This window comes from Arenibacter palladensis, assembly GCF_900129275.1.
Taxonomy (GTDB): Bacteria; Bacteroidota; Bacteroidia; order Flavobacteriales; family Flavobacteriaceae; genus Arenibacter; species Arenibacter palladensis.
The window spans coordinates 1,153,427-1,384,112 of sequence record NZ_FQUX01000001.1 but is presented as its reverse complement, the minus strand read 5'-3'; the positions used below and the strand labels follow the sequence as shown (position 1 = coordinate 1,384,112).

The 230,686-nt window shown below is 40.4% G+C and carries 182 protein-coding genes and 1 tRNA gene (2 of these 183 cut by a window edge); 83 read left to right on the top strand and 100 right to left on the bottom strand.

All coding sequences use genetic code 11. The features are described 5' to 3' along the window. The 3 genes from BUA60_RS05555 to BUA60_RS05545 form a co-directional block, all read right to left on the bottom strand. A protein-coding gene (locus BUA60_RS05555) for an efflux RND transporter periplasmic adaptor subunit (RefSeq protein WP_072860682.1) crosses the window boundary here: on the bottom strand, positions 1-20 show its 5' portion. It extends 1,063 nt beyond the left edge of the window; the window shows 20 of its 1,083 coding nt (coding positions 1-20); it begins with the start codon at positions 18-20; the stop codon falls past the left edge of the window. Between the two features lie 156 nt (positions 21-176). Then, the gene (locus tag BUA60_RS05550) at positions 177-614 is read right to left on the bottom strand and encodes a hypothetical protein (protein WP_072860681.1); all 438 of its coding nucleotides are present in this window, start codon (positions 612-614) and stop codon (positions 177-179) included. Between the two features lie 201 nt (positions 615-815). Further along, a complete protein-coding gene (locus BUA60_RS05545; protein ID WP_072860680.1) occupies positions 816-1,664 on the bottom strand; it encodes a ThuA domain-containing protein in 849 nt (282 codons plus the stop codon). Between the two features lie 337 nt (positions 1,665-2,001). Between BUA60_RS05545 and BUA60_RS05540 the strand changes: the two genes are divergently transcribed. Continuing rightward, positions 2,002-3,879 carry a sulfatase family protein gene (locus BUA60_RS05540; RefSeq protein ID WP_084532484.1) on the top strand — a complete coding sequence of 626 codons (1,878 nt, stop codon included), beginning with the start codon at positions 2,002-2,004 and terminating at the stop codon, positions 3,877-3,879. Between the two features lie 53 nt (positions 3,880-3,932). On the opposite strand, the gene BUA60_RS05535 is transcribed toward BUA60_RS05540, so the two are convergent. Further along, on the bottom strand, positions 3,933-5,282 hold the full coding sequence (locus BUA60_RS05535) for a glucosidase family protein (RefSeq protein ID WP_072860679.1): 1,350 nt from the start codon (positions 5,280-5,282) through the stop codon (positions 3,933-3,935). A gap of 297 nt (positions 5,283-5,579) precedes the next feature. On the opposite strand from BUA60_RS05535, the gene BUA60_RS05530 reads away from it, so the two are divergent. Further along, a complete protein-coding gene (locus BUA60_RS05530; RefSeq protein WP_072860678.1) occupies positions 5,580-6,521 on the top strand; it encodes an NAD(P)H-binding protein in 942 nt (313 codons plus the stop codon). A 150-nt stretch (positions 6,522-6,671) separates the two neighbouring features. On the opposite strand, the gene BUA60_RS05525 is transcribed toward BUA60_RS05530, so the two are convergent. Further along, the gene (locus BUA60_RS05525) at positions 6,672-7,241 is read right to left on the bottom strand and encodes a cytochrome c family protein (RefSeq protein ID WP_072860677.1); all 570 of its coding nucleotides are present in this window, start codon (positions 7,239-7,241) and stop codon (positions 6,672-6,674) included. Between the two features lie 297 nt (positions 7,242-7,538). Here BUA60_RS05525 and BUA60_RS05520 point away from each other — a divergent pair, with 297 nt between their 5' ends. Continuing rightward, a complete protein-coding gene (locus BUA60_RS05520) occupies positions 7,539-8,807 on the top strand; it encodes an alginate lyase family protein (protein ID WP_143153119.1) in 1,269 nt (422 codons plus the stop codon). Positions 8,808-9,058: 251 nt separating this feature from the next. On the opposite strand, the gene ppnP is transcribed toward BUA60_RS05520, so the two are convergent. Further along, positions 9,059-9,340 (bottom strand): pyrimidine/purine nucleoside phosphorylase, encoded by a 282-nt coding sequence (gene ppnP, locus BUA60_RS05515; RefSeq protein ID WP_072860675.1) that lies wholly within the window; start codon positions 9,338-9,340, stop codon positions 9,059-9,061. 342 nt (positions 9,341-9,682) lie between these two features. On the opposite strand from ppnP, the gene BUA60_RS05510 reads away from it, so the two are divergent. The 8 genes from BUA60_RS05510 (at position 9,683) to BUA60_RS05475 (ending at position 16,602) form a co-directional block, all read left to right on the top strand. Next, a complete protein-coding gene (locus BUA60_RS05510; protein ID WP_072860674.1) occupies positions 9,683-10,762 on the top strand; it encodes a hypothetical protein in 1,080 nt (359 codons plus the stop codon). 281 nt (positions 10,763-11,043) lie between these two features. After that, positions 11,044-12,009, top strand: coding sequence for a hypothetical protein (locus tag BUA60_RS05505; protein WP_072860673.1), 966 nt, complete (start codon positions 11,044-11,046; stop codon positions 12,007-12,009). Between the two features lie 149 nt (positions 12,010-12,158). Further along, positions 12,159-12,506 carry a VOC family protein gene (locus BUA60_RS05500; RefSeq protein ID WP_072860672.1) on the top strand — a complete coding sequence of 116 codons (348 nt, stop codon included), beginning with the start codon at positions 12,159-12,161 and terminating at the stop codon, positions 12,504-12,506. Positions 12,507-12,681: 175 nt separating this feature from the next. Then, positions 12,682-13,485: an AraC family transcriptional regulator gene (locus BUA60_RS05495; RefSeq protein ID WP_072860671.1), complete on the top strand. Its 804-nt coding sequence runs from the start codon at positions 12,682-12,684 to the stop codon at positions 13,483-13,485. Positions 13,486-13,572: 87 nt separating this feature from the next. Then, entirely contained in the window at positions 13,573-14,115 is a 543-nt protein-coding gene (locus tag BUA60_RS05490; RefSeq protein ID WP_072860670.1) for a cupin domain-containing protein, read from the top strand. A 614-nt stretch (positions 14,116-14,729) separates the two neighbouring features. After that, positions 14,730-15,371, top strand: coding sequence for a VTT domain-containing protein (locus BUA60_RS05485; protein WP_072860669.1), 642 nt, complete (start codon positions 14,730-14,732; stop codon positions 15,369-15,371). Between the two features lie 14 nt (positions 15,372-15,385). Beyond that, complete coding sequence (locus BUA60_RS05480) at positions 15,386-15,841, top strand: SRPBCC family protein (protein WP_072860668.1); 456 nt, start codon at positions 15,386-15,388, stop codon at positions 15,839-15,841. 149 nt (positions 15,842-15,990) lie between these two features. Beyond that, a complete protein-coding gene (locus BUA60_RS05475) occupies positions 15,991-16,602 on the top strand; it encodes a gamma-glutamylcyclotransferase (protein WP_072860667.1) in 612 nt (203 codons plus the stop codon). Between the two features lie 39 nt (positions 16,603-16,641). Here BUA60_RS05475 and BUA60_RS05470 read toward each other — a convergent pair whose 3' ends face one another. After that, on the bottom strand, positions 16,642-17,862 hold the full coding sequence (locus BUA60_RS05470; RefSeq protein WP_072860666.1) for a hypothetical protein: 1,221 nt from the start codon (positions 17,860-17,862) through the stop codon (positions 16,642-16,644). A gap of 175 nt (positions 17,863-18,037) precedes the next feature. Here BUA60_RS05470 and BUA60_RS05465 point away from each other — a divergent pair, with 175 nt between their 5' ends. Further along, entirely contained in the window at positions 18,038-19,282 is a 1,245-nt protein-coding gene (locus BUA60_RS05465) for a cation:proton antiporter (protein WP_072860665.1), read from the top strand. An 8-nt stretch (positions 19,283-19,290) separates the two neighbouring features. On the opposite strand, the gene BUA60_RS05460 is transcribed toward BUA60_RS05465, so the two are convergent. From BUA60_RS05460 to BUA60_RS05410, 10 genes are all read right to left on the bottom strand, one after another. Then, on the bottom strand, positions 19,291-20,475 hold the full coding sequence (locus BUA60_RS05460; protein ID WP_072860664.1) for a M20 metallopeptidase family protein: 1,185 nt from the start codon (positions 20,473-20,475) through the stop codon (positions 19,291-19,293). Positions 20,476-21,126: 651 nt separating this feature from the next. Further along, positions 21,127-21,525 carry an endonuclease domain-containing protein gene (locus BUA60_RS05450; RefSeq protein ID WP_245802498.1) on the bottom strand — a complete coding sequence of 133 codons (399 nt, stop codon included), beginning with the start codon at positions 21,523-21,525 and terminating at the stop codon, positions 21,127-21,129. A 150-nt stretch (positions 21,526-21,675) separates the two neighbouring features. Continuing rightward, positions 21,676-21,927 (bottom strand): hypothetical protein, encoded by a 252-nt coding sequence (locus tag BUA60_RS05445; protein ID WP_072860662.1) that lies wholly within the window; start codon positions 21,925-21,927, stop codon positions 21,676-21,678. A 227-nt stretch (positions 21,928-22,154) separates the two neighbouring features. After that, positions 22,155-23,069 (bottom strand): FAD:protein FMN transferase, encoded by a 915-nt coding sequence (locus BUA60_RS05440; RefSeq protein WP_072860661.1) that lies wholly within the window; start codon positions 23,067-23,069, stop codon positions 22,155-22,157. Between the two features lie 125 nt (positions 23,070-23,194). Beyond that, the gene (locus BUA60_RS05435) at positions 23,195-24,631 is read right to left on the bottom strand and encodes a c-type cytochrome domain-containing protein (RefSeq protein WP_072860660.1); all 1,437 of its coding nucleotides are present in this window, start codon (positions 24,629-24,631) and stop codon (positions 23,195-23,197) included. Positions 24,632-24,634: 3 nt separating this feature from the next. Continuing rightward, positions 24,635-26,095 (bottom strand): DUF1501 domain-containing protein, encoded by a 1,461-nt coding sequence (locus BUA60_RS05430; protein WP_072860659.1) that lies wholly within the window; start codon positions 26,093-26,095, stop codon positions 24,635-24,637. Between the two features lie 5 nt (positions 26,096-26,100). Continuing rightward, positions 26,101-28,443 (bottom strand): PSD1 and planctomycete cytochrome C domain-containing protein, encoded by a 2,343-nt coding sequence (locus BUA60_RS05425; RefSeq protein ID WP_072860658.1) that lies wholly within the window; start codon positions 28,441-28,443, stop codon positions 26,101-26,103. A gap of 222 nt (positions 28,444-28,665) precedes the next feature. After that, on the bottom strand, positions 28,666-30,060 hold the full coding sequence (locus tag BUA60_RS05420) for a DUF2231 domain-containing protein (protein ID WP_072860657.1): 1,395 nt from the start codon (positions 30,058-30,060) through the stop codon (positions 28,666-28,668). 44 nt (positions 30,061-30,104) lie between these two features. Next, positions 30,105-31,616 carry a DUF1501 domain-containing protein gene (locus BUA60_RS05415; protein WP_072860880.1) on the bottom strand — a complete coding sequence of 504 codons (1,512 nt, stop codon included), beginning with the start codon at positions 31,614-31,616 and terminating at the stop codon, positions 30,105-30,107. Positions 31,617-31,650: 34 nt separating this feature from the next. Then, the gene (locus BUA60_RS05410) at positions 31,651-34,875 is read right to left on the bottom strand and encodes a DUF1553 domain-containing protein (protein WP_072860656.1); all 3,225 of its coding nucleotides are present in this window, start codon (positions 34,873-34,875) and stop codon (positions 31,651-31,653) included. 215 nt (positions 34,876-35,090) lie between these two features. Between BUA60_RS05410 and BUA60_RS05405 the strand changes: the two genes are divergently transcribed. After that, the gene (locus tag BUA60_RS05405; RefSeq protein WP_072860655.1) at positions 35,091-35,960 is read left to right on the top strand and encodes a helix-turn-helix domain-containing protein; all 870 of its coding nucleotides are present in this window, start codon (positions 35,091-35,093) and stop codon (positions 35,958-35,960) included. A gap of 124 nt (positions 35,961-36,084) precedes the next feature. On the opposite strand, the gene BUA60_RS05400 is transcribed toward BUA60_RS05405, so the two are convergent. Next, positions 36,085-36,633, bottom strand: a complete 549-nt coding sequence (locus BUA60_RS05400; RefSeq protein WP_072860654.1) for a YceI family protein — start codon at positions 36,631-36,633, stop codon at positions 36,085-36,087. 46 nt (positions 36,634-36,679) lie between these two features. Beyond that, on the bottom strand, positions 36,680-37,711 hold the full coding sequence (locus BUA60_RS05395; protein WP_084532482.1) for a formylglycine-generating enzyme family protein: 1,032 nt from the start codon (positions 37,709-37,711) through the stop codon (positions 36,680-36,682). Between the two features lie 160 nt (positions 37,712-37,871). On the opposite strand from BUA60_RS05395, the gene BUA60_RS05390 reads away from it, so the two are divergent. Next, the gene (locus BUA60_RS05390) at positions 37,872-40,586 is read left to right on the top strand and encodes a M16 family metallopeptidase (RefSeq protein WP_072860653.1); all 2,715 of its coding nucleotides are present in this window, start codon (positions 37,872-37,874) and stop codon (positions 40,584-40,586) included. Positions 40,587-40,680: 94 nt separating this feature from the next. On the opposite strand, the gene BUA60_RS05385 is transcribed toward BUA60_RS05390, so the two are convergent. From BUA60_RS05385 to BUA60_RS05355, 7 genes are all read right to left on the bottom strand, one after another. Further along, positions 40,681-40,863, bottom strand: a complete 183-nt coding sequence (locus BUA60_RS05385; RefSeq protein ID WP_072860652.1) for a CPXCG motif-containing cysteine-rich protein — start codon at positions 40,861-40,863, stop codon at positions 40,681-40,683. Positions 40,864-40,943: 80 nt separating this feature from the next. After that, positions 40,944-42,308, bottom strand: a complete 1,365-nt coding sequence (locus tag BUA60_RS05380) for a TolC family protein (RefSeq protein ID WP_072860651.1) — start codon at positions 42,306-42,308, stop codon at positions 40,944-40,946. Next, positions 42,309-45,608, bottom strand: a complete 3,300-nt coding sequence (locus tag BUA60_RS05375; protein WP_072860650.1) for an efflux RND transporter permease subunit — start codon at positions 45,606-45,608, stop codon at positions 42,309-42,311. After that, positions 45,608-46,744, bottom strand: coding sequence for an efflux RND transporter periplasmic adaptor subunit (locus BUA60_RS05370; protein WP_072860649.1), 1,137 nt, complete (start codon positions 46,742-46,744; stop codon positions 45,608-45,610). Before BUA60_RS05370 ends, BUA60_RS05375 begins: the two co-directional genes overlap by 1 nt. A gap of 156 nt (positions 46,745-46,900) precedes the next feature. Continuing rightward, complete coding sequence (locus BUA60_RS05365) at positions 46,901-47,806, bottom strand: leucine-rich repeat domain-containing protein (protein WP_084532510.1); 906 nt, start codon at positions 47,804-47,806, stop codon at positions 46,901-46,903. 12 nt (positions 47,807-47,818) lie between these two features. Then, positions 47,819-48,697: a leucine-rich repeat domain-containing protein gene (locus BUA60_RS05360; protein ID WP_072860877.1), complete on the bottom strand. Its 879-nt coding sequence runs from the start codon at positions 48,695-48,697 to the stop codon at positions 47,819-47,821. A gap of 166 nt (positions 48,698-48,863) precedes the next feature. Continuing rightward, positions 48,864-50,780, bottom strand: coding sequence for an ABC-F family ATP-binding cassette domain-containing protein (locus BUA60_RS05355; protein WP_072860648.1), 1,917 nt, complete (start codon positions 50,778-50,780; stop codon positions 48,864-48,866). A gap of 65 nt (positions 50,781-50,845) precedes the next feature. Here BUA60_RS05355 and BUA60_RS05350 point away from each other — a divergent pair, with 65 nt between their 5' ends. Then, a complete protein-coding gene (locus BUA60_RS05350) occupies positions 50,846-51,238 on the top strand; it encodes a DUF983 domain-containing protein (RefSeq protein WP_072860647.1) in 393 nt (130 codons plus the stop codon). Here BUA60_RS05350 and BUA60_RS05345 read toward each other — a convergent pair. From BUA60_RS05345 to BUA60_RS05310, 8 genes are all read right to left on the bottom strand, one after another. Then, the gene (locus tag BUA60_RS05345; RefSeq protein WP_072860646.1) at positions 51,228-52,283 is read right to left on the bottom strand and encodes an NAD(P)/FAD-dependent oxidoreductase; all 1,056 of its coding nucleotides are present in this window, start codon (positions 52,281-52,283) and stop codon (positions 51,228-51,230) included. The two genes, BUA60_RS05350 and BUA60_RS05345, sit on opposite strands and share 11 nt — an antisense overlap. Positions 52,284-52,469: 186 nt before the next feature. After that, complete coding sequence (gene porN, locus BUA60_RS05340) at positions 52,470-53,372, bottom strand: type IX secretion system ring subunit PorN/GldN (RefSeq protein ID WP_072860876.1); 903 nt, start codon at positions 53,370-53,372, stop codon at positions 52,470-52,472. Positions 53,373-53,477: 105 nt separating this feature from the next. Further along, positions 53,478-55,046, bottom strand: a complete 1,569-nt coding sequence (gene porM, locus BUA60_RS05335; RefSeq protein ID WP_072860645.1) for a type IX secretion system motor protein PorM/GldM — start codon at positions 55,044-55,046, stop codon at positions 53,478-53,480. A 58-nt stretch (positions 55,047-55,104) separates the two neighbouring features. After that, positions 55,105-55,755 (bottom strand): type IX secretion system motor protein PorL/GldL, encoded by a 651-nt coding sequence (gene porL, locus BUA60_RS05330; RefSeq protein WP_072860644.1) that lies wholly within the window; start codon positions 55,753-55,755, stop codon positions 55,105-55,107. Between the two features lie 85 nt (positions 55,756-55,840). Further along, positions 55,841-57,196 (bottom strand): T9SS ring complex lipoprotein PorK/GldK, encoded by a 1,356-nt coding sequence (porK, locus tag BUA60_RS05325; protein WP_072860643.1) that lies wholly within the window; start codon positions 57,194-57,196, stop codon positions 55,841-55,843. A gap of 116 nt (positions 57,197-57,312) precedes the next feature. Continuing rightward, positions 57,313-58,470, bottom strand: a complete 1,158-nt coding sequence (locus BUA60_RS05320; protein WP_072860875.1) for a formimidoylglutamase — start codon at positions 58,468-58,470, stop codon at positions 57,313-57,315. A gap of 1 nt (position 58,471) precedes the next feature. After that, positions 58,472-60,961, bottom strand: a complete 2,490-nt coding sequence (gene topA / locus BUA60_RS05315) for a type I DNA topoisomerase (RefSeq protein ID WP_072860642.1) — start codon at positions 60,959-60,961, stop codon at positions 58,472-58,474. Between the two features lie 117 nt (positions 60,962-61,078). Next, the gene (locus BUA60_RS05310; RefSeq protein WP_072860641.1) at positions 61,079-62,326 is read right to left on the bottom strand and encodes an LVIVD repeat-containing protein; all 1,248 of its coding nucleotides are present in this window, start codon (positions 62,324-62,326) and stop codon (positions 61,079-61,081) included. Positions 62,327-62,482: 156 nt separating this feature from the next. On the opposite strand from BUA60_RS05310, the gene miaB reads away from it, so the two are divergent. From miaB to groL, 7 genes are all read left to right on the top strand, one after another. Continuing rightward, a complete protein-coding gene (miaB, locus tag BUA60_RS05305) occupies positions 62,483-63,928 on the top strand; it encodes a tRNA (N6-isopentenyl adenosine(37)-C2)-methylthiotransferase MiaB (protein ID WP_072860640.1) in 1,446 nt (481 codons plus the stop codon). Positions 63,929-63,931: 3 nt separating this feature from the next. Beyond that, a complete protein-coding gene (locus tag BUA60_RS05300) occupies positions 63,932-65,203 on the top strand; it encodes a sigma-54 interaction domain-containing protein (RefSeq protein ID WP_072860639.1) in 1,272 nt (423 codons plus the stop codon). 32 nt (positions 65,204-65,235) lie between these two features. Continuing rightward, complete coding sequence (locus BUA60_RS05295; RefSeq protein WP_072860638.1) at positions 65,236-65,754, top strand: LptE family protein; 519 nt, start codon at positions 65,236-65,238, stop codon at positions 65,752-65,754. Positions 65,755-65,757: 3 nt separating this feature from the next. Continuing rightward, the gene (locus tag BUA60_RS05290) at positions 65,758-66,687 is read left to right on the top strand and encodes a hypothetical protein (protein ID WP_072860637.1); all 930 of its coding nucleotides are present in this window, start codon (positions 65,758-65,760) and stop codon (positions 66,685-66,687) included. Positions 66,688-66,690: 3 nt separating this feature from the next. Then, the gene (gene secG, locus BUA60_RS05285; protein WP_072860636.1) at positions 66,691-67,059 is read left to right on the top strand and encodes a preprotein translocase subunit SecG; all 369 of its coding nucleotides are present in this window, start codon (positions 66,691-66,693) and stop codon (positions 67,057-67,059) included. Positions 67,060-67,201: 142 nt separating this feature from the next. Then, complete coding sequence (locus tag BUA60_RS05280) at positions 67,202-67,480, top strand: co-chaperone GroES (protein WP_072860635.1); 279 nt, start codon at positions 67,202-67,204, stop codon at positions 67,478-67,480. Between the two features lie 104 nt (positions 67,481-67,584). Next, positions 67,585-69,213, top strand: a complete 1,629-nt coding sequence (gene groL, locus BUA60_RS05275; protein ID WP_072860634.1) for a chaperonin GroEL — start codon at positions 67,585-67,587, stop codon at positions 69,211-69,213. Between the two features lie 88 nt (positions 69,214-69,301). Here groL and BUA60_RS05270 read toward each other — a convergent pair whose 3' ends face one another. From BUA60_RS05270 to BUA60_RS05260, 3 genes are all read right to left on the bottom strand, one after another. After that, on the bottom strand, positions 69,302-69,673 hold the full coding sequence (locus tag BUA60_RS05270; RefSeq protein ID WP_394333313.1) for a heavy-metal-associated domain-containing protein: 372 nt from the start codon (positions 69,671-69,673) through the stop codon (positions 69,302-69,304). Between the two features lie 25 nt (positions 69,674-69,698). Then, positions 69,699-71,915, bottom strand: coding sequence for a TonB-dependent receptor (locus BUA60_RS05265; protein WP_072860632.1), 2,217 nt, complete (start codon positions 71,913-71,915; stop codon positions 69,699-69,701). 120 nt (positions 71,916-72,035) lie between these two features. Continuing rightward, complete coding sequence (locus BUA60_RS05260) at positions 72,036-72,452, bottom strand: HYC_CC_PP family protein (RefSeq protein WP_072860631.1); 417 nt, start codon at positions 72,450-72,452, stop codon at positions 72,036-72,038. Positions 72,453-72,613: 161 nt separating this feature from the next. Between BUA60_RS05260 and BUA60_RS05255 the strand changes: the two genes are divergently transcribed. The 7 genes from BUA60_RS05255 (at position 72,614) to rodA (ending at position 80,347) form a co-directional block, all read left to right on the top strand. Continuing rightward, on the top strand, positions 72,614-73,066 hold the full coding sequence (locus tag BUA60_RS05255; protein WP_072860630.1) for a GAF domain-containing protein: 453 nt from the start codon (positions 72,614-72,616) through the stop codon (positions 73,064-73,066). A gap of 93 nt (positions 73,067-73,159) precedes the next feature. Next, complete coding sequence (gene purH, locus BUA60_RS05250; protein ID WP_072860629.1) at positions 73,160-74,692, top strand: bifunctional phosphoribosylaminoimidazolecarboxamide formyltransferase/IMP cyclohydrolase; 1,533 nt, start codon at positions 73,160-73,162, stop codon at positions 74,690-74,692. A 55-nt stretch (positions 74,693-74,747) separates the two neighbouring features. After that, the gene (locus tag BUA60_RS05245) at positions 74,748-75,776 is read left to right on the top strand and encodes a rod shape-determining protein (protein ID WP_069858480.1); all 1,029 of its coding nucleotides are present in this window, start codon (positions 74,748-74,750) and stop codon (positions 75,774-75,776) included. A gap of 115 nt (positions 75,777-75,891) precedes the next feature. Then, positions 75,892-76,713, top strand: a complete 822-nt coding sequence (gene mreC, locus BUA60_RS05240; protein WP_072860628.1) for a rod shape-determining protein MreC — start codon at positions 75,892-75,894, stop codon at positions 76,711-76,713. Beyond that, positions 76,700-77,209 (top strand): rod shape-determining protein MreD, encoded by a 510-nt coding sequence (mreD, locus tag BUA60_RS05235; protein WP_072860627.1) that lies wholly within the window; start codon positions 76,700-76,702, stop codon positions 77,207-77,209. The genes mreC and mreD overlap by 14 nt, the downstream gene beginning before the upstream one ends. Beyond that, positions 77,206-79,074 carry a peptidoglycan D,D-transpeptidase FtsI family protein gene (locus BUA60_RS05230; RefSeq protein ID WP_072860626.1) on the top strand — a complete coding sequence of 623 codons (1,869 nt, stop codon included), beginning with the start codon at positions 77,206-77,208 and terminating at the stop codon, positions 79,072-79,074. The genes mreD and BUA60_RS05230 overlap by 4 nt, the downstream gene beginning before the upstream one ends. Continuing rightward, positions 79,064-80,347 (top strand): rod shape-determining protein RodA, encoded by a 1,284-nt coding sequence (gene rodA / locus BUA60_RS05225; RefSeq protein WP_072860874.1) that lies wholly within the window; start codon positions 79,064-79,066, stop codon positions 80,345-80,347. Before BUA60_RS05230 ends, rodA begins: the two co-directional genes overlap by 11 nt. On the opposite strand, the gene BUA60_RS05220 is transcribed toward rodA, so the two are convergent. Beyond that, complete coding sequence (locus BUA60_RS05220; RefSeq protein ID WP_072860625.1) at positions 80,344-81,156, bottom strand: DNA/RNA non-specific endonuclease; 813 nt, start codon at positions 81,154-81,156, stop codon at positions 80,344-80,346. The two genes, rodA and BUA60_RS05220, sit on opposite strands and share 4 nt — an antisense overlap. A 191-nt stretch (positions 81,157-81,347) precedes the next feature. Here BUA60_RS05220 and msrB point away from each other — a divergent pair, with 191 nt between their 5' ends. From msrB to BUA60_RS05190, 5 genes are all read left to right on the top strand, one after another. Beyond that, positions 81,348-81,812: a peptide-methionine (R)-S-oxide reductase MsrB gene (msrB, locus tag BUA60_RS05215; RefSeq protein ID WP_072860624.1), complete on the top strand. Its 465-nt coding sequence runs from the start codon at positions 81,348-81,350 to the stop codon at positions 81,810-81,812. After that, positions 81,802-82,353: a peptide-methionine (S)-S-oxide reductase MsrA gene (msrA, locus tag BUA60_RS05210; protein WP_072860623.1), complete on the top strand. Its 552-nt coding sequence runs from the start codon at positions 81,802-81,804 to the stop codon at positions 82,351-82,353. Before msrB ends, msrA begins: the two co-directional genes overlap by 11 nt. Positions 82,354-82,529: 176 nt before the next feature. Further along, complete coding sequence (locus tag BUA60_RS05200) at positions 82,530-82,826, top strand: GNAT family N-acetyltransferase (protein ID WP_072860621.1); 297 nt, start codon at positions 82,530-82,532, stop codon at positions 82,824-82,826. Between the two features lie 7 nt (positions 82,827-82,833). After that, positions 82,834-84,402, top strand: coding sequence for a protein adenylyltransferase SelO (locus BUA60_RS05195; protein ID WP_072860620.1), 1,569 nt, complete (start codon positions 82,834-82,836; stop codon positions 84,400-84,402). Between the two features lie 27 nt (positions 84,403-84,429). After that, positions 84,430-84,678, top strand: coding sequence for a peptide methionine sulfoxide reductase (locus tag BUA60_RS05190; RefSeq protein ID WP_072860619.1), 249 nt, complete (start codon positions 84,430-84,432; stop codon positions 84,676-84,678). A gap of 75 nt (positions 84,679-84,753) precedes the next feature. Here BUA60_RS05190 and BUA60_RS05185 read toward each other — a convergent pair whose 3' ends face one another. Next, entirely contained in the window at positions 84,754-86,922 is a 2,169-nt protein-coding gene (locus BUA60_RS05185; RefSeq protein ID WP_072860618.1) for a carboxy terminal-processing peptidase, read from the bottom strand. A gap of 354 nt (positions 86,923-87,276) precedes the next feature. Between BUA60_RS05185 and surE the strand changes: the two genes are divergently transcribed. From surE to BUA60_RS05160, 5 genes are all read left to right on the top strand, one after another. Beyond that, the gene (surE, locus tag BUA60_RS05180; RefSeq protein ID WP_072860617.1) at positions 87,277-88,056 is read left to right on the top strand and encodes a 5'/3'-nucleotidase SurE; all 780 of its coding nucleotides are present in this window, start codon (positions 87,277-87,279) and stop codon (positions 88,054-88,056) included. Continuing rightward, positions 88,049-88,330 carry a hypothetical protein gene (locus BUA60_RS05175; RefSeq protein ID WP_072860616.1) on the top strand — a complete coding sequence of 94 codons (282 nt, stop codon included), beginning with the start codon at positions 88,049-88,051 and terminating at the stop codon, positions 88,328-88,330. The genes surE and BUA60_RS05175 overlap by 8 nt, the downstream gene beginning before the upstream one ends. Before the next feature lie 66 nt (positions 88,331-88,396). Continuing rightward, on the top strand, positions 88,397-89,521 hold the full coding sequence (gene lpxB, locus BUA60_RS05170) for a lipid-A-disaccharide synthase (RefSeq protein ID WP_072860615.1): 1,125 nt from the start codon (positions 88,397-88,399) through the stop codon (positions 89,519-89,521). A gap of 190 nt (positions 89,522-89,711) precedes the next feature. Then, positions 89,712-90,272, top strand: a complete 561-nt coding sequence (locus tag BUA60_RS05165) for a C40 family peptidase (RefSeq protein ID WP_072860614.1) — start codon at positions 89,712-89,714, stop codon at positions 90,270-90,272. Beyond that, positions 90,241-92,298 carry a ComEC/Rec2 family competence protein gene (locus tag BUA60_RS05160; protein ID WP_245802497.1) on the top strand — a complete coding sequence of 686 codons (2,058 nt, stop codon included), beginning with the start codon at positions 90,241-90,243 and terminating at the stop codon, positions 92,296-92,298. The genes BUA60_RS05165 and BUA60_RS05160 overlap by 32 nt, the downstream gene beginning before the upstream one ends. On the opposite strand, the gene BUA60_RS05155 is transcribed toward BUA60_RS05160, so the two are convergent. The 3 genes from BUA60_RS05155 to BUA60_RS05145 all read right to left on the bottom strand — a co-directional run bounded on the left by BUA60_RS05155 (position 92,299) and on the right by BUA60_RS05145 (position 97,754). After that, the gene (locus BUA60_RS05155) at positions 92,299-94,083 is read right to left on the bottom strand and encodes a peptide MFS transporter (protein ID WP_072860612.1); all 1,785 of its coding nucleotides are present in this window, start codon (positions 94,081-94,083) and stop codon (positions 92,299-92,301) included. It lies immediately after the preceding gene. A gap of 130 nt (positions 94,084-94,213) precedes the next feature. Beyond that, positions 94,214-95,572, bottom strand: coding sequence for a peptide MFS transporter (locus BUA60_RS05150; protein ID WP_072860611.1), 1,359 nt, complete (start codon positions 95,570-95,572; stop codon positions 94,214-94,216). A gap of 16 nt (positions 95,573-95,588) precedes the next feature. Continuing rightward, entirely contained in the window at positions 95,589-97,754 is a 2,166-nt protein-coding gene (locus tag BUA60_RS05145; protein ID WP_072860610.1) for a S9 family peptidase, read from the bottom strand. A gap of 220 nt (positions 97,755-97,974) precedes the next feature. On the opposite strand from BUA60_RS05145, the gene BUA60_RS05140 reads away from it, so the two are divergent. Together BUA60_RS05140 and BUA60_RS05135 are read left to right on the top strand one after the other, a co-directional pair. Further along, complete coding sequence (locus tag BUA60_RS05140) at positions 97,975-99,297, top strand: hydroxymethylglutaryl-CoA reductase, degradative (protein ID WP_072860609.1); 1,323 nt, start codon at positions 97,975-97,977, stop codon at positions 99,295-99,297. Next, positions 99,294-100,217 carry a GYDIA family GHMP kinase gene (locus BUA60_RS05135; RefSeq protein ID WP_072860608.1) on the top strand — a complete coding sequence of 308 codons (924 nt, stop codon included), beginning with the start codon at positions 99,294-99,296 and terminating at the stop codon, positions 100,215-100,217. Before BUA60_RS05140 ends, BUA60_RS05135 begins: the two co-directional genes overlap by 4 nt. Positions 100,218-100,310: 93 nt before the next feature. Here BUA60_RS05135 and BUA60_RS05130 read toward each other — a convergent pair whose 3' ends face one another. From BUA60_RS05130 to BUA60_RS05100, 7 genes are all read right to left on the bottom strand, one after another. After that, a complete protein-coding gene (locus BUA60_RS05130; RefSeq protein WP_072860607.1) occupies positions 100,311-102,428 on the bottom strand; it encodes a peptidylprolyl isomerase in 2,118 nt (705 codons plus the stop codon). A gap of 105 nt (positions 102,429-102,533) precedes the next feature. Beyond that, positions 102,534-103,829 (bottom strand): hemolysin family protein, encoded by a 1,296-nt coding sequence (locus BUA60_RS05125; protein ID WP_084532480.1) that lies wholly within the window; start codon positions 103,827-103,829, stop codon positions 102,534-102,536. Further along, the gene (locus BUA60_RS05120; protein WP_072860605.1) at positions 103,829-104,032 is read right to left on the bottom strand and encodes a hypothetical protein; all 204 of its coding nucleotides are present in this window, start codon (positions 104,030-104,032) and stop codon (positions 103,829-103,831) included. Before BUA60_RS05120 ends, BUA60_RS05125 begins: the two co-directional genes overlap by 1 nt. After that, complete coding sequence (lptC, locus tag BUA60_RS05115; RefSeq protein WP_072860604.1) at positions 104,025-104,633, bottom strand: LPS export ABC transporter periplasmic protein LptC; 609 nt, start codon at positions 104,631-104,633, stop codon at positions 104,025-104,027. The genes BUA60_RS05120 and lptC overlap by 8 nt, the downstream gene beginning before the upstream one ends. Position 104,634: 1 nt before the next feature. After that, positions 104,635-106,005 carry a hypothetical protein gene (locus tag BUA60_RS05110; RefSeq protein WP_072860603.1) on the bottom strand — a complete coding sequence of 457 codons (1,371 nt, stop codon included), beginning with the start codon at positions 106,003-106,005 and terminating at the stop codon, positions 104,635-104,637. Between the two features lie 37 nt (positions 106,006-106,042). Further along, entirely contained in the window at positions 106,043-107,314 is a 1,272-nt protein-coding gene (locus tag BUA60_RS05105; protein ID WP_072860602.1) for a BamG family beta-barrel-assembly machinery protein, read from the bottom strand. Continuing rightward, positions 107,315-108,043 (bottom strand): type III pantothenate kinase, encoded by a 729-nt coding sequence (locus BUA60_RS05100; protein WP_072860601.1) that lies wholly within the window; start codon positions 108,041-108,043, stop codon positions 107,315-107,317. Positions 108,044-108,144: 101 nt separating this feature from the next. Here BUA60_RS05100 and BUA60_RS05095 point away from each other — a divergent pair. Further along, a tRNA-Phe gene (locus tag BUA60_RS05095) sits at positions 108,145-108,217 on the top strand. Between the two features lie 128 nt (positions 108,218-108,345). Here the strand turns inward: BUA60_RS05095 and BUA60_RS05090 are convergent. The 8 genes from BUA60_RS05090 to BUA60_RS05055 all read right to left on the bottom strand — a co-directional run bounded on the left by BUA60_RS05090 (position 108,346) and on the right by BUA60_RS05055 (position 121,533). Beyond that, entirely contained in the window at positions 108,346-109,506 is a 1,161-nt protein-coding gene (locus BUA60_RS05090; RefSeq protein WP_072860600.1) for a sialidase family protein, read from the bottom strand. A gap of 39 nt (positions 109,507-109,545) precedes the next feature. Continuing rightward, positions 109,546-111,222, bottom strand: a complete 1,677-nt coding sequence (locus BUA60_RS05085; protein WP_084532479.1) for an FAD-dependent oxidoreductase — start codon at positions 111,220-111,222, stop codon at positions 109,546-109,548. Between the two features lie 41 nt (positions 111,223-111,263). Then, positions 111,264-112,994 carry an FAD-dependent oxidoreductase gene (locus BUA60_RS05080; protein ID WP_245802496.1) on the bottom strand — a complete coding sequence of 577 codons (1,731 nt, stop codon included), beginning with the start codon at positions 112,992-112,994 and terminating at the stop codon, positions 111,264-111,266. 54 nt (positions 112,995-113,048) lie between these two features. After that, the gene (locus tag BUA60_RS05075; RefSeq protein ID WP_072860599.1) at positions 113,049-114,074 is read right to left on the bottom strand and encodes a metallophosphoesterase family protein; all 1,026 of its coding nucleotides are present in this window, start codon (positions 114,072-114,074) and stop codon (positions 113,049-113,051) included. A 109-nt stretch (positions 114,075-114,183) separates the two neighbouring features. Beyond that, positions 114,184-115,494 carry a TolC family protein gene (locus BUA60_RS05070; protein WP_072860598.1) on the bottom strand — a complete coding sequence of 437 codons (1,311 nt, stop codon included), beginning with the start codon at positions 115,492-115,494 and terminating at the stop codon, positions 114,184-114,186. 2 nt (positions 115,495-115,496) lie between these two features. Further along, positions 115,497-118,580 (bottom strand): efflux RND transporter permease subunit, encoded by a 3,084-nt coding sequence (locus BUA60_RS05065; RefSeq protein ID WP_072860597.1) that lies wholly within the window; start codon positions 118,578-118,580, stop codon positions 115,497-115,499. Further along, positions 118,577-119,659, bottom strand: a complete 1,083-nt coding sequence (locus BUA60_RS05060; RefSeq protein ID WP_072860596.1) for an efflux RND transporter periplasmic adaptor subunit — start codon at positions 119,657-119,659, stop codon at positions 118,577-118,579. Before BUA60_RS05060 ends, BUA60_RS05065 begins: the two co-directional genes overlap by 4 nt. A 323-nt stretch (positions 119,660-119,982) precedes the next feature. Further along, positions 119,983-121,533 carry a glycoside hydrolase family 32 protein gene (locus tag BUA60_RS05055; RefSeq protein WP_072860595.1) on the bottom strand — a complete coding sequence of 517 codons (1,551 nt, stop codon included), beginning with the start codon at positions 121,531-121,533 and terminating at the stop codon, positions 119,983-119,985. 229 nt (positions 121,534-121,762) lie between these two features. On the opposite strand from BUA60_RS05055, the gene BUA60_RS05050 reads away from it, so the two are divergent. Then, the gene (locus tag BUA60_RS05050) at positions 121,763-122,488 is read left to right on the top strand and encodes an energy transducer TonB (protein ID WP_072860594.1); all 726 of its coding nucleotides are present in this window, start codon (positions 121,763-121,765) and stop codon (positions 122,486-122,488) included. 56 nt (positions 122,489-122,544) lie between these two features. On the opposite strand, the gene BUA60_RS05045 is transcribed toward BUA60_RS05050, so the two are convergent. Further along, positions 122,545-123,447 carry a metallophosphoesterase gene (locus BUA60_RS05045; protein ID WP_072860593.1) on the bottom strand — a complete coding sequence of 301 codons (903 nt, stop codon included), beginning with the start codon at positions 123,445-123,447 and terminating at the stop codon, positions 122,545-122,547. Between the two features lie 203 nt (positions 123,448-123,650). Between BUA60_RS05045 and BUA60_RS05040 the strand changes: the two genes are divergently transcribed. Then, on the top strand, positions 123,651-126,020 hold the full coding sequence (locus tag BUA60_RS05040) for a GAF domain-containing protein (protein ID WP_072860871.1): 2,370 nt from the start codon (positions 123,651-123,653) through the stop codon (positions 126,018-126,020). A gap of 15 nt (positions 126,021-126,035) precedes the next feature. Here BUA60_RS05040 and BUA60_RS05035 read toward each other — a convergent pair whose 3' ends face one another. Beyond that, positions 126,036-127,226 (bottom strand): Pycsar system effector family protein, encoded by a 1,191-nt coding sequence (locus BUA60_RS05035; RefSeq protein ID WP_072860592.1) that lies wholly within the window; start codon positions 127,224-127,226, stop codon positions 126,036-126,038. A gap of 54 nt (positions 127,227-127,280) precedes the next feature. Here BUA60_RS05035 and BUA60_RS05030 point away from each other — a divergent pair, with 54 nt between their 5' ends. Further along, positions 127,281-130,988 carry a metallophosphoesterase gene (locus BUA60_RS05030; RefSeq protein ID WP_317043181.1) on the top strand — a complete coding sequence of 1,236 codons (3,708 nt, stop codon included), beginning with the start codon at positions 127,281-127,283 and terminating at the stop codon, positions 130,986-130,988. A gap of 28 nt (positions 130,989-131,016) precedes the next feature. Here BUA60_RS05030 and BUA60_RS05025 read toward each other — a convergent pair whose 3' ends face one another. The 5 genes from BUA60_RS05025 to BUA60_RS05005 form a co-directional block, all read right to left on the bottom strand. After that, positions 131,017-131,877 (bottom strand): hypothetical protein, encoded by an 861-nt coding sequence (locus BUA60_RS05025; protein WP_072860590.1) that lies wholly within the window; start codon positions 131,875-131,877, stop codon positions 131,017-131,019. A gap of 65 nt (positions 131,878-131,942) precedes the next feature. After that, positions 131,943-132,839, bottom strand: coding sequence for a GyrI-like domain-containing protein (locus BUA60_RS05020; RefSeq protein WP_072860589.1), 897 nt, complete (start codon positions 132,837-132,839; stop codon positions 131,943-131,945). Between the two features lie 72 nt (positions 132,840-132,911). Next, positions 132,912-134,258, bottom strand: a complete 1,347-nt coding sequence (locus tag BUA60_RS05015) for a vanadium-dependent haloperoxidase (protein WP_072860870.1) — start codon at positions 134,256-134,258, stop codon at positions 132,912-132,914. An 84-nt stretch (positions 134,259-134,342) separates the two neighbouring features. Then, a complete protein-coding gene (locus BUA60_RS05010) occupies positions 134,343-137,591 on the bottom strand; it encodes a VCBS repeat-containing protein (RefSeq protein WP_072860588.1) in 3,249 nt (1,082 codons plus the stop codon). Then, positions 137,584-140,940, bottom strand: coding sequence for a VCBS repeat-containing protein (locus BUA60_RS05005; protein ID WP_072860587.1), 3,357 nt, complete (start codon positions 140,938-140,940; stop codon positions 137,584-137,586). Before BUA60_RS05005 ends, BUA60_RS05010 begins: the two co-directional genes overlap by 8 nt. Before the next feature lie 412 nt (positions 140,941-141,352). Here BUA60_RS05005 and BUA60_RS05000 point away from each other — a divergent pair, with 412 nt between their 5' ends. Then, a complete protein-coding gene (locus BUA60_RS05000; protein WP_072860869.1) occupies positions 141,353-143,005 on the top strand; it encodes a solute:sodium symporter family transporter in 1,653 nt (550 codons plus the stop codon). Between the two features lie 91 nt (positions 143,006-143,096). On the opposite strand, the gene BUA60_RS04995 is transcribed toward BUA60_RS05000, so the two are convergent. Together BUA60_RS04995 and BUA60_RS04990 are read right to left on the bottom strand one after the other, a co-directional pair. Further along, positions 143,097-144,653, bottom strand: a complete 1,557-nt coding sequence (locus BUA60_RS04995) for a RagB/SusD family nutrient uptake outer membrane protein (protein ID WP_084532478.1) — start codon at positions 144,651-144,653, stop codon at positions 143,097-143,099. 10 nt (positions 144,654-144,663) lie between these two features. Then, positions 144,664-147,786: a SusC/RagA family TonB-linked outer membrane protein gene (locus BUA60_RS04990; protein ID WP_072860586.1), complete on the bottom strand. Its 3,123-nt coding sequence runs from the start codon at positions 147,784-147,786 to the stop codon at positions 144,664-144,666. Positions 147,787-148,243: 457 nt separating this feature from the next. Between BUA60_RS04990 and BUA60_RS04985 the strand changes: the two genes are divergently transcribed. The 6 genes from BUA60_RS04985 (at position 148,244) to BUA60_RS04960 (ending at position 156,554) form a co-directional block, all read left to right on the top strand. Then, positions 148,244-149,263, top strand: coding sequence for a LacI family DNA-binding transcriptional regulator (locus BUA60_RS04985; RefSeq protein ID WP_072860585.1), 1,020 nt, complete (start codon positions 148,244-148,246; stop codon positions 149,261-149,263). Positions 149,264-149,425: 162 nt separating this feature from the next. Next, positions 149,426-150,088 carry a beta-phosphoglucomutase gene (pgmB, locus tag BUA60_RS04980; protein WP_072860584.1) on the top strand — a complete coding sequence of 221 codons (663 nt, stop codon included), beginning with the start codon at positions 149,426-149,428 and terminating at the stop codon, positions 150,086-150,088. A 97-nt stretch (positions 150,089-150,185) separates the two neighbouring features. Beyond that, positions 150,186-152,501, top strand: a complete 2,316-nt coding sequence (locus tag BUA60_RS04975; RefSeq protein WP_072860583.1) for a glycoside hydrolase family 65 protein — start codon at positions 150,186-150,188, stop codon at positions 152,499-152,501. 206 nt (positions 152,502-152,707) lie between these two features. Then, a complete protein-coding gene (locus tag BUA60_RS04970; RefSeq protein WP_072860582.1) occupies positions 152,708-154,498 on the top strand; it encodes an alpha-amylase family protein in 1,791 nt (596 codons plus the stop codon). A gap of 80 nt (positions 154,499-154,578) precedes the next feature. Then, complete coding sequence (locus tag BUA60_RS04965; protein ID WP_245802495.1) at positions 154,579-155,268, top strand: glycerophosphodiester phosphodiesterase; 690 nt, start codon at positions 154,579-154,581, stop codon at positions 155,266-155,268. Next, positions 155,268-156,554: a BaiN/RdsA family NAD(P)/FAD-dependent oxidoreductase gene (locus tag BUA60_RS04960; RefSeq protein ID WP_072860580.1), complete on the top strand. Its 1,287-nt coding sequence runs from the start codon at positions 155,268-155,270 to the stop codon at positions 156,552-156,554. Before BUA60_RS04965 ends, BUA60_RS04960 begins: the two co-directional genes overlap by 1 nt. Positions 156,555-156,561: 7 nt before the next feature. Here the strand turns inward: BUA60_RS04960 and BUA60_RS04955 are convergent, their stop codons facing one another. Then, positions 156,562-157,290: an MIP/aquaporin family protein gene (locus tag BUA60_RS04955; RefSeq protein WP_072860579.1), complete on the bottom strand. Its 729-nt coding sequence runs from the start codon at positions 157,288-157,290 to the stop codon at positions 156,562-156,564. A gap of 18 nt (positions 157,291-157,308) precedes the next feature. Next, positions 157,309-158,808 carry a glycerol kinase GlpK gene (gene glpK, locus BUA60_RS04950; protein ID WP_072860578.1) on the bottom strand — a complete coding sequence of 500 codons (1,500 nt, stop codon included), beginning with the start codon at positions 158,806-158,808 and terminating at the stop codon, positions 157,309-157,311. A 203-nt stretch (positions 158,809-159,011) separates the two neighbouring features. Here glpK and BUA60_RS04945 point away from each other — a divergent pair, with 203 nt between their 5' ends. After that, positions 159,012-159,566, top strand: a complete 555-nt coding sequence (locus BUA60_RS04945; RefSeq protein ID WP_072860577.1) for a DUF1697 domain-containing protein — start codon at positions 159,012-159,014, stop codon at positions 159,564-159,566. A gap of 476 nt (positions 159,567-160,042) precedes the next feature. Here the strand turns inward: BUA60_RS04945 and BUA60_RS04940 are convergent, their stop codons facing one another. Then, positions 160,043-160,516: a TspO/MBR family protein gene (locus BUA60_RS04940; protein ID WP_072860576.1), complete on the bottom strand. Its 474-nt coding sequence runs from the start codon at positions 160,514-160,516 to the stop codon at positions 160,043-160,045. Between the two features lie 94 nt (positions 160,517-160,610). Here BUA60_RS04940 and BUA60_RS04935 point away from each other — a divergent pair, with 94 nt between their 5' ends. The 12 genes from BUA60_RS04935 to BUA60_RS04880 all read left to right on the top strand — a co-directional run bounded on the left by BUA60_RS04935 (position 160,611) and on the right by BUA60_RS04880 (position 171,815). Continuing rightward, entirely contained in the window at positions 160,611-161,693 is a 1,083-nt protein-coding gene (locus BUA60_RS04935) for a diphosphomevalonate decarboxylase (RefSeq protein ID WP_072860575.1), read from the top strand. Between the two features lie 117 nt (positions 161,694-161,810). Next, positions 161,811-162,749 (top strand): mevalonate kinase family protein, encoded by a 939-nt coding sequence (locus tag BUA60_RS04930; RefSeq protein ID WP_072860574.1) that lies wholly within the window; start codon positions 161,811-161,813, stop codon positions 162,747-162,749. A gap of 11 nt (positions 162,750-162,760) precedes the next feature. After that, complete coding sequence (locus tag BUA60_RS04925; RefSeq protein ID WP_072860573.1) at positions 162,761-163,666, top strand: geranylgeranylglycerol-phosphate geranylgeranyltransferase; 906 nt, start codon at positions 162,761-162,763, stop codon at positions 163,664-163,666. A 74-nt stretch (positions 163,667-163,740) separates the two neighbouring features. Then, positions 163,741-164,583: a pseudouridine synthase gene (locus tag BUA60_RS04920; protein ID WP_072860572.1), complete on the top strand. Its 843-nt coding sequence runs from the start codon at positions 163,741-163,743 to the stop codon at positions 164,581-164,583. 80 nt (positions 164,584-164,663) lie between these two features. Further along, positions 164,664-164,882 (top strand): hypothetical protein, encoded by a 219-nt coding sequence (locus tag BUA60_RS04915; protein WP_072860571.1) that lies wholly within the window; start codon positions 164,664-164,666, stop codon positions 164,880-164,882. Between the two features lie 645 nt (positions 164,883-165,527). Beyond that, positions 165,528-165,977: a GNAT family N-acetyltransferase gene (locus BUA60_RS04910; RefSeq protein ID WP_072860570.1), complete on the top strand. Its 450-nt coding sequence runs from the start codon at positions 165,528-165,530 to the stop codon at positions 165,975-165,977. A 4-nt stretch (positions 165,978-165,981) separates the two neighbouring features. After that, positions 165,982-167,394 carry a BNR-4 repeat-containing protein gene (locus tag BUA60_RS04905; RefSeq protein ID WP_072860569.1) on the top strand — a complete coding sequence of 471 codons (1,413 nt, stop codon included), beginning with the start codon at positions 165,982-165,984 and terminating at the stop codon, positions 167,392-167,394. Between the two features lie 26 nt (positions 167,395-167,420). Continuing rightward, on the top strand, positions 167,421-168,392 hold the full coding sequence (locus tag BUA60_RS04900; protein ID WP_072860568.1) for an NAD(P)-dependent alcohol dehydrogenase: 972 nt from the start codon (positions 167,421-167,423) through the stop codon (positions 168,390-168,392). Between the two features lie 10 nt (positions 168,393-168,402). Next, positions 168,403-168,939: a Crp/Fnr family transcriptional regulator gene (locus tag BUA60_RS04895; RefSeq protein ID WP_072860567.1), complete on the top strand. Its 537-nt coding sequence runs from the start codon at positions 168,403-168,405 to the stop codon at positions 168,937-168,939. 57 nt (positions 168,940-168,996) lie between these two features. Continuing rightward, positions 168,997-169,557: a DinB family protein gene (locus tag BUA60_RS04890; protein WP_072860867.1), complete on the top strand. Its 561-nt coding sequence runs from the start codon at positions 168,997-168,999 to the stop codon at positions 169,555-169,557. Between the two features lie 732 nt (positions 169,558-170,289). Then, complete coding sequence (locus tag BUA60_RS04885; protein ID WP_072860566.1) at positions 170,290-170,865, top strand: DJ-1/PfpI family protein; 576 nt, start codon at positions 170,290-170,292, stop codon at positions 170,863-170,865. Positions 170,866-171,014: 149 nt separating this feature from the next. Then, entirely contained in the window at positions 171,015-171,815 is an 801-nt protein-coding gene (locus BUA60_RS04880) for a penicillin-binding transpeptidase domain-containing protein (protein WP_072860565.1), read from the top strand. Between the two features lie 95 nt (positions 171,816-171,910). Here the strand turns inward: BUA60_RS04880 and BUA60_RS04875 are convergent, their stop codons facing one another. Further along, positions 171,911-172,897: a metallophosphoesterase family protein gene (locus BUA60_RS04875; protein WP_072860564.1), complete on the bottom strand. Its 987-nt coding sequence runs from the start codon at positions 172,895-172,897 to the stop codon at positions 171,911-171,913. 488 nt (positions 172,898-173,385) lie between these two features. On the opposite strand from BUA60_RS04875, the gene BUA60_RS04870 reads away from it, so the two are divergent. The 7 genes from BUA60_RS04870 to BUA60_RS04840 all read left to right on the top strand — a co-directional run bounded on the left by BUA60_RS04870 (position 173,386) and on the right by BUA60_RS04840 (position 181,900). Then, complete coding sequence (locus tag BUA60_RS04870; RefSeq protein WP_072860563.1) at positions 173,386-176,028, top strand: NACHT domain-containing protein; 2,643 nt, start codon at positions 173,386-173,388, stop codon at positions 176,026-176,028. After that, positions 176,012-176,407, top strand: coding sequence for a hypothetical protein (locus BUA60_RS04865; protein ID WP_072860562.1), 396 nt, complete (start codon positions 176,012-176,014; stop codon positions 176,405-176,407). The genes BUA60_RS04870 and BUA60_RS04865 overlap by 17 nt, the downstream gene beginning before the upstream one ends. Before the next feature lie 5 nt (positions 176,408-176,412). Continuing rightward, entirely contained in the window at positions 176,413-176,835 is a 423-nt protein-coding gene (locus BUA60_RS04860; protein ID WP_072860561.1) for a hypothetical protein, read from the top strand. After that, positions 176,813-177,916, top strand: a complete 1,104-nt coding sequence (locus tag BUA60_RS04855; protein ID WP_072860560.1) for a radical SAM/SPASM domain-containing protein — start codon at positions 176,813-176,815, stop codon at positions 177,914-177,916. Before BUA60_RS04860 ends, BUA60_RS04855 begins: the two co-directional genes overlap by 23 nt. 135 nt (positions 177,917-178,051) lie before the next feature. Next, a complete protein-coding gene (locus BUA60_RS04850; RefSeq protein ID WP_072860559.1) occupies positions 178,052-179,092 on the top strand; it encodes a putative phage abortive infection protein in 1,041 nt (346 codons plus the stop codon). Next, the gene (locus BUA60_RS04845) at positions 179,089-180,708 is read left to right on the top strand and encodes a DUF262 domain-containing protein (RefSeq protein WP_072860558.1); all 1,620 of its coding nucleotides are present in this window, start codon (positions 179,089-179,091) and stop codon (positions 180,706-180,708) included. The genes BUA60_RS04850 and BUA60_RS04845 overlap by 4 nt, the downstream gene beginning before the upstream one ends. 274 nt (positions 180,709-180,982) lie before the next feature. Beyond that, positions 180,983-181,900 carry a methylenetetrahydrofolate reductase gene (locus tag BUA60_RS04840; RefSeq protein ID WP_072860557.1) on the top strand — a complete coding sequence of 306 codons (918 nt, stop codon included), beginning with the start codon at positions 180,983-180,985 and terminating at the stop codon, positions 181,898-181,900. A gap of 738 nt (positions 181,901-182,638) precedes the next feature. Here BUA60_RS04840 and argH read toward each other — a convergent pair. From argH to BUA60_RS04745, 19 genes are all read right to left on the bottom strand, one after another. Then, positions 182,639-183,919: an argininosuccinate lyase gene (gene argH / locus BUA60_RS04835; RefSeq protein ID WP_072860556.1), complete on the bottom strand. Its 1,281-nt coding sequence runs from the start codon at positions 183,917-183,919 to the stop codon at positions 182,639-182,641. 232 nt (positions 183,920-184,151) lie between these two features. Then, positions 184,152-185,219 (bottom strand): M20 family metallo-hydrolase, encoded by a 1,068-nt coding sequence (locus tag BUA60_RS04830; protein ID WP_072860555.1) that lies wholly within the window; start codon positions 185,217-185,219, stop codon positions 184,152-184,154. 2 nt (positions 185,220-185,221) lie between these two features. After that, complete coding sequence (argB, locus tag BUA60_RS04825; protein ID WP_072860554.1) at positions 185,222-186,001, bottom strand: acetylglutamate kinase; 780 nt, start codon at positions 185,999-186,001, stop codon at positions 185,222-185,224. Between the two features lie 534 nt (positions 186,002-186,535). Next, positions 186,536-186,901 carry an endonuclease domain-containing protein gene (locus BUA60_RS04820; RefSeq protein WP_072860553.1) on the bottom strand — a complete coding sequence of 122 codons (366 nt, stop codon included), beginning with the start codon at positions 186,899-186,901 and terminating at the stop codon, positions 186,536-186,538. Between the two features lie 614 nt (positions 186,902-187,515). Continuing rightward, positions 187,516-188,460, bottom strand: coding sequence for a Rossmann-fold NAD(P)-binding domain-containing protein (locus BUA60_RS04815; protein WP_072860552.1), 945 nt, complete (start codon positions 188,458-188,460; stop codon positions 187,516-187,518). A 4-nt stretch (positions 188,461-188,464) separates the two neighbouring features. Continuing rightward, positions 188,465-189,226, bottom strand: a complete 762-nt coding sequence (proB, locus tag BUA60_RS04810) for a glutamate 5-kinase (protein ID WP_031445526.1) — start codon at positions 189,224-189,226, stop codon at positions 188,465-188,467. Between the two features lie 36 nt (positions 189,227-189,262). Further along, the gene (locus BUA60_RS04805; RefSeq protein WP_072860551.1) at positions 189,263-190,459 is read right to left on the bottom strand and encodes a glutamate-5-semialdehyde dehydrogenase; all 1,197 of its coding nucleotides are present in this window, start codon (positions 190,457-190,459) and stop codon (positions 189,263-189,265) included. Further along, entirely contained in the window at positions 190,456-191,583 is a 1,128-nt protein-coding gene (locus tag BUA60_RS04800; protein ID WP_072860550.1) for an aspartate aminotransferase family protein, read from the bottom strand. The genes BUA60_RS04805 and BUA60_RS04800 overlap by 4 nt, the downstream gene beginning before the upstream one ends. A gap of 59 nt (positions 191,584-191,642) precedes the next feature. After that, a complete protein-coding gene (gene proC / locus BUA60_RS04795; protein WP_072860549.1) occupies positions 191,643-192,437 on the bottom strand; it encodes a pyrroline-5-carboxylate reductase in 795 nt (264 codons plus the stop codon). 113 nt (positions 192,438-192,550) lie between these two features. After that, positions 192,551-193,525: an N-acetyl-gamma-glutamyl-phosphate reductase gene (gene argC, locus BUA60_RS04790; RefSeq protein WP_072860548.1), complete on the bottom strand. Its 975-nt coding sequence runs from the start codon at positions 193,523-193,525 to the stop codon at positions 192,551-192,553. Beyond that, the gene (gene argG, locus BUA60_RS04785) at positions 193,518-194,708 is read right to left on the bottom strand and encodes an argininosuccinate synthase (protein WP_072860547.1); all 1,191 of its coding nucleotides are present in this window, start codon (positions 194,706-194,708) and stop codon (positions 193,518-193,520) included. The genes argC and argG overlap by 8 nt, the downstream gene beginning before the upstream one ends. A gap of 43 nt (positions 194,709-194,751) precedes the next feature. Next, a complete protein-coding gene (locus BUA60_RS04780; RefSeq protein ID WP_072860546.1) occupies positions 194,752-195,381 on the bottom strand; it encodes a GNAT family N-acetyltransferase in 630 nt (209 codons plus the stop codon). 217 nt (positions 195,382-195,598) lie between these two features. Beyond that, positions 195,599-196,984, bottom strand: a complete 1,386-nt coding sequence (gene mptB / locus BUA60_RS04775) for a polyprenol phosphomannose-dependent alpha 1,6 mannosyltransferase MptB (protein ID WP_317043180.1) — start codon at positions 196,982-196,984, stop codon at positions 195,599-195,601. 769 nt (positions 196,985-197,753) lie between these two features. After that, positions 197,754-199,238 (bottom strand): cellulose synthase family protein, encoded by a 1,485-nt coding sequence (locus BUA60_RS04770; protein ID WP_072860544.1) that lies wholly within the window; start codon positions 199,236-199,238, stop codon positions 197,754-197,756. 1 nt (position 199,239) lies between these two features. After that, positions 199,240-199,929, bottom strand: coding sequence for a glycosyltransferase family 2 protein (locus tag BUA60_RS04765; RefSeq protein WP_072860543.1), 690 nt, complete (start codon positions 199,927-199,929; stop codon positions 199,240-199,242). A gap of 160 nt (positions 199,930-200,089) precedes the next feature. Beyond that, complete coding sequence (locus BUA60_RS04760) at positions 200,090-201,670, bottom strand: 4Fe-4S binding protein (protein ID WP_072860542.1); 1,581 nt, start codon at positions 201,668-201,670, stop codon at positions 200,090-200,092. Positions 201,671-201,679: 9 nt separating this feature from the next. Then, entirely contained in the window at positions 201,680-203,026 is a 1,347-nt protein-coding gene (locus BUA60_RS04755; protein WP_072860541.1) for an NAD(P)/FAD-dependent oxidoreductase, read from the bottom strand. A gap of 198 nt (positions 203,027-203,224) precedes the next feature. Next, positions 203,225-204,277, bottom strand: a complete 1,053-nt coding sequence (locus BUA60_RS04750) for a sensor histidine kinase (RefSeq protein ID WP_072860540.1) — start codon at positions 204,275-204,277, stop codon at positions 203,225-203,227. Next, complete coding sequence (locus BUA60_RS04745; protein WP_072860539.1) at positions 204,277-204,963, bottom strand: response regulator transcription factor; 687 nt, start codon at positions 204,961-204,963, stop codon at positions 204,277-204,279. Before BUA60_RS04745 ends, BUA60_RS04750 begins: the two co-directional genes overlap by 1 nt. A gap of 328 nt (positions 204,964-205,291) precedes the next feature. Between BUA60_RS04745 and BUA60_RS04740 the strand changes: the two genes are divergently transcribed. From BUA60_RS04740 to BUA60_RS04715, 5 genes are all read left to right on the top strand, one after another. Continuing rightward, a complete protein-coding gene (locus tag BUA60_RS04740) occupies positions 205,292-206,710 on the top strand; it encodes a hypothetical protein (RefSeq protein ID WP_072860866.1) in 1,419 nt (472 codons plus the stop codon). Positions 206,711-206,803: 93 nt separating this feature from the next. Next, positions 206,804-209,632 carry a TonB-dependent receptor gene (locus BUA60_RS04735; protein WP_072860538.1) on the top strand — a complete coding sequence of 943 codons (2,829 nt, stop codon included), beginning with the start codon at positions 206,804-206,806 and terminating at the stop codon, positions 209,630-209,632. Between the two features lie 169 nt (positions 209,633-209,801). Beyond that, on the top strand, positions 209,802-210,119 hold the full coding sequence (locus tag BUA60_RS04730; RefSeq protein ID WP_072860537.1) for a T9SS type A sorting domain-containing protein: 318 nt from the start codon (positions 209,802-209,804) through the stop codon (positions 210,117-210,119). A 183-nt stretch (positions 210,120-210,302) separates the two neighbouring features. Then, positions 210,303-210,626, top strand: coding sequence for a T9SS type A sorting domain-containing protein (locus tag BUA60_RS04725; RefSeq protein WP_072860536.1), 324 nt, complete (start codon positions 210,303-210,305; stop codon positions 210,624-210,626). Positions 210,627-211,011: 385 nt separating this feature from the next. Continuing rightward, positions 211,012-211,989: a LuxE/PaaK family acyltransferase gene (locus tag BUA60_RS04715; protein WP_072860534.1), complete on the top strand. Its 978-nt coding sequence runs from the start codon at positions 211,012-211,014 to the stop codon at positions 211,987-211,989. Here the strand turns inward: BUA60_RS04715 and BUA60_RS04710 are convergent. Together BUA60_RS04710 and tyrS are read right to left on the bottom strand one after the other, a co-directional pair. After that, on the bottom strand, positions 211,984-212,514 hold the full coding sequence (locus tag BUA60_RS04710) for a hypothetical protein (RefSeq protein ID WP_072860533.1): 531 nt from the start codon (positions 212,512-212,514) through the stop codon (positions 211,984-211,986). The genes BUA60_RS04715 and BUA60_RS04710 overlap by 6 nt on opposite strands. Before the next feature lie 67 nt (positions 212,515-212,581). Next, a complete protein-coding gene (gene tyrS, locus BUA60_RS04705) occupies positions 212,582-213,877 on the bottom strand; it encodes a tyrosine--tRNA ligase (RefSeq protein ID WP_072860532.1) in 1,296 nt (431 codons plus the stop codon). Positions 213,878-213,982: 105 nt separating this feature from the next. Here tyrS and BUA60_RS04700 point away from each other — a divergent pair, with 105 nt between their 5' ends. Continuing rightward, positions 213,983-214,990, top strand: a complete 1,008-nt coding sequence (locus tag BUA60_RS04700) for an NAD-dependent epimerase/dehydratase family protein (protein WP_072860531.1) — start codon at positions 213,983-213,985, stop codon at positions 214,988-214,990. Here the strand turns inward: BUA60_RS04700 and BUA60_RS04695 are convergent. Genes BUA60_RS04695 through BUA60_RS04685 form a run of 3 tightly spaced genes read right to left on the bottom strand, consistent with a single transcriptional unit; the run spans position 214,971 to position 217,469 of the window. Continuing rightward, on the bottom strand, positions 214,971-215,399 hold the full coding sequence (locus BUA60_RS04695) for a DUF4296 domain-containing protein (protein WP_072860530.1): 429 nt from the start codon (positions 215,397-215,399) through the stop codon (positions 214,971-214,973). The two genes, BUA60_RS04700 and BUA60_RS04695, sit on opposite strands and share 20 nt — an antisense overlap. Continuing rightward, positions 215,399-216,739, bottom strand: coding sequence for a dihydroorotase (locus BUA60_RS04690; protein WP_072860529.1), 1,341 nt, complete (start codon positions 216,737-216,739; stop codon positions 215,399-215,401). Before BUA60_RS04690 ends, BUA60_RS04695 begins: the two co-directional genes overlap by 1 nt. A 1-nt stretch (position 216,740) precedes the next feature. Beyond that, positions 216,741-217,469: a polyprenol monophosphomannose synthase gene (locus tag BUA60_RS04685; RefSeq protein ID WP_072860528.1), complete on the bottom strand. Its 729-nt coding sequence runs from the start codon at positions 217,467-217,469 to the stop codon at positions 216,741-216,743. 576 nt (positions 217,470-218,045) lie between these two features. Between BUA60_RS04685 and BUA60_RS04680 the strand changes: the two genes are divergently transcribed. Further along, entirely contained in the window at positions 218,046-218,711 is a 666-nt protein-coding gene (locus BUA60_RS04680; RefSeq protein ID WP_072860527.1) for a DUF4271 domain-containing protein, read from the top strand. Further along, positions 218,708-219,454, top strand: coding sequence for a uroporphyrinogen-III synthase (locus tag BUA60_RS04675; RefSeq protein ID WP_031445552.1), 747 nt, complete (start codon positions 218,708-218,710; stop codon positions 219,452-219,454). Before BUA60_RS04680 ends, BUA60_RS04675 begins: the two co-directional genes overlap by 4 nt. Positions 219,455-219,526: 72 nt before the next feature. Here BUA60_RS04675 and pckA read toward each other — a convergent pair whose 3' ends face one another. Both pckA and BUA60_RS04665 read right to left on the bottom strand, forming a co-directional pair. After that, complete coding sequence (gene pckA / locus BUA60_RS04670; protein WP_072860526.1) at positions 219,527-221,143, bottom strand: phosphoenolpyruvate carboxykinase (ATP); 1,617 nt, start codon at positions 221,141-221,143, stop codon at positions 219,527-219,529. A 51-nt stretch (positions 221,144-221,194) separates the two neighbouring features. Beyond that, entirely contained in the window at positions 221,195-221,587 is a 393-nt protein-coding gene (locus tag BUA60_RS04665; protein ID WP_072860525.1) for a DUF423 domain-containing protein, read from the bottom strand. A 77-nt stretch (positions 221,588-221,664) separates the two neighbouring features. On the opposite strand from BUA60_RS04665, the gene BUA60_RS04660 reads away from it, so the two are divergent. Together BUA60_RS04660 and BUA60_RS04655 are read left to right on the top strand one after the other, a co-directional pair. After that, positions 221,665-223,038 (top strand): saccharopine dehydrogenase family protein, encoded by a 1,374-nt coding sequence (locus BUA60_RS04660; protein ID WP_072860524.1) that lies wholly within the window; start codon positions 221,665-221,667, stop codon positions 223,036-223,038. Between the two features lie 48 nt (positions 223,039-223,086). Beyond that, entirely contained in the window at positions 223,087-223,557 is a 471-nt protein-coding gene (locus tag BUA60_RS04655) for an Lrp/AsnC ligand binding domain-containing protein (RefSeq protein ID WP_072860523.1), read from the top strand. A 50-nt stretch (positions 223,558-223,607) separates the two neighbouring features. On the opposite strand, the gene BUA60_RS04650 is transcribed toward BUA60_RS04655, so the two are convergent. The 4 genes from BUA60_RS04650 to leuS all read right to left on the bottom strand — a co-directional run bounded on the left by BUA60_RS04650 (position 223,608) and on the right by leuS (position 228,957). Beyond that, on the bottom strand, positions 223,608-224,303 hold the full coding sequence (locus tag BUA60_RS04650) for a zinc metallopeptidase (RefSeq protein ID WP_072860522.1): 696 nt from the start codon (positions 224,301-224,303) through the stop codon (positions 223,608-223,610). Positions 224,304-224,437: 134 nt separating this feature from the next. Further along, positions 224,438-225,538 (bottom strand): alanine dehydrogenase, encoded by a 1,101-nt coding sequence (gene ald, locus BUA60_RS04645; RefSeq protein ID WP_072860521.1) that lies wholly within the window; start codon positions 225,536-225,538, stop codon positions 224,438-224,440. A gap of 246 nt (positions 225,539-225,784) precedes the next feature. Next, entirely contained in the window at positions 225,785-226,039 is a 255-nt protein-coding gene (locus BUA60_RS04640; RefSeq protein ID WP_072860865.1) for a SemiSWEET family sugar transporter, read from the bottom strand. 92 nt (positions 226,040-226,131) lie between these two features. Further along, positions 226,132-228,957, bottom strand: a complete 2,826-nt coding sequence (gene leuS / locus BUA60_RS04635) for a leucine--tRNA ligase (RefSeq protein ID WP_072860520.1) — start codon at positions 228,955-228,957, stop codon at positions 226,132-226,134. A gap of 396 nt (positions 228,958-229,353) precedes the next feature. On the opposite strand from leuS, the gene BUA60_RS04625 reads away from it, so the two are divergent. Next, on the top strand, positions 229,354-230,686 hold the 5' portion of the coding sequence (locus BUA60_RS04625; RefSeq protein WP_072860518.1) for a T9SS type B sorting domain-containing protein. Its footprint extends 230 nt past the window's final position; 1,333 of the gene's 1,563 nt are visible here — the first part of the coding sequence; the start codon lies at positions 229,354-229,356; the stop codon falls past the right edge of the window.

The window sequence follows — 230,686 nt, the reverse complement described above, 5'->3', positions numbered from 1 at the left end:
ATCATGGGGGATTTCCTCATAATCTTAATTTATTAAAAATGAATAATTGGTTTTTTAGCAAATAAAATGCCCGGTAAGTCCTTCTAAATTAGTTTCGGACTTACTCAATTTTGATTAAGAACAGTACTTAAAAAAAGTGGGGACAGCCCCAAATTAATTAGGTACTGCCAGATTTCCTAAATTCTGAAAACTTGGAATCTAATGTACCGCTTATAAGGAGTGGTAAAAGCGTGGGTGTCAATGTAAGCGAGGTCATTTTCCAGATTGGAAGACAAATACTCCAATATTAGGGCATAAAAAATGGCAGTTGTTAGACCACCATAAATTAAATTTGTTTCCGGAGATAAAACAATTTCATCGCTCTCCTCCTCCTCTTCCTCGAAATCCGCAACTTCCGCCACAAGTAGCTTTTGAACTTCAAGTACAGAAGTATCCGCAAAAACAACAGGGGCCATTTCTTCCTCAAACTCACAGGGAAAACTTTCGGAAACTGCTAAATTTAAAATTGAAAAATAACGATCAACTTCAAAATTTGTATGGGCATAAATAGTGTTGAATCCATTTATTAAAAGGATACAGGGAAGTAGAATATATTTTTGTAATGCCCGATTCATACGGGAATCAAAACTAGAACTTGAATTTAACTCTCACAAGTGGTAGTTGTTAAAATTAAAACGAGACACATTATTTTTACGAAAAACGAAGGCCTTTAATCCTGAAAATCAATTAATACTAATTTCAGATTCCAACTTTTAACAATTAATCATAATAATCTATCAAAAGCCAACTTATCCAATAAGACAAAAACACTTTAATCACTCTTTTTCCACTGCCCATTTTATTCCTTCAATAAGATGCTGACGTCCAAAATCCGTATTCAATGAACGTATATCGTGCCCCAACTCAGTATAGAAAAATCTTCCTCCGCCCCAAACCCTGGTCCAAGCTATCGGATGATCCTTTCCCATTCCCTCGCCTCCTCTAGTCTTGAAGTACTCCCTAACTGGTTCGTAGGTTGACTCGTCTACCCGGAGTAACACCTGAACACCCGGCAAGCCGGTAACAGACTTGGTGTGGTTGGTCCAATCTGCCTCGTACCAAAACTCTTTACCCATTCCCTTAACCGCAGGATGATCCATAGCTTTTGGATCGACCACCACTTTGGCTTTGAGAAATTCAGAATCACTATTAAAATCACATCCGCCCAATTCCATTATCCAGGGCCAGTTTTCCTGATGCACCAACAACGCATGCAGACCAACAATTGCTCCCCCATCTTTATACCATTCCTCTATGGCATTCCGTTGTTCCTCATTAAAAACCTTATCCAGAACATTTGCATTATTGAACAGCAATACATCGTAATAGCCCAGTTTTTCCTTGGATATATCACTTCCTGTTTCACTAACATCTATCTGCATATTGTGTTCGGCACCTAGCCGCACAATCCACCCATTTACAATAGGAATATCAGGATGGCGGAACCAACCTGTACCGGAAAAAAGCAGCACCTTCAATGCCGTTCCGTCTCCCATCGCATTGCGCTCATACATTTTCTTCTGATGGTCAACATCAAGATGCTCCTGTGCAATTAATTGAAATGTTGATAGAAACGTTAGTGATAAAAAAATGGTTAAAACAATTTGGATTCTTTTGCTTTTCATAATTGCCGGTTCATAATTCTTTATAGGACATGTTATTGAGGTATTGTAGGTTTCAATAAAAATAAGGGTTTTACGGGTATTATTAGCGTTTAAATTCTTCCAGGTGTGGGTGACACTATAGAATTATGCCTTTTAACCTAGTAAACCAAAAAAGTTGAATGTATTAAAGTACTTATTTTAAGTATGCTGAACAACTTACTTGTTATTATTTCCAACGAAATAATTACGTCATGCCAGAACCGTAAACGCACTAAAAATCAACATGGGTATAGAAGATTTCCTATATTAGGGGCCATCATTAATAGCCATTAACCAGCACCTTTTACTAGAAATCCTTATGTACACCTTAAAACTCAGCATATTTTTCAAAACCTTGGCAATCGTACTTGGTTCCATTCCTGCTATATTTTCCCAAACAAAATTGATGGAGGAGCGCCCTCCAAATATTGTTTGGATTACCTCCGAGGATAATTCCAAGCACTACCTTGAACTTTTTGATGACAATGGCATTCCCACCCCCAATATTCAATCCCTTGCAGAAAATGGTTTAATCTTTAATCGCGTTTTCTCCAATGCCCCTGTCTGTAGCGTAGCACGTTCGACCATAATAACAGGTTGTTACGCACCGCGTATCGGAGCCCAATACCATAGAAAAATTGTAACGGTCCCTATGCCCGATTCACTCAAAATGTTTCCGGCCTATTTAAGACAGCAAGGATTTTATACCACCAACAATAGCAAGGAAGATTATAATATTATTAAAAGTGATGGTGTTTGGGACGAATCTTCCAAGAAGGCCAGCTGGAAAAATAGAAAGGAAAATCAACCATTTTTCCATGTTTTCAATATTGGGGTTTCTCATGAGTCCAGCATGCACTTCACCGCTAAAGACATGGAAACTACTCTGCCTGAAACTGACCAAAACTCATTTAGAATACAGCCCAACCATCCCAATACCGAGCTATTTAAATACACCAACGCCCTATACAGGGACAAAATTAGGGAAATGGATAGGCAGGTCGGCAACGTTATCAACGAACTTAGAACCGATGGAAGGCTGGACGACACCTTTATTTTTTACTTTGGCGATCATGGCGGCGTTTTGCCGGGAAGCAAGGGCTATCTGTACGAAACCGGACTCCACGTTCCAATGGTAGTCCATGTTCCCGAAAAATATAAACATCTCGTAAATAGTCCTGTTGGCAGCACCGTAAAAGGCTTTGTAAGCTTTATTGATTTGGGCCCAACAGTTTTGAATCTTGCGGGAATAAGCATACCACAGGGAATGGATGGCAAGGCATTTTTAGGCAAGGATATAAAGAATGAGGAATTGAATGCCCGCGATGAAACCTATAGTTACGCGGATAGGTTCGATGAAAAATACGATATGGTAAGGGCCATAAGAAAAGGGAAGTATAAATATATTAGAAACTATCAGCCCTTTAATTTTGATGGCTTAATGAACAACTATCGTTACAAGCAATTGGCTTACCAAGAATGGCAGGCATTGTACGATAAAGGAGAACTGAACAAAATACAATCTGCCTTCTTTGAATCGCGCCCTCCGGAAATGCTTTTTGATATTGATGCAGACCCATATGAAACAAAAAATCTGGCCAATGACCCAAAGTACAAGACTATAGTAAGAGACCTGCGCAGCAGACTCAATTCTTGGGCAAAAGGAATGCCGGACCTCTCATTTTATCCAGAACATGTCCTTATAGAAAATGCTTTTGAAAACCCTGTGGCTTATGGGACTAAACACAAAAAGGACATTGAAAAATATATTGAAATTGCAGATCTGGGACTTTTAAGCTTTAAGGATGCCAAAAATGCCTTGACCACTGCCCTGGATTCTTCAGATCCATGGGAAAGATATTGGGCAATAATTGTCTGTAGTACTTTTGGAAAGCAGGCCATGTTAATGGAGGCGAAAATTAAAACAATGGCAAACAAGGATCCAGAACGTATAAACAGGGTACGTGCGGCAGAATTTCTTGCTATGGTTAAACAATTGGATCCGTCGGCAATAATGACCAAGGCTTTGTACGAGTCCGATAAGCCCAGTGAGGCCCTTTTAATATTAAACTCGATAGCTCTCATGAATTCCGGTAAATTCAATTATAATTTTGATATCCACCTGGACCAAATATCCAAAGTGGTTTCGGAAGATTCGGAAGTGATGCGCAGATTGGAATTCTTAAAAATACAGTAGCCAAACTTCTAAAAATATTGAATTACGGATCGGCTAAATAAATCATAACCTGATCATGGTCTTGTAATGTTTCTAAATGCCGGCAGCGGACAACTTACCGTAGTCATATACAGGGGATTTTGCGTATGGCCCGAAGGGTGAAAACATTCAAAGGGCGCACCGTATTCCTTCCCTTTTCTAAAATCACTTTGGCGCAAATCATTTATGTATTCCTTTGCCAATTGTTGGGCAAGTTTATAGTTGGTTTTGGCTATGGCATAACATACCCATCCGGTTGGAGTACCCCAATAGGCCCCGTTCTGGTAGGTATTTTTCTGTGCCAATGAAAATTCCCATGCCGTGGAATCGCTAAAGTCATCCGTAGTTAAAATGTGCCTAATGTTGCCTTTATAGGATAAGTATCCATTTTCATAGGCTTGAGCCAAGAACCTGCTTGTCCTTTCGGTTGCCTCCCTATCCAAAATTTGGTAATAGACGGCCAATGCTGTAGACCAAACGTCCGCTTGACTTCCTTTGGCATTCGAAGCTTTGAGCATGCCCCTTTCATCCATAAAGACCAGCGGTAAGGCCTCCTTAATTTTATTGGCTATCACAGTGTATTTTTCCGCTTTTTCTTGATTGTTTTGTTTTTCAAACAATTCGGATAGCTCCAAAGCAGCCTTAAATTTTAATATGGACGGATAACAAAGATCACCTGTAATCGTCATCACATCCCTAAAACCAAAATCAATGCCCCTAAAATGCTCCGTGGTAGTAACGATATGATTATCCAATCTCGATGGAGGCACATTAAAGGCAATTTCAAGTCGGTCCATGAGGTTCATTCCATTTATTTCCTTATCCAAAAATGACAGATCTTGAGTTGTAACCACATAATAATGGGCCATATGTATAAAGAAAAACTGATCCCCATAGGGCGGGGTTCTACCAAACTCAGGAGTACCCTGTTCTTCAAAACTATAGGTGCCTGGAAAATATATGGGCAATCCGTCATCCATACGGATATGATCTGCTATGGTACCTAACGGCACCATAGCGCCATTTTTAGTAAGCCATGTCCGATCTGCTTGGGTGGAAGCCGTTAACAATAACATATGCCTTTGTTCTTCCCCGGAAATAAATCCGGTTTCCAAAGACATGGCATAATCCCGGATCCAGAAAGCCGGATAACTCTCCCTACCTCCAGGTTTTACCAATATCCCACCCGTATTGTTTGTACCCATTTGATCTGCAACCCGCTCCCCAGGGTAAATACGGGAACTGTCAATGATGGTTTTGGTTAATATTTCAAGAAATTTAAAATCCTTGTCACTTAAAATAGCGTCCTTGGCCGGGATTTTGGATTGCCCATGCCCAAATGATATTAATACCAAGAATAATAAGGATAATATTGGTTGCTTCATATGATTTGTTATTGCCTTGAAATTAATTACTATACACCCCTAAATTGCTCGGATCCAAAATCAAAAATAACATATGTCCCAAAAATTTATTTAGCACTCTAAAACGCTAAATTTAAGCGAACAAAAATTTACAACTTGACATATGAAAAGGGAATTTCCCTAAATTTAGGCAAACAATTTTAACCGTACACAAATCTTTAGGCACAAGCGTCACCAAGCTGTTCCGCCCAATATGGAAAAGGCAAGGGATAAAGACGGTTTCCAGATTTGGTACATAGCAAACAAAAAGGAACAACTATGCAAACAATATTAGGGGCGGGCGGCGCAATTGGAATTGAACTGGCCAAGTCTTTAACGGCGTATACCAGCAAAATAAGGTTGGTGAGTAGAAATCCGGAAAAAGTTAATGATACCGATCATATAATATCTGCAGACCTTGGGGAAAGGGCCCAAGTTTTCGAGGCAATCAAGGGATCTGCCATTGTGTACGTAACTATTGGATTTCCGTACAAGCTTAAAATTTGGCAGCAGTATTGGCCAAAATTCATAAAAAATGTGATCGATGCCTGTATAGAACACAACTGTAAATTGGTGTTTTTTGACAATATATACATGTATGACCCCAATTTTTTGGATGGAATGAATGAGGAAACACCTATTAATCCCCCAAGCAAAAAAGGGAAGGTTCGTGCCGAAATAGCAGGCATGATTATGGAAAAGGTAAAAAAGGGAGAACTAGAAGCTTTGATTGCCCGTTCAGCAGATTTTTACGGCCCCAATATTAAGAATTCCAGTATATTGACCGAGATGGTATTCAAACCCTTGAGTACCGGCAAAAAAGCCAATTGGATGGCTTCGTTAAATTACAAACACTCCTTTACCTACACTCCTGATGCGGCAAAAGCCACTGCCCTGCTAGGCAATTCACCACAGGCCTACAATCAGGTATGGCATTTGCCTACTGCCAAAAATCCCTACACCGGAAAAGAATGGATAGAGGCCATTGCAGGTGAAATGGGGGTAAAACCTAGATTTCAGGTTGCCAGCAGGCTAATTATAAAGATACTAGGGCTTTTTATTCCTGTTATGAGGGAAATGCCGGAAATGATGTATCAATACGACAGGGACTATGTTTTTAATTCAGATAAATTCGACAGTCACTTTAATTTTAAAACCACTCCCTATTTAGAGGGAATTAAAGAAATTGTTAAATCTGATTATTTAAGGAAACACCTATAATATTTTTCTGGTTTACTGCTTTTTGACACGTTTTGCTGATGATTAATTGGAGTACCATTCACCAATTTGTTTGGATTCCTGTTGGTTAACATTTGGAGAATGGCACCGTTGCAATACAGATTGATGTTTAAAACTACTTTTGAAGAGAACCTAGGTACCGGGCATAATGGCCTGTGGCACTATATTCTTAACAGGCTTTATACTCTTTAAGTACGCATATATTGCCTTTATGTCCTCATCTGGCAACTTGGAATATCCTTCCCAGGGCATGGGGGGCAATAAGGGCCTACTATTATCCAACCCTTTATATTTCCCTTCTTTTATGGACTTCACAAATTGCTCCTCGGACCAAAATCCTATACCCGTAGCATCTGGAGTTAAATTACCGGCGAAGGAGGTGCCCCAAGGTCCTATTGCTGCGGTACTGTTCATATTAAACAACACATAGCCCCCTACGGCTTGAGGATCGTATTCCGGTAAAATTTCATTGGAATCATGTCCGGATAGCAATCTATCGGGATCTGGCACTGGACCTCTTGGGGTCATAACTTTAGGGGAGTGACAATCATTGCACCCTAAAGTAGCAACCAAAAATTCCCCTCGTTGAATCCGATCACCGGACTTAGGTAATTCTGCTTTTGCTACTTCCTTTTGTTTTGGTGAGCCACATGCACTTATCATTAGGCCGGTGATGGCAAGCATTAAAAGTGTTTTTTTCATAAACTTTAAATTTAAATGTTACTTTATGGATATATGGCCATTTAGTTTTAATCCCACGACCCATAAGACCGTAGGATGGTTGTAAAATTTGCTTGACAAAGGAAAACAGAAAGTACAATGCTGGCAATCACATAAGTATGTGAAATATTGGGCCATTTTTAAAAAAAGTATGTCAGGACAATACCATCCTAGAGGCATTTTTAAGCACCGGAAAACTAAAAACTACCTAAAAAATTACTTTGGAGGGACTTTGTTCCATCTAGTCATTTCCAATCTGTACTAAAAAGTGAAAAACTTTTGCAGCAAATACTTAACTTTCCCAATACAGATTGTGAGACCATAATAAGCATGAAACCTATTACTATAATTTTAACGGCGGCGATCCTTATTTTTATTAATAGAGTATGCCCAGAACATAGAAATGGCCAAATTGCAAGACCTAAAGGAATTCTTGTATCAACAACAGACCTATCCAAGATCAGGGAAATGGCCGCTTCCGGACTTAAACCGCATAGTACCAATGTTGATCTTTTTCTTCATTATATAGACAGTTTAACGCAGGCTTCAACGGCCTGGCCCCTTTTGGAAGACGAAGTTGTGATTTCCGATCGTAGTTCCAACGATCCAATTCAACTAAGTTCCATTGGTGGGAAACTGGCCTATGGCTCGGCTATAGCCTGGCATTTGACAGGAAATAAAAAATATGCAGACAAAGCCAAAAGCCTAATTTTGGACCTTAGTCGAACCCATGGATATCGCAATGCGGAGCATCATGATTTTCATTGGGGAGCCCAAGGAATTCTGAACTTGGCAAGGGGAGGCACCCCTTATATTTACGCTGCCGATCTCCTAGAGGGTTGGACAGGTTGGACGAAGAACGATAAACTAAAATATCAAATCTGGCTACGGGATGAAATGTACCCAAAAGTAGCCTGGGCAAGTAGGACAAGGAAAAACAATTGGGGAGTTGCTGCCTCCTTTTCAGCAGCACTTATTTCATATTACCTCATGGACCAGAAACAATGGAAACTAAAAGAAATAAGTCCGTCACCTAAGAAAATGTCCCCCAAGGATGCTTTTGAATCGCACAACGAGTATCAACTTGGCCGTTTAAAAACATCCTTGGATTGGAAAATGGATGCCAAGGTAGCCTTATGGGGCATTTTGCCCAACGGTGCAATCCCTGAGGAAATAAGGCGGGGCACGGACCCGATTGATGGTGACTATTTACCTTCCAGTGGAAGTGGCACGGAATATACAATGACACATATTGAACACCTTACCGCCCATGCCGAATTTTTAAAGCGACTAGGTGATAATTCGCTATATAATCATGTTGAAAGTGATGGATCAGGTTCACTTTTCCAGGCCTATATGTACGTCATAAACAACCCTATAAAATCTCATTGTTTTACTAAAAATAGGATAAATGCACTGTATATGGCCTACAACCACTATAAAGATGAAGCCATGTTAAATTCCCTAGAGGAGTGTGGCCCAGGAAATATTTCAGGACAGCGGCTAGCGTTATTTGGGCGTTTGACCCATCCATTGAACATCCATTAAACCATGGACTGTGTTTTTCCTAAGTATGTTCAACACCTAATAAAAATCATGGCTATATACCTCGGCTCTTTGTGAAATGAGCACAAACCGATTATGCATAATTTTAGATCAATTAAGAAGAGGAAAAAGGTATATAAAAACTACGGGCTTATAACCAATAAATAAAATATTGGCTTGGGGCCTGAACTAAAACCATGAATTACAAGTCTAAGTTTGAAACACCCAAATAGAAAAAGGGTTAAATTTTAGCCCTATTCGTATTGACACAAATAAGAAGTTTGCCCAACCGATTTTACCTTGAAAGAACTATTGGCGCCTACCTTAAATGACGAACCCGCCTTAAAGGATTTCCATTCAGTTTCCCCGGGCAACAAAGCAATTAGTTCGCCCTCTACCACATTCATGGTTTCCTTGGCAGAAGTGCCAAATTCATACTCCCCTGGTTCCATTACCCCAATCGTAGATTTTCCTATGGCCGAGTTATAGCCCAACGATTTTACCGTTCCATCAAAATATTCGTTGCTCGAAATCATAAACTTTCTTTTATCAAATAGCTCGCAAATATAAAGAAAGGAAGTTCAGTGTACACCTATCTACTATATTTTAACCCTTCCAAACTACTGTTTTAGCTCAAATAATTTCGACCCTAAAAAATATGAGCCCTAACTAGGGCCGTATTCTTGGCCATACATTACAAAGACCATTTTTAAAGCTGGCCGAATTTAAAATCTTGTTGGCCCATCAATTATTAAGGAATACATGGATAGCAAAAAGTAGGTCCATAAAATTTAAACCTCTCCAAAACAAGGCAAAAATTCCCTACATTTAAACAAGCAATCCCATAGAACATTGAATTGACCAAAAGAATAATAAGAATGAAATACGCCTTCACTATTGCTATACTACTGTCTACAATATGCCTATGCTCCTATTCATATAAACCAAAAACAACTTCTGTAAGTATTCAAGGAGAGCAGTTCTACATCAATGATCAAATAACCTATAAAAATAGATATTGGAAAGGAAATAAAATTGAAGGCTTACTTTTTAACTCAAGAATGGTCCAAGGCATATTTGATGATCTTAATAGCGATACTCGGGATAATTTTAAATATCCGGATTCCAATAAATGGGATGCGGAGAGGAACACTGCAGAATTTGTAAATGCCATGGAGGACTGGAAGGCCCATGGCCTGTTATCCTTTACCCTTAATCTGCAAGGCGGAAGTCCGTTGGGCTATGGCAATCACGGTTGGATCAACTCTACTTTTGACAGTTTGGGCAACCTTAGGGAGGATTATATGAATAGGCTTGAAAAAATATTGGAAAGATCCAATGAACTGGGCATGGTTGTTATTCTGGGCTATTTTTATTTTGGTCAGGATGAACAGTTAAAAGACGAACAGGCTGTATTGAAGGCTGTTGACAATATAACACATTGGATTCTAGAGAAGGGGTATAAAAACATATTGATTGAAATAAACAACGAATGTGATATTAAATATGATCACCCCATTTTACAACCGCAACGAGTATCGGAACTTATTAAGCGGGTTCAAGACATCAGTGGGCACAAACTTTTGGTAAGTACCAGTTATTCGGGAAATAAAATTCCATCTTCGGAAATTATTGCTTCCTCAGATTTTGTCCTATTACACGGGAACGGGGTAAAGGATCCTGAAAGAATTAAAGAGATGGTAGAATTGGTGAGACAGTCCGAAAGTTATTCTCCAAAGCCCATTCTTTTCAATGAAGATGATCATTTTGATTTTGATAAGGAATCCTATAACCTTCTCTCCGCCACAGAATCTTATGCTTCTTGGGGCTACTTTGATTTTAGAATGAAATGGGAGGACTATAACTCAGGTTTTCAGAGTGTCCCGGTAGACTGGACTATTAGTTCTGATAGAAAGAAGGCCTTTTTCAACAAACTAAAAGAAATAACAGGGTATTAGGGAAGGGTACATATAGAAAAAAAAGTCAACAAAATAGTCCTACCTACTCCTTCGCCCTACCCAAGTATAAAAATTAATGATTGGTAACAGGGCCAAAATTGGAGGTAGCATTTGCTTTTTACCGTTTACATTCGTATTTTGAATCAGCAAATCACCCCTCCTAAACTCCCTCCAGTCAAAAGATTCCCCACAGTATAGATTTGAACATCCCTAAGCGTGCAGTTCTTTTCATAAATTGCCCGCTACCGTTTTACACTATATACATTGGAAAAAGCAATACCATGAAAACACTACCACCCTTCTTTAAAAGTCACGGATATGTCATTACAGCATTAATTATTTTAACGTTTATACTGCACGGTTGCGGACCTGATAAAAAGGCTAAAACCGAGGAAAAATTGGTTGCCAAAAAGGATGGCATTGTCCAGATTACAACAACGGTTATGGACTTTATAAGCCCTGACACCATTCCGTTTGGCTGGAATACATTTAATTATCAAAATAACTCTAATGAAACCCATTTCTTTTTATTGGATAAGTACCCCGAAGGCAAGACGATACTAAATACCAAAAATGAAGTCTTTCCTCCCTTCGACAAGGGAATGGACTTAATTAATGAAGGGAAAACCGAAGCGGGGTTTGCCGAATTCAACAATCTCCCCGCGTGGTTTTTTGAAGTAGTTTTTTCAGGTGGATCCGGCTTGGTTTCACCAAAGAAGAACAGTACTACCACAGTTAATTTGGAGCCTGGATATTACCTTATGGAGTGTTACGTAAAAATGCCCAATGGAAAATTCCACTCTTCCATGGGCATGGCAAAACCCATTATAGTTTCCAAAGATAAAAGCAACGTTTCACCCCCAATACCTACAATAACCATTACTATTTCCAGTACAGAGGGCATTAATTATAATGGATCCATTGCCAAAGGCCCACAAGTGTTTTCAGTGGAATTCAAGGACCAGATTACACATGAAAACTTTGTAGGACATGATGTGAATTTGGTTAAATTAGCGGATACCACCAATCTTGAGGCTCTTGAAAATTGGATGAATTGGGCCGATCCAAAGGGACTTATCACCCCCGCCCCGGAAGGCGTCACCTTTTTGGGTGGCGTTAATGATAGCCCTGCCGGTAGTGTTGGTTATTTCGAAGTGGATCTTGAACCGGGTAATTATGCCTTTATTTCAGAAGTTCCCAACACTATGAAAAAAGGGATGTTAAAAACGTTTACCGTATCGGAATAATCCATTTGATTTAAGATAAGGTATACCGAAAAAATGGGGAAAATCGCACTTACATTTCTATCTAGCAAAATATAAATCCGGAGGTCATTGCCAAAACCATGGATAATTTTATTCCAAAACTAGTGTACAATTATAAACTACTCCTCTAAATGCAAGCAAAAGACAGCCACATTAACTATGTAGAGTTCAAGTCGAAAGACTTAATAGAAACTAAAATGTTCTATGAATCTTCCTTTGATTGGAAATTTACAGATTATGGTCCAACCTATATCGCATTTTCAGAAAGTGGGCTCGAAGGTGGATTTGAAAAGACCGATAATGAAATTGTAAATGGTGCACTCGTTGTATTATTTCATTCCAATCTTAAGCTTATAAAAAACAAGATAATCGAAGCGGGTGGGAAAATCTCAAAAGATATTTTCTCTTTCCCCGGAGGGCACAGATTCCATTTTAAAGACCCTTCGGGCAACGAACTTGCCGTTTGGTCCGATAAGTAGTAATCCATCAATGTAATATACCAAGCCCCCGTCATAAACCGAGGATTCTTAGCATTTATCCCATACCAACCTTGCTATTCCCCCAAAGTTTTTGCATATTTATATTTCGGATATTTCTTCCGAAAATTGTTACAGCCTGATGGGCACCAAATAATAACAGGCTGCACCTTTGTCTATGGATCCAGAAGCCATAAAAATATCGCGAATAGTAAACAATACCACCTCAAAAAAATATGAGGGGTATTATTCGCTTTTCTGGATTAAAAACGGAGTAAAATGGCTTGAAATAGACAAGATCCGGTACAGAAATGTATCCAATTCGCTTTTCTTTCTTCGCCCTAGTATCGATTGGAAACTAATAAAGGAAAATACGGGCTCGTCCTCTGGTTATATCTTGTATTTGTCCCAAGAAATATTGGACAACCCATTGTTGAGCAAACTTCACATTAACGAAGTAAGGCTCTTTACCTCAGATGCAATTCCTAAAATAAATCTCTCTCCTGGTATAGAAAATAGGGTTCAGTCTATTTTGGAAATGCTGGACGAACTTATAGGATCGGAACTTAACCATAAGGACGATGCCATAATTTCCTTATTAAACACCATTTTTGTCTATTGTGACGGGCAATGCAACATTAAATCGGTCATATCGGAAAATAACGCAAAAAAGACGCTCGTTTATAAATTCAAAAAACTGGTAGACAAACGCTTTTCCGTGAATCATAAGGTAAGCGACTATGCAGAGATGCTCAATGTATCCGACAACTATTTAAATGAATGCATAAAGGAAACCATTGGTGTTAACGCAAAGGCCGTTATAACCGAAAAAAGAATAATGAGCTCTCGTCACCAGTTAAAATTTACGGATAAAACCATCAAAGAAATCTGCTTTGAACTCGGCTTCTCCTCTCCAGATTATTTCAGTTATTTTTTTAAAAAACACACTGGAATTACCCCATCCATGCTTAGAGAAAGCTAAAAGCGGCAAAATCTAAGGATATACCCTGTTTTTCACATTCCCTTGCTTTAGGTATTGACCTAATTTGCTGACTCTAAAAACAATATTATGGACAGGAAAAAATTTTTAAAAGCATCCGGAATAGGGTTGGGCATGGTGATGATGCCTGGTATGGTACAATGTCAGTCGGCTTCGGCCAACGAATATTCTATAAAGACAGAACCAAAAATCATTAAGGACGAGGAAGGAAATGTCTTAAATGTAATTGGGGATATTCAGACCCATAAACTAGTGGGCAGCGAAACTGGAAACCAGATAGTGGAATGGGTAGACAATGTAGAACCCGGGGTAGGCATACCTCCACACATCCATACCAAGGAAGATGAAATATTTAGGGTAATTAAAGGACAAATCGAAATAATGGTCGATGGGGAAACCACAGTCTTAAATGAGGGAGATGTGGCCTTTGCCCCAAAAAACATTCCACATTCCTGGACAGTTGTGGGTACCGAAAAGGCCAAAATGATTACCTCTGCTTTTCCGGCCGGAATAGAACATATGTTTGAGGAATTAGCCCAACTACCACCCGGCCCACCAGACTTTCAAAAAGTAGCGGAGATATGTGCAAAGCAAGGTATTTCCTTTGTTTAATTTTGGAATAAGACAGATTTAAGGTCCAATAGCACTTACAAAGATACTTGCAGCAAAGGACCAAAAACCCGATTTTTTATTCATTAAAATCGTAGTCACACATTATAAGGCGTGACTACGATTTTTTTGATTAATTCCTCCCTGGTTTTTGCCGATTATTTCACACTTCCTAGACACTAATTAATTGTTGTAATATCTATGGAATTATGAATAAATAGCAATTGGAAAAGTTATTTACAAGACTCGGTTTCAATCAATAATAACTATGAATCTAATTATCTTTAACTTTAAAGCTATTTATCTTGCTTGCCCCAACGAATTCAACAACAACTTTAAAGAGGTTTAACAATAAAAACCCAAGAACGGTTTCTTAAAGCTTACCTAATATTTATTTATTTTATTAAGGACCTCATCTTATCATAGGAGATATTACGTACATTTAATAAACTATTTTTACAATGGAAAATCTACGTTTTGCCATAACACAACTACCACAATATTGTAGCCATGGCAATATTAGGGCAACAATTTTACCCTAAGTACAGGACTAAGTACTTCCCAACCGCATTATTTTCAACTGAAATAAACAAGGGATTCTAAATAATTACATTACAATGGACAGGTTATTAGAAATAATATTGCATACCGATGATGCTTTATTGGCCTTGGTGGCCAATAATGTTTATTACGCCTATGTGCTACTTTTTTTTATCATTATGCTCGAGACCGGTCTTATCGTCTTTCCTTTTTTGCCTGGGGATGGATTATTGTTTTCGGCCGGGGTAGTTGCCGCTTCGACCAACCTAAACATTTGGATATTGCTGGTAATTCTTATAATAGCCGCCATTATTGGAAACCTTCTAAATTTTATCACTGGAAAATATTTGGGTGAAAAATTGCAACGCAGCGAAAATTATTTTCTAAAGAAATACTTGTTGAAACATCTGCCAAAAGCCCAGAAATTTTATGATAAACACGGGGGAAGGGCAATAATTGTCGGACGTTTTTTCCCAATTATTAGAACCTATATTCCATTTTTGGCCGGTATGGTCTATATGGAACGCCGTTTATTTTTAAAGAATACTATTTTAGGGGCTATTTTATGGATAAGCCTTTTTTTATTGACAGGTTTTTTTGTTGGTGAAATTACTTGGGTCAAGAATAATTATGGACTAATCTTCCTCAGCTTAATAATAATTACAACGCTACCCCTCGTATTTTCATTATTATTAAAAAAGAAATCAAATTCTAACTAATACATCTAGTACATATGGGATTTTATCAATTTAAAAAAACACAAGAAATCAACGCCCCCGTTGAGAAGGTATGGGAATTTATTTCCGACCCCGCCAATCTAAAAAAAATAACCCCGGATTATATGGGCTTTGATATCACTTCCAAAGACGTTCCTTCCAAAATGTACGCTGGAATGATTATAAGCTACAAGGTTTCACCCTTGTTCGGAATTAAAACAACTTGGGTTACTGAAATTACCCACTTAAAGGAAAACAGCTATTTTGTTGATGAACAAAGGGTTGGTCCATACAGGATATGGCACCATCAACATATTATAGAATCCATTCCCAACGGAACTTTAATGACAGATATTGTTAGCTACCAGCCACCTTTGGGACTACTGGGGAGTATCGCCAATACTCTTATTATAAAGGGAAAGCTGAAGGAGATATTTGAGTATAGAACAAAAGCTTTGGATGAAATATTTTAATATTCACAAATATAGCATTGCAAAATTCGACTAATTTTGAGCCTGATGGTCAGAAAGGTTATCGAAATGGACCGGATATTCAAGTAATATATAGTCCATCACCATTTATACACAACACATATAATAGCAACACATTAGTTTAAATAAATATGAACAAAAAATCCACTATAAAAATCCAAGAGGGAAAAGTAGGAATGATAGGATATGGCATGTTATCCTCTCTAAAGAGTGTTGAAGAAGTATTAGGCAGAAAATATCAAGATTCAATCTATTTGGTACATTTGAATGGTCTGCAGAGGGCCTGGAATTTTGTTGCTCCCAATAACGACCCAAATTTCCCTGCAGAATATATAAACTATGAATCCTATTCTTTTGACAATAACAGCAAAATGACTTACGAAAAGTCTATTTTTTTAAATATTATTGAGAATAAGGACATACGATTAAACTGCACTTTATATTTTGTGACCCCGGAAGAATTGGCATTGTTTGATGAATTTGAATTAGGTTATACCAGAATTGATGTCACCGATCGGGTTGAAGAATACAATTTTGAAAATGGTATAATATATGCCTACAAGGCACTGCCGTCAAATGAGTTCAATCCTGAAAGGGACAGGGACAATAGCATTGTAGAAAAGGGTTATTTAGATCTAGTATTGGCATCCTATGATACATTGGGAATTACGCACAGAAAGGAATTCGACAATTCCACCATACCTCCTGATCCCAATTTAGTGGTAACAGTATTACATAGGTAGGTTGGAGAGTAATTGAAAAAGTAATCAGCCACATTGTCCTTACCTTGAGGCTCCCATAGTTCTCTTTAAAAAATTAACAAATAAAAAGTGCACCGACATAATCAAAAGCATTACAAATAAATACTCGTTAAAAAAATTATCCTTGGATGGAAAACTGGGTATATACAACCTATACGCAACCGCGTAACTTATTAAGGACAAAACCAGCAGCAACACACTATATCTCCAATCTTTAAAGCAATTCAAATACAAATTGAGCCTCTTTAAAAGCGCCAATTCCTTTCCAAACAATTGCCCGGCCAAAGGCCACAAAAAAATAAGCGGCAAAGCAAACAACCTGGATTCCCTGGACAATGCAGCCACCATCACAATAGGCGTATTAATGACGAGGGCGAGTAAAAAGGCCTGAACGTACTTTTTTTCCATTGCAGAATATATTTTATTCTTATTGCCCATATAAAGAAAATATAGACTGGGACCTAAAACCAAAAAAAAAGAGACTATAGATTCTACAGTACTGGCATATGTACCAAAATTTTGAAAATAACAGCTTAGCCTGTTGGCTGCCACTTCTGATGTTTCTTTCCAAATACCGGTAGCCCATAAGAATATCCCCAAATAAATAAAATAAAGCGGCAGGGGCACTAAAAGCAGAAGCAATTTTCTTTTTATGGAAAAGGACCACATATTCTTGGATTTCAAACTAAAACCTGAAAAAATAATGGCCAATCCGGGGATAAGAAATAAACTACTTTCCCTTGCAATAATTGCCAACAAAAATAAGAGGACATAATGCAGCCACTTTTCACGGATCAAAGCCAAAATACCGAGCATGATCAAACAATATTGCAGAGGCTCATCATAACTGAAAACAGGCGGAAAAAAAGCGAATAGGATGGAAAATGTAAAAAAATAAAACACTTGGTTAAATAGTGCCTGCCCCCTTGTTGCGTTTAGCTTCAATGAAATCTTATAAACCAACAATCCACTATAAAACAACAATAATAGGTTTACAAGTACAAAGGACTCCCCTAAAGTAATGCCAAAAATACCCGAGGAACCTTCGATCAACAAAGACGTTAATGGGCGTCTTGCAAAGGGTGCAAATTCCTGATGATATCTAATTTGGGATGCCAAAAAAACATGGGACAGCTTGGTGTTGTTTTCATTCAACATACTATCCGACACAGGCAACATATGAATGCCATAAATCAGCATAACAAACAGAAAACTAATAAAATACTGCAAATAGCCTTTCATAGCACAATACCCTATGGTAGGTCTAAAAGTAAACAAAACATTAGTTGGTTGTTATACAGGAAAAAATTTATTCCCTAAAAAAATGAAGTCGATCCCTACGGTATTAAATTTCAACTTGGATATAGCCTACATTCTTAAAAGTTATATCCTATTTTTGTAAAAACGACTCCACCAAATGGACTATTTCACTATTGCCACTGTATTGATTTTTCTTTCTGCCATTTTTGGATATATCAATGTTCGGTTTTTAAAATTACCCAATGCTATTGGCCTAATGCTTATTACCATTGTATTTACCCTAGTCATTTTTGCCATAAGTGGGTTTGATGACACTCTATTAAATGCTGAAAAATATATCATTACGCATATCGATTTTAGAACCGTATTGATGGATGTAATGTTGAGCTTTCTTTTATTTGCCGGGGCTCTGCATACCAATTTTGAACAGTTAAAAGTACAGCGATGGCCCGTCTTTGCCTTTGCCACCCTAGGGGTTTTGGTCTCCACATTCTTGGTAGGATCGGCCATGTACTATACTTTAAATGTCGTTGGTTTACCTATAGACTATGTGTATTGTTTACTTTTTGGGGCCCTTATATCCCCGACCGATCCCATTGCTGTTCTTGGCATCCTTAAAAAAGCCGGGGTACCTAAAAAATTGGAAACCAAAATTGTAGGGGAATCACTGTTCAACGATGGGGTTGGTGTAGTGGTTTTCTTAACCATTTTTCAGATTGCTTCCTTTGGAAGTAGCGAAACGGGTGCGAGCGAAATTCTAAAATTGTTTGGTCAAGAAGTAATCGGGGGACTTGTTTTGGGCCTGCTATTAGGATGGATCACCTTTAGGCTCATGAAATCTATAGATGACTATGATATTGAGGTTATTATCACCTTGGCGGCAGTAATGACGGGTACTGTCATTGCACATCAACTACATTTATCAGCTCCCTTGGCCATGGTAACTGCTGGACTCGTTGTAGGCAACGACAAAGTAAGAAACGCAGCAATGTCAGAGACCACAGAGACCTATGTGGATAAATTTTGGGAATTGCTGGACATTCTTTTAAATACCATATTGTTTGTTCTTATTGGCATGGAAATTTTGGTCCTCACCATTGAACTCAATTATTTTATTGCTGGTCTAATTGCCATTCCAGTGGTATTGGCTTGCAGATACCTTTCCCTATTATTGCCCATCAACTTCTTTAAGAAAAAGCTGGATTTTGTCCCCAATACCAACATTATCATGACTTGGGGCGGGTTAAGAGGAGGTATTTCCATTGCCTTGGCATTGGGACTTACCGCCGAAATGCATCGGGATCTTTTCTTGGTCATTACCTATGTGGTCGTCGTCTTTTCTATCCTTGTTCAAGGTTTAACTGTAGAAAAACTGGTGAAAAGGTTATCCCACGCTAACTAATATAGCTTCTAAACCAGAGATTCCAAAGCCAGCCAGGCCATTAAGCCCCCTCCTGTTTCCAAAGACGATTCATCTATGTTGAAGGTTGGGGTATGTAAACCAGAAGTAATTCCCTTTTCCGTATTCCCTACCCCCAACAAATAAAAGCAGGCCTGATTTTTTTGGGTGTAGTAAGCAAAATCTTCGGCAGCCATCCATAAATCCAGGTCAACCACATTGTCCGATCCAAGGTAGTCTATTGCCCCCTTTTTCATCGCATTCGTCAATTCCTGGTCATTTTTTAAATGTGGATACCCCCTTGGAATATCCACAATACATTCTGCTCCCATCCCCTCGGCTATGGATTTTACCATCTTAGTCAGTTTGTCAATGGCCTCTGTTCTCCATTCCTCATCGTAGGTTCTAAAAGTACCTTCAATAATTACCTTATCCGGTATTACGTTATTGGCGCCATCCCCAATAATACGACCAAAAGACAAGACACTGGGCGTTTTGGGCGAAGCCATTCTGCTAACCACTTGCTGAGCCGCAACAATAACATGCGAGGCAATGAGAATTGGGTCTATACATTCTTCTGGCACTGCAGCATGACCTCCTTTACCAAGGATGGTAATATAAATTTCGTCCATACTGGCCATAAATAGTCCAGGCCTAAAACCTACCTTTCCAGCAGGAATATTTGGCATTACATGTTGTCCCAAATGGGGTATGGGACCTATGGACTTATAGGCGGCCTCTTTCATTACCAGAGTAGCCCCACCAGGCATTAATTCCTCTCCAGGTTGAAATAATAATTTTACGGTTCCTGAAAAATCATTTCTAAGCTCAAATAATATTTTAGCGGTCAGCATCAAAGAAGTCATATGCACATCATGTCCACAGGCATGCATAACCCCTTTATTTTGGGAAGCGTACTCCACCGTATTTTCCTCTTGGATGGGAAGAGCATCCATATCCGCCCTCAACAAAATGGTTTTGCCTTTATCTTTTCCATTAATCGTGACCAACAAACCAGTTTCAGCTACAGATTCAATAGTGTCAATTCCGATAGCCGTAAGCTGCTGCCGTACATAGGTACAGGTCTGATGTTCCTTAAAAGACAGTTCCGGGTGCTGGTGTAGATACCTCCTAACACCAACAAACTCTTCGGAATAAGTTTTTGCCAGTTGTTTTATTTTGTCGATTGTTTTCATTTAACTTCCTGTATAACCTGTATTAAACCAAAATATAACTTTTGCTCCTTCCCTTGATAAGGGAAGGTAGCTTTTGAACCTTTTTCAGGGGCAAAAGCCGGAAGGGATCCAGCTCAAAACACCAATTGATCCTCAAAATCACCCCTTCCGTCCCAATCCACTCGGTCGTGGATTGGTCCACCTTCCCCTAATAGGGGACGGAACTTTTTAAACTTTGATATTTCAATAATTCTCCTTTATTTCCTCGATATAACAATAACTTTTGCACCTTCCCTTGATAAGGGAAGGTGGCTTTTGGACCTTTTTCAGGGGCAAAAGCCGGAAGGGATCCAGCTCAAAACACCAATTCGTCTTCCTATATCACCCCTTCCGTCCCAATCCACTCGGTCGTGGATTGGTCCACCTTCCCCTAATAGGGGAAGGAACCCACTTCTTTTTTTCAATCCTATAATTACAATGTATTTCCTTAATATAGCAATAACTTTTGCACCTTCCCTTGGCAAGGGAAGGTGGCTTTTGAACCTTTTTCAGGGGCAAAAGTCGGAAAGGATCCAGCTCCTAGCACAAATTTATCTTTCGTAAATCACCCCTTCCGTTCCACTTCACTTGAGGTGAAGCAGAACACCTTCCCCTTCTAGGGAAAGGAACTCTTTAATCCTTACTATTATTGAAATTATCCCTTATTTCCTGCAAAACACTGGGTAAATTTTCAAAAACCATTTTATTTTCGAAACGGACAACCGTGTATCCCTCGCCATTCAAATATGCTGTTCTCCTATCATCTTTTTCATTTGAAATTGCGTTGTTGTGTACCTCTCCGTCCAATTCTATTATTAAATTCTCTTGTGCACAATAAAAATCCGTAATATAATTTCCGATACCGTGCTGTCTTCTGAATTTTCTGCCATCCAGTTTTTTGCCCTTTAATTCATTCCAAAGGAAGGCTTCGGCAGAAGTCAAGCTTTTTCGAAGTTGGATTCTGTTTGTTTTGGTTTCAGGTCTGTTATGTATTTTTTTAGGCTTCATATCCCTCCCAAATATAATTCTCATTTTGCTCCTTCCCTTGATAAGGGAAGGTGGCTTTTGGTCCTTTTTCAGGGGCAAAAGTCGGAAGGGATCTAGCTAAAAACACCAATTAATTTTCCAAAATCACCCCTTCCGTTCCACTTCACTTGAGGTGAAGCAGAACACCTTCCCCTTCTAGGGGAAGGAACTTTTTAAACTTTGATATTTCAATAATTCTCCTTTATTTCCTCGATATAACAATAACTTTTGCTCCTTCCCTTGGCAAGGGAAGGTGGCTTTTGAACCTTTTTCAGGGGCAAAAGTCGGAAGGGATCCAGCTAAAAACACCAATTGATCCTCAAAATCACCCCTTCCGTCCCAATCCACTCGGTCGTGGATTGATCCACCTTCACCTTCTAGGGGAAGGAACCCTCTTCTTTTTTTCAATCTTATTATTCTAATGTATTTCCTAAATATAGCAATAACATTTGCTCCTTCCCTTGATAAGGGAAGGTGGCTTTTGGACCTTTTTCAGGGGCAAAAGTCGGAAGGGATCCTGTTCTGAACACCAATTGATCCTCAAAATCACCCCTTCCGTCCCAATCCACTCGCTCGTGGAATGGTCCACCTTCCCCTTCTGGGGGAAGGAGCCCGTAATTATTTATAATCTTGTTTCAATCCTCAACTATATATTTTAAAAATCCAGAACTATTCCACTGCTGGTATGATCCAGGCACATCCTCCACCATAAAAACCTCCAAATCCGTTGTTTCCTCAACAATTTTCCTACCTTCCTCAATTCCCAAAACACTTAAGGCGGATGCGTAAGCGTCTGCCATAGCACCATTGGGAGCTATAACCGATACTTGAATATTGTTGCTCAACGCCATGCCATTCTTAGGATTGATGATATGCGAGTACCGCTTCCCATCGATCACAGCATACTGAAATAAATCCCCAGAGGTGGCCACAGCCCGATTTTTAAGCTTTACTTTTTGAAACACTTCTCGCCCATTTTTATCGAAATAACCAAAGCCCAAAGTCCAAAACTCCTTATTGGGCGGGGCCTCACTCACTGTAACGTCTCCACCCATATCTACCAAAGCCGCGTTTATACCATTCCTTTTTAGTAGGCTAATAGCCTCATCCGCAGCAAACCCTTTTCCTATTCCACCAACATCCAATTGCATTCCTTCTTGTGTTAACCTTACCACATTTACCATTGGGAATTCCAAATTGCCATGACCGGTTCTTTGTTGTGTGGTCCTTATTTCGGCTGTTGAAGGTACTTGCCTGTTTTTCCTAGCTTTTTTCCATAGTTCAATGAGCGGACCTAGGGTGATATCGAAAGCACCATTGGTATCTACTGAAAAATCCCCGGAAATTTGCAATAATCGGAAAAGGTCATCGCTAACCGCAACGTTAATATTTGAACTGTTGCATAGTTTATTTATTTCACTTTGCGGTAGATAATTGCTCAAAGTGTTATTAAGTGCATCTATTCTATTGAAAACCAATTGTGCAATGGAATCGGCTCTGGCCATATCCTCATTGTTGTCATAAAAAACCAGACCAATTTGCGTACCCATTTGTTGGTGGGTATACTCATACCTTTTTTGGGCTATTGATAACGAATGAAAGACAACAAGTAAAATGACTATTGGAATACGGCAGGTCATATACATTCTAAGTATTTATTTATCTACTTACGAATTTACTGTATACTATCCACAATGGTGTCCTTCTCTATAAATTCTGTTTTGAGTTCAGGATCAATTCCATAATCCAAGTGTAAACTGGGCAAAGCTTCCCTTAGCTCGGAAAGCCCTTGATCGGAAATTTGTGTCTCCCATACATAAAGACTTTTAAGGCCCTTGAAATCCTTTAGAACAGCAACACTTTCATCGCTAATACCCGTTTCATAAGCCTTTAATACTCTTAAATTTTCAAGCCCGATTATTTTTGCAAACTCCATATCCGTGATGGGGGTACGGTCCACTTCCAACCATTCCAAATTTTTACACAATGCCACCAGTTCCATTTCCTTTTCCCCAAGAGGAATCCCACTCAAATCCAATTCAACAATATTATTGGCAATCCGCTTTAAATCCGTAATATTCTTAGGATCATATTCTGGTGGTAAGAACACAGATATACTCAAAGCCTGCGAATTGCTGGCAATCCTTTTTATGGTGACGTAATCCGATGCCAAATTTTGCAAGGTGCTGTCCGCTACTTTTGGAAGTTTTGCCCATGAATTCTCTGTACCGGAATCCATCATTTTTTTGACCATTCCTGCCAAAGGTTCACTATTGTCCAAATGACTCAACTTTAAGGTGTCCGACGCCCCCAAGGCTATCCACCGTTCCAAAATTTGTATTTCATCTTCAGTTAAAGGTTTCTTGCCATCCGGAGGCATATGTTCCTCGTCCTCCATGGGCAAATGAAGACGTCTAATTAGCTCGCTGTTGCCGGGATCCCCTAGGACCAAAGCCGGTCCGCTTTCTCCTCCCTGGAGAAGCTCGTTTATATTGGTCATCAACAGCTCCCCTTTTTTCTTGTTGGGATTATGGCAACCTATGCAATTATTATCCAATACCCGATAAACTATATGCTCATAAATTAAAGGGTCTTCGGGAATCTTCTCCAATTTCTTACTTCGTGGCAAAGCCAAAAAATCCTCTCCATGTGTAATCATTCCCCCGTAATGGCCCGTGAGTCCAACCAGTAGAATCAATACCACTTGTATCCCCTTTACCAGATAGGTTTGTTGCAAATGATTGGTGCTCAACCAATACCATACTACGGCTAAAAAAGCCACTCCTGCCCCCATCCATTGATGCCAAAAAATGAGGTCGCCCTTTGGTACGGACTCCGTTCCCAAAAAGAATCCCGTAATGGCTGTTACCAAGGCGGAAAGCGTTGCAATGGTTAGCAAAAGCTTGGGTACTATTTGATTTAAAAGGCCTATAACAGCGGCCATTAGCAATAATACAATGGGAAAATGCAGTATCAAGGGATGCCAACGCCCCAACCAGGCCACAAGACTGGGTAGATCTATAAAAGATTCGAAAATTAAACAGAAAACAAGAAATACAGTAAGACCGAAAATAACATAATCGACCCAAGGAGTACTATTTTTTTGAGCCATATACTATGTTAAGATATCTTTTACAACATTACCGGCAACATCCGTAAGCCTAAAACGGCGTCCCTGATATTTATAAATTAATTGTTCGTGGTCCAGCCCCAAATTATTCATAATAGTGGCGTGGAAATCGTTGATATGAACCGGATTCTTCACAATATTATATCCAAATTCATCGGTTTCCCCATAGGTAATGCCCGGTTTAATTCCGCCACCGGCCATCCATATGCTAAAGGCTCTTGGGTGATGGTCCCTACCGTAATTCTTGGGATCAAAATTACCTTGACAATAGTTGGTCCTTCCAAACTCCCCTCCCCAGATAACCAATGTATCTTCCAACATGCCACGTTGTTTTAGATCCAGAATAAGTGCTGCGGATGCCTGATCCACATCCTTGGCCTGACCTGCCATTTCATTGGGCAGGTTGCCGTGTTGGTCCCACCCCTGGTGGTACAACTGTATAAAGCGCACCCCGTTCTCAGCTAACCTACGGGCCTGAAGGCAATTGGCTGCATAAGTTCCGGGTACTTGGGAATCCTCCCCATATAATTTTATGATGGATTCCGGTTCTTTTTTAATATCCATAACATCGGGTACCGACATTTGCATCCTATAGGCCATTTCATATTGGGCTATCCTTGATTCTATCTCATCGTCGCCCGTTTCCACATGGTGAATTTTATTAAGTGAAGACACATGGTCCAATAAATGTCGTTTATCGGAACGTGAAATTCCGTCGGGATCGTTCAAATATAACACTGGATCCTTCCCCGACCTCAAAAGTACCCCTTGATGCTTGGAATCCAAGAATCCACTGGACCAAAGCTTGGAATACAAACCTTGGCTATTACCTTTCCCCCTAGAGGTAAGGACCACAAAGGAGGGTAAATTTTGATTTTCACTTCCCAACCCATAGCTCATCCAGGAGCCCATACTTGGCCTGCCCGATTGCTGACTGCCCGTTTGAAAAAAGGTAATCGCCGGGTCATGGTTAATGGCCTCGGTATGCATACTCCTAACAATACATATCTCGTCCGCAATTTTGGCAATATGAGGGAAAAATTCGCTTACCCAGGCCCCACTTTTACCATGTTGGGCAAACTTGGCCGCAGAAGGCATTAATGGAAATTTATCCTGACCAGCGGTCATACCGGTAAGCCGTTGCCCGTTCCGTATAGATTCTGGCAAATCTTCTCCCATACGCTTGGTAAGGGTAGGTTTATAATCAAAGGATTCCAACTGGGATGGCGCTCCGGATTGAAATAAATAGATTACCCGTTTCGCCTTTGGGGCAAAATGGGGAATTCCCAATGGCTGACTCGCCAATGGTTTGGGGCCACCCTTAAAAAGGTCTGGGATTAACAATGAGCCCAAAGCCAAAGAACCGATACCTACACTTAATTGGGAAAAGAAGTGTCTTCGGTTTACCTTGAGGGGATTTTCAGAATTTGTTTTGTCTTCTTCCATAATCGTTATTCTTTGGTAATTGTTTCGTCTAGATTGTAGATTACCTGGGCCGTCAACATCAGCGCGGCCGTTTTTGCCGGATCGGTGTCCAATCTTTTATATTCTCCTTGGGCAATCAATTTTTCGGCATTCTCCTTGTCGTTCAAGAACTTGTCCAGGGCATCGGTATAATATTCCTCCAAAACCTTTTTTTCCTCTTCTTTGGGGTTCCGCACCAAGATACGCTGGAATACTGTGGTAACCCACTGTTCCGCATCTTTGGTATCCGTAATGGTATTTTCGGCCAGTACCCGGGCGGCCTCCAACATCTGGACATCGTTCTGCAGTGCCAAAGCCTGTAATGGGGTATTGGTCTTTTGACGCCTTACCTCGCAGATGTCCCTGTTGGGCGCATCAAAAATGGACATACTGGGCGGTGGCAGGGTCCTCTTCCAAAGGGTGTACAACGAACGCCTATACAATTTATCACCTTCATCCGCTACATAGGTAGTAAGCACCCCCCTATTGCCTCCAGCATTGGTCTCCTCCCATAGTCCCGGTGGCTGATAAGGTTTTACACTGGGGCCACCAATTTCCTTGTTCAACAGCCCGCTGGTGGCCAGAACATAGTCCCGAATGATCTCCCCGCTCATCCTAAACCTGGGAGCCCTAGAAAGCCACTTATTGTCGGGGTCCACCTTTTTGGACTCCTCTGTAGCTATACTACTTTGCTGATAAGTAGCGGACAGCATTATTTTCTTTAACAGGTATTTGATGTCCCAATCGTGTTCCATAAAATCCTTGGCAATCCAGTCCAATAGCTGAGGGTGACTGGGCAAGCTGCCCTGTACCCCAAAATCTTCGGATGTTTCCACAAGCCCGTTCCCGAACAACATCCCCCAGATCCTGTTCACAAAGACCCTGGCGGTCAACGGATTGTTTTCATCGGTCACCCATTGGGCCAGTCCCAATCTGTTCTTTGGAAGATTTTCGGAAAACGGAAGTATTATTTCAGGGGCATTGGGAGTTACTTCCTCCCCGGGACTATCATATTCCCCCCGGTTAAAAATATAGGTCGTTCTGGGCATGGAATCGTTCATGACCATCACCTTAACGTCCTTCCCTTCATCCTTGTTGATAAAGGACAGCACCCCCTGGGTCTCTTCATCCGTAATGGTCATAAATGGCGCATCGGCAAAATATTTCTGATTGGCAGCCTGTACAGCATCCATACGCAGCCCCTTTTCATCCACATTGTTGAAAAAGGAATATATCTCATAATAATCCCTTTGGGACAGTTGGTCGTATTTGTGATCGTGGCATTTGGCGCATTCCAGGGTAAGTCCCAATATGCCCTTGCCCAAGGTGTTGGTACGGTCCACCACATAATAGGATTGGTACTCCTCCTGGATTACACCGCCTTCCTGTGTTATGGGATGGTTCCTGTTGAACCCGGTAGCCAGGATCTGCTCCTTGGAGGCATTGGGCATTAGGTCGCCCGCCAATTGCACCCTTAGGAACTCATCATAGGGCATGTTGTTGTTAAAGGCATGGATCACCCAATCGCGCCAGGGCCACATGCTCCTATAACTATCATCCTGGTAGCCATGTGAATCCGCATATCTGGCCACATCGAGCCATACCTGGGTCATCCGCTCCCCATATGTAGGGGAAGCCAAAAATTCATCTATGGCCAGTTCCAAAATGTCAACCGAGGAATTGGAGAGATATCGTTGGACCTGATCCGCATTGGGCGGCAGGCCCGTAAGGTCCAAGGCCATTCTTCTTATAAGCGTATGCTGCCCCGCCTTTTCGGAAGGTGCCAGATCGTTCTCCTCCAGTTTTTCCATAATAAAGGCATCGATCTCATTTTGCGCCCAATCCGTCCGTTCCGATGTTGGCAGCTCCGCCTTTTTGGGCGGGATAAAGGCCCAATGCTTATCGAATTTGGCACCTTGTTCTATCCATTTTTTTAATAGTTTTTTTTCATAGGAGTTCAGGGCCAATTGCGAATCCGGTGGGGGCATAAGCTGCTTCGGATCATCAGAGACCACATGTTGGTACAACAGACTGTTGGAGGGCTTGCCCGCTACAATGGCATATTTCCCGGGATTCTCCGGCAGTTCCGATAAGGCCTCCTTCTCCAGGTCCAGGCGCAGACCGGCCTTCCGCTTGTTGGCATCCGGACCGTGGCAGGTATAGCAGTTGTCCGAAAGTATGGGCTTTATATGAAAATTATAATCCACCACCTTGGGCAACTTCTGATCCGCATATTCGTCACCGGAGGATTTGAAAAGCCCCGACTTAAATGCGAACAACAGGGCTACCAGACCCACTAGAATTATTCCTATGCTTAATTTTTGTTTCATTAGGGAACTATATTTTATCTATTTTGATTTCGCTTGGAAAGGGCCGTAAAGCCCGATATCCTTGGCAGAGAAGTTACAACTTCTCTTTTTACATATATTATATTATTTATACTAAAATAATAACATATTTTTAATTAAGCCTGTAAAATTTTCACAATTAACTATGCTCAAGTTCACGTTCTAAACATATTTCACAATATACAACTAGAACAGCACCAATTTTTACATTCCCATTATTATGGCGGGACGATTTTGTTTTTCGGCAAATCTTGCTACCTCATCTTCAGTTATAGCCGTTCCCCAAGCGTACACACGTTCCAATCCCTTCATTTTTATGAAGTTATCAAAACTTGATGCCGTAATTTTAGTTTGATATAAATTAAGTCCTGTTATACTTTGAATCCCTGTAATTTCAGCTATACCCAAGTCTGTGATCGGATTTTTTTCCAATTCTACTTTTTGAAGGTTTACAAATTGACCGATGGTTTTTAAATGCCTGTCCTGCACTTCATTGTCCTTGAGGGAAAGCCAAATTATATTATCCTTCATAGGAAGCAGCTTCTCCAGCTTCCCATCCAAATCATCGCCGTTCTTGGAATCAATAAAATGAGGCGGCAAAACAACCTCATACAAACCGGATTCAAATATTAATTCCCGAACGTTAAATCCTGCACCTGCAATATCCTTAAGTATTTCCTCATTTACTAGGCCCACTTTGGGCAAGGGTATTCCACTTTTGCCGGTTACATCTTCCAAACCTAAAATGTTGGAGGCAATACTTATTATTTCCTCAGGAGTTTCCAATTCCCCCATTGTTACCCTAAAATCCGCATTTGCCTTTTCTATCCAAAACGACAAAATTGATTTCTCCTCATCGGTAAGGGGAGTTTTACCTTCAGGAGGCATATAATCCTCGTGGTGGGGATCCAGCATTGTACGTCTCATCATCTCGGACTTGGCGACATTTCCTGCAATAAAAGCCTCACCATTTTTACCACCTTTTTTAACGGCCATACTGTCCTGTAAGGAGAGTCCGCCCTTTTTCTTGCTGGAATTATGGCAACTAGTACACTTGGCATCCAGGATAGGATTTACCAAATAGTCATAGACAGCGGCATCCTCCAATTTGTCAATTGGTGGCAACACTACTTTTTCCTTTCTACCAAACGGGGCGTATTTTACCAAATAGTCGCTTCCGTGAGTTAAATTGCCTCCGTAATGCCCTGTAATACCCACCAAAACCACCACAAGGGTCAGGCCGGCCATATTGGGTTTTAGACCGCTCAATTTTGGTATATTAAGTTTGCCCGAACGAATGGACCAAGCGAAAAATGTAACTAAAGTAGTTGCTATTCCAAACCAAAAATGGGTATCCAGCATTGCCTGCTCATAATCCCCGCTCAAGGAAAGCATATAGCCTAGGACACAGGCAACCGCTGCGCTTAAAGCCCCTACCAATAAGGCAAACTCAATCCCCTTGGAGACCGTAGAATCCCTTTTCCAACGCCCATAAAGTTCGAACATGAAGGCAAAAATTAAGAACCCAATTGGCAAATGCACCACCAATGGGTGAAATCTTCCTAAAAACAATATAAAATCTGGCACACTACTTTCCATTCCTAATTTTTAAAACTGCTGGCAACATATTTCTTCTTTATGCATTAGACAAGAATATCCTTTACAACATCTCCATGCACATCGGTAAGTCTGTATCTTCGACCTTGATGTTTAAAAGTCAGTCTTTCATGGTCAATTCCAAACAGGTGCAATAAAGTGGCCTGAAAATCGTGGGTATGTACCGGATCTTTGATAATATTATACCCAAAGTCATCGGTTTCGCCATAGGTAAATCCAGGTTTCACCCCTGCCCCTGCCATAAACATGGTAAAGGCCTTAGGATGATGGTCACGACCGTAGTTTGTTTCAGTAAGCTGGCCTTGGGAGTAAACTGTTCGTCCAAACTCTCCACCCCATACCACTAAAGTATCTTCCAGCATGCCACGTTGTTTCAAATCCTTTATCAATGCGGCGGTTCCCTGATCTGTATTTTTACTTTGATATTTTACTCCCCCAGGACAATTGCCATGTTGGTCCCAACCTTGATGGTACAATTGAACAAATTTCACATCCTTTTCCAATAATTTACGGGCCATCAAACAATTTGCCGCATATGTTCCGGGATTTCGACTATCGGGACCATACATATCAAAAATATAGTCGGGCTCGTCCGAAGTATCCGTCACCTCTGGAACAGAAGTCTGCATTCTGTAGGCCATTTCATATTGCGCTATTCTCGCATTAATTTCCGGATCGCCAAAGGCATCATATGCCATTCCATTCAATTTTTTCAAATAATCCAGCATTTGTCTGCGGTCATTGCCGTCATAATTCTCGGGGTCACCCAAATAGAGTACAGGATCCTTTCCTGACCGGAACTGTACCCCCTGATGTTCTGTAGGCAAAAAACCATTGCCCCATAAACGGGAGTACAAGGGTTGCCCTGAACCATTTTTGGAGACCAAGGATATAAAAGTGGGTAAATTATCATTGTCCGATCCCAATCCGTAACTTATCCAAGAACCTATAGATGGCCTTCCCGGTTGTTGACTCCCGGTTTGAAAAAAGGTTATGGCCGGATCATGGTTAATGGCATCGGTATGCATGCCCTTAATAAAACAAAGATCATCCACTACCTCGGACAAATAGGGCATGGCATCACTGACCCAAGCCCTGGATTCCCCGTACTGTTTAAAATTTAAAGTGGATGCGGCAATAGGAAAAGCAGTTTGATCCGCGCTCATCCCCGTGAGGCGCTGCCCAGCCCTTATGGAATCCGGTAAATCCTGACCAAACATATCCTTAAGTTTGGGCTTATAATCGAACAGATCCAATTGTGAGGGACCACCACTTTGAAAAAGGTACACAATACGCTTTGCCTTGGGCAAATGATGTGGCAATCCCAATTTATTTTTAGCGAAGGAATTTAAAGAATCAATGGGACCAGCTACAGGATTAACAGCGCTCCAAAGCTTTTCCGACTGCAATAATGAGCCAAGGGCCATAGCCCCTATACCTAAAGAGGTCTTTTTAAAGAACTCCCTTCTATCCCACTGTTTTTCGATACTCTGAAGGTCCCGATTGTTAGATCTTAATTTATCATGATGATCGCACATAATCTCCTCTTTAATTCTGCTTTTCTTTATCTTATTATCTTTTGGTAATACAGGCGTCTGCATTCATAATAGTGTTGGCCACCACCGCATTGGCAGCTACCAAAGCCTTGTCGTCCCCGTTATCCAATTTAAATTCACCTGTATTCAGCCATCCTTTTGTTCTTTCCAAGTTGGTCGCGAATTTTTTGTATTCATTCTCTTGAAGGTCCACCAGCAATTGCAGTTCATCCTCCTTAATTTTTCGCCCGGTAAGCTGTCTAAAAACATTGGAAATGGCCACTTTTAAATCCCCAGAATCGCTCATACGCTTGCCCAAAACCCTTGATGCCTCAATATAAGTGGGATCATTGAGCAATACCAAAGCCTGTAGCGGGGTGTTGGTTTCCTGTCTTTGAATGGTACAAACATCCCGAGCCGGGGCATCAAAGGTAGCCAAGGTAGGATGTGGTACGGAACGCTTCCAGATGGTGTACATACTCCTTCGGTACAGTTTATCCCCGGTATCCTGCCTATAAGTAGCATTGTTTACCCGCCATAGCCCTTCAGGTTGGTAAGGACTAACACTTTCCCCACCAATAGTTTTGTTTAGCAAACCAGAACTGGCCAAGGCATTATCGCGCAACATCTCCCCGGATAGCCTCTTGGAAGGTCCTCTTGCCAATAGTCTATTATCACTATCCATTTCCATTAATTCCTTACTTACCATTGAAGATTGCTGATAGGTGTGGGACATCACTATCAATTTCTGAAATGCCTTAACATCCCATCCCGAGTCCCTAAATTCCAAGGCCAACCAATCCAATAATTTAGGGTGACTTGGCATTTCTCCCTGATTTCCAAAGTCCTCCGAAGTCTTTACCAGACCAAACCCAAAATAGTGTTGCCAGAACCTGTTCACCGCCACTCTGGCCGTAAGAGGGTGCTCTTTATGAAACAACCATTTGGCAAATCCCAATCGGTTTTTTGGGTAGTCTTCGGGCATGGGCAATATAGCTTTAGGTGTATTGGGAAACACTTCTTCCCCCCTGGCGTTATACACTCCCCGATCCAATATGTAGGACTGCACGGGTTCCGGGGTCTCCTCCATGACCATTACTTCTTTTACTTTTTCCAGACTATCCACATAGCTCTTACGCAATTCCGCCAATTTATGCTGCTCTAGTTTGGTGGCTTGGGAAACCGACTTCAAATAGTGTTCCTGCAATATTTTTTTATCCACGGACCCAAGACTAACTACCTCTTTTTTTAGTAATTCACTTAATTGAGGATCGCTTGCAAGTTGCATCACCTCCAAGGCCGACAAGTCCCTTTCATACACCCTTATCTCATCTACCACAGCTCCTTTTATTCCTTTACCCCTTAATCTTGCCCCCAATTGCAAGCCAGGTTCATTATTGTTTCTAAAAAGAATGTCCTTGTATAGGTTATCAGTTTTTACGGTGGTTTCCATCTCCTTACCATTAACAAACAACCTATATCCTTCAGCCTTGCTGGAGCCATCATAGGTAATGGCAAAATGCACCCATTGGTCCCGTGGAAACGTATTTTTGGCAATCTCTACAATGGCATTGTTGGGTGCTGTATGTGCCATCATAAGTTCCAATTTATTGTCCACTATCTTCAGATGATACCCACGCCAATTGTACAAAATGGCGCCATCGCCTTTGTGGAAAATATTGCCATTCTTGATATTCGCAGGTATGTTTGCCCATAAACCTATACTGAAGGCATCATTTCTTCCAAAAACACCTGTCTTTCTCAAATCCAACCAAGTATCTCCATCAAACAGAACCCCTTTACCCTGTTTTCCCTCGGAAAGATTAATCTTTTGTCCTTCGGTACCTTCCCGCTTCATAGTTCCCCTATGTTTTGGATCGATGACATTTTGCAAACTTTGATCGTTTAAATCGAAGTAGGCCGTTAATCCGTTTGAAGGAACTTTCATCCCAAGGGATTTGTATTGCTTTTCCGACAGCCATTTATCAAAATTGACAGCTACTTCCTCCTGTTCCAATTTTTTGATTTCCCCTTCTGTTTCCTCAATTAAACCTTCCATATAGGAAAGCACCTTTTCTTCCTCTTCCGTGGTCAACATTAAGGTAGGTACTGGGGTGGCATCATTCCAAGAAATCTGTCCCGATTCGTTTACATTATTGAAAAAACTGGTAAGTTCATAGAAATCCCTGTGTGATATGGGATCATATTTATGATCGTGACATCTGGCACAGGCTACGGTTAACCCCATAAACGCTTGTCCAGCTGTACTTACCCGGTCTACCGCATATTCCACCAAAAACTCTTCACTTACAATGCCCCCCTCCATATTTTGTGGATGAACACGGTTGAAAGCTGTGGCCAAAATAGTTTCCCGAGTAGGGTTTTCGATAAGGTCACCCGCCATTTGCCAAGTTATAAATTGCTCATAGGACATATTTTTGTTAAAGGCATCTATAACCCAATCACGCCATGGGGACATATCTCGATATCTATCAACACTATAGCCATGGGTATCTGCAAAACGGGCCAAGTCCATCCAATCCAAGGCCATTTGCTCCCCATAGTGCGGAGAGGACAATAACTTGTCCACTTCCTTTTCGTAGGCCTCGGGTGACGGATCCTTCATAAAAGCATCCATATCCTCCAAGGTTGGAGGCAATCCAGTTAAATCCAGGTACAGCCTTCTCAACAATAATTCCTTGTCCGCTTTTGGGGAAAATTGCAAATTCTCCTGCTCCAAACGTGCCAATACAAAATTATCGATAGGGTTCTTTACAAGTCCGGCCTTATCCATAACTTTTGGCACAGCGTATTCCTTGGGCTCTATAAATGCCCAATGATCTTTATACTCGGCACCTTGCTTTATCCATTTTATCAAGACCGCTTTCTCATAGTCGGAAAGGGAGAGGTGGGAGTCAGGTTCTGGCATTATATAATTGGGATCGTTTGAGATAATCCTATGGAACACCTCACTTTTTTTTAAATTCCCTGGCTTTAAGGCGAACTTTCCAGGGGATTCCTTTAATTCCCTATAGGCAGCTTCCGGGGTATGCAATTGCAGGTCGGCCTTTATTTTTGCCTTATCCGGGCCATGGCATATAAAGCATTTATCCGAAAGAATGGGCTTTACATGCAGATTGAAATCCACTTTCTTAGGTAATTTTTCATATTCAAGAGATACCAATTCAGGTATTTCCGGACCTCCACAAGAAAATAATAATAAAAAACAGACACAAACTGTAAGATTCTTAATAATCACCATACTCGACCTATCTATTTGCTACCTTTTCAAAGATAAAATTTAAGGATTCATAATGTACATCCAAATCAGTTTAAGTATTGTACATTTCCGACATTAACACCTTGCCTTTTTCTCTTCCCAACGTAAATATTCACTAAATTAGCTCTGAATTATTCCCTTAGTAGGATAAAAATCTATTGGTTAGCACTGTACTAAATCCGACAAAAAATTAAGCCATGTCCAAAATACTTCAAACTTTAAAATTGGCATTATTAAACGTAGGGTATGCAAAACTGGACCCACTTTGGGACTATGATGATGTTATTAGCCCATTCATTCGCCTTTATTACATCACCACGGGCAGTGCCATGGTATACCATAGTAATAGAGCCATTGAATTAAAGCCTGGCCACATATATCTAATTCCCAGTTATACTTTTGGACGGTATAAATGCGACGATTACCACGAGCAATATTATATCAGTTGTTTGGAGGAGATAAAAAATGGTTATTCCATATTCAATTTTAGCAACTTTATTTACGAGTCAAAAGCCAATCCTATGGACCTGTATTACTTTAAGCGTATTTTGGAATTAAATCCAAATCGAAATTTGGAAAACAACAATCCAAAGGTATATGACAACAGACCCACACTAATGGATTTTGAAAAGAAGAACGAAGAATTAAGTCCATCGGAATTCTTGGAAACCCATGCCATTTTAGAGATATTGCTTTCAAGGTTTATAAAGAATACCAACACCACATCAGCAAAAAATAATGTAAAAAAGGAATTTGGTATGGTGCTAAACTATATTAATGAAAATCTGCACGAAAATTTAACGGTGAAGCAGTTGGCCGACTTCTGCCATCTAAACACAGATTATTTTTCCAGGGTCTTCAATGAAAATTTTGGCATGCGCCCCAATAAATACATTCAATCCAAACGAATTGAAAGAGCACAATTACTATTGCTTTCCACAAACAACTCCCTAAAGCAAATTGCAGAAAAAGTGGGATTGGAAAACCTATCCTATTTCAACAGGATTTTTAAGAGTCATACCGGAATAACTCCAGGAATTTTTAGGGAAGAGCATTCGCAAAAATAACATTGCACATATATCAACCCATTTCACTATTGAACCTAGGATTGTCACGAAAACAAGAAATATGGAAATAAACAATCAATACAAGTAACAAAACAGCTACTCCAAAACTCTTGAACAGTAGCTCCTATCCTTTGGCATAGACCAAATCGAATTCGACGGTAACATTATCCCCCACTATTATTTGGCCAAACATGGCCGTTGGAGGCTCCATATTATAATCCTGTAACTTTAGCTCCTTGCTTCCCTTAAACTTATATTTCCCTTCAATTTCTTGGAATTCCAATGCTATGTTCACCGCTTTTTCAACACCGGCGATATTCAACAATCCCTTAAGCTGAAAAGTGTTTTCCGATTCAGCAGATTTCTTGATTTCCTGAAATTTAAAGGATACCTCAGGATGCTCCTCTACCTTTAGGGCCGCATGCATTTTTTTGTCCATGGCCGCCCCACGTTCACTTTTAATTTGGGCCACATCCACTTGTAGCAACAAATTCTTTACATTACCAGCCTCCATTTTCATGGACCCCGTCATTGAATTGGCAGCCACAGTCCAATCATGTATGGTGGAACTACCATTGATTTTTAAGACACTTTCTTTGGAAAGCGTATATGATTCTTGGGCGTAACCAGCACAAACTAGGAAGAATAATAGTATGAACAGTGTATTTTTCATCTGCTTAATTTAATGATTAGTCTACAAATATTGTTTTATGTGAATCCTACTCGTCCAACACAATTTGCCAAAACTGCTTTTGCTCCTCTTTTGAGGGCTGAACCTTTGGGCTTACCAATCTGAATCCAATAAAGTTGGAATCTGTATTCCACCAAAAACTTTTTGGAATCTGTGGATCCCTCTTTTGCAATTTCAAGCTGGATGCGATTCTCGCAGACGACCTAAGCGTCTTTGCATCATCGTCCCAAGACCCTCCTTTGATTACCCTGGGATGGATTACGGTAGGTTTTACCCAAGGGTTCTTGGACTCGGTGATGGCCAAGGCATTTTCCTTGTACTCATCCAAGGTCCATTCCGAGACATTTCCGTGCATATCATATAAGCCCCAAGGATTGGGCAGTTTGCTCCCCATCTTGGCATACTGATTATTGGAGTTTTTGTAATACACGGCATATTCATCAATTTTGGAAATATCATCACCAAAAGAATAGGCTGTATTGGTTCCAGCCTTGGCGGCATATTCCCATTCTGCTTCTGTGGGCAATCTGTAAAATCTACCCGTAACCGTACTTAGCCACTTACAGAAAACCAAGGCGGAATAGGCCGACATACTTATTGCAGGATACCCAACCTTTCCCATACCATAGGATGGATCCTCATAAGGTGGGCTGGGTCTAGTAATGGCATCTATGCCGCTTAACTTCTCCGCTTCCAAGCTCTCGAACAAATTCTTGTTCTGCTTAAAGAACAACTCAAAAACCTCCCAACCCAGTTCGTATTTACCCATATAAAAGGCATCTAATTCTACAGTCTTCATTGGGCCTTCATCGGCCTTTCTGTCTACCTGGTCCTCTGGACTCCCCATCATAAAATTTCCTTCGGGTATCAATACCATATCAAAAGAAATATCGGTAGCAGGAATTTTCTCCGTGAAAGTCTCCGTTACCGCCATTTTTTTATCCGGCTCAACCGCAACGGCCTGTCCTGATTTACAGGACTGCAAGGAAATCACTAAATAGCACAGTGAAAGAAAATTGAAAAGGGGTAGAATAAACAATCTGGAGGTATTTCTTAGCATTTGAAAAATTAGTTTGGTTGATGGGCTAAAATATTACAATTTTTTTAAAGAGCCATCACTATGTCATTATATCCCTATAAAACTCAAAATTTCTAAGGTTACAACGCATAAAACACCCTTTAATTTTTGTATTATTGAATATCAAAAAAACTACACTAACATGAGAATAAAAGTCTTATCCCTTATACTACTTTTCCTTTTTTGCAACAGCCTTTCCTATGGGCAATTACAAAAAGTAGCCTCTGTGGAAGGTATAACGGAGTACCAAATGGACAATGGCCTTAAAGTGCTTCTATTTCCCGATAACTCATCACAGACCATTACCGTTAACATTACCTATCTAGTTGGATCCAGACATGAAGGTTACGGGGAAAAAGGCATGGCCCACCTTTTGGAACACATGGTTTTTAAAGGCACTCCCAACCATCCGGATATCCCCAAAGAGCTCAGTGCGCATGGTGCACGACCCAATGGAACTACTTGGTTCGACAGGACCAATTACTTTGAAACCTTTAACGCCACTGACGAAAACTTGGATTGGGCCTTGGACCTGGAAGCAGATCGTATGGTGAATTCCTATATAGCCAAAAAGGATTTGGAATCCGAATTCAGTGTAGTACGGAATGAATTTGAAAGTGGCGAAAACGACCCTTCGCGGGTTCTTATGCAGAACGTTATCAATGCCGGTTTTATGTGGCACAACTATGGCAACAGCACAATTGGAAATAGATCGGACATAGAACGAGTTCCTATTGAGAACCTTCAGGCATTCTATAAAAAATTCTACCGTCCAGACAATGCGATTTTAATGGTTACAGGCAAATTTGAGGAAGCCAAAACATTGGAATTGATCGAAAAAAAGTTTGGTAAAATTGAAAAGCCTGCTACCCCAATACGCGACTCCTATACCGAAGAGCCAGCTCAGGATGGTGAAAAAACAGTTGAGCTCAATCGTGTTGGCGATCTACAGATAGTTTCTGCCATGTACCACACCCCAGCAGGTTCCCACGAGGATTATGCTGCAATTTCCATCATTGAAAACGTTCTTTCCGACGAACCTTCCGGAAGGCTCTACAAAGCTTTAATCGAGGCAAAGAAAGCCTCCTCCATATGGTCTTTCTCACCTTTTACCAAAGAACCCGGATTTTTATATATCAATGTAGATGTACCTTCGGATAAGAATGCGGACGAAGTGGAAAAAATATTAAAGGAAACTTTGGATGCCGTAAAAACCTCCCCTATCACCCAGGAGGAATTGGACCGTGCCAAAGCCAATCTTTTGAAACAAACCGATCAAATCTTTAGAAACTCGTCCTACTTAGGAACCTATATGAGCGAATTTATCGGGGCTGGTGATTGGCGATTGGCCTTTATTCAACGGGATAGAATTGAGAATGCCAGCCTTGAAGATGTCAATGAAGTTGCCAAAAAATACCTCATTACCACCAATAGAACCATAGGCAGGTTCAATCCTACCAAAAAGCCCGAAAGAATAGCAATTGAACATACCCAAAATCTTGAGGCCCTTGTATCAAATTATAAAGGCAAGGAAGACATGGGTACAGGTGAGGCCTTTGATGTTGCCTATGATGCCATTCAATCCAGATTGGACCAAGGCCAACTTTCCAATGGAATTGCATACGGTATCATTAAAAAGAATAACCGCGGCAAAACTGTCAGGCTTAGTTTCAGTATTAGAAATGGAAACGTGGAATCCCTTAAAAATAAAGGAGTTGTCCCATCTTTTACGGCAAGCATGCTAAACAAAGGCACCGATTCCAAGTCTAGGCAACAGATCGAGGACGAATTGAGCAAACTAAAATCCTCGGTATCCTTTAGAGCCAGTAATGGAAATGTTTATGCCAATGTCGTCTCCACCGAAGAAAACCTGATGGCCACATTGGCACTAATGTCGGAAATGCTTAAAACACCTTCATTTGAGGCCTCGGAATTGGAAAAATTAAAAACGGAATACTTGGCTTATTTGGAAAGTAATAAAGCAGAACCTCAATTTTTGGCCTCTAAAAGATTATCCGTAATAAACAATACCTTTCCGAAGGGCCATCCCTTATATGCCATGACCATTGAAGAAGAGGAAGCTGCCATCAAGGCAATCACCATAGAAGACATAAAAAACTTCCACAAGGCTTTTTACGGTTTGGGCAAATCCATTCTAGTAGGTATAGGCGATATGCAGCCGGAACAAGTAAAGACCTATATGGAAAAAGAGTTTGCCAACTTCAAGAGCAAAAATACTTATGCGAGGCTAAAGGATCCCTTTACCGATTCCCCCAAAGTAAATGAAGTTATTCTGACCCCTGACAAGAAGAACGCTATGACTCTTGGGAATCTCAACATTAAAATTAGCCAGGACGATGAAGATTATGCTGCACTAAATATGGCAGCCACCATTCTTGGAGGCGGATTTCTAAATTCGAGGATTGCCGATAGGTTGCGCCAGAAAGACGGTGTTAGTTATGGTGCAGGAGCCGGATTCCAAGCCGATTCCAATGCGGACGACCAAAATTCATCCATGTACCTTTATGCCATATACGCTCCGGAAAACTATGACAAGGTACAAATAGGATTTAAAGAGGAATTGGACCGTTTTATTAAAGATGGTATAACCGAGGAGGAATTAAAGAATGCTGTAAACGGCTGGGTACAGGAGGAAAATGTTTCCCGGGCCAAAGATGCCGAACTGGCCAGTTTAATAAACAACAACATCTATTACAATCGCACCATGGAATTCCAAAAAAACTTGGAAGAAAAGGTAAAGAATCTAACAGTAGGCGATATCAACAATGTTATTCTTAAATACATTAAACCCTATAAGGATTGGACGGTAATCAATGCCGGGGACTACAAGAAATAAGCATAATTTATCATACCTAATTTAAATTAGACAGTTAAAAAAGATCATTTTTAGACTGTCTTTTTTTTAAAGGAATATGGGTTGGCAAATGGTATTATTGACCAATATCCATAGCCTCAAATGCAATTAGTTCCCCGTCATCAAAAACTGGGGTTACCGATATAGGATTACAGCAAACTTCACAGTCTTCCACATAGGTCTGTCGGGAAATGGAGGGATCCAACAGCATGGATATTTCTTCCCAGCAATAAGGACATTGAAAGAAGTGTTCGTACATGGATAATAGTTTAATTACTTAAACTTTCTTGCTATAACCAGAGTTCTGCCCTTTCCTTATTGGAATTGTCCGCAAATCTATTATAATTCTACTGACAACAACTGCCCTGTTAATTGCAACAGCTGCAACTCGGCCAACTTGGCGTCGTATTTTGCCAAATTCTTATTGGTCTGTGCATTGAGCAAGTTTATTTGGGCCTGCCTAAATTCGATGGAGGTGATACGTCCCAATTGAAATTGCTCCTTGGATCGCTCAAAATTATTCTGATTGGTCACTACGTTCTGTTCTTGAATTTGAAATATCTGCAACCTGTTTTCATAGATTCCCAAGGCATTTAAAATATCCCTGTCCACTTCCATTATTACTTGTTCCTTGAATATTTCCTGATTTTCATAGGCTATTTTGGCGTTTTTTACCCTTACGGTTGTACCGCCACCATCGAACAAATTCCAAGAAAGGCTGGCGCCCAATGCAAAATTTAAACTGTTCCTATTGCTCCCAGGTATAATTTGTCCAGGAAGAAATGAGGTTGCTGCGCTTTGGTTCAAATTCCACCCGTAACTACCGCTCAACCCTACGGTAGGTAGGTATCCCGATCTGTTCACCTTAATATCATACTCGTTAATAGCCATATTGCGCTCTGTCTGAAGTATGGCCACATTGTTCTCTTTAGACTGTGCAATATAATCCTCCAACTGTAATTTTGGAATAAAACTCACTAGGGTATCCACTACAAATGTCTCATTGAGATTTTGATTGAGCACCACATTCAAATCCCGTTTAGCATTGGCCAAGTTCTGCTGAACGTTCATTAAACTAATACTATCATTGGTTACATCTACTTGGGCATTAAGGATGTCCAATTTAGTGTTCTGGCCGTATTCAAACGAGTATTCCGCTCTTTTGATCCGCTCTTTGGAAATCTCCAAGGCCTGTCTTAAAACATTCTCGTTTTCGGTGAGCCTAGCAATTTCATAATACACGCTAAATAATTGGAGAATAGTATTTTCTATGGTTTCCCTTGCTTGTAGTTCTGATAATTGATATTGCTCCTTTAATCGCTTAAAATTATAGAGTCTGCCCATTCCATCGAACAAGGTATAGTTTAAGCTTAGAGCGGCATTATAGGATTGTGATTCAGCATCATTGATCTCCAAATCTGGCCTGGGGCTCCCATTGGATTCAAATTGGCCCGGATACTCCGTATTGCTGTTTAATTCATTATAGGTAGCACCAGCTGTACCCGTAAGGGTGGGCAAGTAGCCAGAGTTTAGGATACCCGCATTATTATCCGCTATGGCCACCTGATTTTTGGCCACCTTAATTCCAAAATTGTTTTCCAATGCCAATGACACAGCAGCATCTTTGGACAATAATCTCTCCTGAGCACTTACAACTCCGCAAAAACCAATTAGCAGGCCTGCAATTATATATTTATATCCCATTTACTTATTGTCTTCCAATTCGTTAGATATTACGGCTTCATCCTCTAACGTAGTTGATATTACCGGAGAATGACCATTCTGCTCATGTTTTTCAAAATTTTGCATATGACTTTCTTCCATTTGTTCCTTTATTGCCCGTTCCACCTCTTCTTTGGTCACTTTTTTACCGGTGATCAACCATTTGGAACCCACTTTTATTTTATTGCTAAAAGCAAGGAATAAGGGCAACATCAATAAGGTCAATACGGTTGCATATCCAATTCCATAAGCAATGGATATGGCCATTGGTTTTAAAAATTGTGCTTGTCGACTTTTTTCCAAAAGCAATGGCGCCAAACCGGCAATGGTCGTAATAGAAGTCAGAAATATAGCCCTAAACCTAGATTTACCAGCTTCATAAATAGCATCGTCAAACTTCATTCCTTCCCTAAGATTACCATTGAATTTACCAATAAGCACTAAGCCGTCGTTTACCATAATACCTATCAAGGCAATAATTCCCAACATGGACAATACGTTGATAGGAAAATCATGAATCCAGTGTCCCCAGGCTACAGCGGTGATACTAAAAGGAACTAAAATAATCAACATTAGCGGCTGACTAAAACTCCTAAAAGTAAAGGCTATGGTAATATAGATCAACAACAAAACGGAAAGACCCACAAATTTTAAAGATCCGAAAAGCTTAGCGGTCTCCCTGTTCTGCCCTTCATAGGACGCCGTTACGGTAGGATATCTGGAATGGATATCCGGCATTATAACTGTCCTTATTTCGTTCATAATATCGGTAGCACTAGTAGTCTTATCATCCTTAATATCTGCCGAAACCTGAATTTCTCGCTGACCCTCCAAATGATTAATGGCAACATCTCCCCGAACTATAACATAACTTGCAATCTCCTTTAGGGGCACCTTACTGCCACTAGGAGTGCTTATCCTCATATCGTCCAGATCGTTGATGGAAGATCGGTCAGAGCGGTCATAACGCACCCAAACCCTAATTTCATCCTGCCCCCGTTGAAAGCGTTGTGCCTGGGCCCCAAAAAATCCGGACCTTACCTGATTCATAACACTTCTCAGGTCCAACCCCATTAAATAGGCATTTTCCTTCAGTTCCAGCCTTATTTCCTTTATTCCTGCCGGATCATTGTCCGCTACATCCTTCAAAAGGGCGTTATTCTCCAAAATAGCCTTAAGCTCTTTTTTTGCCTCTTTTAACTCTACTATATTGTTTCCCAAAAGCGAAACCGAAACGGGGCTTCCCCCAAAATTACCACCTGAACCATAAATAAGGCTTTCGACCCCAATAACCGGACCCACCAGTTCCTGTAATCTATTGGTAATCAAATCCGATCGTATTGCGTCTGGTCTTTCTTCTCCTGGCAAGAGATTGATATCCAATGAGGCCGTTGAGGAACCGGGACCCACTTTCCTTATCATGTTTTCAAAAAGCTTTTTACCAGTACCCTTTAAGTACTTTTCCGTTAGCTCCTGGTCCACAATTTTGGCCTTTTCCTCAATTAAACTGATAATGGAATCGGTTACCCTTTCATGTGTCCCATTCGGCATAAGCAAGTCTACGGATACACGATCACTTGCCACCCGTGGAAAAAACGAAGTTCTGATAATGCCGCCCCCAATAGAACCGAAACTCAGAAACAATAACATTACGAATATTGAAAACATCAATATTTTATAGCGGAGGGAAAAACGCAGAATAGGGCCATATAATTTATCCCGCATCCATACCATAAAACTATCGCCCCATTCATTGATGACCCTTAATTTGGCAAACACCTTGGCCAATCCCTTTTTTGGCTTGTTATCCAATGGCTGTAAGGCTTTGGAATGGGCCAAATGCGCAGGTAAAATAATCAAGGCCTCCACCAAGGACACCACTAAGGTTAGAATTACAATTACCGAAACCTCCCCAAAAAACTCACCGATCCTACTATCCAAAAATAGGAATATGGAAAATGCCAATATGGTAGTAATGATAGCGGAAATAATTGGAGGAAGTACCTCCATAACACCATCTACCGCAGCCTGTATTGGGGGTTTCCCCTTTTCGTAGTTCTGATAAATGTTTTCGGCTATTACAATACCATCATCCACCAAAATACCAATAACGATTATCATTCCAAAAAGGGACAAAACATTTATGGTTACATCAAAGAAACCTGCAAACACAAACATTCCCAAAAATGCAACAGGCAGGCCAAAGGCCACCCAAAACGCCAATCTGGTATTAAGGAAAAGCGAAAGAAAAATGAGCACCAAAATCATACCCATTATGGCATTTTCGGTCAACAATTGCGTACGCTGTGTGAGTGTTACGGACTGATCACTTATGACACTCAACTTTACATTGTTATGTTTTTGATTATACTCTTCTATATATTCCTTTACCTTGTCTGATGATGTTATTAAATCTTCCGTATTGGTACTCGTAATAGCAATATTTACCGCTAGATTTCCATTAAAATAAGTGGCATTGGGCGTTTCCGAAAACCGATCCCTAATAACTGCCACATCCTTTAGGCGCACTGTTTGCCCCGAAGCATTGGCCCTTACAATTACATTGGATAATTCATTTCCGTAATAGGACCTATTGTTGGCCCTGATCAGAAATTCCTCTGCACTGGTCTTAATATTACCCCCGGTAACCAAAATATTGGCGTTGGAGACCGCTTGGGCCACCTCATCAAATGACACATTATAAGCCAAAAGGCTATTTTCGTTTACGGCAATCTCTATTTCCTCTTCAGGATAACCGGTAATCGTTATTTGGGATATGCCCTCCATGGCCCTGATATCGTTCTCCACTTGCCTGCCTATCTGCTTTAAAGCTGACAAGCTTATATTTTCACCACTAATGGCAAAACTTATGGTTTCCCTCACCGTTTCCAGTTTGGAGACTACCAAAGGCTCCATACCCGTTGGAAACGAAGGCACCCTGTCTACGGCATTTTTAACTTCCAACAACATAAAATCGATATCCCTGCCCTTCTCTATCTCTACATTTATTGTACCGCTGTTTTCCCTTGAAGTGGAAGTAACCCTATCCACACCCTCCAAACCTTTAAGATTATCTTCTATCTTAAGTACTATACCTTCCTCCACTTCTTGTGGGGAAGCGCCCGGGTAGGTTACCTTTATACTAATGTTTTTGGAATCTGTAAGTGGAAAATATGAGGATTTCAATGATAATGCCCCAACAATACCAAAAATAAGGAATGCCACAATGATGACATTTACCGCCACATGGTACTTTATAAAATAGGCTATAATATTCCTCATTATTCCTTAGTGTTGGTTACTTGGTCGTTAAATACTTTTACCAACATTCCAGCATAGGCTCCCATTACCGGTTTGGATAGTATGGTAATCCCATCTGGCACATCTTTTAATACCACGCTGTTATCCGAAAAATAAACAGGTTTCACAGGAATCAAATCCAAAACGGAATCCCTGACGACAAATATTTGTTCGGTTTCCAACAGTAAACTTCTATTTATTTCAATAGCATTCGGCTCTTCCTTCGCTTTAAGATGGGCCTCTAGGTACATCCCTTCCCTTAGGTCCGGATCCTTTACCTCTATAAAAGCCGTAATGGTCTGGGAAGCCAAATCCACACGTCCATTTATCCTAGTTACTTTTCCTTGGTAAGTTTTGTTCCTATCAATACTTTTTAACTCCACCACTTCACCAACATTCAGTAGATCACTGTAGGTCTTGCTAATGGCAACCTCCAGCTCATAATCATTGGTATTGATAAATTCGCCCAATTTTTGACCAGATCTGACCAAGGTTCCCTCCGTGACCAATGCTTCGGTCAATACCCCATTAAAAGGGGCCGCAATTGTATATTTGGCCAATCGCTGCTCCAAATTTTTGATGGTATAGTAATTGGTCAAAATTCCTCGCCCGGAAATAAAATATTTTTCCTTGTCCGATGTCATTTCGGGAAGGGGAGGAATACTTTTATTGATATCAAAATTGGCCAAAAAAGTTTGCCATTTATTAAATACCTCCGGATAGTCCAATCGAAGATCCGGCATAATGGAAGTAATTAAATTGTATAAATTACTTTTGGAAGATTGAACATTGGCATAATATTCGGCAGCGTCTATTCTTATGAGTATTTCTCCTGCCTTGTATTCCTGTCCAGGTTTAAATAATTTGTTTCCGGATTTAAATACACCTTGTACTTCGGAAAAGAGCTCTACCCTTCTTTTGGCAACGAGATTTCCGTTTGCCGGAACAATTATTGGAACATTACCATTCTTGACCGTCTCTACAACTACCGTTTTTACCACTTTTTCTGGTCGTGGTTTTGGAGTGGTCTTACTATTGATAATATATTTTGCACCAAAAAAGGAGCCTATTATTAGGAGGCCCCCAATAATAGATAATGCAATTTTTCTCGAGTTCATAAAGGGTCTATAAGTTGGTTTGACTGCAAAACTATCTATTAGTTTAAGGGATTCTTGTTAAATGTATCTTAAAGTTCCGAAATAAGGTAATAATCAAAAAAAAAGGAATACATATTGTATTCCTTCTAACCAAACCAACTTATTTTTAAGTAATTACTACTCCTCCATTTCATCCTCAAACTTCGTATCTGCCATTCTTGTTTTAATGACATCGAAATCCTTATATTTATTTTCTTTCTCTACTTCCTTCTTATCATAATCAAAAACTAGGAATTGACCTGAATTCATGCTTTCCATATTGTCAAAAGAGAAAATATTGTTATTCTGAATTTGAAGCACTTTAAGGCTTGCCAATTGTCCAAACTCTTTAGGAATTTCACCGCCAAGTTCATTGTTCGCCAGCACCAACTCCTTCAATTCACCCAACTTCCCCAATTCGCCGGGAATGGAACCGTATAATTTATTTTCAAAAAGTCCCAGACTTTCCAATTTTGAAAGCTCTCCCAATGAATTTGGTATGCGCCCAGTAAGATTATTACTGGATAGATTAAGCTCCTTTAAGGTTTGAATATTTCCAAGGCTTTCAGGTATTCTTCCTGACAGGAAGTTATTAAAGGCAGAAAGCCTTACCAAGGATTTCATACTCCCAATTTCCGAAGGTATTTCACCTTCCAATCTATTCATCTCCAGTTTCAACACCTCCAATTTACTTAATTGGGCTATACTTTTTGGAATTTCCCCACTAATGATATTAAAGGCAAGGTTGAGATTTACCAAGTGTTTTAAATCCCCTATGCTTTCAGGCAGATTACCTTCCAAGTTATTTCTAAAAAGGTTGATTTCCACGACATGCCCGTTCTGGACCGTTACCCCAAACCAAGTATCTACAGGGGCGTTAACATCCCATGTGGTATTCCATTTTTGACCATTAGTACTCTTGTAAAGTTCCAATAGTACGTTTTTTTCACTTTTAGGAACCATGGCATTCACCGCTGTGGTAAACACCAAACAAAATACGATTACCCCCAATAAGCAAACTCTATGTAATTTTTGTTGTATCATGTTCATATGCATTTAGTTAAAACTATCCTCAAATCTGGTATCGGCCGTTCTAACGTCTTTATTACTATTTATTTTTTCTATATCAAAATTTCTGTGATTACTTCCATCATAATCAAAAAGGGCAAAATTCCCTATACCTTCATCGTTGCCAAAATCACTTTTACCAAATCTATTATTTTGAAGTTGTACCAATTTTAGGTTAGGAAGGCTCAAGATATCCTCCGGAAATTCTCCCTTAAATTGGTTTTCCGCCAAAACGAGCATTTTAAGGTTAGTCAGGTTTTCCAGACTGTCCGGGACTACCCCGCCAAAATTATTATCGCCCAACTCCAAACGCTCCAAATATTTTAAGTTCCCAAAAGTCAAAGGAATGGAGCCACTTAAGCCGTTATGGGAAAGCAATATGACCCTTAAGTTTTTAATCCCACCTAAGCTTTGGGGCAGTTCCCCTGAAAGGTCGTTATGGAAAAGGTCCAATACAAGAAGCTTTTCCAGATCCCCAATATTCTGAGGAATTGTCCCTGTTAACTTATTTTTACCCAACCTTAGCACAACCATTTTTTTTAATTCGGTTATGCTTTCCGGAATTTTCCCTCCAATATTATTTAAGGCGAGATTCAATACTTTTAAATTCTTTAGTTCGCCTATAGTATTTGGTACGCTTCCCCTAAGATTGTTGTTCATTAAACTAATGGAAACCACCTTATTGTTCTCAAGGGTAACACCCTCCCAAGTGGAAACCGGGGTGTTTAAATCCCATTTTTTTATCCAGTTATCGCCCTCAGCACTGTTATAGAGGTCTATAAGTACATTTTTTTCCAGATCAGAAACCTGTCCGGATAAAAATTGTCCCGATAAAACCATGAATAGCATAAATATGCTTTTTCTCATATATTTCACTTTTACCCTGCTTAAGGAATAAGAATTACCCTACAAAATAAGATTATTGTACGATAAACAGCAAAAATATTCGACGAAATAAGCCTTAAAGCCCCATATTTGTTGTGAAAGTGCAAAAAGATGTGGTGAAAGAATTTCAACCTCTTGGATTTTTCTCCTACAAAGAGAATTCTTCAAGTTCCAAAGTGATATTTTCCCAAGTTTTAATTAAGCTTTCGAGGTTCTTTTTTTTCTTTTGATAAGCGTCGAAAAAATTGGCCTTAGCGATTGTGGCATCATAGTTCATAAGTAGATCATGATCAATAGCAGCTATCTCCTTTTCTAAGCGGGCAATATCACTTTCCGTTGAACTGAGCCTATTTTTTAAGGATTTTATCTTTTTTTGATCTTCAAAATCAATGTGCTTCTCTTGGGGCTTTTCCTTTTTTTGGACAACTGTTTGCTTCTTTTCTATTGCACGGAAATCCTCAACCTTCCTCTGTTCCAAATAAAAATCGATATCACCCAGATACTCTTTAATACTACCATCCTTGAATTCATATACCTTGTTGGTAAGTCCCTGTAAAAAATCCCTATCGTGACTCACCAATATCAAGGTTCCATCAAAATTTTGAAGTGCCTGTTTTAGCACATTCTTGGATTTAATGTCCAAGTGGTTGGTAGGCTCATCCATAACCAGCACATTAAAAGGCTGAAGCAACATCTTGGCAAGGGCCAATCTGTTACGCTCACCTCCAGATAGCACTTTTACATATTTCTCCACCTCATCGCCCCTAAATAAAAAAGACCCCAATATATCCCTGACCTTACTTCTATTCTTTTCATTGGCCGCATCTATCATGGTATCCAAAATAGTCTTTTCGCCATCCAAATATTCTGCCTGATTCTGCGCGAAATAACCAATCTGAACATTATGCCCCAATTTTAAATGGCCCTTATGATCCAATTCCCCTACCAATATTTTTGCCAGCGTGGATTTCCCTTGCCCATTTTGCCCTACAAAGGCCGTCTTGGAGTCCCGTTCTATTAAAAGGTCTATATTCTTCAGTACATGGTTATCCCCATAACTTTTGGATAAACCTTCTATTTCCGTTACAACTTTACCAGGGGTTACGGAAATTTGAAATCTTAGGTTCATCACGCTATTGTCATCCTCATCAACCTCTATCCGCTCCATTTTATCGAGCTTCTTGATCAGGGACTGTGCCATGGAAGCCTTAGTGGATTTGGCCCTAAACTTTTCAATCAATCTTTCGGCCTGCTGTATTTCCTTCTCTTGGTTTTTCTGTGCATTTAACTGCTGTTGCTTTATTTCGTTTCGAAGTACCAAGTATTTGGAATAGGGTTTGTTGTAGTCATATATCCTTCCCAAGGAAATTTCAATGGTCCTATTGGTAACATTATCCAAGAACATTTTATCGTGGGAGACTATCATTACTCCCCCTGCATAATTCTTCAGGAAATTCTCCAACCAAATTATTGATTCGATATCCAAGTGGTTTGTTGGCTCATCCAATAAGAGCACGTCATTGCTTTGCAACAAGAGCTTTGCCAATTCTATACGCATACGCCACCCACCGGAAAAGGTTTCCGTTTTACGATCAAAATCGTCGCGTTTAAAACCTAGACCCAACAATACCTTCTCAGTTTCGCCCTGATAATTATAACCTCCCAATATTTCATAATGATGGGTTACATCGTTCAAGTCTATAATCAACTGATTATAGGACTCACTTTCATAATCGGTACGTTCCGCGAGCTGGTGGTTAATTTCGTCCAACCTTAGTTCCAAAGCCTTTATTTCCTCGAAGGCCTGATGTGCCTCTTCCTGAACCGTCCTACCAAGGTCAAAATCGATATCCTGCCGTAAGAATCCCATTTTAATATCTTTATCAGAGGCTATAGTTCCCGAATCTATGGGCATATCCTTAGATAAAATTTTCAAAAGCGTAGATTTACCCGCTCCGTTCTTTCCAATAAGACCAACTCGATCCCCGGAATTTAAACGGAAAGATATTTCTTCAAATAGATATTCTCCTCCAAAAGAAACGGAGAGATTGTGGATATTAAGCATATTTGGTGACTAATGTTACACTAATTAATGCTACAAAAATGTAATTTTGTAGAAACTTTTTGCAAATGTTAAAAAAAGGAAACAAACTCTACAGCATTTTAACAGGAACTTGTCCTAAATGTCACGAAGAGAGTATGTATCAGGACCAAAACCCATATCATCTGGGCAATATCTTCAAAATGAACGAGCGCTGCTCGCATTGCGGAACCAAATATAAAATAGAACCCTCTTTTTTCTACGGGGCTATGTATGTTAGTTATGGTGTAGGCGTGGCCTTTGCCGTGGCCGCATTTGTGATCGCCTTTTTGTTTTTCAGCGCCACCTTGATAAATACCTTTATTGCCATCATAGTTACATTGATATTATTTATGCCTTTTATTATTAGGGTCTCACGTAACATATGGATCAATTTCTTTATAAAATACGACCCAAAGGCTACCACTAAGATCAGTTCCTAAAATGCTTTTTCGTAAACCGGGATAGGTCCATTTCGGGTGCCACGGCCTCTTTATTTTCTATTAAGGCATAAAGTTGCATGGACGCCATAGGGGCTATCATGACCCCTCGGGAACCCAAACCATTGAGCAAATACATGTTTTCATGTTCGGGGTGTCTGCCTACAAGCGGCTTCCTGTCACTCACCGTTGGTCTAATCCCTGCCACATGGTCTACAACTTCATAGGGACATTTTAAAAATGTGTTCAACTTTTGCAAAAGCTCCTGTTTGCATTCTTCCGTAGGAGTATTGCTTTTATCTTTCCATTTATAGGTAGCTCCCACCCTATACATATCCTTGCCCAAGGGAATTATAAAAACAGACGATTTTATAACCCTCTCCTCCTTTAAAGCAGGTGCATTGATGGTCAACAATTCTCCTTTGGTACCGTTGAGCGGCAGATAATTGAAATAGGGGTTGTTTTTAATCCCAAATCCAGTTGCAAATACTATGTTTTTGGCCTTAAAGCCACCGTATTCCACAAATCCATCCCGTAGCTTTAGGGCTTCAAAATCAAAAGTTTCCCGGAGCAATAAATCTTTATCGCCCAAATACTTCCCATAGTGCAATAATAAAACAGCAGTATCTATCCTTCCTGTATGCAATACTTCCCCATAGCCAAAGGGCGCTTCAATGTTAGGATTATGATTGGAATGTATTTTTGGTGCCACAAAATGGCCCAGATTTGGTTTGTCAGAAGCCTCAAACCAAAGATTCTGTTCATTTATGCTGGCAAAACGCCTTAGGATAGGAATCTTATAATCCAATTGGATATCCAATTTCCTTTCCAATTCGGAATAAAAGGGAATGGCCAGGTCTAACTGTTCTTTGGCATTCCAGGCCAATGTAAAACGTTTAAGTGTAACCGGATTGTACAGTCCGCCCGCTACTACGGAAGAGGTTTGGGAATCATCACTGATTACTTTAAACGATTTCTTATTTCTCTCCAATACCTCACAAAAAGAAATACCGGCCAAGCCCAGACCTACAATTAGATAATCTACCATAGAGCAAAAGTAGAGAAGGAAATGCAAATCTTCATCAAATTAAAATATTAATAAGCTTGCTTTTAAGAAAAGGACCATCCTTCCCTATTCAAGCTTACAAAGGCAAATACAATTAGGTTAAAAAAGTAGCGCCACATCTAAAGATGTGGCGCTTAGCTTTATATATGAATTGGAATATTATTAAGGCTAGTAGGCCCACATATCTTGTTCCCTATCTCGGATAACCTCCTTAATTCGTTTGGATTCCAATAATTGGAACAAGGCATTATCAGCTATATAGTCCTTAACCTCACGGTCTCCATGCACGTTATCTTCTTTATAGATCGTTGCATTGAACCTTCTTGCGTTCAACAGCATATCAAAAGAAATAGGTTGTGCCGAATTACGTTGGTTAAACACTTTTGCCTCATGTAATATTTGTCGTGCACTAGGATACCATACCCAGAACAATGGAACTTTTGCTTCTGCCAAATCCATAGACTCATCATCTATAAAGTTAACATCCGGGGCTACAGGTGCAATACCCAATAATCGGTATTTTAATTCACCCAATCTTTTATCGAAATACCAGATTCCTTTAATAAGATATTCCTCCAAATCGGCAGCTGTAAGGTTCCTACGATTAATATATTCTGGAGAAATAGGTTCTCCTGCATTATATTGCTCGTATCCGTAGTCCGTAGTATCTACTTTCTGCAAAGTGGCAGCCAAATCGCTGAACTTTCTTTTTTCGGTAAAATAAGAGTCTACATAAACATCTGTCAATTTACCATTCTTAATGTTTTTGATCAACACATCATACAATGACCTTCTGTCCGGACCTATATCAATAGTGTCCAAAGGATAATACAGTGGAAAGTTTACGCGCTCGTCCAAGTCAATAACCTCCCATACGGTTTTGGACCAGAGAATATCCCTGTCGTCCACATAAGCGTAAGGTAAAGGAGCGTCATTATCTTTCGCAATTTGCGCTTCTGTTTTTTTCCCTATCTCTTCCGGTAATTTGGCATTTAGAATATTTGCCTGGGCGGAAATAGATAACGGCAACAGGACCACTACTCCAATTAATAAAACATTTTTCCAATTCATCTGTTTAAATTTATTGTTTTTAATCTTCAGTCCCACTAAGGTTGGACTGGTGAATTGGCCATGGCAAACATTCTTATTTACCATGGCCTTCTCACAACATTTTTACTAGTTTGTTATCTCCACAACAACAGGAGATACCTTTTTAAGCTTATAGCTTTTGTTATTTGTAATATATGCTTCGATATCAAATATCTGAACTGCATCTCCACGGCTTGCTCTTTTAAGGGCAGACTTGGCTCTAGCATCCAATTTGTTACCATTTACATCTACAGTTGGCTGTCCTGGAACCTTAAATTTAAATCCACTAACCGCAAGGTTAAGATCAAAATCAAAGTCTTCCAATAGAGCTCCAATAGTAGAGATCTCTAGGTTGTTTTTACCCATTTTAGCGCTTCCGGATTCTCCTCTTACAGATCCTGAAGGTCTTGGAATATCCTTAATCCTAAACTCTGAAGAAGTTTTGATCATTTGTCCATCAGGTAATTTACCTGAGGCAGTGATGGAAACTGTTCTTCCTGTTCCTGGATTCATAGCGTATTTACTTCCACTCTGCTTACTAAGTCCTGGAGCGGATGCAGTTACATTGTTATCAGGAATACCAGGAATGGATATGGTTATTGGGTTGGAAACACCACGGTAAACCACATTCATTTTATCAGCAGAAATTACGGCTGCATTTGGCTTGGTAATAGTGGCAAATGTAGAGGATACTGGCACTTCTGTACGCTCTCCATCCTGCATAAACACCAAGTTACCTTCAATCTTATGATCACCAGCACTTCCAGCACTTACGGTTAACCTTACCTTACCATCCTCGATAACATAATCGGTACCTTCGCTCAACTTTCTACCATCTAGGGTCAAGTTAACTTCATTAGGTTTTGTGGTGGCATCTTTACGACCCAATACAATATTTCCCGCAAATTTTTCACCTGCATAAAAGGCAGACTTTTCTTGCTCCAACAAAGTGGTATAATTGGTCATGGAAACCTCACTGCTCAACTGTCCTTGAAGCATGGCTTTAAGGGCATCTTCCTCTGTAGCTTTAATATCGGCCTGAAGAGAAGTAATCTTGGTCAATGATGCAACCAAAGGATAGCCTTCAAAGTTATAGTTCAACCAATCTTGCTTGGAACCATCTCTTTTAGTAACCTTACCATTCTCATCACCGGTTTCGAACCTAGATTGTACAGAAGACTTTACAGACTCCAATTCCTTAGGCATTACCGCAGCAATCTGCGTACGATAGTTTACCAAACGGTCCAAGAACTCTTTACCATCTGCTCCAAGTTGGTCTCCCTGGAAAAAACGCTGATCCAAATAATCGGTCTTGTCCATTACTTGATAATCTTTTGGATCCTCAACATCGGCCATCATCTCCTTTTTCAAGTTTTCCAAGTATTGGTAATACTCTACAGACAATTCCTTTATTTTCTTGGCGTCCTCCAAAAGAGGGCCAAATTTCTCAGCATTTTCAGATGCTTTAGTTTCAAGACCACTTAGGAAAGCCGTATTGTTTTCCGTGGTTTTTATGTTAGAAGCTTCTAACTTTTCGTTCATAAGACCGAAAGCCGATAGAACTTCTTTTCCCATATTTAGGGCCAACATCGCGATGAAGATCAAGTACATTAGGTTGATCATCTTCTGACGTGGTGTTGCTTTTCCTCCTGCCATTTTTCTAATTAGTTTTAATTATTAATTGATTTGGGTTTGGTTATTGAATTGTAACTAATTAGTTTCTATTCATTGCAGATAACATACCACCGTATACTCCGTTCAAAGAAGAAAGGTTGGTAGCCAAAGATTCCATTTGCTCTTTAAGGGCACTTGAATTCTGTACCACTTCCTCGTTGATAGATGCTTGTCTACTAGCGCTTTCCAATTGAACCTTGTAAAGACTATTCAAAGATTCCATTTGGGCTGCAGCCTGAACCATCTCATCAGAATACTTTTTGGTAGATTCCATAGCATCTACTGTAGGGGCGATACCTTTGGCAGCACCTTCAAAGTTTCTAATGCTAGATCCAAGACTTTCCATAAGATTGGCATCTACACCTGCTTCTTTTAACAATTCATCCAATTTTTTGGACAATGAAGCTTCAGCCTCTTTAATTTCTGCTTTAGAATTTGATTTTCCAGCTGAAGCACCTCCGTTTAATTCTGGATATACCAATGACCAATCGTATTCGTCATCTACTGGTTCAAATGCACTGATGGCAAAAATTAATGCTTCGGTAATAAGTCCGATTGCCAACAACAATCCTCCCGTAAGTGGGCCAAATTGCCAGTGAAGGATCTTAAACAATGCCCCTATAATTACTACAGATGCACCAAGGCCGTAGGCCATGTTAAATAATTTCTTAGTTGATTTTGACTGTGCCATAATTTTAAATTTAATTTAAGTAATGTTAATAATAAGTATTTGGTTTAACGTTTGATTCAATATAAAGGTCTTCTTTATTTATATTTTAATTGGTTGAGTCTTCCTCTCCCATGTAATCCTGAACGGTTCTAAAACCGATATAACTACGTGCCGAATCCTGGTATTCGTAATCCCTGGTGCTTACCTGTAGGAAATAAGCAACATCTTTCCAAGATCCACCTCGTATAACTTTTCTAGCGTTTTGGGTAGATTCCGCATTAGGGTTCATAGTGGACACATATTCATATGAATTTGGGTCATAGCTACTATTGGTCCATTCGGAAACGTTACCTGCCATGTTGTACAAGTTATAATCGTTGGGTTCATAGGACTTTGCCTCTACCGTATACAAGGCCTGATCTGCCGCATAATCTCCACGCTGTGGTTTAAAGTTGGCCATAAAACACCCGGTATCACTAATTACATAAGGTCCACCCCATGGATATGTTCCTCCTTCTATACCTCCTCTAGCAGCATATTCCCATTCCGCCTCGGTAGGTAGTCTAAAGCGGTTGACAAATTGCTTGCCCCTACTTTTTTGGTCGTCGTTCTTAAATTTGGTCCTCCAGTTACAAAAGGCCTGAGCCTGTTGCCAAGTAACACCAACCACAGGATAATCACTATAGGCGTCGTGCCAGAAGTAATCATTGTGCATAGGCTCATTGTAGGAGTATGCGAAATCCTTGATCCATACCGTAGTATCCGGATATATTTCAAGTTCTTCCTGTTTTATAAAATCCTTTCTACTTCCCTTTTTGGCACGTGCCGCAGCCTCAATATCCATCCAGGTGTATTTGTATTTTAATCTGGTAACATCTATATGACGTTGTCCATTATAGGATTCTTCTTCAGGAATGTACAAGGAGTCCATTACCTCGGCATAATACTCGTCCGGATATTTGGAGGTATCCCAGATTAAATTCTGTTTTCTGTCCAATGCCCTGCCTTCGTAGCCTGTTTCTCCCATACCGGCATAATTGTTCAGCATGTACTTATCGTAGGCAGACAATCTTGTAGTATCGGCATCCTTAAAGGCATAATCACCTATGCCTCCATCTTCAGGTCCCAATCCCAACTCATCGGCCAAAATAGCCAAACGGGTTCTTGCAATGGAATCCTTTACCCATTCTACAAATTGACGATATTCACTATTCGTAATTTCGGTATCATCCATATAGAAAGATCGAACAGTTACAGTCTTTGTCGGGGCATTTAGTACCTTAGCCTGATCTTCCTCACTCTTACCCATGATGAATGCTCCTCTAGGAATCAATTCCATACCATAGGGTTTTTCGGGATACCACTTTTTTCCTTGAGCTCCGACCAGCTCTCCTTTTGTTTTGGACCCACAACTTGAGAGTAAAAAAACAAATGCTATAGATGACAACAATAGCTTCTTCATACGTTAGGTTAAATTTCGATTATGATTATAAATGCAAACACAAGTATTATTCTCTAAAACTTATTTTTAAATAATTTATTGTATAAAATTTGTTTTTATACCCTAAATTTATTATTTCAATTAAACCCTTTTTTGTAGGCTTTAAACCACCGCTCAGGAATATTTTGATTACATGCATCCAGATAATCCAATTCAGTGCATGGTAATAACGCGGGTGAATTTGTTTTAGTATGTGAAGTTAAAATTGAAGGCACCTCTACCCACCATCTTTCGCTAAGATGGCTTTTGTAAAAGACGAGGGACTCATCCTCTGTAGGTACGGTATACTTGGTGAAGTCGTTACTATTACTATTGGGAGACTCTTGAATCCTAAAGTTTAGGCCCTCTATAAAATACCATATTATTTGGGCTACAAGTTGAAAGGCCTGATTGCTGTTTTCGCATTCATATATCCCAAAAACGGATACATTATCACTAATTCCGGCATATCTTGAAATAGCACAAATTTCCCTTCCGTTAAATCCGTTGGGCGAAAAGTTTCTGGAATACCCCATATCTGCCGCACGTATGGCACGTGCATCCAAACTTACCACATGCGCATTTCTAAGCACCGGTTCTGCTAGGGTTATATTGGAAATTAATTCGCCCAACCTATAGGAATCAAAGAAAAGACGCTCCATAAGGTCCAATTCTTCTTGGGAATTAAAATAGCTTTGATAGCCTATATTGGAGAAATTAAAAAGATTGTTGGGTTTCTCGGTAATTATTTTACTCATATAGGAATGGGAAGAAATAAGGTCTTCGTCCATCCCAAAGTCGAACCTACTATCTATAGACACTAGGTTAACCATATTTTTAAGACCGTCAAAAGCCCTGTAAGTAGGATAGGTAATGTCTTGGGTTGCCCCAATGACGATGGGAATAATATTTTCTTCCAGCAGGCCTGCAACAATTTCCTTGACCACAAAATAAGTGTCCTCTACAGTCTCGCCTTCCTCAATATCGCCCAGATCTATGATGGAGGAATTCCAGTTCCCCATCATTAAATTATACAACTGAAGTCTAATTTCGGAAATATCCAGGCGCTCCGGTTTTTTCTCAAAAGCATTTCTAGATTCATTAACCCCCAGTATTGCCACACTTACATTTGCCAGCACCGGAAGACCATGCCGTGCAGTGTGCATGTATATGTGTTTCCCCAATGCTTGGGCCGGAAGTAATTCGCAGTGGGCCAATACCCTGTCACTTACGGGTACTAAAAAATCGAATGCCATATTATTTTTTAGCCTTAGGTTTTGCTTTTGTTTTTTTCTTTGGTGTCTTTTTCTCAATTAATTCCTGGGCCTCCTTAAGGGAAATCTTGGTGGCATCCACATCCTTGGAGACCTCCACCTTAACCTTGCCCTTAATTATGGTATGCCTTCCCCATCTTGCTTTCTCTATACGAATACCTTCTTCTGGCCATTCTTGGACTAATTTATCGATCTCCTTTTGTTTTTTGGCCTCTATAATCTCTTCTATATCCTGTTTGGAAAGGCTATCAAAGTCATATTTCTTACTCACATTAATAAACATTCCGTCCCATTTAATAAATGGACCAAACCTTCCGACCCCTTTGGTTACCTCCTTATTCTCGTACATGGCAATAGGGGCATCGGCCTTTTGTTTTTCCTTAATAAGTTCTACGGCCCTGTCCATATCTATTTCCATGGCATTTTCATCCTTGCCCAAGGAAACAAACTTTTTACCAAACCTTATATAAGGACCAAAGCGACCTACATTGGCCTCAACATCTTCCCCTTCATAAACCCCAAGTTTTCTTGGTAGTTTAAACAGGTCCATGGCTTCTTCGTAGCTTATGGTATTTAAAGACTGGTCTGGCAGCAGACTGGCAAACAATGGTTTTTCCTCGTCATCTACCGTACCAACCTGTACCATGGGTCCAAAACGGCCCAATCTAACCGAAACCTGTCTTCCCGTCTTTGGGTCGGTACCCAAAATGCGCTCGCCACTGGCCCTATCCGCGTTTTCCTCCACATCCAAGACTTTCGGGTGAAAATCCCCATAAAAATCCTTCAATACTTTTTGCCAATCCTCGTCACCAGAAGCAATCTCATCAAAATCTTCTTCCACTTTGGCAGTGAAATGATAATCCAAAATTGTTTCGAAATGCCCTACCAAAAAGTCGGTCACTATTATTCCAATATCCGTTGGCACCAATTTTCCTTTATCGGAGCCCACATTTTCTTTTAAATCTTTAGTTGTCAGCTTATCCGATTTAAGCAGAAGCTGTACATAATTTCTTTCCGTGCCCTCAATGGTTCCCTTTTCTACATAGCCTCTATTCTGAATAGTGGAAATAGTGGGCGCATAGGTAGATGGTCTTCCTATTCCAAGCTCTTCCAGTTTTTTAACCAAAGAAGCTTCTGTAAATCTATAGGGTGCCCTTGAAAAACGCTCCGTCGCCGTGATATAATTATTAAGGAGTTTTTCACCCTCTTTCATGGACGGAAGCATTCCCTCCTGCTCTTCACTTATATCCTCCTCATCAGTACCTTCCAGATACACCTTCAGGAATCCGTCAAATTTAATCACCTCCCCATTGGCAGTAAATTCCTCCTTATGGGTATTGGCCTTTATTTTAACATTGGTACGTTCCAATTCGGCATCACTCATTTGCGAGGCCAGGGTACGTTTCCATATTAACTCGTACAATTTGGATTGATCCCTTTCCAGGGATGGCGACTGATTGGTCATCTCCGTAGGGCGGATGGCCTCATGGGCCTCCTGCGCTCCCTTGGATTTCCCTGTAAAATTCCTAACCTTACTGTATTCCTTGCCGTAATTACTAATAATGGCATCCTTAGCTGCATCAATAGCATCCTGTGAAAGGTTTACGCTATCCGTTCTCATATAGGTTATTAACCCAGCCTCATATAAGCGTTGTGCCACTTGCATGGTCCTTGAAACTGAAAAATACAATTTCCTGGAAGCTTCCTGCTGCAATGTTGAAGTTGTAAATGGTGCTGCAGGCGATTTTTTAGCAGGTTTCTTATCTAGGCTGGCAACCGAAAAATTCGCTCCAATATTTTCCTTTAGGAAAGCTTCAGCCTCTTTCTGGCTGGCATAGGTCTTGTTTAACTTGGCAGTAAAAATACTCCCCTCATTGGTTTTAAACTCGGCCGATATCCTAAAAGCCGCTTCCGGATTAAAAGCTTCAATTTCCCGTTCCCTTTCTACTATTAATCTCACCGCAACGGATTGAACCCTACCCGCGGATAAACCAGGTTTAATTTTTTTCCACAGGACTGGGGAAAGTTCGTATCCCACCAATCTATCCAAAATCCGCCTTGCCTGTTGGGCGTTCACCAAATCATAATTAATTTCCCTAGGATTTTCAATGGCCTTTTGAATGGCAGATTTGGTAATTGAGTTAAAAACTATCCGTTTTGTTTTTTTCTTGTCCAATTTCAACTCCTCTGCCAAGTGCCAGGAAATGGCCTCCCCTTCACGGTCTTCATCACTTGCAAGCCATATAGTATCCGCTTTGTCCGCTAAATCCTTAAGCTTTTTAACAAGGGCCTTTTTATCCTTGTCAACAATATATTTAGGGGCAAATTTATTGTCCACATCCACTCCCAATTCTTTGGAAGGCAAATCGGCAATATGTCCAAAACTGGACTCTACCTTATATTCCTTTCCTAAAAATTTTTCAATTGTTTTTGCTTTAGCCGGGGACTCTACGATTACTAAATTCTTTGCCATTAACTAGTTTTTGGTGACACAAAAGTATATCAATTTTTTTATTTAATGGATTTTCATTTGTGTCACCATAAAAAAACACCCCTATTTTAAGGGGTGTTTTAATCTAATTCATGGAAATTAATCAAGCTTAAATGTGCTGATCAGCCTTATTTTGTTCTCCAGATATTCATATTGATATAGGACTTCTTCCCCTATCATCAATAAATTATCCTCCAAGGGAATAACATCAAAAGTATCTATATCCTTAAAGTGGTTAAGTTGCACCAAATTCTGAACGTTGGTCTTATCATAGACCTTAAGTCCTGAAGACCCATCGCACACAAATAGTTTTTCATCCTTTACCCCCAGACCATAAGGACCGTCCATGGGATAGGTCTTTACCAATTCTGGGTTGCTAATATCCGAAATGTCCACTATAAAAAGTCCGCTCTCCGTGGCACCGCACATATTGCCGCCCCTTAAGGTAACATAGGCATAATCCCCATCAACCACAACAGGGTCACAGGCAGTACCGTGTTCAAATTCGGAAATCAAGCTAGGAGTGGCCGGGGAAGAGATATCATAGATATACATCCCTCTCATACTACCTAAAAACAATTGATCTCCCCTGTTAAAAATGGTTTCAATGTCAAAACCAGCATAAACGTCATCCAGATCTTTGGGGTTTTCCAGATCTTCAATATTAAATACATTTATATTGTGACTGTCCACAGCATATAAATAATCATTTACGATCTTAAAGCGTGCCAAGGACCCTCCCTGTCCTGTTGGAGTGGAATTCTGGGCGGCATTGGCCAACATTACATCAAACTCACGTGAAAAATCTACCTGAACTTCTTCTATCAACCTTCTCTCCTTTACGGTTTCCCATCCAATAACAATATCATTTTCATAATCTATATCCTGCCACTCATAAATATCTACTTCAAAAGGAAAGATCACGTTGTCCCTAAGAACATTTTCCAAGCGATTTACCGTTTTAATATTATTGATGTCCGATATATCCAGTACGATCAAATCCGTGATACTATCGGCATATAGGTAATTGCCTTTAACAGAAACATCCACGTTGCCCGGAATTTTTATAAAGGCTATTTTTTTGGGTGCTTTGGGGTCGGAATTATCTAGGACATGAACACCTTTATATTTTTCATTGACAAATATATAATCGCCATAAACATAAATTTTACCGGATTCATCCATGGGAATAGGAGCTATGACATCTATAGCCGCTTTAAAATCGGCCTTGCTCATCTTTAAGGGTTTGGCCACCAGGTACTCCGCATATTTACCGTCGTCCTCCTCATTACAGGATACAAAGCCAAGGGCAGTAAGCATAAACATTAGTAGTATTGTCCTTCTCATACCAATATATTTTTACGGGGTCACCTATAAAGAGATGCCCCTTAGCCTAAAGAGTTGCGTTCATTTTTGATAAATATTTAACTGTCAATATGTCATATTTAGCTATATAATACTATCTTTGCAAACTCTTAAAGATGAGGTTGAATACATAATAAAATGGAGAAGATTATAGATGAATCCGTACAAGGAACCACCATAACCCTTGCGGAAAAAGAAAACAGCACTAGAAAACTATACATAGAAAGCTATGGCTGTGCCATGAATTTTTCGGATAGTGAAATTGTTGCCTCCATACTATCCAATGAAGGTTTTAGTACCACACAGAAATTGGAAGATGCCGACCTGGTATTGGTCAACACCTGTTCCATTCGGGAAAAGGCAGAGCTCACCATCCGCAAGAGATTGGAAAAATTCAATGCCGTAAAAAGGCACAGGCCACATATGAAGGTGGGGGTACTCGGATGTATGGCCGAAAGGCTAAAAACCAAATTGCTGGAAGAAGAGAAAATTGTGGATATGGTAGTAGGCCCGGACGCCTACAAGGATTTGCCCAATCTTATCCAAGAGGTGGACGATGGTAGAAATGCAGTAAACGTAATCCTTTCCAAAGAAGAAACCTATGGGGATATATCACCGGTACGCCTTAACACCAATGGCGTAACCGCCTTTGTATCCATTACCCGAGGATGCGACAATATGTGTACCTTTTGCGTAGTGCCCTTTACACGTGGGCGGGAACGCAGTAGGGATCCACAATCCATACTACAGGAAGTTAACGACCTTGCCGATAAAGGATATAAGGAGATTACCCTCTTGGGGCAAAATGTGGACAGCTACCTTTGGTATGGTGGCGGATTAAAAAAAGGGTTCGAAAAAGCATCGGAAATGCAAAAAGCTACAGCTGTTAATTTTTCCAACCTTTTGGAAAAGGTGGCGTTGGCCCAACCAAAAGTACGTATCCGATTCTCTACCTCCAATCCGCAGGACATGACCTTGGACGTAATCCGAATAGTGGCAAAATATCCCAACATCTGTAATTATATCCATTTACCGGTACAAAGTGGAAGCAATAGAATCTTAAAGGAAATGAACAGACTGCATACCAGGGAAGAATATCTGGAACTGGTTAAAAATATCAAGGAAATTATTCCCGATTGCAGTATTTCCCAGGATATGATCACCGGCTTCCCCTCCGAAACCGAAGAGGACCATAAGGACACCCTCGCCCTTATGAAGGAAATACAATATGACTACGGCTATATGTACGCCTATTCCGAAAGGCCAGGGACAGCTGCGGCTAGGAATATGGAAGATGACGTACCTCAAGAGGTTAAAAATAGGAGATTGACCGAAATTATTGCCCTTCAAAGGGAACACAGTCATATCAGGAGCAAGCAACAACTTGGAAAAACTGTAGAAGTTTTGATAGAGGGAACTTCCAAAAAATCGGACAAGGATTGGATGGGAAGAAACTCCCAAAGCTTTGTAGTGGTATTTCCAAAGGAAAACTATAAAATTGGTGATTTTGTGAATGTCAAAATTACCGATTGCACCTCCGGCACCTTAATAGGAAGGCCGTTGGGACTATCCAATAACAATTAAACAATGGAGTCTATTCAATCAATAAAACAGCGCTTTGAAATCATTGGCAATGATGTAAAACTTAATCGTGCCATTGAAAAGGCCATTCAAGTGGCACCTACGGATATCTCCGTATTGGTTACGGGTGAAAGCGGTGTTGGTAAGGAGGCCATTCCAAAAATAATACACTCCCTTTCGCATAGAAAACATGCCAAATACATTGCGGTCAACTGTGGGGCTATCCCTGAAGGCACCATAGATAGTGAATTGTTTGGTCACGAAAAGGGAGCTTTTACTGGAGCTACGGCTACCAGAAGTGGATATTTTGAGGTAGCCGATGGCGGTACCATTTTTTTGGATGAGGTTGGGGAACTACCTCTTACAACCCAAGTCCGTCTCTTGAGGGTTTTGGAAAATGGGGAATTTTTAAAAGTAGGTTCTTCCCAAGTCCAAAAAACAGATGTTAGAATAGTGGCCGCTACCAATGTCAATATGTTCGAGGCCATAAAAAAGGAAAAATTTAGGGAAGACCTTTATTACCGATTAAGCACGGTAGAAATCAACATCCCGCCCTTGCGGGAGCGCAAAGAGGACATACACCTATTGTTCCGCAAATTTGCATCGGATTTTGGCCAAAAATATAAAATGCCTACGATTCGCTTGGATGACGATGCCGTGCAGCTACTTTTAAAATACAGATGGCCGGGAAACATTAGGCAGTTAAGAAATATCGCGGAACAAATTTCAGTATTGGAGGAAAGTAGGCTTATTAGCTTGGCCACCCTTAACAGTTACCTGCCCAATTCAAGTACCAGTAACTTGCCCGCTATCGTTGGAAAGGAAAAAAAAGAAGGCGACTTTAGTACGGAAAGGGAGATATTGTACAAGGTGCTTTTTGATATGAAGGGCGACTTGAACGACCTTAAGAAATTAACATTGGAGCTGCTTAAACACAACGACAGCGAAAAAGTACAGGAAGAGAATGAAAATCTTATCAGAAAAATCTATGGGGATAACGAGGAGGAATATGCGGAACAAGAAGATAGTCCCAGTGAAATTTTGCAACTTCCCGAACCTTACATAGAAAAACCAATTGTTAAATCTCCCCAACAAGAGGACAAGTATCATTTTGCGGAGGAGATACAAGAGGAAGAAACCCTATCTTTACAGGACAAGGAAATAGAGCTCATTAAAAAATCCTTGGAACGAAACAAAGGAAAAAGAAAGGCTGCTTCTGCGGAGTTGGGCATCTCGGAACGGACCCTGTATAGAAAAATAAAACAGTACGACCTTTAACAGTAGTCAGTAAAAAATACAAAAAGAAATTAATGATCAAGAGTAAACATATTATTTTAATGCTTGTTTTAGTGGCAAGCATTTCTGGATGTGGTATCTATAACTTTACTGGGGGCGATGTGGGAACCGCAAAAACCTTTCAGGTAAATTATTTTCAAAACTATGCTTCGCAGAATCCCGGATCTACCTTTGAACCCGGTATGGATAGGGACTTTACCTTGGCCCTACAGGATCTGATATTGAACCAGACCAGTTTGGATCTAGTTAAATCCAATGGGGATTTATTGTACGAAGGTGAAATTGTGGAGTACAGGATTTCACCTATGACGGCCACCTCCCAACAAACAGCGGCGCAAAATAGGCTGAGTATTGGCGTAAACGTAAGGTTCTTTAACAACACCAAAGAGGATGTGGACTTTGAACAACGATTTTCATTCTTCTACGACTATCCCGCCAATTCCCAATTGGCCAGTGTTAAGGATGAAGCCCATCAAGTCATATTCGAACGTATTACCCAGGACATTTTTAATAAATCATTGGCAGATTGGTAATCTATGAACGTACAGGACTTTACATATTTATTACAAAACCCTGATGAGGTGGTTTCCCCTGTGCAGACCAATCAACTAGAAGATGTTCTGGCAGAATACCCATATTTCCAAGCCGCAAGGGCCATGCATCTAAAAGGACTTAAGAACCTCAACAGTTTCAAATACAACAATGCCCTTAAATTAACCGCCGCCTATACTGCGGACAGGGATATTCTTTTCGATTTTATTACCTCGATAGATTTTTTACAAAATACCATCGCCGATTCCATTTTGGGGAAATCCACCACCTTAAATGATACCCCAACTATTTCCGAAGAGATCGTTTCGGAATTTAAAAAGGAAAGTGCGCTTATAGAAGAATCGGATGACGAACCCTTGCCAAGGACGGTAAAGGATGCCGATAATATTTTGGACCCCTCACTTTTTTCCTCCAAGGACCCAAAAATAGACAAATCCATTTCGGAGAATAAAAAAAAAGCTGAAGAGACACTGGAAATCGGGAAACCTTTAAATTTCACCAAAAAAGAAAAATATTCCTTTGGGGAATGGCTTCAACTTACCTCGCATAAGCCACCAAAACCCAAAACCAATCCCAAAACTCCCAAAAAGGAAGCAGCCAATACCGAAGTAAAACCTACCCCCAAGCAAGACAAGCTAAAGAAGAAAAAATTTGATCTGATCGATAAGTTCATTGAAACAAACCCCAAAATAGTACCCAAGGAAAACACAGTAAAAGTAACTATCAAGGACTCCCTGAGCTTCGACAAAAATGAATTGATGACGGCCACTTTGGCCAAAGTATATTTGGAACAAAAGAAGTACAAAAAGGCTATTCAGGCCTATAAAATTTTAAGTTTGAAATATCCAGAAAAAAGTAGTTTCTTTGCAGACCGAATTAAAGCGGTAGAAAAGATACAACAAGAAAATAATTAAATAATGAATACAACATTTACAATATTCTTGGTCCTTATCATCCTAGTTTGCATCCTATTGATGCTCGTAATTATGGTGCAAAACCCTAAAGGAGGCGGATTGTCCTCATCTTTTGGCGGAAGCGGCAACCAAGTTGTTGGAGGAGTAAAGAAAACAGGAGACTTTTTGGATAAGAGTACCTGGACATTGGCAACCATATTGGTTGTGTTAATTTTGCTTTCCAATGTAGCATTAAAGGGAAGCTTTAGTGATTCCGATTCAAAATTACTAAATGGCGATCCTATTGAAACAACTGCTCCGGATGCATTGCCAGAAGCACCGATCCCGGCTCCTGCCACTAATGGTACAAGTACCACTGACAGCGCCCAATAAGAAGAAAAAACACATTTAAAATATAAAAAATGCCAGCTTATGTGACAAGCTGGCATTTTTATTTAACAAAGTGTCAGTTTTTAGGCAATGGCATAATTTCTGCCTATTAAAATCAAACTTAAAAACATAAAATCTAAATAATATGGCTAAAGTTAGCATTAAACCATTAGCAGATAGAGTTCTTATAGAACCTATGGCTGCCGAAACAAAGACTGCATCTGGTCTTTACATCCCAGATACCGCAAAGGAAAAACCACAAAAAGGCAAGGTAGTTGCCGTTGGACCTGGTACCAAAGATGAAAAAGTGACCGTTAAAGTTGGAGATACGGTGCTATACGGTAAGTATGCCGGTACTGAGCTAAAGCTTGAAGGTACCGAATATCTTATGATGCGCGAGAGCGACATATTAGCAATTATATAATATTGCTCTTGTTCCCAAAACGTTGGGAAAATTCCAAACAACAAACTAAAGAGTATAACTAATTTCATTCCGTTTTATATGGGAATGATAAATGAAATTAAATTATGGCAAAAGATATAAAATTTGATATCGATGCAAGAGACGGCCTAAAAAGAGGTGTCGATGCATTGGCTAACGCAGTAAAAGTAACTTTAGGACCTAAAGGTAGAAACGTAATCATCAGTAAATCGTTTGGCGCACCAAACATCACCAAAGATGGTGTTACCGTAGCCAAAGAAATTGAATTGGCGGACCCTCTTGAGAACATGGGTGCCCAAATGGTAAAGGAAGTAGCTTCCAAAACCAATGATTTGGCAGGTGATGGTACCACTACGGCTACCGTTCTTGCACAAGCTATCGTAAAAGAAGGTTTAAAGAACGTTGCTGCCGGTGCCAATCCAATGGACCTAAAAAGAGGCATAGACAAAGCAGTGGAAGCTATTGTTGAAGACTTGGCGAAGCAAACCAAAAAAGTAGGCGATTCTTCGGAAAAGATTAAGCAAGTAGCTGCCATTTCTTCCAATAACGACGAAACTATAGGTGACCTTATTGCCCAAGCTTTTGGAAAAGTAGGTAAAGAAGGGGTTATCACAGTAGAAGAGGCCAAAGGAACCGATACTTACGTTGACGTTGTAGAAGGTATGCAATTCGACAGAGGATACCTTTCTCCATATTTTGTTACCGATTCTGAAAAAATGACAGCCGATTTGGAGAATCCTTACATATTATTATATGATAAGAAGATTTCTTCCATGAAGGATCTATTGCCAGTATTGGAGCCAGTAGCACAATCAGGAAAACCTCTTTTGATCATTGCAGAGGATGTTGACGGAGAAGCTTTGGCTACCTTGGTAGTAAACAAATTAAGGGGATCCTTAAAGATTGCTGCTGTTAAGGCACCAGGATTTGGGGATAGAAGAAAAGCCATGTTGGAAGATATAGCTATCCTTACAGGTGGAACCGTAATAGCCGAAGAAAGAGGCTTTACAATGGAAAATGCCACCTTGGACATGCTAGGTACTTGTGAAAAAATTACTATTGACAAGGACAATACAACCATTGTAAACGGTTCAGGTGTTCCAAAAACCATTAAGACAAGGGTTAACCAGATCAAATCACAAATAGAATCTACCACTTCGGATTACGACAAGGAAAAATTACAGGAGCGTTTGGCTAAATTGGCCGGTGGTGTTGCTGTTCTTTATGTTGGTGCTGCTTCTGAAGTAGAAATGAAAGAGAAAAAAGACAGGGTAGATGATGCCCTTCACGCTACTAGAGCTGCTGTTGAAGAAGGAATCGTTGCCGGTGGAGGTGTTGCTTTGGTAAGGGCCAAATCCGTACTTGCCAAGATCAAGACCGAAAATGCCGATGAGGAAACAGGTGTTCAAATCGTTGCCAGAGCAGTAGAATCACCTTTGAGAACCATCGTTGAAAACGCTGGAGGAGAAGGATCGGTAGTAGTTGCCAAAGTTTTGGAAGGCAAAGGAGATTTTGGATATGATGCCAAATCGGAAAAATATGTGGAAATGATCAAAGCGGGTATTATTGACCCTAAGAAAGTAACTAGAATTGCATTGGAAAATGCAGCTTCTGTTGCCGGAATGATCTTAACTACAGAATGTGCATTGACCGATATTAAGGAAGATGCTCCTGCAGGCCCACCAATGGGTGGCGGAATGCCAGGAATGATGTAAGTCGTAGAATTTACATCTATAAAAAAACCGCATTTGGAATTCCAAATGCGGTTTTTTGTTTTCGATAGGCTATTACAAAGCAATTGAATTAATGATGCTGTCCGTCATCACTATTGTCCTCACGATACTTGCAGCAAGGGTGTACGCTTTCATAAGCTTCTTCCGTAGCCTTTAATTCCTTGGTATCGTGACCTACACCAACTATGGCAGTTTTTATTTCCATAGAATTGGTTTTTCGTTCGTCAATGATCATCGATAATTGATGGGTAGGAATATCCCATAAGGCGTATTTAACCCCTTTTACCCCCAAGGCTGCTTCCTCTATTCGCTCCTTGCACATGGCACATTTTCCATTGACCTCGAAACTTATTTTTTTATTTTTCTCTTGGCCATAGCCGGCAATGGTCAATACTCCAAATACGGCTCCTATAAATAAATTTTTCATTGCTCTACTTTTCATGTTGAATAATTAATTTTTTATAAAGTTATAATTTATACCTAAATCCTGCATAAAACATCCTGCCCATAACGGGAGCATATATCATTGTGGTGTCAAAATTGGTGCCAAACGGATTGTCTGACGCCACTACAGCGTTCTCTTGTGTAAAACTAGTTAAATTTTCCCCTCCCACATAAATTTCAAAATTATCATTAAACACTCTGGTCAGCTGTGCATTCATTAAACTATATGGAGACGAATAATCTCCAAACTGATACTCCTCTGGACTACTACTCGTATTGGGCAAGCGTTGTTTTCCCAAGCTATGGAGGGTAGAATCCATACGCCATAAGGCTCCATTTTCCTTAGGGAGGGAAGTGTAGCCCAAGTTGGCAAAAAATCGATGTTGTGCCTGCAATGGTTTTTGTAGGGTGCCGCTTAGGTAATCGGTTTCAACATCATAATATTTATACGCCGTCCTTAACTCTAAATTCTTTAAAACGTTATAATTTATTTCAAATTGAAAGCTTTTGGCCAGACTCTTTCCCTCCAGGTTATAAAATGACACCTCCATGGGATTCTCCCAATCCACCACTACCTGATTCTTAAAATTGGTAACATAATAATCCAATGTTACGTCACCTGTCCTACCGAACAAACTAAATCCCTGTATATAACTAGCGCCGTAATTCCAGGCATCTTCAGGATCCAGTCCATAAATACTGCTATTGTCCCCAAGTACCCTTATCTGCCTTGATGAGGCAAATAATTGTTGATTTTCGGCAAAGATATTGGCTGCCCGCTTTCCACGGCCCAAAGACGCCCTAAAACTCCCTCTTTCCCATGGCATATACCGCGCATGCAATCTGGGCGTAACAAAAGTCCCCAAATTATTGTGGTTGTCCACCCTTATGCCCGCAGTGAAACTCAATTCCTTTAAATTATCATAACTATATTCAAAAAAGGCCCCTATAGATTTGTCTACCCTAGAATAATCCTGGGTATTCACCATTTCCCCATAACCATCATAAGCAAAGGTCAAGCCCGTTTTAAACTTGCTTTTGGTATCCCCTATAATGGAATTGAACAGCAGGTTGGAATAAATACTTTCGTGATCAATATTGTATTCATTAAAACCAAAATAAGAATCCTGTTTATGGATATTATAGGCCGTTTGAAATCCCAGGCTCTGAAAAGGCAGCTCCGGAAATACATAGCCCAACTTTAATGAAGTATCAAATCTTCTCGTGTTTATTTCACTTCCCCAGGAATTGGTAGTGAATTTATCGGTACTGGGCACAAAATTGGTTTGCCCCAACTGCTTGTCATCATTTAAAAAACGAAGATTAATAAAACTCACCCAACCGGTACTTGGATTTTGGTATTGCCACCTATTCAAAACATTTATTTGATTCCCCAAGGGAGCATCCAAAAATCCGTCCCCATTATTATCTTCCTTGGTATCCCTACGGTTGGCATGAAGATAGAGCCCCGTACTCCATTTGTCCGTTAATTTCTCGTTCAAATGGGTATTTAATTCCAACCTGCCATTTAAATTTGCATATCCATTTACAAATAGAGCCTTATCCGTTAAGGGTTTTACCAATTCCGTATTTATCTGGCCCGAAATACTCTCATAACCATTAACTACGCTGCCCGCCCCCTTTGTGATCTGTATACTCTCTACCCAAGTTCCCGGGGTAAAGGTAAGTCCGTAGGCCTGGGAGGCACCCCGTACCATAGGAATGTTCTCTTGGGTTATCAATAAATAAGGACTGGTAAGTCCCAACATCTGTATTTGCTTTGTGCCTGTTAGGGCATCGGAAAAATTGACATCTATAGCCGGATTGGTTTCAAAACTCTCGGATAGATTGCAACAGGCCGCCTTTAGTAGTTCGGCACTGTTTATGGTTACCACGTTCTGTGGGCTGAAATAGGATTTCTGTACGGCATCCCGCTTCTTTTGGACCACCACCTCATCTAAGGCATTGGAAGGTTTTAACCAGTGGCTTACCTTTTTAGGGGAATCAATGAACAAGGTGTCCGACTCAAATCCCACATAACTAATGACTAGTTGGTTATACTCCTTTTTAAAAGGAATTACAAAGCTTCCGTCCGTATTGGTAATAGTCCCCGTTTGGGAATTCAACCAATAAACATTGGCCCCGGCCAAACCTAGCTGCTTATTTCCAGGATTGTCCTCCATGACCATGCCCTCTATATTGTTCTGGGAGATAGCCAATAACGGAATCCATAAAAACATACTTACAAAAAAATTCTTCACTTGATATATTTTAATATTAGCAGATAATTGAAATCAAAAAAACCATTGGATTTTCCAACTTAAAAGCATGGAAAACCAAGGTTACTACCAATAAAAAAATCAAATGAGGAAAACTTGGTCCAAGATATGGATATCCCTGACCAGTATGGGCGGTGGGTAATCGGCATGGGGAACATAGTGCTGCTCCCTTAGCTGAAATAGATTTATATAATAGGAAGTAAAGGCCACCAAAAAGAGTTGCTGGCCAAAACTAAGATCGTCATAGGAAATACTGAGGTCATCCTGCCCCTCTACCAAAATGGTCTCATCACTGCAGCAGGTATTTGAATTATTTTTGGAAGACACCTCCTCTTCTACCAATCCCAAATCCATCCCACAGGTTTCAGCTTCATGAAAGAAAGCTATATCCACCAAGGAGCCAAAGCAAAAATGCTTTTCAACGGTCCAGGAAACGGTGGAGACCAGCATAAAAAATGCCATCAACAGCGCCAAAATTTTATGGATCATTACTTTCATAAAGGCAAAAATAATCAAAAGTTACCACTCTCTATTTTCCTCCTTCAATATTAACTAAAATTTAGAGCAAAAATTGCCCAAATCAATAGCAGATCGGAAGTTTAAAGCGCTTATAGCACATAGGGTTTGGAAATAGCCTTATTTTTGCAAAAAATTATCATATGCTTAGCACATTAAGACCACAGGTTTCCGCAATCACAAACAGCTCCAAAAAAAGTGCAACGGAAAAAATGCAGGCCATTTGCGAATTGTTAAAGGAAAATGTCCCTTATTACGATTGGGTGGGCTTCTATTTCCGAAACGGGGATAAAGAAGAGCTGAAATTGGGGCCATATGCAGGGGCGCCTACAGATCACACCATAATACCCTTTGGCAAAGGAATTTGTGGACAGGTTGCGGTATCCAATCAAAATTTTGTTGTCCCCGATGTCAAGGCCCAGGACAACTACATAGCATGCAGTATAACCGTGAAGGCCGAAATAGTAGTTCCTCTTTTTTTAAATGGCGTAAATATTGGCCAAATCGACATCGATTCCAACACTCCGGATCCATTTTCCGAAGAGGATGAGCACTTTTTGGAATACGTAAACCAAGAGGTGTCCAAAATTCTTTAAAACTTTAGGGCGATTGTTAATAAACGTGCTGATTTTTAAGCACAAAAAAATTACTTTTGTGTCCTTATAATCCATAACAACAATCACAACAAAATGAGTACCACTAAAAAAGCTTCCTCAGCCTTAATATCTGTTTTTCATAAAGATGGCCTAGAGCCCTTGGTAAAAAAGTTTAATGAATTAGGAATTACCATCTATTCAACAGGTGGCACCGAAACCTTCATTAAAGATTTAGGAATTGATGTAGTACCTGTGGAAGACGTTACCAGCTATCCATCCATATTGGGCGGTAGGGTTAAAACATTACACCCTAAGGTATTTGGTGGTATTTTGAACCGTCAGGACAATAAAAGTGATCAAGAACAATTGAAGGAATTTGAAATTCCCCAATTGGATATCGTCATTGTAGACCTTTATCCGTTTGAAAAAACTGTTGCCAGCGGAGCTTCCGAACAGGATATTATAGAAAAAATAGATATAGGCGGTATATCCTTAATACGTGCAGCGGCCAAGAACTACAAGGATACGCTTTGCGTTTCCTCTATGAACGACTATGATGAAGTTCTGGAAATGATAACCAAAGGAAATGGTAGTACTACTTTGGAAGACCGCAGACGATTTGCGACAAAATCTTTCAATGTGTCATCTCATTATGATTCGGCCATCTTTAATTATTTCAACAAAAACCATGAAGAAGCCGCATTTAAATTAAGCGAAACCAACGGCCAAGTTTTGCGTTATGGTGAAAATCCACACCAAAAAGGTTTTTTCTTTGGTGATTTCGACGCTATGTTCAACAAACTTCACGGAAAGGAACTTTCCTATAACAATTTGTTGGATGTGGATGCCGCAGTTAACCTTATCCAAGAATTTAAGAACGATGCCCCCACCTTCGCCATATTAAAACACAATAATGCCTGTGGCCTTGCCACCCGGCCCACAATTCACCAGGCCTATGTTGATGCCTTGGCCGGTGATCCTGTCTCGGCTTTTGGAGGAATATTGATCAGCAATGTTGAAATAGACAAGCCAACTGCCGAAGAAATACACAAGCTGTTTTGCGAAGTGGTGATTGCCCCTAGCTACACTCCAGTGGCCCTGGACATCTTAAAAGGCAAGAAAAACAGAATAATTCTGGTACAGAATGAAGTTGAGCTTCCAAAAATGACGGTTAGAACATGTTTGAATGGTGTTTTAGTGCAGGAAAAGGATGAAAAGACCGATAAAATTTCCGACCTTACCAATGCCACCGATAAAAAACCTACGGATAGGGAATTGGAAGACCTGATCTTTGCCTCGAAATTGTGTAAACACACCAAAAGTAACACCATTGTACTTGCCAAAAACAAACAATTGTGCGCCAGTGGAACAGGCCAAACTTCTCGTGTAGATGCCCTAAACCAAGCCATTCACAAAGCCCAGTCCTTCAATTTTGATCTTAATGGTGCCGTATTGGCCAGTGATGCCTTCTTTCCTTTTCCGGATTGTGTAGAAATTGCGCATAAAAGTGGAATAACCAGCGTTATACAACCTGGAGGTTCCATCAAGGACCAACTTAGTATCGATTATTGCAATGAAAACGGAATTGCAATGGTAATGACTGGTACACGTCATTTTAAACATTAATTTTATTACTTTTAACGATCAAACTGACATTTAAACCGAAATATAACAACATATAATGGGATTCTTTGATTTCTTAACCGAGGAGATTGCAATAGACTTAGGTACTGCCAACACCCTCATCATTCACAACGACAAAGTGGTGGTAGACAGTCCATCTATTGTAGCCAGGGACAGAATAAGTGGCAAAATCATTGCCGTTGGCAAGGAAGCCAATATGATGCAAGGAAAGACCCATGAAAATATAAAGACCATACGTCCATTAAAGGATGGGGTTATTGCCGATTTTGATGCGTCTGAAAAGATGATCAACATGTTCATCAAGAACATACCGGCACTAAAGAAAAAGTGGTTTCCACCAGCCTTGAGAATGGTTATATGCATCCCTTCTGGAATTACAGAAGTGGAAATGCGTGCCGTTAAGGAGTCCGCCGAGCGTGTTAACGGAAAAGAGGTCTACCTTATTCACGAGCCAATGGCAGCTGCCATTGGAATCGGCTTGGATATAATGCAACCCAAAGGGAACATGATCGTTGATATAGGGGGTGGTACAACCGAAATTGCAGTCATTGCCCTGGGAGGAATTGTTTGCGACAAATCGGTAAAGATTGCAGGTGACGTTTTCACAAACGACATTATCTATTACATGCGTACCCAACACAACCTTTATGTTGGGGAAAGTACTGCAGAGAACATAAAAATTACCATTGGTTCGGCTACAGAGGACCTACAGACCCCTCCGGACGAAATGTCTGTACAGGGAAGGGATCTACTGACCGGTAAACCAAAACAAGTATCCATTTCCTATCGCGAAATAGCCAAGGCCTTGGATAAATCCATACTAAGGGTAGAGGATGCCGTTATGGAAACCCTATCACAGACACCTCCCGAACTGGCAGCGGACATCTATAATACAGGTATTTATTTGGCCGGCGGTGGATCCATGTTAAGGGGACTTGACAGGCGTTTGTCCCAAAAAACCGATCTACCTGTGTACATAGCGGAAGATCCATTAAGGGCTGTTGTAAGGGGTACGGGTATTGCTCTAAAAAACTTGGAGCGATATAAGAGTATATTAATTAAATAGTTTAATTATTCCCCTACAATCAGCACTACCTTTTTAAAAGGTAAAGAATAGCAAACAGGCCTTAATTCCTTATGGGGCAGTTGCCCAAATAAGGTTTACAAAACAATTTAAGTGAATGCGGCAGATTATCAACTTTATATTAAGATATAAAAATTTCTTGCTATATCTTTTCTTGTTGATTATAGCCTTGGCGTTTACCGTACAATCCCATTCCTATCACCGTTCCAAATATTTCAATTCCGCGAACTGGCTAACAGGAAATATCTATGAGACCACAAGCAATATTACCACCTATTTTGGCCTAGGGGAGGAAAACAAAAAACTGGTAGAGGAGAATAAGCGATTACGCAACCTTCTTTTTAATCAAAAAAAGGAAGATTCCATACTATTGGACACCACGAATATTACTTATAAAGTGATTGCGTCTCAAGTAATAAAGAACAGTTATAGTCTTCCACGTAACTATATTACCATCAAAAAAGGAAGTGCACAGGGCATAAAGCCCGATATGGGCGTTATTACTGCCAATGGAATCCTTGGAATAGTGGAAAATACATCCAAAAATTTTGCAACCGTACAGAGCATACTGAATACCAAATCCAGGATCAACGCAAAAATCAAAAACACCAACCATTACGGTTCATTGGTATGGGACACGAAAGATTATAACACTGTACAACTTGCCGATATTGAAAGATTGGTGCCCGTAAAAATCGGGGATACCATAGTTACGGGTGCCAGTTCCAGCATCTTTCCGGAAAACATTCCCATAGGGGTCATCAAGAATTTTGATCTAAACAATTCCCAAAGCTCGTATAGTATAGACATTAAACTCTTCAACAATATGGCCGCGGTGAAGAGTATATACATCATAGAAAACATTCAACGGGAGGAAATAATAGAATTAGAAGCCAAGACCAATAATGATTCGCAATAGCTACTTTATTAACATAATTAGATTTGTACTATTAGTATTGGTACAGGTATTGGTTTTTAATAAGCTCAATTTTTTTGGATATATAAACCCAATGGTGTATATTCTATTTCTCTATTGGTATCCCATCAAGGAAAAAAGATCTTTGTTTCTACTGTTAAGTTTTCTACTGGGCTTCTTAATAGATTTATTTTCGGACACGGTTGCCATTCATGCAGCAGCCACCGTTACCATTGCTTATTTAAGACCAACCATCATGCGCTTTTGTTTTGGGGTAAACTATGAATTTCAAAATTTTAAACTAACCAACACCACTAAGGCACAACAAATTACATTTTTAACGTTATTAATTATAATACACCATTTAGTTTTCTTTACCCTAGAAATTTTCAGTTTTGAAAATACACTGTTAATTTTGAAGAAAGCTTTAACTATAAGTATAGCCACTTTAATATTGTGCTTACTATTAAGTTCACTTTTTAGTGTTAAAAAAGAATGAGAAAAATCCTATTATCCTCCATTATATTATTGGTTGGGTTAACTTTTATCGGCAGATTGTCCTATCTCCAGATATTTAGTTTTTCCCCTAATCAAATATTGGAAGATCCGGCCATAAAAGCAGTTTATGATTATCCGGAAAGGGGTTATATATACGATAGAAATGGAAACCTTTTGGTAGCTAACCAACCGGCCTATGACGTTATGGTCATTCCAAGGGAGGTGAAACCGTTGGACACCCTTGAATTTTGCAACCTATTGGGAATAGACAAAGAAAGGTTCATATCCCAGCTAAACAAGGCTAGAGTATATTCCCCTAGACTTCCCTCTGTTATGGTACCTCAGCTATCCAAAGAGGACTATGGAAGGCTTCAGGAAAAAATGAGGAGATATGAAGGATTCTATATTCAAAAGAGATCACTCCGATATTATGACACCCACAGTGGTGCCAATGTTTTGGGCTACATCAGTGAAGTTAACGAATGGGATCTGGAAAGAAATCCATCCTATGCTGCAGGAGAATTAAAGGGAACTACCGGTATTGAAAAAGAATACGAGACCATCCTAAGAGGGCGAAAAGGTGTTAAATATATCCAGAAAGACCGATTTAACAGGGATATTGGACCCTATAAGAGCGGCACATTGGACACCCTTCCCGAACAAGGAAGGCAAATTACCGTTACCATAGATAAGATCCTTCAGGAATACGGTGAAAAATTGATGACAGGGAAGCATGGAGGTATAGTTGCCCTTGAACCAGCTTCGGGCGAAATATTGGCGTTAATTTCAGGTCCAACTTACGACCCTGCATTATTGGTTGGTAGGGAAAGATCAAAGAATTACAGTAAATTGCATTACGATACCATTTCAAAACCCACCTTTGACCGTTCCATCTTGGCCTCACAGTCCCCTGGATCGCCATTTAAGACTATAAACGCCCTTGTTGCCCTTCAGGAAGGCGCCATTACTCCCGAAACCACTTTTCATTGTTACAACGGATTCTACGTAGGAAAAAGGAAAAGAGGCTGTCATTGCGGAGGGGGGACACGAAATTTGAATTCCGGCATATACCTCTCCTGTAATGCCTATTTTGCAGGAGCTTTTCGTAAAATTTACGATCAATTTCCAACTTCTGCGGAAGGTATGGATGCTTGGGAAAAGCATGTAAAAAGTTTTGGCCTAGGAACATTTTTGGGATATGACCTACCCACAGGAAGACCGGGACGAATACCCAACAAGGAATATTACAACCGCATTTATGGGGAAAACCGATGGTCTTCTTCTACCATAATATCCAATTCCATAGGGCAGGGAGAGGTAGAGGTTACCCCTATTCAGTTGGCCAATATGACCGCGGCCATTGCCAATAGAGGGCATTATTTTACTCCACATGTCCTTAAAAAAATTGGTGGTGAAGATATTAGTATACCAGAATTCACAGAAGCCAAACACACCACCATAGATAAAAAATATTTTGAACCGGTTGTACAGGGTATGGCCGAAGTATACAAAAAAGGTACCGCGGCTAGGCTACAAATAGAAGGAGTAGAAATTGCCGGTAAAACAGGAACGGTAGAAAACTTTACAAGAATCAACGGAATCCGTACCCAACTTACGGACAACTCTGTTTTTGTTGCCTTTGCACCCGTGGACAACCCCAAGATTGCCATCGCCGTTTACATTGAGAATGGATACTTTGGATCACGTTATGCTGGACACATTGCCTCCCTGATGATTGAAAAATATCTTAAAGGCGAAATTACGCGGGTAGACTTGGAAAAAAGAATGCTGGAAAAAACATTGGAGCAAGAATATGCAAAGCCCTATAGCGGACAACCCTTTAAAATAAATGAGCGTGTCTGGTAAAAGTGTTTTAAAGCGCTTGGATTGGTTTAGCGTTCTCATATACATCTCCTTAGTTTTTATTGGTTGGATAAATATTTATTCCAGCACTTTTACAGATGACAACCCGTCTATATTCAATTTTGCCTCATTACATGGAAAGCAATTGTTTTTTATAGGAACAAGCGCCGTTTCCATAATTATCATCCTGGCATTGGAAGCCAATTTCTACGAACGATTTTCAAGTCTGTTTTACATCATATCCCTCGCATTGCTATTGGGTCTATTTGTGTTTGGCAAAACCATTGCCGGGGCAACCTCTTGGTACGATCTTGGTTTTTTCAACCTACAACCCTCTGAATTTGCCAAGGTAGCCACGGCACTTGCCCTAGCAAAATATTTAAGCGATATACAGACAGATATAAAGCGGAAGAAAGATCAAATGATTTCACTTTTAATTATTTTGATACCCGCATTCTTGATCATTCCCCAGCCAGATCCAGGAAGCGCCCTGGTATTCTTTGCCTTGATCTTTGTAATTTTCAGGGAAGGCCTTCCCCTTTACTATCTTGGAATTGGGTTTATGGTTATTCTTATATTTATTTTTACGCTGATGTTCGGTACTATTTGGGTAGGCATAATCCTAGGGCTGTTATTGGCGTTGTTCCTATTATTAAAAAAACCTTCCTTCAAAGTACCCATAATACCGGTTGCCCTTATTTATATAGCCATTGTTCTTTTCTCCCTTTCGGTAAATTTTGTCTTTAATTCCGTTTTTGAACAAAGACATAGGGATCGCTTCAGTCTTTGGCTTAGATTGGAAAAGGACCCCAAGAAATTGGAGCAGATTCGAAGGGACATAGGTTACAACACTTATCAATCCGAAAAGGCCATTGAATCTGGCGGCTTATCCGGTAAAGGATTTTTGGAGGGAACGCGGACCAAAGGTGATTTCGTTCCCGAACAACATACAGATTACATATTTAGTACCGTAGGCGAGGAATGGGGATTTGTGGGCACCGCCACCGTGGTAATATTGTTTACCACCTTACTATTGCGACTAGTATATCTGTCCGAACGGCAGAAAAACGACTTTAGTCGTATGTACGGTTATGGCGTAATCTCCATATTGTTCGTACACTATTTCATAAATATAGGCATGGTTATAGGAGTACTCCCTACCATTGGAATACCCCTACCCTTTTTCAGCTATGGAGGTTCCGGTTTGTTGTTTTTTACGGCACTTTTGTTCATTTTTCTAAAATTGGATGCCAATAGATTAAATGAACTGACTTAAAATCTCCATCCACTGCTGCTAATTACCGCTTCCAACTTATCCTCTTGTTCATCCGGCAAACCAGCAAAGAAATCTATACCCGTCATTTTTTCAAGCGTATCCACAGGGACCAAAAATTGATCCAGTTTTCCGTTACTCTCCTTATTGGGAAAAAGAAACCCTATGATTTTTAGATTTTCTCCCTGTCCTTTAGCCACGATCTTATAAAAATATTTTGGAACGGCCACATCCTCCTCCCCTATACTGGGCAACCCCCTTTCCAAAACTCCGGCAGTTACAACAAATAATGGTCCATCCTTTTTGGCCCAATACCTCACCTGCTGCTCCAACCTATTCCATACTCCTCCGTTAAAATCCCTGTCCTGTGGAGTAATATTGCTTGTATAAAAGGTTTCATTATAAGCGTTTTTCGAGAATCTGCGATCCCCTGCCGGACACAAATGGCCCCTATCATATCCAGAACCTTTGTAGTTCCTCCAATCTGCCGACCCGCTGCCCACCTTAGGGTCCTCGAGAAAAAGTGGTCTTTTCCTATCATCATAGGTCAAGTGCGATTTCTCCAATACATAGGCCACCCACTCCGCCTGTTCATAAGCTTCGTTATAGGAAAGGGCAAAATGGGCGTGTTGTACTATTTCACCGGTGGTGGAACTAGGCCATAACCATTGCGGAATTTCGGTCCTATCTCCCTCACCTTCAGGCAAGGAATAAGGGGCGGGCGTATAAAAATTATCGAACAGCCAAAATAGGACCACACAAACCAACAACAGGGTGGTATAAATTATCCTATTTTTCCTATATTTATTCATAGTGTAAATATAGATTAAAACTACCATTCTGGAATTTCCATGGGTGTAAGTATTGGCCTGTTTGTACGACCAATTCCCTGAACAAAAATGTTAATGGCCAAATCGTTCCAACACTTCCAGTACTACCAAAGACCTATATTATATACATTGCCGATTAATATTTAATCAATAATAAAGAAAGGAAAATATACATGCTAACTTGGAAAGACATTATTAATTACAGTGCAAAGGGAAACCCACAACCTGACAAAAGAGTGGAAAAAACGGAAGAGGAATGGCGAGACCTACTAACTCCCGAACAATTTAGGATTACAAGGAAAAAAGGAACTGAAGCACCTCATAGCGGAGCGCTTTGCAGCACCCATGAGGCAGGGAAATACAGCTGTATATGCTGCGACACCCCCTTATTCGATTCCACTATAAAATTTAATTCGGGTACTGGCTGGCCAAGTTTTACACAACCCATAAAAGAAAATGCCATTAAGTACCACAAGGACACTTCTTTTGGTATGATAAGGGTAGAAGTAATGTGCAATACCTGTGATGCCCATTTGGGGCATGTGTTTCCGGACGGACCGGAACCAAGTGGTTTGCGTTATTGTATTAATTCAGAGTCTATGAAAATAGTTAAAGAAAGGGTATCAAATGGACAATAAAAAATTAGAGACCGCTACTGTAGGAGGTGGATGCTTTTGGTGCGTGGAAGCAATTTTTCAGGAAGTCAAAGGTGTGCAAAAGGTAATTTCGGGATATACCGGTGGAAACGCTCCTGGCAAGCCCACGTATAGGGAAGTTTGTTCTGGACTTACCGGACATGCGGAAGTGGTACAAATAACATATGACGCCAATATAATATCCTATGAGGACATCTTGGTCATATTCATGACCAGCCATGACCCAACTGCCTTAAATAGACAGGGAGCAGATATAGGGACACAATATCGATCTGTAATATACTATCACAATGAAACCCAAAAAGAAATTGCCGGGTTGGTCCTAAAGGAAGTGGCACCCTATTACGAGGAAGCCATTGTTACGGAAATAAGCCCTCTAGGAACCTTTTATGAAGCAGAGGAATATCACCAGAATTATTATAGAAATAATCAATCCCAAGGTTATTGCAGCGCCGTTATTTCCCCAAAACTAAGCAAGCTAAGAAAAATGCATGCGGATAAAATTAAAAGAACAAAAGTATAGGAACACCAATTATTGCAATAGCCTGGTTTGTGGGCAACTACAAGCCCCCCTTATAAGTAGATTACATAAGGCCAATGAATTAACGGCCTATTCCGTACTTATATTAAACAAGGGGCATAAAACCATTTCCGAATACCTTGGAAAGTACCTTCACTAAAATTTAAAGGGAATATAAAATGCAAAACAACATAATCAAGGATAATTTGACCGTACAACACGAAAAAGATAACCATAGATTTACCATGGCCATCAATGGCGAAATTGCCAAGGTGGCATACCAGTTAAGGGATGGCAAAATGTATTTGACCTATTCGGAAGTACCCTATAATCTTAGGGGCAAAGGATATGGCAAGGAGCTAGTGGAACGAACCTTTGAGCAGTTGACAAAAGAAGGATACAAGGCCGTGGCAGTATGCTCCTACATAAAGGCTGTTGCCAGAAGAAGTGAAAAATGGAACTCGATAATTGAATAAACACTCTATGAACCTTAATATTAAGGATACCTTTAATACTGAACTCCCTGCCGACCCTGTCCATGAAAACACCAGAAGACAGGTTACGCAGGCATGCTTCTCCTATGTAAAACCAAAATCGACTGCAAACCCAAGTTTGATTCATGCCTCTAAAGAATTGGCCCTGGATCTGGGGCTGACCGAAGACGATCTCAAGTCCGAAGAGTTCAAAAGTATTTTTAGCGGCAACTCGGTATTGTCAGGCACCAATCCTTACGCCATGTGCTATGGAGGGCACCAATTTGGCAATTGGGCCGGACAACTGGGAGATGGTAGAGCCATAAATCTATTTGAAGTTAACCAAAATAATAAACAATGGGCGTTACAACTTAAAGGCGCCGGGGAGACTCCCTATTCCAGAACGGCAGACGGACTGGCTGTATTGCGTTCCTCTATTAGGGAATACTTGTGCAGCGAAGCCATGTACCATCTGGGAGTGCCTACCACCAGAGCATTATCCATAGCGCTCACAGGGGACCAGGTGCTAAGGGATGTACTTTATAATGGCAACCCTGAATACGAAAAGGGAGCCGTGGTGTGCAGGGTGGCACCTTCCTTTATACGCTTTGGAAATTTCGAGATTTTTTCTGCAAAACAGGATAAAAAAACTTTAAAAACACTTGCGGATTATACCATAAGGCATTTCTTCCCCCATGTAAAGGAGGGGACCAAGGAAGGGTATCTTCACTTTTTTAGGGAGGTTACCCACAACACCCTTGAAATGATTATACACTGGCAACGTGTAGGCTTTGTACATGGGGTAATGAATACCGATAATATGTCCATTCTAGGCCTTACAATAGATTACGGGCCCTATGGATGGCTAGAAGGTTACGAGGAAGGCTGGACCCCCAATACTACGGATCGGCAGTATAAACGGTATAGATATGGTAACCAAATAAACATTGGCCTTTGGAACCTTTATCAATTGGCAAACGCCCTCTTCCCATTAATAGAGGAGGCAAAGCCACTTGAAGACATTTTAATGGAATACCGTAATAATTATCCCACAAAATATCTCTCGATGATGAAATCCAAAATTGGTCTTTTCAATACCGACAAAAATGATGCAGAGCTTTTGAACAGATTGGAGGAAAACCTTCAATTGACGGAAACGGATATGACCATATTTTTTAGAAATCTGAACCGCATTTCAAAAGACAACCTTTCCAATGAGGACTATTTGGCCCCAGTAATGGATGCCTTTTACGTACAAGAAGAAGTTAAGGGCGATATTCTTGAAAAATGGATGCAATGGTTTGCCGACTACCAAAATAGATTACAAAAGGAAAGTATTGGTGATAGTCAGAGAGCGGAAAAAATGAATAATATAAACCCAAAGTATGTTTTAAGAAATTATATGGCACAATTGGCCATAGATGATGCGGATAAGGGTGATTATTCCTTATTGGATGAATTTTTTCAATTATTAAAAAATCCATATCAAGAACAAACCTCGGCCGAAAAATGGTTTGTGAAACGACCGGAATGGGCCAGGCACAAAGTAGGATGTTCCATGCTATCCTGCAGTTCATAGGTTAGAACACTATTATTTCCTTGACAAATGCTATCAAGAAAAATAAAAGCCATCCCAATGGGCCACTCCACTGTCCTGTTCCAAGGCAAAAAGTATTCCCTTAGTAGAACCGATTTTAATGAAGGAAGGAGTACTAAAGTATATGCGGAAGAGTTGGGCGGCAATGATTTCATAAGTTTTAACTTCTATATCTCGAAAAAGGGGGAGAAATTAAACCCATGTGAAATGCCGGCAGAAAAAGTGATGGACTTTTTAAATAATTACCTCTTGTTATAATCTACATTACATTAGTTAATTTCATAAAAAAACCTGCTCATAGAGCAGGTTTTAATTTATAATAGGTATCTAAAATTAACCCTTTACACTGGCTAATTTAGAGTTCTTTATATTATTCAATTTCAGATCCTGTAAAACGTTAACAGCCTCCTCTACATAAACATCCTTGGCCAAATCCTTATGCCAACGATCGCGCTTTTCCCTTAATACGGAATCCTGTGTAAACAACTCTTTTTCATATTGCAATGATTCAAAGGTAAGGTGTGAATCGTAATCCGAAATGGTCTTAAAATACTTGGCCTTTTCCTTATCCAGTTCCAATCCTTTCTTATATTCTTCGTATTTCAAAGAAACTACAGTTTCATCTTGTGCTTTTTTGATCCATTGCGCATTTTCCTCAATCAATTTTATTTGATTGTTCTGCGCCATTCTTTTGGTGCTACTGGCAATTGTAGTCTCATAATCGATATAGCCATCCCAAGGAGTGTACTCCGCTGGGGAAATCTTATCCCAAGTCAAAGGATTTTCCTGATCCCTTTCCCCTAGGTCTATATAACTATAACGGTCCGGAACAACAACGTCGCTCTTAACACCTTCCAATTGGGTTGACCCCCCATTTATTCTATAGAATTTTTGGGTAGTAAGTTTTATTGCTCCCAAATCCCCGTGCTCATTTCCTCTTACAATATTCTCCAAGGGGATTACATTTTGAACTGTTCCCTTACCGAAGGTTTGTTTGCTGCCAATAACCACACCTCTTTTATAATCTTGCATGGCCGCGGCCAAAATCTCGGATGCAGAGGCCGATAATTCATTTACCAAAATTACCAAAGGTCCATCCCATTGTATACGTTCGTCCTTATCATTGTATACCTCTGGTTTTTTATCGGTAGACCTCACTTGTACAATTGGCCCGTCCTTAATAAATAATCCAGCCATTTCCACAACTGTCTTTAGGGATCCACCACCATTATCACGAAGGTCAAGTATTAGGCCCTCGGCTCCTGCTTCTTTTAATCTTTCTACTTCTTTTGCCACATCTGTAGCGGCGTTTCTTTCATTGTAGTCCTCAAAATCCACATAAAATTTAGGTAGATTAATAAGTCCGTATTTCTGATTGCCCTTTATGACAGCAGCAGATTTGGCATAGGATTCTTCCAATTCCACTACATCCCTGGTAATGGAGATTACCACAAGGGAACCATCTACTTTTCTAACCGTCAAATCCACAACGGTACCTTTGGGACCTTTAATAAACTTAATGGCATCATCCAAGCGCATACCCACAATATCCACAGGTGCTTCCCCATTTTGTCCAACTTTTAGAATCTCATCACCAACTTCCAATTGCTGATCCCTCCAAACGGGTCCACCGGATATAATCTCAACTATCTTGGTCTGATCTTTTTTCTTTTGAAGTCGGGCACCAATACCTTCAAATTTACCTGACATACTGGTGTCAAATTTTTCCTTGTCGTCCGGAGCAAAATAAAAGGTATGCGGGTCAAAAACTTCAACTATGGTATTTAAGTATTGCACAAACCAATCCTTACGTTCCAGATCATCCACAAAATCGAAATAATCATCCAAGGTATTCTTGGTAGATTCCCTTGCAGCCTTTTCAGCCTGTGCTGGAGTTAATGGTCCGGTCGTACTGTTATCATCTTCAAAGGCAACCTCCTCAGTCGCATCTGTGCTGGTTTTGGCAGAATCCCTGTTCAAATTCAATTTGGAATCGTAAGTGCCCAAAGTGGCGTATTTTAATTGCTTTCTCCAACGCTCTTTTAAATCTTTGCGGGAGGCTACATATCCTTGTTCATCATAATTGATCTCAATGGTTTCATCAACGCTGTAATCAAATGGTTCATCCAAAACCTCTTTATAAATCTCCTTGGCGTCCTCCATTCGCTTCAATAAGCGTTGGTAAACCATATCGAAAAAAGTTATGTCGGTATTCTTTATCTGATCATCCAACTGAAACTTATATTTTTCAAATTCCTGTATGTCGCTTTCCAAAAAATATCTTTTTGTGGGATCCAAGATATCCAAAAAGCCTTCAAAAACATGAACGGAAAAATCATCGTCGATATCTTTAGGCTGATAATGGCCGCGCTCCAGTACATAAGTAATAAGGTCCAATAACAACTTGTCCTTATCGTCAGTTTCAAATGATTTGTTGGTAAAACTGCATGAAGCAACTGCAACAAGCATTACAATCAAGGCGTAGGCTAAATTTCTTTTCATCTATTCTTTTTTATTTTTTTCCACATATGGAGTAATTTATACAACAGAAACTACCCCTCCATTTTGTAATCTTTCAATCATCTAAAATTAATCAAACCACCTCTGCAATCCAAGTTTTGCCTTTTAAAAGTGGTCTAATATGCCAATTACTCTAAGATAACGAAAAAATCGTGCCATATTATACCAATATGCCATTAATCTTTTGTTAATATCTCAATTGCCCGGGACACTGACAAAGGTTGGAAGTAACTGGCCATTTCCATAAATTCATCTCAAAATTTAAAGATATACCCTTCTTAATTGAAAAAGCGGTAATAGATTAAAAACGTATTTTTGCAGCATAAATTATATACCATGGCAAAACCTTTGATCCTTGTCACTAACGACGACGGAATTACAGCTCCTGGCCTAAGGGCTTTAATTCGATTTATGATGGAATTGGGAGAGGTAGTCGTAGTGGCCCCGGACAGCCCACAATCTGGAATGGGCCATGCCATAACCATAGACAACACCCTGTATATAAAAAAGATTAAGGTAGATTTGGAAAACGGTGCAGATGAAGAATACAGTTGTAGCGGAACTCCGGCAGACTGTGTTAAGCTTGGCCTTCAGGAACTCTTGGGGAGAAAACCCGATCTGTGTGTTAGCGGTATAAACCACGGCTCCAATTCCTCTATCAATGTTATATACTCTGGTACTATGAGTGCAGCTATAGAAGCCGGTATTGAAGGAATACCCGCCATAGGCTTTTCCCTTTGTGATTATTCCTGGAACGCCAACTTTGAGACCAGCAAGGAGGCAGTCCAAAAAATAGTACGGGAGGCCTTAAAAAATGGTATTCCCAATGGGGTTGTGCTTAATGTTAATATTCCCAAAACCGACAATAAGGCACCCAAAGGCATAAAAATCTGTAGACAGGCCAGAGCCAACTGGAAAGAAAAATTTGACAAAAGAACCAATCCCAGTGGAAAGGAATATTACTGGCTAACCGGAGAATTTGAACTCTTGGACAAGGGAGAGGATACGGATGAATATGCCCTGTCACAGAACTATGTTTCGGTAGTCCCCACGCAATTTGACCTCACGGCACACCACGCCATTCAACGCATAAATAATTGGAATTTAAATGATTAAAAAAGAAATATTAATCGGATTAATAGTTGGCCTCATTGCCAATACCATAGGAACTTTACTGTATATAATTATCTTTTCCGACTTCGGCATTATAGAAACATACCAGGCCGCGGTTCAGCAGGGACATGTTGGCAGTTTATTGGCGCTAGGTGCCATTCTAAATTTGGTAGCCTTTTTTGGTTTTTTAAGAATACGCAGGGATTACAGGGCAAGGGGTGTAATGATCGCAACCCTTTTCACCGCCATGCTAATATTGTATTATAAAGTTTTCTAGGATCGGGCTTGCGCCATCCATATCAACTAACGTCAGGACGACTTATGAACCACAGAAACTAAACGGATGAAATACTATATCATCGCTGGCGAAGCATCGGGCGACCTTCATGGTTCCAACCTCATAAAAGCCCTTAAAAAAAAGGATTCGGATGCCGACATTCGCTGTTGGGGCGGCGATTTAATGAAAGCGGCAGGAGGCAACTTGGTAAAGCATTACAAGGAAATGGCCTTTATGGGCTTTCTGGAAGTGATAACCAATATCAATCAAATATTTAAGAATATTGCCTTTTGCAAGGAAGATATCAGCGAATTTAATCCAGATGTAATTGTCTTTATTGACTATTCCGGCTTTAATCTTAGAATAGCCTCTTGGGCAAAAAAGAACAAATTTAAGACCAATTATTACATTTCCCCACAAATATGGGCCTCTCGTGAAGGAAGGATTCATAAGATAAAAAGGGATATTGATGCCATGCACGTAATTCTTCCTTTTGAAAAGGAATTTTATGAAAAAAAGCACAATTATCCAGTTAATTTTGTTGGCCACCCCCTTATAGACGCCATTGGGGAGGTTCCCAGAATAGGCGATAAAAAATTTAGGGAAGAGCATAATTTGGATTTACAAAAACCCATTATTGCCCTGTTGCCTGGTAGCAGAAAACAAGAGGTCCAAAAAATGCTTACCCTAATGTTGTCCGTTACAAAATCTTTTCCCAAATTTCAATTTGTAATTGCCGGGGCACCTAGTTTGGACTTGGAGTTTTACCAGCCCTTTCTGAAATCGACCCAAGTAAGTCTTATTTCCAACAAGACCTATGATTTATTGAGCCTTTCCTTTGCCGCCTTGGTAACCAGCGGAACGGCCACCTTGGAAACGGCCCTTTTTAAGATCCCCCAAGTTGTTTGTTACCGTGCCAATTGGATCTCCTATCAAATTGCAAAAAGGATCATTACCCTTAAATTTATTTCCTTAGTGAACCTTATAATGGACAAAGAGGTTGTAAAAGAACTTATCCAAGACGATTTAAATACCAAAAACCTAACCACTGAGCTCGATAAAATCTTAAACGGACCTGAAAGAAAGAAGCAGTTTGAAGCCTATTACGAACTCGAAAAAAAACTTGGAGGCAAGGGCGCCAGTGAAAAAGCGGCATCCCTAATAATCCAAAGTGCCCAATTGGATCATTGAAAATTTTTGAAGATTAAAGGAACCACGCATTACCCCATTTTAAACCATACCCAAATTGATAAACCCGTGGTTTGAAAAAGCAATTTCTTGCGATTTAACCGGAAATAGTTATAAGGGTTTTCTGAAAAAAATGACGGATTTTAAATTAATTATTTAAATTTGATATCCAAGAGCACTAACTTTTACTTGGATGATTCAAAGATTTCTTTCTTTATTCCTAATTATTTCGCTGGTTGGCTGCGGTGCGGCCAAGAAAAAAAATGTCTCTCGCGAAGAAAGAAAAATAACAGTAGAAGCTTCGGAAAAACCAACCGAAATAAAAGGTGAGACACCATTGGGTGGTGAATCCATAAACAAACCGGCGACAAAAATTACTGAACAGATTATAAATACCGCTTTAACCTTTTCAGGTACCCGCTATAAATTTGGAGGTATTACCAACAAAGGCATGGACTGCTCCGGATTGCTATATGTTGCCTTTGGGGAACACGATATTCAATTGCCGCGCGCCTCTTATCAAATGGCAGAGGAAGCCCAAAAAATAAATCTAAAGGAAGTCAGCAAAGGCGACCTACTTTTTTTTGGGACCTCCAGAAGAAAAAACAATATAAACCATGTTGGCCTGGTGGTCCAGGTAGACGGGGATGAAATCAAATTCATTCATTCCACCTCATCCCGAGGTGTTATAGTTTCCTCTCTACAGGAGGGTTATTGGAATTATGCCTTTATTAAGGCTGCCCGGATCCTGTAGGATGCGACTGCTGCAGTTTACGACCGTAAAGCTTACTTTATGCCTTATCTGCGGAATTTTGATTGGATATTACCTACGTCCGTCACTTGCACTATCTTTCTCAATTACTGTAGTTTCGCTGTTCCTATTGGGAGTTGTATTTGTCCGTTATAATAAATTACCCACACTCCTCTTTGCACTTTTTGCGGGACTTTTGGCCATAGCCATTGGTATATTAAGCCTAACCCTAAGTGAGTCACGCAATCTGGGCCGACATTATAGCCAACAAAATCTTGCTAAAAATAAGGTCTATACATTAAAAATTCGTGAAGTATTAAAGCCTAATGACTATTCGGATAGGTATGTGGCACATGTTAACAGCATGGACAGTTTAAAAGTCAGCGGTAAAATACTATTGAATATAGCGGTGGATTCTTCGATTGGACCCCTTATGGTAGATGACGAAATATTGACCTATACCACCCTCTACCCTATAACACCCCCTTTAAACCCTCATCAATTCAATTACAAAAAATATCTGTCCAATATTGGAATAGGACATCAGGCAAAACTAGCAGGACACGACTACCACATCATGCCCCAATCCTCCACCACCATCTTTGGATTAGCCTACAAAATACGGGGCCACATCATTAAAAAATTAAAGAATGAAAATTTCGGCCCAGAAGAATTGGGTGTTATCCAAGCACTTCTCCTTGGGCAGCGAAATGAAATTACAGCGGAAATAGACACCGACTATAAGAATGCAGGAGCCTATCACATTTTGGCATTGTCCGGTTTACATATCGGAATTCTTTTGGGCCTGCTCCATTTTTTATTGAGGCCACTGGAACTTCTTCCTAAAGGAAGGACCATAAAATTGGTCGTTATTGTCTTATTTTTATGGGCATTTGCCCTTTTGGCCGGACTTTCTGCCTCCATCCTAAGAGCAACAACCATGTTTACCTTTGTAGCGTATGCCCTGTACTTGAATAGGCCAACAAGTCATTTTAATATTCTGGCATTGTCCCTGTTCTTTATTTTACTGGTGTTGGATCCGCTATTATTATTTCAGGTAGGGTTTCAATTAAGTTATGCCGCTGTTTTTGCAATTGTCTGGATATACCCCTTGTTGCAAAAAATTTGGCATCCCCAGTATTGGATCATAAAAAAGGGATGGGAATTAGTTTCCGTAAGTATTGCCGCTCAACTGGGGGTATTCCCTATAAGTCTATTTTATTTTCATCAATTCCCCGCATTATTTTTAATTTCAAGTCTATTGATCCTTCCTTTTTTGACCTTTATTTTAGGCTTTGGAATATTGGTAATAGTCCTTTCCCAGGTCAACAGTTTACCGCATGTTTTCGTTACCGTATACGACAATGTTATACGTTGGATGAATTGGGTTATTGGGCTGGTTGCCCAGCAGGAAAACTTTCTTTTTAGAAATATTTCTTTTGATGCCGTACAGTTAATTCTCAGTTATGGTATTATTACAACCATGGTAACTGTCTTCATTAAAGCATCCTACAAAAGGGTCGTTGTATTCCTAGTATTTGTCCTTTGCTTTCAATGCTATGTACTGGGCATTGGGCATCTTGCACAGAAAAAGGAATCCCTAATGATAGGACATGTGGCCCGTAATAGTGGTCTAATCCATCAAACAGGACAAAAACTTACGGTATATTGCTCCAACCCAACAGCCACAACAAGAATGACCAACGATTATGCCATTGCCCAAAACACCACGGAATTGGAACATCGACCTATAAAAAACAGTTATCTAATAAAAGGGAAAAGAATGGTTTTATTGGACAGTATCAATACAGCGCTTCCCATAAATTATGATGTTTCTACCTTAGTATTGACCCAATCCCCAAAAATTAATTTAGAGCGGCTTTTAGATTCCATTGCTCCCGATATTGTTATTGCGGATGGTAGCAATTATAAAAGTTATGTGGATCGATGGAAATACACATGCCATAAAAAAATGCTCCCTTTTCACTACACGGGTGAAAAAGGTGCATTTGTGTATACCTGGCCTTAGTTACCTTATGCCGTGCATTAACTTTTTTAAGAGTGGATTTAAAATGATTGAAATAAGTCCAACACCCACGGGAACTAAAGTAAAAATTAAAAAGAAGGTACCCATAGAGTATTGTTCGGAAATCCTATCGATCATCCCCCCCATCGTTCCTGCTGCCTTTTGCCCGATAGCAATGGCCAAATACCAGATTCCGAACATAAAACCGATCATACGTGCCGGTACAAGTTTACTTAAATAGGAAAGTCCTACCGGGGAGATGCACAACTCTCCCATGGTATGTAACAAATACGCCAAAATTAAAAATATCATACTCACGGATGCGGTCTGCGCCCCTGAAGGTATCCCGGATGCACCAAATGACAATACTGCAAAGCCCAAGCCCAATAAAATAAGACCTATTCCATATTTCATGGCTGCACTGGGATTATATTTACTTTCCCACCATCTGGAAAAAAATGGGGCTAGGGTAATAATAAAAAATGAATTTAAAATGCCGAACCAAGTGGCATCCACTTGATTGCCTTCTTGGGAAAATTTATCCATTAGCCTATAGATCACCAGTATCCAAAGTCCAACAAAAGCAACAGCCAGAACAATATTTGAAAGACCTATACGCGTAAAGGTCTTTTTTGCCAATAACACCAACACCCAACTAATAATTGCTAGGGGGACTGTTGTTAACAAGGCATCTACCACCTTAAAGATCATAGCTGACTGGCCAACAAGTTCCCTATTGGTATAATCCCTGGCAAAAATGGTCATTGACCCCAAGGATTGTTCAAAAAAAGCAAAAAAGAAGACCGTAAAAAACCCAAAAATCGACACAGCTATAATTCGATCCCTTACTACAGGTAGGTATCTGGCTATTCTGGTAACCAACAAAACTAAAAATAACAACAAGGAACAAAGGATTACCACATTGGTGCCACTTAGATTACCTAGACTAAATGGCATCAAGTTGGTACCTTGTATTTTTTCAAAGGGATCATTAAATAAATAAAGCAACCCACCAATGGACGATAAAACGATCAACACCTTATCAAAAAGGGTAAAGGGATTCAATTTGGTTTCTACCTCATTATCCCCCTGCTTACCCGCTAAACTATCCGTTTCAATTCCGGATATGGCTGTTTCCTCTTTTTTAAGGGGTTTAGCACCAATATTTCCAAACAAATCCTTGGCTAGCCAAAATTGGAACATACCCAGCATCATAAAAATGCCCGCTAATCCAAAGCCCCAGGACCAACCGAAGTTTTCGGCCAGATACCCGCAAAGCATCATTCCAAAAAAGGCTCCAGCGTTAACACCCATGTAAAATATAGTATAGGCACCATCCTTTTTGGATTCCTTACCATGGTACATTTCGGAAATAATGGAAGTAATGTTGGGCTTGAAAAATCCTGTACCTATTACCAACAGGGCAAGGCCCAAATAAAAAGCGGCAGTAGTTTCGATGGCCATAGCAGCGTGGCCCAGGGTCATAATTAAACACCCTATTACCACTGCCACCCTATAACCCGTTATTTTATCTGCTATCCATCCACCAACAATAGGCGTTAAATACAAAAGGGAAGCATAGGTACCGATCAAGGCCAGAGCATGTTCCCTTGGCCATTCCCAGCCAGGGTTATCACTTATAATGGGCGCCGTTAAAAATAACACCAATAAAATACGCATCCCATAGAAGGAAAAACGCTCCCACATTTCGGTAAAAAACAACACAAATAGTCCTGCAGGATGTCCAAGAACCTTGTCCTTAAATAAATTTTCTATATCGGTATTCATATACAACAGAATTACAAATTATTAATTTTGGGATCAACAACAACTTACTACTGTATTGAACAATACAACAAGTTTTACAGGCTATTCATAAAATCCAATGGACTAATATACAAATTGCCGATTTAAGTCATTATTGTGCAATTCTCTTCTCATTATCTTCGGCACCATGTGTCAATGCCTTTAATTTTTTCAGGAAGAGTCTAATAAGCAATCCAAAAAGAATACAGAAAATGGCTATTCCAGTAAATACCGTGTACTCTCCAAGATGTGAAGCGGATTCTCCGAGTAATCCTGCCAGTTTATTTCCAAAACCTGTTGTTGCAAAATAAAGGCCCATCATTAGGGAAGCATATTTGGCCGGTGCCAATTTGGTAACAAATGATAAAGAAACGGGAGACAGACTTAACTCGCCCACTGTATGGAACATATATGCCAATACCAACCAATACATGGCAGATGACCCAGAGCTTTCAAACTGGGCTGTTGCCGCAGTCATAAACAAAAATCCAGTTCCCATAATGATCAGTCCTACAATCATTTTAAAAAGTGAGGAAGCTTCCCTTCCTTTCAATTTGCGATTGGCCCAGAAGTTGGCCACCGCAGCACCAAGCACAATAATGAAAAAAGCGTTCAGGGATTGGAACCAAGAAGCGGGTACCTCCCAACCCATCAACATTCTATTGGTTTTTTCCGAAGCATAAATATTCATTAAACCTCCGGCCTGTTCAAACGCACCAAAAAATACGATTACCATTAAGAAAGAGAGGATCAAGACAATTACCCTGTCCTTTTCCATTTTATTAAGAGGTCTCTTTAAAGCCTCCTGATCTTCCACATTCGAAGATTTCCCGAGAAAGTCGCCCACTCCTACCAGATATTTCTGACCAAGAACAAACTGTAAAAGGCCCAATAACATACAGATACCGGCCAATCCAAATCCATAATGCCAACCATAGACCTCTCCTACGTAACCTACAATTAAACTGGAAAGGAAAGCGCCAATATTTATACCTATATAAAATATGGTAAAGCCCTTATCCCTTCTAATGTCACCTTTAGGATAAAGACCACCCACCATAGTGGAAATATTTGGCTTTAACATGCCCACTCCGGCGATAATAAAACCAAGTCCAGTATAAAAAGCCCACATCTGTTCTATAGCCAATATACTGTGACCTATTACCAAAAGCACCGCACCTACAATTACCGCTTTCTTTTGCCCAAGCATCCTATCCGCTATAATTCCCCCTGGAATAGAAGCCACATAGACCAGCATAGTATACCAACCATAAAGTGCCAGAGCCTCCATATTGGTCCAACCCAAACCAGGATTTCTATCGGTAGTTTCGGTGATTAGATACAATACAAGAATGGCCCTCATTCCATAATAGGAAAATCGTTCCCACATTTCAGTAAAGAATAGGATATAAAGTCCGACCGGATGGCCGAATAATTCTTTTCGATGCACTTGTTTTACAGTTGTTTGCATAAGTATGATTTATGGATTATAGATTTTCTTTTATAAAATTGGTCATTTTAGTGTACAGGTGCAGGCGGGTGTTCCCACCATTGATACTATGATTTTTATCGGGATAAATAGCCCAATCAAATTGTTTATTGGCCCGGATCAATGCTTCTACCATCCGCATTGTATTTTGCAGGTGCACGTTGTCATCTGCCGAACCATGAACCAATAAATAGTTTCCCTTTAAAAGTTCCGGGTAATTAAGCGGGGAGTTTTCGTCATAACCACTTGGGTTTTCCTGAGGCGTACGCATAAAACGCTCGGTGTATATGGAATCATAAAAACGCCAGGAGGTCACGGGTGCTACCGCAATTGCCATTTCAAAGGTATCGTTCCCTTTCAACAAACAATTGGTAGACATAAACCCTCCATAACTCCAGCCCCATATGCCGGTCCTTGTTTCATCTATATAAGGCAATCCACTTAACTTCTTGGCTGCGGCTATTTGATCTTCCACCTCATATTTCCCCAATTCCTTGTAGGTTACCTTTTTAAATTTGGATCCTTTGTATCCAGTACCCCTTCCATCTACACATACCACTATATAACCATCAGTGGCCAACATTTGAAACCAATAATCGTTGGTGTCCATCCAGCTATTGGATACTTTTTGCGAACCTGGCCCACTATATTGGGTCATAAACAAAGGGTATTTTTTTGTTATATCAAAATCTGTAGGCTTTATCATCCACATATTCAACTCATTACCATTGATAGAGATAGTAGAAAATTCCTTTGGATTAATGCTATAATGCTCCAGCTTGGACAGTAGCTCATGATTGAATAAAATATCCTTGACTTTTTTTCCGCTCAAAGAATTATGTAGGGTGTATTCAGGGGGATTTGTAGCACTGGAATAGGTATTGATGAAATAGGTGAAATCGGAGCTGAAATCGGCGGCATTCTGCCCTATTTTGGTCGTAAGGCGCCTTTTATTCCCCCCATTGCTCCCCACACTATAGACATCACGGTTTATTGATCCATTTTCGGTAGACTGATAATAAATTAAATCTTCATTTTGGTCATAACCATAATATTTGGTTACCTCCCACGGGCCTTTTGTAACCTGATTCATTAACTTACCCTCTGCATCGTACAGATAAATATGCTTAAACCCATCCTTCTCACTGGTCCATATAAAACTGTCATCGGCCATAAAGGTAAGATCGTCCGTAACACTAACATAAGCATCATCTGTTTCTTCCAATAAAAGGCTACTACTATTATTTCTTGCGTTAACCATATATAGCCTTAGTTTGTTCTGGTGACGGTTCAAGGTCTGAACGCTTAGAGAATTGGGATCCTGCATCCATTTAATTCTAGGAATATAATATGGATCGTCCAAATCAACCGGAGTAATTTGGTAAGTATCCACGTCCACAATATGCAGGGAGACTTCTGAATTATTTTCACCGGCCTTTGGATACTTGAACACCGTTTGGGCCTGATAAAGATCGGCACCGTATACATCCATTGAAAATTCCGGGACTTTGGTTTCATCGAATCTTATGAATGCCAATTTGGAACCATCGGAATTCCACTCGAAAGCCCTTACGAAGGCAAACTCTTCCTCGTAAACCCAATCGGTTACCCCATTGATAATCTTATTTTTTACCCCATCCAATGTAAGTTGTTTGGTATTATTGGAGGCTATGTCCCAAACATAAATATTATTGTTCTTTACGTAGGCCACCTTGCTGCCATCTGGAGAAAAGGTAGGTTCCTGAATTTTTGAACTTGATACAGCGGAGATTTCTTTAGTTTTGAGGTCGTATACGTAGTAAAAACCCAAAGTTGATCGCCTGTAAATAGGCTCAAGTGCCGTGGCCAACAATAATCTGGACTCATCGCCACTAAACTCATAGGACGTAAAATAAGGTATTGAACTTGAAGAAGAAACTATGGTTTCCAGCTTTTTCTGTGTTTTGTATTCATATTTTTGGATAGACGAGGTGCCTGTTACCTTATCCACACTTAAAATGGTGTATTGTTTCCCATTTTTCAAGGACTGCAATTTGTCCAAACCCTTAACGCTAAAAGTACCATCATAAATTTCTTTCAGGGAGATCTGCTTATTTTGAGCCAACAGCACTGAAAAATGGCATAAAAAAAATACTATTAGCAATAGCAAAGGGGATTTTTTCACAAAAACAAAAGTTTATTAGATTAATTTATACAGAAATACAACTATAAGAATTTCAGTATTTTCAAAAATTTATTCAAATCTCCAAGTTTACTAAAAAATCCACAAAGAAAAAGACTTAGCAGTAAAAAAATAACATTTTTTAACCTTTTTAAACCCATTTTAAGATGTGTAGAGGATTGGCGCCATATTACTATCTTTACACAAAGAAATCGTTAGCCTAATGACCACACCAATAGAAGGATTCTCCAAACTGTCCAAAGAGGACAAAATTAACTATATCGCACAAACTTATACCCAACACCCCAATGAAACGGTTGCCGTTCTAAAACAGTATTGGAGCGCTGATGAAAAATTGCAGAATTTGCATGATGAATTCATCGAAAATACCATCACCAACTTTTATTTACCACTCGGAATTGCTCCCAATTTTCTTATAAACAACAAGCTTTACGCCATTCCAATGGCTATTGAAGAAAGTTCTGTGGTTGCAGCCGCCAGTAAAGCGGCAAAATTTTGGCAGACCCGTGGTGGTTTTAAGACTACCATTCTGGGAACTGAAAAAGTAGGGCAGGTACATTTTATGTACCAGGGCGACACAGAAAAACTTACTACTTTTTTTAAGCATGTAAAGCCTAGGTTGATCCAAAGTGTTGCCCCTATTGTAAAAAACATGGAAAAACGAGGTGGTGGCATCAAGAATATTGAATTAAGGGATAAGTCTTCGGATTTGGGCGACTATTTCCAATTGCACTGCACTTTTGAAACCTTGGATGCCATGGGTGCCAATTTCATAAACTCCTGTTTGGAAGGTTTTGCCCAATGCCTAAAGGAGGAAGCCCAGCTATATGCGCCATTTACGGATAAGGAAAAGGACATTGAAATAGTCATGAGTATTCTTTCCAATTACATTCCCAACTGTGTGGCAAAGGCAGAAGTTAGCTGTCCTGTTTCCGATTTAAAGGCCCATCACGGAATTACCGCCGAGGATTTTGCAAGAAAAATGGTCCGTGCCGTTAATATCGCAAAAGTGGAGCCCTACAGGGCGGTTACCCACAACAAGGGAATCATGAACGGAATTGATGCCGTAGTTTTGGCCACAGGAAACGATTTTAGGGCCATAGAAGCTGGAGCTCATGCCTACGCCTCAAAAGATGGACGCTACACCAGCCTTACACACGCCAGCATAGAAAACGGTACCTTTAAATTCTGGATAGAAATTCCCTTGGCCCTAGGAACGGTGGGTGGACTAACCACATTACATCCACTGGTAAAACTTGCCTTGGAAATATTACAAAATCCTACCGCAAAAGAACTAATGCAAATTGTGGCCGTAGCCGGACTGGCCCAAAACTTTGGTGCCGTGCGATCTTTGGTAACCACGGGGATCCAACAAGGACATATGAAAATGCATTTATTGAATATATTGAACCAGTTGGGCGCTACAGAAGAAGAAAAATTAAGCTTGATAGAATATTTTAAAAAGCATACAGCCTCCCATAGTGCAGTAGTGGTAGCCTTTGAAGAATTGAGAAATAAAAAATGATAGAACAATATTACAGTAACGGAAAACTATTGATTACCGGGGAATATCTGGTTTTGGATGGCGCCCAAAGTTTAGCAATACCCACCCTATACGGCCAATCATTATCCGTAAAAGAGAATCAGGAAGGGCTGCTGACTTGGAAAAGTTTGGATGAAAAAGGAAAGCCCTGGTTTGAATGTGTTTATGAATTGCAGGGATTTAGCCCGGTTTCCAATAACCAGGTTTCCGAGGAAGCATTGGTTGTTTCGGACACTCTCCGGAAAATTCTTTTGGAAGCACGAAATTTGAACCCTAGCTTTTTAAGCACCTCCCAAGGCTACGAAATTACCACGGCACTGAACTTTCCGAGGGAATGGGGTTTGGGATCTTCCTCTACCTTGATCAATAACGTTGCCCAATGGGCCCATATAGATGCCTATGCGCTGCTATGGAACGCCTTTACAGGCAGTGGGTACGACATTGCCTGTGCACAAAACAATTCTCCGATTACATACCAATTAAAGAACAACAGACCAATTGTACAACCGGCATCCTTCAACCCCACATTTAAAAACGACCTGTACTTTGTATATCTAAATCAAAAACAGAACAGTAGGGAAGGCATTGCCCAATATCGCAAAACCGAATTCAACACCTTTTCCGCTATATCACAAATTAACAGTATAACCGAACTCATATTGACCTGCTCCCGGCTCTCACAGTTCGATAAGCTCATTAAAAAACATGAATTAATTCTAAGCGAGATCCTAGGAATACCCACGGTCAAAGAACGGTTGTTCCCGGATTTCAAGGGGGCTATTAAAAGTTTAGGGGCCTGGGGAGGAGATTTTATATTGGCCACCGGTAACAAAACCACTCCAGATTATTTTAGGGAAAAGGGGTTTGCCATAGTTATTCCCTATTCAAAAATGGCAAAATAACCTGATTAATTTAATTCGAAAGTAGCCAAAGACCATAAACAATAAAGCCTCCCAAATGGGAGGCTTTATTGTTTATGCAGAACTTAGGTTCTACTAGTAAAATGTTGCTCTTTTGTCCTCTATAGTGGAAGCTTCCTTTAAGGCATTGTAAACCGCGAAGTTTACTCTACCGGCAGCACTGGCCTGTAAATTATTGGCATAGGTACTGTAGTTATCCAATTTGGCAGCTTCTTCCTTTTTAGTGACCGTTAGCATATATACACCACTATCTCCCTTAATTAAACCAGAGGTAGCCCCTTGATCCATGGCAAAAGCAGTTCCAACTACAAAAGCCTCCGACCCAGCACCCGGAATGATTGGGGATTTCATGGTCAAAGCAGAAGCCGTAGAAGCAATAACATTATTATCCTTGGCGAAACTTTCCATAGTTTTTCCTTTATTGGCTTCTATAATTTGTGCCGCCTTTTTTTCCTTTCTCAATTTTGGAAGTACCAAAGCTGATGCGTCTTCTACGCTCATAAGGCCTTCAGCATACTTCGCAGTCAATCTCACAACGGCATATCCATTGTTTATATTGAACCTTTTAACCTCGCCCAATTTGGTATCTTCGTTAAAAGCCCATTGAACTATGGCACGTTGAGCCGAAAGTCCTGGCAGGTTTTCATCCATTTCCTTAATCTTATTTACCGGCCTAACCACGAAATTACTTTCTTTGGCAGCAACGGCAAAATCCTTATCCGAGGTAGTTTCCATTTCAAATTTGGTCGCCTCGGTGAACAAGGTGTTAATAGTCTCTTCGGAGGGCTCTATTTCCCTGGCCAAAGTGGCAATTCTAACAATATCCTGTTTGTCATCTATCTTAACCACGTGGAAACCAAAATCTGTCTCCACCAAACCTATGGTTCCCACTGGATTGCTAAATGTGAAGTCGTTAAAAGGAGCTACCATTACCCCTTCCTGATTATATCCAAGATCTCCACCTTGTGGAGCAGAAGGCCCATCTGAATTATCCCTTGCCAATTCCGCAAAGACAGTCCCAGCTTTCTTTGCCTCTGCCAACAATTCCTTAGCTTTTTTCTCAGCTTCCTCTTTGGTACGGGTAACCTCTGGATTGGCACGTTGAGCCCCTTCATAAGAAATCAGGATATGACTCGATTTTACGGTACCGTTGGCCTTTCTATCCATCATTTTGGATACCTTAAAGTAATCCCCGTCGCGATAAATACCGAACATATCCCCTTTTTCCAAGGACATAAGCGTATCTGCAAATTTAGCGGGCAAATCCTTCTTTGCCTTATAAATAGTATCGTATTTTATATCTGAATTTCTATCCAAAAAGGCAATCATATCCGCAGTACCCTTAAAGCCTTTTATGGTATCGTTTGCGTCCTTTTGAGCATTGTACTCAACCCTATCTTCCAATAGTTTGGTTATTTCTTCCTTCACGGCATTCTCATCTTCCAAAGAAGCCTTTTCCTCGAAATACACAAACTCCAAATCCCTGGACCTATCTTGTTTATAATCTTTCTTGTGCTCGTTGATATAAGCCTCGATCTCTTTCTTGGTAACCGCTATGGACGAATCCGGAATAGAGGTATAAGGTACGCGCACATACTTAATATCCACTTTATCATTGGCCAACTTATAATCCAATTCCCCTTCTTTAAGGGTTGAACCAACACCTGCTTTTATGAGGTTAAAATAAGTCTGCTCCTTTGCATTCTGAATAATGGCCTGTTCATCCTGTAACCACAAAGCGTAACGACCTGGATTGTTTGCTTTCCAATCTGCTACTGCCTCCCTAAATTTATTTTCATCAAAAACACCGCTGGCATTGTGAAATTCAGGATTTTGAACATAGGAAGGAATAGTTTTGATGTAGTTTATTATCTGATCCTGCTCTATATTTATACCCAACTCCTCAAATTGCTGAGCAAGTATGGTATTCCTAACTTGTCTATCCCAAACCTGATTAACCAACTGCATGGAAGAAGCAGTAGGACCGGCCATTCTAGAATACGCCTCCACATCCCTTCTAAATTGATCTATGGAAATTTCATCCCCATTAATCTCTGCCACGGAAGAACCAACCTTTCCACCACCCAAATCATTGCTACTGAACACTCCTGAAATTACGAATGCGAACAAAGCCAAACCAATGATTAAAATTAAAACGGTAGTTCGTTTCCTTATATTCTCTAAAATTGCCATTATGTAAACTGTTTAAATTTATCCCGTTACTATCGGGAGGCGAAATTACTACTTTCTTTTGAAATAATAAAAACTAAAAAAAACCAAAAAAAATCCTTCAAATGCCTAGACATCGTCAAGCACTACCAAGGAGACCATATCTATTTTATTACTTGAAACTTCCAACACCACAAACTGGAAATTGCCGATCATAATCTCGGAATCCTTTTCTGGAATCTCCCCTGTTTCGTTAATGATCAAACCTCCCAATGTTTCGTACTCATCACTTTCAGGAAGCTCCAATTTATATTGCTCATTAATATAATCTACTTCCAGCCTCCCCGAAAACTTAAAGGAATTTTGATTTATCTGCTCCTCATACAAGTCGGTAGTATCATGTTCATCCTCTATATCCCCAAAAAGCACCTCCACAATATCCTCTACCGTCATTACCCCTGAAGTGCCACCATACTCATCCAGAACAACAGCGATACTCTTCCTTTTTTTGGTCAGAATATTAAGAATATCATTGATAAGCATTGTTTCTGGGACAAACTCTACGGGCAGTAGGATACTCTTTATGGTTTTGGGTTTCTTAAAAAGCTCATAGGAATGTACATAACCAATAATGTTGTCTATGGTATCCTTGAACACCAATATTTTGGAATAACCGGTTTCCGTAAAAAGTTTTGCCAAATTTTTAGGTGTCTCATGAAGTTCCACCGCTGCAATTTCCGTTCTGGGCACCATTACTTCCCTGGCCTTGACCCCTGAAAACTCCAGGGCATTTTGAAAAATTTGTATTTCGGAATCTACCTCATCCTCCTTTTCCACAGCCTCCATTTGTTCGGTGATATAGTCCCCTAATTCAATCTTGCTAAAGGCCAATTGTACCTCATCCCCATCTGTCTTAAAGAGTACCTTTAAAATTATATCGGAAATCCAAATTACGAAATCCGATATTACAGAAAACATTACGTAGAAAAAATAGGCCGGTATGGCCAATAACCTCAGCATAGTGTTGCTGTATATCTGAAATAACACCTTGGGCAAAAATTCCGCGGTCAATAAAATAATCAAGGTAGAGATGACAGTTTGGGTAACCAAGCTGAAATCGGTAAGCATTAAACTTAAAAAGCCTCCTGGGGCCGCGTCGATTCCCGCAAAAACGCTCATCAGCAGGTCCCCCATAAAAAGTCCGTACACCACCAGGGCAATATTATTGCCAATAAGCATGGTGGCTATAAACTTGGAAGGTTTTTTGGTTAGGCGGGTCAGCACTTTTGGCAAAAACCCATCCTGCTTTTTTTCAATTTCTATGTGAATCTTATTCGCAGAAATAAAGGCTATTTCCATTCCTGAGAAAAAAGCCGAAAACAGCAATGAAATAACAATGATAATGACAATAGATGCCTCCAAGATTATCGTTTATTGTTTTTTTGACGCTCTTCGAACCTTTTTCTATAGGTCTTTTTAAAAATGAACATCCCTATGGAAACAATTCCAAAGAAAACAAACAAATAGGCCCGTTGCCTATCTATGTTCCACTGTTCGTAAATCTCAAAAACGGACACTACGGCCACGGCCAAATAAAGGTATTCCGTATATCTTAATATCTTAATCATTCTTCTTTTCTTTAATACTCATATAACCGTAGGTCTTATTAGCATTAAAAAAGCTAAAATCCCTATTAAAGTCCATTCCCTCACCATCCATAATGGTTCCTTCCTCCGGATTGGTATATTTAAATTTCTCTTGGGTAAAAATCCAATCATTGGTCCTATCCCAATATAATTGCGGTGCCTCCAACTTTTTACCATCACTGGATTCTATGACCACATTACCTTGCAAATCTATTAAATTAGTACTGGAATACATAATTCCATAATCTGCGGTAACCGTACTCTTTTCTCCTTTTTCATCAAAAAACTCCAATTTGAGTCCATCCGGAAAAGTTCTATAAGGAAAAACCAGGTTGTCAAAATCATTACTGATAGGACTGCTCAACACAGCCACTACATGCGCAGTGACCACTCCCTCATTTTTTTCAAGTTCATCGGTCTCTGTATAAGTTAAGGTAAAATCCTCGGCAACGGCACTTGGAAATATCTTTTTTATTGCCTCGTCACCAACTCTCTTATAATTATCCGCACAGGAATAAAAAAGCATTGCCATAGAAAAAACTATGGCAATGCTCCTTAAATTATATAAACCTTTTTTTTTCATCTTATAGGTTGGGCACTTTTACACTACCACCTACCCAACAAGAGAAACTTACTGTCTTACCGGCCATACCGGAATTGAATATATCTGTTTTGGACGGTGCCTTTGCCGAGTAACTAGCGGCTGCCTGACCTGCCCTACCACTTAAAGCTGGATCCACACGACCTGCCTGACGGGCCAAATCAGCGGCTTTCCAATAGATAGCCCTTTTCTCGAAAGGAGTACTACCACATTCATTGGCGCTACCCGCATACAAACTGGCAATCAACAAGTAGGCCTTACCATTGGATGGGTTGGCATCAATAGCCTTTTGAGCATAACTCCTCGCCGTAGACTTACTACCTCTTCTGTAGCTTGTTGCTATTTTATAAGCGATATTGGATTTTTTCTTTGGATCGGTTTCCAACTCCAAAGCCTTGTTGAAATCCGCAATGGCACCACTGGTATCCCCAGCGTTATTTTTAAGGGCACCACCATACATATATGCACTGGCGGAAGGCTCCAAGGCCAATTGTACTTCAAATAGTTTTTTGAACATAGGATCTTCAGTACACTCCTTGCTATACATTCTTCCTACCGCTCTCTTTATCCAGGTTATATCAGATTTTTTGGATTCAAAATTCTTTTGATATAAAGGAATTAAGTTTTCACAGTTGGCCAAAGCACCTAATTTACTGTCTATACTTTCAGCTATCTTACCATAACTTTCAGAGTAACTATTGTAAGAACTTAATTGTTTTTTCTCTTTTGAAGTCAAAGTTCCAGCATCTTCCTTAGGTAGAAGTTTAGTGATAACCTCTGTAAGCTTATCATTTTCCTCATCTATTTTTTCGGTGATGTTGTCATATTTCTCAAATACTTCCTCCAAATCCTTTTTGCCGGCACTGTTTAAATCTACCAAGCTGGAGAAATATAAATACAAGGCCTTAGGGTTTTTGAAATTAGCCCTATCCTCTGTAAAGGCCTTGTCTAACTGAGAGTAGATTTCCTCATCGGTAATCATTTTCTCGTCATATTTCAACAATACCTTATCTATAATGGTCTCCGCAACATCTGTCTTTGCAGGAAAGTACTTCATCCTATTATCATAAAGTTCCATTAAGGCATTGATATTGGCAGTTTTATCCGCCCCTGTAGATTTCTCAAGCCTATCCTTTAGAATCCGCTCACCATATAAAATATTGGCCCAATTTAAGGTAGGGCAATTTTCATATACCATTTTCCATGGCGTATAAGCAGCCTCATAATTCTTAACTTTCACATGCTCTGTGTAAATGGAAAGATTGGTCATACACTCCGGGTTTTGGGCTTGGGAATACCCTAAACCCACAAATCCCATGGCGGCTATCGCTGTGATGTAGAGTTTCTTTTTCATCTGTCTGTTTATTTTAAGGTGGTTAAAGTAATAATTTTTAATTAATTTTTCTCGGTATGAACCATTTATCGTTTAAAGATAGGCCCACACTAACTTTGAAATAACTTTCCTCTACTAAATCCCCATATTTGGTTCCTCTTTTTCCAAGTTCAAAACCGAGGTTAATATTTGAAAGACTGCGACTCATACTGCTCAGTGGTAAACCTATTCCAAAAGTTATGCCAAAATCATTAATCTCCTTATTATCTACCACAATTCCCGATTTGGAGACCTTTGCCCCTGCCCTATAGGTAACTCTTTTCAAATAGCTGGTAAAAGAGGTATAATCGGGGATATAATACCCTCCAAGCCTATAGGTTTGTGCATTTTGGTACTCCAAATTACTAGCAGGCGAAAGCTCGTTCTCGTAAGTGCTTAACTCCTGAAAACTGTACTCCGCCCCTAAAAACCACTTTTTATCTTGACCATAACCCACTCCCAATGTAGCGGTAGTAGGAATCTGCACTCCTGTACGCGCCAAGCCCTGTGCTTCCAAATCCACTTCCGTTACTTCAATATCCCTACCACTAACAGTGGAAAAGGATCCAATGGTCCTGGTATTTTCAGAAACCAGATTGGCCTGGGTATTTACAACAATGCTGGTAAAAAGAGTATGTTTGTCGGTGATGGCTGGTGTAAAACTGGCTCCAAAATTAAAATCGAAGCCTTTAATTCTAGATTCTATCTTATTGAAAGAACCAAACTGCACGTCTTCAATAGTTTGATAACTATTTGTATTCTGGTTCCCGAAATTAAAATTACCGGTAACCCCTAAACTTAAGTTTTTGACAAGTTCATAGCCCACAGAGATATACACCCTGTTCAACCCTCCTTCTCCATTAAAGGATTCGGTAACTAGTCCTTGGTCGGTTGTTCTTTCGGATAGAAAATTGTACCCGACGGAGGAATATGGCATAAGACCAAAACCAAGACCGAAGCCTTTACCCAAATTAAAACCTAATGACAAGTAGTCCAAATTTGAAATGGAGGCATTTTCCTTGGAATCGTTCGTTTCAAACCTGTACTCCGTACGCGATAGTCCCGCTGTGTAGGTCGTTAACCCCAGTTTACTGTATGCTGCGGGATTATTAAGATTGATGTGTATACTATCCGTATAAACACTCAACCCACCCATCATTTGATTCTCCACGGTGCCGGTAGCCTTTAAATCCCCAACACCAAAATAAGAATATGGGGAAGCAGTACTATTCTGAGCATATATGCTTACCGAAGTTACGCATAAAATTGCAATAATAAAATTTTTGATCATCTAGCGCTTGTTGTATTCTAACAAATGGTATAACCCCAACAGGAGAAATTTAGAATGCGCAAATATGGTATTTTTTAATCGTTTTGACAAAAATTGAGCATCCCCTCCTGTTAAAATAACTGTTAAATCGACAAATCTACTTCTATATTGATCAATTGTCCCGTCAATTTCATTGCAAATACCATTGATAACACCACTATGCATGCTAGTTTCGGTTGTATTTCCAATAAAGTCTATTATGGCCTTTTTTTTCAACAACGGCAATTTGGAAGTTTGTTCGTGCATAGCTTTGTACCTCATGCCGATACCCGGCGAAATGGCCCCGCCCAAATATTCCCCATAGTCGTTAATGGCATCGTAGGTTACACAGGTGCCCGCATCTATGACCAAGGTATTTCCTTTTGGGTTATGATAAAAGGCCGCAGTTGCCAAGGCAATTCGGTCCACACCCAAGGTCTGCGGGGTGGCATAGGAATTCTTGAACGGGGTTTTGGAGGTGTGACTCAGGACATGAACCTTACAGAAGACGCATAGCATAGCTATTTCCTCATGGCCCATCCCTCCTACATTGGAAACAATGGCATTTTGAATAAGAAAGTACTCGGAAAAAATGGATTTCACACTTTTTGCGAAATCTGCATTGGGAATTTTTCGATAGGAAATAATTTTACCATTATCGAAAACCGCCATTTTTACTAGGGTATTACCCACATCTACAATCAAATTCATACTGTAAAGATCAAAAAACTTAAAAAAACAAAAACCTTTTTTTTCATTTTTGTTTGTATATCCTAAATTTGAATTTATATTTGCACCCGCTTACAGCGTTTGGTGCCTTAGCTCAGTTGGTAGAGCAATGGACTGAAAATCCATGTGTCCCTGGTTCGATTCCTGGAGGCACCACCTCAAAAGCCCTTGATTTTCAAGGGCTTTTTTATTTTACCCCTTTTATAGCTTCCTTTTAAAACAAGGTTGCTGCAATTATAAAACCACTTTTTAGTAGGGGGCTGGATTTTGACCCTATCTAATTTTTACATCCCCAGGAGTTCTTTTATGCTTACCGTCTCCCAAATTACCCCTTCATAGGCACTCTCCCGGCCACCTTCGTATAAGATACCAATATTTTCCCCATCCTTCAAGGTTAAATCGGAATAAGCCGAAGGACCTGGGAAAATTTGTTTATCAACAGGCCAAGATTTCCCGTCATCCTTGCTTAACCTGAGCGTCATGTTTACTCTACTTTTAATATCGGCCGGGTTGGCGAAAAGGACATATACCTGTTCTTTTACCTCAAAGCGCAAGGTGCTGGCCTGACAAATAGGTTCTACCAAAGTTTCATGATGATGCATATCTTTCCAAGATTCACCCCCATCAACGCTATAGGCAAGCTGCCTACTGCTCATATTCCGATCATAATTGCGCATATTCAACATTAGACTATGATCTGAAAGTTCCACCACTTCACATTCGTTAACCTGATCTTGAGGGGTAGTTCCTCCCAACTTCCATGTGCTCCCATGGTCATCGGAAAAAATGGTATGGGAGTAATATTTTTTGGTCACGGCCTCAATATGGTCGCATGCAATTACCAACCTTCCTTTGTACTTCCCGCCAAGAATTTGGATGCCAGACCCGGGTCCTGTGGCATACCACGTCCAATTGGGCAATTTTACATCCGAAGTTATTTCCTTTGGCCTACTCCAACTTTTACCATCATTGGTAGATTTCAATAGAAATACCCTTCTTGTATCCTCGCTCTTCTGGGCAATAATATCCGACTCGTGATCGGTTCCCAGATTCCAAGTGGACAACAAAAAAATATCACCGGTAACACCATCAACTACAGGGGAAGGATTTCCACAGGTATTACCTTCATCGTGCCAAAGTACTACCAATTTACCCCAGGACTTTCCACCATCCGTTGACCGTTTCATTACCAGATCAATATCTCCAGTATCACTACAGCCATTTTTTCTTCCTTCGGCAAAGGCCAGCAAAGTCCCATTATTGGTCGTAACTACAGCTGGAATACGAAAACACTTATAATTTTCATTACTTCCTTCAAAAATAAAATTCAATGATTCCAAACCCTCCTGCTTTTCTTTTGGAGCCTGGGAAATTATGGGAGATACCCAAAATATTAACAGGAGAATAAATAAACATCTATTTTTTAATGTGTTGAAATAAATCATTTGGTTCCTTCTTTTTAGTTTCTTTTAAAATTACAGGCATTATTTTTTTTCCAAAATCTGCCCCTTGGCCAACAAGACATCCTTTAATTTATTATAGTCCACATCTTGAACTACTGTATTTTCATCGATTGCCAGCACTGCGGCCGCAGCCGCCGATTGCCCCAAAATCATGAACACGGGCTCCATACGGATAGAACCAAAGGCGATATGGCTAGACGATAAACAAACCGGCACCAAAAGGTTCTTACACTCTTCCTTTTTTGGCACCAAGGTCCCATAGGATATAGCATAAGGTCCATTGGTACTTACCCCTATATCCCCTTCGTTCTGTACAAACCCATCGGGCTTAATATAGCGTTGCACATTATGCGAATCCATGGTATAGGAACCCATACCTATTGATTTAGGGGTCGGGCTTTTCTTCAACAGTTCATTTTCGGTCATAACGAAATCCCCTATCATTCGCCTTGCTTCCCTGACATAGATCTGGTGCGGCCAATTGCCGTTATCCTTAAATTCATCCTTGGACAATCCCCATGTCTGCATTTCGGTCTGTATATCCTCAGGTACCCTAGGGTCGTTGGCCACGAACCAAAGCAATCCTTTTTGATAATTTTCGTGCTCCTTTATTATTTCCTTTCTTCTTTCGTAGCTTGCCACTGGATAATCGTAGTTCATACCAATATTATCACTGCTAAAGGGGCCGTGGTTATTGGTATCCGTTTTATGGTTAGGTATGGGATCAAATTTCTCAAACCAATCCTTTCTTCCTGTTTCGAAAACCCTGGCCAAGAGTTCGTAATTCAAGGGATCATAACCTTCGGGTTTTGGGAAAGGAATTCTATTTTCAGGATGGTTTGTCATACACATCCGAAAACAATACGCCTGGATCTTATCATCCCCGCTATGCTTCTCGCCTGGGTGCTCCCCAGAAACCTTAGGAAGTAGGCCACTGCTTGGGTCGCCGGGCACTACATAAGGTGAGATATCGGAGGCAAACCAGTGCTTGTGGTGCAAAACCCCCGTTTGAACCCCGTTCCACTCCTCGCCATAAACCTCCTTACCTTCACGTCCCACATGATAACTTACACCTGCCGCGGCCATAAGGTCTCCTTCATAGGTGGCATCCAAGAATATTTTCCCGGTATAGGTCTTTCCTGACAGGGTGGTAATCGAAACAATATTCCCATCCTCCATTTCTACCCCCTTTTCCCTATCCAGCCATTCATCGCGGTCCACTCGGATCTGTTCCTCGGCCACCAAATCCTCAAAGACCTTTTCGGCCACATGGGGCTCAAAGATCCACATGGTCCTATTTTCACCGTCCATGGCAGGGGTACCCTGCCCCTTATTACCGTATTCCTCTTTTTTCTGCCAAATCCAAGCCTCTTCCGTGTTGTAATGTTTCCAAATCCTATGGTAGAACTCCCGGGCAAGCCCCCCTATAACACTCTTGTTTCCTGTATCAGTAAAGCCCAATCCGCCAGAGGACAGTCCACCCAAATGTATATCCGGGGATACCACAATAACCGATTTTCCGGAACGCTTTGCTTCCACCGCGGCAGAAATTGCAGCGGAAGTGCCGCCATAAATTATAATGTCGGCCGTAGCTACAGACTTATTTGTCTCTTTGGACTGCTTACAGCCCAATAGCCCCATAATTCCAAATATAAAAAGGGCAAGGGTTAAATTAATGATCCTTCTTTTTTGCTTCATTTTGTTTGGTGGTTAAATTTGATCTCTAAGAAAATTATAATTTATTTCAGCCTTTGACCGTCTTTTAGAAGTTGTTCCTTTAATTTAGGGTAAGGCAGGTCCTGAACATTAACATTGGCATCTATGGCCAGTGCGGCCGCTGTGGCCGCGGATTGGCCCAGGACCATAAATACCGGCTCCATACGGATAGACCCAAAGGCGATGTGCGTGGAACTTACGCAGACAGGGACAATAAGATTTGTGCATTCTTCCTTTTTGGGCACCAATGCCCCATAACTAATGGGATAGGGCTTAAAGCCATGGGCCTCCACATTGCCCTCGTTCTGGACATATCCATTGGCGTCCAAATATCGCTGCACATTATGGGAATCCATGCCATAGGCGGCCAGACCAATGCCATCCTCGGCCACTTTTAAGGCCTCGCAATTGTGCTGGGTCATAACATAATCGCTCACCATCCTCCTTGCTTCACGGATATAGAGCTGTTGCTGCCAGCCATCGGCCCTTTCAAACTCATCCTTGGTAGTGCCCCATCTGGAGGCTTCCTCCCTTACTTCCTGTGGAATCCTTGGATGATTGGCCAGGGTCCACATAAGCCCCATTTGGTAGTTCCTATGCTCCTCGATGATCTTTTCCCTTTCCGCATAAGAAGCCTCGGGGTAGTCATAATTCCTGCCGATATAATCGGTAGAAAAGCCGAACTTGTTGTTCGTATCGGTTTTTCTATTGGGCATACTGGAATTGATCCATGGCAGCAATGAATTTCCATAACTGTACATTTCCCTGATAGGCCCCTTTCTTGCTTCGTAATTGCGAAAGAGTAGTTCATAGTTGATCTCATCGTAGTTTGAAGGCTTCTGGAAGGGTATACGGTTTTCCGGGTGGTCCGTAAGGCACATCCTAAAACAATAGGCCTGTATCTTTTTATCGCCTTCACCTTCGAGTCCAGGTTTTTCATTGACATTGGGCAATAGGCCACTCGCAGGATCTCCTTTTATCACATACGGATCTACCCCTGGTATAAAATTATGGTTGAAAGCATTTTTGGAAACAAATCCCGTCAAGGCCAAATTTATGCTATTGGCCTGTACCCCGTTCAAGGTCTCCCCATATTCTGCATTGCTTTCCCTGCCCACGGCATAGGACACCCCGGCCGAGGCCATGAGGTCGCCTTCATAGGTAGCGTCCAAAAACACCTTCCCCTTAAAGGTCTTGCCGCTTTCCATAGTGATCGACACTATTTTGCCATCTACTTTTTTGACCCCAGATTCCCTGTTCAACCTTTCGTTGTAGACCATCTTTATTTTTTCCTTGTCCGTCATGTCCTTATAGACCGCAAGGGCAGCGGAGGGCTCAAAGGTCCACATGGTTGGCTCTCCATCTTCCGTACGGGTTTGGCCCCCGTCCTTATAATCCGATTTTTTCTCCCATTTCCAATTTTTGGGGTCGTCGTAATATTTTTTGATGTTCTCATAAAATTCCCTGGAAATACCGCCAATGGCCTGTTTGTTGCCAATATCGGTCTGGCCCAGGCCCCCTGTGGTGAGTCCCCCTATACGATTGGTAGGCTCTATGAGGACAACGGATTTGCCCATTCTACTGCTCTGCAGCGCTGCAGCAACCCCGGCGGAAGTTCCACCGTAAATCACAATATCGTACTTCTTGGTCTGACCGTGTGCCGCTAGGGTCACCAACCCCAAAAACAAACAACAGATCAACTTTAAAGAATAATTTACTATACCCACTTGAGTTACTTTTCCAAATATTCCCACTTTTTAAATTTTTATATATTTTAAATCCACGACTATTATTGCATAACGGACAGCCTAAAAAATCAGCGATTTGTCCTTGGGTTCCAAGGGTAAAAAATCAACGTCCAAATAACCTCCACTGGCATTATCATCTGTGACTATTTGTGGTTTTCCCTTAATGGATTCCACTGAAAAACGGTGTATGTGACCCGCAAAAATTCCCAAAAGATTAGGCGCGGAAAACACCGCCCTATGAAAATCGAAGGTAGTTTTCGTATGTCCCGCTTCCGGCCACTTTAATCGGCCTTCCAGTTCATGATTCCGATCGGAAGAAGCCCCCCAATCTGGGTTTCCACATCCAAAACCAATAGATTTCCCTGGGGCGTACATAGGTATATGTACCAATAGCACCAAGGGAACGTTGCTTGCAACCTGCTTTTTAAAAAAGGCCAATTGGTCTTCATTTATTTGATAGGTAGAGTTGTCTATGGCCAAAAACCGAATTCCTTTTAAATCGTATGCTGCCATTAAAGGGTGATTGCCCTGATATAAAGGAAGCAATCTTTCCTTGATCCATTTGTCTCTCAAATCTTCGAGTGTCCCTTCCATACCTTCATAATGCCAATCGTGATTGCCGGCAACATAAATATAGGGGATATTCACTTCCTTTAATTTGGCCGTTACCCACTCGATAGCGGCTTCCGACGGAAAACTAAAAATATCACCGATAAGGGTAATTAAGTCGGCCTGGGACTCCTTGGCAAAATTTAGAGCGGCTTCAAATGCCAATTCGGGATTGGTCAATTCATCTGTTTTAAAGTGTCTGGTCTGATTATAGGCCTTGGCCATACGTCCACTATACATCTTGTAAGGAACTCCGCGCTCATCATCCATAAAGAGATGGGTATCGGCTATATGTACAATCTTTATAGGTTCCTTAACGACTTCTGAAAAAAATTGAAGTTTGTTTTCTTCTACAGTAACACAAAACTGGATGTCTTTTTCGAAAGGTTGTGTAGATTTATCATTGGTTGAAAACTTGGTTAGTCCCAACCCTATGGATGCCGAGGCGGCATTTTTAAAAAATAATCGACGTTTCATCTATGCGCAATTGTTGTTTTCACCAAACAGGATAAGCATTAACAATTGGCCCAACCTGTATTTTATGGTTAAAATAACACAAATAACTGTACCCCCGAATTTAAGAAGATTATAAAACTAAGTTCCCAGCGAGTTGCTTAAGGATTATCTCTGACAACTTTGCTTGAAATTTGGCATTGCTATGGCGCACCTTTGCATTGATATAATTTAATTGGGCCGTCCTAAATTCAATGGTAGGGATGATTCCTATTCTATATTTTTCAACAGTAATCTCCATATTCTCCTGTGCAATAGCCTCATTTTTACCTTCCAATTCAATGAGACTTATATTGGTAAGGTAAGTTTGATAGGTAGTGTTCAGCAAGGACATTAGTTCCTGTGTACGTTGGGCAATGGCCACTTCCGAATTTTCAATCTGAATCTTCGCTATTTTCTCATTTCGATTTTGATTAAATCCATCAAAAACGTTTAGACTTGCGCCAAAACCATAATTCCATCCCCTTGAATTTGAATTGGTCGTAAAACCCAAACTGGATTCGGTGCGCCCAAAGTTATAGCCTGTACTGGCGAAAATTGTGGGGTAACGCAATGCCCTGGTTTGTTTCAACTCCAGTTCACTGATCTTTTTGTTGATCTGTTCCGCCTGAAGCGTAGGATTTTCTTTGGCCACCAGAGTTTCAAGTTCGGGCAATTGCAGTGCTTGGTCCACAAAAATTTCGGGTACCACTTCAAAATCTATCTTCAGATCTCGTGCCAGATACTGGTTCAATTGAACCTTGGTATTAACATACAACTCCTTTTGCCGCTGCATTAAGGTTTCATCCGTATTTAGATCCACCTGGGCGTTAAGCACTTCCAATTTGGAGGCTTTTCCAATGGTAAAGCGGTTATAGGCCAAGTCAACCCTTTGTTCAGAGATAATAATGGTACTGTCCAAAGCCGTGAGTTGCTGTTTCTGCTGCACTAGATCAAAATAGGTAATCATAACTTCCCCTACCTTGTTAAGGATAACTTGTTTTAATTGGGCCTCCCCCAATTTTTGGGTTTCTTTTAGCTGCTCATAATCAGCAAACATTTTTAAACCATCAAACAAGGTCCAATCCAAGGCAATTCCATAGTTAAGACTATTGTTCTTGGCATTGTCCCTTTCCACAACACTTCCATCGGATCGGGTCTGACTTAAATTCTGAATGCTATTATTATCGGTTAGGCTGAGCTCTACCTGCGGAAGCATCCCGGCATTGCCCATACTTACAGAAACCTCATCTATTTGCAGCTCAATGGCCGCAATCTTAATCTGATAGTTATTCTCCAAGGCAATTTGGACCGCTTCTTCTACCGTGAGGATTTCCTGTCCTATGAGGAGGTTGGTTAAGCCAAAGAAAACAAATAGTATGGTAACGTAATTATAGTTGTTCATTTTTAATAGGATTCGAGGGCTTTAAACTCAGGATGTTGTTTTTTCTCCCTAGACCATAAGAAATATAATGCCGGGATAACAAATAAAGTCAGTACCAATGAGAACATGGTCCCCCCAATAATTACGACTCCCATACCTATACGGCTGGTGGAGGCCGCACCTAAGGACAAGGCTATGGGCAAAGCTCCCAAGGCTATGGTTAGACTGGTCATAAGAATGGGCCTTAATCTGGATTCCGATGCTTTTAAAACGGCCTCCAATTTAGACATCCCTTCCTCCCTAAGTTGATTGGCAAATTCCACTATCAAAATACCATTCTTGGTGACCAGTCCAATGAGCATTATGGTACCTATTTGGCTAAAGATATTCCAGGTCTGGCCAAAAAGCCATAGGGAAAACATAGCCCCGGCCACGGCCATGGGCACTGTTAGAATTATAATTATTGGATCTATAAAACTTTCAAATTGGGCTGCCAATATCAGAAATATAAGAAGCAGGGCAAGGCCAAAAGCAAACAGTGTATTGGAACTACTCTCTACAAAATCCCGGGATTCCCCTCCTAAATCCGTTGTAAAGCTTTCATCAAGTACTTTTTCCTTAATTTCCTCCATGGCAGCTATACCATCACTAAGGCTCTTCCCCGGAGCCAGATTTGCGAAAACCGTGGCCGAGGTATACCTATTGTTGTGAAACAATTGGGGGGGACTACTGTGTTCCGACGTAGAAACGAGATTGTCCAATTGAATTAGCAGACCATCGTTATTCTTTACAAATATGGAAGTAAGATCCAAAGGTGCGTCACGGTCCTTTTTATCAAATTGGCCAATAACCTGATATTGCCTTCCATTCATTAAAAAATATCCAAAACGTTGCCCACTCAGGGATAATTGCAAGGTTTGGGCCACGTCCAATACAGAAACCCCCAAGCTTTCTGCCTTTTCCCTATTTATGGTTACATAGAGTTCGGGTTTATCAAATTTCAGGTTTACATCGGTATAGGAAAAGGTTTCATTTTTTTCAGCCTCCTGCATAAATTCAGGAATCTTTTCCTTCAGCTTTTGAAAATTCTGCGCTTGTATAATATATTGTATTGGCGCTCCTCCACGGCGATTTACCGCGATAGTTGGCCGTTCCGATACATTGGATTTTCCGCCGACATAAGATTTTGCCCATCTCCCAAGATCTTCTGCAATTTCCTTTTGTGACCGCTCCCTCTCATTTGGTTCTACCAGTGCAACATTTGCGCGACCGCTATTCACCGAGGAAGTGGTACCGAAGCCCGGGGAGGTAAGTACCAAACTTACCTTTTTTTCCGGGATAGAATCGTTGATCAAATTTGTAATGTCATCCATTAATCGATCCATATATTCGTAGGAAGAACCCTCTGGGGCAGTAACGCTCAAGCGTATAAAACTACGATCGTCATAGGGTGCCGTTTCTTTTTGCAGCAGACCGTAAAAAAGGGCAATGAGCCATATACATGCCAGTAATATTGGGAAACTCATCCATTTTCTTTTCATAAAAGCGCCTAATGCACTGGCATAGGATTCATTCATTTTCACAAAATAGCGCTCCGTGAAATTATAAAATTTGGAATGGCTCTGCTTTCCTGGCTTAATTAGATAAGCGTTTAGCATTGGGGTCAAGGTGAGCGAGACGAAAGCCGACACCAACACCGCCGAACCCAGGACGACACCAAATTCCCTGAACAACCGGCCCACAAAACCCTCTAGGAATATAACAGGGAGAAAAACCGCCGCAAGTGTAATGGATATAGATATCACCGCAAAGAAAATCTCGTTGGAACCCTTTATTGCGGCCTCGATAGGGCTCATCCCCGCCTCCACCTTCCTATAAATATTTTCGGTGACCACAATTCCATCATCCACAACAAGTCCCGTTGCAAGAACAATGGCCAAAAGGGTAAGTACATTGATAGAAAACCCGAACAACCACATAATGAAGAATGTGGCTATTAATGATACCGGTATATCTATCAAAGGACGCATTGCCATTGACCAGTTTCTAAAAAATAGGTATATGACCAATATTACCAGGATAATGGATATCAACAAGGTTTCCGCTACTTCGGTAACCGCCTTTCTAACAAAAACGGTATCATCTATTACAATGTTTAGTTTAAACCCTTCGGGCAGATCCTTTTTCAGCTTTTCATATTCCAAATAGAATTTATCGGCAATTTCAAGATAATTGGTGCCTGGTTGCGGTATAACGGCAATGGCGACCATAGGCTGACCGGAATCGCTCATCTTGGTCTCCATGTTCTCCCCTTCCAACGAAGCCTTGCCAATATCGCTTAGACGTACCAATTTTTCGCCATCGGCCCGGATTATAATATTATTGAAGCCTTCCTCGGAATCAAGGTTACCAATGGTCTTAACCGTTATTTCGGTATTATCACCCGTTAATTTCCCCGAAGGCAACTCCACATTCTGTGCCAACAGTGCACTACGTACTTCTGCCACGGTCAATCCATAGGATGCCAATTTAAAAGGGTCTATCCACAGCCGCATGGCATACCTCCGTTGCCCCCATATTTGAACACTACTTACTCCGGGGATAGTCTCAATTCTTTGGGATATCACATTTTCGGCATAATCCGACAGCTCCAGTATATTTTTACTATCGCTCTGAATGGTCATGGAAAGTATCCTATCCGCATCGGCGTCGGACTTGGAGACTACTGGAGGGGCATCCAGATCATCGGGCAGACTTCTTACCGCCTGTGACACCTTATCACGCACATCGTTGGCTGCATCCTCTAAATTTTTATCGAGATTAAACTCTATACTTATGGAACTGGATCCCTGAATACTGGAAGAAGTTATGTTCCTAATACCATCAATGGAATTTATAGCCTTCTCCAAGGGCTCCGTAATCTGGGATTCAATAATATCGGCATTGGCTCCAGAATAATTGGTACGTACCGATACTTGGGCAGGATCTATGGACGGAAATTCACGAACTCCCAAATAGGTAAAGCCGATAATCCCAAATAAAATGATGACCAAATTCATTACAATGGTAAGTACCGGGCGTTTAATACTTAATGTTGATAAACTCATTGTTCCGCAGTAAGAGATTCAGTTTCCTTTAATAATACCTTAACTGGAGTACCATTTTTTAAGGCCATAACCCCATAGGTAAGTACAGTATCCCCAACCTTTAATCCTGAAACGACCCGCACGGAACTTCCGGTACGAGCACCAATTTCTACATCTATCTCCTTGGCCTTGCCATTCTCAACGATAAAGATTTTTTTACCATTCTGAACCGGAATCAAAGATTCACTGGGCACCAATAAGGCATCGTTGACCGTTTCCAGAGGTAAAATTACATTGGCAAAAGCACCAGGAAAAAGCTTGCCCCCGGGGTTTTCGGCCGTTGCCCGCATTTTTAAGGTCCTAGTGGCAATCTCCACTTCAGGTTCAATGGCATATATCTTTGCGCTGTATTCCTCCTTGGAATCGGCCGTGGTAAAGGTAAAGGATGTACCTACTTTAATCTGGGCGGCATATTTCTCGGGAATTGAAAAAGTAATCTTTAGTTGATCTGTATTTACCAACTTGGCCACGGCCGTAGACGGACTAACATAGGTCCCTTTTGAAATGGAACGAAGCCCTATAATACCAGAAAATGGAGCACGTACCGTTGCCTTTGATAATTGTGCGGCTATTAATTCGGATTCTGCACTGGCCGATTGAAAATCGGCGCTAGCAATATCATATTCCTCTTGACTGATGGCTTGCTTTTCCAACAGAAGTTTTGCCCTCCTTTCATTTTCGGCTGCCAACTTCTGGGCGGTCCGTACTTTGGACAATTGTGCTTGCAATTCAATGTCGTTCACCTTGAACAAAACCTGGCCTTGGGCTACCTTACTACCCTCAGCAAAATTTATACTTTCAACCACCCCAGATACCTCACTTCGTATTTCTATTTGCTCATTTGCCTCCAAGGTACCGGAAAGGGAAATATTATCATTAAATTGTTGGGGAATAAGAACCATTCCCGAAACTATAGGGACCGTATTTGTGCCTGTAGAACTTCCTGACTTACCCGCTTCACTATTCTGCAAAATACGATAGGTTACCAAGCCTCCCAATCCGATAAATAATAAAGTATAAACGATGTATTTTATTTTCATAATTTTTGGAGATAGCAACCAATAATAAAAACATTAACAATACTCTAACAAATCTAATTCTTATGACCTATTTTTAAGAATAGTTAAACTTTATTTAACAGTGATTAACATAAAACCAAATATTTACCCCGCATGATTAAGATAAAACCAAAAAAACACAAGGTTTCTTGAAGATTATTAGTCAGATTTATCTCCAATTAAGAAAATAAAAAGCCATAGGAAGGTTTCGAAGGAGATAATTCAAATTCTCCTTCCAAGAATTACAGTTGCACAAATCTTGATTATTCCTAGGTCCTTAGTGAAGTCTAACCCTAATATTATAGTTACCAAATGGATTTTATGGGGCTTATTGTAAATGTATCCAATTTCAATTCCATATCACTTGGATTGGAAATCATCAAATTCCGGTAAAATTCGTTGGGAAAGATCTGGGCGGTCATCACATATTGACCATGGTTAATAAAAATCTCCACAGAAGACCAATCCATCAGGACCCTCACTTCATATTCCCCATTGGGCAAATCAGGGATGGGCATGATCTGAACATTTTTAGCAAAATCCTCATCAAAGGTTGTTTTTCCAGAATTGGACCTATCCAAAATAAATTGTTGGGCCTCACTGTCCAAAATCAAATTTAGATGCTCTCCCGAACTATTTTGGAAATCTAGACTGAATGCCCGTGAACTAGTCTTGAATTTTACTTCGGACTTATTAAAATGATCAAAAGTCAATGATTTATCCAATTTTGGACCTATGGTGATGTCTTCTGAGGCAACTGGACCCCGAATTTCATCAACACTATCCAAGGGGTAATTAAACAATTCAAACTTATCATTTATCTGCTGCAGGGAAAGTTTTCTGGGCAGCGTCATGGCGCTACGCCATTTTTCGGTGGGTGTTTCCTGGGCATAGGCCCAATTACTCATCCAACCAATAAATACTCTTTCATTATTGGGCACATTGTTATAGGTTACCCCGGCATAGTTATCGGTGCCCCAATCTATCCATTTATGCTCCTTTTGATCGCTTTTAAAGGTTGTTCCATCAAAATCACCTACAAAATATTGGGTACCACTGCCTCCATTGGGCGCCCCTGGGTTAATACTTATCAAAAGCACCCATTTTTCCATGTCCGTACCTTCCACTTTTAAAGGAAACAGGTCCGGACATTCCCAAACACCACCGTGTGCCCCCTGATTCTTTCCAAACTCGCTTACCTTCACCCATTCCTTTAAGTCAGGGGATTGCCATATTTGCAAGTGATCGCCTGCAACCAATAACATTGTCCAATTGCCGGTTTTATTGTTCCAAAACACTTTGGGATCCCTAAAATCCCTTATTCCTTCGTTTTTGATAACGGGATTGCCTTCATATTTAACCCAAGTATCCCCATTATCCAGACTATAGGCAATTCCCTGGGTCTGGAAGTCATCTTTTTTAGCTTTTTCACCAACCGGATCGTGATAGGTAAATATGGCCACCAACGGCGGGTTATCCTTGGTTCCAAATCCCGAGGAATTATTGGTATCCACAACGGCACTGCCCGAAAAAATATAGCCGTGTTCATCAGGAAATAACGCTATGGGTTTATTTTCCCAATGCACCATATCCTTACTTATTGCGTGACCCCAATGCATGGGCCCCCAAACAATATCCTCTGGATAATATTGATAAAAAAGATGATACACGCCTTGGTGAAAGACCAAACCATTAGGGTCGTTCATCCATTTTTCATGTGGCGTAAAATGAAATTGGGGGCGATGGGCTTCCTGATAGAGGCCAAGTTCGGTATCAACATTTTGAACCGGCCCTACTTTTTTCTCTTCCTTGCACGACAAAAGTGCCAATCCCAAAACAATCCAAAACCACTTCATATCGAATTTTTTTAAAGCTTCATTTTCATTAAAAATAACGAATAAATGCCCATACCAAAAATATCCCTGAACGATTTTGCCCCCAAAGCTCCCAAATAATAGTCCGTTTCATATCCCTCTCCAACAATAAATGGGCATTACTATTCGAACTTAGAATAATGCCAAAACTGATCTATGTCATATGAATTCATGTAAATACTTAATAACTTATGTATTAAAATACTGTGTCATGGAACCAAAAAAGAATCCTAGGGCAGATTTAAACAAAAAAAGTGGACTTTTCTTTGTAATTGGCCTAGTTATAGTACTATTTGTAGTATGGAGGGCTTTGGAGTTAAAAACGTATCCCAAGGCAAAAACTGCCACGGAGCAGTTGACGGTAACAGATTACTTGGAAGAAAAAGTACCGGTTACCGAGGCATTGAATGTTCCACCACCACCCCCTCCCCCAGCGGCTCCCGAAGTAATAGAAATTGTTGAGGATGTGGCCGAAATAGAGGAAACGGTGATTCAAAGTACAGAAATAAATCAGGAAACAGTAGTGGAGGAGACTACATTAAAAGTTGAAGACATAGCTGTGGTGGAAGAAGAAGAGGAAGATGTTGAGGTTCCTTTTGCCGTAATCGAAAATGTTCCGGTATTTCCAGGTTGTAAGGAAACCTCGAACGAAGCCCAGAAAGCTTGCTTTCAGAAAAAAATCCAGGAGCACATCATGAAACAATTTACCTATCCCGATGTAGCCGTGGAATTAGGTATTGAAGGCAAGGTATATGTACAATTTATTATCGACAATACCGGTTATATTACCAATATTAGAACAAGGGGTCCAGACAAAATGTTGGAAAAGGAAGCCCACAGGATCATTGCGGCATTACCGCAAATGACGCCCGGGAAGCAAAGGGGAAGGGCCGTAAAGGTTCCCTATACCATTCCTATAACCTTTAGGTTGCAATAACGATAACAACGCGAGCCCCTTCATTGTCGACTTCCATTTTTCTTTGTGTTATAGACCTAGGATTTAGCTTTCTTATAACTGATTAATTGTTGAGGGCCGTCCAGCAATATTCTAACAATCTGCAGGGTGCCATCATCCTTTGTAGCTATTTCCCATTTGATGAGGGCAATAGTTCCCTTTTGTATTTCAATCCCGGTAATGCTCCTCGGGTGTACACAGCTACCGTCATTAAAAAAAGGTATATCGCCAGGGGCAGGAAAGCGGGGCCTGTGAGTATGGCCTGCTATCGTCAGTAGTTCATTGTTGGCCAAAATCCATTTTTTTATGCGTCTTTCAATTTTGATAAGCTCCTTATAATTTTTGGCCGGACTGGTAGGGTCCGCAATGCCCCATACCTGTAAGGGTTTCCACAGAACACGCACCAAGAACCTGCCCCAGCGCCAAAAGGTATAATTCCACCAATCCGCTTGGTGCCCATGGGTCAAAAACAACTCTTGACCACTATTGTTATGTTTTAAAATTATGGCTTCGTGATAGGTAATATCCTCAAACAATTCTTTGTTGCAATCGTCAATAGGCTCAAAATAGGATGATAAATTCTTTTTTACATACACTGGGTCTTTATAAACCATATCATGATTTCCCCAAATCATATGGAGTCTTTTCTCCAAATGAAATTGCTTTAAAAGTTTATATACGTTCTTATGCGCCGTAAAAATGGAGTCGAAGTTGAGATTCTCCCAAAGTTCATCACCGTCGCCCAATTCACAGTAGGTAAAGCCCTCGTTAAAGTAATGCCTTAGGGCATGAAAATAAATATTGCGATTATTGGCAAATTCGTCGGCAAAACTACTGTCTCCCCTATGACAGTCACTAAATAGAATAATTTTGGAGCTGTCGTCAAAAGGCAAGATCTTGGCATTTTTATAAGCCCTGGACAATCTGGCTGATGAGGTCATTAGTTTTGGGTCAAAAGTTAATACTTTTTAATTGAAGACATTGAGGTTTTTAGGTATGTTCTAAAAAAAATGGCCCTGTAACATGCCAAACAACGGACATTCTTTACATAACCTAAAAACAAGATTAGCCAATATTGCCCGTTTAAAGGAAAGAAAGCGATTTCTTTTGTAATTTTATGGTCCAAATTTGGACTAAGGCCACAATGAACGGATTGTCAGAAAAAATATCACCACTGGAACACCATATCAGCTTTAATAAGTTATTGAAGCATTATGATGACATGGCAGACAGCGAGGATTCGTTTTTGGCCACCAAGGCAAAATATATTTTGAATGCCCAAGCGCCATTTCCGGAATTGCGTGCAGGCTTCACCGATATCACATTGCTGGAAAAACATAAGGAGGTAATTCAAATTATTTTGCAGGATTTGTTTTCGTCCGTCCTTACCCATAACGAAATAAAAACCGCTTCCTCACCTTATTCGGATATCATATTTAACTCCAGTAAGCGCTTTGAAAAAATATTGGCAGCTGCCGGACCGGATTATCTTCCCCAAATTAGGAACCAGGAAGGAGAGGTAAACTATATCATGGCCTGTGTGGTCATCCTTAACTTTTATTACGGATTTAATTTAGATTTCAAAAGACCCTTTTTTTACGATATTCCCGATGCCAATGGAGTAATGAGGCATTACCGGATTTTGTACAATGCCGATTTTATGGAAATCATTCCCAATGGGACCCCATTAGACATTACCCAGGAAGACGTAAACAAGTTATTGGAAAATATAGACAACATAGAACTTTGGAAAAAAAAGATACCGCCCAATAGTTTTATCAGCAAAGGTTTTGTAATCTCCAACATGTTCGATGTTACCGCGGAACATTCCATCTCCGAAATAAAATCCAACCTTATCACCAACGATAAAACTGGGGGCAATTTCATTAAGGGCGTAGAAGAAACCTTTAAATCCTTATTTGGGTTGCCAAATTTGCGTATCGGGTTCTCGGTGTACAATTCCAAAGATGAGCAATTTGAAAGGGTTTCCGTAAGCGGAGTAAATAGTTTTATTTTACAAAAGAAAAAAGTGGAGACCTGTAATGAGGCGCTTTGCAAGTCTTCTTACAGTAAGTTAATTGATCACAACCACTACTTTGTAATAAGCGATGTTGACAAGTACTACAAGCTTTCAAATGGTATGGCACCATATAAGGTTTTGCACGATCAAAAAATTAAAAGTGCCCTTTTGGCGCCCATTGCCAAAGACGGACAGTTGCTGGGGGTATTGGAACTGGTCTCCGATAAGGCCAATGACCTCAATAGCGTGAATGTCACGAAATTGGATGATGTAATTCCCTATATCGTTTCCGCTGTATTACGTTCCATACAAGAAGAGGAGAATTTGATCGATGCGGTTATCCAAAACGAATGTACCTCTGTGCACCCTTCCGTGTACTGGAAATTTAAGGAAGAGGCAAAGCGCTTTATTTTGGATGATATGGAAGGTTTACAACCCTCTTTCCGCGAAATTGTTTTTGATGAAGTATACCCTTTATACGGACAGGTAGATATCCAAAATTCCTCCCAAGAAAGGAATATGGCCATTCAAAGGGATCTTATGATCCAGTTGTCCGAAATTAAGCAAATAATGACCGAGGTTTGGCAAAAGTACGGTTTGCCAATTTACGAAGAACTTATATTCAGGGTAGACAACCACCTTGATGAGATCAAAGAGGTCCTACATACCAATAGTGAACAGGCCATTTTCGACTTTGTGCAAGAAGAAATAAACCCGGTGTTCCAGCATATCAAAAAATCCGACACCCAGATTCAAAATCTATTGCTTTCCTATGAGGCCAAAATAGATAAGGGAACAGGTTCTTACTATGATCACAGAAAAAATTATGATCAAAGCGTAATGCTGATCAACAAAAAGTTGGCATCGGTAATAGATCGGAAACAGGAGGAAGCACAGCTAATGTACCCCCACTATTTTGAGCGCTACAAGACCGATGGTGTTGAGCACAATATGTACATAGGGGATTCCATAACTGGAGCAAGGGCATTCGACCTACTCTACCTCAACAACCTTAGGTTGTGGCAATTACAGGTTATCTGTGAAATGGAAAATAAGCATTATGACCTAAAATCCAAGCTGCAGGTACAATTAAACGTGGCATCACTTATACTGGTCTACAACGGCTCTTTATCCATTCGTTTTAGGATGGATGAAAAACGATTTGACGTAGACGGCACCTACAACGCCAGGTATGAGATCATAAAGAAACGAATTGATAAGTCCTACATTAAAGGCACCAATGAAAGATTGACCCAGGCAGGTAAAATTGCCATTGTTTATTCACAAAAAAAGGATGAGCTGGAATACCTGCGATATATTAAGTTCCTTAAATCCAAAGGTTATTTCAGCGGCAAGATAGAAATTGTTGAATTGGAAGGCCTCCAAGGGGTTTCCGGACTCAAGGCCATTAGGGCTTCCATTCTATACAAATCCACTAAAGAAAAGGACAAAACATATACTTACGAGGACTTAATGCTGGAATTGAACAAATAGCATTGTTACCATTGGTTACAAACCACGATCAGGACCAAAATACTTAAAGGCCACGACAAAAGCAATAACGGAAACAATCATTCCTATAATGAAAATAGTATAGGTCCATCTCAGTATTTTATACTTTCTGTTCAATACCAATCCAAGATAATAGAGATCCTTGGTCAATGAGGAATAAATATAATCCTTGTCCTGTACCAACTCGTTTATGGCCCATTGGTAATCCTCCAATTTCATTTTGTGAAAATTACCAAAAAACAACAGGTTAACCTTACGCTGCCTTACGTCCTCCTTGGTAAACTCGCCCTGGGTAACATTGGGTCTTGTTGCAAGAACGGCAAGTACCATGGATACTACGCTAAAAACAACAAATAGTAAAGTGGGATAGATTAGGTAATTGTTGGACGGATTGTCCAGTTTGGTCATAAGGTTGGACAGTACCAAAGAAATAATAATGGCATTTACCGAGAGTAGAATATTGGCTTTGGTATCAGCAATATCACTGAGCATTAAATGATTTTTTAAAGTAACCCGAAACAAAGTCTGTATACCGCGATCGGGACTTTCACTCTTATATTTAGCCTTTAGTTTTTCCTTTTTTACTAAATTTTCCTCCGCTTTTTTTCCCTTGATCAGTCTCCTTATATTTTTATTCTTTTCTTCCTGCCAATTTTGAAGGGCATAATCGGTATAAAAACGTTGTTCCGTTTGGAACATCTTAAGGTTTGCCTCGCGCCATTCCTTTTGTGTATAGGTTGCCAATCCTAAAATATCCAACTCTTCCCTAAGCAACTCAGCCGTTTCCATATAACTCTTCTTCCCGAAATGGGAACAATCGGCATCCCTAATAATTTCTTCCAAGAGGTTTTGGGGCTCGTAGAACCTTTTGGTAGCCATAATTAGACTACACACACGTTCTAATTTTTTTTCATCGTATTCCTGTGCACCTAAAAATTCTCGGGTTATATTACAACTGGTCTCCTCGTGATTCTCAGAACCTTGGGTATATCCAGTATCATGTAACCAAGCCGCCAGTAGGGCAATCTCGTTTTCCTCCTCGCCCAATTTATAAAAATTCAATAATTCTTTAGTACTTTTAACAACCCGCTGCGTATGGCTTAAATTGTGGTACAAATAATTGGAATCTAGTTTATTAGATAATAAATCGACAACAAAGTTTTCAGTTTTTTCGAGGATTTCCGACATAATAGTTAATTATGACCCACAAATTACAAAATTTTGATTTCTAAACAGATGTACATGAGGAAACATTACCTACTTATATTGATACTTTTTCTATTGGCAGGCTGTGCTACCTACAAAACAAAATATGCGGAAAGTTCCGCAGTAGCAGACATAACTAGTGACAGCGAATTGCTGCATACTTTTTATTTGATAGGAGATGCTGGTAAATCCCCTATGGAGGGTCAGAGTGAAGCACTTAAGACGTTCCAAAGCGCTTTGAAAAAAGCCAACAAAAATAGTACCGCCCTCTTTTTGGGAGATAATATCTATCCTGCCGGAATGCCCAACAAAAAGGACTCCACCCAGGCCTACTTGGAAGCTAAAAACAACCTAGATGCGCAGCTAAAGACCCTGGCCCAATTTAAAGGCAATCCCATATTTATTCCCGGAAACCATGACTGGTACAATGAAGGGCTGGAAGGACTGGAAAGACAACAAAAATACATACAGAAAAAATTGGATAGCAAAGAGGTCTTTTTTCCAGAAGATGGGTGCCCTATAAAGAAAATAGATGTCAATGATGAAATAGTGGTTATCGCCATTGATACGGAATGGTTCCTGACCAATTGGGACAAACACCCTAAAATGAACGATAAATGCGAAATAAAGGACCGGGAAACATTTTTTGAGGAACTGGAAAGCCTTATCAAAAAAAACCGTGACAGGACTACCATTTTGGCAATTCACCACCCCATGTTCAGTTATGGACCACATGGCGGACAGTATTCTGCAAAACTTCATTTAAACCCTGCCGGCGGCAAATTTCCCTTCCCTATATTAGGTTCTTTTGTAAACCTTATTAGAAAAACTAGCGGAGCCTCCTACGCCGATCTACAGAATAAAAGATACACCCAATTAAGGAATCGCCTAATAACCATAGCCCAGTATTCGCAGAAAGTTATTTTGACTTCGGGACACGAACATACCCTTCAATATATTGTGGAGGACAATACCCCCCAGATCGTTAGTGGTTCCGGGGCCAAGGAAGGAGCCACCAGATTGCTGAACGGTTCCAAATTCTCTACGGGAAGAATGGGCTTTGCAGAGTTAAAAGTGCACAAGGATGGTTCCTCCCAGGTAAGATATTTTGGCGTTGGAAAAAATAATGATCCCGATCTTCTATTTTCTACCCAGGTACTGCCCCCGGACAGAGACGAGAATTTCGAGTTCAATGACAAAGATTTTCCAAAGGAAGTAAAGGCTAATGTTTACTCCAAGGAAGACATTGAAAAAAGCAAATTCTTCAAAACTATTTGGGGCGATAGGTATAGGAAGTACTACGCCATAGAAGTAAGTGCCCCTACCCTTAGGTTGGACACTTTATTTGGAGGTTTAAAACCGGTCCGTAAAGGCGGGGGAAACCAATCCAAATCCTTGAGATTGTCCGATAAAAATGGTAAGGAATACGTAATGAGGGCCGTTAAAAAGAGTGCGGAGGTATATCTACAAGCCATGGCGTTTAAGGACAAATACGTTATAGGGGAATTTAAGGATACCTATACCGAAAAACTCTTAATGGATTTTTATACCGGTGCCTTGCCCTACGGTCTTCTTACGGTAGGAACCCTCTCCGATGCGCTAGACCTCTACCACACCAACCCTAAATTATACTATATCCCAAAACAAGACGCCTTAGCGGAATTTAATGGCGAATTCGGGGATGAGCTTTACATTTTTGAAGAACAGGTGGGCGACGGCCATGGGGAATTGGGCAGTTTTGGGTATGCCAATAAAATTGAAAGTACCTGGGACATGATCGATAAAATTAAGCGGGACGAAAAATATGTGGTCAATACCGAAAGATATCTAAGAACCCGCTTGTTTGATATGGTGATGGGCGATTGGGACAGGCATGACGATCAATGGCGTTGGGGCGAAATCAATGACAAGGAAACCGGAAATATTGTATTTGAAGCCATCCCGAGAGATCGGGACCAAGTGTATTCCATTTGGGGAGATGGGGCCTTAATGCGAGTTGCAACGAGAATAATTCCTGCCCTTCAAATGATGGAAGGATTCAACAATGACATTAGAAATGTGGCGGCATTTAACAAGAGTGCCTACGGACTTGATGTAACCTTGTTGTCCCAGACTACAAAAGCCGATTGGGATAAAGAAGTACAATATATACAGCAAAACTTAACTCCAGAGGTAATAGATGAAGCCTTCAGTGCTTTCCCTCAAGAAATTTTGGACGAAAATATCCTTGACTTAAAGAATATACTTATATCCAGGATCAATAACCTTCCCAAAATTGCTGATGATTACTTTTCGGCACTTAACAGGTATGTTGTTATAAAAGGCACCGATAAGGATGATTGGTTCGAAATTAATAATTTGTCCGAGCACGAAGTGGAAATCAAAGCTTTTAGAAACATAAGTGGAAAAAGGGATAAACTCTTTTTTCAAAAGAAATTCAACCGCAATATCACAAAGGAGATCTGGATCTACGGCCTGGACGATGACGATATTTTTGAAGTGGCCGGGACCAATGGCAACAAAATAAAAATTAGACTTATAGGTGGGCAGAACAACGATGTCTATGATGTATCGGAAGGCACAAATACCTGGATTTATGACCATAAATCCAAAAAAAATACCTTCAAAAAAATCAAGGGAGCAAAGCTAAGACTTACCAACGATTACGAGACCAACACATATCAACCGTTAAAACTTAGGAACAGCACACGGCAGATAATACCGACCATAGGATTTAATCCCGATGACGGCATGAAGCTTGGCTTCAATGCCACAAATACCTTTTATGGACTACGACAAAACCCGTATACTACCCAACACAATTACAATGCAGCCTATTATTTTGCCACCAATGGCTTTGAATTGGGCTACAAAGGGGAGTTTGCCCATATATTGGACAACTGGAATTTAGAACTGGCCGCCCGCTTTACCAGCCCCAATTTTAGTATTAACTTTTTTGGATTCGGGAATGAGACCGAAAATTTTGACGATACTTTGGAGATGGATTACAATAGGGTGAAAATTCAAAACCTAAGCTTTTCTCCCTCATTGATTTGGCGGGGTCAGCTGGGGGCAAAATTTAGAACAGGCATTACTTTGGAAAGCTTGGAAGTGGAAGAAACCGAGGATAGGTACGTGAATACCTTCTACCTAGCCAACGGAGAGGAGAACAGAAACAGTTTTATTGGGGTGGACGCAGAATACAGCTTTGAAAACTTGGACAATGCCGCCTTCCCCACCATGGGTATGTCCACTGGGCTTCTCTTGGGATACAAGGCCAGTTTGGAGAACCGGGGGGAAGCCTATGGCTACATAGTCCCAAGTCTTTCTTTTGATCATAAACTGGTATCCAATGGCAGATTGGTCCTTGCCACCAAATGGAAGGCCCATTTTAATTTAGGGGACGATTACGAATTTTACCAAGCAGCCAGTATTGGAGGGATAGATGGGCTTAGAGGCTTTAGAAACCAGCGGTTTTCCGGTAAGACCAGCTATTACCAGAATACAGACCTTAGATTTAGCCTTAAAAGCCTTAAAACAGGATTATTGCCTGTTACGTTGGGGGTATATGGAGGTTTTGACTACGGAAGGGTCTGGACACCCAACGAAAATTCCGACCTATGGCACACCTCCTACGGCGGGGGATTTTTTCTTAATGGAGCGGATGTGATGACGGCCAGGGTAGCCTTGTTCAACAGTGTTGATGGCCCGCGGTTTTCCTTTGGTGTTGGTTTTGGGTTCTAATGCAGAAGTAAAGGTTTTTGCAATTGGTTTAATTGCCCAACACAAATGAATACAGATTTCTTCCCGTTTTTCCGGACTCCTCATCCGAAAGCAATAAGGTATTGTTATTGGTGAAGGAAACGGATTCCAATTGCGTATAGACGCCCAAGTCTATCGTTTTAAGCGTTCCGCTAGCAAGGAAATTATCCATTGTAAAATTGGTAAAAACCCACAAAGTACCATTTCCCAATAATACTATGGTCTTACCATCGGGAGAAATATCGGCAGAGGTTACTTGCCCATTAATCTTGCCCTTAGGCGGAACAAAAGACCCTATATACTGGGCATTGTGCTTGCCCTCTATAGCAGGCACCTTGTACAATAGGGCTTCCCCGTTAAAAGGCTGTGTCCTATTCTTTGTTACGATATAGAAGTTGCTGTCGTAATAAAAAAATGACTCGGCATCAAAGAGCAATTTATTCTTTTTTGGAGGAAAATCTTTCTGTTCGGGATACTTAAATTCAATCTTTAGAGCCTCGATATCATCTCCTTTTTCGGCATTGGGATCTGGGATTTTATAGATGGCCAAATTCTTCCTGTCATTGTTATTATTACCAAAATCCCCAATAAATACGTTCCCATTTTCATCCCTAGCCATATCTTCCCAATCGTGGTTTTTGGCATTCTTTACTTTTAATTCCTTTAGGAGGTCCCCTTTATAATTCACCTGATATATTTTATCGGGATTTCCCCTATCCATAACGAACCAAACCGTTGAGTCCTTGGCTGGGACCATTCCGGAATTCTCCGTTAATTTATGGGGTAGTTTGGTAACAAAGGTTAGTTGTCCATAATTACTGGCACAGCTAATGATGGTTCCCCAAAGCAACAATAAGAGGCATTTTTTCATACACTTATAAATTTATTCATTTAGGTGGGCAACCGACCATTTAATCTTGCGAGATCTTTTTCCTTTTATTCTTTTAATGGCATATAAATTTCAGCTATCCAATCCAATTCGTTTCCCCCAAAATTTGGGTTGCTGAAAAATACCTCAACAGGTCTTTCCCATACCTCCAACCCATTCTTTCTGGCATAATCCAACAAGGCGTACCAAGCCCGGTCAGAGGTAATATAATTTCCATTATAAATAGCCTTTAATGCCCTAACGCCTTCAAATTTCTTATACTTTATAATATCATTTTGGGGAAGGCTATCACTTTTAATAATTGGATAGCAAAAATTATAGGAAACACTGTCCACTTTCCTGTTCCAATTGGTAATTTCCAGAAATGGCCTGCCGTTCAATACTACATTGTTGTCCACGAGGACTGTACTTAAAATGGGATAATTCTGCATCATTCCTTTAGCTTTGCCCAACTGCGAAGCCTTAATGGGGATATAGGCGCAATAGGTATCCGGAAGCTGTTGCAAGGTATCCAAAACGGTAACCCTAAATTTTTCCAAATGTTCCGTTAGTGCATTGTTGAAGTCCAAAATAGTACTTTTGGTCCGTTTTTCGAAGTCCGTATCTAAAAAAGGAATTTTTATTCTATTTCCCAAGCTATGACCTGCATCCGTAATGTATACCTTTATCTTTGTAGTTGAATCATTAATAGGGGTTATTTTCCATTGATATTGGAATACGGAATCATTGAACTTTAGTTGCTGATCAATATTCAAAAAATCCTTTTCCTGCAATAACACCGTATTCCTATTGGTATTACCCCACACTTTTATACTCTGATTAATGGTTCCGGGAAAGGTCTTGGATGTAATGGAAACCGAATAATCATAGGGCTTTATAAACAGATACCAAATGAATGACCCCAGAAGAAGGAAAACTACGAAATAAACAATTTTGTTTCTCACCAATTGTATTTTTTACCGGGTACGTAAATCTTGAAACCTTTTGAAATGAAATATGAATCCAGCCTATAAATACTACTTGGATACCAATTCCTTTTTTCCCTTCATTTCCAATTTGTCCACGATGAATTTGCCCAAATTCCTGCCCTGTCCTACCCCAACTTCCACTGCTGCCCTATAATGGATGCCCCCGTACATTCTACTTATGGCGGCCTCATCTGCAGCCTGATTGAAGGAGGTAAAACTTCTTATAGGTAGACCGTAGGGTATTTCGGTATCGTCATCAAATGCAAAATTATCCCCAAAAATACTGGTCAATGCCGTAGCTGCCGCCCCCGAGACCACGGAGTGACCGCTGGTGTACTCAGGAAATGGTGGAGTCTGAAGAACGGGTGCCCAGTTTTCATCTATGTACTGATTTATTACGGTTTCCGGACGTATTAAATTAGATCGGTATTTTTCGTCCCAACAGCTTATAAAGGCATCGGCTATGGCCATTGAGGTTTTGGTGTAGGCAAATACGGTTTTGTCAAAATCCGAGTTTGTTTTCTCGCAGGCAATTTTAGTAATCCCGATCCAATGGGCCCCTGGAGTGATCTTTTTGGTTGCGAACATTAAATGGCCCCTGGTGACGGAGACATAGGGGTTACAATCCCAGAATTTTGCAATGGCTATCTCTTCCGAACTATCCCCTTTGGCAGTAATCTCCTTGCTAATATCGTATACCTCCTTTACTTCCCTATAAAAATCAGACCCTTTATCCATAGAAAATGCGGGTGGAGGCACTGGTACAAATTGGTTGGCGGAGTCAATTACAAAGGGCCTTATTTTGCTCCAATGAGGTTCTATTCCATCCATATAAGCCGGCGGGGTGGGTTGCCAACGAGAGTTGTCGTCCGTATTAATGGTAAACTTGGGCATAGTCCTGGTCTGCTTATAATTATCCTTGTCCAACCATTCCCCTATATGCTTGGCCACGGCCATACCATATTCCTCAGAGTTCTTAAAGAGGGTCAAGTTTTTAGCTTGCCAATTTGCGTACAAACTATCACGATGTGCCTCTATCCTATCCTCTGAAAAAATTAAACGCTTACTTAACTCCATATGGGCTACTAGGGCTGCCATTTGGTAATTGATAGGCTTTTCAACCGCTGGCACTGGAATTGGCGTCAAATCGGTTACCTGCCCAACCAACGACTTATAATCACTATTGTTAAGGGCCACAATTTCATACGCCGCTATATTGGGATAGGCAAAAATTCTACTGGCCACCGGGGGTGAGAAAATATCATGAATCATCACTTCGGTCACCTTATGGATAGACCCATGGAGATCCTGGGAAGTAATTACAATTGGCTCCTCCTTTTTGTTGCACGATATTACCACCGCAAATAATATAAATAATCTTAAATATAGTTTCATCTTAACTTTTTTGTCCAAATAATACATAGATCACTTTTTCTCATAATATCCCCTGAAGAGGATGTGTTAATCCAATTTACCTTTTTATTCGCCCAACCCATACACTTGGGCCTTGTCATTATTATAGGTAACCAACAGGTAGGTCTTACCATTTAAATCTATTATATTCAAGTGTCTCACAGACTTAAGCTCCAATTCCAGACCCAATCTGTTACCCAAAATTACATCATTTTTATCCTTTATCAGTGCTCCTGAAAAGGAATCCAACCTACCGTGATATGGTTTAATCCCAAAATAGTTACCTGCTGCCAGGATTTCCGTATTCCCGTCCTTATCAAAGTCATACTCTAAAAATGCCCTAATTGGAGCAACCTGTAATTCCGATTTGAAAGGAACAAATGAATATTTCCCGCCATTATTCTCCAAATAACCGGATTCTAGGGTATTTACTTCGAGAATGGTACTGTTCTTAAGGGAATTTTCATCTATAATTCCCTCTATAGGTTTCCCTGCAAAGGACTTATAGGTCAAAAATTTCTTTCTAAGCCCTACCATTTGGGTGGATAGTTCATCCAATCCTTCAAGAGGGTAATATTTACCATTTTTTTCTATGGCCACAATGGTCTCGGTACTTCCGTTCTGGTCAAAATCCGAATAGAACATTTTCATTGGATATTTATCCGATGCTTTAAATTTGGTGTTGCTCCCCCAGTTTCCCAGCAGATAATCCATATCTCCGTCCTTATCTATATCAAAGGGGATTATACATTCCCAGAGTCCGTTATAAGGGCGGTCCAAAGGTGAAACTTCCATTAATTGCCCCTTGTTATTCTTAAAGAATTTCGGCGACATCCACTCCCCTACCACTATTAAATCCAATACCCCGTCATTGTCAAAATCGGACCAGACGGCATCCGTGACCATCCCTGCCATTTGCAGTACCTTATTTTCTACAACGGTAAACTTACCTTGGTCATTCCTTAACAAAAAGGAATTGGGGATATTGCCAAAATCGTTGGTTATGGCATTATTGCCAATAAATAAATCCAAGTCCCCATCATTGTCAAAATCACTTTCCCGTATTACCGCTGCATTTTCAAAATATTCCGGCAGTTCACCTCTTTCAAAACCACTCGTATTCTGAAGGTAATAACTATCGGTTAAGGGTGGCATTTCATTATAAAAATCCCCGCCTCCGGTTCCTATTACAAGGTCGGCCATCCCGTCTTTGTTCAGGTCCGCTATAATCGCCGTAATATCTTCCTTTATGGAGTCAATGGCAATATTATCCATTCTCTTTTCCAGATAGGTAGTATCGCCTTGAAGAAATATTCTGGAGGGAATATATTTGGAGCCTCCAAAGAATAGATCCTGTTTGCCATCACCGTTCAGATCCCCAATGGCCAATGCCGGACCGCGATCCGATATTTGATAGGGGATCAATTTTTGTCTGTTGATATCCAGATAATTGTCTTCCTCATGTGCAAAATCTATACCCAGGTTACTTTCTACCTTTTTAAAGATCCTTTTGGGTTTCGGTCTCAGGGAACTGTAGTTGAAGGGTTCTGCATTATCTGGGGAAATTTCCAAGGTCTGATTGGTAGGCACCTCCCTCAAGACCTGAAAGGTCCTATTGGGCCAAACAATTTTTATGGAGTCTATCTTCTCCTGTTTTCCAAAACCAAAATGCACCATGGGTTCGGAAGAGGCTTGGAACCCCCTTACAGTATACAGTTCCTTGTACTGCAGTTGCCCATTTAGATAGGCAAAAACTTTGGTGCCTATACCAAATTTATTCTTTTCAGTATAATTAAACCTGAGTTTTAAATAATTGGCTTTGGTGTCCGTTTTGTTGATATACAATGTCGCTGGACTGTTAAGGGTATTCGTTATAAGGTCAAGATCTCCATCATTGTCCAAATCTGCCATGGCCGTTGCCCCGGAAATCAAAGTATCCTTTACAGTCCATTTTCCGGACATATCCTGATACTTCATGTCATCCCCGCCTTTAAAAACATAATTATGTGTCACGCCGGAAGGCATCATATTAATGGCTTGCTGGTCTACAAGTTTGGTATTGTTAAGCTTGTTTTTAATTTGTTCGTCCGAAGCGAATTTTATAAAGTCGAGGTCATTGGGCCTCTTGGGAATTCCGTTTGAAATAAAGATATCCTGTTCCCCATCTTGGTCATAATCGCCAAAAAGTGCACTCCAACTCCAATCCGTTGCGGCAATTCCACTCTGTATCGCCGTTTCGGAATAGGGCGCATTTTGCTGGTTCACAAACAACATATTCCTGGAATATTGGTAATGGTACCCAAAACGGGCCACCCTCAAAATTTGGGTCTGGGTAAGGTCATCCCCCTCTGATGACTTAAGCACTTTTTCATCCTCTGGAAGCATGTCCAAAGAAATAAGATCTGGCCAACCATCATGGTTAATGTCGGCTACGTCATTCCCCATGGAAAATTTGGTAGTATGTCCAAAATAGCTCCGCAATTGTTCGGAAAATGTGCCATTGCCGTTGTTGATATAATAATAATCGTCCTCGTGAAAATCGTTCCCAACATAGATATCCGGATATCCATCCTGATTAAAATCGGCTACTGCAATACCCAGTCCGTATCCATTTGCGCCACCATAAATGCCCGCTTCTTCACTAACATCTTCAAAAATGCCCCCATCATTGCGCAATAACCTGTCCCCGGATTGAATATTTCTCTTCTGCCGAACTTCTGCCTTTCCATATGATTCCTGCGTATGTACGGCATGGTTGAGCAGGTACATATCCAAATCCCCATCCATATCATAGTCCAACAAGGCCGCGGAGCTACTGTAGGTATCAAAATCGAGTCCAAATTCTGCAGCGCTTTCCGTAAAAGTATTGTCGCCATTATTTATAAACAGCTCATTTTGTCCATTAAAACCATTAATGCCCACTACGGCACAGACGTAGATATCTAAAAGTCCGTCCCCATTGATATCTCCCATTATGGCACCCGTATTCCAGGTGCTTTTCCCGGCAATACCGGCTGTTTCCGTAATATCCCTAAACTTAAGGTTTCCCTCATTAAGGTATAATCTATTTTCAACTTGGTTCCCGGAAAGAAAAACATCTGGCAGTCCGTCCCCATTAATATCCCCAATAGCAACTCCACCTCCATTGTAGAAATAGAGATAATCCAGAATATTCAAATCATCCGATTCCGTAACGGTATTCTGAAAGTCGATCCCCGTTTCGCTTGGCGATGGGTTCCTAAAAACCTCACCTTCCTTGGGCCCACAGCCCAAGAGAACCACTGCGAATAAAACACATAAGCTACATCTACTCATCCAGTGCAAAAACTTTTGGTTTGTTATCATTAATGGCAGCAATTACGAACCGTTTTCCTTTGCTGTCCTGAAACCGTTCAATGTGCTTCACTTCCTCTTTTATTAAAAACCCGCTTTCATCATAATTTTGCCATTCAAAGTCCAATTTTTCATTTCCCAAAAGTATACTCCCAAAATTGGCATCCAGGCGTGAATATTGAGGTTTGAATTCAAAATTATTACCTCCCATAATAAGGTCTAAATAACCATCGCCGTTAACATCGGCACAGGTAATTCCACAGACGCAGGACAATTGTACGCGCCCAGGTAATTTTTTTATGGTAAACTGTCCTCCTCCTTCATTAATGGCAATTACCGATTCCTGTATGGTGCCCTCCTTTACTATTGATTTGTCAAAAGTTTCGCCGGAGAATAATTCCCCGATCGTTCTTTTAGCATATTCCGAAGCTTTGAGGTTTTGTTTTTTCAAGGCCACCATTTGGGTAGTCAATTCTTTCTTTTGATGAATGGGGTAGTCCTTCCCCTGAAAATTGCGAGTGGTAATCTGCTCTATGGTCCCATTATTGTCAAAATCGTTGACCCATAATTTCATAGGGTTTTCCCTAGAGCAGGAATAAGGCACATTATTCCCTTGATTTCCCAAAATCAAATCATAGTCGCCATCATTGTCCAAGTCTTCTGCACTCACTACATTCCACCAACCGGTTAAACTGTCCAAGGCCGTATTCATCTTAGACATTCTCTTGCCAGAGTTTTTATAGATCACCGGCCTTCCCCAATCTGCCACGGTTATTAAATCTTTCTTTTTATCACCATCCATATCCACCCAGATGGCATCCGTTACCATGCCTGCCTGTTTGGTATCGTAAGCCAGCCGTTCCGTAGCATCCGCAAAAGTACCGTCTCCCTTATTTTCAAGGAACAAATGGTCCGGATCCAGACCGTAATTCCCTACAACACTCCTAGACCCTATAAATACGTCCATATCCCCGTCATTATCAAAATCTTGGGGTGCAATCACGGATATATTCTTAAAGGTACTCGGCAAAATTTCAGATGAAGCTTCAAACCCCCCTTGACCATTATTAATATAGAGTCTTGCCCTATAGAGTTTCTCATCTCCTACCTGATTTCCCCCGTTGCCTACCATAAGGTCCATATCCCCATCATTATCTACATCCAAAAAGGCTGCGGCGGTGTCCTCCAGTGCCATATCCTTCTCAAAAGCCTTTTGAAGGGTGGCCGTTAATTTTCCATTGCCTTTATGAAGATAGAGTACCCCGGCCTGATTTGCCCCACCTCCTATAAATATATCCTCATTACCATCCCCATTAACGTCGGCCACAGCCAAAGCTGGTCCATCTTGGGAGAGCATTTTAGAGATCAGCCCTTCGTAATCAAAGTCATTGTAATTATTCTCTTTGTGCACCAACAGCTTGGAATTGCTCAATTCTTTAAGCAGTGGGTTGGTAATACTTTTATTATTGGGAATAAATATTTCCTGTGCCTCGGAATTTTTAAGGGTCAGGAACTGATTGGTTTTAATATTGTTGAATTTTTGGGTGCTGTCGTCCGGCCAAATTACCCGTAGGGAATCAATAGCGGTATTTTTTCCCAAACCAATCGTCATTATATAGTCTACGGATGATTGAAACCCCCGAGAAGGCATCAACTCCTGAACTATTACCTGATTGTCAAAATAAAGCTTTACCGTGGTACCAATAGCAAATCTGTTCCCATCCTTGCCCTCAAATTTTAATTTGAGATAATTGTTTCCGGACTTTTTTTCGCTATGGTTCTCATATACAAAAGCTTCCATATTTACATTATTCACCACAATATCCAGATCCCCATCATTATCTAGGTCACCGTAAGCCGCTCCATTGGACATACTGGGCAAGTCCAAGCCCCAATTTTCGGTTTCATTGGAAAACGTAATATCCCCTTTGTTCCTATAGGCATAGTTAGGTTGGGGAGCTATGGGCATTTTGGCTATGATGGAATCTATGGATTGTTTCTCTCCTGTGAGTGCCATTTCCTGGATAATTTCGTTGGCAAAGAAGTCAACAAAATCCAAATCCGTTAAATCGTGATTTATACCATTGGTAATGTAAATATCCTTTAAACCATCATTGTCCATATCGAACAAAAGTCCGGCCCAACTCCAATCGGTTTTGGCAACACCGCTATAATAGGCCACCTCGGAAAACGTATTATTTCCGTTATTCATTTGCAAGGTGTTTTGTATGTACTGTTGGTAAAAATCCTTGCTTTGCTTTAATTTAAAAACGTTGTAGCCTTCAAACTCCATTACCGATTTTACCCTTTGGTCACCTTCTGGGAGCATGTCCGTAATAAAGATATCCGCATAGCCATCATTGTTTATATCGGCCATATCAATTCCCATTGCAGATAAACTTAAATGGGAGGTCCATTCTTCAATTTCCTCCTTAAAAGTGCCATCCTTTTGATTGATATAGAGATAATCCCTCTCATAAAAATCATTTGAAACATAGATATCCGGATACAGGTCTCCATTGATATCACTGACCATTACTCCAAGTCCAAAGCCTATTAAACTACCATAAATACCGGCCTTTTCGCTAACATCCACAAACTTGCCGTTGTCATTTCTTAGAAGCATATCACCCACACCTTTGAAGATATCTGGGACTCCTGCCCAATCTTGGGCCCTTACCTCGCGCTGTTCCGCGTAACCCAGACTACTTACAGGCACATTACTGTTATTTAAAATGTAGGCATCAAGATCGCCGTCCTTATCGTAGTCAAAAAATGTGGCATGGGTAGAAAAACCGGTTTTGGCCAAATTATATTCAGCTGCCATCTCGGTAAAAGTAAGATCCCCATTATTTATGTAAAGGTCATTGTCATGGTTATTACCCTCCATGTTACCTGCATTACTTACATACAGATCCAACAAACCATCATTATTAATATCTACCATGGTTACTCCGGTAGACCAAGGTTTATTTCCCTGCACCCCGGCTTTCTCGGAAATATCCTCAAATTGGAGACCTCCTTTGTTCAAATAAAGTTTATTGGGAACCATATTCCCGGTAAGATAGATATCGGGAAGGCCATCGTTATTGATATCGCCAATCGCCACTCCACCGCCATTGTAGAAATTTCTATACTTAAAAATATTAAAGTTTTTCTGGTTTACCACCTTGTTTACAAAGTCGATCCCTGTTTTTTCCGATGCCAATAAAGAGAATAAAGCTTCCTCCTTTGGTTCTCCCACTGTATCCACTTGTTTTTTTTGGGAACAAGATCCCAACAATAGCACTCCAATTAAAATAAGGCTTTCCCTTATAATAAGTTTCCCCATATATTTTTGTGATTATTTTTTGAGACAGCTTTAAAATGCAATAAATGCACTTTACTACTACATACTATTTTTAATTTCAACCCATATTGCCAATATTATTTCCGGCCTGTCAGGAAAGGTAAACTCCCTAAAATACTTGGCCATTTTGGTCCTCCATGTAAAAGATTTAAGATCGTTACGGAAGCTGGTATTCAAAGGAAAAAAACCACCCTTTAAAAATTAAGGCCAAGATAACTAAAGTTCAATAAATTACAGGTGTAGGCAGTGTTAATAATTGATATTTTTTTACCCTTAGCCGATAGTATTTTGATATGCCCAAAAAGTGCATTTTGTGATAAAGTGAATATACATGCCATATATTATAAATAATCCAATATATTTAGCCCAACAATCAATTAAACTCGATTTTATAATGTTAGGAATTCTTTCTTTCGTAGGCTTCACCCTTTTAGTGGCACTTATTGCCTACCTAGCTACCCGAAAAACTGATGAAACTTCCTCTGACGGTTATTTCTTGGGAGGTAGAAGCCTTACCGCCGGAGTAATTGCAGGGTCTTTACTTTTAACAAACCTTTCCACGGAACAAATAGTAGGCCTTAACGGAAGTGCCTATACAGATGGTTTATCGGTAATGGCCTGGGAGACCCTGGCTGCAATTGCCATGGTAGTTACCGCCGTTTTTCTGTTGCCCAGGTATTTAAAGGGTGGACTTACCACAATTCCACAATTTTTGGCGAAAAGATTTGATGTAACTACTAAAACTATTACCTCTGGTCTCTTTTTAACAGGTTATGTGGTAGTACTTTTGCCCGTAATCCTATATTCCGGATCCGTAGCGATCAGCGGTATGTTCAATGTTCCCGAACTTTTGGGGGTTTCGGACAAAACCGCTTTGGTGTTGTGCATTTGGGGAATTGGGGTCATTGGATCTATTTACGCGGTTTTTGGTGGACTCAAGGCTGTTGCAGTTTCAGATAGTATTAACGCGGTCGGACTCATTGTTGGGGGAATCTTAATACCCATTTTTGGATTGATGGCCATAGGTGACGGAAATATGTTTACCGGTCTAGATAATTTAATTACTTCGGATGCCGCACGATTCGACTCTACCGGTGAAGCCGGACAGGAAGTACCATTTTCTACAATTTTCACAGGAATGATGCTGGTACAGCTTTTCTATTGGGGTACCAACCAACAAATTATACAAAGGGCCTTGGGAGCCAAAAATTTGGCCGAGGGTCAAAAAGGGCTTTTGTTGGCTTCCTTTCTAAAGATTCTTGGACCCTTAATTTTGGTATTGCCAGGTATGATCGCCTATTATTATTTTGATGGTGGTTTGGCGTCAAGTGACCTTGCCTATCCAGAATTGGTACGTGCGGTATTGCCAAAACCTTTGGTTGGATTTTTTGCAGCTGTCTTGTTCGGGGCCATTTTAAGTTCCTTTAACAGTGTGCTCAACAGTTCGGTAACCTTGTTCGGAATAGATATCTACAAACAGCATATTAATAAAGAAGCCCCAGAAAAAACAGTGGTTAAATACGGAAAGATATTTGGTATCTGCTTGGCACTGGCCGCCATGTTCATTGCACCAATGATCGCCAATGCGGGTAGTCTGTTCAATTACTTACAGGAGATAAACGGAATATATAGTATTCCTATATTCACCATTATTGTAGTAGGCTATTTAACCAAGAGAGTACCTGCCATAGCTGCCAAAATAGGCATTTTTTCAGGATCATTATTATATATTATAAGTCAGTTTATCCTTAAGGGGAAATTTGTTGACAGTGCCCTGGAATCGGCCAAGGCCTCTGGCATTACGGACTCTGCCGCATTGAAATTAATAGAGGCCGATGCCTATCCACACTTTTTGCACATTATGGCTATTTTGTTTGTGACCAATGCCGCGATAATGCTTCTTATAGGCAAATTTTACCCTAGAAAAGAAGCCTTTGAATTGGAATACACCAAACAAGTTTCCATTGAACCTTATAAATATGTAAACCATGTAGGGATTGCCATATGTGTAATAGTAGTAGGGATATATATTTATTTTGCTAAATAATTCTTCGCTATAGCACCAAACACCTATATCAAATAAAAAAGAGGGCTGTTCAGTGAACAGCCCTCTTTTAATATATAACCAAACTAAATTTTTAGTACCCTGGGTTCTGAACCAAATTAGGGTTGGAAAGCAATGCGGTTTCCGGTATGGGGAATAGATTTAAATTAGGATCTCCACTTACCTCCTTAAGACCCCAAGGAGCGGTAAATTTATCAAATCGTACCAAATCGTTCCTTCTCCAGAATTCTATATAAAGCTCCCTTCCGCGTTCTGCCAATAATACATCTTCTGTAACATTGGACAAATCCGGCGTATTGGTCCTAGCTTGTCGCAATTCATTGACCATTGAAGTAATATCTTCTCCCATACGCATCATGGCCTCGGCCTTCATCAAATGGGCATCGGAATATCTAAAAAGAATCTGGTGCTTTCTAAAAGAGTTAATTTCACCCCCATCATTTGGATGGTACTTAAGAATTCTGATCCCATCAGCTTCTCCATTTCCTACCAAGGAAGTCAATTCCTTTTTCAATATTAGATCGCCTCCCTGTCTATTTTTCAATTTAGTACCGTCTTCATTGTACTGCTGATTGATTAAAAAGCCATATCCAAGACCTAAGTTAACATTGTCGGCATTGGAAGCATCGGGTACCCAACCTCTTCTTTCTTCTTGGCCATCGCCCACATAATTGGAGTTGGGATCACCTTCAAAAGAGTCATAGAATTCAGCAAGGGTGGAAAAACCGTTCCAGCCACCACCGGTATTATCGGGAGAGTTCATATTGTAATGCATACTATTCCATATCCTTGCCCCAATATCGCTATTCAGAAAGAAAATGGTCTCGTTATCATCCGAGGATTCGAATATTTGAAAATACCCCGTTTCTATTCCAAATCCCAAAGCCGCTATATCGTCCACAGCGTCTATTACTTTTTGCATATTGGCGTCCTCAACAGCACCGCCATTATAGATATGGGAATTAAGGTATATTTTGGCCAAAAGAAAATTTGCCGCCGCCTTTGTAGCAGTTCCTGTGTTGGCGGTTCCTGGACTACCATCGGGCAATCCCGGCAATGCTGCCAACAAATCGGACTCCACAAAGCTAAAAGCCTCACTTCTGGTCAACACTCTTGGGTTAACTTCTGGACCTTCATCCACTTCCCTAAAGGGTACGGAACCAAAAAAGTCCATCAGAAAAAACATATTGAAGGCTCTTAGATATTTTGCTTCAGCCAAAACTGCCGCATCCGGATTACTTTCTATAATCTCGGAAGCCCTAAATACATTCTGATTTAAATTGTTCCATGCATTTTTAATAAATAAATGCGCAGGGGTCCAGGTATGGGTATGCAACTGTCTCCATATCCCATTATCGCCCCAGTCAGTTCCACGGGTTGGTATCAACAGCTCATCCGTAGTAACTTCGGACATGGCGTACATGGTTTCCTGAGTTGCAAAATCGCCCCCCACTTTGTTGTAAAGGTCACTAAGGGACGAAGCCGGATTGGCCACTGGTGTAAAGCCGCCATCGGTTGCTGTACTTATGATCGAATCCGTTTCTTCTATCTCCAGATTGGTACAGCCAACAAGGCCTACCAATACAAATATGGAGCCGAAAACGGGTTTCATATATTTTTGTATGTTCATAATGCTATGATTAAAAAGTTACGTTAAATCCTAATGTGTATGTTCTTGGTCTTGGAAAGGCGCTATAGTCTATACCCGCTATAGGCAAACCATTTAAAAGGGCTGCACTGGCCGGTGCCACACTAACCTCTGGATCAAGACCGGAATAATCCGTAATCACAAAAAGGTTCTGACCGGTAAGACTAAGCCTCATAGACTTGAACAAGCCTTCTTTTAATGGAACGTCATAGGAAATGGATGCAGTTTGCAATCTTACAAAATCTCCTTTTTCCAAGAATCTAGTAGAAACCGAAGCTTCGGCAAATCTGCCTTCCTGTCCTGCCAATTCCACCACATTCTGTGTTACATTATTACCACTACCAATAGCACCTCCGGTAAAAAAGGCGTTGGCCGTATTGTTGTAGATATAGTTTCCAAACTGACCATTGAAATACATGGAGGCCGACCAGTTTTTATAATTGGCCGAGGTTGAAAAACCTCCTGTGAAATCTGGTAATGCACTTTTACCCACAAACTGTTGGTTATCCACACCACCCTCATGTACAGGGTTACCGTTAGCATCGAAGCCCGTAAACTCCCTTAAATAAAAGGAATACAAAGGCTGTCCAGAGGCCAGACGTTGTGCGAATGCGTTGGATAGACCAGCACCGCGAATGGTTCCCGCTGCAATCTCCCCATCGAAATCCGTAATTTCATTTTTGTTGTAGGCCACGTTAAAACCGGCGGTCCAACCATAGTCTTCTCCTTGTAAAATGTCATAATTAAGGGAAAATTCAGCTCCTTGATTCAACACAACCGCATCCAAGTTTTGGAAGAAGGTAGGTTGTGGGGAAGGTTGGGCTGCTTCTATATTAAGCAGTAAATCCCTTGTTTCCTTACGATACACATCTACCGAACCGCTAAAGCGATCATTGGCAAACCCAAAATCCAGACCTACGTTATATTGGGTAGTTTCCTCCCATTTTAGATCGGGGTTGGCAAATTCCACTGTAGAAATACCAGGCACGTTAACGTCTCCACCATCACTAATATTTGGATCACCATTGATAGTAGTGGAATATCGTTCCCTTCTTACGAAACGGCCATATCCCAAACCATCCTGGTTTCCTGTAATACCATAGCTCAACCTAAGTTTTAAGGTAGACATGGCGTCGCCCATAAAATCTTCTTCATTAATTTTCCAAGCAAAAGCTGCGGAAGGGAAAATACCATATCGGTTGTTTTCACCGAAACGGGAAGAACCATCCGCCCTTACCGTTGCAGTAAACAAATACTTACTTGCTATACTATAATTGGCCCTGGCAAAAAAGGATTGTAACTCATCCGTATTGTCAAAGGTATTGGTGAAAATAGATTTTACCGGAATAGTTACCTCTCCCAAAAAGTCTGTGTCTGGATCTGGAAAAAGTCTGTTCACAAAAAGATCGGCATCACCTCCAGAAGCATAACCATATTGTTGATAAGAGCCTGTGATCATGGATTCAATCTTGCTGGCCGCATCGGTCAAATTCCTGGCCATAGAATTTAAATTGGTTGTGGAATAACCCCAACCTTCAACATTTCTTCCTTTGGTATTAAAATCCTGATACGAGAAACCTCCTAAAACATCCAATACCGAATTATCGAACTCTTTTTTGTATGACAAGGTCAATTCCAACAACCTGTTTTCCAAATCAAGGTCGTTTATGGTACCCCTACCGTTACCACCTGCACCACGGCCTACATTAAAGGATTTACTGCCCAATTCAGCTTCACGCGTAGAATTGGATTTGTCATAACCTACAGTAGCCTTGGCTGTTAAATCTTCCACAATATCATAAGAGGCCGAAAAATTGACCAGAAAACGATCGGTATAGGTTAAACTTTGCCAGTTCTCCAACAGGTTTAATGGGTTGATTCTATCCCCTGGGTTGAAAGAGCTGCTGGCCGGCCAAGTAGGATTGGCGGAATAAGCGGCACCCAACATATCCCCAGTAGACCCTGCACTACCACTTAACGGTGGTGCCTCGTCATTTACCCGTGAAAGGGTTGTTTGCAAATCCAACCTTAACTTATCCTCGAATAGTCTTTGGGAAAGATTAACTCTTCCCGTTACCCTCTCCTGAGAGGATTTTGGCACTATCCCGAATTGTTTACCATAATTAAAAGTAGCCCTTACATTACCCGAACCATAATTTTGGGAGTAGGCAAGGTTGTTATTGGTCGAAGACGAATTTCTGGTAACCAATGATTGCCAGTCCGTATCATTGCCCAAATCTGTTGCAGTTCCACCAAAGGCAGAAACAGCAGCTAGGAATTCGCTCCTATTCAATAAATCAAAATCATTGGCCGGTGATGAAAAACTTAGATCGGAAGAAAACTCCCAAGTACCTCCCTGTGCACCACCTTTACCACTCTTGGTGGTAATGATAACTACCCCATTGGCACCTCTGGAACCGTAAATGGCCGTTGAAGACGCATCCTTTAAGATACTCATGCTTTCAATATCATTTGGGTTCAAAAAGCTAAGTGGGTTTCTAGCAGAACTAGATCCTACACCTATATCCGTACCTTCAGAAGAACTACCTCCAGAAGGAAGAGGAACACCATCTACCACAAATAAGGGATCATTATTGGACCTAACCGAAGAAGTACCCCTTATCCTGATGGCAACACCAGAACCCGGTTCACCACTTCCTTGGGAAATCTGCACCCCAGCGGTTTTACCTTGAATTAATTGTTCGGGAGATGAAATAACCCCTCCGTTAAAATCCTCGGAAGTTACTGCGGAAACAGCACCGGTAGCATCCTTTACAGTAGTAGTACCATAACCAATGATTACTACCTCTGCCAATGCCTGTGCATCTTCTTCCATCATAATATTGATAGTGGTCTGGTTACCTACTACCACCTCCTGTGTTTTATAACCGATATAGCTAAAAACAAGGGTGGAACTTGCATCCACATCACTAATGACAAAATTCCCATCAAAATCTGTTTGAGCGCCATTGGTAGTTCCTTTTACCACGACACTGGCTCCCGGTAAGGGGCCACTAGCATCAGATACCGTACCTGATACTTCTTGAGCCGATGCTAATCCAAAACATAAAAATGTTCCAAATAGCAAAAAGCTTTTAAGTAATTTAAGCTTCATACATTGTTAGTTTTAATTGAGTTAAATAATTGAAAGTTGTAATTGAGTTAATTAATAATTGAGTTTAATAATTCATAAAATTTCACGTTCCAATATCGAAGATAAATAATATTATCTCCATTTATTGTTATATTTCTATTTTTAACGCTAAAAATTTAACTAAAACGTTTTCGTAAAATTTCGGTCTTTCGTGACCATAAACACAGGGCCAACAACCTATCACTGTCTTTTTTTTGATTTCAGAAATGTTAAATATTGTACGAATATACATCATTTTTTATTTCAATGGTATTTTGACAAATATATGTACTATTTAAACAATTATTTAAAATAGATTTCACTCCTTATCTGAATATACTATTTTTACATCTTGTAAATTAATATTCCAATTTGCGCCAAAGCATTGTGAATGCCTTAATATTTTTAATAGTATATTCACTTGAAAAAAATTTGACCTTTGAAAAGAAAAATCACCCTCAAACATATTGCTAGGGAATTAGGGGTTTCCATTTCTACAGTTTCCAAAGCATTGAAAAACAGCGAGGAAATTGGATCGGACACTAAAGAGAAGGTCCAGGCTTTTGCCAAACTTTACAATTACAAGCCCAACAATATTGCTATCAGTCTAAAAAACAAGCGAACCAAAAATATTGGGGTTATAATTCCGGATATAGTGCATCACTTTTTTACCACTGTTTTTAGGGGGATTGAAAAATACGCCAATGCCAAAGGATACAATGTCATTGTCTGTGTCTCCGATGAATCTTTCGACAAGGAAGTCATTAATATGGAGTTGCTTGCCAACGGAAGTATAGACGGGTTTATTATGGCGCTTTCCTCCGGCACCCAATTGAAAAACGACTACAACCATTTAAAGGAAGTTACCGAACAGGGCATACCTTTAGTATTATTTGATCGTGTTGCGGAAGATATAAAATGCGACAAGGTAATCATCAATGATAAAAAAGGTGCTTATAACGCGGTAACAAAATTCATAAAGGACGGCAGGAAAAGAATAGCCCTAATTACTTCAGAGGACTATATAAGTGTAAGCAGGGAAAGAGCTGCCGGCTATAAGGAAGCATTGTTGGACAATGGCATGGACTATAATGAAGATCTTATTTTAAAATTTCCTTCCATGGAAATCAATGAGAACCTGATTGAAGATTTTTTTGAAAGGGAAACTGTGGACGCCGTGTTGAGTGTTAATGAAATATTTGCCATTCACAGTATGCGCTACGTACAAAGTAAAGGCTTAAAAATTCCTAAGGATATTTCCTTTATTGGCTTTACAGATGGGCTTCTGTCCAAATATGCATCCCCCGGATTAACCGCCATTGCCCAGCACGGTGAAGAAATGGGAGAAATAGCGGCAGAAATACTTATAGACAAGGTAGAAAACGATATGGAGGAAGAAACCTATGTAACAAGGGTTTTGGAACCTACCCTGATAGAGCGCGGATCAACCGTTAATTAAGAACCATAATACGAAGTATCAAGGCCAAAATTATTCAATTACCTTGCAAAAACTGGCCATATGGCCCTCTGTCCCCAAGATACAGCCAGTACATGGTCGTTTCCCCAACAACAAACACTTCTTTTTACTGGCCGTCAAAATATTTATTAATATCTTAAACCGATGAATAAAACTGGATTTATTTTTGATTTGGACGGTGTTATTGTGGATACCGCCAAATATCATTATCTGGCCTGGCGAAAATTGGCCAATGAATTGGGATTTGAATTTACCCAAGAGCAAAACGAACTATTTAAAGGGGTAAGTCGCAAAAGATGCCTGGAAATTCTCCTTGAAATTGGGAACGTTAAGGCATCGCAAGAACAGTTCAGTAGATGGTTGGTGGAGAAGAATGAGGATTATTTGTCGCTTATAGAAGAAATGGATGAATCGGAAATTTTGCCAGACGTACTAAAGGTGCTGCAGTTTCTTAAAAAGCACAACATGCCGATAGCCTTAGGGTCCGCCAGCAAAAATGCCCGTCCAATTTTGGAAAAAGTAAAATTAATGGATTATTTTGATGTCATTGTGGACGGAACCCACGTAGCCAAGGCCAAGCCCGATCCCGAAGTTTTTTTGATAGCCGCAAAACAATTGGGGGTTCCTCCAAAGGATTGCATTGTCTTTGAGGATGCAGTTGCCGGAATAGAGGCCGCCAACAATGCGGGAATGCTGAGCATAGGCATTGGGGACGATAAAGTGCTTGCGGAGGCAAAATTTGTGTTTGCAAATTTCACTGAAATCGATAATCAATTCCTTAACAAATTAATAGGTTTAACTCCGTGACGAACATTCACAATAATTAATTAATTTGGTGTCTTTCTATTTGGAACCTGACATTGATTATTAAACCCCATTGCGATAACCGTGAAACACTAACACAATGAATCAAGATTATATAAAGCCCGATAACTGGTCTATCATAGAAGAAGGATTTGAAAAAGAAAGGGTAAAATCCTCGGAAAGTTTATTCAGTCTTGGAAACGGTGCCATGGGGCAACGCGCCAATTTTGAAGAAAAATATACTGGCCCCACTTTTCAAGGAAGTTATATAGGAGGTGTGTATTACCCTGATAAAACACGAGTAGGTTGGTGGAAAAACGGCTATCCGGAATACTTTGCCAAGGTATTGAACGCTCCCAATTGGATCGGGATCAATGTTCTTGTCAACGGAGAGACATTAGACCTGAATACCTGTAAAAATGTAGAGGATTTCCGCAGGGAATTAAACATGCGGGAAGGGTGGTATACCCGTAGCTTTAAGGCTACCCTGCCCAATGACACCATTATAGAAGTAAAGATTACCCGCTTCCTTAGTTTGGACCATGATGAAGCAGGTGCCATTAAATACCAAATTAAGACGATAAACCAAGACAGCGCTTTGGCCTTTCATCCCTATCTTGATAGTGGAATTACCAATGAGGACACCAATTGGGACGACCAATTTTGGAACACCACAGGGGTTACAACCGATGGCTCCCAAGCCTTTATAGAGGCCCACACCATGAAGACCAACTTCGCTACCTGTACATTTATGGAATCCAGACTATACCATAATAATGAATTGGTATTGGAAAAACCGCTGGAGGCATTATCCGAAACCACCGCAGTACATCAGTTTAAACAAAACATTAAAAAAGGAGACACCCTTACACTAGTAAAATTTGGCGGATATACGGTTTCTACGAATCACAAACCCAAGGAACTTATATCGGCTGCCAAAAAAGTTTTACAAAAGGTTACTGAAATAGGTTTTGAGTCCCTTTTGGAGTTGCAAAAGAAATCTTGGGCGAAAATCTGGGAAATGAGCGACATTACTATTGAGGGCGATGTAAAGGCACAACAGGGAATTCGCTTCAATATTTTTCATTTAAACCAAACTTATCTGGGCAAGGATTCCAGGCTCAATATTGGTCCTAAGGGATTTACTGGGGAAAAATACGGTGGAAGCACCTATTGGGACACCGAGGCCTACTGTATTCCCTTTTATATGGCCACCAAAAATAAGAAAGTGGCAAGAAACCTATTGACCTATAGGTACAACCATTTGGAAAAGGCCATTGAAAATGCCCAAAAATTAGGTTTTGTAAACGGAGCGGCCCTATATCCCATGGTTACTATGAACGGGGAGGAATGCCATAACGAATGGGAAATAACCTTCGAGGAAATACATCGTAATGGCGCCATAGCTTTTGCCATTTACAATTATTACCGTTTTACAAGCGATTACACCTATATCCCGGAAATGGGGTTGGAGGTTTTGATAGGGATTGCCCGCTTTTGGCATCAAAGAGCTACATTTTCTACCCAAAAGAACAAATACGTAATTCTTGGGGTCACGGGTCCCAATGAATACGAGAACAATGTAAACAATAACTTTTACACCAATTATATTGCCAAATGGTGCATTAACTATACCATTCAAGAACTACAAAAAGTAAAGGATGGCTACCCGGATGATTATCACAGAATTATAGGAGTAACCAAGCTTACAGAAAAAGAGACGGAGGCCTGGGCCAAGGTGGCCAAAAAAATGTACTTCCCCTTCGATGAAAAATTGGGCATTTATTTACAGCAGGATGGCTTTTTGGACAAGGAACTTATCCCTGTCAAGGAATTAAACCAAAAAGAGCGACCTATCAACCAAAAATGGAGTTGGGACAGAATTTTAAGATCCCCTTACATTAAACAGGCAGATACCCTACAGGGATTTTATTTCTTTGAAGACCATTTTACTACGGAAGAACTGGAAAAGCATTTCGATTTTTACGAACCTTTTACCGTACATGAATCTTCATTATCCCCATGTGTGCACAGTATTCAGGCTGCAAAGCTGAACAGAATGGAACAAGCATATGCCTTTTACCTCCGAACTTCCAGATTGGATTTGGACGATTACAATAAGGAAGTAAAGGAAGGACTGCATATTACCTCCATGGCCGGTACCTGGATGAGCATAGTGGAAGGTTTTGGAGGTATGCGAATATTGGACGATAAACTGTCCTTTAGCCCAAGAATACCTAAACAATGGAAATCCTATTCCTTCAAGGTAAATTTCAGGAATAGAATCCTGAAGGTAAAGGTTACGGAAAACGAAACCACATTTGACCTTGAAGGCACAGACGAAATGTCCATTAGGGTAAACGGAAAACGCGTGGTTTTAACTGCCGGGCAGAAAACCTATTCCCTAGTCAACTAAGTTTTAGCTCCTATCAAAACAAAGCGTATAAAAAATATAAATTCGGGATTGTTTTTTGAAAAAACTTGAAATAATTGGGTTGAAAGTCGCTCCCAAAATAAAATTTTTGAAAAATTTGACCCTAATTCCAAAAACAAGTATCATTATTGCACTGAAAAGCTAAACGGCACATAGTTAGGCTTTTTGTTTCGAAAAGAAAGCACAAAATGAAAAAGACCACTGAAATTGGAAAAGCAGTAGTTTATCAAGTATTTACCAGATTGTTCGGGAATACCAATACCACCAATAAACCTTGGGGGACCATTGAGGAAAATGGGGTGGGCAAATTAAGTGACTTTACTCAAAAAGCATTAAAGGAAATAAAAGATCTGGGGGTGAGCCATATTTGGTATACAGGTATACCCCACCATGCCCTTATAAGGGACTATACAGCATACGGCATCTCCAATGACGATCCGGATATTGTTAAGGGCCGGGCGGGTTCGCCCTATGCCGTTAAGGATTATTACAGCGTTAACCCCGATCTAGCCAATGATCCCCACAATAGGAATTTGGAATTCAAGGAACTGTTGGCCAGGAGCCATAAGGCAGGCCTAAAAGTAATCATAGATATAGTTCCCAACCATATTGCCAGAAAATACGAAGGCAAGAACAACCCTGAAGGGGTAGTGGATTTTGGTGCTAATGACAATACCAATGTGGTCTACGACAGGGACAATAATTTTTATTACAATCCGGGGGAATCTTTTATGGTCCCGGATTGGCGGAATGGCTACCAACCTTTGGGAGGGGAGAACATCAACTTGGCCAATGGCAAATTTTCCGAAACCCCTGCAAAATGGACTGGAAATGGTTCCCGTTTGTCCAAACCCGATTTTAATGATTGGTATGAGACCGTAAAGATCAATTACGGAATTAGTCCGGACGGACATAGGGATTTCGCAAGCCTGCCTGAAGATTTTGGCCATAAAAACTTTACTGAACATTTTGAATTCTGGAAAAACCAAGTAGTTCCGGATTCCTGGATAAAATTTAGGGATATTGCCCTGTTCTGGTTGGACGAAGGAGTGGACGGATTTCGTTATGATATGGCCGAAATGGTTCCTGTAGAATTCTGGAGTTTTATGAATTCGTCCATAAAAATGAAAAAACCGGATGCATTTTTAATGGCAGAAGTATATAACCCACAGCTATACAGGGATTATATCTTTAAGGGAAAAATGGACTATCTCTATGACAAGGTAGAGTTTTATGACTCCTTAAAACATATCATGCAGGGACACGGCTGGACAGACCATATTCCGGTAGTCCAAAACGGACTCATGGATATTGAGCACCAAATGCTACATTTTCTGGAGAATCATGACGAGCAGCGTATTGCCTGTCCCGAATTTTTGGGAAATGCAGAAAAAGCCAAACCCGGTATGGTGGTTTCGGCAACCATAAGCACCTCGCCTACCATGATCTACTTTGGGCAGGAAGTAGGGGAACCGGCCGCCGAAAGTCCTGGATTTGGATCCCCAAGTAGAACCTCCATCTTTGATTATGTTGGGGTGCCCCATTTTCAACGCTGGGTAAACAACAAAAAATTTGATGGAGGGCAATTGTCCCCAAAAGAAAAAGAGCTAAGGACATTTTACAGGAACTTGCTCAATTTCACCATTAACAGTAGCGCTTTAATGGGAAAATACAAGGATATTCATTTTTATAACAAAGATCATACAGAATATTATAATCATAGGGTTTTATCCTTTGTTAGATGGTCTGAGAACGAAAAACTCATAATTATTTCTAATTTTGATGCTGGTCAGACCTTTGGGTTCGATCTAAAATTGCCGAGGGAAATTATCAGGGAATGGGGGCTACAGGATAGCACCTATCAGATGAAGGACGAATTGTTCAAGGAAAAAGAATTGTCCCTGTTTGTAGAAAACGAAATTGGGCATATAAGAATTGATATACAACCCTTGGAATCCTTAATTTTAAGTTTAAATTAGATATATAGCATCGCTTTATGAAAACATCATCGTTAGTTGGATCTTTCTTCCTATTTCTATTAATTATAAGTTGTGACAATATGAATAAACCCTTGGTTATTGGCCATAGAGGTGCCATGGGGCATGAAACGGAAAACACCTTGGCGTCTATTCAAAAGGCAATGGATCTGGGTGTAGACATGATAGAAATTGATGTGTTTAAAATAAAAAGTGGAGAAACCGTAGTGTTCCACGATGAGGAAGTGGAAAGACTAACGGACAGCGTTGGAAAAATAGAGGATTATAATTTTGAAGACCTACAGAAACTAACCTTGATCGGCGATCATAAAATTCCGACGCTACAGGAGGTCCTAAACCTTATAGATAAAAAAGTACAGTTGAATATAGAACTCAAAGGTGCCAACACTGCTGATAGAGTTAATTTTATCATGAACTACTATATAAAGGAAAAGGGTTGGTCTATGGATAAATTTATAATTTCCAGCTTTAGATGGGATGAACTTAAGACCATGCGTACGCTGAATGCCGATGTGCCCATTGCCATTCTTGTATATGGCGATCCGTTGAATGCTTTGGAAATTGGAAATGAATTAGATGCCGTGGCTATAAACCCCTATTTTGAAGACCTGACCTTGGAGAACGTGAACGAAATAAAAAAGGCCGGGTTTAAAATTTATCCTTGGACGGTAAATGAGCCCGAAGAAATAGAGGCTGTAGAGAGATTGGGAGTGGATGGCATCATCACCAATTATCCAGAACGCATTAATTAATGTTCGATGTAATAGTTTTAGGAGGAGGTGCCGCAGGTTTCTATGGGGCCATACACATAGCAGAACGCAACCCCAAGTTAAAGATAGCCATCCTGGAACGTGGCAAAGAGGTACTTACCAAGGTAAAGGTTTCCGGTGGGGGCCGTTGCAACGTTGCCCATGCCGAATTTGACCCCAAAGAAATTTCCAAAAATTACCCCAGGGGGGAGCGGGAACTTGTTGGACCGTTTCACACCTATTGTAGCGGTGACACCATGGCCTTTTTTGAAAAAAGGGGCATACAATTGAATATTGAAGCGGATGGACGCATGTTTCCCGCTACCAATTCATCCCAAACCATTATAGACTGCTTTCTTCAGGAAACGGACCGCTTGGGTATCAAGGTCCTTAAGAACAGTTCCATTATTGGGATAACAACACTGGACGGAAATACGGCAAAGGGGGATTACTCTTGGGCAATCAAAACAATCCGAAACACCTACCAGGCCAAAAAAATATTGGTCGCAACCGGTAGCAATCCTAAAATATGGGAATTATTAAGGCAAATGGGGCATACAATTATAGCGCCCGTACCTTCTCTTTTCACATTTAATATTAAGGATGAACGAATTACCGGTATACAAGGGGTAAGTACCAATGCCAATATCCAGATAATTCCCTCCAAGGTCAACAACGGAAAATTTAAGGCGGCCTTAAAAAAATATTCCATACAGTCCTCCGATCTAGAATCTGAAGGCCCCTTATTAATTACACATTGGGGAATGAGCGGTCCGGGCATTTTAAGGTTATCTGCCTGGGGGGCACGGATATTGAACGAGTTGAATTATAATTTTTCAATAAAAATAAACTGGCTACCTGCCTATCATGAAGAGGGGCTATTAAGACAACTTCAACAAATAAAGGAGATTGAAGGAAGGAAAACCATTCTGCGCACCAAAGCATTCGATTTGCCGAAACGCTTATGGGGCAGTCTGGTAAAGGCAGCGCAAATTTCGGACACCGATAAATGGGCCGATATTTCCAAAATTCAACTACAAAACTTGGCGAAACAGTTAACGGGTTCCACGTTTAGGGTAGATGGAAAAAGTACGTTTAAGGAGGAGTTTGTCACTGCCGGGGGCGTAGACTTAAAGGAAATAAATTTCAAGACCTATGAAAGTAAAATTCACCCCGGGCTTTATTTTGCCGGAGAAGTGATAAACGTAGATGCCATTACGGGCGGGTTCAACTTTCAAAATGCCTGGACCGGGGCCTATATCGCCGCCCAGGCCATTGCCAAACCATAATACAGGGCTAACTCAACAATATCATCAGCAAAGCGGCCAATAACGCTCCAATAATAGGACCTACAATAGGAATCCATGCGTAACCCCAATCGCTGCCGCCCTTGCCTTTAATGGGCATTATAGCATGCATTATTCGGGGTCCCAGATCCCTTGCCGGATTAATGGCATAGCCTGTGGTACCTCCCAAGGAAAGCCCAATTCCCCACACCAAAAACGCAACGGGTAGGGCACCCAAAGACCCTAGTCCTATAACCGTTTCCGTATCTGTTATGGTGGCATCCGTAAAATATAGCACTACAAATACCAAGGTAAAGGTGCCCACCACTTCACTAAATAGGTTATTAATGGGGTTTCTAATGGCCGGAGCAGTACAAAATACCGCTTTTTTGGTATCCTGGTCCTCTGTGGCATCAAAATGATCTTTGTAGAATAGCCAAACGATCAAAGCGCCCAACATGGCCCCTATAAATTGTCCCAGCACATACATGGGGACCGAAGCCCATTCAAACCTTTCGGCCATGGCTAGGCCTATACTAACGGCCGGATTTAAATGTGCCCCGCTATAGGGTGCGGCCACTGCCACCCCAACATATACGGCCAGCCCCCAAGCGGTGGTAATGACCATCCAGCCCGCATCGTTGGATTTTGTTTTGTTCAGGATTACGTTGGCAACAACCCCGCCCCCTAAAAGGATCAGGAAAAAAGTGCCGATAATTTCAGCAATAAATGGAGTCATAGTTGGTTGGTTTAATAATTATTCTCCTAGTTTGGACCAGTATTCTACGGCATCAATGGCCCTGTACCAGCCTTTAATATTTTGTTCTATTTCCTTTCTTTCCGTGGTGGGATCAAAATTGGCATCAACTTGCCATATTTCCTGAATCTCTTCCAGACTTTCCCAGAATCCGACCGCCAAACCGGCCAAATAAGCCGCCCCCATAACCGTAGTCTCTATCACTTTTGGACGTACGGTGGAGGTATTGAGCACATCGGCCTGAAACTGCATCAGCAAATTGTTGACGGTAGCTCCCCCATCGACCCTTAATTCTTTTATAGAAATTTTGGAATCCGCCTCCATTGCCTTTAAGACATCCATGGTCTGAAACGCAATGGATTCCAAAGCGGCCCTTGCTATATGGGCATCCGTACTGCCCCTGGTAAGTCCAAAAATACTTCCTTTGGCATGTTGGTTCCAGTAGGGCGCGCCCAAACCTGCAAAAGCAGGCACCAAATAGACCCCTTCCGTACTGTCTACAGAAGCAGCCAGTTTTTCTACATCTTCCGACCTCTTAATAATTTTCAAGCTATCCCTCAACCATTGTACCACCGCACCCGCAATAAAAATACTTCCTTCCAAGGCATAGTGGGTTTTGCCCTTAATGGTCCATGCCACCGTGGTCAGCAGATTATTTTCAGAAACAATAGGCTTTTCTCCAATGTTCATTAACATAAAGCAACCGGTACCATACGTATTTTTGACCATTCCAGGCTTGGTACACATTTGTCCAAATAGTGCCGCCTGTTGATCACCTGCGATTCCGGCAATAGGTATTTTGCTTGCAAAGAAATTGGGATTGGTGTTGCCATAGAGTTCACTGGACTGCTTTACCTGTGGCAACATGCTCTTTGGAATAGTAAAAAGCTCCAACAACTCATCATCCCATTCCAAGGTATTTATATTAAAAAGCAATGTTCTGGAGGCATTGGTAACATCGGTGATGTGCAGTTCACCTTTGGTCATATTCCAAATTAACCACGAATCTATGGTGCCCATGACCAGCTCACCTGCTTCGGCCTTTTTCCTGGCCCCTTCCACATTGTCCAAGATCCATTTTACTTTGGTACCTGAAAAATAGGAGTCGATCACCAAGCCCGTTTTCTCCCTTATCAGCTTGGATTTTCCTTGGCTCTTTAATTCATCACAATAGTTGGAAGTCCTCTTATCCTGCCAAACAATGGCATTATACACGGGCTTCCCGGTCTTTCTATCCCATACTACTACCGTTTCCCTTTGGTTTGTGATCCCGATTGCTGCAATATCCGCTCCGTAAATCCCTTGTTTGGTGGTGGCCTCTGCTGCCGTACTCACCTGGGAAGACCAAATTTCCAAGGGATCGTGCTCTACCCAACCAGGTTTCGGAAAATACTGTGTAAATTCTTTTTGGGCCACCGAAACGATGTTACCCTTTTTATCAAAAACAACGGATCTAGAACTCGTTGTACCTTGGTCCAGCGCCAGTATATATTTTTCCATATGGGTGGGATAAATTTTAAATGGGTATCAAGATAACAAAATATAGGCACTAAATTTGAAAAATTAATAACCAAACCCAATACATTTCAACAATAGTGTTTTTTGCCGTTTTGGAAAAACATATAAGTTATTCCACCAATTCCGGAATATGTACCTTCTAAAATATTGTTATTTTTATACCGATGCATTTAAAAAGGACATAGATGACAAATTATATTGTTCTGCTTAGGGGAATCAATGTAAGTGGCCAAAAAATAATTAAGATGCTTCAGTTAAAGGCGATGTTGGAAGCATTGGGATTTTCTGAGGTAAGCACCTATATACAAAGCGGTAATATTGTTCTAAAAAGCGCTTTGCCCAAGTCTGCCGAAGTTGCCCAAATCATCAAAGAGGGCATACTCCAGACTTTTGGCTTTGATGTCCCCGTACTCGCCAAGACCTTGCCCGAACTGGAAGAAATCATTAAACAATGCCCATTTAGGGCACTGGATGAATCGGAATCGAAAAAATGGTATTATGTGCTGCTGCAAGAAACTCCCAAAAGGGAATTGATCAAAAGTCTACAACAAGAACAGTTTCCCAATGAACAGTTCACGATTGCCACAAACTGCGTCTACCTCAGCTGTAATCTAGGTTATGGAAAAACAAAATGTGATAATAATTTTTTCGAAAATAAACTGAAGGTAAGCGCTACTACAAGAAACCATAGGACCATGTTGAAGCTATTGGAAATGGGGAAACAAATTAGTAAAGAGTGATCAGTAGTCAGTAGTCAGTAGTTAGTAGTTAGTAAAAAGAAATCCTTCTCAAGAGTTTTGTGTGAAACAGAAATAGTTAGTGTAAACTACCCAAGAGTTCGGGTCTGTTCATTTTTTGCATCGCCCAAAAAACGACCAGGGCCGACAGACGAAGGTACAGTGTACCTTGGTTTAGAGGAGCCAGCCATAGCCAAGGCCACCTTTTTACACAGAACTACTCCCCAGTGTGAAAACTCCTTGATTTACTACTAAAATAAAATAGGCCGTTTCTTTGTTCCATCAATCCATATAGTGTTTATAAATCAATGTCCGTTTTGAATACTCCTGTATTTTGTACCGGTAGTCTATTGTCAAGTGATTCTTCTTCCGTCGTGAAGATGAAATGGCATCGGTCCATAAAATCACGAGATTTTAAGGACCACCTAGTGAAGAAGGGTCTTTTCTCTTACACTTTCAATACAAGGCAAGAAAAAAAGTTAATTCAATTCCCAAATCTTATAATTCAGGGCGGTGGCAAAACATACCCAAAGCAGATATGGGATCAATAAATAGGCAGCTGTGGTACTCACCACTTTAAACCACTTAATTGTAAAGATTAAAAGTACCAAAAGCGCCAGAATAACCAGTAAGGCAGCGAAAGGATTCTTAAACCCAAAGAAAATAATGCTCCAAAGCGCATTGAACAGCAATTGAATACCGAAATGATATAAGGCCGTTTTTACCCAAATATGATAAAACCCTTTTGCCCAAACAATCCCGGCAGCTACTCCCATCATTATATAGAGCACGGTCCAGACGGGGGCAAAAATCCAATTGGGCGGATTAAAACTCGGCTTATTCAATTCCAAATACCAATCATTTACCGAAGATTGTGTAGCAAAACTGGATAAAAATCCTATGATTAGGCACACGGTGACTGAAATTGCGATATAGGTAAGTTGCTTTTTCAAGGATTGGTTGTTTACGCCCTAAATTAACAATTTATTTTAACAGGATCTACAGTAAAACTACTTAAAAGCTATCTTTGCAAAAATTGTTTCCAATATGACCGATAAAGACTTTGTCCCTTCCTCTTACACCACAGACATAACGGAAGGAAAAGTTACTTATAAATCGCCCAGCAATATCGCCTTGGTAAAATACTGGGGGAAAAAGGAACATCAGATTCCCGCCAACCCATCCATCAGCTTTACCCTGGACACCTGTGCTACCACCACAACCCTCAGCTATAAAAAATTAAAAAATAAGGCATCCGACTTTTCTTTCGACCTTTTATTCGAAGGCAGCCCCAAAGAGGATTTTAAACCTAAAATAAGCACCTTTCTTAAGAGAACGGAACCCTATTTACCCTTTTTAAAGGCCTATCATTTTACCATAGAGACCTCCAATTCCTTTCCCCACAGCAGTGGTATTGCCTCCTCAGCCAGTGGAATGTCTGCCTTGGCACTGTGCCTTATGGAATTGGAAAGGGAACTGAACCCCCATATGGATACCGATTTTTTTAAAAGAAAAGCTTCTTTTTTGGCCCGATTGGGGTCTGGGAGTGCCTGCAGGAGTATTGATGGGGACATCATGCAATGGGGATTACATAAAGACACTATAAACAGTTCCGATCTTTATGCCATAAGATATCCCTATAAAGTACACCCCATTTTTAAAAATTATCAGGATACCATCCTTTTGGTAGACAAAGGATCCAAACAAGTGAGCAGCAGTCTTGGCCATAATTTAATGCACGATCACCCATTTGCGGAACAACGGTTCGACCAAGCGCATAAAAATCTGACCAAATTAAAAAGGGTTTTTGAAGAGGGAAATTTATTGGAATTTATCAAAATAGTAGAAAGTGAAGCCCTCACCTTACACGCTATGATGATGACCAGCATGCCGTATTTTATATTGATGAAACCCAATACCTTGGAGATTATCAATAAAATATGGGCCTTTCGGGCATCGTCCAAAACCCATGTATGTTTTACATTGGATGCGGGGGCAAATGTGCATGTGCTATATCCTGAAAACGAAAAGCAAGAAGTTTATCAATTTATTAGTAATGAGTTGGTTGCATATTGTGAAAACGGGCAGTATATTTGCGATCAAATTGGAAATGGGGCAAAAAAGCTGTAATTTTCATATGAAAAATGAATAATTAATAGCGGTATATTACGTTAATTGTTCAATTGCATCTGTTGTTATTTTAATGCCTTTGCAAGAATTTTAATTATTTATGTTTATCTTAAAGAAATGAAAGGACCGTTATTTTACTCTAAAATTTTACTTTTTGGGGAATATGGAATCATAAAGGATTCCAAAGGGCTTTCCATACCCTATAATTTTTTTAAGGGAGCACTAAAATCAAAAAACAAGGATTCCGAGGCGGCAAAGAAGTCGAACGCCAGCCTTAGGGCCTTTGCAGAATATTTGAAAGACCTGCAGCAGAAAGACCACGAATTGGTAACTTTTGATCTGGAGGCATTGAACAAGGATGTAGCTGGCGGAATGTATTTTGACAGTTCCATTCCGCAGGGATATGGCGTAGGTAGTAGTGGTGCCCTAGTGGCGGCCATTTACGATAAATATGCCATTGAAAAAATTACCGTTTTAGAGAATCTTACCAGGGAGAAATTATTAAAATTGAAGACTATTTTCGGGAAAATGGAATCGTTTTTCCACGGTAAGTCTTCGGGCCTTGACCCCTTGAACAGCTATCTAAGCCTGCCCATACTTATAAATTCACAAGACAATATAGAATCTACCAGCATTCCATCACAAAACTTGGATGGCAAGGGAGCCGTATTCCTGTTGGACAGTGGTAGTACGGGTGAAACAGCCCCTATGGTACATTTGTTCATGGAACAAATGAAACATGAAGGATTCCGGGCCATGCTAAAGGATCAGTTTATTAAGCATACGGATGCCTGCGTAGAGGATTTTATAAACGGGAACGTAAAATCATTGTTCGGGAATTTAAAACAGTTGTCGCATGTGGTTCTTGATAATTTCAAGCCCATGATACCTGTGGAATTCCATAAACTATGGAAACAGGGAATAGACACCAACGACTATTATTTAAAACTCTGTGGCTCCGGTGGCGGAGGCTATATTTTAGGATTTACCGAAGACATCAACAAAGCCAAAAAAGCCTTGAAGGGCTATAATTTAGAAGTGGTATACAACTTCTAACAACCTCCTTTATGCTTAGTAGAAAAAACAAGCTCTTGCTATTAAAGTTTCTGAGCCTGTTTTCTGTGGTCAGGGGATACAACATTCTTATGATCATTTTGGCCCAGTACCTGGCCTCCATTTATATTTTAGCTCCCCATTTACCCCTAAGAAAGGTTGTTTTTGACGGAAACCTATTTGTTATTGTGCTCAGTTCCGCCCTGGTCATTGCGGCAGGATATATCATCAACAATTTCTACGATGCGGAAAAGGACCTGATCAATAAGCCTAGAAAGAGTATGCTGGATCGTTTGGTTAGTCAGCGTACTAAACTAACCACTTACTTTGTACTAAATTTTCTTTCGGTAATCTTTGCCAGTTATGTTTCCTTTAAGGCGGTTGTATTCTTTTCTGCCTATATTTTTGGCATTTGGTTCTATTCCCACAAACTAAAGAAAGTTCCTTTTTTGGGCAATTTTGTTTCGGCCACCTTGGCCATTGCCCCCTTTTTCGCCGTTTTTGTATACTATAAGAACTTCGACACTGTAATTTTCGTGCATGCCCTTTTTCTTTTCCTATTGATATTGGCTAGGGAAATGATCAAAGACCTGGAAAATATGGCCGGGGATATGGCCCAAAACTATAAGACCATTCCCATATTGTACGGCGCCAAGTTTTCCAAGACCTGTATCGCTATTTTGATAGGCCTAACACTGCTTCCCTCCTTTCTCCTGATCGAATATTTTGATGTAGGCTATATGTACCTCTATTTTATTGGCTGTATTTTTTTGTTGATGGGATTTTTAGTCCTTTTGGTAAAATCGAACAGCAAAAAACACTACGTATGGCTGCATAACATTCTAAAGCTGATCATTATACTGGGAGTGTTCAGTATTTTATTGATCAATGTGGATCTGGTATTGAACAGAATTCTCTAAGAATCACTAATAACCGCTACAATAGCTTAAACATACCATTTCCTTTGCTACCTTTGCAATAAATTATAGTACATATGAGTAGGTCAGATTCCAATAACGACAAAAAAGCATCAGGAAGACAAGGGGGCACTTTTAGAAAAAAGAGCCATGCACGGGGCAACGCACCTATAAGAAAGAAAATGGAAGCAAAGCCGCCATCCGATCCCAACGTAATGCGTCTAAATCGTTATGTAGCCAACTCTGGGGTATGTTCGCGCAGGGACGCGGATATTTATATTGCTGCCGGTAACATCACTGTAAATGGCAAGCCAATTACCGAAATGGGCTACAAGGTAAAACTGACCGATGAAGTAAAATTTGATGGCCGCTTGCTAAATCCAGAGAAAAAGGAGTACGTGCTGCTGAACAAGCCCAAGGATTTTGTTACCTCTCCAAAGGATGAGCACGGCAAAAGAACTGTGGCTTCCCTTATTTCCAATGCTTCCAAATCCAAACTTTCGGTGGTAGGGAGAATGGACAAGAACACTACAGGTCTCTTATTATTTACGAATGATGGGGAAATGACGAAGCGACTTACAAAACCGAAAAACGGACTTCGTAAAATATACCATGTAGAACTGAACAAAAACTTAAGGGGCGAAGACCTTATTAAGATCAAGGAAGGCATTTCTATAGACGACAGCGTTGTTAAGGTAGACGATGTTAGTTTTATTGAAAACGCACCCAAGCGCGAGGTAGGGATAGAATTGAAAAGCACCCGTAACAAAATTGTACGCCGAATCTTTGAGGAATTGGAATACGAGGTCGTAAAATTGGATAGGGTGGTCTATGCCGGCCTCACCAAAAAAGATCTTCCCCGTGGGCATTGGAGACATCTTACCGAACAGGAAGTCATTAATTTGGGGATGATTAAATAGGGTCCAAAGCCTGTTTTCATTACCATCATTATTACAAGGTTCATAAACTTTTGTTGATATTTAGCGTTAAATAACCAACTATGAATACTAAAAAAATAATCGGAATCCTTCTAATAATTGGTGGCTTGGCCCTAGGGTATACAGGTTTGAATAAAATAGAAAATAGTGGGGCCTCTATAAAGGTGTTGGATATAGAACTCGATGTTTCAGATAAAGGGAGCAAACAACAGGGATATCTCTATTTAGGTTTAGGTATACTTTTGGTTGCTGGAGGTGTTTATACGGTGAATAAAAAATAACACCTTAGAATCCTAATCTTTAGGTAAATTGAATTAGACAGGGCCATATATAATTTAGGAAGGTAACTGAAACAGATACTTTTGCTATTTCTAAAGAGGCATTGCAATAGATTTCGGATTGATATTCTAGAAAAAAACCACAATATTTTCCTTACCTATTCCGCTAAGAGAACATAGCGAGAAAATATCGTACATCTTGGGAGAAGTTCATCCTTTTTTGAAACAGCCCTCGGCCTTACATTATTTTGTCATTGAGAGTCTGCCTATTACATGATAGGCACTGCGGAGCAATCTGGATATAGCAGTCGAAAATGATCAAGACCATCTTGCCTTAAAGCCCTCCCCCTAGCCCCCTCCCAAGGAGGGGGAACAAACCTATCCTTAAATAGAATATTAAAACTAAAGTATTCACAATACTTTGGTCAATGCACCAAGGTCTTGAGCCTTCAATCCCTACGGTCTTCTCCTCCTTTAGTCGCAGAAGCCACCTTCCTACGGCAGGCAGGTTATAAGTGACAGACTTCGGACTTTTAACTTTGAACCTGAAACCTTGAAACCCACAACCACCAGGAGAGACAAAGAATTGCTATATTAGAGATTCCATTAGCAACTGTATTCTACAATTAAGGCTGTCCTTAACCGTCAATGATCAAAAAAATAGTCCCTTCCGAAATTTCCAATGCAGAAAAACTCCATGCGCTTTTCCAAGTCTCCTATCGCATCGAGGCTGAATTACTGGACGTTACGGATTTTCCACCTTTACACAGAAGCATTTCGGAATTTCAAAATAGCACTACCCAATTTTTTGGTCTGTGGAAAGAAGATGTTTTGGCCGCTGCAGTTGAAATAGACCAACTTAAAAACAGTCTGGATATCTGTAGCCTGGTGGTACATCCAAAATATTTTAGGCAGGGAATTGCCCGTAAGCTGTTATTGTTCGTTGAAGATTATGACGATTCCGAGACCCTTATTGTAGAAACCGGTTGGGCCAATGCACCGGCAATAGCCCTTTATAAAAAGTTTGGGTTTCAAGAGACAGGTGAATATATCGGTCCGGGAGGCATCAAAAAAAAATGCTTTAGCAAAACAAAATAGGAAAATGACACGTATTAAAGCTCAAACAAACTTCAACTTATTGGCCCTTATTTTTATTATTTCTTTTGTGGGAAATACCTTTGGCCAAAACTTGACCAACACCAAAATAAACGGCTACCGAGGCATTTGGTTCCAATTAAACCAGAAGTACGAGTATGGGGACAAATACTCGGGAGCACTGGGCACCTATACCGCAAAGCATGTACCCTTGGCCATTTATGCCCCTGAAGTAGAAAAAACGTTTTTTGTCTATGGGGGTACCCCATCAGAAGATGAACACCACCTGCTCTGTATGATCGGGGAGTTCGACCATAAAACGGAAATGGTCTCACGTCCTACTGTTGTATTCGACAAAAATGGCGTGGATGACCCGCATGACAACCCTTCCATCCTAATCGATGCTTCGGGCTATATATGGGTGTTTATCAGTGGAAGGGGTACTAACAGGCCAGGTTATAAATATAAAAGCAAAACACCCTATTCCATACAGGAATTTGTACAGATTACGGAAGAGGAAATGACCTACCCACAACCTAGGTATACCGATTTTGGCTTTTTTCATTTTTTTACAAAATATACCGGGGTACGTCAACTCTATTATGAAACCAGTAAGGACGGCATCTCTTGGACCGAGGATAGATTGCTCGCCGCCATCCCTGAAAAGGAAGGTGAAAAGTCCGGCCACTACCAAGTGAGCGACCTTTATAATGGCAAACTTTTAGGAACTTTCCTAAACAGACACCCCAATGGCAATGTGGATAAAAGGACGGACCTGTACTACCTTCAATCGGCCGACTTTGGGGCCACCTGGACCACCGTTAATGGCATAAAAATACCTATTCCTGTGGAGCAACTGGACAGCCCCTCCAAAGCGGTAGATTACGCCTCCCAAGAAAAAAATGTGTACCTAAAAGATATGAGCTTTACTGCGGAAGGTTATCCTGCCTGCCTACATATTAGAAGTAATGGCCACGAGCCTGGCCCCAAAAGCGCCCCCTACGAATGGTGCATTACCAAATGGACCGGCTCGGAATGGCAAACCTCCGTGGTAACCACCTCCGACCACAATTATGATATGGGAAGTCTCTTTATTAGCCAAGACCATTGGAAAATTGTAGGGCCTACGGAACAAGGGGCCCAGGATTGGGGAGTTGGTGGGGAATTGGCCGTGTGGCAGTCGGTAGACCAAGGGGCAACCTGGAAAAAAATCAAGGTATTGACGGAACGTAGTGACATGAGTCATTCCTATGTACGCAAAGCCGTAAATTTCAAATCCCCTTTTTGCTTTTTCTGGGCCGATGGACATTCGCACCAATCCAGTAAATCCGAACTCTATTTTGGCAATTTTAATGGCGACATATGGAAAATGCCCTATACTATTACCGAAGATTTTGAGAAGCCCATTAGAATCAAATGATTAACTTAGGACAACAATAGATACAGATGAAAGCTATTAGATGTGAAACCTATGGCCCACCCGAAAAAGTGGTTAGGATAACCGAAGTTCCTACACCCTCGCCCAAGGAACATGAGATCTTAATAAAGGTCCATGCCACCACCGTAAACGACTACGACTGGAGCCTAGTTAGGGGCAAACCCTATCTATACCGAATATTTTTCGGGCTATTTAAACCAAAACATGGCTTGGGCATGGAATTATCGGGCACCATCGCGGCTTTGGGGGCGAAGGCCACGAAGTTCAAGATTGGGGATGCGGTTATGGGCGACACCGCGGATTTTGGTTTTGGCTCCTTTGCGGAATATATCAGTATTAACGAAAAGGCGGTGGTCCAAAAACCCCAGGCTTTAAGTTTTGAGGAAGCCGCAGCCATTCCACATGCCTCCTGCCTGGCGTTACAGGCCCTAAGGGAACTAGGGAAAATAAATGAAGGCCAAAAAGTTCTGATCAACGGTGGCGGCGGTGGCGTAGGAACCATTGGCCTACAAATTGCCAAACTGTATAATTGTGAGGTTACAGGAGTGGATTCCCAAGAAAAATTGGCCATGATGACATCGCTTGGTTTTGACCATGTGCTGGACTATAAAAAGGTGAATTTCACCAAGGCCGGGGAACGGTACGATCTCATCCTGGATTGTAGGTCCAACAAAGCTTCCCTTAGCTACCTCAAAGCCTTAAACCCCACCGGGCGATATGTAAGTATAGGCGGCAAGCCTTTCAACCTTATAGGGTTATTGCTGTGGGGAAAACTTGTACCCCTATTCAGTTCCAAGAGGTTGAAGATACTCGCCCTAAAATCGAATATTGGGTTGGAATATATCTGTGATCTGCTTGCCCAACAGAAAATTCGATGCCAAATAGATGGCCCATACCCATTGGAAGATGCGGGACGATTGATCCAGTATTTTGGTGACGCAAAGCACAAGGGAAAAATAGTAATGACCACCAATCCCTAATCCCTTAAAAATGACTCCAATTACCGACCTCGTTGAGAGCATAGAACGCAAAGGGTTATGGACCAAAGTCATGGAATTGGATAGAAACCAGTTTCTAAAGGTAAAGGGCAGTAAGGACACCAACCTCTATTGGGTGGTACAGGGAAGTTTAAGAATTTATGTGGTGGAGGAAAATGAGGAACACACCATTAGGTTCGGCTATACCCATAATTTTATTACTGCTCTGGATTCCTTTTTGGATGAAAAACCTTCCGACCTCTACATACAGGCACTGAAAAAAACCACCGTTAAAGTCATTGACAAGGCCACTTTCATGGATTTTATGAAATCCACCCCAGAAAATACCTCCATCTGGCAACTAATGCTGGAGCAATTGGTGTTGCAGCAAATGGAAAGGGAGCGGGATATTTTGACCGTGTCTCCCTTGGAAAGATATATGAGGGTACTGAAACGCTCTCCCCAACTCTTTCAGGAAATACCCCACAAATACATAGCTTCCTATTTACGAATGACCCCGGAAACGCTTTCAAGGATTAAAAAATCTTGATTTCGATCAATGTTTTAGAGCTTTAAAATGCCAATTTTTGCCATAAAAAATAAAGACATGCTTTCTAAGGATTTATTGCAGGATTTATTGGAGCGTACCCAAGAAAACAAAAACAAGGCCGAGGGCTTTACACCCTTGCCTTTGGAAATTTTAAATTGGAAATCCTCCCCTGACAGTTGGAGTATTTTGGAATGCTTGGAACACTTAAACCGCTATGGGGATTACTATATTCCTGAAATTGAAAAGCGGATAGCATCTTCCCATCAGAGGCCAGCAGAAAATTTCAAAAGCGGATGGTTGGGCAACTATTTTGCCAAAACCATGCTTCCCCAGAAAAAGCTGAACAAAATGAAAACATTTAAGTCCATGGACCCCGTAGGCAGTAAGCTGAACATGGATACGGTTAAAAAATTTTTGAACCAACAACAAGCCATCCTCAACCTATTGGACAAATCCAAAGAGGTAGACCTCACCAAGACCAAAACGGGCATTTCCATTTCAAAATGGATCAAGCTTAGATTGGGAGACACCTTTAGGGTGGTCATCTACCACAATCAGCGCCACATGGCCCAAGCGGAAAGGGTATTAAAGGAGGCTGGTAGGCTGTCAGCGGTTTAGAAAGAAAGAATGTAGGTTTCGCCTTATAGTTCTCTCCCGTTAACTATCGGGACACTCTACCTGACCTTATAAGGTCATAGCAAGAATACCTAGCCGGCAGGTAGGCATAGTGCGACAATCAGTTTGTTGAGTGAAGAGATTGCTTTTGGTGAGGTAGATTATCCTACCTTGAAGTCCTCCCCCTAGCCCCCTCCCAAGGAGGGGGAATTTGATTCTCGACTAAAGTAGTGGATGCGTTGTAATTTAATTAAAAAGGTAACAAGAAGCCCTTTTAATAGAGCAAAACATTTCTATAACGGGAGAACGTCGATTTCCAATTGCTCCCCCTAGCCCCCTCCCAAGTAGGGGGAATTTGATCCATGCTGTGCAAAGTCTTCTGACATGGCACAAATCCAAAGGAAGGTGCTGTTGCTGTTTCAACTCAACTTTCAACCTGGAACTTGAAACTTTGAACTTTGAACTTTAGTTACACCAACCCTGTAATGCCAACAAAACAACAAAAGTGTATTAAAAGAAGGTTAATTTTTAAAAGGACCTACTACATTAAATGATTCAAAAACAACGTATTACACCCTAATCCTAACGCATCTCCAAAATAACTGGGCCTCAAGCAAACCAAATATTTACTAACTTGAAGGGTAAATATTAAGAACAGGGCCACCGGCCTTCCTCCTTAATAGGTTTAATACCCATAAAACAGCGCAAATAATTTTTTAACCCTAAATAATAACAATGAAAAAAGTATTGTTTTTAACTGGAGATTTCACTGAAGATTATGAAACCATGGTCCCATTTCAAATGCTGGAAATGGTAGGATACACCGTACATACCGTTTGCCCGGACAAGAAAAAGGGGGACATCGTAAAAACGGCCATACACGATTTTGAAGGCGACCAGACCTACACGGAAAAGCCAGGTCATAATTTTGCCTTGAACTACAGCTTTGCAGATGTAAAGGTGTCCGACTATGATGGTTTGGTGATTGCTGGAGGAAGGGCGCCAGAATATTTGCGATTGAACAAAAAGGTGCTCGAAATAGTACAACACTTTTTCACCACCAACAAACCTGTTGCCGCCATCTGCCATGGCATTCAAATTTTGACCGCTGCCGGTGTTGTAAAAGGAAGAAAGCTTACCGCCTATCCAGCTGTGGGGCCGGAAGTAACTTTGGCGGGTGGGGAATTTCAATCCATTCCCGTAGATGGGGCTTTTGTAGATGGCAACTTGGTTACCTCCCCAGCCTGGCCGGCACATCCCAGTTTTATAAGGGAATTTTTAAAGGTAATGGGTACTAAGATCCAATTGTAAAGAATATAAAAAGTAGCGACCTAGGTCCAACGGATTTAGGACCTGTAATATGCTGAATATCCAATAGGCCCGCTTAATAAGTGGGCCTTGCGGATTTAAGAAAATGAGTGTACAACATCCCTTTCAACACATTTATTTATAAGGAAACAATGACGAAAATAGTGCTTGTGGCCGCTGTTTTAAATTGCAGTTTTTTCTACTTGTTCGGCCAAGAGGAACTGTCCAAACCTTTTAGCGACTGCAATATAAAAGGAAGTACAACAATTTATGATTACCAGGCCCAAAAATGGATTTCAAGTGATATTGAGGACAGCCACAAAGGCACTTTGCCCGCTTCCACCTTTAAAATCATCAACACTTTAATCGCCCTGGAGACGGGGGTGGTTAAAGATGAAAATGACATAATTAATTGGCCGGGGGCCACGGATACCACTAAATACGGTTATCGCCCCGATATTTATCACGATATGTCCATGAAAGAGGCTTTTACAACCTCGGCGGGCTGGGTATATGTTGAGTTGGCAAAAAAAATTGGAAAGGAAAAATACAAGCCCTATTTGGAGGCTTCCAATTATGGCAACACCGACCTGTCAATAAACGATGACGATTTCTGGAATTTTGGAAATTTGGCCATTTCCCCTGCCAATCAAGTAGCCATTTTAATTGGGGTGTATGAAGAAACCCTACCCTTTAAAAAGACTTCCTTTCAGATCCTAAAAGATATGATGGTCCAGGAACAGACGGCAGAGTATACATTACGGGCCAAGACTGGTTGGACCAGGGATGGCGGTAAAGATACCGGTTGGTGGGTAGGTTATTTGGAACGAAGTGATAATGTTTATTTTTTTGCCACCAGACTGATCAAAAATAGGACCGATAAAAATTCCGATTTTGGCGCCTGTAGAAAAGATATCACCAAGAACATCCTTCGGCAATTGAATATGTTGTAATAAATCTCTCCCCAAAGCTCGATATGCTCAACCTCACATTTTAATGCCATTGCGGGAGGGCTGGGAGGAAGTCCGTCCAACCTTTTACAACCCATCTATTCCACAAAAGAATCCGGCCAGGTACAGGGATAGACTTTTTTTCCGTTTACCTCCCGTATCCAGGTATCAAAACTACGTTTCCCCTCTTTCAAAACAATTATTCTTGCCCCTTCTACAGGAGCTTTGTTATAGGTTTTGGTTTTGGTAACCCTGCCATAGGCCAAGGCCATATTATAATGCACCCCTATATAATCGTTATTGTGATCGTGGCCCACAAAAGTGCCCATCACATCCTTGGCTTCCAACATGGCGGCAAACATGCCCGTATTAATTTCCGGGCCACATTCCTGCTCCTTACGTTTTCCTATGGCCTTTACTTCTTTGTTCTTCCACGCCTGGTAATATTCAGGCAACGGAATATGAAAAAAAGCAATGGCCGGTAGCGGCTGGTCGTTGTTCATCTGGGTGAATTCCCTACTTTTTTCCTTGTACCAGCTTACTTGACTATTATCAAACCAGCCCCAACCGTCCACCTCGGGTTTTAGGGTGCTATAGGCATTGGAATCCATGATGTAAATAAGGGCCTTATTTTTATTGTCGGCACTGCGGACAGGAACTACAAAATTGGAGTTACCATAGGTATCCCCCTGGTCATTGTTTAGGCAATAATTTAAATTCTGAAGGAAGTCGGCCACTTCTTTTCTGGAAAGATCGGCTTGGGAATCGTGATTTCCAAGGGTAACGATCCAGGGCATCTTGGCTTCGGTAAAAATAGCTTCAAATTCCTTGTATGTTTTTTCCGGATTGCCATCGGTGGCAACATCCCCTGTTAGGACTACCAGATCTGGCTTTTCTATGGCCATAATCTTTTTTATGGTGGTAAACGCATCCACGTTTTTACCGCTCTCCACATTAATATGGGTATCCGTAAACTGTACTACCTTAAATTCCTTGTTGGTATTAAAGTGTAATTGGGATATATCTTGGGATTGTAATGAAACGCTCAAAATAATAAAAAACAAAAAAGCGACTCTAGTTCTCATAGGTACTGGCAGTTATTACGGTTAACAGTTTACAATAATAAGCAAGTAATTCCCTTTGGTGCAAAATCATGATTATATTTTTGTTATCATTGGCTGTCCATGCAATTGGGATCGTATTGAAGTGGCTGCTATGTCCACTTTTCATTGTAAGCCAACATCGCTGATTCCCATTTACTGAAAACTGACTACTGTGAACTGATTACTGAAAAAGGTAATTCGCCGAAGAATTTTGGACTTTATCGATTCCCCAAATCCGAGAACCAAAATTTCCTATCTTAGAAGGTTAGAAGCCCACTTTTGGTTGTAGTACTCCCCCCACTGCTCACCTACGAAAATTTTACGGAATTAATAGGATTTTTTATACATGGAAATGTATTAAAAAGCAATTTATCTAAAATGGGAATATAGGTACAAGTTGCTATATTCGTATGTTATAGGCAAGCAAAAAACGACACTAGAGCAATGAATTATAAAACTAGCGGACTTAAATGGAACCGGTAACACTTACAATAATTACTTATGTCTCACTTAAATGTGTTGACCAATTTATTAAGGAGGAAGGTTATGGCAGGTTCAAAAAATTACTATTCCCTGAGAAGAAGTACAAAAATCAGCTAGTAAAAATCATCTACGAAACCATCGAAGATTTTGAGCAAAACCATAAATACGATAGTTCCAATGGTATGTTCCCTTTTTACCATTCCCAAATATTCTTTGAACACTTAACATTATATGTGTTATTTAAAAAAGGGACTCTAGACGAAATCAAAGACGACTTCAACAAATTCCCTAAAATCATTCAACCAACCCCAAAAGACTTAGAAGATTTTTACTCGCTATTCACAGAAAAGTTAAATGCTGACACCGTTTTAAAAAAACTATTTATTGATGAAAATTACAAAAACCAAATCTTTGATATTAGCAAGTCAATAGAAGAAGTTACAGCATTAGTTGTATCCGTAAAAACGGACACAACTTCAATCAGAACTTCTGTTGAATCTTTGGTTGCAGATAATGAGAGCAAGAAACTTACACCTGAGAAAATTTCACAGGCATTAAAGGCACAAGTAAACAGACAACTTAAAAAACAAATCAACTCAGGAAAGTATCTTCAAAACACTTTCATTGAGACAGGAGAACAGAAAGATGATTTGAGATACTTGTGCGATTCTGTTTTCTACTCAGAGAAATGTTTTTATGAAAGTAGCATACTTGATTTCCGCTACTTTAACAATTTCCTTGCAAAGAAAAAGCACTCACTATTCAATTATGATTTTGAAAAGTTGAAGCCAGCTAATGGAGAAATGACTGTAAGCAACTGCACAGCACTAATTTCAAAGTGGCACGATTACTTAGTTAGCAAACGGCAAGAAATAACAGACATAAAAATTGGCTCAAATGAGAAATATAAATTTGAATCTAAGTTCAGAGACAGAATTGATGATTTAGAATTCCTAAGAGCAAGGGTTGCTTTGATTACAGAAACAGCAGGACAAGGAAAGACAAATTTCCTTTGTGATTTTTCTGAAAACTTTTTACTCAAAAGAGAAATACCAACAGCTTTTCTCACAGGAACAGAAGTCAATGCAAACGATTTAAGGCAGTCGTTATTGCAAAGAATTTTTCCCGACTCACCGAACTACGCTTTTGAGGAATTCCTAAACAACCTTAAAACACTTTGCTATGAACAGAGTAAATTTTTCGTTTTGGTTATTGACGGTATTAATGAAAACTATAACTCAAAACTGTTAAGCCAGAATTTAGAAACTTTCGTTTCTGAATTGCTTGAACATGATTTTGTAAAAATTGTTCTTAGTTGTCGTACTGAATATTACGAGCAAAATTTTTCCAATCTTGAAGCATCTTCATTTAAGAAGGAGACAAAAAAAATAACTTCACTACTTAGTCAACGTCCAGACGATGATTTAAAGAAAAAACTGCTGCACATATATTTCAATCACTTCAAAATTGAACATCATGGAATTTCTAACAAGGCACATGAACAACTTGTAGAAAATTTTCTTCTGCTAAGGATTTTTTGCGAAGCATACCAAAACCAGAAACTTGAAAGTATTGAAAATATTTACAAAGAGGAACTGTTTGAAAAATACTATGAAATAAAAAGTGAGGAAATAAACAAGCGATTAAAGAGCAATGATGAATTCAAAGTATCAGGCAATTTTGACATCAAGAATTTTATTCAAAGTGTTGTTGAATTTATGATTCAGGAAAAGACCTATGTGAATGTTCCTCTTGATAAAATTATTGCCGACCCTAACGACAGAGAAATGTATGTCCGATTTTTGGATGAAAATATACTTGTAAAAAGAGATATTCAAACTGACGAGAAAGGAATTTTCACTTCTTCCGAAGTTGTAAATTTTACATTTGATGAGTTTAGAGATTTTTTAATCTCACGATACTTAGTTGAAGTTCTTTACAAAAAATCAGTTGAAGAATTTGCTTCCTTTATTGAAAGTCAAGTTAACGATAAATCCCCATTACTTGAAGGATGCAGCACCTTTCTGTTTTATGTATCAAGAAAAGGTTTAGATAAATCACTCCATGAAATCCTAATCAAGCAACCTTGGTTTGAAGCAGTATTTTCAAAATGTATTTTCTCACTTAAAGATTCTCAGGTAACCAAAGAGGACAAGAAAATTCTAAAGGAAAAATTGTTAAACAATGAACGATATAGTGATTCCATTATATGGAATCTCATAATCCGATACAATACCGCCTACTATAAAAACCTAAGTATTGAATTTCTTTTTGAGTTGTTAAGAGAACTTAACTCAGAGCAATATGCAAATTGTTTTGTAAACAAATTTGGAACAGACAGATGGGGACATTCAAGATTAATAAGTCAAGAAAATTTGGTTAATCAAATAGATGACATTTTGGAAAAGAGAGAAGCAGATGATGTATTGTATTATGAAAAACTTTTTGAACTCTTGATTTACATGTTTACTAATAAAGACCGTTGGAATATTCAATCAACCTATGAGAAATATTTTTTCCGACATGCTGAACAAGGGAAAATACATCTCACTAAAGCATTGGAAAGTAAAAACGAAATATTGATTAAAGCAATTAAACAATTTATCAGTTCATATGAAATTAGGTTATGACTTTTACAAATCACTGCTGTTGATTAATAAGAATTTGACAAAGGAAATTTTTATTGAACGGACTGGTGCAAAAGATGGATATTCACTGAATATGTTTTCAAGAATGTATGACAGTATAACTTCGGAATTGATTAATGTAGACAAAGAGTATGAGAAATATTATTCATTTGAATATGAATCAATGGAACATTTCCTTTACAGAAAATATAATCTTAAAGGCGAATACATTGTTGAATTAATGGAAGCAAGGAAAAACAATCCCAATTGTTTACTTTACCGAAAGGATGACAATTCATATGGTGACTATGGTATTGCCCAATTCACATTTTCAGATACAATGTACGACAGAGTAATGGACATAATTATGCTTAAAAATTAAAGTAAATGAAAATAAGATATGACTTCGTAACAAATAGCTCTTCAACTTCATTTGTGATAATCAGTGATGGTGAGTTCAATTTTAAAGACTTCATCGAAGCAATTGGAATAAAAGATGATTCAAATTTCTTAGATATATACAAATCCTTATTCAATGCATTTAAAGATGACATGGAGCCAGCAAGAGTGTATTATGAAAAACACTATTCTGGCGCCTACTCCACATTTGAAGAGTTTATAGAAGAAAGGCTTTGGAAAAGTGGCAAAGAAGTATTACCCAAAATTCTTGAAGCAGAAAAAAATGGTAAAAATGTTTATATAGGTAAACTAAGCAGTGATACTGATGAAACTGAATGCTTCTTTTGCACCGATGATTTCATTATAGAAAGTAGTAATTTATATATCGATGCTCAAGAAGATGGTTGGTAAAAACAAAAATATAGTTCATAAAAAGTATGCAGAGCAGCATTATTCAGTTTTATTTAATAAAAAGACTGGATATTTTGTACGTGCAGAGGAAAAAGGTTATCCAGAACCTCTTTGGGCTATGCACGGGCCAGAATTATTGGATATAAGTATTACTAACTGGTGTGATCAAGGTTGTTCTTTTTGTTATAGAAAATCAACACCAAAAGGAAATCACATGCTGCTTAGCGATTACAAATTAATCATGGAGCAAGCAAAGGAAATGGATGTTTTCCAAGTTGCACTGGGCGGTGGAAATCCAAATCAACATCCCGACTTTATAAGGATACTTGAGACTACTGTTGAACATGGAATTGTTCCATGTTACACCACAAATGGTAGAGGGCTTACCCCTGACATTTTGAAAGCAACAAAAGAATTATGCGGCTCTGTTGCTATTAGTGCTTACGAACCATACACCGAGTTCAGAAAACATCTTGAAAAACTATTTGAATATGGAATAAAAGCAAATGTTCACTTTGTAACGGATAGTCAAACTATCAATACAGCAATTGAATGGTTAAGAAATCCACCAGCTTTCTTGGAAGGAATAAATTCTCTGATATTCCTGAACTATAAACCAATCGGAAGAAAACCCGACATGACCTTGTTACTTAAAGACAAGGTAAAATTAAAAGAATTCTATGGTTTAGTAAACCAAAGTAAAGGTGCTTTGAAAATTGGCTTTGATAGTTGTAGTATCTCAGGAGTAGTAAAATATGTGAATGTGAATTCAGAATTTTACGAGGGTTGTGATGCTGGAAGGTTTTCTGCTTTTGTTGATGAAAATTTAAGAATGATGCCTTGTTCTTTTATGACCAATACTGATTGGTTTGGAGACTTAAGAACAGAAAAAATGATTGACATTTGGCAGAACAATGCCTATTTCAAAAAGTATAGAAATAATATTCTGAACAATGGTTGCACTTCTTGTGCCTTCCAAAAGACTTGCATGGGTGGTTGTCCTTTTATTGAAGAACTATCACAATGCGATTGGAAAGATGAAAGACTTGGGTTCTCATTTGCTCAATCTACACCAAAGTAGAGAAAACATCTATTAGTGATTAAAAAATCATGAAATTGAAATAAAGCCTGCCTATAACAAGGTATATAGTGCATGGCTTCCTAACGTCAGCCACGACACCATATACAGACCGTTGGCGGTAATTAAATAAAAAATATGAGTGAGAATAAAAAAGAGAACAATTCTAAAGATGGATTAGTAGGTCTTATTCTATTTATCCTCGTAATAGCCTTTTGGTATTTCTCATGGCAGTATATTGATAGTAAAGTTATGTCGGATGTTGACACTTTAACAAGTCATGAAGTCCGTGGATTATTTGGTGACAAATTCGGGGCAGTCAATGCACTGTTTTCAGCGCTTGCATTTGCTGGAATAATTTTTACGATACTGCTACAGAAAAGAGAATTAAAGCTACAGAGAGAAGAATTAGAAGAAACGAGAGGTGAATTCATTAAACAAAATGAGACTCTACAAAAGCAAAGATTTGAAAATACCTTTTTCCAGCTCTTATCTCTGCACAACGAGATTGTTGATAAACTGAAAATAAAGCCCATTGATGGAGAAACATATGAGAAAAGGGAGTTTTTCGTGGGTGCAGTTAAGGATTTAAAATATAGAAGTACATGCGAGTATTTTAAGTTTTCTGCTTTGACTAAACTCGAATCAAAGGAGGTAAATGATTTTAAAGGAAATCGAGATATTCAACATGATTTTTTTCACAAACTTGAAAAAGATGAAATAAAGAATCTACAAGGCTTAACTAATCAGGATATTGAAAATTTCATCAGTGAGCCAATTGAAAATAAGGAGGAAATACTTAAAACTGAATATGAAAGGTTTTTTCATAGATATCAATATAATCTCGGACACTACTTCCGAAACCTCTACCATATTTTCAAATATGTACACAAGACAGACTTAATTGGAGATCAAGAAAAGCAGTTCTACTGCAATATTGTAAGAGCTCAATTATCTACGGATGAGTTAGTACTTATTTTCTATAATTCAATGACCCCAATAAATTATTATTCTGATAAACCGAATTTAGGATACCCAAATTTTAAGTACCTCATTGATCAATATGATATCCTACAGAACATGAACTCCAGGTTGTTACTAGACAGAAGACACAAGGAAATTTTCGACAAGAATAGAGTCGAAAAAGAGCCTGAAACATTTAAAATAAAACATTTATGAAGTATAGAGATCCAAAACCAGATATCCAAAGAATTGAGGAGATTGTAAATGGCGTTATCTCTGGAGATATTAGATTACCAAAATTTCAGAGACCTTTTGTTTGGAAAAGAAAAGAAGTAATCAAACTACTCGATAGTATATATAATGGTTATCCAATTGGCAGTATTTTACTTTGGCAATCTTCGGAGGAATTGGCTAGTGAAAGAAACATAGCCGAACTTGAACTGGAGCAGCCATCAGAATACTACCCTACTAATTATCTTCTTGATGGGCAGCAAAGAGTGTCAAGTTTATGTGGAACCTTATTCTGGGACGGTAAAAACTCAAAAAGCCTATGGAATGTTGCTTTTGACTTAGATAAAGAGAGATTTATCTACCCTAAAGATGAATTGAAGATAGAATATTTCCCATTGAACAAATTGCTCAATACTAGTGACTTTATTACACAGTGTAAAGCTTTTGAAGCACATCCGAAAAAGGAAAAACTTTTCAAAAATGCAGAGAAACTTTTAAGGTCAATAAAAGACTACAAAATAGCAGTTGTTAAAATTGGAGAAATGACAATCAATGAAGTGGCTCCTATATTCGAGAGGATAAATAGCACAGGCAGGAAGCTTACAATCGTAGATTTAATGAGGGCAGCAACATGGAAAGGCGATTTTGACTTAAATGACGCCATAAAACAAGTAAATGAAGTCTGTGAAAGTAAAGGTTATTATGATATTTCAGAAAACCACATTTTAAGGAATATTTCGGCTTGTGCCGGACTGGGAATAAATAGAGAAGACGTTGATAAATTAAGAACACTTAATTCGACTGAACTTAAAGAAGCGTCATCCAAATGCAGAGAGGCCTACGATCGTGCTATTCATTTTATTCAGTCCCATTTTCCTCTACCTTCCAGTGCTTTTCTACCTTACAGCTTGCAACTCACCTATATGGTCGAATTCTTTAATAGAACTCAGGAGCCAATGGAAGAGCAAATAAGTCATCTCAAAACTTGGTTCTGGAAAACTTCTATCTCAAGACACTTTGGTGCTTCAAATACGGGTCAAAATTCTCGTGATTTACAGAATATTCGTGATTTCGCAGAAGGTTCAATAAATACTATACCGATTGATAAGGAAATTGGCATAGACAACCTCTGTTTTGATGACTTTAGACTGAATGTAGCTAACAGCAAAACATTTTCTTTGATTTTAGCAATTAACAATCCTATAGACTTTTTTAGTGGAGAAGCCATTGATTTGACCGAGAACTTATCGTCCTTAAGTCGTAATAATTTTGGTTTCTTATCAAACAATAAAGACTTGAATGTAAAAGCATGTATTAATGTATTCCTAAAAGACAGTCATACTATAGACTTGAATGATTTAGAACTTCTAGACTACACAATTAAAAAATTCCCTGAGAAATCTAAGGAAATATTTAATTCTCATTATTTAGATGAATTATGCATTACCTACTTAAAAGAAGGAAAGCATTCCGACTTTATAAATCAAAGGAAGAACTTAATCGCTAATAAAATAATTGACCTACTAGGAAACGAAAGAATTACCAGTCAGGTGGAATATGATCCATATGAAGAAGATGAAGAAGGAAATAGTATAGAATAACTACCGCCAACAAAACCTATACGCAATACCCTTCGGGATACTGCCCACCGCTGGCGCGAGCCTGCCTTAGTCGGGAGACAGGCGTCACGCCTGCCTTGCCTTTAGGCAGGCTCGTGTCTCGGCTGCCCAACTACTCAAAATTATTGCAAACCAATGAACTATAGCATACTATAAAGTGCTAAAAAAGATAGGCTTAAACAAATATATAGGAGCAAGTTGTTATATTCGTTTGTTGTACGGCATGCAAATATTGCTCGCAAATTGAAAGATAATAATGTTAAAAGATAGAATTATCAATAAAGAATCAGGCTTTTTATTTTATGGATTAACTCCTCCTAAGATAAATACTGAGGAAGATAAAGTTGGGATTATTGCTGATAAGCAAGTTAAAAGGCTTAGAGGATTAAAAATTGATGGGTTGGTTTTATACGATATCCAAGATGAATCTTCAAGGACAGATTCTCCGAGACCTTTTCCTTTTATGCCAACCTTGGCTCCTAATTATTACAGTGATAAATATCTTAGCGATTTAAAAGTCCCAAAGATTATTTACAAAAGCGTTGGCAAGTATACTGCTGATGAATTTAGGAGTTGGATTTATCAAAACTCTCATAATATTGATTGTTCCGTTTTTGTAGGTTCTCCATCAAAAAATCAGGTTTCTGGCATTTCGCTTAATGAGGCTTACAAAATAAATCAGCATTCAAATTCCTCAATTTTATTGGGAGGCGTAGCAATTCCCGAACGACATATTAAAAAGGGGGACGAGCATATTCGGCTTTTTGATAAAGTAGATAAGGGATGTAGTTTTTTTATATCCCAATGTGTTTACAGTGTTAATAACACTAAGGATTTCCTCTCAGATTACTATTATACTTCAATTGAGACTGAAAGGGATTTGGTACCGATTATTTTTACGTTGACACCTTGTGGTTCCTTAAAGACCTTGCAGTTTATGGAATGGCTTGGTATTGACATTCCAAAATGGTTAAATAATGATTTAAAGCATTCTAATGATATACTTTCAAAATCAATTGATCTCTGCAAGAATATTGCAATAGAGATACTTGATTATAGTGTAACTAAAAATTTGCCTATTGGATTTAATATTGAAAGTGTAGCAATTAGAAAGGAAGAAATTGAAGCATCGATTGAATTATTAAAGGATATAAAGGGATTGATGAACAGATAAAATGCAAGACCGCACAACAATGCCCCCCGTTGGCGGGAGCCTGCCATGATGTCCTCCCCCTAGCCCCCTCCCAAGGAGGGGGATTTGATTCTCGATAAAACTATCCGATATGTTGGTACCCACGCTGTGCAAAGTCCCCCCGCTGGCGCGAGCCTGCCTTAGTAACTTGGTGTAAAATATACCATGGCTTGGGTTTTCAATCCCTTCCGTCTTCTCCTCCTATTGTCGGAGAATCCACCTTGTCCTCCCGCGGAAAACGCGGGACAGGCTTGCTAAGGGAAGGAGCTCTTTGTTTTCGCCCTAAGCAATGATCATCCTGCCATGATGTCCTCCCCCTAGCCCCCTCCCAAGGAGGGGGATTTAATTCTCGATAAAACTATCCGATATATTGGTACCCACGCTGTGCAAAGTCCCCCCGCTGGCGCGAGCCTGCCTTAGTAACTTGGTGTACAAATACCTTGACTTAGGTTTTCAATCCCTTCCGTCTTCTCCTCCTATTGTCGGAGAATCCACCTTGTCCTCCCGCGGAAAACGCGGGACAGGCATGATAAGGGAAAGAGCTCTTTGTTTTCTGTATTAGTTTGAAAATCAACCGCTCACTGACCAGTGAAAACTGTTCACTTTTTACTGTTCATCGTCTACTTCTCGATACAATTTTATTTCATTTCACTTCATAAAATCACTCGAAGTGACGGACTTTAACCCTCTGTTCACTGTAAACTGTTTACTGATTGCTGATCAGGAAATCTTGTCCATTTTCTTTCTGATCTCTGCCAGACAAAGATTGCCAAAACTGCCTTCGTGGCTGTGGCGTATGTCCCTTTTGGGAGTAAAGGTGCCTTCGTTGATCTCCTTGCCCATTTTCTTATAGGCATCACGGAAGGGCATACCGCTCAATACCAGCTCGTTCAGGGTATCCACACTAAACAAATAGTCGTATTTGGGATCGTCCAAAATGTTTTCGTTGACCCGTATTTCCTTTAAACTAAAGGTCATGATCTCCAAACAGGCCTTTAGGTCCTGTATGGCAGGTACTATCACCTCTTTTACCAATTGCAGGTCCCTGTGGTAGCCACTTGGCAGGTTGTTGGTGATCAGGATCAGTTGGTTAGGCACGGTCTGGAGTCGGTTGCACTTACCGCGCACCAGTTCAAACACATCCGGATTCTTTTTATGGGGCATAATACTGGAACCTGTGGTAAGCTCATCCGGGAAGGAGACAAAATTAAAGTTCTGGCTCATATACAGACAGATGTCCATCGCCATTTTGGAAAGGGTGGCGGCAATACTGCTCATACCAAAGGCTGCTGCCTTCTCTACCTTGCCACGGCCCATTTGTGCGGCCACTACATTGTATTTCATGGTTTCAAAGCCCATTTCCTCGGTGGTAAAACTACGGTCTATAGGGAAGGAACTTCCATAACCGGCGGCACTGCCTAGGGGATTTTGGTCGGCTACCTTATAGGCGGCATCCACAAAATACAGATCGTCTACCAAACTTTCGGCATAGGCGGAAAACCAAAGTCCAAAGGAAGAGGGCATAGCCACCTGTAAATGGGTATAGCCAGGCAACATCACTTTCTTGTGCTTGTCCGCCAAATTTAAAAGAAGGTGGAACAGGTCCTTGGTCTGGTCCTTGATTTCCGTTAATTCGTTCTTTAGGTACAAATGCATGGCCACCAAAACCTGATCGTTCCTGGAACGGGCGGTGTGAATCTTTTTACCGGCATCGCCCAACCTAAGGGTAAGCAGGAACTCAATTTTGGAATGCATGTCCTCAAAACTGTCCTCTATGGTAAAGGTGCCGTTTTCTATAGTCTTGGCAATTTTATCCAGCTCGGCTACCAAAGAATCGGTTTCCTTAAGCGTCAACAGACCAATTTTACCCAGCATTTTGGCATGTGCCTTGGAGGCGATTACGTCGTATTTTGCCAAAAGCAAATCCAGTTCCCTATCATTGCCCACCGTGAAATGGTCTATTTTTTTGTCGGTGCTAAATCCTTTGTCCCAAAGTTTCATCTATTTTTCAATTATCAATTAACAATTAGCAATAAACAATGCTTGTGTTAACGGGTTAATTTATACTATTTATCTTTTAATGTTTCTAATAAGTCAAATGATGTTCGCCTTTAAACTCTTTATAAGATTAGGAAGTTCGTTTTGGCACGGTTCATTTGTCGTTTTTATTTGTTTTTTTAAAGGTCAATTACAATGAACAAACCAACATTGTTAATTGTTCATTGCTCACTGTTTATTGTTTCAGGAATCCCTGTAAGATCTTAATATACAAATCTATTCCTTCTTCTATTTCCGCTACATAAATAAATTCGTCCGCAGAGTGACTACGGGTACTATCGCCAGGCCCCAATTTTAAGGACTGACAATATAAGGCCGCCTGATCCGAAAGGGTAGGCGAACCATAGCTGCTTCTGCCCAAGGCCAAGCCCGACTTTACCAAGGGATGCTCCTTATTGATGGAAGAGGAATTTAAACGCAACGAACGGGGCTTTACCTCACAGGGGGCTTCGGCAGTAAGTATGTCCGCTATTTCCTTGTTGGAGTAACAGTCGTTTACCCGTACATCTATCACCAAATCCACATGTCCGGGCACCACATTGTGCTGATTCCCGGCACTTATCTGGGTTACCGTAAGCTTTACTTCCCCCAGCACTTCCGATACCTTGGGAAACTTATAGTCCTTAAACCACTGCAGTACCTCAATGGTATTGTAAATGGCATTATTATCGTTGGGGTGGGCAGCATGGGATGGTGTTCCACTGACCTTGCCTTCAAAAACCACCAAACCTTTTTCAGCAATGGCCAAATTCATCAAGGTGGGCTCCCCCACTATGGCCACATCTATTTTTGGAAGGATGAGCAACATACTGTTGAGTCCGTTGGGACCGGAACTTTCCTCTTCCGCAGAGGCTACGAGCACTATATTATGGCTCAGGTTTTCCTGGTCATAAAAATGGGTGAAGGTAGCGATCAGGGATACCAGGCATCCGCCGGCATCGTTACTGCCCAGTCCAAATAATTTTCCATCCTCAATATGTGGATGAAAGGGGTCTTTGGTATAGGCCGAATTGGGTTTTACTGTATCGTGATGGGAGTTGAGCAGCAGCAAAGGCTTGCTCTCGTCATAGTATTTGTTAAAGGCATAAACATTGTTCTTTTCCCTTTTAAAAGGGATCTCGAACTTTTTAAACCATGCCTCAATAGCATCTGCCGTCTTATCTTCTTCGGAGGAAAACGACTGAATTGAAATCAATTCCTGTAACAATGCAATAGCCTTTTCCGTAAGTATTTGTTGATCCATGTTTATAGGGTAATTGTGGTAAACAAAGTAGCATTAGGGTTTAACATATCCAAATCCCCAATACAGACCTTGCCCACATTTTTATGAAGCGCATGGAAGCAATTTTCCAATTTTGGCAGCATGCCATCCGCTATAATTTTCTTTTCCAATAGTTCTTGATAGTTCTTAGGTTCCAAGTGTTTTACTACCGAGGTCTCGTCCGAAATATCCATCAACACCCCTTTCTTCTCAAAGCAATAGTAGAGCGTGGTGTCATACTTACCGCTCATCCCAATAGCCACTTCCGAAGCAATGGTATCGGCATTGGTGTTCAGCAATTGCCCTTCCTTGTTATGGGTAATGGCGCAAAACACCGGAACAAAGTCGGCCTGCAACAATTTATCAATGGCCCCTGCATTTACTTCCTCCACATCCCCGGCAAATCCGTAGTCTATTTCACGGACCGGTCTTTTTACGGCTCGGATGGTATTGCCATCGGCCCCACTGAGCCCTATGGCATTGGCGCCCCTGGCCTGCAGTTGTGCCACAATATTCTTGTTGGCCAATCCGCCGTAGACCATGGTGATTACTTTTAGTCCCTCTTCATCGGTAATTCGTCTCCCGCCTACCAATTTGGATTCTATGCCCAATTTTTCAGCGATCTGGGTAGCTAGTTTGCCACCGCCGTGCACCAAAATCTTAGGGCCTTGCATGGCAGAAAAGGAATCCAGGAATTTATTGAGTTCGGTTTCGTTCTCAATTACGTTCCCGCCAATTTTTATTATAGATAGTTTTTGTTTCATCTCTTTTTTTACTTTCCGCTTGGGTCTCTGTTTTTATCTGGCCAGCTCTTTCTGTCCTTTTATTGAGGTCTCTCCCAATAGGTCTCGACTCCGCCTGCCTACCAATAGGTAGGTGTAGCGTGGCAATCTGTTTTTATATTCAAGAGATTGCTTCGTCCCTTTCGCTCAAAACAAACAGCCTTTGGTTTCAATCCCTTCCGTCCTCTCCTCCTATCGTCGGAGAAGCCACCTTCCCTTGCCAAGGGAAGGAGCCTTGTTAACATTTCAAAATTATATTTATTACTCATATCAAATAGCTCCCCTCTTGGAACGAAGAGGGGAATGAATTTCACCGTCAACAGCGGGGAAAGAAAGGGGAGCCTGCCTTGCCGTCAGGCAGATTCGAAATCTCCCACTTCTGATTTTATCCCGACACTTCTTTATTCATAAATACTTATCATCAGAACCTTCCGTCTTCAACTCCCATTGTTGGAGAACTTATCTCCCTTCGCACATTCGATTCCGTTCAGTACAAGTCTGAAGAGAGAAGCTTATTTAGGTTTTAAAATTATCTTTTATTTCACTTAATACCGATTCTAAATGATCAAATACCATTTTGTTTTCAAATCGAATCACTTTGTAACCCATTTCATTAAAAAAGGAAGTTCTTTTTTCATCATAGTCCATGGCCAGGGGATTGTTGTGGATTTCTCCATCCAACTCCACAATTAAACGCTCCGATGCACAATAAAAATCCACCACATATTTTGAAATACTATGCTGCCTAGTAAATCTTCTGCCTTCAAGTTGACGTGAACTTAATTGCTTCCATAGAAAAGCCTCGGCCGGAGACAGATTGGAACGAAGCTCACTCCTGAATCCTGCAAGTTCTTTTTTTGTATGTAGCTTATCTTTTGTCATTCCTTTTTTACAGCTCGCAAAACTTTCGTTCTTATTCCAAAATCCGTGATTTCAGAACCCTCCGTCTTCGCTTGGGGCCAAGCCACCTTCCTTCGCACTTCGACTCCGCTCAGCACAAGTCTGAACGGAGGAGCAATATTCGTATTTCAAAATTATATTTTTTTACTCAAACCAAACAGCTCCCCTCTTGGAACGAAGAGGGGAATGAATAATACCGCCAACAGCGGGGAAAGAAAGGGGAGTTTGAAATCCCTACTATTTGGTCCAAACCCAAACTTTCTCTTTTGTTCCTATACCCGCGCTTTCAGAACCCTCCGTCTTCGCTTGGGGCGAAGCCACCTCCCTTCATCTGAAGGGAGGAGCTATGTTTGTATTTCAAAATTATATTTTTGCTCAAATTAAACCACTTTCCACTGTGCAAAGTCTCCTAGCTTGGCACTACATAAAACAATTAGAACACAACAACTAACCTTTGGTTTCAATCCCTTCCGTCTTCTCCTCCTATCGTCGGAGAAGCCACCTTGTCCTCCCGCGGAAAACGCGGGACAGGCTTGCTAAGGGAAGGAGCCCCTTATTTTCGTCATTCACTGTTCACTGTTCACTGACAACTGTGCCTAAGCACCCAGACTCTCCAGCAACTTCTTCAGCACGATCTGTGCGGAAAAGGTCCTGTTGTTGGCCTGTTGAATCACCAAGGAATTGGGCCCGTCAAGAACCTCATCGGCCACCACTACATTTCGTCTTACGGGCAGGCAGTGCATAAACTTGGCATTGCCCAACTTTTTATTGGTCATGGTCCACTTTTTATCCTGGTTCATCACCTTCCCATAATCCTGATAGCTACTCCAGTTTTTAACATAGACAAAATCGGCATCTTCCAAAGCCTTGTCCTGATCGTATTCTATTTTGGCACCCTTGGTCACCTCCGGATTTAGATCGTATCCTTTGGGGTGGGTAATTACAAAATCGGCCTCCTGCAAATGCATCATTTCCACAAAGGAATTGGCCACTGCATGTGGCAATGCCTTGGGATGCGGTGCCCATGATAAAACCACTTTTGGCCTTTTCTTGGTATTGTTTTCCGCAAGGGTAATGGCATCTGCCAAAGCCTGTAACGGATGGCCCACCGAACTTTCCATATTCACTACGGGTATCCCGGCATACTTTTTAAAACCGTTCATGACCACTTCGGCCTCGTCCTTTTCCTTATCGGACAAGGAGGCAAAGGCCCTGATAGCCACTATATCGCAATATTGTGCCACTACCTGTGCAGCTTCCTTGATGTGCTCGGAAGTGCCCTGATCCATGATAGTGCCGTCTCCATATTCCAATGCCCATCCTTCACTTCCAAAGTTCATTACTATAACCTCCATCCCCAAGTTCATGGCCGCTTTCTGTGTGCTTAAACGGGTTCTTAGGCTATTGTTAAAGAATAACAAACATATGGTCTTGGTCTCTCCCAAGGCTTTGAATTGAAGCGGATTCGCCTTTAATGATCTAGCTTCTTCTACCCATTGTGGTAGGGAATCGATATCTTTTAAGGATAAATAGTGTTGCATTTTTTTATTTTATGGTTGTAAAAGCGGTTTTGTTTTCTAGGGCATCGATGATAAAATTGTCCTGTAGGCCATTTACGATCCAAGTCTCTACATTGGCCTGTCTGGCTATATTGGCCGCCTCGATCTTGGATTCCATTCCCCCTGTTCCATGGGAGGATTTGGAGCTACTGACCTCCTTTTGCAGATCGTCCAAGTTGCTCACCAACCTAATGGTTTCGGGCTTCTTGTTAATGAACGACTCCTTGGTGTAAATGCCATCGGTATTGGTAGCAATGATCAAGAGATCTACCTTCATCAAGGCAGCAGTCAATGCCGCCAATTTATCATTGTCCCCAAACTTGATCTCATCGGTCGCTACCGTATCGTTCTCATTAATGATGGGGATAAAATTATTGGCTACCAGTACGTTGATGGTATTGCAGATATTTTCTTTGGAAACTTCCCTTTCAAAGTCGGAATAGGACAAAAGACATTGGGAGGTAAACAATCCCAATTCCCTGAAATTCTCTTGAAAAATTCGCATCAAATGGGGTTGCCCAATGGATGCCAAGGCCTGTTTAACGGTAATCTCCTGCCCATTGTGTTCCAATTTCACGAATTGCTTGGCTGCGGCTATGGCCCCGGAACTTACAATGATGAATTCGTAACTGTCCTTAAGTTTTGCTATCTGCCTACCAATATCCTCAATTTTTCCCCTGGAGATATGGTCCGTTTCCTTGGTGAGGGTATTGGATCCTATTTTTAATAATATTCTTTTCTTCTGCATGCTCTTTTTTTTAGACCTATTGTTCAGGTCTGGCTACTACCTTATTTGTCCATCGCCCTTTACATACCATTTATTGGTCACCAAATGCTGTAGACCAATGGGCCCCCTTTGGTGCAATTTATCGGTGCTGATGGCCAATTCCCCGCCCAGTCCAAATTGTCCCCCATCCGTAAAGCGGGTTGAAACATTATGATATACTGCCGCGGAATCAACGGAATTCATAAAAAGGTCGGCTTCTGGCCCTTCTTCCGTAACGATAACGGCGGAATGTCCTCCGCCATAGGTATTTATTTTCTCTATGGCTTCTTCGGTACTGCCCACTTCCCCTATAAGGATCTTATAATCCAAAAATTCTTCAAACCAGCTTTCCTCTCCAGTAATTTCGGAAGTCCCCTCTGTTTTGGCCAGGCTGTTATCTACCAGTATTTCTACTTTCTTCGCTTTTAATTCAGCTATCAAATCTTTTATAAAAGCTTCCTTGTTGGGCAGTTCACTATCTACCAACACCTTATCCAAGGCATTACAGGCCGATATCTTTGTGGTTTTGGCGTTCAGGATAATGGACATTGCCTTTTTTAGGTCCGCCTTGGGATGTACGTAAAGAAAGTTATTTCCCCTACCACTGACAATCACGGGACAGGTAGCATGTTTTTTGGTAAAAGCGATCAGCTTTTCCCCTCCACGTGGTACTATCAGGTCCAGCTTTTGGGTAGGCTTTTCCAAAAAGGCCTGGGTCTGTTCCCTATTAAATTCCAGGTAAGTGACCCAATCCTTGGAAATGCCGTGTTGCTCCAAGGACTTATGCCAGAAATTCACCAATACCAAATTGCTTTGAAGCGATTCCTTACCGCCCTTCAACAATATTTTATTGCCCGATTTAAAGGCAATGGCAGCAGCTTCTATGGTAACATCGGGCCTGGATTCATAAATGATCAGGACCGTGCCAAAAGGGGCAGTTTTATTGCTAACGTGCATCCCATTTTCATGGGTAAAATTAAATCGCTCCAAGCCCAAGGGATCTTCCTGCCCTGCCAACTGTTGCAGGGATAGGATCATACCATCAATTTTGGCATCGTCCACCTTGAGTCGGTCGTACATGGCCAAATCATCGCCATTATAGGCCTCGAGGTCCTTTTTATTCACCTCCAGGATGGTATTTCGTTCCGCATCGATCAGCTGTGCCATGGTATTTAGCACCGCATTACGTTGGGCTATCTCCAAATACAAACTCATGCCAATTCCTTTTTTAAGGCATCAAAAAACTGATCCAAATTTTCCTTGGTAATATTCAACGCCGGTAATACTCTCAATACATGTTTGTCACTGGCACCGCCAGTGAACATAAATTGGTTGTGGATGAGTTTCTTTCGTAGCTCCGCCACTTCAAAATCAAATTCCAGTCCCAACATAAGCCCCATTCCCTTTACCCTTTTTACTTGTGGAATGGAGGCTGCCTTTTCCTTAAAGTATTCAAAGAGATTGGCAGCATTTTCCAATAAATTTTCTTTTTCGATGACTTCCAAAACGGCCAATCCGGCTGCACAGGCCAAATGATTCCCGCCAAAAGTGGTCCCCAACATTCCATAGGAAGCTTTGATGCTATCATGGATCAGGACGCCACCAATGGGAAATCCGTTGCCCATACCCTTGGCTACGGTAATAATGTCCGGTTTAATGCCAAAGTGTTGGAAAGCAAAGAACTTACCGCTTCTTCCATAACCACATTGCACCTCGTCCGCAATTAACAAGGCCCCATTTTCCTTACAGAGTGCGGCTATATTTTGATAAAACTCTTGGGAAGGCTGGTCCAGACCCCCTACCCCTTGAATGGTCTCTATAATTACAGCACATACATCCCCTTTGGAAATCTCGCTTTTAAAAGCGGCCAAATCCTCGAAGGGAAGTATGCTTACCTTTTGTTGCTTGTTTAGGGGTGCATTTATTTTTTCATTGTCAGTGGCGGCCACAGCTGCGGAGGTTCTCCCATGAAAACCATGTTTAAAGGCAATTACACGGGATTTTCCTGTTTGGAACGATGCCAGTTTTAAGGCATTTTCGTTGGCCTCTGCCCCAGAATTGCAGAGGAAGAGATTGTAATCTTCACAGCCCGAAAGTTCCCCCAGTTTATGTGCCAAGGCCTCCTGAACGGGATTCTGGATAGCATTGCTATAAAAACCGATCTTGTCCAACTGCTCCTTCAATCTTTTCACATAATGTGGATGGGAATGTCCTATGGAAATTACGGCATGTCCGCCGTAGAAATCCAAATACTCCTGGCCTTTATCATCGGTAACCACTATTCCCTTGGCCGAAACGGGAGTAACGTTATATAAAGGGTATACATCAAATAATTCCATCTTCTATATTGTATTATGAACCTCCCCTGTAAACTAACCTTGAAGGTTTAAGGTAGAGGCTATCCTTTTTTTATTTCGTTTATCTTGTCAAATGAGGCTACTATTCCCCTGATCAGGGAGGAGCTTAGTCCTTGGTGTTCCATTTCGTTCAATCCGGAAATGGTACATCCCCTTGGGGTAGTTACCTTATCTATTTCATTTTCTGGGTGACTGTCAGATTCTATCAACAGACTAGCAGCCCCATTACAGGTATGCATGGCCAATTCCTGTGCTTCCTTGGCATCGAATCCCAATTGAATGGCCCCTTGGGTGGTGGCTCTAATCAATCGCATCCAAAACGCAATTCCACTGGCACAAATAACGGTTGCGGCCTGCATCTGGTCTTCCGGAATTTGCATGGAATGCCCCATACGGTTAAAAATTGCCTTGGCCAGGTCTACCCTCTTGGTGCCTTTCTCGTTACTACAAATACAGGTCATGGATTTTCCCACAGAAATAGCCGTATTGGGCATGGCACGAATAATATAGTGATCCGGCCCAATAACTTCTTCCATTCTGGCAATACTAAACCCGGTAATGGTGGAAATAATAACATGCTTGTCCGTAAGGATGTCCTTTACTTCTGCCAAAATTTTTACAAATTGGCCCGGCTGTACCGCAAAAATCAGGATATCAGATTTGGATACAGCTTCCCTGTTATCCGTAGTGGTGGTAACTATTCCGTATTTTTCAATTTCCTTAAGCCCGCTAAGATTTCTCTTGGTAAGGACCATGGAAGTGGCCCCATTGGTACTCAATATGCCTTTGGCTATGGATAGACCTAAATTACCTGCTCCAATAATGGCTATTTTCATTCCTTAATTATTATTTGTTTCCCTCCCACTACAGTAGGAATGGTTGATTGGTTTATGTTTAGTTGATCGGTTTACCATTTCCCACTACCGTGGGTCCACCGTAACAGCCGATATTAAAATACGCCCGCTTTTAATTGCAGGCCTTCCGTTTCCTTAAATCCGAACGCCAAGTTCATATTCTGAACTGCCTGCCCGGATGCCCCTTTCAACAAATTGTCTATGGCAGAGGTAATCAATAGGGTATTGTTGTGCTTGTGCAAATGAATATGGCATTGATTGGTATTCACCACCTGCTTTAGGTTGATGTCTTCCTCCGTCACCTGGGTAAAGGCGGCATCCTTGTAAAATTCGTTATACAGTTCATAGGCCTCTTCCAAACTACCTTCAAAATCGGTATAGGCCGTAGCCAAAATTCCCCTGGTAAAATTTCCCCTATTGGGCAGGAAGAAAATTTCCCCGGAATTATCTTGAAGACTGTGGAGACTTTCATTTATTTCCCCCAAGTGCTGGTGCGTAAATGGCTTATACCAGGAAACGTTATTGTTCCTCCAGCTAAAATGTGAGGTAGGTGAAAGGCTTACCCCCGCCCCTGTACTTCCGGTTACTGCATTGACATGTACCGGCCTGTCCAATTTATGGGCCTTTGCCAAGGGCAGTAGCGCCAACTGAATAGCCGTGGCAAAACAACCAGGATTCGCAATATATTTTGCCTTTTTAATTTCTTCCTTTTTCAGTTCGGGCAAGCCATAAACAAAGGTTTTCCCATCCAGAACGGCATCGGCCTCCAACCTAAAATCATTGCTCAAATCTATGATCCTAGTGTTTTCGGAGATCTCATTTTCCTTTAAAAAACTAGTGGAGTTCCCATGACCAAGACAAAGAAATACTACATCCACATCCTTGTTTACCGCTCCTGTAAATACAAGATCGGTAACCCCCAACAGGTCCGGATGTGCCGTGGTAATCTTTTTACCTGCCCTAGTGGTACTAAAAACAAAATCTATGGTTGCATTGGGATGGTTCAGGAGGATTCTGATGAGTTCCCCACCAGTATAGCCTGAACCACCTATAATTCCTGCCTTAATCATTATTCTGATTTACGTGGTTATATATTTTTCCTGCATTGGAAAGAATTTTTATAAATCCTTTGGCGTCATCCGCTGTCCATCCTTTGTTCATCTCCCCATAGCTTCCGAAAGAGGCATTCATAAGGTCGTGGGGCGAAGATATTCCGTCCAACTCAAAACGATATGGGTGCAGGCTAACAAAGACATCACCGCTTACATTCTTTTGGGTATCGGTCAGGAAGGCCTCGATATTTCGCATAACCTCATCCAAATAATTCCCTTCGTGCAACAACATGCCGTAGAAATTGCCCTGCATTTCCTTTTGGTACTGCTGCCATTTGGTTAAGGTGTGTTTTTCCAGCAAATGATGGGCTTTGATAATGATCAAGGAAGCAGGTGCTTCAAACCCTACCCTTCCTTTTATACCAATAATGGTATCCCCAACATGGATATCCCTACCAATGGCATATTTGGAAGCAATGGCCTCCAATTTAATAATATTGTTTACTGGGGTATCGTTATCGCCGTCCAAAGCAATTAATTCCCCCTTATGGAAAGTAAGCTTTACCTGAGTGGGCTCTGTTTCTTGTAATTGGCTTGGATAGGCAGTATCCGGTAAAGACTTGTGGGAGGTAAGTGTTTCCTCGCCCCCTACGGAAGTTCCCCATAAACCCCTATTGATAGAGTATTTTGCCTTCTCCCATGGGTAATCTACCCCGTTCTGCTTTAAATATTCAATTTCTACCTCCCTGGCCAATTTGTTATCCCGTATTGGGGTAATAATTTCTATCTCCGGTGCAATGATCTGGAAGATCATGTCAAACCTAACCTGATCGTTCCCGGCCCCGGTACTACCGTGGGCAATATATTTGGCACCAACTTTTTTGGCGTAGTTTACGATTTCAATGGCCTGCACTATTCGCTCTGCACTTACGGATAATGGATAGGTATTGTTCTTTAATACATTACCAAAAATCAAGTACTTTACTACTTTTTCATAAAAAGTGTTTACAGCATCAATGGAAGTGTAGGAAGTGGCCCCCAATTCCAAGGCCTTTTTATGAATGCTCTCTATTTCTTCCTTTGAAAACCCCCCAGTATTCACACTTACGGCATGTACTTCAAATCCTTGATCCTTTGACAAATACTTGGCACAATAGGAAGTATCCAATCCACCACTATACGCTAAAACTAATTTTTTCATGCTAAACTATTATTATTTTTATTTACTCAGCAGTACTTTACTACTACTTTGTTTTCTTGTTTAGGAACAGACTTTCCTTTATACTTTTTAATCTTTGAAAGGCCTTGGAATTCAATTTTTCCTTGGGCTCCTTTTGAGCCTCCTTGGCTTTGGTTTCCGGATCGTACAGCATTCCTGTACAAAGACACATTTTTTGTTCCGTCCTCGTTAGGATATCGAAATTTTTACAGGTCTGACAGCCTTTCCAAAACTCCGGATCGGTAGTAAGTTCCGAAAAAGTCACTGGTTTATAGCCCAGTTCATAATTCATCTTCATCACTGCCAAGCCCGTAGTGATCCCAAAAATTTTGGCATTGGGAAACTTTCTTCTGGAAAGTTCAAAAATCTCCTTTTTTATTTTCTTGGCCAAGCCTTGATTCCTGTAATCAGGATGTACTATAAGACCTGAATTGGCTACAAATTTTTCATGTCCCCAAACCTCAATATAACAGAAACCGGCAAACTTATCGCCGTCCAGGGCAATAATGGCGTTGCCGTTATGCAGTCTTTTTTGAATATATTCAGGAGTACGCTTGGCAATCCCGGTACCGCGTACTTTGGCCGACTCTGCAATGGTTTCGCAGATGACCTCGGCATATTTAAAATGGGAATCGTTAGCAATAACAATTTTCATTGAATGTTGCTTTTAAAATTAAAATTAAAATTTATTTTTTTTGAGAGGGAAATGGACTCACCTATTTCCATAAAAGAAGCGCACCCTTACGGGCGACGACGTGTAGGCGTAAATGAATAAGCAAGGTTGGAAACCTTGTTTACGTTAAGTATGTAATATGAGTTATTCATTATACCATCAAAAGTACAAATAAAAATGAATTATTGGGATTGATGTGTCAATTTTTACTAAATAGCATCTTTTTGTTATGTAATCTAACAATTTCATAAAACATAAAACCATATACTGCAATATATTCAACAGATAACAGCCAATAATTCTCCTTGAACCCTGCATTGGAATAGGCCCAGTAGCTTAACACGACACTCAAGGACCACACTATTGGAAACCTAAACTCTGTAAACAGGCTTAAAACCACTAAGAAAATAATATACCAAGGGTGTACGGTTGCGGACAAAAAATAATACAATGTAAGTACCCACAACATGGAGGTCAACAAGCTTGAAATCTTTTTATTGTCCCTGAAAAAGGTAAATAACGCCACGGTGGCCAAGACGATTATGGGGGTAATTTTGCCATAATCCTTTATAAGTTCCCAAGGTTTTGCATCGAAATTTAGGGCCACCTTTTTTATTGCATTATATAGACCGGCATTAAATTCAAAGTTGGAGAACCACAGTCCTACCGTTTGCATATAGTTATTGGCAAAATCCAGGGAATAGAACGGGAGTACCAAAAGGACCGTTGTTATGCCTACCACCACATAAAAGAGCATGCTTTTCTTTAGCCCAAAATACTTTAAGAATATGGGCAGAAATAGTAAAGGGACCAATTTTATAGAAATCGATAATGCATAAACAATAGCCGCCAAAAGCAATTTTTTATTGCATAAAAGATATATGGACCAAATAAAAAAGAACAACATTACCCCTTCAAAATGAAGATTGCCCGTAAGTTCCAAAATAACCAATGGGTTTAAGAAATACCAAAAGATAAGATGGGTAGATTTATTGAGCTTTTGCAGTAATTTGCGACCGAAATACAGGATTCCCAGATCGGACAGAATAATAACGGTCCTCATGACCAATACGCTGCCCACAACGCTCTTCCCCGACAACCAAGTGGACAAGGCAAAAATAAACTGGTTCAACGGCGGATAATTGCTGTAATTTGATGCACTAAGGCTTCCCATACCACTTACCAATTCTGCGGCATTGTGCATGAGGTGGCCATTCTCAATTATCAGGTCCTTGGGAAGGTGAAGGTAAGGACTCATCCCATGGTTGATCAATTGTCCATCCCAAATAAATCTATAAAAATCCTGGGAAAGATTGGGTTCCGCAAAAAGTAACAACATGCGGAATAGGGTTCCGGAAATGGCCAGAAATTTAAAGTTCCACTTTTCAAACTGAATAAGTTTATAACATAAAAAGAACAACCCCAAATAAAGGCCCAACAGCTTTATAAAATCGGCACGATCCAGTTGATAACCAAAGGAAGTATAGAAGAGGATACTGAGTAGTACCATTAAAATTGGAATCCTGTGAAGATTCCAATATGAAATGGCCCTTTGGATCATAGTCGTTTGGTGGTTTTTGGTCACTTTAATAATTCAGCAATCTCCCAAATTTAAATGAAATTATCAAATAACAGCACTTCCGATTTTGATTTTAGCAACGAAACCCTTGTTTTTTTGAAATTCACGAATGAAGGCAAAGAATAGCATTGCTCCAACTGCTGTGCAAAAGTAATCCTATCCCTTTCTTAACTAAGGGTTTAAGAACATAAAGGATCAATCCCAAAAGTTATGTGTGAATTACAAGAAGATATACCTGACCAGCTCAAGTTATTGTTCTGTTCATTTTTTGCATCGCCCAAAAAACGAACCAAAAAACGCTAGGCTGATTTTAAATTTCTTTAAATCCACGCACTTTCCACAGCCGCACCGTCCAGGCCGCTTTCACTAAGGCGAAATGCTCTTTGGACGGCTACCTCCGCCCAATGTGAAAACTACTTGATTTAAGACGAAATTGAAAATAGGCCGTTCCTTTGTTCAGTCCACACGAACAAAATTTCGTTAAATTATTGCCCCTTTTTTCAACTTCATCATATAGGTTGTCTTCTATAAAACAAATTTAAAGGTAGTGGAGATGGCCTGACCGTTAAGAATATTTTAAGCATTGGTTTTACTAGATTACTACTATTAATTAAAATTATTGATCAAAAAACACAACTGATTAAATCAATCCCAATTTCTGCATAAACACAACAATTATTCTTGATCCAACACAAATGCGATGAACAATTTCAAAAATAAAAAAGCCCTATTCTTTTTAAAGACAGGGCTTTTTAATAGCTTTTATAAATATTATTTAGGCCCTTGCCATAAGGGATTTAAAGAATACATAACCGAAACCTAAAAACAACATAAAATGAAATGGAAAAAGTCCAAAATCGTTCAATGGAATGGCACTGTACATTCCAAAAAGGAAGTAAAGCATTAGGGCCGCTTCCAAAATCATATTGGGAGACAGTTTGGTAGCCAGATATTTATTCCCCTTCCAGCTGTCCGATATACTGTTCAAATTGAATTTTGGGGTCCTTACAAACTCGGATCTTTTGCCCATATGCCCTTCCAAGACCGCAATGGAGTTGTGCAAGGAAAATCCAAGAGCCACGGAGAAAAACGTAAAGAAGATTCTTATATAGTCTACAAAATTATCAAAACTACTACCTTGTATACTCTTATAGGTAAACCAATAACACACAAAAAGAATAACGGTACTTAAAATAAAGAATTTGGTAGCTTCAAAAATCCATCCCAAATGGTCAAAGGTATTTTTAATGTACATCATGGGAATACTCAGCAAGGCCACCAAAAACACACACAGGAACATTGAGCTGTTCAACAAGTGCATTACCCCGTGAAACTTGGTCTTGAACGAGATATTCTTGGCAGAAATAACGCTCCAAACGGTTTTTCTAAAGTTTTCGGCCCCACCTTTGTTCCAACGAAATTGCTGGGAACGGGCAGCACTGATCACCACAGGAAGTTCTGCAGGTGTTTCTACATCTTCCAAATATTTAAACTTCCAATTCTTTAACTGGGCACGGTAGCTAAGATCCAAGTCCTCCGTAAGGGTATCGCCCTCCCAGTTTCCTGCATCCAGAATACATTCCTTTCTCCAAATACCAGCGGTACCATTAAAATTAATGAAATGGCCTTTGGCATTACGTCCTACCTGTTCCAATGTAAAGTGGGCGTCCAAAGCAAAAGCCTGTATACGGGTCAAAGTGGAATATTCCCTGTTGATATGCCCCCATCTTGTTTGAACCACACCAATTTCCTGATCTTTAAAATAGATGACCGTTTTCTTCAACCAATCACTGGACGGCAAGAAATCGGCATCAAAAATGGCAATAAACTCGCCTTTGGCTATATCCAGACCTTCCTTCAGGGCACCTGCCTTATAGCCTTGCCTATTGGTCCTTCTAATATGTTGAATATCCAATCCTGTTTCCTGAAGCGCTTTTATCCTCTTGGCGGTTTCCAATACGGAATCATCGGTGGAATCGTCAAGTACCTGAATTTCCAATTTGCTCATTGGATATTCAATTTTCGAAATATTGTCCAGCAAACGCTCTACTACATACTCCTCATTATAAATGGGAAGCTGAATAGTAACAAATGGTATTTCCTTTGGATCCAATAAATTGTACTTTGGAGCCTCCTTATTTCTTCTTTTATATCCTAGATAGTTGACCAGTAAATTAAGCTGGGCCAAGCTATAAAAAAATATTAATAGTAAGGAAATACTGTAAATCGCAATGATAAAGTAAGTAATTGTTAGTCCCATATTATTTTAAACTGTATTTAAATATCCAACCCAGGATTTTTACGCCTGCAAATATAGTACCTTTTACAGTACCTGATACTTTTGATATGCCAATTCTTTTTTTATAACGCACTGGTACTTCGGTATATGTAAAACCCTTTTTTAGAACCTTCAACTGCATTTCCACGGTCCAACCGTAGGTCTTATCCTCCATTTCCAGCTCCAAAAGCTTGCTGTACTTTATGGCCCTAAACGGACCCAAATCAGTATAAGAAGCTCCAAAGAACCATTTCATTAAAGTGGTGGCCAAGGCATTTCCAAAAACCTGTTGCGGGGTCATTGATCCTTCTTCCCTCAAGGCCTTTGTTCTGGCTCCAATAACGAAATCCACATCGTTTTCCACAATAGGTTTTACCACTTTGGAAAGTTCTTCGGGATAATCCGAATAGTCTCCGTCCATAAATACGATAATATCGGGGGTTTTGGATTGTTTGGAAACATAATTAATTCCCATAAGGCAGGCATGGCCATATCCCATTCTAACTTCCGTAAGCACAGTGGCCCCGGCATCCCTTGCATTACGGGCGGTATCGTCCGTAGAGTTGTTGTTTACAACAATTATTTCAGAAACAATTTTTGGGATTTCTTTTATTACGTTCGCAATGGAATCAGCTTCATTATAGGCGGGGATAATTACTTTAATATCGGTCATTAGCGTATTTGAAGGGTCATTATTATTTATCCATTTTTAGGCATCCTGGGTATGCACCATTTTGATAGCCCAAAAGATGGCGCAAAGGTATCAATACTTTCATCAATCCATTGACCTCCCCTTAAGGATTGCCGTATTAATTTCGGCATCCACCCATGGTTTATTTTTTATTGACCAGATCCATTAGATCCACATCATTCCCCAACAGAATTTCAGTAGGGTTTATCCTTCCCTTTAGCGGTCCATTTTCCAATTTTAAGACCCCTCTTGGACAAACCGCGGAACAGATACCGCAACCCACACAGCTGGACCTGATAATATTTTCACCTTTTTGGGCATAGGCCCTGACGTCTATTCCCTGTTCGCAATAAGTGGAACAGTTGCCACAGGAAATACATTGACCTCCATTGGTGGTAATCCTAAATCGCGACTTAAACCTTTGTACAAACCCTAAATAAGCCGCTAATGGGCAGCCAAATCTGCACCATACCCTATTTCCAAAAATGGGGTAAAATCCTGTTCCGATAACACCTGCAAAAAATGCCCCTATCAACAGACTATAGGTATTTTGTACACTCTGTGTTTTTAAACCCAGTACAGTGCCGGTCTCCGTAAAGAAACTATAGAGTGTCATCAAGGTCATTGCCACTGCAAAGACCAACACCCCGTGCACCAACCACCTTTCCACTTTCCATGAAAATAGGGACTTGCTGGAATGTTGTCTATACGGATCCCCAAGTGTTTCTGCCAATCCTCCACAACCGCATACCCAGGAACAGTACCATCGTTTTCCAAAAAAATAGACCATAACGGGTACAATTACCAATGTAAGTACAATACCCCAAACTAGAATAAAGAGTCCTATTCCCCCGCTGTTCAACAAGGATTTTAAATTCCATTGGAAAAAGAAATCATAATCCAACGGAAAGGCATTTTTAAAGTCGTAATACGGCATTTGTAGCCTTACCATTATTTCCGGAATAAGAAAAGCAAAGACTATTTGAAAGAAGAGAACAGAGGTAGTACGTACCATTTGATACATATTATGCCTATACTTAATGTACATGCGCACGGCCATAACGGTCATCACCGTACAGTACATAAAACCGTATACAAACCAATGTCCGGCCGGATTACCACTTAGGAATTCGCTGATGGGATCTACTAGGTAAGTCCAGTTTACGGCATATTCCGAACGGAAATAAAGCACCAAATAAAAGGAAACCAGAAAAACGAAGACCATCCAGGCAATCCACCCCCTATTGGTAGCATTCTCATGGTAAATGCCATTGTTCTTAATCCCTTTATTGCCCAATAAAACAATATTGGGAATAATAAAGAGCAAGGACCCCAATATGCCGAAACCAAATGTCAAAAACCACATAAGCCCCTTATTTTCAACAATAAACCCACTTCCTGACGCTTTGCCCACCGCAGCAGCCATGTCATGCGCTCCCGTATAAATAACCTTTTTATATTCCTTGTCCTTTCTATGTTGGGCATTGGCCGTTTCTAGAATTTGGGCAATTTGGGGCGATAATGTAAACATCCCCTGAAATTCTTCGTCAACCACATTTTCTTCCATCCCCTGAATGAAAATTTCGCTCGAAATTCCTTTTTCCTGAATTATCTGATCCAAGCTTGCAGGGGTTAGCTTAAACTCACCAACAAAAGGCAGTATGGTAAATATGGTTAGGCCAATTAAAAAAACAAAAAGCCCGATTTTCTTTATTATTTGCATCTTGAAATCTTATATGTTGCTAAAAATTCGTTTCCAACTTTTCTTCCTAGGGGCAATCCCGGTACCATATAATGAATTATAATGGGCTACTATATTCTCCTCATATTGGGCATAGAATTCTGGGTCGAAATTGGCATCCTTTAAATATTCCAATACATAAGCTATACTTCTTTTTTCAGTAAGCCATCGGTCCAAAATTTCGTGACGCATCCGAATTCCAAAAGTATTTATCCCCAAAAACTGTTGGGTGTCTTTGTGAAATGCAATGGTGACACATATTTTCTCCTTGGAATGTCGCCAATGAAAATGTTGTTCATAGTCCGTTTTGGATCTTTCGCTAAATACCCATCCATAAGTTTGGTACTCTATGTCCAAAAATTTTGCGGAATTAAACCAATGTCCAGGATTATAGGCCATTTTGTTTCCGCAAATAGTCTGCGCCAAAGCTTCCCCCATCATTCTTCCCGTATACCAAACGGCCTCCACAGGCCTGCGGTTGCCAATGGCCTCATGTTGTTCGGCACAGTCGCCAATAGCAAAGACATCCTTGATATTGGTTTCCAAAAAGTTATTGACCTTTACCCCTTTACCTGTCTCTATCCCAGAACCTTTTAGGAAATCAATATTTGGAGTAACCCCTGCGGTTAGCCCTACCACAGTACATTGTATGGTCTCCCCTTTGTCCGTAACCACGGCCTTTGCCCTACCATTTTCATCGGGAATAATTTCCTTTAGATTGGTATCCAGTTTCAGGTCTATATGGTGTTCCAGAATATGCTCATTAATCATTTGGGACTCCCCTTGGGGCAAGACACCGTTCCAAAAGCTGCTTTCACGTACCAAAAAAGTAACTGGGATATCCCTGCTCCTTAACATTTCTGCCAATTCGATCCCGATTAATCCGCCACCCACGATTACCGCCCTTTTGCAGACTTCATTATTGGGCGCATTGGCCTCCAACAATTCCAAATCCTGCTTGGAATACAACCCTTGTACCCCTTTCAAATCCTGTCCGGGCCAACCAAATTTATTGGATTTGGAGCCAGTGGCAATAATAAGTTTATCATAACCTATTTCCTCCTCACTTTGTAATATTAGCTTTTTATTGGTGGTATCTACCTTTGACACATATCCATTGACCAAATTCAAGCGGTTCTTTTTCCAAAACCAGTTTTCGTAAGGCTGGGTATGCTCAAACTTCATATGCCCCATATACACATACATGAGAGCGGTTCTTGAGAAAAAATAATCGCTCTCAGCGGAAATAATGGTGATTTTCTTGTCGGATAATTTTCGAATATGGCGCGCTGCCGTAATTCCAGAGATTCCATTACCAATAATAACAATGTGTTCCATAGGATTTCGGTTGTTAAGTACTAGGTCGCACTTAAAGATAATAACTTAATAGTTTCCCTTTATTTAGAATTGTTCAAGGTAACGGAAAATTATTAAAAAGAAGTTAGCGCATATTCAACCAAATATACCATGAAGCCTATGATCCTAGGGCGTCACACTATATTGCCATAAAAAAAAGTAAACCAAAAAATACAGGGGTTAGGAGTTCGCGGCGGCTTTCTCCAAGGTAAAGGAAAATTCTGACCCAATATCGAGTACACTTTCTACGTAGATCTTCTCGTTGTGGGCCTCGATAATATGTTTTACAATTGCCAATCCCAAGCCAGAGCCGCCTTCTGCCCTACTTCCACTTTTATCGACCCTGTAAAATCTTTCGAATATTCGGCCGAGGTGTTGCTTGGAAATACCCTCGCCGTTGTCGGTCACCCGGATAATGACCTTGTTTTTAATTAAATTCTCTATACTTACCTCCGTTGTACCGTTCTGCTGTCCATATTTAATGGAATTGACCACTAGGTTGGTAATTACCTGCTGAATTTTTTCCTTATCTGCCTTAACATAGATGGGTTTTGTATAGTCCATATCAAAGGTCAAGGTAATATTCTTTTTAGCAGCCTTCATTTCCAAAAGCTCAAAAACATTCCGCACCAGTTCCAAAATGTCAAATTCCTCTATCTTCAAATTTAGGTCCCCAACTTCCAATTTGGTTATCAGGTCCAGATCCTTAACAATGTAAATAAGTCGCTCCACCCCCTTGTTGGCCCTTTGCAGATATTTCTTTCTCAGGTTTTTATCGTCCATGGCGCCATCCAACAAGGTTAAAATATATCCCTGGACAGTAAATAAGGGCGTTTTTAATTCATGGGAAACGTTCCCCAAAAAATCCTTTCTATATTCTTCCCGGATCTTTAAGGTATCTATTTCAATCTTTTTGTCCTTGGCAAATTTCTCTATTTCGTCGGTCAAGGACCGCATATCTGTGGTAATGGTCTTGGGGGCCAGTGAGGTGGACTCCAACAGGGATACATCATTATAGATGCGCTCAATGTTACGATAGATGAATTTTTCTATCCTTAATTGTACTACAAGAAATGAAACAAAGGAGGTAGTTACCGCAATAATTGCCAAGAGCTGCCAATCCATGGAACCCCTGTTCCACAAAAATATACCCAAGACTATCGTTAATAGGGATGAAATTAGAATTGTGGTACGTAGGGCAAACCTATACGATTTTTTAATCCTCGTTACCATTATAACACAAACTTATACCCTACCCCTTTTACGGTTTTAAAATGATCGTCACCAATTTTTTCGCGAAGTTTTCTAATATGGACATCAATGGTCCTACCGCCTACCACTACTTCATTGCCCCATACCTTGTCCAGGATAACCTCCCTTTTAAATACTTTATTCGGCTTGGAAGTTAATAGTGCCAAGAGTTCGAACTCCTTTCTGGGAAGAATAATTTCCTCTCCCTGATTAACAATTTTATATTCTTCCCTATTTATGGTGATCTCACCAACTTTAAAGATGTCCTCTACCTCCTGCTCCTCATTCTTAAGCCTTCTTAGCAAGGCTTTTACCTTACTCACCAAAACCTTAGGCTTAATGGGCTTTGTTATATAATCGTCAGCACCCGCATCAAAACCGGCCATTTGGGAATAATCTTCGCCCCTAGCGGTGAGGAAGGTGATCAGAGCATCCTCCAAACCTTCGGTTCGCCTTATGATCTCGCAGGCTTCAATACCATCCATCTCGGGCATCATTACATCTAGAATAATTAAGTGGGGCTTCTTCTTTTTTGCCTTTGCAACCCCTTCAATTCCATTTTTTGCAGTGAAAACCTCATAGCCTTCGGCAGATAAATTGTAACCTACAATTTCTAGAATATCCGGTTCATCATCAACCAAAAGTATCTTAATGTCCTTTTTTTTCATGCTTTATTTTTTTGTCTTTAAACGGTCATCTGTAACCTATTTCCTTTGGGAGGTCGGTTACTGAAATCTATCACAACCTTTAATTGCAACCTATTAAACCATGCCCGTTTAACCTTAATATTTATTGGTTATTCGCGCCCAAAAGTAAAGATAATACTATTACACCAAACCTCTTAACATGGATTTAATATAGTAACATTTAGATAACATTAAGCCAACAAACTATTAATCTGAGGGTAACGCGACTTTTACAGTTAGGCCATTTATTTGCCATGTTTAAATAAAACAAGTGAACTCGAAAAAAATGAAACCGAAAAATTCAATTGAAATGAAAAAACTATTATTATCCGCATTGGCCATAGGTGCCTTAGCATTTACATCATGTACCAATGACGACGAACCACCGATAGCTGAAGTAGTAGCTACTTGTAACGATGGGATTCAAAACCAAGGAGAAACCGGTGTTGATTGTGGCGGACCCAACTGTCAGCCATGTACCGAGGCCACCGCTACTTGTGAGGATGGTATCCAGAACGGAGACGAAACCGGAGTGGATGTAGGAGGATCATGTGCAGAAATCATAACAGTATCCGGAGAAATAACTGCCGATACCACATGGACTGCAGACAATATATACATATTGGCAGGTAAAGTAGTTGTTGGGGTTGGAAAAACCTTGACCATTCAGCCAGGTACTATCATTAAAGGTAAAGCCGGTTCAGGTTCATTGGCATCTGCACTAATTGTGCAAAGAGGATCCAAGATCATGGCCGTAGGTACTGCCGAAAAGCCAATTATCTTTACAGCTGAAGAGGACAATATAGGTGTTGGACAAACTGCCGGAACCAATTTGGACGAAACCGCTAGAGGAAAATGGGGAGGTTTAATTGTTTTGGGAAGAGCCACTGGTTCTTTTAAAAACGATGTTACCGAAGTACAAATAGAAGGTATTCCTGCAGATGACACTTTTGGACTATACGGTCCTGGTGATGCCTTAAACGACGACGACAATTCTGGCGAATTGGAATACATCTCTATTCGCCACGGTGGTGCCTTGATAGGAGAAGGAAACGAAATAAATGGTCTAACCTTAGGTTCCGTAGGTCGTGGTACAAAAATCAACCACATAGAAGTTGTAGGGAATGTTGATGATGGTATCGAATTTTTCGGTGGAACCGTTGACGCATCCAACCTAGTGGTTTGGGCCCAAGGTGATGATGCCTTGGATATTGACCAAGCTTATTCAGGGACTATAGACAATGCCTTGGTAGTTTCAGGTGAGGCTTCCGACCATGCCTTTGAAATAGATGGCCCAGAAGGTTCCATTACAGGTTCTTTCACCCTTCAGAATACTACCATTGTGGGAAGCTCCACAGCTGCTGACGGAGAATATGCAGACTACAGAAGTAATGCTATGGGTACTACCAAAAACATCTATGCTATTGGATTCCAAGCTGGAAAAGATGTTGAATTGGATGCTAACGACGTAGCCCAGAACTTCTTGGATGGCAAATTAACCTTTGAAGCTTGGCAAATTGTAGGTTTCAACAACAGTATTTTCTCTGAGAAAGTATTGAAAGATGACGCCGGTAACGATGTTCAGTCAACTATCATATTAGATCCAACATTTACGGAAAGAGCTGCTACCTGGACCACCCAAGTTACCGCTGGTGCCCAAACAGTTGGTGCAGACCTTAGCGTTTTTTCTTGGACTTATGCCTATGCAAAAACAGGATTGAGTTTCTAATTCGGAACAATACACCCCTATAAAATAACAACCATGCTCGCCCATATCCAGTGGCGGGCATTTGGTTTATTACGATTTAATTATCAATTACTTATGAAATATTCACTTAGACTTTCAACTTTTACTTTTCTTTTTTTTCAATTCATTTTTTCACAAACTGGTGAGTTAACCGGATCATTGATCGATGCAGATTTTCAAGACCCTGTTCCTTTTGCCAATATTCTGGTCAAAGGCACTACTATAGGAACTACTTCCGATTTTGATGGTAATTATAAGCTTACCCTTGAAGAAGGCACCCACACACTTTCTTTTTCATTCCTTGGTTATAAAACCGTGGAAATAACCGATGTGGTCATTAAGGCCAATGAGATTACCAACGTAAATGTTACCATGGAAACACTGGCCGAAGGTCTCGATGAAGTTGTAGTTTCCGTAAGCGTTAAAAAGAATACAGAAACCGCCGTTTTGGGAATCCAAAAAAAAGCGGTGAACCTTTTGGACGGACTATCGGCCGAAGCCTTTAAAAAATCGGGCTCCAGCGATGTAGCCAGCGCTATAAAATCGGTGCCTGGGGTATCGGTCCAAGGAGGAAAATACGTTTACGTAAGAGGTTTGGGCGATCGTTATACCAAATCTATTTTGAACGGGGTGGACATTCCAGGATTGGATCCGGACAGAAACACCATTCAATTGGACATTTTCCCTACCAACATTATAGACAACATCTTGGTTCTTAAATCTGCTTCTGCCGATTTACCTGCCGACTTTACTGGTGGTATCGTTGATATTGTCACCAAGGACTATCCTACCAAAAAAGAGCACAGTATTTCCTTAGGCGGTAGTTATAATCCTGATATGCATTTTAACGAAAACTATTTGGACTATAAAGGAGGCTCTACAGATTTCCTGGGCTTCGACAACGGAAACCGAAGTGTTCCCATTAACCGAAATCAGGAAATTCCAAGTACTTTTGAATACAACCCATTATTGACGGCCATTACCAAAAAATTTAATCCAGTACTATCGGCAATGAAAGCAAATAGTGCCATGGACTATAGTTTTGGATTTACCACGGGCAATCAATACAATGTAGGCGAAGGTGAGAACCGATTGGGCTTTTTGGCTTCCCTATCCTATAAAAATACCACTACCTTCTATGAAGGTGCGGAAAACAATTTCTACCGAAGAAACGCGGACACATCTGTATTTGAACTGGAAACCGACAGAACACAGACCGGGGATTTAGGCAGAAACAATGTATTGGTAAGCGGTCTTTTGGGCACTTCCTTTAAGACTGAAAAATCCAAATACAAACTTAATCTCCTTCATATTCAGAACGGAGAGTCTACGGCAGGTTACTTTAGCCAAACCCTGAATTTTACGGATTTTATTAATTTCTCTAAAGATAACCTGGAATATACCCAACGTTCCATCACCAACGCATTGCTTAGCGGAATACACTCCAGCGAAGATGCTTCATGGACTACGGAATGGGCTCTTTCTCCTACCATGTCCAAAATTCAGGACAAGGACATTAGAACTACATCTTTTAGGGTAGAGGATGGCGTATACTCCATTCCCCAGAACAACCAGCCAAAAAGAATCTGGAGGGATTTGGAAGAAATAAATGCAGTTGCCAAATTGGATTTTACAAAAAAATATGATTTTCTGGAAAAAGACGCCAAATTAAAATTTGGTGCCTATGGTTCCTACAAGAATAGGGATTTTGGTATATTGAACTTTGAGATCGAGAACAATGGGTCCACTACCAAGTTCAATGGTATTGCAGACAACATCCTATTGGAAGAAAACCTTTGGACCGTCAACAACAATTCCGGTTCCTATATTGACCCGGACATCTCGGTGGCCGAACCGGCCAACACCTATGAGGCAGCTCAACAAAATATAGCAGGTTATGTATCCAACGAGTTTAAACTTGGACAAAAGTTACGGACTATCCTTGGTGTTAGGGTGGAGAAATTTGAATCCAAATATACTGGAGAGGACAATAAGGACATTAATGACCCTGAAAAAGTTATTTATGACAACGAAACCATAATAGATAAGTTTGACCTTTTCCCTACGGCCAATTTAATTTATGAGCTTACCGAAGAGGTAAACCTAAGGGGGTCCTATTCCCGTACTACGGCAAGACCATCCTTTAAGGAAGCTTCCATAGCCAAGATTTTCGATCCATTGTCCAATAATACCTTTATCGGAAACATTAACCTGGATCCGACTTACATCAACAATTTCGATTTTAGGGTAGAATGGTTTGGTGAAAGTGCAGAGATGATCGCATTGAGCAGTTTTTATAAAAAATTCACCGATCCTATTGAACTTACGTACTTTGAATCTTCATCCGATAACTTTACCCCACAAAATCTTGGTGATGCGGACGTAATTGGACTGGAATTTGAACTAAGGAAAAATTTAGGGTTCCTTGCAGCAGCACTTCAAAATTTTAGTCTAAATGTAAATACCTCCATCATTAAATCTACCCAAGTTTATAGCGAGAGTGAGCGCAATCTTAGAACCTTGGGACTCAGGGATGGCGAAACTTTGGGCAATGACAGGGAATTACAGGGACAGTCACCTTTCCTTATCAATTCCGGATTAAACTACGAAGGCGCGGAAAACGGAATCCAAATGGGAATGAACTACAATGTACAGGGCAAAACATTGCAAGTAGTGGGTAATGGATTTGTACCAGACGTGTATACCATGCCCTTTCACAATCTAAACTTTAACTTCTCCAAAAGTTTTGGAGAAAACCAAAATCAAAGTGTTAGTTTTAAAATAAGCAATCTTTTGGATGATGACGTAGAAAGTGAATATGAGTCCTATAAAGCTGAAAATAAGACCTTCTCAAAAAGAAGTCCTGGAAGATCATTCTCATTGGGATACAACATAAAGTTTTAAATTAAAAGGTATTAATTAATAAAAAAGAGGTCAAGTTCTGTGTTTTTTAACATAGAATTTGGCCTCTTTTTGCATTTCATCGAATTTTTACGTATAAATTTTACAACCGCAGACGTGCTGCATCTAAAATTCTTACATTTACGGTATATTATTTGTTGTAATAGTTTCTATGAAGCAACTCTACTTAGTTATATCCTTACTTTTTATCTCCATTTCCTTTGGACAGGATCCAAAAGACAATGTTGGGGGAGGCGATATTCCTGGGTTTAAGATATATCCCAATCCTGTCACCAATGGTAGGGTATATATAAGTACTTCTCTGAACGCTCCCAAACAAATTTTCATTTATGATATTTTTGGTTCCCAAGTACTTGAAACCACCATTATTGGTTCGGAACTAAATGTAAATGATTTGGATGCCGGTGTTTATATGTTAAGGGTCAACGAAAAAAACAAAATAGCAACAAGAAAGCTAATTATAAAATAGCATTTACCAAGGTACAATAGCTGCACAACCTCCTTAATTACCTGATTCTTAACCCTTATCACCTTAGTGCAATACATAAAATTAAGGATACACCTACAAAAAATACCCGTTTACAACATTTATTGCCACTTCCCAACATGTTTTCCTACATTTACTGTATTGATCCCAAATCAATGCTAACCTATGAAAATATTTTACACCCTACTGTTCATGGTATTTTCTATGGCCGTTTCTGCACAGGAATTCGTTGAGGAGCCAATAGACAGAACTACCCAAACCAATACTTTCAAATTATACCCCAATCCGGCATATCAGGAGGTGGTCCATATCACCACAAAGCATAATGGGGTAAAGGACGTAGTAATCTACGATGTTTTCGGAACCATAGTCTTACAGGACCGGATAACCAATACCCTTTTGAACATATCAAAGTTGGCACCAGGAGTTTACGTTTTACAAATTACCGAAAACAGAGTAACGATGACCAGAAAGCTGGTCGTAAAATAAACCCTCTTAATGGTACTTTTTTCTTTCTACACCCCCACCACATAACAAATACTTGTCTATTCCTTTTTACATTTCCATTTATGGGGATATGGATAGGGAGAATTCATACTTTTCCCAAAGGGAGATTTAAGACTATACCAATAACAGGTATTAAACCTCAGGGCAAGCCTGTCTACCGACAAAGGCAGGCCCTGAACCCAATATTAGGAATCGACCCAAGGATCGAGGTATTGAACCTAGATCCCGTCGAAAAAGGCGGGATTAGTTCAACTTGCAATTTTCAGTGCGTCATACTGACTTCTCAAAATTGAGTTTCACTAATAAAACCATAAAATAGGGTTTCCACTATGTTGTTATCACTACTTTTGTAGAAGTGATTTAGAATATGCCTCTCGAGAATATTTTTACAATTTCAACCGACGAAGAGTTCAATGCCATGGCATTGAAAACATTTGAGTCCCAATTTAACGAAAACTTGGTGTACCAGGAATTTTGCCGACACTTAGGTAAAAATGTATCCTCCGTTAAATCCATTAGGGATATTCCCTTTCTACCGATAGAATTTTTTAAATCCAAAAAAGTAATTTGCGGTTCATTTGAACCCCAAATTACCTTTACCAGCAGTGGCACTACCGGAAGTGAAGTAAGCAGGCATTACGTAAAAAACCTTGAACTGTACGAACAAAGCTATCTATCGGCCTTTAAACAGTTTTATGGGGATGTAGAGGACTATTGTGTACTGGCGTTACTGCCATCTTATCTGGAAAGGGAGGGTTCTTCCCTAATTTATATGGCCAACGACCTCATCAATAAAAGCAGACATCCTGAAAGTGGCTTTTATTTGGATGATATTGACCTTTTACAAAAGACCATGGTTGAATTGGATAATACCAATACCAAAATATTACTATTAGGTGTTTCCTTTGCCCTACTGGACATGGCGGAAAGATTCCAATTAATACTAAAGAATACCGTAGTTATGGAAACCGGTGGCATGAAGGGACGAAAGAAGGAATTGATCCGGGAGGAATTGCACCAACTCTTAAAAAAAGGTTTTGGAGTGCCGACTATCCATTCCGAATATGGGATGACAGAACTCCTGTCCCAAGCCTATTCCCAAGGCAATGGACGTTTCTTTGCGCCTAAATGGATGAAAGTCCTAACACGTGAAACCGAAGACCCCTTAACCCTACAGAAAGCGGGTAAAACGGGAGGTGTCAACATCATTGACCTGGCCAACATACACTCCTGTAGCTTTATTGCCACTCAAGATTTGGGCAAGGTGCATACCGACGGAAGTTTCGAAATACTTGGCAGGTTTGACCATTCAGATATTCGAGGCTGCAATTTAATGGTGCTATAGGCCCAAGATCTTGGCATCCACAAAAAAGGTTGAGGCAATATTTATTTCATAATCTGACGACAAAAACTCATCGGTTATGGTTTTTAGCCTTAAGGTATAGGAATCCTTTTTTATATACTCCTTTAAATCTTCAGCCGTAGTCACCAGTTCCAGCTGTTCCCCAGCCGTAGCAGATACCTCCTCGTTCCAGGCTATCTTAATCTCCGGCAAATCGTCTGCGGACATATATATGATGATCGATTCCAAAAAGCTGAAATCCTCCCCATCAGGAACCTCCACGGTCATTATGAGTTTCTTCAAAACGATTTCCTCTATCAAATCTTTTCTGGTATCGTTTACCTCGAACTCGGCAGAAGAATTGGTCTCTGTTTCAGGGGTAAAGACATCAAAAGGTAAATCTACTCCGGTTGATGATGGTATAACCACCGTTTGATCATAATCCATCTCAAATTTGGTAAGCTCGTCCAATTTGTCACATGAAACAAAAAGAGCAACCAGGGCAAAAAACAAAAAATACTTCTTCATAACATCCCATTTATTAGGCTAACGGGTATCTCCTAATTTTATTGGGTAAGTGAAAAAAATACGGCGTTTATTTAATGACCAGCACAAAATAATTCTTCTTCCCGCGCTGCAACAAAACAAATTTATTGTTGATGAGATCTTCTGAAGAAATGATATAATCTTCTTTGACTTTTTCCTTATTAACGGAAATGGAATTTTGTTTCAATTCGCGCCTAGCTTCCCCATTGGATCCTAAAAAGCCGGTTTTTGCAGCCAAGGCCGCTATCATATCCAAGCCATTGCTTATGTCCTCCTTGGTTACCTCTGCCTGTGGTACACCTTCAAACACTTCCAAAAATGTCTTTTCATTAAGCTTTTTCAGATCACTAGAGGTAGATTTTCCAAAAAGAATATCACTTGCCTTTACAGCATTGTCCAAATCCTCTTGAGAATGTACCATTACCGTAACCTCATCGGCCAAACGCTTTTGAAGCACCCTCAAATGCGGGGCTTCCTGATGCATTTTAACCAAATTTTCAATTTCGTCCTTAGGGAGAAAAGTAAAGATCTTAATATATTTTTCGGCATCCTCATCCGAGGTATTCAACCAATATTGATAGAATTTATAGGGAGATGTTCTTTCAGAATCCAACCATATATTTCCCCCTTCCGACTTCCCAAATTTGGTGCCATCGGCCTTTGTAATCAAAGGACAGGTAAGGGCAAATCCTTTACCGCCCCCAATTCTACGGATAAGTTCCGTACCGGTGGTAATATTTCCCCATTGGTCGCTTCCACCCATTTGCAGGGTACAGTTATACTCTCTATAAAGGTGTAAAAAGTCATACCCCTGCACCAATTGATAGGTAAATTCCGTAAAGGACATACCTTCCTTGGCTTCGGCCGATAAACGTTTTTTCACAGAATCCTTGGCCATCATGTAATTTACAGTAATGTGCTTTCCAACATCACGTATAAATTCCAAAAAGGAAAAATCCTTCATCCAATCATAGTTGTTTACCAAAACGGCACTGTTATCCTTACCGCTATTAAAATCCAAAAAACGGGAAAGCTGCCCCTTTATAGCGGCCTGGTTATGTGCCAATGTAGCCTCATCCAGCAAATTTCGCTCTGTGGATTTTCCTGATGGATCTCCTATCATTCCCGTGGCTCCACCGATCAGCGCATAAGGTTTATGTCCTGCCAACTGAAAATGGCGCAGCATCATAACCCCAACCAAATGTCCAATATGAAGAGAGTCTGCCGTAGGGTCTATCCCAACATAGGCAGATTGCATTCCGCTTAACAAATGTTCTTCAGTACCGGGCATTGCATCGTGCAACATTCCCCTCCAAGTTAATTCTTCTACAAAGTTCGTAGTCATGCTATAAATCTTCTAATTCAATAATAGTGGCAAATATATAATAATAGCTTGTTTAACTCCTGATGAAAACGGAATAAATTGGAGGCAATTGAGTAAATTTGCGGCATGATTTTAGTCACAGGAGGAACTGGTTTGGTAGGGGCGCACCTTCTTTTGCACTTATTGCAGTCGGGTGCCGCGGTAAAAGCCATTCATAGAGAAACGAGCAACCTAAAGGAGGTTGAAAAGGTATTTGGGTATTATACGGACCAATCCCACGAACTCTTTCAAAAAATAAACTGGGTAAAGGCCGATCTTAACGACCTGCCAGCCTTGGAAACTGCTTTTGAAAATGTGACACATGTTTATCATTGTGCGGCCTTAATTTCCTTTAACCCCAATGACTATGACCTATTGCGCACCGTAAACTATGAAGGCACCAAAAACATTGTAAATCTATGTATTGCCAAGGGTGTCCAAAAATTGTGCTATACCAGCTCCATAGGCGCCATAGGGAGAACAGTTGGCAACCAAGAGGCTACCGAAGACACCGATTGGAACGCCCAACAAAGCAATGTATACGCCATGACCAAGATGGATGCCGAACTGGAAGTATGGAGGGGTGCCCAGGAAAATGTTCCTGCGGTTATTGTAAATCCGGGAGTTATCCTGGGCCCGGGATTCTGGGAAACGGGAACTGGCATTTTATTCAAAACCACCTATAAGGCCCGTAAGTATTACCCACCAGGAGGGACAGGTTTCGTCACTGTAAATGATGTGGTCCAGATAATGACCCAATTAATGCAGTCTTCCATAACCAATGAAAAGTATATTCTTGTGGCCCAAAATCTGACCTACAGAGAAATTCTACAAAAGATTACGAAGGCCTTTGGCAAACCAGGTCCCAGCAAAGCAATTAAATTTTGGCAATTAGAGGTGTTTAGACGATTGGATTGGCTAAGGAATATTTTCTGGAACAGTGGAAGAAAGCTTACCAAAAACTCGATCGAATCCTTACGAAAGAACCAATTGTTCAATGCCGACAAAATCCAAAAAGAACTAGGGCATTCCTTTGAAGCCTTGGACGGTGTTATTGAACTATCCTGCAAAAAGTTTATGGAAGAGAATCCTTAGTAGTTTCTGGCTTCTTTTTGAGGTCGGGATTCAACTTTTCTTTGGCCTCCATTAAAGAATCCTGCTTCTGCTTCCTTTCTTCCTCAAAAAACTTTTCATCCTTCTCCAACCTATCTTTTACTTTGGTGTAGATGGCCTCGTAAACTGTAGGCATAGAGGCATAATAGGTATCACTTTTTACAAATTGAATACTGTCTATCCCATACTTGGTATAGATATACCCCATGGGTTCAATGTCATATTCGTTTAAAATGCTTTCATTAATTATCTTACCTGCATTTAATAGTGAAATGTCATATAGAATGGTGGCCATTTTATCCTCCGGAATAAGGTTTTCCGGTTTCTCCACCACCTTTTCATTGCATGAAAATAAAAGCCCTAGAAAAATGACAACTATATATCTTAACATTACTCTCTATTAAAAGTTAACCTCATGGCTTTTCTCTCTTGAGAAAAATTGCCATTTTCATAGGCCAAATGACCATTAACAAAAGTATGGGTTATCTTGGATTTGAACGAATTTCCTTCAAAGGGGGACCACCCGCATTTATAGGCGATATTTTCTTTGGTCACTGTCCAGGAATCGTTAAGATCCAACACCACCAAATCGGCATAAAATCCTTCCCGAATGAAACCCCGCTTTTTTATTTGGAACAACTTTGCCGGGTTATGGCACATTTTCTCCACAATTTTCTCCAGGCTTATCTTTCCACCATGATATTTCTCCAGCATTGCTGGCAAGGCATGCTGCACCAAAGGGCCTCCAGAGGGTGCGGAAGTATACACATTGTTCTTTTCCTCCAAAGTATGGGGCGCATGGTCCGTGGCAATAACATCTATACGATCGTCCAATAACGCCTGCCATAGTTGATCCCTATCGGCTGCCGTTTTAACCGCCGGATTCCATTTAATCAAGGTGCCTTTGGTATCGTAATCCTCTTCTGAAAACCAAAGGTGATGAATACAGACCTCCGCTGTAATTTTTTTATCCTCTAGTGGAATATCGTTCCTAAAAAGCTCTGTTTCCTTTCCTGTAGATAGGTGAAAGACATGAAATCTTGCCCCGGTTTTCTTGGCCAAGGCAATAGCCCTTGAGGAAGAAAGATAACAGGCTTCGGCACTCCTTATCAAAGGATGGTATTTTACGGGAATATCATCTCCATATTGCTCCTTATATTTTGCAAAATTTGCCTTAATCGTAGACTCATCTTCACAATGGGCGGAAATGACCATCTCCGTATTCCGAAATATTTTTTCAATCACCTCTTCATTGTCTACCAACATATTGCCCGTAGACGAACCCAAAAAGAGTTTAATCCCTGAACAGGCATTCTTATCCAATTTCTTTATCTCTTCCAAATTATCATTGGTACCGCCAAACAAAAAAGAGTAATTGGCAAATGCGGAATTTCTGGCCATTTCAAACTTTTCCTCCAAAGCTTCAATGGTAGTTGTCTGGGGATTGGTGTTGGGCTGTTCCATAAAGGAGGTTATTCCTCCGGCAACCGCTGCCCGGCTTTCCGTAGCAATGGTCCCCTTATGCGTTAAACCAGGCTCCCTAAAATGTACCTGATCGTCTATGGCCCCCGGTATTACATACTTCCCTCCCAAATCAATGACCTCGGAGACATTATCCGATGAAATTTGGTCCTCAATTTTAAGAATAATATCATCCTCCAACAGTATATCAGCAGGGAATATTTTGTTCTCATTAACGATTGTAGCGTTTTTTAAAAGTATTCTTCCCATCTTAAAATTTCTTTTTGTGAAACAAACTGCGCAACTTCATCTGTAGTACCCCAAAAACGGCCTCGTTAATAATGGAAGCACTCATTTTTGATTTTCCCCTTATCCTATCGGTAAAAATAATAGGCACCTCTTCAATCCTATAATTTTGAAGATGGGCCCTGAACTTCATTTCAATTTGAAATGCATAGCCAATAAATTTAATGGAATCCAAATTGATGGTTTCCAAGACCTTTCTCCTATAACAAACAAATCCGGCCGTAGGGTCGTGTACCTTCATTCCCGTTATCAACTTCACGTAAAATGAAGCACCATAGGATAATAATATTCTATGCAAGGGCCAATTTACTACATTAATTCCCTTTTTGTAACGAGATCCCACAGCTACATCCGCACCATCAACACAGGCTTGCCGTAGCTTTAAAAGATCTGGAGGGGCATGTGAAAAATCGGCATCCATCTCAAAAATAAATTCATACTTTCTTTCAATGGCCCATTTGAACCCATGGATATAGGCCGTTCCCAAACCAGATTTTCCTCGTCTTTCCTCTAAAAATAATCTATTTGGATAATGTTCCTGCAAAGCTTTTACGGCCTCGGCCGTACCGTCGGGAGAATTATCATCTACTACTAGGATATGAAAATCCTGCTCCAAAGCAAAGACGGAATGAATTATAAGCTCAATGTTTTCAATTTCATTGAAGGTAGGAATAATGACCAAGCTATCCGCCATCTAGGTATTGCAATTTTAGCAAAAATAGTATTTTAAAAACTGTAGTGAAATATCAGTGAAGTTTTATGATTTTTTTAAAGATTGCACATGTTGGCGAATAATTCGTTTTGGCCCCTAATTTGGAGCGCTTAACAACAACGAATTAAGACTTCCGAGAAAAAATTGCCGTCCCAACCATATTGAATTCCTAATGAACCCGGATAGGATATCATTATTTTGCCGTAACCAATATTTAAAGCCCTTGGAAAAAGGAAGGACGCCAATAAAGCCAATGGTATTCCCCTAACGAAGATATAGCACCATAGCATTAGGTTTCTTATCTTTATCCATGGATTTGGTGTTAAAAAAGCTTAGGTTTGGGCCGGTCCTTTTAATAGCACTAAAAAATAAATATCACCCTTTGTTTGGCCCAATGGATTCAATTGAATTGTTGGCCACACTAAAGAGAATGAAATACACGTTATTAGCATTGGCAGCACTCAAGCAATAAACCCCAGACCTATATTAAAATAGGATGGGTATTTTTTATAATGATTTTTTTTGGATGTATCGGGAAATAAAAACAAGACCGGATAAATGGAAGCTATATTAAGAAATGAGTATAACGTAGACTGGATAACCATTATCCTATTTTCAAGTATCTTTTTTATGGTACTTGCAAAAACCTCTTTTTATAGCCGTTTCCTAAACTATATAATCTTACCGTTCAACAATAAATATATCTTCCTATACCAAAAGAAGGACAAACTATTTAATTGGTTCAGTATTTTTTTCAGTATTTTCCAATTACTTAATTTTTCCCTTTTCCTATATTTTGCATATACTGTTTTTTTCAAAATTCCGGAAGGCCAACAGTTTGTTACCTACGGCATCATTTTTATTTCACTTCTTTTATTTTTTACCATTAAAATACTCTTGCAATTGGGCAACGGTTTCATATTTAATATCAACAAGACCATTTCCGAAATAATTTTCAAGAAACTCTCTTACCTCAACTATAGTGGTATTGTAATGCTATTTGCCAATCTTCTATTAAATTATGTTTTCAAGGAGTCAAAAGCAGTGATTTTTATAAGTCTTTTATTGGTATTCCTTATAAACGCCATTGGTTGGACAACAACATTGAGAAATCATCAAAAATTCATCGCCAGTAATTTTGTGTATTTTATTTTGTACCTTTGCGCTCTTGAAATAGCACCAATTATTATAGTTGGAAACTATCTAATAGATCGAAACCTATGAAAGTAAAAACGATTTTGGTTTCACAGCCAGAACCTAAGATGGAAAATTCCCCCTATTCCAAGCTTATTGATAAGGAGAAAATAAAGGTAGATTTTAGACCTTTTATCCACGTGGAAGGTGTTGATGCGAAAATGGTCCGACAACAAAAAATTGACCTTAAGAATTTTACCGCCATTATTCTTACTAGTAGGAATGCGGTGGATCATTTCTTTAGGATCGCGGAGGAAATGAGGTTTAAGGTTCCCGATACGATGAAATATTTTTGTCAGTCAGAGGCAGTAGCCTACTATTTACAAAAGTACGTTGTGTACCGCAAGCGTAAAATATATGTCGGGAAAATGAATTTTCCAGATTTAAATACCTTGTTCAAAAAATATAAGGACGAAAAATTTCTATTACCATCTTCTGACGTTCTTAAACCGATTGTTCCAGAAACGCTTAATAGTTTGGGAATAGATTGGACCAGAGGTATTTTTTACAGAACGGTAATTAGTGATCTTTCAGACTTAAGGGATGTATACTATGATGTATTGGTATTCTTTAGTCCGTCCGGAATAGAATCATTGTTAAAGAACTTCCCTGATTTTAAACAGAACGAGACCAGAATAGCGGTTTTTGGAAATTCAACGGTTAAAGCGGCCACGGAAGCAGGGTTAAGAATAGACATTCAGGCTCCTACCCCGGAAACGCCTTCTATGACCATGGCTCTTCAGAGATACATAACTAGTGTAAACAAGAAATAGTTATTGCCGAAAAATTAATTTAGCAATACCTGATAAAAGAAAAACCCCGAGGCAAGCCTCGGGGTTTTTCTTTTAGAATGCATATCGTTGGGGTCCCCCGCGCCTTATTTCCTCATTGGCATAGATCTCAAATTTCTTAAAGTTTTCGCGAAAGGCATTGGTCAATTTAAAGGCCGTTTTATAATAGGCTTCGTCATTGTTCCATGTTGCCCGCGGACTTAACACACTTGTGGGGACTCCAGGACATTCCCTAGGCTGTGCCACTCCAAAAACAGAGTGGATATGGTATTTATCATAGCTGTACAATCCCAATTCCCCACTTAAGGCCGCATGGATCATGGCTCTGGTATATTTTAATTTCATTCTGGTACCCACCCCATAAGGGCCACCGGTCCAACCCGTATTTACCAGCCATACGTTTACTCCGGCATCCAGCATTTTTTTACTGAGCATCTCCGCATATTTGGTTGGGTGCAACGGCATAAACGGCGCTCCAAAACATGCCGAAAAGCTTGGCACAGGTTCTACCACCCCTGCCTCGGTACCGGCCACCTTGGCCGTATATCCAGATATAAAATGATAGGCTGCCTGACTAGGGGTCAGTTTTGAAATTGGGGGCAATACCCCAAAAGCATCGGCAGTTAAAAAGAAAATATTCTTTGGGTTCTTACCAATGGACGGCACTTGTATATTATCTATATTATAAATAGGATAACTTACCCTAGTATTTTGGGTAATGGAGGTATCCGCAAAATCTACCACCCCATTGGCGTCCAGGACCACGTTCTCCAGAAGGGCCCCTTTCTTGATGGCTCCGTAAATTTCAGGCTCGTTTTCCTCCGAAAGATTAATGACCTTGGCGTAACAACCTCCCTCAAAATTAAACACGGTATTTTCCTTGGTCCAACCATGTTCATCATCTCCGATCAATTTTCTATGTGGGTCTGCCGATAATGTAGTCTTTCCCGTTCCGGAAAGGCCAAAAAAGATAGCCGTATCCCCATCTTCTCCAACATTTGCCGAACAATGCATGGGAAGGCAATTCTTAAAAACGGGAAGAATGAAATTCAGTGCAGAAAATATTCCTTTTTTAATTTCCCCCGTATATCCGGTACCTCCTATCAAGGCAATTTTACGGGTGAAATTCAAGATGGCAAAATTATGCTGCCTTGTCCCATCTTCCTCTGCCTTTGCCATAAAACCTGGTGCATTGATCACGGTCCATTCCGGGTCAAAACCCACCAACTCCTCCTCAGTAGGTCTTAAAAACATATTATAGGCAAACATATTGGACCAAGGATATTCATTAATGACCCTGATGTTCATCTTGTAATCATCGTCTGCGCAAGCAAAACAATCCCTTACATAAAGTTCCTTTTCATTAAGATATTTGATGACCTTGTTGTAAAGGGCATCAAACTTTTCGCTTTCAAAAGGTATATTCACATTTCCCCACCAAATTTTATCGGCCGTAATATCATCCTTTACTATAAATCTGTCCATAGGCGACCTCCCGGTAAATTCACCGGTATTAATGGCCAAAGCCCCAGTAGACGAAGTTACTCCCATGCCCTTTTCCACAGTAATTTCATGAAGTTTGGACGGTGCCAATTGGTAATGGATTTTTTTACTGGTTATACCATACGTCTCCAACGCAATCGATTTAGTTGAGGGTGTTAATGAATTCATGATAATTGAGTTTTATTAGAAATATATAAGTGCTCTATGAGCTTGTTGGTTTTAGTTTAATGGTTTTTGATTAAGAACCCTAATACCCAGAAGTATCCAACCCGTAATCAAGAGAACACCTCCAAGGGGTGTCAATAGCGCCAATTTCTTAAAATCAAAACTAGTCAACTCATTGATGGCCAAAAGGTAAATTGAAAAAGAAAAACATACAATTCCGACCACGATAAAATAATAGATCATCCTTTTTCTCTCGTTGACCAATATATTGCTCCCTCCCAAAATTAAAAGGAACAAAGCGTGGTACATCTGGTACCGCACCCCGGTTTCAAAGGTCTCAATGGCCTTGGCATCAACCATTTTTTCCAAACCATGTGCGCCAAAAGCTCCCAAAAGAACTGCCGTTAGGCCGAAAAATATACCAGTGCCAAAAATTGTTTTGTTCATAACTTATTAAGGCTTATTTCTTACAAATATAACAATTTGATAACTTAGTATCCGTGAAATAGAAAAGTAAAATACCCATGCGTAGAAAAATTCTCGTTGTAGGCACCGGAAAATCCACTGCATATTTGTTGGATTATTTAATACAAAAAGCAGAGGTCGAAAATTTACATATTACTATTTGTGACTTAAATCCGGAAGTTCTTCCCGATAAAATAAAATTACATAAATCCTGTACGATTTTAAAATTGGATATTTTAAATGATAACGACAGAAGTAGGGCCATTGAACAATCGGATATCGTCATTTCCATGCTCCCTGCGCGTTTTCACATCAAGGTGGCACTGGATTGCATTCAATTTACAAAACATTTGGTTACAGCCTCCTATATAAGTGATGATATCTTGGCCTTGGACCAACAGGCCAAAGAAAAGGGATTGGTTTTTATGAACGAAATTGGCTTGGATCCCGGAATAGACCACATGAGTGCCATGCAGGTCATAGACAATATAAGGGCTCGCGGTGGTAAAATGATACTGTTCGAATCTTTCACCGGTGGTTTGGTGGCCCCGGAAAATGACGACAACCTGTGGAACTATAAATTTACCTGGAATCCCAGAAATGTTGTGTTGGCCGGTCAGGGCGGAGTAGCCAAATTTATTCAAGAAGGCACCTACAAATATATCCCCTACCACAAACTATTTAGAAGGACCGAATTTTTGGATGTAAAAGGCTACGGAAAATTTGAAGTGTACGCCAACAGGGACTCACTAAAATACAGGGAAGCCTACGGACTGGAGAATGTACTTACCCTATATAGGGGCACCATGCGAAGGGTAGGCTTTTCCAAGGCGTGGAACATGTTCGTACAGTTGGGCATGACCGACGACAGCTATACCATTGAGAATTCTGAGGGAATGTCCTACCGCGAATTCGTAAACTTATTTCTTCCTTATTCGCCTACCAATACCGTAGAATTAAAACTGCGGCATTACCTTAAGATAGACCAAGATGATATTATGTGGGAAAAATTAATGGAATTGCACCTTTTTGATTCCACTAGGAAGATTGAATTAAAAAATGCCACTCCTGCACAAATTTTGCAAAGAATCCTGGAAGATAGTTGGACCTTGGCCAATACGGATAAGGATATGATTGTTATGTACCACAAATTTGGGTACGAACTTAACGGAAAAAAGGAACAAATAGATTCCAATACAGTGGTTATTGGCGAAGACCGAACCTATACTGCAATGGCCAAGACAGTTGGACTACCGGTAGCCATGGCCACCTTATTGATATTAAACAAAAAAATCACCACTCCAGGAGTACAATTGCCAATAAGACGGGAAGTCTACGAGCCTATTTTAAAGCAACTTAAAAGCTATGGAATTCACTTTAAGGAATATCAGGTACCCTACTTGGGTTATAATCCCGACTCTGTTGCTAGTTAAGATGTAAAACCATTTTGGTATCTTTATATAGAAATTGAAGTAGAACCGATGAAATCCAATAACGAAAACATTAAAATTGATGGTATCGACAAAAAGATACTAAGATTTTTGATGGACGATGCTAGAAAGCCCGTTCTGGAAATTGCCAGAAATATAGGGATCTCAGGAGCTGCCATTCATCAAAGGTTGCGAAAGTTGGAAGCTTCGGGTTTAATTGCAGGTTCTAAATTCATTATCAACCCCAAAGTTTTGGGGTACACCACCATGGCCTACATTGGCATTTACTTGGATAAGGCCATGAGCAATCCTGTAGCCGTTAAGGAACTTGAAAAAATCCCAGAGGTATTGGAATGCCATTATACCACAGGAAACTGGTCCATTCTTATAAAAGTACTTTGCAGGGACAACGAACATCTTATGCACGTACTTAATAGGGATATACAGCAGATAGAAGGTGTATCCAGAACAGAGACCTTTATTTCTTTGGACCAACAAATAGACCGACAAATAACGATATAAAAAAAGGACATCTTTCTGGATGTCCCTTTTTATTTGATTTGTCATAAGTCTTAGTCCCTACTTCCCAAAACTTGCATGGCCCAATAGACCAAGGTTGCCAAGGATCCTATTGCCGCTACCAAGTAAGTTCTGGCAGCCCATTTTAAAGCATCCTCAGACCCTTTATATTCTTCTTGGGTCACCATATTCTTGTTCTTTAACCACGCAAGGGCACGGTTACTGGCATCATACTCAACAGGCAAGGTGATAAAGCTAAACAAGGTAGCTAGCCCCATCATAATTAGACCTGCCACGGCTACCCAATAACCTAGACCAACTCCGGCTGCAGCTCCCAGCATAATACCACCAAAAACCACCCACATGGACATTCCTGAGGTAACACTTACCACAGGCACCAATTTGGAACGCAGGGTCAACCATTCATATGCCGTAGCATGTTGCACCGCATGTCCACATTCGTGGGCCGCGACCGCCGCTGCTGAAGCGTTTCTTTGATTGTATACCCCTTCACTTAAATTAACCGTTTTGTTTACCGGATTGTAGTGGTCCGTTAGCATTCCTGGTGTAGAAATAACCTTTACATCCCTGATTCCATGGTCTGCCAACATCTTTTCGGCAATTTCGGCACCACTCATACCGTTGCGCAAATGCACTTTGGAATAGTGCTTAAATTTACTTTTTAATTTATTACTAACCAACCAACTCACCAGAGCTATAGCACCCAGTAATATATAATACATCATCATAACAATTCTCTTTTTAAAATTAATCCAATATACTAAAGTTTCCTTTTCTTAATATCAAGTAATTCTTTCTTTTCTAAACAATCAAAAACCCCGCCAAATTATGACGGGGTGGGATATATGACAAAATGTACGGTCTAGTCATCCAAGGCTTGCCATTTGAAGGCTTCCAAAATCTCTTTACAGATTACCTTTCCCTTTACTATATTCAACCCTTTTTGCAGGGATGCATCCTTCTGACAGGCTTGCTCCCAACCCATGTTGGCCAGTTTCACCACATAAGGCAGGGTTACATTGGTCAAGGCCATGGTTGACGTATGAGGAACTGCCCCCGGCATATTGGTAACGCAGTAATGAACCACGTCGTCTATAATATATACAGGGTTCTCATGCGTAGTGGGCCTAGTGGTTTCCACACACCCCCCTTGATCTACGGCCACATCCACAATTACGGTACCTGGACGCATATCCTTTAGCATATCTCGAGTAATGATCTTAGGGGCTTTGGCTCCCTTTAGTAAGATACCTCCAACAATTAGATCATGGTCCTTAATGTGTTTCCTTATATTGAACTCATTTGAAAATTCCGTTACCACATGGCTTGGCATTACATCGTTTACATAGCGAAGCCGTTTCATATTAATATCCAGAATGGTCACATGGGCACCAAGTCCAGCTGCCATTTTAGCAGCTTGAATTCCTACAACACCGGCTCCCAGTACCAAAACCCTTCCCGGTGCCACTCCTGGAACGCCTCCAAGAAGCACCCCCCTGCCTTTTTCCGGCTTCTCCAAATATTTGGCCCCTTGTTGAATGGCCATTCTTCCGGCAACTTCGGACATAGGCGTCAATAAAGGCAACGACCCGTCTTCATCTTCTACGGTTTCATAAGCTATGCAAACACCCTTACGATCTATCATGGCTTCTGTAAGGACCTCACTAGAGGCAAAATGAAAATACGTAAAAACAATCTGCCCTCTTTGCACATAGGCGTACTCCTCCTTTACTGGCTCCTTTACTTTAACGATCATGTCGCTCATAGCATAAACCTGACCGATGGTATCCAAAACTATGGCACCAGCCTGCTGGTAATCTATGTTTAAAAACCCGCTACCATTACCAGCCCCGGATTGAACATATACCGTATGGTTGTTTTTCACCAACTCGAAAACCCCGGCAGGCGTCATGCCAACCCTGCTTTCGTTATTTTTCATTTCTTTGGGAATGCCTACTTTCATTATCTCTTGTTTTATTACTATCCGAAAAAACCAGCTTTCCGGCAAATAGCCTTATTCTTTACCATTATTATATGATGGTGGGAATTCCAAAAATGGAACAAAAAAATATAAAAAAAAAGAAAATCCTCTAAATGAGGGCCGTGAACATGGATTATTATGCTTTTCACATTATGTGTACGAACCCAAAATAAAGGCGATCCATCAACAGTGCCAAATAATAAGAAATCCTAATAAGGAAATTCCCGGCTATTTGTATTTTAACTTAAGGACAATCATAACAAAAAGTAATACCGCTGTAATAAAATTGGCCAAGATCATAGGTATACTATCATGGTAAATACCATAAATAAGCCAAAGAACCACCCCAAGGAACATAGCCAAATACATGGTGAGCGAAATATCCTTGGTAGATTTATTGCTCCACGTCTTATATACCTGCGGTACTATAGAATAGGTAGTAAGTACGGCCGCCACCAGCCCCATGATTTCTATATTCTCCATTCCGCTAGATACAATTTTATGGGCAAACCCCATAAGGTGAATTAATATTTAAATATATAACCAAAACCAACTTAAGCCTTGGAACAATCTCCCTATCCTACTATATTGACAATTTTTCCTGGGACCACGATCACCTTTTTAGGGGTACGACCCTGTAGTTGTTCCTGTGTTTTGTCATGCGCCATTACAGCAGCCTCTATTTCCTCTTTAGAAAGATCTGCCGGCAATTCCAATTTAAAGCGCACTTTTCCATTGAAAGAAATGGGGTATTCCTTACTGCTCTCCACCAAATACTTGCCTTCAAATTTAGGAAAGGGAGCCGTAGAAATAGAGGTAGCGTGTCCCAATTTACTCCAAAGTTCCTCGGCTATATGGGGCGCATAGGCAGAAACCAAAATGGCCAAAGGCTCTAAAATAGCCTTGCTGGAACATTTCTGGGCAGACAGTTCATTCACGGCAATCATAAAGGTAGATACAGAGGTGTTAAAGGAGAAATTCTCCACATCTTCCTCCACCTTCTTTATAGTTTTGTGCAAAGTCTTTAAATTATCTGCTGTAGGTTCGGCATCGGTGACCAAGAACGCCCCTTCTTCTCCCCCGTGGAACAAACGCCACATTTTCTTAAGAAAACTGTGTACCCCCGTAATACCAGCGGTATTCCAAGGTTTGGATTGCTCCAAAGGTCCTAGGAACATCTCGTACAAACGAAGGGAATCTGCACCGTACTCATGGCAGATACTATCCGGACTCACCACATTGTATTTGGATTTGGACATTTTTTCCACTTCCCTACCAACAATGTATTTCCCGTCCTCTAAAACAAACTCGGCATCCTTAAAGTCGGCGTAAAGGGGATTTTTCTTGAATCTTACCAAATCCAACTCATCGGATGGATTCACCAATGCCACATCTACGTGCAGTGGCTGTACCGATCTATCTCCTATTAAATTCCTTGAAACAAGTGTATTTTGGCCTTCCAATCTATAAATGAAGGCACTTGTCCCTGTGATCATCCCTTGATTGATCAGTTTTTTGGCAAATTCCGGTTTTGGCACAATGCCTTTATCGAACAAAAACTTCTGCCAAAAACGGCTATATAACAAATGTCCGGTAGCATGTTCACTACCCCCAATATACAAGTCTACGTCTTGCCAATAGTCAATGGCCTCTTTTGAAAATATTTCGTTTTCATTATTGGGATCCATATAACGGTTAAAATAGTACGAACTTCCTGCCCAACCCGGCATAGTGTTCAACTCCAATGGAAATACAGTTTTATGATCTATTAACTGATTACTTACTACTGCCGACTTGTTTACGTCCCAGGCCCAAATAGTGGCATTGCCCAAAGGTGGTTCCCCGGTCTCGGTGGGCAAATATTTCTCAACTTCAGGTAGTACAATAGGCAAATGTTCCGCACAGATCATTTGTGGCATTCCGTCCACATAGTATACCGGAAAAGGTTCCCCCCAATAACGCTGGCGACTAAAAACAGCATCGCGCAACCTGTAGTTGATCTTTCCTGTTCCCTGTTCCAATTTTTCCAATTCGAAAATAACGCGTTTCACGGCCTTTTTATAGGGAAGCCCATTTAAAAAATCGGAATTGCCAATAACTGTCTTTTCCTTATCGGCAAAGGCCTCTTCGGAAATGTCCACTCCCTCAAATATATTGGGAATGGGAATGTTGAAATGTTTTGCAAAGTCGTAATCGCGCTGATCTCCACAGGGAACGGACATTACCGCCCCGGTACCATAGCCCGCCAATACATAATCCCCGATCCAAATTGGGATGGGCTCCCTGCTAAACGGGTGTTCTGCATAAGCCCCGGTAAAGGCTCCGGTAATGGTCTTTACATCGGCCATACGGTCGCGCTCACTGCGTTTGGCCGTAGCCGCTATATAGGCCTCTACTTCCTCCCTTTGCCCAGCAGTGGTTATTTTGCCAACCAATTCGTGTTCCGGGGCCAAGGTCATAAAACTAACCCCAAAAATAGTATCTGGTCTGGTGGTGAAAACATCTATAACCTCTTCACGCCCCTTGACCCTAAATGTAACTTCTGCACCCTCGGACCTACCTATCCAATTGGTTTGGGAGTCCTTTAAGGGCTGAGGCCAATCTACCATAGTTAAATCATCCAACAACCGTTGGGCATAGGCAGAGATTCGCATACTCCATTGGGTCATTTTTTTACGAACAACTGGATGACCGCCCCGCTCCGAAACTCCATTGACAATCTCGTCGTTCGCCAATACGGTTCCCAAAACCGGACACCAATTTACTTCGGTCTCCGCCAAATACGTCAACCTATATTGTAACAACACTTCCTGCTGTTCCTTTGCGGTAAAGGCTTTCCAGTCAGCTGCCGAAAACGCCCTAACATCTTCATCACAAACCGCATTTACACTTTGGTTGCCCTCTTTTTCAAAAATCGCGATCAGACTTGAAATATCTTCAGCCTTATCGGAATCCTTATTGTACCAGGAATTAAAAAGCTGGATAAAGATCCATTGTGTCCATTTGTAATAACTGGGATCGGAGGTACGAACTTCTCTGCTCCAATCGAAAGAAAAACCTATTTTATCCAACTGCTCCCTATATCTGTTAATATTGGTCTCCGTAGTTATGGCAGGATGTTGCCCTGTCTGAATGGCATATTGCTCCGCAGGCAAACCAAAGGAATCGTATCCCATAGGATGCAACACATTAAACCCTTTGTGCCTTTTGTAACGCGCATAGATATCACTGGCAATATAACCTAAAGGATGCCCAACATGCAAACCGGCACCGGAAGGATATGGAAACATATCCAACACATAAAACTTTTCTTTCTGGGAGCTATTCTCCGCTTTAAAGGTTTGGTTTTCCGCCCAAAATTTCTGCCACTTTTCTTCAATCTTCCTAAAATCGTAAGTCATCCTAATCTATTGTATTTTAATCCAGTGTACCTACTGCACACCCCTGCATTTATTAATGTAGCGCAAAAATAAGTTTAATCTATGAAATGAACTATCACAATAGGGCCTAAGATGAAGATTATAGTGGTAAGAATATATAAATTAGGAATTGTTTCATGCAGGCTACAACAACATCCCTCCAGCCATTTTCACACCTTAAAAATAAATCTAATGAATACCCTAGCCCCAAGAATAAGTGGCATGCTACTTAAAAAACATCTTACAGTAAAGGCCGGCCTGACCGGAACGGGCAGGCAAGCCCTGGAGAATTAAACCCTTTATAAGGGATTACAAGCGGCAAAATGACATGTCAACGGTACAAGTTGCTAATTTGTCTCAAAATATATAACTTTCAATATGAACCATTTCTCAGGACAACTGTGTATTAAACTACTTATAGTAGTTTGCTTTTACAGCAATTTTGTTCTTGGAGAATTTAGGCATAACACAATACTCACCAGCCTGCCCCTATTTTCGGCATGGGATGAAACCGAAAGCAATCAAGGCAGTATTTCTCGACACACACTCGCATATTCCCCTCATAAAAAGCAAACAATTACAATCCCAAAAACGTTGAATACTGTTGCCCAAAATTGCCGCGTTCAGACTGTCGTATACGATGAATATGGTAATACTAGTTTTCCCCGCTGTGAAACAGCGCCTCCTACCAGTATAAGACTTCAAGTAAATTCTACAATCATTCGTTCAAGCCCTCAACAAACAGAAAATTTTAAATACGTCAATAAATGGCAGAAAAGTACAGATGGCAGAGATTGGGAAGACGCTATTAGTAATGTACCAGGACTCGGCAACCGATATATTATTCCATCGTCGTCGACCAATTATCGTTTTTATAGGTACGTATTAATCGATGAAGAATTACCTGGCTCTTTATGTAATTTTGATTATCAAGTATACGAGATTTTTAACGTACCCCAGCCCGACCCTCCCCTGAGCCTTGGAAATATAGAAGCTTGTAGATCCGAAAACAGGATGCTAACTGTAAGCATAGATGAAGAAGTAGAATGGTATGAAGATTTAACAGTGGATTGGTATGACGAACCCATAGGCGGTAATCTGTTGCTTGCCAACAGTACCACTCTTTTGGCTCTAACATCGGGCACTTATTATGCTGAAGCTCGGGCTTTTCCCGCCCCTTTAGGACCACCGGTCCCTGGCTCCTTCGTTCACATTCCCGATTCCATATTAAGTTGTTCCTCCAGCCAAAGGACAGCCGTATCCATTATTGTACATGACGACCCCCCAACACCAACAGATGAAACCCTGAGTTTCTGTGAAAATACGACCATTACCTTGTCCTCCGACACAAGTAATGTAGACTATAAGTGGAGTACCGGCGAAACTACCTCTGATATTAATGTTAGTATTCCCGGAATCTATACTGTTACACTAACCAATGGCAACGGCTGTTCTACTACGAAAACCATTACCCTAAATCAAATTGATACGCCTAAAATAAAAACAGCCATTTCGGAGGAATACACCCTTACCATAATCATGGATAATAATGGGGATTTTGAATATTCCCTAGATGGTTATAATTACCAAGACGATAATCAGTTTACCAATACTGAGGGCGGATTATATACCCTCTTTGCCCGTGTAAAAAACAACTGTGGTACAGCAAATCTCCCTTATGTTCATTTGGTAATCCCTAAATTTTTTACCC

Bases quoted from the DNA above. Each gene is read 5' to 3' on its own strand.
- BUA60_RS05550 (WP_072860681.1), bottom strand. From the start codon at position 614: ATGAATCGGGCATTACAAAAATATATTCTACTTCCCTGTATCCTTTTA.
- BUA60_RS05545 (WP_072860680.1), bottom strand. From the start codon at position 1,664: ATGAAAAGCAAAAGAATCCAAATTGTTTTAACCATTTTTTTATCACTA.
- BUA60_RS05540 (WP_084532484.1), top strand. From the start codon at position 2,002: ATGTACACCTTAAAACTCAGCATATTTTTCAAAACCTTGGCAATCGTA.
- BUA60_RS05535 (WP_072860679.1), bottom strand. From the start codon at position 5,282: ATGAAGCAACCAATATTATCCTTATTATTCTTGGTATTAATATCATTT.
- BUA60_RS05530 (WP_072860678.1), top strand. From the start codon at position 5,580: ATGCAAACAATATTAGGGGCGGGCGGCGCAATTGGAATTGAACTGGCC.
- BUA60_RS05525 (WP_072860677.1), bottom strand. From the start codon at position 7,241: ATGAAAAAAACACTTTTAATGCTTGCCATCACCGGCCTAATGATAAGT.
- ppnP (WP_072860675.1), bottom strand. From the start codon at position 9,340: ATGATTTCGAGCAACGAATATTTTGATGGAACGGTAAAATCGTTGGGC.
- BUA60_RS05510 (WP_072860674.1), top strand. From the start codon at position 9,683: ATGAAATACGCCTTCACTATTGCTATACTACTGTCTACAATATGCCTA.
- BUA60_RS05505 (WP_072860673.1), top strand. From the start codon at position 11,044: ATGAAAACACTACCACCCTTCTTTAAAAGTCACGGATATGTCATTACA.
- BUA60_RS05500 (WP_072860672.1), top strand. From the start codon at position 12,159: ATGCAAGCAAAAGACAGCCACATTAACTATGTAGAGTTCAAGTCGAAA.
- BUA60_RS05495 (WP_072860671.1), top strand. From the start codon at position 12,682: ATGGATCCAGAAGCCATAAAAATATCGCGAATAGTAAACAATACCACC.
- BUA60_RS05490 (WP_072860670.1), top strand. From the start codon at position 13,573: ATGGACAGGAAAAAATTTTTAAAAGCATCCGGAATAGGGTTGGGCATG.
- BUA60_RS05485 (WP_072860669.1), top strand. From the start codon at position 14,730: ATGGACAGGTTATTAGAAATAATATTGCATACCGATGATGCTTTATTG.
- BUA60_RS05480 (WP_072860668.1), top strand. From the start codon at position 15,386: ATGGGATTTTATCAATTTAAAAAAACACAAGAAATCAACGCCCCCGTT.
- BUA60_RS05475 (WP_072860667.1), top strand. From the start codon at position 15,991: ATGAACAAAAAATCCACTATAAAAATCCAAGAGGGAAAAGTAGGAATG.
- BUA60_RS05470 (WP_072860666.1), bottom strand. From the start codon at position 17,862: ATGAAAGGCTATTTGCAGTATTTTATTAGTTTTCTGTTTGTTATGCTG.
- BUA60_RS05465 (WP_072860665.1), top strand. From the start codon at position 18,038: ATGGACTATTTCACTATTGCCACTGTATTGATTTTTCTTTCTGCCATT.
- BUA60_RS05460 (WP_072860664.1), bottom strand. From the start codon at position 20,475: ATGAAAACAATCGACAAAATAAAACAACTGGCAAAAACTTATTCCGAA.
- BUA60_RS05450 (WP_245802498.1), bottom strand. From the start codon at position 21,525: ATGAGAATTATATTTGGGAGGGATATGAAGCCTAAAAAAATACATAAC.
- BUA60_RS05440 (WP_072860661.1), bottom strand. From the start codon at position 23,069: ATGGGTACGCAAATTGGTCTGGTTTTTTATGACAACAATGAGGATATG.
- BUA60_RS05435 (WP_072860660.1), bottom strand. From the start codon at position 24,631: ATGGCTCAAAAAAATAGTACTCCTTGGGTCGATTATGTTATTTTCGGT.
- BUA60_RS05430 (WP_072860659.1), bottom strand. From the start codon at position 26,095: ATGGAAGAAGACAAAACAAATTCTGAAAATCCCCTCAAGGTAAACCGA.
- BUA60_RS05425 (WP_072860658.1), bottom strand. From the start codon at position 28,443: ATGAAACAAAAATTAAGCATAGGAATAATTCTAGTGGGTCTGGTAGCC.
- BUA60_RS05420 (WP_072860657.1), bottom strand. From the start codon at position 30,060: ATGGAAAGTAGTGTGCCAGATTTTATATTGTTTTTAGGAAGATTTCAC.
- BUA60_RS05415 (WP_072860880.1), bottom strand. From the start codon at position 31,616: ATGTGCGATCATCATGATAAATTAAGATCTAACAATCGGGACCTTCAG.
- BUA60_RS05410 (WP_072860656.1), bottom strand. From the start codon at position 34,875: ATGGTGATTATTAAGAATCTTACAGTTTGTGTCTGTTTTTTATTATTA.
- BUA60_RS05405 (WP_072860655.1), top strand. From the start codon at position 35,091: ATGTCCAAAATACTTCAAACTTTAAAATTGGCATTATTAAACGTAGGG.
- BUA60_RS05400 (WP_072860654.1), bottom strand. From the start codon at position 36,633: ATGAAAAATACACTGTTCATACTATTATTCTTCCTAGTTTGTGCTGGT.
- BUA60_RS05395 (WP_084532482.1), bottom strand. From the start codon at position 37,711: ATGCTAAGAAATACCTCCAGATTGTTTATTCTACCCCTTTTCAATTTT.
- BUA60_RS05390 (WP_072860653.1), top strand. From the start codon at position 37,872: ATGAGAATAAAAGTCTTATCCCTTATACTACTTTTCCTTTTTTGCAAC.
- BUA60_RS05385 (WP_072860652.1), bottom strand. From the start codon at position 40,863: ATGTACGAACACTTCTTTCAATGTCCTTATTGCTGGGAAGAAATATCC.
- BUA60_RS05380 (WP_072860651.1), bottom strand. From the start codon at position 42,308: ATGGGATATAAATATATAATTGCAGGCCTGCTAATTGGTTTTTGCGGA.
- BUA60_RS05375 (WP_072860650.1), bottom strand. From the start codon at position 45,608: ATGAGGAATATTATAGCCTATTTTATAAAGTACCATGTGGCGGTAAAT.
- BUA60_RS05370 (WP_072860649.1), bottom strand. From the start codon at position 46,744: ATGAACTCGAGAAAAATTGCATTATCTATTATTGGGGGCCTCCTAATA.
- BUA60_RS05365 (WP_084532510.1), bottom strand. From the start codon at position 47,806: ATGATACAACAAAAATTACATAGAGTTTGCTTATTGGGGGTAATCGTA.
- BUA60_RS05360 (WP_072860877.1), bottom strand. From the start codon at position 48,697: ATGAGAAAAAGCATATTTATGCTATTCATGGTTTTATCGGGACAATTT.
- BUA60_RS05355 (WP_072860648.1), bottom strand. From the start codon at position 50,780: ATGCTTAATATCCACAATCTCTCCGTTTCTTTTGGAGGAGAATATCTA.
- BUA60_RS05350 (WP_072860647.1), top strand. From the start codon at position 50,846: ATGTTAAAAAAAGGAAACAAACTCTACAGCATTTTAACAGGAACTTGT.
- BUA60_RS05345 (WP_072860646.1), bottom strand. From the start codon at position 52,283: ATGGTAGATTATCTAATTGTAGGTCTGGGCTTGGCCGGTATTTCTTTT.
- porN (WP_072860876.1), bottom strand. From the start codon at position 53,372: ATGAATTGGAAAAATGTTTTATTAATTGGAGTAGTGGTCCTGTTGCCG.
- porM (WP_072860645.1), bottom strand. From the start codon at position 55,046: ATGGCAGGAGGAAAAGCAACACCACGTCAGAAGATGATCAACCTAATG.
- porL (WP_072860644.1), bottom strand. From the start codon at position 55,755: ATGGCACAGTCAAAATCAACTAAGAAATTATTTAACATGGCCTACGGC.
- porK (WP_072860643.1), bottom strand. From the start codon at position 57,196: ATGAAGAAGCTATTGTTGTCATCTATAGCATTTGTTTTTTTACTCTCA.
- BUA60_RS05320 (WP_072860875.1), bottom strand. From the start codon at position 58,470: ATGGCATTCGATTTTTTAGTACCCGTAAGTGACAGGGTATTGGCCCAC.
- topA (WP_072860642.1), bottom strand. From the start codon at position 60,961: ATGGCAAAGAATTTAGTAATCGTAGAGTCCCCGGCTAAAGCAAAAACA.
- BUA60_RS05310 (WP_072860641.1), bottom strand. From the start codon at position 62,326: ATGAGAAGGACAATACTACTAATGTTTATGCTTACTGCCCTTGGCTTT.
- miaB (WP_072860640.1), top strand. From the start codon at position 62,483: ATGGAGAAGATTATAGATGAATCCGTACAAGGAACCACCATAACCCTT.
- BUA60_RS05300 (WP_072860639.1), top strand. From the start codon at position 63,932: ATGGAGTCTATTCAATCAATAAAACAGCGCTTTGAAATCATTGGCAAT.
- BUA60_RS05295 (WP_072860638.1), top strand. From the start codon at position 65,236: ATGATCAAGAGTAAACATATTATTTTAATGCTTGTTTTAGTGGCAAGC.
- BUA60_RS05290 (WP_072860637.1), top strand. From the start codon at position 65,758: ATGAACGTACAGGACTTTACATATTTATTACAAAACCCTGATGAGGTG.
- secG (WP_072860636.1), top strand. From the start codon at position 66,691: ATGAATACAACATTTACAATATTCTTGGTCCTTATCATCCTAGTTTGC.
- BUA60_RS05280 (WP_072860635.1), top strand. From the start codon at position 67,202: ATGGCTAAAGTTAGCATTAAACCATTAGCAGATAGAGTTCTTATAGAA.
- groL (WP_072860634.1), top strand. From the start codon at position 67,585: ATGGCAAAAGATATAAAATTTGATATCGATGCAAGAGACGGCCTAAAA.
- BUA60_RS05270 (WP_394333313.1), bottom strand. From the start codon at position 69,673: ATGAAAAGTAGAGCAATGAAAAATTTATTTATAGGAGCCGTATTTGGA.
- BUA60_RS05265 (WP_072860632.1), bottom strand. From the start codon at position 71,915: ATGTTTTTATGGATTCCGTTATTGGCTATCTCCCAGAACAATATAGAG.
- BUA60_RS05260 (WP_072860631.1), bottom strand. From the start codon at position 72,452: ATGAAAGTAATGATCCATAAAATTTTGGCGCTGTTGATGGCATTTTTT.
- BUA60_RS05255 (WP_072860630.1), top strand. From the start codon at position 72,614: ATGCTTAGCACATTAAGACCACAGGTTTCCGCAATCACAAACAGCTCC.
- purH (WP_072860629.1), top strand. From the start codon at position 73,160: ATGAGTACCACTAAAAAAGCTTCCTCAGCCTTAATATCTGTTTTTCAT.
- BUA60_RS05245 (WP_069858480.1), top strand. From the start codon at position 74,748: ATGGGATTCTTTGATTTCTTAACCGAGGAGATTGCAATAGACTTAGGT.
- mreC (WP_072860628.1), top strand. From the start codon at position 75,892: ATGCGGCAGATTATCAACTTTATATTAAGATATAAAAATTTCTTGCTA.
- mreD (WP_072860627.1), top strand. From the start codon at position 76,700: ATGATTCGCAATAGCTACTTTATTAACATAATTAGATTTGTACTATTA.
- BUA60_RS05230 (WP_072860626.1), top strand. From the start codon at position 77,206: ATGAGAAAAATCCTATTATCCTCCATTATATTATTGGTTGGGTTAACT.
- BUA60_RS05220 (WP_072860625.1), bottom strand. From the start codon at position 81,156: ATGAATAAATATAGGAAAAATAGGATAATTTATACCACCCTGTTGTTG.
- msrB (WP_072860624.1), top strand. From the start codon at position 81,348: ATGCTAACTTGGAAAGACATTATTAATTACAGTGCAAAGGGAAACCCA.
- msrA (WP_072860623.1), top strand. From the start codon at position 81,802: ATGGACAATAAAAAATTAGAGACCGCTACTGTAGGAGGTGGATGCTTT.
- BUA60_RS05200 (WP_072860621.1), top strand. From the start codon at position 82,530: ATGCAAAACAACATAATCAAGGATAATTTGACCGTACAACACGAAAAA.
- BUA60_RS05195 (WP_072860620.1), top strand. From the start codon at position 82,834: ATGAACCTTAATATTAAGGATACCTTTAATACTGAACTCCCTGCCGAC.
- BUA60_RS05190 (WP_072860619.1), top strand. From the start codon at position 84,430: ATGCTATCAAGAAAAATAAAAGCCATCCCAATGGGCCACTCCACTGTC.
- BUA60_RS05185 (WP_072860618.1), bottom strand. From the start codon at position 86,922: ATGAAAAGAAATTTAGCCTACGCCTTGATTGTAATGCTTGTTGCAGTT.
- surE (WP_072860617.1), top strand. From the start codon at position 87,277: ATGGCAAAACCTTTGATCCTTGTCACTAACGACGACGGAATTACAGCT.
- BUA60_RS05175 (WP_072860616.1), top strand. From the start codon at position 88,049: ATGATTAAAAAAGAAATATTAATCGGATTAATAGTTGGCCTCATTGCC.
- lpxB (WP_072860615.1), top strand. From the start codon at position 88,397: ATGAAATACTATATCATCGCTGGCGAAGCATCGGGCGACCTTCATGGT.
- BUA60_RS05165 (WP_072860614.1), top strand. From the start codon at position 89,712: ATGATTCAAAGATTTCTTTCTTTATTCCTAATTATTTCGCTGGTTGGC.
- BUA60_RS05160 (WP_245802497.1), top strand. From the start codon at position 90,241: ATGCCTTTATTAAGGCTGCCCGGATCCTGTAGGATGCGACTGCTGCAG.
- BUA60_RS05155 (WP_072860612.1), bottom strand. From the start codon at position 94,083: ATGAATACCGATATAGAAAATTTATTTAAGGACAAGGTTCTTGGACAT.
- BUA60_RS05150 (WP_072860611.1), bottom strand. From the start codon at position 95,572: ATGCAAACAACTGTAAAACAAGTGCATCGAAAAGAATTATTCGGCCAT.
- BUA60_RS05140 (WP_072860609.1), top strand. From the start codon at position 97,975: ATGACCACACCAATAGAAGGATTCTCCAAACTGTCCAAAGAGGACAAA.
- BUA60_RS05135 (WP_072860608.1), top strand. From the start codon at position 99,294: ATGATAGAACAATATTACAGTAACGGAAAACTATTGATTACCGGGGAA.
- BUA60_RS05130 (WP_072860607.1), bottom strand. From the start codon at position 102,428: ATGGCAATTTTAGAGAATATAAGGAAACGAACTACCGTTTTAATTTTA.
- BUA60_RS05120 (WP_072860605.1), bottom strand. From the start codon at position 104,032: ATGATTAAGATATTAAGATATACGGAATACCTTTATTTGGCCGTGGCC.
- lptC (WP_072860604.1), bottom strand. From the start codon at position 104,633: ATGAAAAAAAAAGGTTTATATAATTTAAGGAGCATTGCCATAGTTTTT.
- BUA60_RS05110 (WP_072860603.1), bottom strand. From the start codon at position 106,005: ATGAAAAAGAAACTCTACATCACAGCGATAGCCGCCATGGGATTTGTG.
- BUA60_RS05105 (WP_072860602.1), bottom strand. From the start codon at position 107,314: ATGATCAAAAATTTTATTATTGCAATTTTATGCGTAACTTCGGTAAGC.
- BUA60_RS05100 (WP_072860601.1), bottom strand. From the start codon at position 108,043: ATGAATTTGATTGTAGATGTGGGTAATACCCTAGTAAAAATGGCGGTT.
- BUA60_RS05090 (WP_072860600.1), bottom strand. From the start codon at position 109,506: ATGATTTATTTCAACACATTAAAAAATAGATGTTTATTTATTCTCCTG.
- BUA60_RS05085 (WP_084532479.1), bottom strand. From the start codon at position 111,222: ATGAAGCAAAAAAGAAGGATCATTAATTTAACCCTTGCCCTTTTTATA.
- BUA60_RS05075 (WP_072860599.1), bottom strand. From the start codon at position 114,074: ATGAAACGTCGATTATTTTTTAAAAATGCCGCCTCGGCATCCATAGGG.
- BUA60_RS05070 (WP_072860598.1), bottom strand. From the start codon at position 115,494: ATGAACAACTATAATTACGTTACCATACTATTTGTTTTCTTTGGCTTA.
- BUA60_RS05065 (WP_072860597.1), bottom strand. From the start codon at position 118,580: ATGAGTTTATCAACATTAAGTATTAAACGCCCGGTACTTACCATTGTA.
- BUA60_RS05060 (WP_072860596.1), bottom strand. From the start codon at position 119,659: ATGAAAATAAAATACATCGTTTATACTTTATTATTTATCGGATTGGGA.
- BUA60_RS05055 (WP_072860595.1), bottom strand. From the start codon at position 121,533: ATGAAGTGGTTTTGGATTGTTTTGGGATTGGCACTTTTGTCGTGCAAG.
- BUA60_RS05050 (WP_072860594.1), top strand. From the start codon at position 121,763: ATGGAACCAAAAAAGAATCCTAGGGCAGATTTAAACAAAAAAAGTGGA.
- BUA60_RS05045 (WP_072860593.1), bottom strand. From the start codon at position 123,447: ATGACCTCATCAGCCAGATTGTCCAGGGCTTATAAAAATGCCAAGATC.
- BUA60_RS05040 (WP_072860871.1), top strand. From the start codon at position 123,651: ATGAACGGATTGTCAGAAAAAATATCACCACTGGAACACCATATCAGC.
- BUA60_RS05035 (WP_072860592.1), bottom strand. From the start codon at position 127,226: ATGTCGGAAATCCTCGAAAAAACTGAAAACTTTGTTGTCGATTTATTA.
- BUA60_RS05030 (WP_317043181.1), top strand. From the start codon at position 127,281: ATGAGGAAACATTACCTACTTATATTGATACTTTTTCTATTGGCAGGC.
- BUA60_RS05025 (WP_072860590.1), bottom strand. From the start codon at position 131,877: ATGAAAAAATGCCTCTTATTGTTGCTTTGGGGAACCATCATTAGCTGT.
- BUA60_RS05015 (WP_072860870.1), bottom strand. From the start codon at position 134,258: ATGAAACTATATTTAAGATTATTTATATTATTTGCGGTGGTAATATCG.
- BUA60_RS05010 (WP_072860588.1), bottom strand. From the start codon at position 137,591: ATGAGTAGATGTAGCTTATGTGTTTTATTCGCAGTGGTTCTCTTGGGC.
- BUA60_RS05005 (WP_072860587.1), bottom strand. From the start codon at position 140,940: ATGGGGAAACTTATTATAAGGGAAAGCCTTATTTTAATTGGAGTGCTA.
- BUA60_RS05000 (WP_072860869.1), top strand. From the start codon at position 141,353: ATGTTAGGAATTCTTTCTTTCGTAGGCTTCACCCTTTTAGTGGCACTT.
- BUA60_RS04995 (WP_084532478.1), bottom strand. From the start codon at position 144,653: ATGAACATACAAAAATATATGAAACCCGTTTTCGGCTCCATATTTGTA.
- BUA60_RS04990 (WP_072860586.1), bottom strand. From the start codon at position 147,786: ATGAAGCTTAAATTACTTAAAAGCTTTTTGCTATTTGGAACATTTTTA.
- pgmB (WP_072860584.1), top strand. From the start codon at position 149,426: ATGAATAAAACTGGATTTATTTTTGATTTGGACGGTGTTATTGTGGAT.
- BUA60_RS04975 (WP_072860583.1), top strand. From the start codon at position 150,186: ATGAATCAAGATTATATAAAGCCCGATAACTGGTCTATCATAGAAGAA.
- BUA60_RS04970 (WP_072860582.1), top strand. From the start codon at position 152,708: ATGAAAAAGACCACTGAAATTGGAAAAGCAGTAGTTTATCAAGTATTT.
- BUA60_RS04965 (WP_245802495.1), top strand. From the start codon at position 154,579: ATGAATAAACCCTTGGTTATTGGCCATAGAGGTGCCATGGGGCATGAA.
- BUA60_RS04960 (WP_072860580.1), top strand. From the start codon at position 155,268: ATGTTCGATGTAATAGTTTTAGGAGGAGGTGCCGCAGGTTTCTATGGG.
- BUA60_RS04955 (WP_072860579.1), bottom strand. From the start codon at position 157,290: ATGACTCCATTTATTGCTGAAATTATCGGCACTTTTTTCCTGATCCTT.
- glpK (WP_072860578.1), bottom strand. From the start codon at position 158,808: ATGGAAAAATATATACTGGCGCTGGACCAAGGTACAACGAGTTCTAGA.
- BUA60_RS04945 (WP_072860577.1), top strand. From the start codon at position 159,012: ATGACAAATTATATTGTTCTGCTTAGGGGAATCAATGTAAGTGGCCAA.
- BUA60_RS04935 (WP_072860575.1), top strand. From the start codon at position 160,611: ATGACCGATAAAGACTTTGTCCCTTCCTCTTACACCACAGACATAACG.
- BUA60_RS04930 (WP_072860574.1), top strand. From the start codon at position 161,811: ATGAAAGGACCGTTATTTTACTCTAAAATTTTACTTTTTGGGGAATAT.
- BUA60_RS04925 (WP_072860573.1), top strand. From the start codon at position 162,761: ATGCTTAGTAGAAAAAACAAGCTCTTGCTATTAAAGTTTCTGAGCCTG.
- BUA60_RS04920 (WP_072860572.1), top strand. From the start codon at position 163,741: ATGAGTAGGTCAGATTCCAATAACGACAAAAAAGCATCAGGAAGACAA.
- BUA60_RS04915 (WP_072860571.1), top strand. From the start codon at position 164,664: ATGAATACTAAAAAAATAATCGGAATCCTTCTAATAATTGGTGGCTTG.
- BUA60_RS04910 (WP_072860570.1), top strand. From the start codon at position 165,528: ATGATCAAAAAAATAGTCCCTTCCGAAATTTCCAATGCAGAAAAACTC.
- BUA60_RS04905 (WP_072860569.1), top strand. From the start codon at position 165,982: ATGACACGTATTAAAGCTCAAACAAACTTCAACTTATTGGCCCTTATT.
- BUA60_RS04900 (WP_072860568.1), top strand. From the start codon at position 167,421: ATGAAAGCTATTAGATGTGAAACCTATGGCCCACCCGAAAAAGTGGTT.
- BUA60_RS04895 (WP_072860567.1), top strand. From the start codon at position 168,403: ATGACTCCAATTACCGACCTCGTTGAGAGCATAGAACGCAAAGGGTTA.
- BUA60_RS04890 (WP_072860867.1), top strand. From the start codon at position 168,997: ATGCTTTCTAAGGATTTATTGCAGGATTTATTGGAGCGTACCCAAGAA.
- BUA60_RS04885 (WP_072860566.1), top strand. From the start codon at position 170,290: ATGAAAAAAGTATTGTTTTTAACTGGAGATTTCACTGAAGATTATGAA.
- BUA60_RS04880 (WP_072860565.1), top strand. From the start codon at position 171,015: ATGACGAAAATAGTGCTTGTGGCCGCTGTTTTAAATTGCAGTTTTTTC.
- BUA60_RS04875 (WP_072860564.1), bottom strand. From the start codon at position 172,897: ATGAGAACTAGAGTCGCTTTTTTGTTTTTTATTATTTTGAGCGTTTCA.
- BUA60_RS04870 (WP_072860563.1), top strand. From the start codon at position 173,386: ATGGAACCGGTAACACTTACAATAATTACTTATGTCTCACTTAAATGT.
- BUA60_RS04865 (WP_072860562.1), top strand. From the start codon at position 176,012: ATGAAATTAGGTTATGACTTTTACAAATCACTGCTGTTGATTAATAAG.
- BUA60_RS04860 (WP_072860561.1), top strand. From the start codon at position 176,413: ATGAAAATAAGATATGACTTCGTAACAAATAGCTCTTCAACTTCATTT.
- BUA60_RS04855 (WP_072860560.1), top strand. From the start codon at position 176,813: ATGCTCAAGAAGATGGTTGGTAAAAACAAAAATATAGTTCATAAAAAG.
- BUA60_RS04850 (WP_072860559.1), top strand. From the start codon at position 178,052: ATGAGTGAGAATAAAAAAGAGAACAATTCTAAAGATGGATTAGTAGGT.
- BUA60_RS04845 (WP_072860558.1), top strand. From the start codon at position 179,089: ATGAAGTATAGAGATCCAAAACCAGATATCCAAAGAATTGAGGAGATT.
- BUA60_RS04840 (WP_072860557.1), top strand. From the start codon at position 180,983: ATGTTAAAAGATAGAATTATCAATAAAGAATCAGGCTTTTTATTTTAT.
- argH (WP_072860556.1), bottom strand. From the start codon at position 183,919: ATGAAACTTTGGGACAAAGGATTTAGCACCGACAAAAAAATAGACCAT.
- BUA60_RS04830 (WP_072860555.1), bottom strand. From the start codon at position 185,219: ATGGATCAACAAATACTTACGGAAAAGGCTATTGCATTGTTACAGGAA.
- argB (WP_072860554.1), bottom strand. From the start codon at position 186,001: ATGAAACAAAAACTATCTATAATAAAAATTGGCGGGAACGTAATTGAG.
- BUA60_RS04820 (WP_072860553.1), bottom strand. From the start codon at position 186,901: ATGACAAAAGATAAGCTACATACAAAAAAAGAACTTGCAGGATTCAGG.
- BUA60_RS04815 (WP_072860552.1), bottom strand. From the start codon at position 188,460: ATGCAACACTATTTATCCTTAAAAGATATCGATTCCCTACCACAATGG.
- proB (WP_031445526.1), bottom strand. From the start codon at position 189,226: ATGCAGAAGAAAAGAATATTATTAAAAATAGGATCCAATACCCTCACC.
- BUA60_RS04805 (WP_072860551.1), bottom strand. From the start codon at position 190,459: ATGAGTTTGTATTTGGAGATAGCCCAACGTAATGCGGTGCTAAATACC.
- BUA60_RS04800 (WP_072860550.1), bottom strand. From the start codon at position 191,583: ATGGAATTATTTGATGTATACCCTTTATATAACGTTACTCCCGTTTCG.
- proC (WP_072860549.1), bottom strand. From the start codon at position 192,437: ATGAAAATAGCCATTATTGGAGCAGGTAATTTAGGTCTATCCATAGCC.
- argC (WP_072860548.1), bottom strand. From the start codon at position 193,525: ATGATTAAGGCAGGAATTATAGGTGGTTCAGGCTATACTGGTGGGGAA.
- argG (WP_072860547.1), bottom strand. From the start codon at position 194,708: ATGAAAAAATTAGTTTTAGCGTATAGTGGTGGATTGGATACTTCCTAT.
- BUA60_RS04780 (WP_072860546.1), bottom strand. From the start codon at position 195,381: ATGAAAATTGTTATTGCTAACGATTCCCATTTTAAATATGCCGAGGTC.
- BUA60_RS04770 (WP_072860544.1), bottom strand. From the start codon at position 199,238: ATGGGACTAACAATTACTTACTTTATCATTGCGATTTACAGTATTTCC.
- BUA60_RS04765 (WP_072860543.1), bottom strand. From the start codon at position 199,929: ATGACCGATATTAAAGTAATTATCCCCGCCTATAATGAAGCTGATTCC.
- BUA60_RS04760 (WP_072860542.1), bottom strand. From the start codon at position 201,670: ATGCAAATAATAAAGAAAATCGGGCTTTTTGTTTTTTTAATTGGCCTA.
- BUA60_RS04755 (WP_072860541.1), bottom strand. From the start codon at position 203,026: ATGGAACACATTGTTATTATTGGTAATGGAATCTCTGGAATTACGGCA.
- BUA60_RS04750 (WP_072860540.1), bottom strand. From the start codon at position 204,277: ATGGTAACGAGGATTAAAAAATCGTATAGGTTTGCCCTACGTACCACA.
- BUA60_RS04745 (WP_072860539.1), bottom strand. From the start codon at position 204,963: ATGAAAAAAAAGGACATTAAGATACTTTTGGTTGATGATGAACCGGAT.
- BUA60_RS04740 (WP_072860866.1), top strand. From the start codon at position 205,292: ATGAAAAAACTATTATTATCCGCATTGGCCATAGGTGCCTTAGCATTT.
- BUA60_RS04735 (WP_072860538.1), top strand. From the start codon at position 206,804: ATGAAATATTCACTTAGACTTTCAACTTTTACTTTTCTTTTTTTTCAA.
- BUA60_RS04730 (WP_072860537.1), top strand. From the start codon at position 209,802: ATGAAGCAACTCTACTTAGTTATATCCTTACTTTTTATCTCCATTTCC.
- BUA60_RS04725 (WP_072860536.1), top strand. From the start codon at position 210,303: ATGAAAATATTTTACACCCTACTGTTCATGGTATTTTCTATGGCCGTT.
- BUA60_RS04715 (WP_072860534.1), top strand. From the start codon at position 211,012: ATGCCTCTCGAGAATATTTTTACAATTTCAACCGACGAAGAGTTCAAT.
- BUA60_RS04710 (WP_072860533.1), bottom strand. From the start codon at position 212,514: ATGAAGAAGTATTTTTTGTTTTTTGCCCTGGTTGCTCTTTTTGTTTCA.
- tyrS (WP_072860532.1), bottom strand. From the start codon at position 213,877: ATGACTACGAACTTTGTAGAAGAATTAACTTGGAGGGGAATGTTGCAC.
- BUA60_RS04700 (WP_072860531.1), top strand. From the start codon at position 213,983: ATGATTTTAGTCACAGGAGGAACTGGTTTGGTAGGGGCGCACCTTCTT.
- BUA60_RS04695 (WP_072860530.1), bottom strand. From the start codon at position 215,399: ATGTTAAGATATATAGTTGTCATTTTTCTAGGGCTTTTATTTTCATGC.
- BUA60_RS04690 (WP_072860529.1), bottom strand. From the start codon at position 216,739: ATGGGAAGAATACTTTTAAAAAACGCTACAATCGTTAATGAGAACAAA.
- BUA60_RS04685 (WP_072860528.1), bottom strand. From the start codon at position 217,469: ATGGCGGATAGCTTGGTCATTATTCCTACCTTCAATGAAATTGAAAAC.
- BUA60_RS04680 (WP_072860527.1), top strand. From the start codon at position 218,046: ATGGAAGCTATATTAAGAAATGAGTATAACGTAGACTGGATAACCATT.
- BUA60_RS04675 (WP_031445552.1), top strand. From the start codon at position 218,708: ATGAAAGTAAAAACGATTTTGGTTTCACAGCCAGAACCTAAGATGGAA.
- pckA (WP_072860526.1), bottom strand. From the start codon at position 221,143: ATGAATTCATTAACACCCTCAACTAAATCGATTGCGTTGGAGACGTAT.
- BUA60_RS04665 (WP_072860525.1), bottom strand. From the start codon at position 221,587: ATGAACAAAACAATTTTTGGCACTGGTATATTTTTCGGCCTAACGGCA.
- BUA60_RS04660 (WP_072860524.1), top strand. From the start codon at position 221,665: ATGCGTAGAAAAATTCTCGTTGTAGGCACCGGAAAATCCACTGCATAT.
- BUA60_RS04655 (WP_072860523.1), top strand. From the start codon at position 223,087: ATGAAATCCAATAACGAAAACATTAAAATTGATGGTATCGACAAAAAG.
- BUA60_RS04650 (WP_072860522.1), bottom strand. From the start codon at position 224,303: ATGATGATGTATTATATATTACTGGGTGCTATAGCTCTGGTGAGTTGG.
- ald (WP_072860521.1), bottom strand. From the start codon at position 225,538: ATGAAAGTAGGCATTCCCAAAGAAATGAAAAATAACGAAAGCAGGGTT.
- BUA60_RS04640 (WP_072860865.1), bottom strand. From the start codon at position 226,039: ATGGAGAATATAGAAATCATGGGGCTGGTGGCGGCCGTACTTACTACC.
- leuS (WP_072860520.1), bottom strand. From the start codon at position 228,957: ATGACTTACGATTTTAGGAAGATTGAAGAAAAGTGGCAGAAATTTTGG.